The sequence below is a fragment of the Mesorhizobium sp. M0751 genome, from assembly GCF_040320265.1.
Lineage (GTDB): Bacteria > Pseudomonadota > Alphaproteobacteria > Rhizobiales > Rhizobiaceae > Mesorhizobium.
On record NZ_JAMYPH010000003.1, the window covers coordinates 216,165 to 442,457 of the forward strand.

The following is a 226,293-nucleotide window of genomic DNA, read 5'->3' on the forward strand; positions in this document are numbered from 1 at the left end:
AGGCGGCGATAACCTTGGATGGCACGCGTCCGGTCGCCGACACCGTCGCGACCGCCTTGAGCCTGCTCGCGCGCTAGATTTGCGACGTCAGTTCGACTGGGAAATCGTCATTGTCGGCGTCGCGCATGGCCGCGAGGCTGCGGTTGTCGAGCACCTCGGCGATTGCCTGACGGACCTCCAGCATCATATGCCGGACTTGGCAGGTCGCCTCGTCGCAATCCTCGCAGCGCTGGTATTGCGTGCGGCTGGCGCAGGGGATCGGCGCCAGCGGCCCGTCGAGGACGCGCACGACATGGCCGATCTTGATCTCGGAAGCCGGCCGGGCGAGACGATAGCCGCCTTCCTTACCCTTGCGGCTCTGGACGAATCCTGCGTTGCGCAACTCGCCCAGGATGGCATCCAGAAATTTCTTGGGGATGTTGTTGGCGACCGCAATGTCGTTGACGAATGCAAGCTGGCCGACCGGCAGGCCCGACAGATGCACGAGGGCCTTGAGGCCGTATTTGCCTTTTTTGGTAAGCATGCCCGAACCAACCCATAAAGCCCCAACCACCCGCATCTGGCGGCTGTTTGTGTGCAAATAATGACGGTTTGGCCGTGCGATGCCGTTCGCGCAGACAGGCCCGTCCGACGACATATTGCGCGCAAACGCGTTGATTCTTCGTAACGTTTTGGCGGGCGGGCGGTCCGGAATGTGCGGAAGCTGCAATTTCGGCGGGCAAAAAATGGAGAGAAAGCCGGCAAGCGCCGGCTTTCAATCAGTTCGCGAGGTTGGCGACGTCAGCGGCTGCCGTAAGTCTGGTCGAGCAGGCCGCCCGCTGCAAAATGCTCGGCCTGGACCTTGGCCCAGCCGCCGAAGACGTCATCCACCGTCAGCAGGCGGACATCGGGAAACTCAGCCTTGTATCTGGCGGCGACGGCCGGGTCGCGGGCCCGCAGGCCGTTGCGGGCTGCGATGTCCTGGCCCTCCGGCGCATAGAGGAAGTCGAGATAGGTCTTGGCGAGATCGCGTGTGCCGTGCTCGTCGGCGACCGTGTCGACGATCGCCACCGGAAATTCCGCCAACAGGCTGACCGAAGGCGTCACCTGCTCGAATTTGTCCTCGCCATACTCCTTGCGGACGCCGCGCGTTTCCGACTCGAAGGTGATGAGCACGTCGCCGATCTCGCGCTGCACGAAAGTGGTGGTCGCGGCGCGCCCGCCGCTGTCGAACACCGGCACGTTGTTAAACAGCTTTGTCACGAACTCCTTCACCTTGGCATCGTCGCCCTTGAAGGCTTCCTTGGCGTAGGCGGTGGCCGCGAGATAGGTGTAGCGCGCATTGCCCGATGTTTTCGGATTGGGGAAGATCACCTGGACGTCGTCGCGCACGAGATCGTTCCAATCCTTGATGTGCTTCGGATTACCGGCGCGCACCAGGAAGGAGGGCAGCGAATAGAAAGGCGAGGCGTTGTCCGGAAAGTCCTTCTGCCAGTCGGCGGAGATAAGGCCTTTCTTGACCAGGAAGTCGATGTCGATGACCTGGTTGAAGGTGACCACGTCGGCGCCGAGGCCTTCGGCAATGGCGCGTGCCTGCGCCGACGTCCCGGCATGCGACTGATCGATGGCGACGCCTGGGTGCGCGGCGACGAATGCCTTGTTGATCTGCGCAAACAGTTCGCGGCCGACATCGTAAGAGGCGTTCAGCAGTTTGTCGGCCGACCAGGCTTGGGAGGATGCGAGGAACAGGCCGGCCAACGTGGCGACGCCAAGCAAAAATCGCTTCATAAAACAGGGCTCCAATGCCGTGCGCTTAATGCCGGACCATAGCGGCAAGACATTGTGCGCGACGAGGGACGCGGAGCGGCCGCTCCACGTTGTCGATAGAAGAAATATTCCCGCTGTGGGCGATTTCTAGTTTTTTCTTTCAAGCAGAGTCTCAGGACAGCTTGGCGGCGGTGCCGATGCCGTCGGCCTGCACGATGGTTCCCGGCCGGCCAACGCGGTGCAAGGCAATTGCATCGCCGTGCTGTCTGGCATATACAAATGGTATATACAAGGAGCTGTCGTCATGCCTCAACGCCGCCATTCAACAACCCCGCCAAAGGAGGCGAAGCTGTTTCGTAATAATCGCAGCCAGGCGGTGCGCATTCCTGTCGAGTTCGAACTTCCCGGCGAAAAGGTCTTGATCAGCCGTGAAGGCGACCGCCTCATCATCGAGCCGGTCCGCAAACCTGGCCTCACCGCACTGCTCGCGCAATGGGCGAAAGAGCCGCCGCCGGGTGCCGAGGAAGACTTTCCCGAAGTCGAGGATATGCCTGTCAAATCCGAGGAATTTTTTTGATGAGGTTCATGCTGGACACGAACATTGTCAGCGACATGATCCGAAATCCGGCCGGGAAAGCCGCAAGCGCTGTCTTGCGCGTGGGAGACGCCGCCGTGTGTACCAGCATCGTGGTCGCGTCGGAACTGCGATATGGCTGTGTCAAGAAAAGATCAGCCAAGTTGCACAAGAAGGTTGAGGAATTGCTGGCTGAGATTCCCGTCTTGCCGCTCGATGCGCCGGTGGATGCCGAGTACGGCGCGATTCGCGCAGAACTGGAAGGCAGGGGCCAGACCATCGGCCAAAACGACCTTTTTATTGCTGCCCACGCCCGTGCGCTGGGAACTACCCTGGTGACGGCCAACACCGGGGAGTTCAACCGGATCAAAGGCCTGAAGGTCGAGAACTGGCTGGTTAGCGCCTGATAGAGGATCAAGCAGCCGGAAAAAGCTTCCAGCGCCGCGGCCTAAAAGCCACTCGACTTTTCTGCGCTGCCGGATGATCGACGGGCAATTCGATCTCGACCCGCTGGCGTTCGCCGCCGATTTCGAGCTCGACCCGCCTGGTGCCGGCGACGCGGCGGCTGGCGGCGACCGTGCCGGCGATGCAGCCGTTGCATTCTTCCACCAGATCGACGTCGTGCGGGCGGAAGAACAGCGTCGCTTCGCCTTGCGGTGCGTGCGGTGCGGAAAGCCCGATCGGCCGGTCGGCGATCCAGACCTGGCCGTCCTCGACCTTGACTGGAAGCGAGCTCGATTCGCCGATGAAACCGTAGACGAAGGGCGAGTTCGGCGTGTCGTAGATCTCGTCGGCGGTGCCGACCTGCTCGATGCGGCCCTGGCTCATCACCACGACGCGGTCGGCAAGCTCCAGCGCCTCTTCCTGGTCATGGGTGACGAAGACGGTGGTATGACCCGTGGTGTCGTGGATGTCGCGCAGCCAGCGGCGCAACTCGCGGCGCACCTGCGCGTCGAGCGCGCCGAACGGCTCGTCGAGCAAAAGCACGGCTGGTTCGATCGCCATGGCGCGGGCCAGCGCCACCCGCTGGCGCTGGCCGCCCGAAAGTTGCGCCGGATAGCGTTTTTCTAGGCCGGAAAGCTGAACGAGGTTGAGGAGTTCCGAGGCGCGGCGGCGGATTTCCTTCGCCGACGGGCGTGACGGCCCGTGCCGGACTTTGAGTCCGAAGCCGATATTGTCGGCGACCGTCATATGGCGAAACAGCGCGTAGTGCTGGAAGACGAAGCCGACATTGCGCTCCTGGATCGACTTTTGCGAGGCATCCTCTTCGCCGAAGAAGATCTTTCCGCGGGTCGGCCGCTCCAACCCGGCAATCAGCCTGAGCAGCGTCGTCTTGCCGGAACCGGAAGGTCCCAGCAGAGCGATCAGTTCTCCCGACTTGATGTCGAGCGAAACGTCGTGGAGGGCCGGAAACCGCTCAAACTCCTTGCGCACGTTGGCAACGCGAACTTCCATGCAAATCCCTTTTGTAGTTGATGCATGTCGTTATCCCAAAACCGGTTCCCAGTTTTGGGCGACATGCATTTTGTCAGTGTCCGCGCGTCGCGGCGATCTCGGCGCCGTAGCGCATCTCGAGAAGTGTTTTCAAGACCAGCGTGACGAGCGCCAGGCCGGCAAGCAGCGAAGCGACGGCAAAGGCGGCGGCGGCATTGTACTCGTTATAAAGGATTTCGACATGCAGTGGCATGGTGTTGGTCAGCCCGCGTATGTGGCCCGACACAACCGAGACCGCGCCGAACTCGCCCATGGCACGGGCATTGCACAACAGCACGCCGTAGAGCAATCCCCATTTGACGTTGGGCAACGTCACGTACCAGAACGCCTGCCAGCCATTGGCCCCGAGCGACAGGGCTGCCTCCTCGTCGCCGTTGCCTTGTTCCTGCATCAGCGGAATCAATTCGCGGGCGACGAAGGGGAACGTGACGAAGATCGTGGCAAGCACGATGCCTGGCACGGCAAACAGGATGACGATGCCATGCGCCTTGAGCCAGGCGCCGAGCAGGCCTTGCGCCCCGAACAGAAGTACATAGACCAGGCCGGAAATGACCGGGGAGACCGAAAACGGCAGGTCGATCAGCGTGGTCAGGAACGCCTTGCCCTTGAACTCGAACTTGGCGATCGCCCAGGCGGCGGAAATACCGAAGACGACGTTGAGCGGCACCGAGATCGCCGCGACCAGAAGCGTCAGGCGAATCGCCGAGCGCGTGTCCGGTTCGCCCAGCGCCTGTGTGTAGGCCTCGATGCCTTTGGCGAAAGCTTCCTTGAAGACGATGATCAGCGGCAGGAGCAGGAAAATGCCGAGAAAGGCAAAGGTCACGATCATCAGCACGGTTCTCGCCGTACGGCTTTCGGTCACTGCCGGCGACTGGCTCTCGTGGTGCGGCGCGTAGGATTTGATCTCCGGGTCAGCCATAGCGCTTGCGGCTCCAGGTCTGCACCAGGTTGATGACCAGCAGCATGACGAAGGACAGCGCCAGCATGATCGCCGCAATCGCGGTCGCCGCGGCGTAATTATATTCCTCCAGCCGGATGACGATCAGAAGCGGCGCGATCTCGGATTTGAAGGGCAGGTTGCCGGCGATGAAGATAACGGAGCCGTATTCGCCGACGCCGCGCGCGAAGGCCAGCGCGAAACCGGTGACGATGGCCGGCGCCAGTCCGGGAAGCAGAACGCGGCTGATGATCTGGAAGCGATTGGCGCCGAGCGTGGCGGCCACTTCCTCCACCTCCTTGTCGATCTCCTCCATGATCGGCTGCACGGTGCGCACGACGAAAGGCAGGCCGATGAAGACCAGCGCGATGACGATGCCGAGCGGCGTATAGGCGACCTTGATGCCGAGCGGCGTCAGCAGGCTTCCGATCCAGCCGTTCGGTGCGTAAAGCGTGGTCAGCGCGATGCCGGCCACCGCCGTCGGCAGCGCGAAGGGCAGGTCGACCATGGCATCGACGATGCGGCGGCCCGGAAAGCTGTAGCGCACCAGCACCCAGGCGACGATCGTGCCGAAGACGACGTTGACGGCGGCGGCAATGAAAGCGGTGCCGAAGCTGATTTCAAGCGCGTTGATGGTGCGGCGGTCGGTGACGATCGCCCAGAAGTCGGTCCAGCCGAGCGCCGCCGAGCGCCAGATCAGCCCGGACAGGGGAATGAGGATGATGATGGTGAGGTAGGCAAGCGAGAAGCCGAGCGTCAATCCGAAACCCGGAATGACGCTCGGCTGTCTGAACCGCCACCCCGCCTTGGCGGGTGCTGTGGTCATGTCGTCCTGATCTAAATGCTACTGGGCCGGCTTATAGATCTGGTCGAATATACCACCATCGCCGAAATGATAAGGCTGTGCCTTCTTCCAGCCGCCAAAAAGCGGGTCGTCGATGGTGATCAGCTTGATCTCAGGCAGCTTGGCCAGGTCCTCCGCCGGTACCAGGTCCGGCTTCGAAGGGCGATAATGGTTCTTGGCGATGATCGTCTGGCCTTCCTTGGAATAGAGATAGCTCAGATAGGCTTCGGCAACTTTGCGCGTGCCTTTGGCGTCGACATTGGCGTCGACCACGGCGACCGGCGGCTCGGCCAGGATCGAGGTCGGCGGGTAGACGATATCGAAATTGTCGGCGCCGAACTCGTCGAGCGCCAGATAGGCCTCGTTTTCCCAGGCGAGCAGCACGTCGCCCAGCCCTTTTTGCGCGAAGGTCACGGTTGCGCCGCGCGCACCGGTGTCGAGAACCGGGACATGCGCATAGAGATTGCCGACGAATTCCTTGGTCTTGGCCTCGTCGCCGCCATCCTTGGCGCTGGCGTAGGCCCAGGCGGCGAGATAGTTCCAGCGCGCGCCACCGGAGGTCTTCGGATTGGGTGTGATCACCTGGACATCGTCCTTGACCAGATCGCTCCAGTCATGGATGCCTTTGGGGTTTCCCTTGCGGACCAGAAAGATGATGGTCGAGGTGTAGGGCGCGGAATTGTTTTCGAATTTCGTCCGCCAGTCGGGATTGATCCTCTTCGATTTCGAGACAATCGCGTTGATGTCGCCTTCGAGCGCCAGCGTCACCACGTCGGCGTCGAGCCCGTCGATCACGGCGCGGGCCTGGGCACCCGACCCGCCATGCGACTGCTGGACGGTGACCGTCTCGCCTGTCTCGGCCTTCCAGTGGGCAATGAAGGCCTCGTCGAATTGCTTGTAGAGCTCACGCGTCGGATCATAGGACACGTTGAGAATGGTGGTGTCGGCAAACGCGAAACCGAGCGTGCCGAACTGGACAGATGTGGCGACCAGTGCGCCGAGCAGTTTCCTGAAATGAGGTTTGGTCATTTCCGCCTCCGTTGAACTCGCGCCAAATCTACCGAATTGATAGAATTTAGATGCATTCAATGTTGCCTTTTTTGGCTCATTGAAGCAATTTTTCGCCTAGTTTCGGCGATGCGAGGAACTATTTTCCCCGCATGGACCGACCGCGCTCCCGACGCGATTAACTAGAGACGGCCAGCTCTTCGGCAATGGCTGCGTCGCGTCCGAAGGTTCGGCTGGCTATTCGGCGGTAACGGGAAAGTTGAAGCGCTCCCTTGGAAACGGCTCGTTCTCCAGCGTGAAGTGCCACCATTCGCGCGCGTAATTCTTGAAGCCGCCGGCGCGCATCGCCTCGACAAGTTTTTTGCGGTTTGCCGCCGCTCCACTGGCTATCGGTCGGTGAGCCGTTTCGCTCGCCGGATCGAAACAGTCGAAACCCGTGCCGAAATCGAGCGTGTCGGCATCGGTCGCGCCGCAGGCCGGTTTCGGAGCGCTCTTGCGATCGGCTGGCGCGATCGCGACATCGACCGTCGATCCGCGCGAATGGGTGGACAGTTCGCCGATATAGCCCTTGGCGATGAGATCCTTGCGCTTGATCTTCGGGTACCATTGCGGGTCCGGTGGCCCGCCCGTTTTTGTCCATTCACCCATGTCGGTGACAGCCCGTGCAGGGCGGTAGCAGTCGAACACGACCAGCGTCAGCCTTTCGGCAGCAATCACTTTCTGCACTCCCGAAAGCGCTTGCGCCGCTTGCCTAGTGAGGACGCATACCGGCGCATCGTAACCGCTTACCTTGCGATGCAGGAAATTTTCGAGGCCGGCATAGCGGATATCCTGCCGGATCGTCGGGTCGATGTCCGCAAGGCGGACGAAACCGGCCGGGAGGTCAGCGGCGGAGGCGGAGAGGATGATTGCGAACAACGTGGCAAGGACCGCGGCAATCTTTTGCAGGGCGCGCTTCGGCACACCCCCCTCTGGCCTGCCGGCCATCTCCCCCGCAAGGGGAGAGATTGGCAGCTCCGCCACCTCGCTTGCTCTCCAACCTTGGTGATTGGCGAAAACGATGGAGACATCCGATCTCCCCCCTTGCGGGGGAGATGGCCGGCAGGCCAGAGGGGGGTGCCTCGGAACAGGCATGGGTGAATATCCTGCTATCCGCCGACCTATGGAAAACCAATTCAGTTAATCGCTTGGCGCCGTCTATTCAACAAAAACCTTCACGCTGGCCGCGCGTCCCGCCGCGTCGATCACGGTCAGGGTCGAATAGCCGGCGCCGTCCGGCTGCCAGGTCGCGGTGCGCCGCCGGTCGATGCCGACCAGCGGCTTGCCGTTGGCCAACCAGCGGAATGGTGCGCGGCCGCCTTGCAGCTTGAGAACCAGCGGCGAGGCGTCGGCCGAGGAAGTGTCGAGATCGACGCGGGCACCGTCGGGCGGAAAGATGATGGTTGGCGCAGGTTCGGTCGGCGTCGCCTGCACCAGCCCATCGGTGCCGACGCCGAAGCGCGTCAGCGTCACCGGCAGCTCCTCGCGCTTCGGACGCCGGACGCCGGACGGCTGGCTTGGCAGCGGCACGGCGGCCAGGCCGGAACGGACAAAGCCTTCGAACAGGATGGGCGCTGCCGAGATGTAGCCGGACAGGCCGGGCACCGCGCCGGCGTCGGGGCGGCCGACCCACACGCCGAGCACATAGCGGCCGTCGAAGCCGACCGACCAGGCGTCGCGATAGCCGTAGGAGGTGCCGGTCTTGTAAGCGATGCCGCGTTGGGCGGCACCCTGGGGCGGCTTGACGCCCGACAGGATGTCGGTGATCTGCCAGGTCGCCTGATCATCGAGGATGGTGGTGGTTGAGCGTTCGGCATTCGCCGGCTCGGTGCCGTCATGCAGCGTGTGTGCCTTGCCGCCATTGGCAAGCCCGGTATAGAGCTGAACCAGGTCGCGCAGCGTCACCCCGACGCCGCCGAGGCCGATCGCCAGGCCGGGCGCTTCGTTGACGGGTAGGATAGGGGTCACATCGGCCTGGCGAAAGCGCGCCATCAGCCGAGCCGGGCCGACCGCGTCGAGCACGCGGATCGCCGGCACGTTGAGCGACAATTGCAGCGCCTGCCTGATGCTGACATCGCCCTGATAGCCCATGTCGAAGTTCTTCGGCCGGTAACCGGAGAAATCGGCTGGGCTGTCCTCGATCAGCGTCTCCTGCGCCACCAGGCCTTGTTCGAAGGCGAGGCCGTAGATGAACGGCTTCAGCGTCGAGCCAGGCGAGCGAACGACTTTGGTCATGTCGATCCAGCCCGAACGGCTGGCATCGAAGAAATCGGCGGAGCCGACCTCGCCAAGGATATCGCCGGTGCGGGAATCGGCCAGCACCATGGCCACCGAGAGGCGAGGGCCGAGCCTGGCGGCGGCATCCTTGGCCACCTGCTCCAGCCCTTCCTGGACACTCTTGCGGATCGTCAGTTGCAGCTTCTGGCCGGGGATTGCCTTGGGCAGCATCGCATAGGCCGCATGGGCAGCGAGTGCCGGCAAGGTGCGCCGCAGCCCCGACACATCGTCGAGCGCGGCTCGCGCGGCCTCGCGTTCGCCGAGCAGGCCCGCCGAGACCATGCGGGTCAGCACGCGGTCGCGGGCCGCATGGGCGACGTCGAGGTTGCGGTCGGGGCGCCGCTTTTCCGGCAATTGCGGCAACGCGACGAGCAGGGCCGCCTCCGAGACCGTCAGCCGCTTCGGCTCCTTGCCGAAATAGGCGAGCGAAGCGGCGCGCACACCTTCGAGATTGCCGCCATAGGGCGCCAGCGTCAGATAGCGTTCCAGGATCTCGCGCTTGGAAAGCCGCCGTTCGATCTGGACGGCGCGCAGCATCTGCTTGATCTTCGAGCCGAGGCTGCGGCTGTCGCGCGGTTCGATCAGCCGCGCGAGCTGCATCGACAGCGTCGAACCACCGGAGACGATATGGCCGCTGGTCGCGAACTGGCCGGCGGCACGCGCCAGTGCCAGCACGTCGACGCCTTGATGATCCCAGAAGCGCTTGTCCTCATAGGTGACCAGCATGTCTACGAACTGCTTGTCGACCTGGTCCAGGCTGGTAGCGAGCCGCCAGTAGCCGTCCGGCGTGGCGAAGGCGCGCAACAGCTGGCCGTCACGGTCCTGCACTTCGGTCGAGACCGTCAGCGCAATCGGCAGCGGCGGCGGAAAAGCGCGGTCGAGCTGCCAGAGGGCGGCGGCGGTGATTGCAGCGAGACCGGCGAAGGAGATGCTTGCGATGGCGGTGCGGTGAAGGAGCTTTCTTGAGAACATGGCGCTGCCCCTCATTGCCCTGCCGGGCATTTCTCCCCGTATAGTGACGGGGAGAAAGGAGCCTGCATCGAGGCTTTCGCCAGTTTCCAACGTTGAAAAACAGGTGCCGACGATCGCGACAGTCCCCTTCTCCCCGTCACTGTACGGGGAGAAGGTGCCGGCAGGCGGATGAGGGGCAGCACCAGCGTTCTGTTCATGATCGTCACCAACGGTGCCTTTACGGCGCCTTGACCTCCATCATGCCGGTGGCGGTGCGGGCCGAATATTGCGGCCGGTACATGTCCTCGATCGTTGCTGCCGGGTGGGCGTAGGTGCCCGGCGTCACCGCGCGCACGACGTAGGCGAGCGTGATATTGCGGTCGCCGTCGCCGTCGTTCGGATTGAATGCCGCAACGAAACGGTCGTCGCGGAATTCGAGATGGGCGGCATCGGTCTGCGCCAGCCAGGAGAAGTTCGTCAATTGGGCGCTGGAAACCAGGCCCGGATTGTCGATCTCGAAGCCGGCCGGCAACAGGTCGGTGATCAGCAGGCGCGAAGGCCAGGTGTTCTGCTCGTAAACCTTGAGCACGACGACATAGCGTTCGTTCTGCTTGACCTCCGTCACGTTGGCCTCTGTGCCGTCGAGCCTGTAGTAGGTACGGCTGATGGTAAAGCCATTGCCGCCGGCCGGCAGAGGCTGGATCGGCGAGGCCACGGTGGTGACGACCGCCTGCAGCGGATTTCTGCCGGTATTAACGATGGTCAGCGGACTGTCGGCCAGGTCGCTGCCGGCGATCTGGTCCGAATAACCGCCGGCGTGCGGTGCGCCGTTGACGGTCAGCGCGATCGAATCATTGCCGGCCTTCAGCGCGCGGGCCGCCAGCAGCATCCAGGACTCGTCCTGCGTGCTGGTCCACCTGGCGTCGGCGCGTTCCCTGGTCACCAGTTGGATCAGCGCCGGCACGATGGTCGGCACCGGCTTGCTTTCCGCGGCAAGCGCCAGGATCGCCGCGCCGTCACGCAGTGGCGAGCCATAGTCGGACCGGTAATAGTCATACTCGGGCGTCGACTTGGCCAGCTGCAGCGCGGCCTGGAAGGTTGCCTCCGAGCGCTGGGTGTCATCGTAGAGCGCGAGAGACGCCGCCAATTGGGCAACGGCCATCGGGCTGGTAAAGGCTTCGAGCTGGGTGTCGGCATAATAACGCAGATCGCCGACCGAGGCCTTCTTGTTGCGGGCAAGCACATAAAGCGCATAGGCGATCTCGCTGCCGCGATCCTGGACGTCCTGATCGTAGCCGATCGCGTTCTGCAGATTGCTCAGCGCCTGGTTCATCGCCAGAGCCGGCACGTCGTATTTCTGCTCGCGTGCTCGGGTCAGGAAATCGGTGACATAGGCGTCGAGCCACAGATCGCCGGAACCCGGACCCCACAGGCCGAAGCTGCCGGCCGAGGCCTGGTAGCTCAGCACCTTGTAGATGGCGTCCTGGACGCGGCCATGCAGATCGGGGTCGCTGGCCATGCCGATGCCGGAAGCCATCTCGTTGACGTAGAGAAGCGGCATGGCGCGGCTGGTGGTCTGTTCGGCGCAACCATAGGGATAGCGGTCGAGCGTCATCAGCAGCGACGGCACATCGAAGGCAGCCGCCTGCGAAACCCCGACGCTGACCGAAGCGCCATCGAGCAGGCTTGCCGCCAGCAGTTCCTTGTCGACGCGCAGCGCGCCGCCATTGCCCTTGAGGTCGACGACCATGCGGGTGGTCACCGGCAGTTGCGCCGGGCGCACCGGCACATAGAGCGTCTGCTCGACGGCGGTGCCGTCGGCATGCGCAAGCTTGATGGTGATCGAGGCGTTGCCCGCAGTCTGCGCAATCAATGGTACGGTCAGTGTCTGCCGCTTGCCTTTGGCCAGCGTCAGCTTTTCAGGCAAGGCGGCACTGCCGGTAGACAGGTCGCCCGTCGTGTCGATGGTCAGCTTGTAGTCGCCAGCGGGGCCGTCGGTGTCGGAGACGTCGAGCCGCATGACGGCGGAATCGCCGGGCGCCAGGAAGCGCGGCAGGCCGGCGGTGATCACCACCGGATCGCGCACGATGACGTCGGACTGGGCATGGCCGACGGCCTCCTTGGTCCAGGCGACGGCCATGACGCGCACGGTGCCGTTGAACTGCGGAATGTCGAAGTCGATCCGCGCCTTGCCGTCGGCATCGAGCTGGACCGGGCCGGAGAAGAAGGCGACCAGCTTTTCGGTCGGCGGACTGCCTTGCGATTGCATGTTGGCGCCATCGCCGCCGGTGCGCAGCTTACCGGTTGTGCCCAGCGAGCCGTCGATCAGCCGGCCATAGATGTCGCGAACCTCGAGACCGAGCATGCGCTGGCCGAAGAACCAGTTCTCCGGATCCGGCACCTTGTAGTTGGTCAGGTTGAGGATGCCGACGTCGACGGCCGCGATCATGACATAGGCATTGGTGCCGGGCTGCACGCCGGCAACGGCGACCGGGATCGACAGCTGCTGGCGCGGCATGGTCTTGTCCGGCGGCGCCAGGCTGACGGCAAGCTTGCGCGAGCCGGGATCGAGCTTCAGCCATTTGACGCCGATGGCGCGCGCCGGCATGCGTGTCTCTTGCGCATCGCCCGGCCTGAACAGCGTTGCCGTGACGTAGGCGCCGGCACCCCAGTCGTCGCCGACCGGGATATCGACGGTGCTGCCGCCGGCCGGCACGCTGGCGGTGACGGTCTTCAGGAGCTTGTCGGCGCCGATGGTGACGAGCAGCTCGCCGGCAAAGTGCGGCGACACTTTGAGCTTGGCCACTTCACCCGCCGCATAGGTATCCTTGTCGAGGGCGATCTCGAGGCCGTCGGGCGTTTCGGTGGTGGTGGAACTGACATACCAGCCGGCGTCGAACTCGTAACTGGTGGCCGGGCCTTCCGGATCCGCTGTCTCGATCTCGAGCCGGTAGCGGCCCCAGTCGACCGGCAGCGACACCGTCGCCTCGCCATCGGTGCTCAGGTCGACCTGGCCGTTGGCCACCGCCTTGGTGAAGGTGACCGGCTCATAGTTCCAGGAGTTGCTCGAGCGGTACCACTGGTAGCTACGCTCCACCTTGACCAGCGACCACTGCGCGCCCTTCAGCGCCTCACGCTTGCCGTCTGGGTCGACAGCGATCAGGCTGAACTTGGCCGTGCCGCCTTGCGGCACCTCGTCGTCGTCGAAATCCGGGCGGATGCCGATCATGTGGCCCTGCGGGCGTATGCCGATGTTCAGCGAGCGCTCGATCGCACGGCCGCCGGTTTCACGCATCCTGACCGTGACCTTTGCATCGACCAGCTTGGTGGTGGATGGCAATTGATCGACGGAAACCGGGAAGGTCGCCTTGCCGTCCTCGCCGACCACCGGCAGGCCGGTGAAGGGCGTCACCGTCGGTTCGGCCGACTGTTCGTCGGCCAGACCGAAGGAATAGCCCTTGAAGCGGTCCCAGTCGCGGCCGGTCGACAGCGTCAATTCGCCTTCGAGCGCGAGGCCCGCCGCCGGCGCGCCGTAGAGAAAGCGGCCGTCGACGGTGATGTTGGCGGTCTCGCCCTGGGCGATCTCCTGCTTGTCGGAGGACAGGTCGAACTCGATGCGATCCGGTACGAAGTCCTCGACCAGGAACATCTGGCTGGCGACTGCCGCCTGCTTGGGATCGGTATGGATCGCCACCGTCCAGGTGCCGCGCATGGCGTTGGGTTCCAGCGGCAGGTCGACCGCGTGACCGCCGGCCGATGCGCCATCGCTGACGATGCGGCGGTCCTCGACGCCGTCGGGCCGCGAGAAGATGAAGGTCAGCGGCAGATTCTCGACCGCCTTGGCGGCACTGTCGCGGGCAAGAGCCGCGACATGGACATCTTCGCCGGCGCGGTAGATGCCGCGCTCGGTCCAGGCATAGACGTCGAGCGCGCCAGGTGCCGGCCGTCCGGCGACGCCACGGTCGGACAGGTCGAAGCCGGCCCGGCCCATATCGAGGAAGACGAAATCGTCGTCGCCCTGTTTGGCCATCAGCACGGCCGGGGCCATGCCGCTGTCGCCGCGCGTCAGGCCGGGATTGAACACCGCCCGCCCTTCCGCGTCGGTGGTCGCGGTGCCGAGGATTTCATTGTTTCTGGCCAGCAGCGTCAGCTCGGCGCCGGCGATCGGTCTGGCGGTTGCGAGCGAACGGGCAAAGACATTCAGCCCATCCTGTCCGGTATAGGTCGACAGGCCGATATCGGAGACGACGAACCATTGCGTGGCGTGCGAATCATAGTCGTCGCTGCGATCGTCGACGGCTTGTGCGGTCAGCACATAGACGCCGGGCTTGCGCTTCGGCAACGCCTCGTCGATGGGGAAGGAGGTGGTGACTTCCTTGTTGAGGTCGTTGGCGATGTCGAGCTGGCCTTGCCAGACCGGCTCGCCCATCTGTTCGGAGATGTTCGAAATATCGTAGCCGTCGAGTTGGCGCAGGAACTGATATCCCGACAGAAGCTGGGCCAGCGAGCGGTCGCCGATGCGGAAGAGCTTCATTTCGGCGGCATTCATGTTGACGGTGACGACCGGTATGCCGCGGCGTGCGCCGGCGGGCAGCACGAAGCTGTCGCCGGTGAAGCGGGCCGAAGGCGCGCGGTCCTGCACGTAGATCGACAGAACCACCGGTGCCGCGGTGACCTCGCCAATGGCGGCCGGCAGACCGGCGCGGAAGGTCACGTCATAATGTTGGCCGTGCTCGAGCCCTTCGACGCAGATCTGCTTGTCCTTGGCGTCGACGCCCTTGGGAGCGGCGTTGTCGACGGTAACGAACTGCGAGTAATCGACGCCGGTCTTGACCAGTTCCTCGGAGAACTGCGCGCAGATGCGTGGCGCGCTGGTGTCGGCATCGACGGTATGATCGATGACGCGGAAGCCCTTGCGGGCCTTGAGATCCTGGTAGGCGGCCCTGACTCCCGGCGAATTGACGAGAGCGAGACTCGCCTCGTAGGCCTGCAGGGCCGGCCTGTAGAGATCGCGGCGATCAAGGCCGTCCCCGAGCAGGGCCAGCACGTCGGCGCGCGTCTTTGTGGTGCGCAGCAATTTGTAGGCGTTGAAGGCGGCGGAAGTGGCGTTCGCCGGCAGCGTCGACGGCTCCGAACTGTTGGCGGTCGGATGGACGGCAAGCGTTTCGCGCGCCAGCTCGAGCCAGAGCTGGCCATCATCAGGCAACACCGAAACCGCCGCCTCGTATTTGTTCATGGCCGAGCGATGATCGCCCGTCAGCGCCGACTGTTCGGCGGCGGCCCTCAGCGCCGTCAGCCCCTCGGTCGGCTTGACGTAGGTCGGGCTAGTGAGCTTGTTGCGGTACTGCTGGGCCTGGTCGGCCATCCAGTTGGGGAAGAAGGCGAGTTCGGGTGGCGCGCCGATGTCGGGATCGCCATCGATGTTGACGACCTTGCCGGCGACGGCGCCGCCGAAGGGTTTCAACGAATTGTAATCGGATTTAAGGAAGCACCATTTGGCCTTGAGGTTGTAGGTGAAGGCGCGGCAGGCCGGGTCGCCGAGGCAGGTGGTCTTGCACTGGTCGAGGCTGACATTCTGGTCGGATCTGAGATCGAAACCGAAATAATCGGAATTGTCCGATGTCACCACCCGCCGGGCTTCGGCCGCTTGCGCGACACCGCTCCAGGCAAAAAAGAGAAGGAAAAGAATCGATAGACCACGAGCCGCGCGCATTGCCATAAACCCCTCCAGACAAGTGCTTACGTCCAGAAATGTTCAAGCTTCAGTCGCGCTTGTCAACATCAGGACGCGGCAGGATCCGCCTGCCAACGGTTTGCTTTCCGGCCGATGACCGGTAGTAGCTCCATAGGACAGGGGATCACGCTTTCTTGCGGCGACGCAGAAGGTGTGAGTTCCAAGCCCTGTCTATTTCAGCAATTGGATTGTGGCCCCTTTACGAGTGCTTCAGAACTTCATTCCAATTTTAGGTTTGCGGGTTAGGCTAGGAGCGTAATGCCGGCGTATGAAAGGCAGATGTCGGGAGGAACCGCGCCACGGCGCGCGCTTTCGCGCGCCCTGCTTTTCGCATTGTTGTGCTCGACGGCACTTGTTGCCGAAACCGGAAGTGCGGCAGCCTTCGAGATTTTCGGCATCAAGCTGTGGGGATCCAAAGACGAAGATGCCGATATCGTCGACCCGCTGCGCTATGCGGTGACGATCGAGGCGCCGGACGCCGACAAGGATCTCGTCGAGAAGCTCGAAAACGCCTCGGCGCTGAAGGCCGACGAGGAACACCCGGTATCCGGTTCTCTCGGCCTGCTGGCCAAGGCGCGCAGCGACCGTGAGCAACTTGTCGCCGCGCTCTACGCGGACGCCCGCTACGAGGGTGTCGTCACCATCACTATTCAGGGCAAGCCGCTCGACGATCTGCCGCCCGATGCCGAGTTTTCGGGTCCGCAGCCGATACCGGTGGTGATCAGCATAGCGGCCGGGCCGAAATTCACGCTTGGCAACATCAGGCTGAAAGGCGATGCGGCGGGGCTGGCAAGTGCCGATTTCGGCCTGATCGCCGGGGGTGACGCCAGTTCGGGCGCCGTGCTCAAGGCCGAGGCGGCGATCGTGCGGGCACTCAAGCAAGAAGGCAGGCCGCTGGCCAAGGTGACGGGCCGCGAGATCGTCGCCGAGCACGCCGGTTCGACGCTCGACGTGACGCTCACCGTCGCGGCCGGGCCGGTCGCCGGCTATGGCGACACCACTGTCGAGGGCACCGAAAAGGTCGACCGCGACTTCACCGAATATATGACCGGCCTGAAGCGCGGCCGCCAGTATTCGCCCGATGAGATCGACGATGCGCGCGACCGGCTGCTCGGGCTCGAGGTCTTCAACAGCGTGACGGTGAAGGAAGCCGACGCGCTCGACGCCGAGGGCAATATCCCGATCGGTGTCGAGGTCAGCGAACGCAAGCCACGCTATTTCGGCATTGGCGGCAGCTTCTCAAATACCGAAGGGCTGGGCCTCGAAGGCTATTGGGGGCACCGCAATCTGTTTGGCCGCGCCGAAAAGCTGCGCATCGACGGCAAGATCAGCGGCATCGGCAGCAACGACTTGACCCAGCTCAATTACAATGCCGGCGTCATGTTCGAAAAGCCGGGCGTCGTCGGGCCGGCGTCGAAATTCATTGCCAGCGTCAATACCGTTTTGGAGCACCCCGACGCCTACGACCATTTCTCGGTCAAGGGCAGCACCGGCCTATCCTACGAACTCGACAAGAAGCAGACGGTTTCCGCGCAAGTCGCGCTGGACTATTCGAGGATCCACGACGCTTTCGGCAAGCACACCTATCTGATCGCCAGCATTCCACTGCAATATGTCTACGATAATCGCGACAGCAAGCTCAATCCGACCCGCGGCTTCAGGGTGCTGGCCTATGGCGAGCCGAGCTACGACATTTTGAGCGGGGCTGCGTTCGTCAAGCTGAAGGGCGAGGGGTCGGCCTACCAGTCGCTCGATTCGGCCTCGAAATTCGTTTTCGCCGAACGTGTCGCCATCGGCTCGATCATCGGCGCCGGTCTTCAAGATGTTCCGGCAGATCGACGCTTCTACTCAGGCGGCGGCGGTTCGGTGCGCGGCTATGCTTATCAAGGCATAGGCCCGAAGGACAGCAACGGAGAGCCGATCGGCGGGCTTTCCTTCTTCGAGACCTCGGTCGAAATGCGCATCGCCGTCACCGACAAGATCGGCGTCGTGCCGTTCGTCGATGCCGGCACGGTGTCGACCAGGCAGGTCCCCGATTTTTCAGACATGAAGGTCGGCGCGGGTGTAGGCTTGCGCTATCTGACGGCGTTCGGGCCGCTGCGCATCGACGCGGCAGTGCCGCTCAACCGCGGCCCCGACGATCCTCATTTCGGCATTTATGCCGGCATCGGCCAGGCATTCTGATGGCAATATTCAAGCGCATCCTCCGTATCCTTTTCTACACGCTGCTCATCGTCGCGGCAGCGGCGGTGGGGGCGCTCGTCGTGTTGACCAAAACCGAGGGCGGCCGCGAAAACCTTGCCGGCATCATCTCGACCATGGCCTCGACCGGTGATCGCAAGGTCACTGTCGTCGGCATCGACGGCATCTGGTCGGGCGCGCTGAGGGTCGATCATGTCGTTCTGGAGGATCGCGAAGGCGCCTGGATGGTGGCACGCAAGGTGGCCGTCGACTGGTCGCCGCTGGCACTCCTGTCGAAGAGCTTCAGCGCCGATCGCATCGGGGCAGAGCGTATCGAGTTGGCAAGGCTGCCGGTGGCCAGTACACAGCCGAGCCAAGGCGGAGCGACGACGCTGCCGGTTTCCATCGACGTCAGGCAACTCGACCTTCCCGAAATCGCGCTCGGGCAGGCTCTGGCCGGCAGCGGTGTCGCCGAACTTGCAGCCAAGGGGGCACTCAAGGCGGACGCCTCACCGTTGGCGATCGAGACCAACCTCAAGATCGTTCGCCATGACGGCAAGCAAGGCATGGTCGACGCCAAAGCCCATTTCGCGCCGGCCGACAACAAACTCGATCTCGACCTTAAGGCATCCGAGCCGGCCGGCGGCATCATCGCCAACCTGCTCAACCTGCCGGGCGCGCCGCCGGTCAGCATTGTCGTTTCCGGCACCGGACCGCTCGCCAACTGGAATGGCATCGGGACCTTCGTTGTCGACGGCCGGATCGTCACCCAGCTTACCGGTCGCCATCAACTCACCGACAAGGGTCATTATGTCGAGGCCAATGGCGATGGCGAATTCGAGCGCTTCCTGCCCGAAACCCTGAAACCGCTGTTTGCCGGCAAGACCAGCTTCGACCTCGCCGGCACAGCGACCGCGGCCGGCGGCGTCGATGTCGAGCGCGCCAATATCGACAGCGGCGCCATCCACGCTACCGCCGCTGGCATTGTCGATCCGAACGGCACCAGCGACCTTTCGGTGAAGCTCGCCGCAAAGGGGCCGCCGATCGTGCTCAGCCTCGGCAGCGAGGCGCAGCCGATAACCGTGGCGATCAAGGATGCCACGGCCCGCGCTTTCGGCGATGGCAAGGCGCCGATGGTGGATATCGGCGCGTCGCTGGTCTCGGTGGTGGCGGGCGGCACGCGGGTGGACGACCTGATCGGGCAAGTGCATTCCGACGGCTTCGACATCCAGAACCGTAGCGGGCCCGTCACCATCAAGCTGACGGCGGCCGGCCTGAACACCGACGTCGCGACCTTGGCGCCGCTGGTAACGGGCAGGGTCAGCGCCGGTCTCGCCGGCTCGGTCAGCAAGGAACAGGTCGTCGTCGACGAAGGCACGCTGCGCAGCGACGCCCTCAATGCGTCCGTGACGGCCACAGTAGCGCTTGCCGATCTGTCGATGACGCTCAAAATGAATGCCGACGCGGCCTCGACGGCGCTGCCGCCCCAGATCAGCTCGGTTCTCGGCCAGCGCGTGCAGTTTTCCGCAACCGCGACACGCGACCCGGATGGTGCGTTCGCCGCCAACGCATTGCAACTCACCTCAGGCACGCTTAGCGCCAGCGGCACCGCCAGTGCGCAGGGCACCGATATCCGGGCCGATATCAAAGGCACGCTGGGCGACGTGTCGGTGCTGTCGCCGCTGGTCGGCGCCAAGGTCGGCGGCGCGGTCGGTTTCGCGCTGACCGCAAGCGGCGCGCGCAGCGCACCGAATTTCTCGGTTTCGGCCAACAGCGACAGCCTGACGGCGTCCGGTCATGCTGTGAAGCAGATCAAGCTGAGTGCGAGCGGCAAGGCCGATATCGCCAGTCCCGCCGCCGATGTCTCGCTGACCGGCTCGGTCGACGACCAGCCGCTCGACCTCAAGGCATCGCTGGTAACAACCGACGGCAAGCGCTCCATCAATGGACTTGCCGTCTCGTTGGCCGACAACAGGGTCTCCGGCGACCTCGGGCTCGACGACAACCTGCTGCCGCTCGGCACGTTGACCCTCGATGCCGCCGATATTGCTCCGCTGGCCAGACTTGCCGGCCAAACGGTAGCCGGCGACGTGCGCGGCACCATCCGCTTTGCGAACGACGACGGAGCGCCGACGGTCGCGATCGATGCGACGAGCACCGCGGTCTCGCGCGGCGAACTGGCGGCAAAGACAATCGCTGTCAACGCGCTGGTCGCCAATTATCTCAGTGCACCGGCAATCTCCGGCAAGATCAAGGCCGACTCGATCACCTCCGGAATCACGGTGATCAGCGGCATCGATGTCGACCTGAAGCGCAATGGCGACTGGACCGGCTTTACCGGCGGCGCCACGGTCGCCAGCATTCCGGCCAGCGCGTCCGGGCGGGTCAGGGTGGCGAACGGCACCACCAGCATCGAGCTTGCCTCGGGCGAGGCGACCATCCGCGGCATCAAGACAGCTATCGCGCAGCCATCGGCGCTAACAATCGCCAATGGCATGGTGAGCATAGAGAAACTGGCGCTCGGTGTCGGCGGCGGTTCGGTTGCTGTGTCGGGTACGGCTGGCCAGACGCTCGATCTCGCTGCCACCTTGTCGGCGCTGCCGGCAGCACTTGCCAATGATTTTTCACCAGGCCTCGATGCCGTGGGCGCGCTCAGCGGCACCGCGCAGGTCACGGGATCGTCGGCTGCCCCAGATATTCGCTTCAACGCCCGGCTCAGCGGCGCCGAAACCAGCCAGACCCGGCAGGCTGGGCTCGGGCCGCTCAATCTCGATGCGGCAGGCCATTTCTCGTCGGCCAGCGGCCTCGCCATCGAGCAGGCGACGCTTGCCGGCGAGAAAATCTCCGGCAAGGCAGCCGGCACCATCAATCCGAATGGCGCCAGCGATTTCTCGCTCGACCTCGCATCCACCGGCCCGAGTCTGCCGCTGTCGCTCGGCAGCAAGGCGAGCCCGATCAAGCTCGAGCTGCAGGCACTGTCGTTGAAGGCGGCCGGGCAGGGCACCCAGCCGAAGCTCGACATCTCCGCGACGCTGCCATCGGCCGCCACCAATCTAGCTAAGATCGAGGGCATCACGCTTGCGCTGCACTCCGACCGCTTCGACGTGAAAGCCCGGAGCGGGCCGATCTCCGGCTCGGTGATCGCTGAAAAAATCGGCCTCGACAATCCGACCATCGCGCCGCTGATCGCCGGCAAGGTCACCGCCAAACTCGCCGGCAGCCTTGCCGCCGATGCCATCGTCGTCGATAGCGGCACGGTGACCAGCGACGCGTTGAACAGCGGCTTCAACGGGCGGGTCTCGCTGGCCGACGGCGCCATCGACCTCAATGTCAAGGCGGACGCCGCCTCGGCGGCACTGCCGGGGGCGGTGCGTGGCGTGCTCGCCGAGCGAACGCAATTCAGTGCCGCGCTGAAGCGTGACGCCAACGGCAATGTCATCGCCAACACAGTCAGGCTGTCGTCTGGTTCGCTGACGGCAGGCGGGCAGGCGAGCCTTGCCGACAACAAGCTCAGCGCCGACGTCAAAGGCGCGCTGGGCGACGTCTCGCTGCTATCCAAGGACGCTCAAGGCGCCATTTCTTTCGCGCTGAATGCGCAAGGCGCCAGCACCGCGCCGGATCTGTCGCTGACTGTCAACAGCGACAAGCTTTCGGTGGCCGCACGCGAGATCACCGGGCTGAAGCTCACCGCCACCGGCAAGGCTGATGCCGCCAACCCGGCTGCGAATGTGCAACTCACCGGAAATGTCGGCGGCCAACCGCTGCAGGGCAGCGCTGTGCTGGCGACATCGGACGGCAAACGCGCCATCAACGGGCTTTTGCTGTCGCTCGGCAAGAACCGTGTCTCCGGCGACCTGGCGCTCGACGATGCCTTTGTGCCAGCCGGCACCGTGGCACTCGACCTGCCCGATATCGGTCCGCTTGCGGCCCTGGCACTGGAAAAGGCCGATGGCGATGTACGCGGCACGATCGCCTTCTCCAAGGCGGGCACCGTGCCACAGGTCGCCGTCAAGGCGACAACGGCCTCGATCTCGCGCGGCGATGTCTCGGCCAAGGCCGTGAGCATCGATGCGCTGATCGCCAACTATCTGGCGGCACCGGTGATCTCGGGCAAAATCCGTGCCGAGAGCGTAACTTCCGGCGGCACGGCTATTCGGGGCGTCAACGTCGATCTCAAGCGCGACGGCGAATGGACCGGCTTTTCCGGTGGCGCCTCCGTCAAGGATATTCCGCTGAAGGCCGCCGGCCGGGTCAAGGCAGTCAAGGGTACGACGACGGTCGAACTTGCCTCCGGCGAGGCGACCATCCGCGGCATCAAGGCGGCCATCGCCCAGGCCTCGACCATCAACATCGCTAATGGAGTGACCAGCCTCGACAGGCTGGTGCTCAACCTCGGCGGCGGCACGGCGACGGTCACGGGCAAGGCTGGGCAAGCGCTCGACCTCAACGCGACGCTGGCGCGCGTACCGATCTCGATAGCCAACAGTTTTTCGCCGGGCCTCGATGCCGCCGGTTCCATCTCGGGCACTGTGAAGGTGACGGGCGTGCCGGCCAATCCGGCCGTTGCCTTCAAGATTGACGCCGCAGGCGTTCAGACGTCGCAGACCCGTGGTGCAGGTTTCGGCGGCATGGGCGTTTCATCCTCAGGTACGTATTCGGGCAACAGACTGACGTTCGACGCCAACATGAGCGATGCCGCTGGCCTCGGCCTCAAGGGCGGCGGCACGATGACGACATCAGGCGCGCCCACCCTTGATCTCAATTTTTCCGGCAAGGTGCCGTTCGCCTTTCTCACCAGGACACTCGCCGCACAAGGCCTGTCCTTGAGCGGCACGGCCGACGTCGATCTGCAGGTGCGCGGCCCGGCGACGTCGCCGGTGATCTCAGGCACAGTCCGCACGTCAGGCGCCCGCCTGCTCGACGCGCGCTCGGGGCTTGCGATCAACGACATCACTGCCGACGTCGCCATCGGTGGCGGCGTGGCAAGGATCAATCGCCTGACCGGCACGCCGTCGACGCGCGGCAGCCTTTCGGCCAGCGGCACCGTCGGCATCGATCCGGCTAAGGGCTTTCCGGCCGATCTGTCGATCAAGCTCGTCGACGGCCGCTATACCGACGGCAAGGTGGTCACCGCCAATCTTGGCGGCGACCTGACCGTCAAGGGACCGCTCACCTCCGCGCCGGTGATTTCCGGTACCGTCAATCTGGCCAAGACCGTCATCACCGTACCCGAAAAGCTGCCCGGTTCGCTGGCCGAGCTCAACGTCAAGCACAAGAATGCGCCGGCCGCCGTGCGTGCGCAGGACAAGGCGTTGCGCCCGGCCGCAGCAAGCAACGGCAGTGGAGGCAGCGGCCTCAACCTCGACGTCACGGTCAATGCGCCGAGCCAGATCTTCATCCAGGGCAGGGGTGTCGACGCCGAGCTCGGCGGTTCGCTGCGGCTGACCGGTCCGGCATCGTCACCCCAGGCGATCGGCACCTTCACCTTGCGGCGCGGGCGGCTGACGATCCTTGCCAAGCGGCTGACCTTCACCGAAGGCACAGTCGGCTTCTCCGGCTCTCTGGTGCCCTACCTCAACCTTACGGCGCAATCGAAGACGACCAGCGCCACCGTGACCATCGTGGTGTCGGGCGAGGCGAACAACCCGAAATTCAGCTTCTCCTCGGTACCTGCGCTGCCGGAGGACGAGGTGCTGGCGCAGCTGATCTTCGGCCGTTCGATGTCGAACCTGTCGCCGCTGCAGATCGCGCAGCTTGCCGAGGCTGCCGGACAACTGGCCGGCGTCGGCGGCTCGACCTCCCTGCTGCAGAACCTGCGCAGCGCGATCGGCGTCGACGATCTCGACGTAATCACCGACGAACAGGGCGGCACCGCCGTCTCGGCGGGCAAGTATCTCAACGACCGCACCTACGTGACGATCCAGAAGGGCGATAGGCCGGGTTCGGGCAAGGCAACCGTCGATCTCGACGTTGGGCGCGGCGTCAAGCTGCGTGGTGAGGCAACCGACGCCGGCGAAGCCAAAGGCGGTGTTTTCTACGAACGAGAATATTGAAACAGGCCGTTCGCGCAGGACAGTTGGTCTCCGAAGAACGAGCGGCGCAGCGGCGAATGTCCCAGTTTAATCGCCCGTTGAGATTTCGGACGAAATCCCTGGCGCAGTAGCAAATTTGCGCCAAGACTGTCGTTATCGCGCGAACCGCCCTGCTTTCAAAGTTGCACATTCCTTAGCATGTTCCCAATCCGCGCCGTCTTTGACATCATGGCGCGAATGCGGAATGTTAAAAGGCAGAAAGCCAACAATGGGAGTTAGTCATGACGATCTACAAGAGTAACGGCGACCGCGTTCCCGATCACATCCTAGCCATGGCCGAAGACGCCAAGGCAGGCAAGATGGATCGTCGCGAATTTCTGGCTCTCGCCAGCGTCTTCGGCGCGTCGACGGCGATGGCCTATGGCATGCTTGGCCTTGCAGACCCGACGCCGGCCAGGGCGGAAGAGGTCCAGGGCAAGAAAGGCGGCGTATTGAAGGTCGCGCAATGGATCAAGGATCCGAAGGATCCGCGCAAGTCCGACTGGTCGGAAATCGCCAATGCCGAGCGTCAGGCGCTCGAGCCGCTGGTCAAATATACAACCGAATATACATTCCGCCCCTATCTGCTGGAGAGCTGGGACGTGAATGACGACGCTACCGAATACACGCTGCATGTGCGCAAGGGCGTCACCTGGAACAACGGCGATCCGTTCACCGCAGACGACGTCATCTTCAACCTCAAGCGTTGGGCCGACAAGAAGGCCGAAGGCAATTCCATGCCCGGTCGCCTCGGTTCTCTGGTCAAGGACGACAAGCTGGATGAGAGCGCGGTGACCAAGGTCGATGACCACACGATCAAGCTGACGCTCAGCAAGCCGGATATCGCCCTCATTCCCAACGTGTGCGACTATCCCGGCCTCATTGTCCACAAGACGTTCGACGAAAAAGGCGGCGACTTCAAGTCCTGCCCGATCGGCACCGGGCCGTTCGAGCTCGTCTCCTACGATGTCGGCCAGAAAGTGGTCTACAAGCGCCGCGAAGACAACAAATGGTGGGATGGTGACGTCTTCCTCGACGGCATCGAGTTCATCGACTACGGCACCGATCCGGCGGCGATGGTCAGCGCTTTCGAAGCTGGCGAAGTCCATACCAATTTCGAAACGTCAGCCGACTATGTGTCGATCCTCGACGGCATGGACCTGGTGAAGTCGGAGATCGTCACCGCGTCGACGATCGTCTGTCGCACCAATGTGACCAACAAGCCTTACGGCGACCAGAAGGTTCGCAACGCCCTGCAGCTCGCAGTCGACAACAATGTCGTCCTCCAGCTCGGCTACGGCAATGCCGGCACGGTTGCCGAAAACCACCATGTCGCCCCGATCCATCCGGAATACTACGAATTGCCGAAGGTTGCTCGCGACCCGGCCAAGGCAAAGGCGCTGATGGCGGAAGCCGGCCAGGCCGATTTCGAGCACGAGCTGATCACGGTCGACGAGGATTGGCACAAGAACACAGGCGATGCGATCGCCGCGCAGATGCGCGACGCCGGCATCAAGGTGAAGCGTACGGTGCTGCCGGGTTCGACGTTCTGGAACGACTGGACGAAGTATCCGCTGTCGATGACCAACTGGAACATGCGGCCGCTCGGCGTCCAGGTTCTGGCGATCGGCTATCGCACAGGTGAAGCCTGGAACGAGACGGCCTGGTCGAATCCGGAGTGGGACGCCAAGCTCAACGCTGCGCTGGCAGTTGCCGACGCCGCCAAGCGCAAGGAAATGATGAAGGATATCGAGCAGATCCTGCAGGATTCCGGCATTATCATCCAGCCTTATTGGCGCAAGCTCTACAGCCATTCGGTCAAGGCGGTGCAGAACTACAAGATGCACCCGACCTTCGAGCGTGACTACGGCAAGGTCTGGCTCGAACAGGCCTGACCGGACGATCCGGAAAGGGGCGTCTCGCCCCTTTCCCTCGCTCTTTGCATGGTCCTTGGACCGGAAGTCGGCGCAGCAAAAAGTTGCGGACTCTTCGGCCTGGGTCTGCAATAAAAAGGGTATTGCATCTGGGACTGGTCTGAAGGCTTGTTCTGCCGCTGACGGCAGGGCACGGCTTGCAAACCGGTTCGAACCCCCAACCCGACCGGCAGGGGACCGCCATGCTTTCTTTCGTAATCAGGCGTCTCGGCACCATGGCATTGACGATGCTGTGTCTGACGATGATCGTCTTTTTCCTGGTCAATCTCGGGCCCAATCTGAAAAAGCTGGCGATCAGCCAGACCGAAATGCACACCTCGGCCGAGCAGCTTGAAGCTTGGCTGGTCAACCATGGCTATCGGCAGAATTTCTTTGTCCGCTATGGCCAATGGCTGGGTGTGGTGCCCAAGCAGCCGGTTACCGACCCGGCGACCGGCAAGCCGGCGCAGCGTTTCTCCTTCTGCAACGATCCGGTCGTGCCGACATTCTCCGGCATCCTGCAAGGCGATTTCGGTTGCTCGACCAAGTTCAAGACGACGGTCGCTTCGAAACTCTTTCCGGCGCTCAGTGCCACCGGCATCCTGATGCTCTGCGTGCTGGCCGTAATGGTGCCGATCTCGCTTTTGATTGGCATCCTCGCCGGCATGCGCGAGGGCTCACGCACCGACCGTACATTGTCGGTGGCTTCGATCGCCTCGACGGCGACGCCCGAATATGTTTCGGGCGTCATCTTCACCGTCATCTTCGCCTCCTGGCTCGGCGTACTGAACGGTTCGGCGGCCTCGGCCAGCCAGGGCATCACCTTCTACAATTTCACCTTGCCGGTGATGACGCTGGCGATCTACGGCATCGGCTACATCGCCCGCATGACCCGAGCCTCGATGGTCGAGGTGATGACGCAACAGTATATCCGCACCGCCCGGCTCAAGGGCCTCTCCTTCGGCAGCGTGGTGATAAAGCACGCTCTGCGCAACGCGCTGATCGCACCGTTCACGGTCATCATGCTACAGTTTCCCTGGCTGCTCACCGGCGTCGTCATCGTCGAGGTGATGTTCCGCTACCAGGGGTTCGGCTACACGCTGGTCGAGGCCGCCGGCAACAACGACATCGATCTTCTGCTCGGCTGCTCGCTGGTCTCGGTGTTTATCGTCCTGATCACACAGCTCATCTCCGATGTCGGCTACGCGTTCCTCAATCCGCGCATCAGAGTTCAATAGGAGACCGGCGGATGCAGGTCGAATATCTCAGCGCCTTCAACGTCGTACTCGGCGTGCTTACCCGCTTCTGGCCGGTCTGGATCGCTCTCGCCCTGGTGATGGGGACGAGCTTCGGCTACAAGAAGAAGCTAGGCCTTTACGGCCAGCTTTTCGACAGCGGCGTCGGCATCGTTGGCGTCGGCATCTGCCTGTTCTGGCTGTTTACGGCGATCTTCGCGTCGACCATCTCGCCCTTCGATCCGCTCGCCCAAGTGCCGATCATGAAGGACGCGCTGCCGGGCGCGATCGAGCCGGCGTCGAAACTTGTATATTATTTCGGCGGCGACAAGCTCGCCCGCGACGTGTTCTCCCGCATGGTCTATGGCAGCCAGATCGTGCTGATCATCGCGCCGGCGGCGACCGGTTTTGCACTGATGGTCGGCATAACGCTCGGCCTGCCGGCCGGCTATTATGGCGGCAAGATCGATACGGTGCTGTCCTTCCTCGCCAACCTTGTGCTGGCCTTCCCGGTGATCCTGCTGTTCTACCTGCTGGTGACGCCGGGCATCATGGACACGCCGATCCCCTACGCGATGGCCGGGCTGTTCTTCCTATTTCCGATCATCTTCTTCAGCGTGCTGTTCTGGACGCGCTACAAGAACCGACCCGACCGCCTCTATATCCTGCTTGGCCTGACGTTGGTGGTTGGCGGCTGGATCTATGCCGGCCTTGTCTTCGATGCCGATCCGTTCAAGATCATCCATATCGATCCCAACCAGCTCAACATCTTCGTGGCGGTGGTGTTCGCCTCCAGCCCGGGCGTGTTCCGCATCGTGCGCGGCCTGGTCATGGACATCAAAACGCGCGACTATGTTGCGGCGGCGCAGACGCGGGGTGAATCGCCCTGGTACATCATGCTGTGGGAGATATTGCCCAATGCGCGCGGGCCGCTGATCGTCGACGCCTGCCTGCGCATCGGCTACACTACGATCCTGCTCGGCACACTCGGCTATTTCGGGCTGGGACTGGCGCCGGAAAGTCCGGACTGGGGCACGGCGATCAAGGATGCCAGCCGGCTGCTGCGCTCCTTCATCCACCCGGCGCTGCCGCCGACGATCGCATTGATGTCGTTCGTGCTCGGCCTCAACCTCCTGGCGGATTCGCTGCGCGAACAGTCGATGAAAGATTGATACCGGGAAAGATCGATGCCGGGTTCGGCCCGACATGCCTGAAGAACAAGGATTGGAGCGACCCATGAATGAGGCAGTTCGAAATCCCGCCAAGCCGACCAATGGGCCGACCAATGGGCCGATCATCGAGATCGAGAACCTGTCGATCTCCTTCTTCACCCGCAAGGGCGAGATCCCGGCCGTCATGGATTTTTCCTGCACGGTCATGCCTGGCGAGGCGATGGGTATTGTCGGCGAATCCGGCTGCGGCAAGTCGACCGTGTCGCTCGGTATCATGCGTGACCTCTCCAACATCGGAAAGATCGTCGGCGGAAAGATCAAGTTCCAGGGCAAGGACATGGGAGAACTGTCCGACGAGGAACTGCGCGCTATCCGCGGCAACAAGATCGCCATGATCTACCAGGAGCCAATGGCCAGCCTCAACCCCGCGATGAAGGTCGGCCAGCAGCTGATGGAAGTGCCGCTGATCCACGACAAGGTGTCGAAGGACGAAGCTTACAAACGCGCTTTGGAAATGGTGCGCGCGGTGAAGCTGCCGGATCCCGAGCGCATGATGCGTTCCTACCCGCACCAGCTTTCCGGCGGCCAGCAGCAGCGCATCGTCATTGCCATGGCGCTGCTGTCGAAGCCGGCGCTGCTTCTGCTCGACGAGCCGACGACAGCGCTCGACGTGACGGTTGAGGCCGGTATCGTCGACCTGGTCAAGGGGCTGGGCGAGAAGTTCGGCACCTCGATGATCTTCGTGTCGCACAATCTGGGCCTGATCCTGGAGACCTGCGACCGCATCACGGTGATGTATTCGGGCGAAGCGGTGGAGACGGGCAAGATCAAGGACGTCTTCGACCGGATGCGCCATCCCTACACGCAAGGCCTGTTCCGCTCGATCCCATTGCCGGGCGCCGACAAGAATTCGCGGCCGCTAATATCCATCCCGGGTCAGTTGCCGCTACCGCACGAGCGGCCGAAGGGCTGCAATTTCGGCCCGCGCTGCCACCATTTCGTCGAGGGCGTCTGCAACGCCGCCGAAATTCCGATGATCGCGGTCGAAGGCCATGACGGGCATTTCTCGCGCTGTGTGCGCTTCAACGAGATCGACTGGGAGGCGCTGCCACCCGGCGCCAAGAAGGTGAACGAGCGGGTGGTGCCCGGTGCGCCGGTGCTCCAAATCGAAGACCTCAGGAAGTACTACAAGGTCGGCGGCAGCGAAGTGTTCGGCTCGAGCGAGGGCCGTGTCGTCAAGGCCAATGAGACGATCTCGTTCATGGCGCGCGAATCCGAGACCGTCGCTATCGTTGGCGAATCCGGCTGCGGAAAATCGACCCTGGCCAAGGTGCTGCTCGGCCTCGAAACGGCAAGTTCCGGCCGCGTCAAGCTCGGCAACAAGGAGATCCAGTCGACCGGGATCGAGAAGCGCAGCGTCGACACGGTATCGTCGATCCAGATGGTGTTTCAAAATCCGTTCGACACACTCAATCCCAGCCATTCGGTCGGTTCGCAGATCATTCGCACGCTGGAAAAGTTCAATGTCGGCAACACGGTGGCCGACCGGCGCAAGCGGATGCTGGAATTGCTAGACCTGGTGAAGCTGCCCAGAGCATTCGAGACACGCAAGCCGCGCCAGCTTTCAGGTGGCCAGAAACAGCGCATCGGCGTGGCGCGCGCCTTTGCCGGCGACGCCAAGGTGGTGGTGGCCGACGAGCCGGTCTCGGCATTGGATGTGTCGGTCCAGGCGGCGGTGACCGAGCTTTTGATGGACATCCAGCGCAAGAACAAGACGACGATGCTGTTCATCAGCCACGATCTGTCGGTGGTGCGCTACATCGCCGACCGCGTCGTCGTCATGTATCTCGGCTATATCGTCGAGCAAGGCACGACCGACCAGATATTTTCGCCGCCCTATCACCCCTACACCGAGGCGCTGCTGTCGGCGATCCCGATTGCCGATACCAGCGTGGTGAAAAGGCACATCGTGCTGGAAGGCGACATTCCGTCAGCGATGAACCCGCCCTCGGGATGTCCGTTCCAGACGCGCTGCGGCTACAAGAAACTGGTGCCGGACAATCTTTGCGAAACTACGGTGCCGCCAGTCAAAAATCTCGGCGACGGCCATATGAGCCTGTGCTGGCTGTCCGACGACGTGCTGGCGAAAATGGAGCCGGTGATCAAATTCGACAAGGAGCACGCCGCGAATGAGGGCGTGCCCGAGGATGCAAACCACGGTGTTGGCCCGGGCTTTGCCGGAGATCCGCCCAAGCGCCCGCATGGGAAGACTGGCAGCGTTGAAGCCGATGCCGAGGGCCAGGCAGTGGAGAATGCCGAAGCGGTCGCCAAAGCCCGAAGTCACGAGATTCGCGACGAGGTTTCAGAGACCGGCGGGACCTCAAGCCCTGCCGATAGCGCGGTGGCACCAATCACGCCGCCGACGGTCGGTGATGGACGGCAGGCAGAGGACGCTCCGCGCAGGCCGCGCAAACCCAAGGGCGGCTGAAATGCCGCTAGTACGCTAGGGCGCGCATTGCCGTAGCTGCGCGGCGTAGTCCTGGGCCATCTGCTCGGTGGCGTGCGCATAGCGCTGCACGTCAGCGTCGCCGCGATTACCGCGCTTATAGGCGTTCCAGCCGAGATAGTAGGCGAGATACAGATTGTAAGTGTCGTTGCGGGCGACGCCGAGTGTGTCGGCGGTCTTGGAATGATACCAGCCGACAAAATCGACGGCATCGGCAAACCTGGTGCGGCGCGCCGCCCAGCTGCCGGTCTCGTTCTGGTATTGCGCCCAGGTCCCGTCGAGCGCCTGCGAGAAGCCGGTTGCACTGGAGATATGTTTCCAGGGAATGAAGCCCAGCAGCTTGGTGCGCGGCGGCCTGGCGTTGCTCTTGAAGCCGGATTCCTTGCGCACCGTCGCCATCAGCACGGGAACCGGCACACCGTATTTCTGCTCGGCGCGTTGTGCCGCCGCCTGCCAATTGTCGAACCAGCCGTCATTCTGGTCGAAAACGGCACAGACATCGTTGATGTGGTTCGGCGGCGTCGCGCAGGCCGAAAGCGTCAGCGGCACGGCAATCGCTACAATTTTACTAAAACTCGACCTACGCATCGGAAGAGCATTAGGCTGAAAACATAAAAGGAATCTTGCGGCGTTTCTTAACGGCTCGTCGGCCGTTTTGGCTGGCGCTGAGGAAGTATGAACATTCCGACGTTTGTTGTCGCTTTTACCGATATGAAATTCCCGGAATGGCGCCTTGGCTAAAATCACGCCCGCAGGTGGCGGATTCTTGACAGCTCGATCTTCGCGCCAGCGCTTTGATGCGCCGCATGAGCGAACCAAGACGCAAGCGCGGCGCCGAGCGAACCAGCAACAGGGGACCGACCGCCATCCCGCAACTGCCGCTCAGGCGGGTGACAAACCCTTATCCGCCGATGGCGATGCTCTCGGCCGACCAGATCGAGGCGATCCACCAGGCGTCGACGCACATTCTTGAGAATTTCGGCATCGAGGTGATGAGCCCGCGGGCGCTGTCGCTGTTCGAGAAGGCCGGGGCCAAGGTCGATCATGCCACGATGAACGTCCGCATCGATCGCGCCATGATTGAGGAAGCGCTGAAGACGACGCAGTCCAGCTATACGCTGACGCCGCGCAATCCCGCCCATGCCGTCCACCTCGGCGGCAATACCATCAACTTCACGCTCGTCGCCGGGCCGCCGAATGTGCACGACATGGAGCGCGGCCGCCGTGCCGGCAATTTGCGCGATTATTCCGATCTCGTCCGGCTGGCGCAGCATTTCAACTGCATCCACATGCTAGGCAACCAGGTCTGCGCGCCGATGGAACTGCCGGCGAATTCCCGCCACCTCGACACCTATTTCGCCAATCTGACGCTGACCGACAAAAGCTTTCACGTCTCGGCTATCGGCCGCGGCAGGGCGCTCGACGGCATCGAAATGATGGCAATCGCGCGCGGACTGACGCTTGACGAGATGCGCGACGATCCCGGCGTCACCACGATCATTTCGGTCAACTCGCCGCGCCGCTTCGATGAGATGATGGCCGAGGGGCTGATGACGATGGCCGAGTTCGGCCAGTCGGTGGCGGTAACGCCGTTCACGCTGATGGGGGCGATGAGCCCGGTGACGCTTGCCGGCGCGCTCGCCCAGCAGAATGCCGAGGCGCTGTTCGGCGTGGTGCTGACGCAGCTCGTCCGCCCCGGCGCGCCGGTGATGTATGGCGCCTTCACCTCCAATGTCGATATGAAATCGGGAGCGCCCGCGTTCGGCACGCCTGAAAACACCAAGGCGAATATCGCGTCCGGACAGTTGGCGCGGCGTTACAGGCTGCCTTACCGGACGACGCCGGGCTCGGCTTCCAACGCCGCCGACGCGCAAGGCGCCTATGAGACGCTGATGGCGCTGTGGGGCGCGGTGCTCGGCCATGGCAACCTCGTCTACCATGCCGCCGGCTGGCAGGAGGGCGGACTGACAGCGTCGTTCGAAAAGTTCATCATCGACGTCGAGATGATCCAGCACATGATGGAGTTTTTGCGCCCGATCGAAGTCAACGAGGCCGAGCTTGCCGTCGAGGCTCTGGGTGCGGTTCCGACCGGCGGCCACTTTTTCGGCGAGCCACACACGCTGGAGCGCTACGCCACGGCCTTCTACCAGCCGATTCTGTCCAACTGGCAGAACTACGAGGCCTGGGAGGAGGCCGGTGGGCTCGACGCCACGGCGCGTGCGACGAGGCTGTGGAAGAAGGCGCTAGAGGACTATGTCGAGCCGGTGATGGAAATCTCCAGGCGCGAGGCGCTGGAGGCGTATGTGGCCAAGCGCAAGGAAGCGATCGGGCAAAGCGAGCCTTAAGCGCCGCTCTTCTTGTTTGGATTCATTCTCTTCTCCTACAGAATCATGAAACCCAACCAACTCTTTGAAATGACGAGAATCCCATGAAATCGCATGCAAAGGTCGTGGTTATCGGCGGTGGCGTTGTCGGGTGCTCCGTGCTGTTCCATCTGGCCCGTCACGGCTGGACCGACATAGTGCTTCTGGAGCGCGATGAATTGACCTCCGGCTCGACCTGGCACGCGGCCGGCGGCATGCACACGATCAATGGCGACCCCAACGTCGCCAAGCTGCAGAAATACACGATCTCGCTCTACAAGGAGATCGAGGAGCTGTCCGGCCAGGCGACTGGCGTGCATCTGACCGGCGGCGTCTTGCTGGCGGCGACCGAGGCGCGGCTCGACTGGCTGCGCGGCGTCGTCGCCAAGGGTCGCTATCTCGGCATCGACCTCGAGGAGATATCGCCTGATGAGGCGGCCGAGCTGATGCCGCTGCTCGATCCCAAGCAGTTCGTTGGTGCTGTGCGCAACAAGGAGGACGGTCATCTCGACCCGTCCGGCGTTACCCACGCCTACGCCAAGGCGGCGAGGAAGCTTGGTGCCGAGGTCGAGCGCTTCACCAAGGTCGAGGACATCGTGCGACGCGCCGACGGACTGTGGCGCGTCATTACCAACAAGGGCGAGGTGGTGGCCGAGCATGTCGTCAACGCCGGCGGCCTGTGGGCGCGCGAGGTCGGCCGCATGGTCGGGCTGGAGCTGCCGGTGCTGGCGATGGAGCACATGTACCTGATCACCGAAGACATGCCGGAAGTCGCCGCCTGGAACCAGAAGACCGGCACGGAGATCATCCACGCGGTCGATTTCGACGGCGAGCTCTATCTGCGCCAGGAGCGCGGCGGCATGCTGATGGGCACTTACGAAAAGGCCAACAAGCCATGGTCCGAGTTCCAGACGCCGTGGAATTTCGGCCACGAGCTGCTCGAACCCGACATCGACCGGATCGCGCCGTCGCTGGAGGTCGGGTTCCGGCATTTCCCGGCCTTCCAGAACACCGGCATCAAGCAGATCATCAACGGTCCCTTCACCTTCGCGCCGGACGGCAATCCGCTGGTCGGGCCGGTGCGCGGCCTGCCGGGATTCTGGGTGGCCTGTGGTGTCATGGCGGGGTTCTCGCAGGGAGGCGGCGTCGGCCTGGCGTTGTCGAACTGGATGATTGAGGGCGATCCCGGCGCCGATATCTGGGCGATGGATGTGTCGCGTTACGGTGACTGGGCGACGATGGCCTACACCAACGCCAAGGTGCGCGAAAACTATTCGCGGCGGTTTTCGATCCGCTTCCCGAACGAGGAACTACCGGCCGGACGGCCACTCAGGACGACACCGGTCTACGACCTGTTGTCGGTCAAGGGCGCGCAATGGGGGGTCGCCTATGGGCTGGAAGTGCCGCTGTGGTACGCGCCCGAAGGCGTCAAGGACGAATTCTCCTGGCGCCGCTCGAACGATTTCGAGCATGTGGCGAGAGAAGTGGAGACGGTTCGGCAGGGCGTTGGTCTCTCGGAAATCTCGTCATTCGCCAAATACAGGGTAACCGGCGAGGGCGCTGCAGCCTGGCTCGACCGCCTGCTTGCCTGCAAGTTGCCAAGCCCCGGCCGCATGACGCTGGCGCCGATGCTGAAGGAAGACGGCAGGCTGATCGGCGATTTCACGCTGGCCAATCTCAGCAGCCTAAATTCTGAAAATGGCGATTGGTTCCTGGCCGGCTCCGGCGTCGCCGAGCAGTACCATATGCGCTGGTTCGAAGCGCATCTGCCGAAGGACGGCTCTGTCAGCATCGAGGCGCTCGGCGCAAAACTCACCGGCTCGTCGATCGCCGGGCCGAGCGCGCGGAAGCTTCTTGAAAAGGTCACACGATCTGACGTGTCGAACGCGGCTTTTCCGTTCATGGCCATCAGCAGGATGGACATCGGCATGGCGCCGTGCCTGGTCGGGCGCGTCAGCTACACCGGCGATCTCGGCTACGAAATCTGGGTGGCGCCGGAATATCAGCGCACCGCCTATCAGGCGCTGATGGCGGCGGGCGAGGAATTCGGCATCGGCCTGTTCGGCTCGCGCGCCCTCAATGCGCTGCGGCTGGAGAAGAATTACGGCTCATGGGCGCGCGAATACCGGCCGATCTACGGGCCGCTGGAGGCTGGGCTCGACCGCTTCGTTGCCTATGGCAAGCAGGCCGATTTTATTGGCAAGCAGGCCGCATTGGCGGAGCGCAAGCACGGCGGCAGACTGCGGCTGCGGGCCTTTGTCGTCGATACTGTCGATGCCGACGTCATCGGCGACGAGCCAATCTGGTTTGGCGGTGCCGTGCGCGGCTGGGTCACGTCGGGCGGCTACGCACATCATTCGAAAAAATCCGTCGCCATCGGCTATGTGCCGAAAGAGATTGCCGACGAAGTTGAAGGCTTCGAGATCGAGATTCTGGGCAAACGCCACGCTGCGCGCATGCAGCCGATCCCGCTGTTCGACGCGAATTTCGAGCGGATACGTGGGTGAAGACGCGCCGACGCCTCAGCTGTTGCGCCGGTTGTCGAGGGCCAGGGCACCCGGACCGGCAAACACCAGATAGAGGAAAATGAAGCAGAACGAGATCGCCGAATCGCCGCCATTGTTGATGGGGAAGAAGTCGCGCGGCATGTGCGCCATGAAATAGGCGATCGCCATCTCGCCAGCCAGGAGGAAGGCGACCGGCCGGGCGAAGCGCCCAGGCGCCAAGAGAATGCCGCCCACGAATTCGAGGAGGCCAGCGGTCAGCGTCAGCCCGGTCAATGTACCGGCATGGTCGCCGGCGGGAAAATTGAACAGCTTTTGCGTACCATGTTCGATGAATTGCAGTGCCGTCATGATGCGCAATGCGGCCAGAGCCTGCGGCTGATATCTGGCAAGGCCGTCGAAAAGCTTCATCTAAGACTCCATTTCACCCCCGAACCGGCCATAGATTATCGCCCGGCAGGGGACCATTCACTTCGCATGGCCCGCCATCAACAATCAGTGATGGAAATGTTCCTCGTCCTTTCAATATTTTTCTCTCCAGGGTTGTATTTAAACCGCTATAGTTGTACTGAGATCCAGACACTCCAAACCATGTGGGTTCCGTTTGCCATGAGAAAAGTCGTCGTCAGCCTATTCGCCATCCTTGCAGGCACCAGCGTCGCCATGGCCGACGACGCCGGCTGTGCTGCTTTCAAATGGCCAGTGACGCGCGAGGAGGCCCTGTTTGCGGCGGCGCCCGCCGCGCAGTCCGGCGCTGACCTTTCGGTCGGCGAGGCTGCAGATGTGGCGTTGGCGCCGGTCGGCACGATCAGCTTCACCGTTCCGCCGGAACGCGCGCCGGCAGCCGGTACATTCGGCGCGACGGCGAGCGTGGCCGTGCCCCCGGAGGGAAAACTCCAGATCAGCCTGTCTGATGAGGCCTGGATCGATGTCGTTCAGGACGGTAAAGCCGTGAAGTCGGCGGCTTCCAGTGGTATAAAAACCTGTCCGGGGATCCGCAAGAGCGTGCGCTTCAAGCTAGCCGCCGGCCGGGCGACCATCCAGCTCAGCGGCGCCAAGAAGCCCGATCTCAAAGTTTCCGTGCTGACGCCGGAATAGTTCTCAAAGAGCGTTAGATTGGAGGGACAGCGCCCCTCTCTGTCCTGCCGGACATCTCCCCCACGAGGGGGGAGATCGGTTTTTGCTGCCGGTTTCGCCAATCGCGACGCGACGTTGCTACCGCACCGGTGCCATTAGCGCGAAATGGGCGCCTTGTGGGTCTGTGCACTGCACGATCCAGCTGCCGCCGGGGACCTCCATCGGACCCATCAGGATCTTGCCGCCATTGTCGGTGACGCGCTTGGCTGCCGCGTCGATGCCGGGCACGTTGAAATAGAACTGCCAGACCGGCACCGGGATCTGCTCGGGCTTGTTCATCATGCCGCCAACAGGCTCGGCGCCGAAGGCGAAAAGCTGGTAGACGCCCATCGGACCCATGTCCATGGCGTCGCCCTTCTCCCAGCCGAACTGGCTGGAATAGAAATCGAACGCCGCCTTCCAGTCTGACGTGTAGAGCTCATGCCAGCCGACGTTGCCGGGTGTCGTCAACGGCAGCGGCGGCTGGTCGGGGCCGCTGGGCTGCAGGAAGTTGAACATCGCGCCTTGCGGGTCGGCAACGACGGCGAAGCGGCCGACGCCAGGAATGTCGTCGGGCTCGCGGTGAACCGCGCCACCAGCCTTCTTGAGGGACGCCGTTGCGGCATCGACGTCCCTGGTGAGGATATAACCGATCCAAGCCGGCGGCATGCCCATCTTGCGCGCGTCCTCGGGCAGCGTCATCAGCCCGCCGACGCCGCGCTCGCCGACATTCATGACGATATAGCGCGGCATGCCCTGGGCCCCTTCGAAAGGCTGCCCCCTCCAGCCCACCACGGAGGTGTAAAACGCCTCGGCGGCGTCGAGATCGGTGGTCATCAGCTCGTACCAGAAGAAAGGCATGGGGGACTGTGGCATTGTCGTGCTCCTTGCGGTTTGTACATCGATCATGCGCGATCCATTCTAGGACGATCTTCACGACGAAAATCCGACAGCCAACCAAAAAAGATGGCGGCGAATTGGAAATGTTACCGGGTTGTGCGCCCTGCGGTTTTCGATCTTGCTTGCAGTCAACGAGGGGTTGTTGATCCATGCGCCGGGATCTCGCTCACTTCCGAACTTGTCGCGCTGTGCCATCGAGAGAGCCAATCCGTACCTGCTTCGTGACGCATGGCCGTTTGGAAAACATGACTATTATAATCATGTTTTTTGAAGGTTTTCAGCGGGTTGCGGCGAAAATTGACCAATTGATAAAAAAATAAAACGTGCTAGCCTTCCCCAAAACAAGAACATGGGGAACTGACGATGCCAGAAGGCCAGTTCAAGCAAGGCATTGCCGGCGGGCGGCTCTCGCCGGAGCAATATGCCGATAATTTTGCCGACCTGCATCCACCGCTCGATCATCACGAGGCGCTGGTCGAGTCCGACCGCTGCTATTTCTGCTATGACGCGCCGTGCATGAATGCATGCCCGACTTCGATCGACATCCCGCTGTTCATTCGCCAGATTTCGACGGGCAATCCGATCGGCTCAGCCAAGACTATTTTCGATCAGAACATTTTGGGCGGCATGTGCGCCCGCGTCTGCCCGACCGAGACGCTGTGCGAAGAGGTCTGCGTGCGCGAGGTGGCAGAAGGCAAGCCGGTGCAGATTGGTCGCCTTCAGCGCTACGCCACCGATGTCGCGATGGCCGAAAACAAGCAGTTCTACAAGCGCTCCGAACCGACCGGCAAGACGGTCGCCGTGGTCGGCGCCGGACCGGCCGGGCTTGCGGCCGCGCATCGGCTTGCCCGCCACGGTCACGACGTGACCATCCTGGAAGCCCGCCCGAAGCCCGGCGGCCTCAATGAGTACGGTATCGCGGCCTATAAGAGCGTCGACAATTTCGCCCAGGCCGAAGTCGACTATGTCACCTCCATCGGCGGCATCGACATCCAGAACGGCAAGGCGCTCGGCCGTGACTACCAGCTGTCGGACCTGACCAGGAACTACGATGCGGTGTTCCTCGGCATGGGGCTTGCCGGCGTCAATGCCTTGCGAGCGGATGGCGAGGAGGCGCAAGGCGTCACCAATGCCGTCGAGTTCATTGCCGAGCTTCGTCAGGCCAGTGATCTGGCCAGCCTGCCGGTCGGCCGGCGTGTTGTCGTCATCGGCGGCGGCATGACGGCGATCGACGCGGCGGTGCAATCGAAGCTGCTCGGAGCCGAAGAGGTGACGATCTGCTATCGGCGCGGCCCTGAGCACATGAATGCTTCCGAATTCGAGCAGGATCTGGCTGCCGCCAACGGCGTCATCATCCGGCACTGGTTGCAGCCGAAGCGGGTCATTGCCGACGCTGGCAAGGTGTCGGCGATCGAGCTCGAATACACCGCGATGGACGGCGACAGGCTCGTCGGCACCGGCGAGCGGCTGACGCTGACTGCCGACCAAGTGTTCAAGGCGATCGGCCAGAGCTTTGTCCCAGCTGCGCTCAACGGCAGCGGTGCGGAGATCGCGCTGGAAGCCGGCCGCATCAAGGTCGACGCCGAAGGCCGCACCTCGCTGCCAAACGTCTGGGCCGGCGGCGACTGCATCTTTGGCGGCGACGACCTGACAGTCTCGGCCGTCGCGCAAGGCCGCGATGCTGCGGAAGGCATTCATCGGGCATTGACCTCGAACGGGAGGGCATGAGCATGGCAGACATCCGCAATAATTTCGTCGGCATCAAATCGCCGAACCCGTTCTGGCTGGCGTCGGCGCCGCCGACCGACAAGGCCTACAACGTCATCCGCGCCTTCAAGGCCGGCTGGGGCGGTGTCGTCTGGAAGACGCTGGGCGAAGAGGGCCCACCGGTGGTCAACGTCAACGGGCCACGCTATGGCGCCATCTGGGGCGCAGATCGTCGCCTGCTTGGCCTGAACAACATCGAGTTGATTACCGACCGCGACCTGCAGGTCAATCTGCGCGAGATCAAGCAGGTCAAGATGGACTGGCCCGACCGGGCGATCGTCGTCTCGCTGATGGTGCCGTGCGAGGAGCATGCCTGGAAGGCGATCCTGCCGGTGGTCGAGGAGACCGGCGCCGACGGCATAGAGCTCAATTTCGGCTGCCCGCACGGCATGTCGGAACGCGGCATGGGTGCCGCCGTCGGCCAGGTGCCGGAATACATCGAAATGGTGGTGCGCTGGTGCAAGGCCAACACCCGTATGCCGGTGATCACCAAGCTGACGCCGAACATCACCGACATACGCAAGCCGGCACGCGCTGCCCTTGCCGGCGGCACCGATGCGGTGTCGCTGATCAACACCATCAATTCGATCACCGGCGTCAATCTCGATAGTTTCGCACCGGAGCCGACGATCGACGGCAAGGGTTCGCATGGCGGCTATTGCGGTCCGGCGGTGAAGCCGATCGCCATGAACATGGTGGCCGAGATCGCGCGCGACCCTGAAACGCATGGCCTGCCGATCTCCGGCATCGGCGGCATCACCACCTGGCGTGACGCCGCCGAGTTCATGGCGCTCGGCGCCGGCAATGTGCAGGTGTGCACTGCGGCGATGACCTATGGCTTCAAGATCGTGCAGGAGATGATCGCCGGCCTGGAAAACTGGATGGACGAGAAGGGCCATGCCTCGCTCGACGACATCATCGGCCGCGCAACGCCCAACGTCACCGACTGGCAGTACCTCAACCTCAATTACATCGCCAAGGCGCGCATCGACCAGGACGCCTGCATAAAATGCGGCCGCTGCCACATCGCCTGCGAGGACACCTCGCACCAGGCGATCACCAGCATGGTCGACGGCGTCAGGCATTTCGAAGTGATCGAGGCCGAATGCGTCGGCTGCAATCTCTGCGTCAATGTCTGTCCGGTCGAGAACTGCATCACCATGGAGCCTTTGGCGGCCGGCGTGATGGACCAGCGCACCGGCAAGCCGGTATCGCCGATCTATGCCAACTGGACGACGCATCCGAACAATCCGATGGCCAAGGTGGCGGCGGAGTAGCATTGCGAAAAAAAGCGGCGTTCACGGGCGCCGCTTTTTAATTTTCCTATTGCGGATAAAAACTATCCACGATAATCTATATCCATGAATGGGAGAGCGAAATGAAGCTGGGCGAAGGCGTCGAAGCGGCCATCCACTGCGCCGCGATGCTTGCCGGCGTTGATGGCGCCGCGACCTTGCCGGGTGCTGCCATGGCCGAAGCGTTCGGGCTGTCGCCGAGCTATCTGCTAAAGCATCTCAACGCGCTGACAGCGTCGGGCATTCTGGAATCGGTGCCGGGGCCGTCCGGCGGCTACCGGCTGGCACGGCCGGCGGAACGCATAACGCTGCTCGATATCGTACTGGCCGTCGAGGGGCGCGAACCGGCCTTCCGCTGCGCCGAAATCCGCCAGCGCGGCCCGGCGAAGCTCGATGCCTCGGTCTATGTCAAACCCTGCGGCATCAACGTGGCAATGCTGAAGGCCGAACGTGCCTATCGCGCCGCGCTCGCCGACGCCCGGCTGTCCGACATCGTTGCGGAATACACGGCCGATGCCGATCCCCGTTCGGTCGCGGCCAACTGCGCCTTCGTCGGGCGCCACCAGCGGCCGCAGAAATCAAGTTCAACCAAGCAAGCATGAAAGGCTACAGACGATGAAACAGAGGCTGCAATTTTTCGGCGCGGCGCCGGAGATCATGAAGGCGGTGTCGGCGCTCAACAAGGCAGTCGACGAATGCGGGCTCGAAAAAAGCCTGTTGCATCTGATCAAGCTCAGGGCGTCGCAGATCAACGGCTGCTCGTATTGCGTCGAGATGCACAGCCGCGAAGCGCGCCGCGACGGCGAAAGCGAGCAGCGGCTCTATCTGGTCTCCGCCTGGAAGGAATCGCCGCTGTTTTCGGAGCGCGAACGCGCAGCCTTCGCCTGGACCGACGCGCTGACCAGGATCGCCGACAACGGTGTGTCGGACGAACTCTATGCAAGGACGCTTGAGCATTTCTCGGAAGAGGAACTGGTCAAGCTCTCGGTTGCGCTCGGCATGATCAACACCTGGAACCGGCTTTGCGTTCCGTTCCATGCAATCCATCCGATGCCAGCGGTCTTGGCCGCTTGAGCATGGACCAGGCGCGCAGCCTTGCGCCGCGCGCCTCTTTTCTGCCCAAGGACCTGACAGCATGTTTTCAAACTTTGATAGTGAGATACTATTCGCCGCCCGCTTGCTGCTTGGCGGCGCCTTTGTCTTTGCCGGCCTGCGCAACGTTCAGAACGCGGCATTGGTGAGCCAATTGATGACGACGCGCGGCGTGCCGCAGGCACGGCTGGTGCTGTGGCTGGGGATAGTCCTGCAGATGGTCGCCGGAGCACTGGTGATTGTGGGCATCTGGACCGCTGCCGCCGCTCTGTGCCTGATCCTGTTCCTGATCGTTGCCACGCCGATGTTTCATAACTTCTGGAATCATCAGGGCCCGGAGCGCGCGTCCCGCATCAACGGTTTTGTCGGCAACGTCGCGCTGACCGGAGGATTTCTGGCGCTGATCGCGCAATCGCTTTGACAGCGATCATCGCGTCGAGGTAGCCGCGTTACGCCGCATACCGCAAGCCGCCATCACAGGTCAGGACCTGGCCGGTAACGAAACTGTTCGAAACCAGGAACGCAATCGCCTCGGCGACGTCCTCGGCGCGACCGATACGGCCGACCGGCGTCTTGCCGGCATACTCGGCAAACACCGCCTGCCGCTGCCCATCGGGCAGAAAATCCCACCATGGCGTGTCGATGACACCCGGTGCCACGACATTGACGCGTAACGGCTTCAGCTCCATTGCCAGGATCGGCACCACGGTCAGCAGCATGCCGTTGACGGCGGCGATGCCGGCGACACCCGGCGCCGACAATTGCGCCGACACCGCCGAGATGAAAGTCACCGAGCCACTCTTGTTCAGTGTCGGCAAGGCCGCCTGCAGGCAGGAGAGCTGTGGCCGGACCTTCTCGTCGACGCCACCGCCGATGTCGGTCAGGTCAAGCGTTTCGAACGGGCCGAGCCCCTTGCCGCCGCTGGCGGCCAGCACCAGGTGATCGAAAGGGCCGAGGTCGCTGAAGAACCGGCGAACCTCGTCCGGTTTCGCGGCATCGAAGGCAGCTTTTTCGACCGCACCGCCAAGGCTTTGCCATGCGTTGTCGAGCCTTTCCTGGTTGCGCCCGGTCATCGTCACCTTCATCCCCAGGCCGAGCAGCTCTTTCGCGGTGGCGAGGCCGATGCCGGAGGAGCCGCCGACGACGACGGTGTGATAGGTTTTCTCGGTCATGAATTTTCCTTCTTCGATGTTGCGGAAGCGGGTGCGAGCCCGACAAGGCCGAGGCTCAATTCGCGCAACTGCTGCCTTGCCTTTGCGTCATAGGCTTGCGCATCGGCGCGGGATTCTCTTTGGCCGTCGAAATAGAGGCCGCTTCGCCCTTCGAGTGCCGGCGATGTGGCGAGGTTGGTGATGGCTTCGGCGCCGGTTTCGACCGAGCTCCACGGCGTGATGCCCGCCTGCCGCACCATCGTGGTGTTCATGTAGCTTGCGGGATGCAAGCTGTTGACGGTCACATTGGTGCCGTTCAGCTGCTCCGCCAGATCGATGGTGAACATGATCTGCGCCAGCTTGCTCTGGCAGTAGGCACGGACGCCGTCATAGGAGCGGGTCAGCATGACGTCGTCGAAATCGATCGCCTGCTGGCCGGCCGAGGCGACGTTGACAATGCGCGCCGGCGCGCTGGCCTTGAGCAGCGGCAGCAGCTCCATGGTGAGCAGGAAGCCGGCGAGATAATTGACAGCAAAGCGCAGTTCGTAGCCGTCGGCACTGACTTGTCGTTTGGAGTTGGGACCGGCGGTGCCGACGCCAGCATTGTTGATGAGGATTTCGAGCCGCTTGGTCCTTGCGCTCACGGCCTCCGCGAGGCGGCGGACTTCCGCCAGGGAGGAGAGATCGGCGACGAGCAGCTCGGCCTTGCCGCCGGCGGCTTCGATTTCGGCCACGATCGCCTTGCCCCTTGTCGCGTCGCGGCCATGCACCAGGATGCGGGCGCCGCCAGCGCCGAGCCTTTGCGCGACGACGCGGCCGACGCCGTCGGTCGACCCGGTGATGAGGATTGTCTTGTCTGTCAGTTCCATGTTCAGAGCCTCCATCTCATCGCTCTGAGCGGAAAGATGGGGCACCAGCCACTTGCCAAACAGTTCAAACTTTATCCTGGTATCGATACTGCTATAATAGCGCCGATGGATTCCACCACGCACTCCGCCGAAGACAGCCGCCGCCGCGAGCTTGGCGCCTTCCTGCGCTCGCGGCGCGAAAGGCTGACGCCTTCGGCCACCGGCATCTCGACGGGGTTGCGCCGGCGCACGCCCGGGCTGCGGCGCGAGGAGGTGGCGATGATCGCCGGCGTCGGTACGACCTGGTACACCTGGCTGGAGCAAGGTCGTGACGTTCGGCCGTCGGTGGAAGTGCTGACCGCACTCAACCGGGCGCTGCGCCTGGACGCGGCCGAGCAGCGGCATCTGTTCATCCTTGCCGGCCGACCGCAGCCGGAGCGTCGCGTCGACGCGCCGGAAAAGGTCGATAGTCCGTTGCTGCACATGCTGCAGTGCCTGGTCCTGCAGCCGGCCTATGTCCTTGGGCGGCGCTGGGATGTGCTGGCCTGGAACTCTGCCGCGGCAGCCGTGTTCGGCGACTATGGTTTGCTGGAGGGCGATTCCCGTAACATCGTCCACATGGTTTTCACCAGCCCGCAGCATCGGCGCCTGCTCGTCGACTGGGAGGAACTGGCGCGTGCCGTGCTGGCGTCATTCCGGGCAGAAAGCGCCAGATATGTCGGCGATCCGGATTTCGAGCGGCTGATCGCGCTGATGACGCGCTCGAGCCCGGAGTTTCGCGCCTGGTGGCCGTTGCGCGACGTGGCCCGCAACCTATCGGGAGTGAAGCATGTCCGGCACCCGATAGCGGGCGCCATGGCTTTCGAGCATATGAGCCTGTCGATCGACGACGGCTCGGATATGAAGCTGATCGTCTACACGCCGCTCGCCGAGCAGAACTCGATCGCCAAGCTCGAACAGCTGCTGGAGACGCTTCCGGCCGAGCGGCGCAGCGCGTGAACCCTATCTTTGTTTGACCATGATCTTGTCCGAAAACCGGCTTCCACTTTTCGGGATCATGGTCGTCAGCCTTTCGGCTTCAGCCCGTCGATGAACAGTTGCTCGAGAAACCTTGCGGCATCCTCGAAGCGGCCGTCGCCACCGCGGTCGGGGCCGAGCACGGCGCGGACCTGGACGTCGAAATCGGCATAATGCTGCGTCGTCGCCCAGATCGAGAAGATCAGGTGCCAGGGGTCGGTGCGGGCAATCTTACCGGCGCGCATCCAGCCCTTGATGACATTGGCTTTCTCGTCGACCAGCGTCTTCAACTCGCCTTCCAGCATCGGCATGATGCGCGGCGCGCCCTGCAGGATCTCGTTGGCGAACAGCCGGCTCTCGCGCGGGAAATCGCGCGCCATTTCGAGCTTGCGCCGGATGTAGCTGCGCAGTTCGGTCAAGGGGTCGCCGATATCGTCGAGTTCGCGCAGCGGCGCCAGCCAGGTGTCGAGAAGCCGCTGCATCAGCGTCTTGTGGATGTCCTCCTTGCGGCGGAAATAATAGAGCAGGTTCGGCTTCGACATGCCGGCGGCTTCGGCGATCTGGTCGATGGTCGAGCCGCGAAAACCATTGGTCGAAAAGACTTCGAGCGCCGCTTCGAGGATGAGCTCGCGCTTTTCCAGCTGGATGCGGGTGCGGCGAGGAGTGGAGCTTTCGACCGCTCCCGTCACCTCGAAAAACCTTCGCTGCGAGGAGCGTCTGGACCAATTCTCTGGACCAGTTTTTCTCCGCCCTGTGGAGCGCACTTCGAAAGCCGCATTTCCGCTAGTAATCCCTTGACCGCTGATAGAGCGGTGCTAACGTTTGTCCAACCGGTCAAAAATTTGCGTAGCACGAAAACACAGCAAAGACCAAGTGTTGGAAAGACCAGGCGTTAGCCGCACCGAAACAGGTTACAAGGGGAAGTCTTGGTCATGTCCAACCGGCTGAAAGTCACGCCGAACGATCTCAGTGCATTCTGGATGCCGTTCACGGCAAACCGGCAGTTCAAGCAGGCGCCGCGCATGATGGTGTCGGCCAAGGACATGCATTACACGACCAGCGACGGGCGCAAGGTTCTCGACGGCACCGCCGGCCTGTGGTGTGTCAATGCCGGCCACTGCCGCCCAAAGATCACCGAGGCGATCCAGAGCCAGGCGGCCGAGCTCGACTATGCGCCGGCGTTCCAGATGGGCCACCCGATCGTGTTCGAGCTGGCGAACCGGCTGGTCGATATCGCGCCGAAGGGCATGGACCATGTGTTCTTCACCAATTCCGGATCGGAATCGGTCGAGACCGCGCTGAAGATGGCGATCGCCTATCACCGCGTAAAAGGCGAGGGTTCGCGCACCCGTCTGATCGGCCGCGAACGCGGCTATCACGGCGTCAATTTCGGCGGCATCTCGGTCGGCGGCATCGTCACCAACCGCAAGTTGTTCGGCACACTGCTCGGCGGCGTCGATCACATGCCACACACGCATCTGCCGGAAAAGAACTCCTTCACCAAGGGCGTGCCCGAGCATGGCGCGGAACTGGCGAACGAGCTGGAGCGCATCGTCGCACTGCACGACGCCTCGACCATCGCCGCCGTCATCGTCGAGCCGGTTGCCGGTTCCACCGGCGTCATCCTGCCGCCGAAGGGCTATCTGCAGAAGCTGCGCGAGATCTGCACCAAGCACGGCATTCTTCTGATTTTCGATGAGGTCATCACCGGTTTCGGCCGTCTCGGTACGCCGTTTGCCGCCGACTATTTCGGCGTCACGCCGGATATCATGACCACGGCGAAGGGCGTCTCCAACGGCGTCATCCCGATGGGCGCGGTGTTCGTGAAGAAGGAAATCCACGACGCCTTCATGACCGGGCCCGAGCACATGATCGAGTTCTTCCACGGCTACACCTATTCAGGCAATCCGATCGCCTGCGCGGCGGCGCTGGGCACGCTCGACACCTACAAGGAAGAGGGGCTGCTGACGCGCGGCGAGGAAGTGGCGCCGTACTGGGAGGACGCGCTGCACTCGCTGAAGGGCGAGCCGAACGTCATCGACATCCGCAACATCGGCCTGATCGGTGCAATCGAGCTGGCGCCGATCGCCGGCCAGCCGACGAAGCGGGCTTTCTCGGCCTTTGTCAAGGCGTTCGAGCGCGGTGCATTGATCCGCACCACCGGCGACATCATCGCGCTGTCGCCGCCGCTGATCATCACCAAAGGCCAGATCAACGAATTGATCGACCATGTGCGCGAAGTGCTGAGGGCGGTGGATTGAACCAGGCGCAGCTTTCCCTCGCCCTCGAGGGGAGGGTGGCCGCGAAGCGGCCGGGTGGGGTCGGTGCGGCAGCGCGCCAACCTGACCTTCGGCCGCGTAGGTGCCTGTGATGCCGCGGACCCGCGTGAGCTTCGAAATGCGCCAAAAGGCGCGCGCGCTTCGGGTTCATGCGACCAAAGGCGAATCGCTGCTTTGGTATGAACTGCGCGAATTGAAATCGGCCGGGATGAAATTCCGCCGCCAGTGTCCGATCGGGCCTTACATCGTCGACTTTACCTGCCTCGCGGTAAAGCTGGTCGTTGAAGTCGATGGTGATCTGCACGAACAGGAGAAGGGCAAACGGCACGACGCCGTCCGTGATGCCTATCTGCGATCGCTTGGGTTCGATATCTTTCGCGTCGATGAGCCCGATGTCATAAACAGCGCTTGGCATGTCGCACAGGTGGTCAAGGAGAAGGTCGCGCGCATGTCAGCCGACCCCACCCGACCGCTTCGCGGCCACCCTCCCCTCGAGGGGGAGGGGGACGCTGGCGTGCCGCAACCGATGAGGTTTTAGAATATGGCCGCCCCCGGCGAGAATCTGCGAATCAATTCAGACCGTTTGTGGGATTCGATAATGGAGATGGCGAAGATCGGCCCTGGCATTGCCGGCGGCAACAATCGCCAGACCGTTACCGACGAGGACGGCGAAGGGCGGCACCTGTTCAAGCGCTGGTGCGATGAGGCGGGGCTCGAAATGGGCGTCGACGAGATGGGCACGATGTTTGCCCGTCGCGAAGGCACCGATCCCAGCCTGCCGCCGGTCTATGTCGGCAGCCATCTCGACACCCAGCCGACCGGCGGCAAGTATGACGGCGTGCTCGGCGTGCTCGGCGGGCTGGAGGTCGTGCGCTCGCTAAACGATCTCGGCATCAAGACAAAGCACCCGATCGTCGTCACCAACTGGACCAACGAGGAAGGCGCGCGCTTTGCGCCGGCCATGATGGCGTCCGGCGTTTTCGCCGGCGTGCTCGATCAGGCCGACGTTTATTCGCATGTCGACAAGGACGGCAAGAAATTCGGCGAGGAGCTCGAACGGATCGGCTGGAAGGGGACCGAGAAAGTCGGCGAGCGCAAGATCCACGCCTTCTTCGAATTGCATATCGAGCAGGGCCCGATCCTCGAGGACGAGGGTATCGACATTGGTGTCGTCACCCATGGGCAAGGGTTGAAATGGCTGCAGGTGACGCTGACCGGCAAGGAGGCGCATACCGGTTCGACGCCGATGCCGAAGCGGCGCAATGCCGGGCTCGGCATGGCGCGGGTGATCGAATTGGTGCACGAGATCGCCATGGACTACCAACCCGACGCCGTCGGCGCGGTCGGCCATATGGAGGTCTATCCGAACTCGCGCAACATCATCGCCGGCCGCACCGTCTTCACCATCGACATCCGCTCGCCGGAAAAGAAGGTGCTGGACGCTATGGACGGCCGCATCCGCGAAGGCATCGACACGATCTGTGACGCGCTCGACATCAAATATCAAATCGATCAGGTCGGCCATTTCGACCCGGTCACCTTCGACGCGGGCTGCGTCAAGGCTGTGCGGGATGCGGCGGAGCGCCTGGGCTATACGCATCGCAATATCGTCTCCGGCGCCGGCCATGACGCCTGCTGGATCAACCGCGTCGCACCCACCGCAATGGTGATGTGCCCCTGCGTCGACGGTCTCAGCCACAACGAGGCCGAGGAAATCACCAAGGAATGGGCAGCGGCCGGCGCCGACGTGCTGTTCCACGCGGTGGTCGACACGGCGGTGATTGTCGAATGATGGGGTAGCTGCCGCCTCGCAACGCCGCTCGCAAGAAGCGCGAAGAGAATAAGGGAACAAGAAAATGTCCAAAGTCATCAAGAATGGCACGATCGTCACCGCCGACCGCACATGGAAGGCCGATGTGCTGATGCAGCACGGCAAGATCGTTGCCATCGGTTCGAACCTGCATGGCGACCATGAGTTCGACGCCAGCGGCTGCTATGTGATGCCGGGCGGCATCGACCCGCATACCCATCTCGAAATGCCGTTCATGGGCACCTATTCGGCCGACGATTTCGAGAGCGGTACACGCGCCGCCCTTGCCGGCGGCACGACGATGGTCGTCGATTTCTGTCTGCCGGCGCCGCAGCAGTCTCTGCTCGAGGCCCTGCAGATGTGGGACAACAAGACCTCGAAGGCGTCCTGCGACTATTCCTTCCACATGGCAATCACCTGGTGGGGCAAGCAGGTGTTCGACGAGATGGCCACCGTCGTCGACAGGGGCATTACCTCGTTCAAGCATTTCATGGCCTACAAGGGCGCGTTGATGGTCGACGACGACGAGCTTTATTCGTCGTTCCAGCGCTGCGCCGATCTTGGCGCGCTGCCGCTGGTCCATGCCGAGAATGGCGACGTGGTGGCGGCGCTGTCGCAAAAGCTGCTGGCGGCGGGCAACAGCGGCCCGGAGGGACACGCCTATTCGCGGCCGCCGGAAGTCGAAGGCGAGGCGACCAACCGCGCCATCATGATCGCCGACATGGCCGGCGTGCCGCTCTATGTCGTGCATGTCTCCTGCGAGCAGGCGCACGAAGCCATCCGCCGGGCGCGCCAGAAGGGCATGCGGGTATTCGGCGAGCCGCTGATCCAGCACCTGACGCTGGACGAGAGCGAATATTTCAACAAGGACTGGGACCATGCGGCGCGCCGCGTCATGAGCCCGCCCTTCCGCAACAAATTGCACCAGGATTCGCTGTGGGCCGGCCTGCAGGCCGGCTCGCTGCAAGTGGTGGCGACCGACCATTGTGCCTTCACCACCAAACAGAAGCGCAACGGCGTCGGCGACTTCACCAAGATTCCGAACGGCACGGGCGGGCTCGAAGATCGTTTGCCGGTGCTGTGGACGACCGGCGTCAAAACCGGCCGGCTGACGATGAACGAGTTCGTCGCGGTGACCTCGACCAACATCGCCAAGATCCTCAACATGTATCCGAAGAAGGGCGCCATCGTCGAAGGCGCGGACGCCGACATCCTCGTCTGGGACCCCAGCGCCAAGAAGAAGATTACGGCCAAGAAGCAGCAGTCGGTGATCGACTACAACGTCTTCGAAGGTTTTGAGGTAACCGGCCTGCCGCGCTTCGTCTTCTCGCGCGGCGAACTGTCGATCGAGGAAAACGAAGTGAAGGCAAAGCCCGGCCATGGCGAGTTCGTTGCTCGCGAGCCGAACGCGGCTGTTAACCGGGCACTGTCGACCTGGAAGGAGATTTCCGCGCCGCGCAAGGTGGAACGGACGGGCATCCCGGCGACGGGCGTTTGAGCTTGGTGAGCCAGACAGCGATTATCTCGATGGCCGCGGTGATCCTTGCCGCCGGGCCGGCGGCTGACGTCCTTGCCGGTTCCTTTGGCAATGAGGTCGGTTGCGCTGGTGTACGGCTCGGTTATCAGGACAGCGACGATTATGTTGTGCTGACCGCCGACGGCATCGAAACCTATGGCAGCGGCTGCCAGTTCGCACAGCGATTGACGACGGCGCCTGGCACCCTGTTGTTGAGCTCCACCTGTTTCGCCGAGGGCGAGGAGGGCACCACCACGGATGTCGTCAAGGTCATCAACAGAGGAGGGGACGGTTTCTTCGTGACCATTCCCGGCCTTGAGGAGATAGGGCCGCTGAAATCATGTTCGTGACGGTGCCGATGACGGCCGCTGCCTCGATGCCGGCCTCAGGCGACCAACCCGTCCAGTTCCGGCAGCAGGACGACGCTTTCCTGTTCGTTGGGGTCAGTGCGGGCAATGACCGCCGAGGCGGGGCTGTCGCTGAGATTGGCCGGCAGATGCGGGACGCCGGGGGGAATATAGAAAAGATCGCCGGCCTTGACCACGATATGCTGTTCGAGCCGGTCACCATACCAGGTATGGACCTCGCCGGAGAGCACATAGATCGCGGTTTCATGGTTTTCGTGCATATGCGCCTTGGCGCGGGCGCCCGGCGGCATGGTCAGCAGATGCATGCAGATGCCGGACGACCCGACTGTTTCGGCGGCGATACCGGCGAAATAGCTCAGGCCCTGCTTGCCTTCATAAGAGCTTTCAGGGCGGATAAGATGGCAAGTCGGTTTGGGCGACATCGGGGCAACTCCGGGCGTCTATCTGATGGGGTAAGGGCGAGTAGGACCGGGGCGAATAGAACCGGGGCAAGTAGGACTGGTCGAGTGGAAAACAACATCGGGGTAAAATCAATGGGCTTCCGGCCGCGGCAGTGGCCGGAAGCGACAGGCTTCGGCCGATGACGGGAGCATCGCCAGCCGTTGTTTCGGCAAGCAAGCTTGGCCTGACCTTCCAGACCAATGATGGTCCGGTGCAGGCGCTGTCGAATGTCGACCTGACCATCGGCAAGGGCGAATTCGTGTCCTTCATCGGGCCGTCCGGCTGCGGCAAGACGACGTTGCTGCGCGTCATCGCCGATCTGGAGAAGCCGACATCGGGAGCCATCTCCGTCAACGGCATGACGCCCGAGCAGGCGCGCCAGAGCCGCGCCTATGGCTATGTCTTCCAGGCGGCCGCACTTTATCCATGGCGCACGATCGAGCGCAATGTGGCCCTGCCGCTGGAGATCATGGGCCTGTCCAGGGCGGAGCAGGCGGCGCGCATCAAGCGAACCCTCGACCTCGTCAACCTCAGCGGCTTCGAGAAGAAATACCCCTGGCAGCTTTCGGGCGGCATGCAGCAGCGCGCCTCGATCGCGCGGGCGCTCGCCTTCGACGCCGACCTTTTGTTGATGGACGAACCTTTTGGCGCGCTCGACGAGATCGTGCGCGACCACCTCAACGAACAGCTGCTGGAGCTTTGGGAGCGGACCAACAAGACTATCTGCTTCGTCACCCATTCGATCCCCGAGGCGGTCTATCTGTCGACGCGCATTGTCGTCATGTCGCCTCGCCCGGGGCGTGTCAGCGATGTCATAGAATCGACGCTGCCGAAAAAGCGGCCGCTCGATATCCGCGAGACGCCGGAGTTCCTGGCCATCGCGGCACGCGTGCGCGACGGGCTGAGGGCGGGACACAGCTATGATGATTGAGGCGCAGGACAGGATTCCGGCTTCGCCTAACGACGAAGCGGCCATCCGCGCCTTCGTCATCCTAGGGCGGAGCCGCCGCGAAGCGGCGTGCGCAGACCCTAGGATCCATGCCGCGACGTCGGCCGAAGGGCGCAAACAGTCGAGAATAAGCGCCGGGCAAGCCACGGGCGCTGTTCCCTCCAGAGAGGGAGCAATGTTCCGCATCCTTGCGGAGCGGGAAGGTAACGGCATGGATCCTAGGGTCTGCGCCGCGTCGCTTCGCTCCTTGCTCCGCCCTAGGATGACGAAAGCGTGGTTGGCCGCGCTCTCGATATGCGCCGCTTCGCGGCTGCTCCGCCTTTGGAGGACGAAAGAAACGATTGCCGGGGCGAAAGTACGCGGCCTCCGCTTCGCTCCGGCCACCCTCTCCCCGCTGGGGAGAGGAGGGCGCGTATCCGGCGAGGCCTTCTAGATGGATTCCTTCCGTGACAAGCTCGTTCCGGTGACCTCGATCCTCCTGGGCGTGGTCGTCGTCTGGTACGTCATGGCGGTCATCCTCAACGCGCCGTTCCAGCGCGATCTCGACCGCCGCGCCAATCAGACGCCGGGCGTTGTGGAATTCATCGGCAAGACGCTGGCGCAGCCGAAGCCGACGCTGCCGGCGCCGCATCAGGTGGCGGTGAATTTCTTCGAAAACACCTTTTTGCGCAGTATCACCTCAAGCCGGAGCCTGGTCTACAATGCCTGGGTAACGCTGTCGTCGACGCTGCTCGGCTTTGCCTTCGGCACAGCGCTCGGCATCGTCATCGCCGTCGGCATCGTGCATGTGGCGACGCTCGACCGCAGCCTGATGCCGTGGATCATCGCCTCGCAGACCATTCCGATCCTGGCGGTGGCGCCGATGATCATTGTCGTGCTGGCGGCGGTCGACATCACCGGGCTTATCCCGAAGGCGCTGATCTCGACCTATCTGTCGTTCTTCCCTGTGGCGGTTGGCATGGTGAAGGGGCTTCGCTCGCCCGAGCTCACCCATCTCGACCTGATGCACACCTATAATGCCAGCCCCTCGCAGACCTTCTGGAAATTGCGGGTGCCGGCTTCGGTGCCGTTCCTGTTCACCTCGATGAAGGTGGCTGTGGCCGCCAGCCTGGTTGGCGCCATCGTCGGCGAGCTGCCGACCGGTGCCGTCGCCGGCATCGGCGCCAAACTGCTCGCCGGCGCCTATTACAGCCAGACCATCGACATCTGGTCGGCTCTGGTTGCCGGCTCCGTGGTGGCGGCGCTGCTGGTTATGCTGGTCGGCATTGCCGGGCGCCTAGTCGACCGCGCCATGGGCGGGAGGCCGGCATGAGCTCGCTCCTGAGCCTTTCCTCAATCACCCCCCGATCCTGGCAAGGTTATGCCGCGCTTGTCCTGCTTGTCGGCGCGCTGCTTCTTTGGCCGCTCGTCAGTGCTACGCCCGGTTACGGCATGGCGACTACGGTTTTGATTTTCATTTTGCTGCTCGTGGCAATCGAGGCCGACAACTTTCCACCGATGATAGGGGTGGTGTTGCTGTTCCTTGGCGCGCATGGCGCAGCGTGGATGCTGCTCGCCGGCATAACCGGCAATGAGGGCAGCGCTCGCGCATCCTTCTATCTGCTGCTCGTCGCGGCGTGGTTTTTGGCCTGGCGCTGCGTAACGGTCTTGTCGTCGTTTCGCCCGATTTCGCGCTGGGCGTCAACCGCCCTGCGCCTGATCATACCGGCCATCTTCGGCGCCTGGATCCTGATCATCTGGGAAGCGGTGACGCGTGGTGCCGGCATTCCCTTCATCCTGTTGCCGCCGCCAAGCGCCATCGGTGCACGCATCGTCGGCTCGCTGCCGGTGCTGGGGGCCGATGTCAGGCAGACCATCTTCAAGGCGGTCATCTTCGGCTATGTGGTGGGCAGCGGCGCCGGCTTCCTCGTTGCCATCGCCGCCGACCGCGTGCCGTTCCTGCGGCGCGGGCTTCTGCCGATCGGCAATATGGTGTCGGCGCTGCCGATCATCGGTGTCGCGCCGATCATGGTCATGTGGTTCGGCTTCGACTGGCAGTCGAAGGCAGCGGTGGTCATCATCATGACCTTCTTCCCGATGCTGGTGAACACCGTCGCCGGGCTTGCCGCCTCCGGCCATATGGAGCGCGACCTGATGCGCACCTATGCCTCGAGCTACTGGCAGACGCTGTTCAAGCTGCGGCTGCCGGCGGCGGCACCCTTCATCTTCAATGCGTTGAAGATCAATTCGACGCTGGCGCTGATCGGCGCCATCGTCGCCGAGTTCTTCGGCACGCCGGTGGTCGGCATGGGATTCCGCATTTCGACGGAAGTCGGGCGGATGAACATCGACATGGTGTGGGCGGAAATCGCAGTTGCAGCACTTGCGGGTTCGGTCTTTTATGGCGTGGTCGCTCTTTTCGAGAGAGCAATCACGTTTTGGCATCCCTCTGTCCGTGGTGGATAGGGGCGGTGGGTTTAGGGCGCTAACTTCAGAGGGTAAAAACATGAAAAGACTTGTTGTTTCGATGCTGGCCGGCGCGATGTCGCTTGCCGCGTTCCAGGCGATGGCCGCAGACAAGGTGACGCTGCAGCTGAAATGGGTCACCCAGGCACAGTTCGCCGGCTATTATGTCGCCAAGGCCAAGGGTTTCTATGAAGCCGAGGGCCTCGACGTCGACATCAAGCCCGGCGGCCCGGACATTGCACCGGAGCAGGTTATTGCCGGCGGCGGCGCCGACGTCATCGTCGACTGGATGGGCGGTGCGCTGGCTGCGCGCGAGAAGGGCGTGCCGCTGGTCAACATCGCCCAGCCGTTCAAGAAGGCCGGCATGGAGCTGGTCTGCCCGAAGGACGGCCCGATCAAGACCGAAGCCGACTTCAAGGGCCACACTCTCGGCGTCTGGTTCTTCGGCAACGAGTATCCGTTCTATGCCTGGATGAACAAGCTTGGCCTCAAGACCGATGGCGGGCCGGACGGCGTCACCGTGCTCAAGCAGAGCTTTGACGTGCAGCCGCTGATCCAGAAGCAGGCGGATTGCATTTCGGTCATGACCTACAACGAATACTGGCAGCTCATCGACGCCGGCTACAAGCCGGAAGAGCTGACCGTCTTCAACTATTCCGCCATGGGCAATGATCTGCTCGAAGACGGGCTCTATGCATTGGAGGACAAGCTCAAGGATACGGCCTTCGAGGACAAGATGGTGCGTTTTGTGCGCGCTTCGATGAAGGGTTGGAAATACGCCGTCGACAATTCCGACGAGGCGGCCGGCATCGTCATGGACAATGGCGGCCAGGACGAGAACCACCAGAAGCGGATGATGGGCGAAGTCGCCAAGCTGATCGACAATGCCGATGGCAAGCTCGATCCGGCGACCTACGAGCGCACCGCCAAGGCGCTGCTTGACCAGAAGATCATCAGCAAGGAGCCTACCGGCGCCTACACGACGGCGATCACCGACAAGGCCATCAAATAGAGCTATCAAGCAGGCTCTGTTGGAAGACGAAAAGGGGCGGGCGACCGCCCCTTTTAGTGGGATGTAAAATGAACGTTACCGGCGGAAACATCCGCTCGCAAAATCGTTGTGCCAGTGCATCCGCCTCAAGGGTGTCACAACGGAGGTTTTCCATGCGCATCCAGTCCTTCACGCCGATGCTTTCGGCGCTGGCCATTTCTGCAGCCATCTTCTCTGCTTCACCGGCCTTGGCCGAAACTATAAAGATGACGGCGACGCTCGATGGTGCTCAACAGAACCCGCCCGTCACCACGAAGGGCAAGGGCACCGCCACGCTCAGGTTCAACACCGCCACCAAGAAACTTAGCTGGACCGTGAGATATTCCGGTCTCAGCGGACCGGCGAAGGCCGCACACATTCACGGCCCGGCGGCAAAGGGTGAAAACGCCGACCCGGTGGTGCCGTTCGAAGGCAAGCTGAAGAGCCCGATCAAGGGTTCGGCGACATTGACCGATGCCCAGGCCACCGACCTGGAGGCTGGCAAATATTACGTCAATATCCACACCGCGGCCCACGCCGACGGTGAGATCCGGGGTCAAATCGAGAAGGCGATGTAGCGCCGGTCATTCTGCCGATAGAGGGGCGGGCGACCGCCCCTCTACCGGATCATGACTTTTCCCGTATCTGGGTCATTGTCCGCATCGGCGTAATCGCCTCGGGGTCGAGCCTGATCTCGATGATCGACGGCTTGCCGCTGGCCCGCGCTCGCTCGAAGGCCGCGGCGAAGTCGGCGGTCTTTTCCACCGTCTCGCCATGGCCGCCGTAAGCGCGGGCAAGAGCGGCGAAATCCGGATTCGTCAAATCCGTGGCGACGACACGGCCGGGATATTCGCGCTCCTGATGCATGCGGATGGTGCCGTAGATGCCATTGTTGACGACGATGACGATGATCGGCAGCCCGTATTGCACGGCGGTGGCGAATTCCTGGCCGTTCATCAGGAAACAGCCGTCGCCGGCGAAGGCAATCACGTCGCGGTCGGGGAAAAGCTGCTTGGCGGCGACCGCCGCCGGCGTGCCGTAACCCATCGAGCCGGATGTGGGTGCTGCCTGCGTGCCGAAATGCCGGAAGCGATGGTAACGATGTACCCAGGTGGCGTAGTTGCCGGCACCGTTGGTGAGGATGGCGTCGTCCGGCAGCATCGTTTCGAGATAATTCATGATCGGCCCCATCTGCACGGCGCCGGGGCCGCTCTCCGGAGGCGTCGACCAGTCGAGATAGGCGGCGTGCAGCTTCGCTGCCTCCGCCGCCCACACCGGCGTTGCGGCCGGCTTGCGTTTGGCAAAGGCTTCGACGAAAGCGGCAGGCGAGGCATTGATCGCCAGCGCCGGCCGGTAGACGCGGCCGAGCTCGCCGGCGTCGGCATGGATATGGACCAGCGTCTGGTCGGGGTAGGGGCTCTTCAACAGCGTGTAGTCGGATGACGGCATCTCGCCCATGCGGCCGCCGATGAGCAGTACAAGGTCGGCCTGCTTGATGGCGGTTGCTACTTTGGGATTGATGCCGATGCCGACATCGCCGGCATAGTTCGGGTGGAGATGGTCGAACAGCATCTGGCGGCGGAAGGAACAGCCGACCGGCAGCGACCAGGCTTCGGCTATCGTCCGCATCTGTGCAACGGCCTGCGCGTCCCAGCGCGTGCCGCCAAGGATGACGAAGGGCCGCTTTGCCTTGTTGAGCAACACGTCCAGCGCGTCGAGGTCGGCTTCGCCAGGCCGCGTCTCGACAGGGGTGTAATGCTGGGCTTCCGGTGCCTCGGCGAGGCTGGTCAGTATGTCCTCGGGCAGCGAGATGACGACCGGGCCCGGGCGGCCGGAGGTCGCCACCGAAAAAGCGCGTGTGACGAATTCGGGGATGCGTGCGGCGTCGTCGATCTCGACCACCCATTTGGCGATATCGCCGAAGAACCTGACGTAGTCGACCTCCTGGAAGGCCTCGCGCCCCTTGGCGTGGCTGGCGACCTGGCCGATGAACAGGATGAGGGGGACCGAATCCTGCATGGCGATGTGGATGCCGGCCGAGGCATTGGTGGCGCCGGGGCCGCGGGTGACGAAGCAGATGCCGGGCCTGCCGGTCAGGCGGCCATGGCAGTCGGCCATCATTGCGGCGCCGCCCTCCTGGCGGCAGACGATAGTGCGGATCGGCGAATCATGCAGCGCGTCGAGCACCGCCAGATAGGATTCGCCAGGTACGCAATAGATATGGTCCGTTCCGTTGGCTTCGAGCGCATCGACGATGAGTTGTCCGCCGGTCTTCATTTTCCTGACCTCTCCAGTTCGGCAAGGATTTCTTCGGTGTGTTCGCCGAGACGCGGCGACGGGCGCTCATAGACCAGTGGCGTGCCGGACATGACCATCGGCGCCCGGACCGAGGGCAAGAGATTGCCATGGCCGTCATCGAGGTCGAGCCGCATGCCTCGCGCGATGGTCTGGGGGTCGGCAAACATCTGGCCGATGTTGTTGATCGGGCTGGCCGGCACTCCGGCGGCTTCGAGCCTGGCCAGCAGCGGGTCGCGATCGAAGGCTTTCAGCGCCTCGATCATGTGCTCGCGCAACTTTGCCCGGTTGGCGACGCGGGCGGGATTGGTGGCGAAGTCAGGGTTCGACGCCAGCTCGTCGAGGCCGACGGCAGCGCAGAACTTTGCGAACTGGCCGTCATTGCCGACCGCCAGGATGATGTGGCCATTCTTCACCGGCACCACTTCGTAGGGCGCGATGTTCATATGCGCATTGCCCATCTGCACCGGCGACTGTCCGGAGACGAGATAGTTGAGGTTCTGGTTGCCGAGCGTCGAGATCTGGGTGTCGTAGAGCGCCATGTCGATATGCTGGCCTTCGCCGGTCTTCTCGGCATGGCGAAGCGCCGCCTGGATGGCGATGACCGAATAAAGCCCGGTGAAAACATCTGAAATAGCGACGCCGGCCTTCTGCGGTTCGCGGCCGGCTTCGCCGGTGATCGACATCATGCCGGCCATGCCCTGGATGATGAAATCATAGCCGGCACGCGGCGCATACGGTCCCGACTGGCCAAAACCGGTGATCGAGCAATAGATCAGCCGTGGGTTGATTTTCCTCAGGCTGTCATAGTCGAGGCCGTATTTCTTAAGCCCGCCGACCTTGAAGTTTTCGATCAGCACGTCCGATGTCGCGACCAGCCGGCGCACCGTCTCGGCGCCCTCGGGCGTCGAGAAGTCGATGGCGATGGAGCGCTTGCCGCGGTTGCAGGAATGGTAATAAGCGGCCGAAAGGTTCTCGCCGTCATGGCCGATGACAAAGGGCGGTCCCCATTTGCGGGTGTCGTCGCCGCCGTCCGGGCTTTCGACCTTGATCACGTCGGCGCCGAGGTCGGCAAGCAGCTGCCCGGCCCATGGCCCGGCGAGGATACGTGCGAGTTCGATGACGCGGATGCCTTTGAGCGGAGGCTCAGTCATGGATCACCGTGGTTGATCGAAAGCGCAGCCTCTATCAATCCCGCGCGCCGCTGTCACGGCCCTTGCAATGGGCCAGTATCACTGTGCCCTCAGCACGCGGTCGGCCCAGGCGGCAAAATCCTCCATGATGATGTCTCGGTTGATCTCGTTCAGGCTTTCGTGGCGGGTTTTGGCGTAAACCTTTGACACGAGATTCGAAAAGCCCATCATGTGCATTCGGCCGGCAAGATGGCTGACCGCCTTGCCGCCGTCCGAGGCCGGATCGTGCTCGCCTCCGACCAGGTTGACGGACAGGTCGCGCCGCACGCCGGAAAAATTGCTGTCGCTGCCGCAATGCAGCGTCATCTTGACGATGTCCTGCCACATCGACACCGACGCATCCCAGCCGCAAAGCGGGTCGGCGATGTATTTCTCGACTTCTATGGCATCGCGCGACAGCCAGTCGAACGGCGTCCGGTGATTGGGCACGGCCTTGCCCCAGGCCCGGAACGTCAGCCGGGGCAGCAGGCGCGACGGCACGTCTGAGCCAAGCCGGAACTTTTCCCAACCAAGCATGCCCAGCGCGATTTGGCCGAGCAGTCCGGCCGAGAAATTGCCGTTCCAGATCGCGGCGGCGTGGATGCGCGCCGAGTGGCGGAGAACAAAGTTCAGTGCGACCGACGCGCCCAAGGAATGGCCGAAGACGATGACCGGCAGGCCGGGCCGTTCCGTGGCGATCAGATCGTGGACGGCGGCGACATCGGCGATGACCTTGGCGCCGCCATCCGCATCGGCGAACCTGCCGGGTGGCGCGTCCGGCGCCTTGGTGGCGCCATGGCCACGGTGGTCGTGCGCGTAGACCTGGTAGCCGCGCTCGCCGAGGAAAGCGGCGAAGCGGGCATAGCGCGCGGCGTGCTCGGCCAGTCCGTGATTGATCTGGATGACTGCGCGCGGTTGGCCGATGGCGTGTTTCACATAAAGGTTGAGCTCGGCGCCGGTCGGCGATGCCAGCATCCTCTGCTCGTCAAATGGCATGTCTCGCTCCCGTCGGCGACTGTTGGGCGACGCAGCGATCGACGTCAAGGGACGGTGCCCATTCGGCCGCAGTTGACAGCATGCTGTCAATGTGATTGCATGACAGCATGCTGTCAAATGGTCAGCAGCAGATTGGGGATATGACTATGAAAACCACCGGGGCCATTTCGCGGCGTGCAATCTTGCTGGCGGCCTTCGCCTTTACGACGGCCACCCTGCTGCCAGGGATTGCTGCGTTCAGTCAGGAAACCAGGGAGATCACCATGATGACGTCCACCGTTCCGGGCCCGCAAGGCCAGCTTGCCACTTATAGGATCAACGCCGGCAATGGCCTGCCGATCATGTTCCTGCATGGAGATTGCAGCCGCGCTTCCCACTGGGACCGGGTGATGCAGCTCTCCGTCGAAGGCCGCGAGGCGGTAGCCTTCGATTTTCGCGGCCATGGCGCCTCCGCGCCGGCGCAGGACGGTGACTATGGCTATGACGGCCGTGCAATGGATGTCGGCGCCGTGGCCGACGCGTTTGGCCTGAAGCGGTTTCTCATTGTCGCGCACAGCGGCGGTGGTGGCGTGGCGCTCGCTTATGCCGCCAGCCATGCCGACCGGGTCGCCGGTGTCTTGCTCGTCGACCCGGCGACCGATCCTCGTGCGCTGCCGCAGGCGATTCGTGACGGCTTTGTCCGCGATCTGGCCGGTCCGCAAGGCCGCGATGTCCTGAACGCCTACTACACGTCGATTGCCGGCCCTAACGCGGCTGTTCGCCAGCGTGTTCTGGCCGATGCGGCAGTGGTCGATCCGGCGGCGAGGGCAGGTGTCGGCAAGGCACTGGCCGAATGGAACTCGGAGCCGGCACTCAATGCGTATCGCGGGCCGATGTTCGTATTGGCTACCGAGGCTAGTGACACTCCAGTCGCGCTCTACCGGCTGCGCACGGACATTCCGCGCCAGATCGTGGCGGGCAGCGGCCATTGGGTGATGCTCGACAAGCCCGAGGTCGTAGCCGAAGCCGTCAACAATTTCGTCGCGACCATCGAGGCCGGCCAGAAATGACGACCAGGACCGAAGCCGCAAATGTGCTCACCGATCTGGTGCTTGCCGTGTTCAGGCTGAACGGCAGTTTTCTGGATGCGGCCGACCGGCTGGCCGCTCCAACCGGGCTGACGGCAGCGCGCTGGCAGGTTTTGGGTGCGGTTTTGAAGGAGCCGAAATCCGTGGCCGCCATCGCCCGCGACATGGGCCTCGCCCGTCAGAGCGTACAGCGGCTGGCCGACATACTGGCTGCGGAGGGGCTTGCTGCCTATGCCGACAACCCGGCGCATCGCCGCGCCAAGCTGTTGTCGATAACCGATACCGGCTGGGCAGCGGTCAAGAATATCGGCACACGCCAGCATGTTTGGGCGAACCGCGTTTCGGAGGGTATGGACGCCGACGCGCTGAAAGCCTCGCTTGATCTGCTGCGCACCCTGACAGAACGGGTGGAGGCGGGCGGATCCTGATCGACTACGCGAGAGCCGTCTCAATGCGCTGGCGATTGTTTTTACGGCCGGCGAAAGAAATCGTAATTCTGACATGTCGCAAGTTTCTAGCTTGCCGCGTGAATCACGAGGAGTGCCGGAATGCGGATTTGGGCGATATGGGGGGCGGTGTTTCTTGCGTTTGCTGGCGCAAGCGCGGCGCGGGCCGATGTGAAGATGACCGGCTCTTTCGTCGCCGATTCCGCCTGTCCGGCAACGCAGGCGATCAAGAGCGGCAAGAACCCCGGCAACATATCGACTGCGGCTGGCCAGAGCTACGATCTGCTGGCCGGCAACAAGGACGCGCCCACGCACTATCTCATTCGGGTGCCGGGCGCCGATCCGGAGCGCCGCTGGGTCAAGATCAGTTGCGGCCATGTTTCGGGTGGCAATGCGTCGGCGATGCCGGCTGCACCGGCACCTGCCGAGCCGAACAAGCCATCGGCGTCCGGAAAGCCGGAATATGTCTTCGCGCTGAGCTGGCAGCCGGCTTTCTGCGAGACCAAATCCAGCAAGACCGAATGCCGGGCGCAGACCGCCGCCGGTTTCGATGCGACCCACTTCACCTTGCATGGGTTGTGGCCGCAGCCGAACGGAAATTTCTATTGCCAGGTCGCGGCAAGCGACAAGGCGAACGACGATCCAGCGCACTGGCGGGATTTGCCGCCGGTCACGCTGGACCCGAATACGCGAGCGGAACTCGACCAGGTGATGCCGGGCACCGCATCCGCCCTCGAAAGGCATGAATGGATCAAGCACGGCACCTGCTACGGCAAGAGCCAGCAGGAGTATTTCGCCGACGCCTTGAACCTGATGCGCGCGGTGAATGCTTCGCCGGTGCGCGATCTCTTCACCAGAAGCATCGGCAAGCAGCTTACGTCCGATCAGATCCGCAGCACCTTCGACAGCGCGTTCGGCAAAGGCGCGGGCGACCGGGTCCGCGTGTCCTGCGTGATCGATCCTTCGAACGGCAGGCGGCTGATCGGCGAGCTGACGCTCGGCCTGACCGGCCCGATCGCCTCGAACGCTTCGCTCGGTACCCTGCTGCTTGCCTCGGCGCCGACAACCAAGGCCGGCTGCCCGAAGGGCACGGTCGATGCCGTCGGGTTCCAGTAAACAGGCCGAACGCGACTGTCGCTTTGCGCCGGGGATGGTATGATCCCGCGGGTATCATTCGCAGGGGGTGGCGATGAGTGGCATGACGAGCGGCGCGCTGGCGCGGCTGGCGTTCTGGGCCAAGGGCATGACGGCGATCCGCGACGGCCATATGGAATGGCCGGGCTTTTCCTACTCCGAAGTCGAGTGGGTGCGCATGACCACGCTCGCCAAACCCGTCGGCGGCGGCACGTACCAATTGTTCACGCTGGTCAACGCGGCGATCTTCATCGCCATTGCCGCGCTCGGGATCTTCTGTGTCTTCCTGCCGCTGGCGGCGCTGCTGTTCCCGGTACCGGCCGAAACCAGTGCGCTCAAGTTTTCGCTGCTCCTGGCGGCATGCGCCTTCCTGATCATCGGCATCGGCCTGCCGATTTCGCTGCGTCTTTCGGCCGCGCTGGTCGCGCCGAAGGCAATGCGGGCCGCGCTTGTCGCCGTGCCCGGCGACCAGGCGCTTGCGGCAAAAGTGTCATGGCAGATCAACCGGATCACGCTCGTGCTCTGCGGCCTGTTGGTGCCGGGCATCCTTCTGTTCATCGCCTACGATATCGAAGCCGGCCCGATTATTACCGCGTTGAAATGGCTGGCGATCGCGCTGGTGGCGGTTTCGGTTGCGATCGGCGGATGGCAGCGGCGCAAACAATCCTGATTGCCCCAAGCAAAGGCCAGAGTAGCGTTACGCGCCGGCGCTGCGCTCCGGCCTAGTCCATGTGTTGCGGCCGTCTGCTTCGCTGCCGCCCGGTTCGCCGACAACGCGATCGCGCCCCGTCGATTTGGCCTTGTAGAGACGCTGGTCGGCGAGCGCGAAGAGATCGGCAAGGCAACGGGTGGTCTCGCTGACCGTCGAGATGCCGGCGCTGACGGTGATGTCGAACCGGCTGGTGCTTGCGGACGTCTTGACCGCTTGCCTGACGGTTTCGCCCAGCAGCCTGGCGAGCGGCTGCGGACGCCAGCCGAGGATGGCGAATTCCTCGCCGCCGATCCTGAACAGTTGATCTTCGGTCCCGACAAGTTCGCCAAGCAAAATCGCCAGGGCTTTCAGCACCTTGTCGCCCTCGGCATGGCCGAAGCGGTCATTGATCGATTTGAAGTGGTCGACATCGATGATCAGCAGGCTGAGCGGCCTGGCGGTCCGCAGGCTGGTTGCCACGGAGGCCTCGCCTTCGCTGTCGAAGCGACCCCTGTGCAGCAGGCCGGTGAGGCCGTCGCGACCGACGTGCTCGACCAGCGCTTCATAGCGCTCGCGATAGGTCAGCGTGTCGAAAATGTCGGAAAGCCCACGCGGCGCCGGCACCTGCCGTGCCTCGAACCACCTGATATAGGCGACCAGCATGGTGCTGTAGATCAGGGCCGCTGCCATCTTGGCGAACCAGCCGCCGAAGAACACCGCCACCGGCGCACCGGTGACGAAATGCAGCGCCGTGAAAAAACCTGCCTGATCGAAGGTGAGCACGCAGGCGACGGAGACTAGGATTCGGGTGAAAAGCGCCTTGCGCAGATATTTGCCGAGCTTTTCATAGAGCAGGATAATCAGGATGGCGTCGACGAACAGCAGCGTCGTGCCCCACACCATCAGCCAGCCCATCTCGTCGATAAAGCCGATGTCGGGAAGCTTGCCGTCGGGCAGCGGTGCGATGTCGTGCAGGCGCAGGATCAGCACGAGCCCGATCATCAGGGTATTGCCGAGCAGCAGGCCGTAGATCGGCTGGCGGACGGTTGCCGCGTCCTCCTTGATGTAGAGCAGGAGAAGCATGACCAGCTTGCCGGAAAACAGCACGGCCGAACCCGGCGATACCATGCCGAACGGTAGCGCGACGTAGAAGACGCTGGCGAGATAGGTTTCCAGGAAATGCATGACGCCAAGGGCGCAAACAAAGACGCCGAGGCCGATGCGGCCCCTGAACCGAAAAAGCGTGACCATGATGCCGAAATAGAGAACCGCTTCGGCAAAAAGCAGGAAACTGTTCAGCACGGCCCGATCTCTCTCCCCGAAATCGCGGCTGCCAGCGATTTCCCATCCAACACTGTTTTGACGCGGAATGGTTAACCGGAGCTTTCGCCCGGGCGCCGGCACGAAATGAAGCGGCTAAGCGTTTGCGGGTGCGACCAAATCCGCCTGGGGGCGGTTCATCGTTTCACTGAAACGCTGAACCGCCCCATCTTTTTGTTTTTGACGCAATTCCGGACGGAAAACCGTTTCACACTTTTCCTGGAATTGCTCTAGGGCCAAAACTGTTTGCCGTTCGGGGCCGCATCGCTTACATAGCGCCCAACTTCCATTCAAATCCGACATCAGTCGACTTTTCAGGGAAAGCGCGCGTGGCACGCCAGTTCATCTATCACATGGCCGGCCTCAACAAGGCCTACGGCACCAAGAAGGTGCTCGAGAACATTCATCTGTCCTTCTACCCGGACGCCAAGATCGGCATCCTCGGCCCCAACGGCGCCGGCAAGTCGACGATCCTCAAGATCATGGCCGGCATCGACAAGGAGTGGAGCGGCGAGGCCTGGCTGGCCGAGGGTGCTACCGTCGGTTACCTGGCGCAGGAGCCGGCGCTCGATCCGAACAAGAACGTGTTCGAGAACGTCATGGAAGGCGTCGCCGCCAAGACCGCCATCATCGAGCGCTACAACGAATTGATGATGAACTATTCCGACGAGACGGCGGACGAGTCGGCCAAGCTGCAGGACGAGATGGACCGGCTCAACCTCTGGGATCTCGAACAGCAGGTCGAGATGGCGATGGAGGCACTCGGCTGCCCGCCCAAGGAGGCCGACGTCACCAAGCTGTCGGGCGGCGAGCGCCGTCGCGTCGCGCTGTGCCAGCTGCTGCTGCGCCAGCCTGACCTTCTGCTGCTCGACGAGCCGACCAACCATCTCGACGCCGAGACGACGGCGTGGCTGGAAAAGCATCTGCGCGCCTATCCGGGCGCGGTGATGATCATCACCCACGATCGCTACTTCCTCGACAACGTCACCGGCTGGATCCTCGAGCTCGATCGTGGCCGCGGAATCCCGTACGAAGGCAACTACACCAAATATCTCGAAGCCAAGGCCAAGCGGCTCAAGCAGGAGGGCCGCGAGGACGATGCACGCCAGCGGGCGATCGGCCGCGAGCGCGAGTGGATCCAGTCGAGCCCTAAGGCTAGGCAGACCAAGTCGAAAGCCCGTATCCAGGCGTTCCAGGATCTGCTGGATGCAGCCGACAAGCGGCGTCCGAGCGACACGCAGATCGTCATTCCGCACGGCGAGCGGCTCGGCAATGTGGTGATCGAGGTCGAGGGCCTGTCGAAGGGCTTTGGCGACACGCTTTTGATCGACGATCTCGAATTCAAGCTGCCGCCCGGCGGCATCGTCGGCGTCATCGGCCCGAACGGCGCCGGCAAGACGACGCTGTTCCGCATGATCACCGGCCAGGAAAAGCCCGATGCCGGCACCATCCGCGTCGGCGAGACGGTCAAGCTTGGTTATGTCGACCAGAGCCGCGACGCACTCGACCCGACCAAGACCGTCTGGGAAGAGATCTCGGGCGGCGCCGAAGTGGTCAAGCTCGGCAAGTTCGAAGCCAACACCCGCGCCTATTGCGCGTCGTTCAATTTCCGCGGCGGCGACCAGCAGCAAAAGGTCGGCAATCTCTCCGGCGGTCAGCGCAACCGCGTGCATCTGGCCAAGATGCTGAAGACCGGCGGCAACGTGCTGCTGCTCGACGAACCGACCAACGATCTCGATACCGAAACGCTGGCCGCACTTGAAGACGCGCTCGAGAGTTTCGCCGGCTGCGCCGTCATCATCTCGCACGATCGCATGTTCCTCGATCGTCTGGCGACGCACATCCTCGCCTTCGAGGGCGACAGCCATGTCGAATGGTTCGAAGGCAATTTCGAGGATTACGAGCAGGACAAGATCCGCCGTCTCGGCCCGGAAGCGGTCAACCCGCACCGCATGACGTATAAGCGGCTGACGCGGTAAGACATTTACAGGGCGGCGAATTCTCAAATGATCTGAGGAACCAAGATGGCCGACTGGTCCGCCGCCCTCTACCTGAAATTCGAGGATGAGCGCACCCGCCCGGCGCGCGATCTCGTTGCGCAGGTGCAGGTGCCGGCACCGCGCAGGGTCGTGGACATTGGCTGCGGGCCGGGCAATTCGACCGAATTGCTGGTCGAGCGCTGGCCGCAGGCGCAGATCAGCGGCTTCGATACCTCGCCCGACATGATCGAGAAGGCCAAGGCGCGCCTGCCCGGCGTCAGCTTTGCGCTGGCGGATGCGGCGGCGTGGCAGCCGGCCGAACCAGTCGACGTGATCTTTGCCAATGCGGTGTTTCAGTGGCTGCCGGAGCATCCGGCGGTCTTCCAGCGGCTGATGGGATTTTTGGCGCCTGGCGGCGCGCTTGCCGTGCAGATGCCGGACAACATGGCCGAGCCTTCGCACCGGCTGATGCGGGAGACCGCGGCCGAGATGCCGTTTGTCGAAAAGCTCGAGCGCGCGGCCCGCGCGCCGCTGCCGCCGGTCGCGTTCTACTACGACCTTTTGTCGCCATTCTCGGATCGGCTCGATATCTGGCACACGATCTACAATCATCCGCTGGCCGATGCCGAGGCGATCGTCGAGTGGGTGAAGTCGACGGGGCTGAAGCCGTTCCTCGATCCGCTCGACGAAAACGAGCGGCTCCTTTTCCTGACGCGCTACACGGCCAGGATCAGCGAAGCCTATCCGAAAACGGCAAGCGGCAAGGTATTGCTGCGCTTTCCCCGTCTCTTCATCGTGGCGCGGCGTTCTGCTTAGAAGCTCTTAGCTACACCCAAAAACAGCCAGCAGCGGGTGCTTGACCGGCTTTCGCCGTCATGCGCATCTCACTGGGGCACGGCCCTTCATGGGCCATGGGGGGTGGATGATGACACTGAAAAAGATGGTTTTCGGCGGCAGTATTTGTGCGGCCGCTATGCTTGCCTTTTCGATATCGGCGCAGGCCAAGCGAGCGCGCTGCTTCACCAGCGATGACGGCTATTTCTCCTGCAGCTACCGGGCGCTGGACGATGCCGGCAGCTTTCGCATCTCGGCGCCGGGCTATCCGACTTACGTCCTGGAGATCGACGGGCCGGGTTTTGCCTATGGCTATGTCAATCTCGGCCGCCGCAACGTGCCGCTGCCCGGGCAATTCGTGCGGAGCCGCGATGACGGTGCCTGCTGGAACAACCCGCAGACCAATACCAAGCTCTGCGCCTGGTAAAGACTGTTTCCAGGGACTTGATTTAAGCCGGCATAAACTGGCTAGGTGCAAAAGAGGTTGCGCCGAGCTTTTTGCGGCGTCGACATGAAGCCGCAACGCCTGCGCACGGGACGAACTGGAAATGCATCGCGTCATCATCAGCGGCATCGGCGTTGAGATCCCCGAAGCTTCGATCACCAATGAGGAACTCGTCGCCAGCTTCAACAGCTGGGTGGACATGGAGAACGTCCGCCGCGAGGTATCGGGCGAGCCGCTGCTGCAGAAATCGGACAGTGCCTTCATCGTCCATGCCTCGGGCGTCCAGACCCGCCATGTCATCGAACGGGAGGGCATCCTCGACCCGAACCGCATGGCGCCGCGCTTCCCGGCGCGGCCCGACGATGCGCTGTCGCTGGAGGCCGAGTTCGGCATCGCCTCGGCCAGCAAGGCGCTCGATCATGCCGGGCTGAAGCCCGGGGATATAGACCTGGTGATCTGCTCCGCCTCGCACCATCAGCGGCCCTATCCGGCGATCGCCATCGAAATGCAGCAGGCGATGGGGACGAAAGGCGCCGGCTTCGATATGGGGCTTGGCTGCTCGTCGGCGGCGGCGGCATTGCACATCGCCGTCAACCTGGTGCGGGCAGGGGCGCATAAACGCGTGCTGGTGACGACGCCGGAGATCATCACCGGCCATCTCAATTTTCGCGACCGGCAGACGCATTTCATCTTCGGCGACGCTTCCGTGTCGATGATCGTCGAGGGGCTCGCGCAAGGCGAGAAGCGGCCGGGGCGCTTCGAGGTGCTCGACACGCGCGCCTGGACGCAGATGTCGAACAGCATCCGCACCAATCTCGGTTATTACACCCGCGCCACCCAGGACGATCCGTACATGATCGATCTGGAAGGCAATCTGATCAAGCAGATCGGCAACAAGGTGTTCAAGGAAGTCACGGTCGCCGGCCACAAGTTCATCGTCGAATTCCTGGCCGAGCACGGGCTGACGCCGCAAGCGATCCGGCGCTTCTGGCTGCATCAGGCCAATGCGCGGATGAACGCCATGATCCTGAAACTGTCGTTCGGCCATGACGTCGATCATGACCGCGCGCCGATGGTGCTGGAGCGCCTCGGCAACACCGCCGCCGCCGGCGCAATCGTCGCCCTGTCGGAGAACCATGCCGATATGAAGGCCGGCGACTATGGCCTGCTCTGCGCCTTCGGCGCCGGCTACTCGATCGGGGGCGCGCTGTTGCGCATGCTTTAGACTCGTTGTCCCAAAACCGCTGTGCGCCCTCGGTTCAAGCCCGAGGGCATGCTTTTGGGCGACATGCATTAGCTCGGCGCGAACGGAACCAGCATCGGAACGCGCCTGGCATAGTCGTCGTAAGCGCTACCCAGTTCGCTGCGCAGAAAACGCTCCTCCAGCCTTGCCTTCATGATGATGCCGGCGGTGAGAAGGGCGGCGCCAGCGATGCCCCAGAGGGTGCCTTTCGCCGCCATGGTGGCGAGGATTGCCAGAAGCAGCCCGGTGTAGATCGGGTGGCGGACCAGCCGGTAGGGGCCGCTGTCGATGACGCGGTGCTCTGCCTTGGCGGTGACCGTGCCCGACCACAGGCGGCCGAGATGCAGCCGCGCCCACCAGGCAAATGCCAGGCCGGCGGCAATCAGCGCGACGCAGATCCACGCTTCGGCAAGGTTCGGCGTCCAAAGCCTCAGCGGGCCGGCGTAACCGTGCGCCGGGATGAAGAGCAGGATCGTGCCGACCACCAGCACGGCCCGGTAGGGCAGTTCGGCCTCGAAGCCGGCGCGTTTTTCTGCCCGGTCGGCCCAGAAGGCGGCCGCGGCCCATGAGACGACCCAGAGCAGCCAGAGCTGCGCGATTGCCGATGCGGGATGCACGATAAACCTCCGCAGGCTTAACCTGACCGATATTATCAACCGATGCAGCGCGGCAGCAATGCGGCACGCTTGTGCAAGGGCTCGATTCAACCAGGACGCTGGTGGTGCCGACCCGTATCAGCCGTCTTGATTGGAGCATCAACGCTTTCGACTGGACCCTATAAATCGACTTCGGCTAATTGCATCCCGTCGCTAGGAATGAGACCAATGCCGGATCTGTTTCCCGCAACCGAAAATCCAGTCGAGATCGTGCCGGCGCGAAAACTCGCCGCCAGGGTGGCGGCGCTCTATCTCGCATCATTCGATCGTTTTGAGACACGAGCGGTGGATACGCTGCAGCTCGGCTTCGACGGTATCGAAGGCGATTTCCACGCCGGCACGACGCGGCGCTCCGGCGGGCGGGAACCCTGGTATCCGCGCGGCACCGAGATGCGCAACGAACGGCAATTGTCGATCGTCGCGGCGGACGAACTGGCAATCGTTGCCGAACGGATGGGCATTACCGAGATCAAGCCTGAATGGATCGGCGCCAATCTCCTGATCGAAGGCCTGCCGCACCTCTCGATGCTGCCATCCGGCTCGCTGCTGTTCTTCAAAGGCGGCGCGACCGTCAAGATCGACGCGCAGAACGGGCCTTGCCGGATCGCCGGCCGATCAGTCGCCGAAAAGGCCGGGATGGCCGACCACGAGGCCGGCGCGCTGCTGTTCCCGAAGGCGGCAAAGCGCTTGCGCGGGCTCGTCGCCTGGGTCGAGAAGCCCGGCACGATCACGGCCGGCGAGGAGATATCGGTGCGCGTGCCCGAGCAGTGGATTTACCGGGCCTGAAGGTGAGTCCAGGCAAGGCGGTGTTGCCAGTCGAAGCCGCGTTCCTTCGTACCCCTATATCCTGCAGGGCAGAGGGGCACTGTCCCTGGACCTCTCAAAACCCATGCTGAAACGAAGTCGCGATTCAATGCTGAAGGCGAGCAACTTTGTTCTTGCTTTGTGCCGGCAGCTATGCTACTAATTTGGGTATGGTGCTAATTGGCTCCAACGACCCGCCTCCCGAGGCGGGTTTTTTGTTGCCGACCTGACGTCGGCGGGACAGAGGGGGCGCCGCAGAACTCGACGCGTCTGCTTGCCGTCCTCTACGCCTCATCCTCATCGTCGAGCAGACGGGTGGCACGCCAGCGGGTCAGCGCGATGTTGGTTTGTTCGATGACGAAGAAGCGCGCGGAATCGCGGTCATAGCCGTCGGCGAGCAGCTTTTCGTAGTCGGTGTGGGCGTGACGAATATGCGCAATCGTCGCCAGCCACACGGCAATGCTCGGCGGCAAGCTCTTCATGTGCACGGCGCCGGCATCGGCACGGATCTTTTCCATGTCGGCATAGGGCGCCAGCGGCAGAAGCGCTGTCAGCGCCTTGGCGATGGCGCGGCGGCGGCCGGTCGGGGCGCTCACCGCTCGTCCGATCTGGACGTCTCGTTCCGCCCAGCCATGGTCGCCTCGGCGAAGGCATCGGTCGAGGCGAAATAGGGCTTGATGTCGATGACCGGCGTGCCGTCGAGCACGTCGATGGCGTCAAGCTCGACGCGGCCGATGTCGATGTCGAGTGTAACGAGCTTGGCGACATGCAGCCCAATTGGGTTCGGCCGGGCAGGGGAGCGCAGCGAAAAGACGCCTTTCGGCTCCGTGGCATGGCGGGGTTTCTGGACAATCAGTTGCCGCGGCGCATGGTGCAGCCAGGACAGGATGATGACGTGGCTGGCGCGTTCCAGCCCAAGCAGGCCGTCCCGATAGAGCGGATCGATCGTGAGAGCCGCCGGCTGTCCCGTCTCCCGCGCGGCCTTCATGTTTTTGGGGCAGGTCTCCCGCGTAATCCAAGGCGAAGCGATGCGGCCGATGAAGACGATGTGGCCATCCGGCGGCATCGTTGCCGGGTCGGTTTCCAGAAGCTTTTCGCCGCTGCGCGTTTCGAACATGGGTCTCGCCTCGATCATGCTTGCGGGCTTGCGCGGTCCGCGACGCATGCGTCATTTTCTTGTCCGGAAGCGACATAGCGCTTGCAAGCCTATCAAAACCGACATAAACATATGTTTATATCTTTTCAAAGAGAATGCTCGCATGCATGTCGCTCTCGACACGATGGTAGATACATTGAAGGCGGCTGCCGAATCCAGCCGGCTGCGCATATTGGCGCTGCTGTCGCGCGGCGATCTGACGGTGTCCGATCTCACCGAAATCCTCGGCCAATCGCAGCCGCGCGTCTCGCGCCATTTGAAATTGCTGCTGGAGGCAGGGCTGATCGGCCGCTACCAGGAGGGCTCGTGGGCGTTCTTCCGGCTATCGGATTCCGACTCCTCGCGCGATTTCGTGCTGAGGCTGGTTTCCGGCATCCGCGGCGCCGATCCGCAGGTCGAGCGTGATCTCGAACGGCTGGCCGCGGTCAAGCGCAAGCGGCAGGACCGGGCTGCCGAATATTTCTCGGTAAACGCCGCAAGCTGGGACCATATCCGCTCGCTGCATGTGCCGGACCGCGCGGTCGAGGCAGCCCTCATCAAAGTCGTCGGCAAGCGGCCGTTCCAGTCGATGCTCGATCTCGGCACCGGCACCGGACGGCTGCTCGAGATCTTTTCGCCGCTCTATCGGCGCGGCGTCGGCATCGACATGTCGCGCGAGATGCTGACTGTGGCGCGCGCCAATCTCGACAAGGCGGGCGTTTCGAATGCGCAGGTGCGCCAGGGCGACATTTTTGCGCCGCCGGTCGAGCGCGACGCCTTCGACCTCGTTACCATCCATCAGGTGCTGCACTATCTCGACGATCCCGCCCGCGCCATCCGCGAGGCGGCGCGGCTGTTGCGCCCGGCCGGCCGGCTGGTGATCGTCGATTTCGCGCCGCACACGCTGGAGTTCTTGCGCGAGGAGCACGCGCATATGCGCCTCGGCTTTTCCGACCGGCAAATTGGCGACTGGTTTTCCGAGGCCGGCCTCGACCTCGAGGACAGCCAGGAATTCGAGCCGCGCGGCGGCAACGAGGCCAAGCTCACCGTCAAACTCTGGCTCGGCCGCGATCGGCGCATGCTGATTGCCGAGCCTTCCAACGACAGACAACCGGCCAATGCGTATCCGATAGGGGAAACCGCCTGATGAACCAGTTCCGCTTCTCCCGCCGCCCCGACATCGGCGACAAGGTCAGGGTTTCGTTCGAGTTCTTTCCGCCGAAAAACGACGACATGGAAGCAAGGCTGTGGGACACGGTCACCCGGCTGGAGCCGCTCAGGCCGAAATTCGTCTCGGTCACCTATGGCGCCGGTGGTTCGACCCGCGAGCGCACGGCCCGTACCGTCAAGCGCATCCTCAATGAAACGACGCTGACGCCGGCGGCGCACATGACCTGCGTCGATGCGGCGCGCCACGAGGTCGATGCGGTGATCCGGGAGTTCGCCGACATGGGCGTCAAGCGTTTCGTCGCCCTGCGCGGCGATCCGGCCGAGGGCGTCGGCGCGGCCTACCGGCCGCATCCGGAAGGCTATGCCAATGGCGCCGAACTGGTCGATGCGCTGAAGGGCGCCGGCGATTTCGACATATCAGTCTCGGCCTATCCGGAAAAACATCCGGAAAGCCCGGATTTCGCCACCGACTTCGACATGCTGAAGCGCAAGGCCGACAACGGAGCGACGCGGGCGATCACCCAGTTCTTCTTCGACAACGATCTCTATGAACGCTATGTCGAGCGGGCACGGCGGGCCGGCATCTACATACCGATCGTGCCGGGCATATTGCCGGTGCACAATTTCACCCAGGTCGCCAACTTCTCGGCACGGTGCGGAGCCTTGGTGCCGGCATGGCTGGCCGAGCGCTTCGATGGGCTGCAAAACGACCCGCAAACGCATGCGCTGGTGGCGTCTGCCGTGGCGGCCGAGCAGGTGCTGGACCTTGTCGAGCGCGGCGTCGGCGATTTCCACTTCTACACGATGAACCGGGCCGATCTGGTCTTTGCCATCTGCCACATGATCGGCATCAGGTCGCACGAAGTCGAGGCGGCGGGATCCGCCGCGGCGTAAAGCGGCAAGCTCCTTTTTGAAATGCCAAAGATCGGGGAATGCAAAAGGCCGGGCAAAATGCCCGGCCTTTTCAATGATTTGGAGTATTCGGTGCTGGTCTTCCCCCGCTCAGCGGCCTTATGGAAGGACGCCCATAATGAGGGCGCCGATGAATGCAAACGCAGCACAAATCATCAATGCGTTGATCGGCCTCGTCAGTCCCATGTCATAGCCTCCTCTTAAAGAGCTATGGCGAGAGTCTAGGGTCATTTGTGCCACAGGCAAGCAGAAACTTTGCTGCAATGCGACGAGATTGTGGAATTTGCGACCTGCCGTTTGCCGTTAGGCATTGAAACTCTTTGTCAAAAGCCGGCTCGGGACCTGTGAATAATTTGTGGCAAAGCCGAGGCAGCAACGAGAATGGCAGCGCTACCGCGCCAGAAATCGGAATCGATTTCGGAACGAACGAAGATTCGAAACGTCCTTTGCACGTCCAGCCGGATGCTGGACGCTACATGACGCGAAGGGCAACCAGCAGCGCGGTGTGAGGATAGCCCGGACTTGAATATGCTGCCAATTGGCACTATATTGCCTGCCAAGTGTTGGAGGTCGGAATGAGTGTCGCTTATGCTGTTCGCGATCCTGCAAATCAGGCTTTGCCGGCAAATCTGGCGGATGCCTCGGCACGGGCGCGGATCACGCCAGCTGCTGTTGCCGGCATCGTCAGGCTCGCAGACATCTGGCATCTGACCAGCACCGAGATCTGTGCCTTGATCGGCGACGTGTCGGAGAGAACCTGGTTCCGCATGAAGAAGGGCGAATGGGAGGGCGTTCTCTCCCAGGATTCGCTGACACGCATCAGCGCCCTGATCGGCATCTTCAAAGGACTGCGGCTTCTGTTTTCCGAAGCGCTTGCCGATGAATGGGTGCGGTTACCGAACAAAGGGCCTCTTTATGGTGGCCGGCGCCCCCTGGACGTGATGATCGAGGGCGGCATTCCGAAACTGCTGCAGGTTCGCCAACACATCGACGCCTTGCGCGGTGGACTTTGAATGCAGATCCCGCCGCGCGCTGACATTTCCCAGCGCGACACGATCCGGCTGATTTCGACAGGCAGGCTCAAGGAACCGGTCCTGATGCCGTTGGCCAGGAATCATGGAGATTTGGAAGACCTTGCGGAGCTCGAAGGAGCCACCAGCGGCCGCCTTCAGGCGCAGCAAGGGGGATTGCCCGACCTCGATCCGCGCGAACTGGTGTTCGGGAGGCCAGGCTACACCTTCATCAATGCGGCGTTCGCTTACACCCGTCCGGGCGGCAATCGTTTCAACGATGATGCCAGGGGGCGCTTGGTACTGTGCGTTCGATGCGGAAACTGCGCTCGGCGAGGTCTCGTTTCATCTGACGCGAGAGCTTGCCGCGATCGAACGGTTCGAAAACGTCACCGACTACGCGGAGCTCGTTGCCGACTTCATAGGCTCGTTTCACGATCTGCGCGGTGCTGAGTTCAGCAAGGACCCGGTGCTCGATCCGGATACCGCCTTAGCCTATCCGGCCGGTCAGGCGCTGGCGAAACAACTCCGCAAGCAAGACGCCGCGACCGGTCTTGTGTATCCTTCCGTGAGACATGTTGGCGGGACCTGCCTTGCCGCCTTCCTTCCCGATCTCGTTCAGAATCTCCGGCAAGGCGGTATCTGGCGTCTGGAATGGCAGGGTTCATCTGTTCCCGCGATCACGCCCATATAGCGCACGATCGGAAGCGACAACTTCGCTGTGCCATCTCTAACGCCGCCCGAACAGGCGACCGTCGATGGTGACGAGGCCGAGCGCGATCAGCGCCATGCCGCCGAGTTCGAACAGTTCGAGCCGCTCGCCGAGGAACAGGAAGCCGAGCAGGATGGCACTGGCCGGCACGATCAGCGTGACCAGCGAGGCGTTGGTGGCGCCGGCCGAGGCGACAAGGTTGAAATAGAGGATATAGGCGAAAGCCGTCGACAGCAGCGCCAGCGCCAGCACCGCCGCCCAGACCGGCGGCGAGGCCGAAAACAGATTGGCGGCATCATAGGTGAACAAAACGACCGGGATCATGATGATGGTCGAGCAAGTCAATTGGCCGGTGGCAATGACCGGTGACGGGACACCCTTGAAGCGGCGGGCAATCATCAGCGCAACCGCATAGGAGACCGAGGCACCGATGAGCGCGAATTTCGCCCAGACCGGGCCGCCGAGCCCGGCGACAAGGCCGGGACCGATCATCACCGCCGTTCCCGCGATACCGAGGGCGATGCCGGCGAGCTTGTTCCACGACAGCTTTTCATCACTGGTCAGGGCGTTGGCGAGGATCAGCGTCCAGAACGGCGTCGTCGAATTGAGCACCGAGGCGACACCGGCGCCAAGCTCGGTCTGGCCGGCAAAGATCAGCGAGAAAGGGATGACGTTGTTGGCGAACGCCAGCAGGAAGAACAGGCCGGCATGCGGCAAGGCGAGGCGAAACGACGGGCCGCGGACCGCAAGATAGAGCTGCAGTGCCGCGGCCGCGATGGTGACGCGGAACAGCACCAGCACCAGCGGCGGAAGTTCCGCCACCGCAATGCGGGCAAAGAAGAACGAACCGCCCCAGATGGCGCCGAGCAGCAGAAGCTGCGCCCAGTCTTTGAGCACCATCGGACCGCGCACAGTGTTGGTGGCAGCTATCGCCATTGGTCGTCCTCCCAGACGAGATGCCTTGCTCGTCAGGCATCTGTTCACGCCATATCCGATCCGGCCGCAAGGGCCACCCAAAACCTGAGCGATGGCCTGGCTCGCCCATAACCGGCGGTACAGAACGGCGTAGCGCCGCGAAGCCGGGGCGGCGAGACATAGAATTGTTTTCATTAGCCGCTAGCTTCGATTAATTGTGCGCAGCCTCAGTCAAGGGATTCGTCCATGCAGCGATTCGAAAATGCCCGCGAGGCAGCGCTGGCGCTTCGCCCGGACGATCCGATCTATTGCTTCCGCCCGCAGGTGCTGAAGGCGGACGCCAAACAGTTCATGGGCATGTTTCCCGGCAAGACCGCCTATGCGGTCAAGACCAATGGCGAACAGATCGTGCTCAACGCCCTGGTCGAGGCCGGCGTCAGCGCCTTCGATGTGGCCTCGCCCGGCGAATTCGCCGCCGTGCGCGCCGTCTCGCCCGACGCCGAGATGCTCTACATGCACCCGGTCAAGGCGCAGTCGGACATCAGGCTGGCGCTGGAAAAATACGCCATCCGCGTCATTTCGCTCGACCATGAAGACGAGATCACCAAGCTGACCAGGGTGGTGCGGGCGCTCGACATCGATCCGGGCGCGATCACCGTGTTCGTGCGCATCCAGACGAAAGGCTCGGCGGCCTACGAGCTGTCGAAGAAGTTCGGCGCCGGACCGGCCAATGCGGTCGAACTCGCCGAACGGCTGAACCGGACGGGCTACAAGGTCGGCCTATGCTTTCACGTCGGCAGCCAGATCGAGGATCCCGACACCTATGAGCGGGCGCTGGCCTCCGCCGACTGGGTGCGCAACCGCGTCGGCTTCGACATTGCCGGGCTCGATGTCGGCGGCGGCTTTCCGGCCGAATACGGTCATGATCCGAACAGCCGCAAGCCGGAGATGCCGTCGCTCGGCCAGATCATGTCGCGGCTGTCGGGCGACCTCCAGGAGTACCAGTTCGACCAGATGCCGCTGGTGGCCGAGCCCGGCCGGGTGATCGTGGCGCGCTGCCTGTCGCTGATTGTGCGTGTGCTGCTGCGCAAGGGCAAAAGGCTCTACATCAATGACGGCATCTGGGCGTCGCTGTCGGATTCATGGACCGGCAAGATCACGCTGCCGGCTCGCTTCATCCCCGATCCGGCGATCCGCTCGCGCAATGGCGAGGACAAGACCATCGTGCCGTTCAAGGTCTGCGGCGCGACCTGCGATTCCGTCGATATATTGTCGCGGCCGTTCTGGTTGCCCGAAACCGTCGATACCGGCGATTGGATCGAGATCGGCCATATCGGCGCCTATTCGCTGTCGCTCCGAACACGGTTCAACGGCTTCTATCCCGATACTTTCGTCGAGGTGGCGACGCCATTCGACGAAGGCGATGCGCCGCAGGGGTTTGCCAGCCTGGAGACGATGGCGGATTAGTTGATGGTGAATGGTGAATAGTGAATAGTGAATAGTGATTGGAAGTAGTTCTTGCGTTCCGTCCGCTTCGGTGAATTGTCACCATTCACCATTCACCATTCACCATTCACCATTCACCATTCACCCCCCGTAGTCAGGCCACGCCGCCGCCGGCCTGGATGTTCTCGCCGGTAAGCCAGCGAGCTTCGTCGGAAGCCAGGAAAACCGCGACATCGGCGACGTCGCGTGGTGCTCCGATCCGGCCGAAGGGCGACATGCCGGCGGCCACGGCGCGGTCCCGTTCGGGGAGCAGGTCAGTGTCGGTGAAGCCTGGTGAAAGCGCATTCACGGTAACGGCGCGCGGACCGAGTTCGCGCGAGAGGACGCGGACGAACTGCTCGACGGCTCCCTTGCTGCCGAGATAAAGCGCCGTCTGCGTGAAGAACATCCTGGTTCCACCGGTGGAGACGGCAATGATACGGCCACCGTCGCGAACGCGGCGCGCCGCCTCCTGAAGCGTGAAGAAGGTGCCCTTGGCATTGGCGCCGAAGACGTGATCGAAGTCCGCTTCGGTGGCATCGACGAGCGGCTTTATGACGGCGACGCCGACATTGGCGACGACGATGTCAATCGGCCCCATCTGCCTTTCGGTCTCCTCGAACAGCCTGCGAATGTCGGGGAGACTGGAGACGTCCGCCTGGATGGCGACGGCTTTTCCGCCATTCCCTTCAATGGCGGCAACGACCTCCCTGGCTGCCTTCTCGTTGCCGACATAGTTGACGACCACGGCAGCACCCTTGGCCGCGAGCCCCTCCGCGATGGCGCGTCCGATGCCGCGTGAACTGCCGGTCACAAGTGCGGTTTTGCCTTCGAGTGGACGATGCATGGCTTCTCCTTCCGTCTGATGACGGCCGCCTCGATCGAGCGGCGTTCCAGGGAAAGCTAGAGGCATGCTATTGCTAAGAGAATAGCCTATTATCAAACTGACTTGTTAAGCCTGAGGTACATAATGCGAGGAAGCGAGTTTTCCGAACTCACGGCATTTGCAGCAATCATCGAAGAGGGAACCTTCGTCCGTGCCGCGGCCAAGCTCAGGATTTCGCCTCCAGCGCTCAGCCAGACGATACGCGGGCTGGAAGAGCGTCTCGGTGTCCGCCTGCTGAACCGCACCACGCGCAGCATGTCGCCGACCGCTGAGGGCGAGAAGCTGTTTGCCCGCATCGCACCGGCGTTCGGCGAACTGGAAGGGGCCGTAGCCGACGCTCATGCATCACGCGGCCGGCCGGCAGGCTCGCTGCGCATCAATGTTCCGCGCATCGCCGCCATGCGTTTCATCGCGCCCATCCTCGGCGATTTCCGCCGCGCCTATCCCGATATCACCCTCACAATCATTGTCGACGACATGCTCACCGACATCGTCGAGGGCCGCTTCGATGCCGGGATCAGACTGGGTGAGCGGCTGCACAAGGACATGGTGGCGGTGAAGCTCAGCGAGGAACTCGAGATGGCCGCAGTGGCGGCGCCGAGCTATCTGGAGCATCACCCGATGCCGCGTCACCCCGCGGACCTGCATCAGCACCAGTGCATCAATTTCCAGTGGCCGAGCGGCGGCAATCTTTATCGATGGGAGTTCGCCCGGGGCCAACGTGCCTTGGAAGTGGCCGTCAGCGGCGGCCTGACGATCAACGATACGGAACTGATGATCGGGGCGGTTCTGGATGGGGTCGGCGTGGCGTACATGCTGGAATATCAGGTCCGGCCGTGGATCGAAGCGGGAAAGCTCATCCGTTTTCTCGAAGCCTGGTCGCCGAGATTTCCGGGTTTTTATCTCTATCACGCGAGTTCCCGCCAGGTTCCGGCGCCGCTGCGAGCGTTCATCGATTTCCTGCTGGCGAGGCGGTGAATAGTGAATAGTGAATAGTAGTAGCTCTGGTGCCCAGTGCGGCTCCGGTGCTATTCCTTTTCACCATTCACCACCCTCACAGTCTGGCCAGCAGCTCCGGCGTCGGCCAGCCGTCGACCGGCAGGCCCAGCCGCATCTGCTCCTTGCGGATAGCTTCGCGGGTGTTGGTGCCCAGTATGCCGTCGACGGTACCGACATCATAGCCTTTCGCCTCGAGCTTGGTCTGCAGCGCCTTCATCTGGTCGCCGTTGAGGCCGGGTTCGGGGTTGCGCGGATCGAAGCGCGGCGCGCCCCCCAGCCGGGCGGCAAGATTTGCCGCGGTCAGGGCATAGGTGAAGGACTGGTTCCACTCGAGATAGACGTCGAAATTGTCGTAGGTCAGGAAGGCTGGCCCCTTGCGACCCATAGGCAATGCCAGGCCGGCCTTCATGCGGTTGTCGAGAAGCGGCGTACCGTCGGGCCTGGTAACGCCCCACTGCGCCCACTGCGTCAACGGCAGCTTGTTGGTGCGTCCCGTCTGCTCCCACGGCAAATCGTCGGGCACGCGGACTTCCTCGATCCAGGGCTGATCGCGCTTCCAGCCGCGCGACTGGATCTTGCTGGCCGTGCTCATGATCACATCCGGCGCGCTGCCGCGCAGGTCGACCAGGCCATCGCCGTCGCCGTCGACGCCGTGGCCGAGATAGTCGGAAGGCAGCATCTGCGTCTGGCCGATCTCGCCGGCCCAGGCACCGGTCACGTCGGCCGGCACCACGCCGCGATCGATCAACATCAGCAGCGGCACGATCTGCGGCCGGAACAGCTGCGGGCGGCGGCAGTCATGCGAGAGGCTCACCAGCGCGTTCAGCGTATGAAAATCGCCTTGCACGGCGCCAAAATCGGTTTCCAGGGCCCAGAAAGCGGCGATGACCGGCGCCTGCACGCCGAATTGGCGATCGGCGCGGGCAAAGACCTCGGCATATTTTTGCAGGTTGGCCGCACCTTGCTTCAGCCGATGCGACGAGATCATGCGGTTCGAGAATTCGATGAAGGTCTGGGTGAAGACGCCTTGGGCGCGGTCGCGTGCCAATGCCTTCTCATCGAGGGTGGCGTTTTCCAGCGCATCAAGGCCGGCAGCGCCGACGCCAGCCGCCCTGGCCTCCGCCGCCACACCCTGCTTCCATGCCTCGAAATCGCCGCCGCATTGCTCTGCCGCGGCCGGCACGGCGCTCAGGAGCAGCGCCGCGAGAAGTCCAAAGCGCAATCGCATCGCTATCCTTCCAAGAAGATTACCGGCGGTTGCAGGCATTCGTCATTGGCTGTGTCGAAAAGCAGGCGACAGGCCCGGTGTCAACGGGTGTTCTGCCGCAACCACTTCTTCCAGGCGGCTTCGGAGCCGTTGAAGACGCTGATGTCGGCGTTTCCGGCCATGCCCGGCACGACACCCGTTCCGGTATACTGCCAGAAGGTGAAGGGATGACTGCCGTATTTCTGGCGCGGGTGCCCGGCCACGGAGCGCAGCCAGTAGGGGTAATTGCGGAAGCCCGATAAACCATTATCTTCGAAGAAGTCCACCGACGTGTAGATGATCGGCTTCTTGCCGTAGTGTTTTTCGACGATTTCGAGGAATGTGCTCATCTCGCTGCGTACCGTGGCGGCATCGGGCCGCAGCTTGCAGGTCGGCGATTTCGGGTTCCATTCCATGTCGAGAACCGGCGGCATGGCCGAGCTGTCTTTGGGCACGTTCTGGATGAACCAGCGCGCCTGGGTAGCGGCCGGCGTGCAAAAGTAGAAGAAATGATAGGCGGCGCGGGGAATGCCCGACGCCTTGGTGCGGCTCCAATGCTCGTTGAAAGCTTCATCGAACCGGTCTCCGCCTTCGGTTGCCTTGATGAAAGCGAAGGAGATGCCGCTGGCCCTGGCCGCCGGCCAGTCGATCGAGGTCTGGTATTTGGAGACGTCGGTGCCGTGGACGGCATAGCTCCACGGTGCGCCGCTGTCCCATTCATGCGGGTCGGAATCGGCAAAACGCGGCGCGCGTACCGCAACCATCGCGGCGCTGGACGACGACAGCGATGGCGTCAGATCCTCGACCGTCGAGCAGGCACCAAGCAACATCAGCGTGATGAGGACCGCGAAACGGCGCATCGCTACTTCCTGAGCCGGTTTCAGCCGGCCGCTGATGGGTCTTTCCGCGGGTGGCCCCTCGACCGGGCGCGGCGTGTCTGAAACCGACTTACGCGATGCGCCTTGATCTTCGTTTCATGCATTCCCAAACCGTTGCGCAGTTTTGGGACGCATGCATTCAAGCCCCGCCGGACGGTCACCCCACAGGATCGCCCGGTCTGTCCTAAGCGCATCGTTTCGACGCGCTTAGTTCTTTTGTCTGTGCATGTCGTTGTCCCAGAACCGCTGCGCACCCTCGGGTCAGGCCCAAGGGCATGCTTTTGGGTGACATACACCTGTGATCGCCGATCATGGTTGATATTCGGTTGACGGCGCTCGACAAGAGCCGCGATTTTGCCGAAACAATGGCGGCAAATCGATGACATAGATCGAGCGCGCCGAGGGAACTCAAAATGCAGATCCTTTTGAAGTTCGTCAAATGGCTGCTCGGCCTGGCTGTGCTGGCCGCCGCGATACTCGCCGCCTGGCTGTATTTCGCCCCGCCGGAACTGATCCGCGTCGGTTCCGGTTACGCGGCCAAGATCGTCTGCTCGAACGTCTTCATCGCCGGGCGGGACGCCGACGATGTGCTTGCCGTCGATGTGCAGGCGCCGGGTCATCCGCTGCTGAAGCTGATGAGGGTGTCGGTCGACAAGGAGAAGGGAACGGTTTCGGCGGGCCTGTTCGGTGTGCTCGGCAAGAGTGTCGCGGTTGCGCGCGACGGGCTCGGCTGCGCCTCGGTTCCCGACGGCGGTATTGCCGCCGCCGAGGCTGTCGCCGGAGCTGCACCGACGCCGGCGCCGCTGCCCGATGCGATCTGGCCGGAAGGCGACGATGTCGGTGCCTCGCAGGATCCAGAGGTCGCGAAGATCCTCGACGATCCAGCAATGACCGGTGCCGGCATGCGGGCGGTGGTGGTGGTCAAGAACGGCCGCATCGTTGCAGAGCGCTATGGCGAAGGCTTTTCCGAAAAGACGCCGCTATTGGGCTGGTCGATGACCAAGACGGTGAATGCGGCGATCGTCGGCACGCTGGTGAAGGAGGGCAAGCTGGCGATGACCAACCAGGGCCTGTTCGGTCCCTGGAAGGGAGATGGCCGCGCCGTGATCAGCCTCGCCGACATGATGGCGATGTCGAGCGGGCTGGAATTCAACGAGGATTATGGCGACGTCGCCGACGTAACGCGCATGCTCTATCTCGAACCGGACATGGCGGGCTTTGCCGGGTCCAAGCCGCTGACCGGCGAGGTTGGCAAGGTGTTTTCCTATTCGAGTGGCACGGCGGTGATGCTGTCCCGATTGTGGCAGGACGCCATCGGCGACAAGGACAAGGCGCTGGCCTGGCCGAGGACCGCGCTGTTCGATCCGCTCGGCATGCACAGTGCAGTGCTTGAGGCCGACGAGCACGGCACCTTCGTCGGCTCGTCCTACCTCTATGCCACGGCACGCGACTGGGCGCGCTTCGGCCAGTTCCTGCTGCAGGGCGGCGTCTGGAACGGCAAGGAGATCCTGCCCGCCGGCTTCGTCGACTGGATGCGGGAACCGGCAACTGCCTCGAAGGTCTATGGCAAGGGGCAATTATGGATCGAAGGGCCGGGCGACGAGGAAAACCCCGGCGCCGGCATTGCCGCCGGCCTGCCCAAGGACGCCTACTGGATGGAGGGGCATGACGGACAAACGGCCGCGATCGTCCCCTCGGAGCAGCTGGTTGTGGTGCGGCTCGGCCTGACGCCGGCCAGGCTCGGCTACCGGCCGCAGGCGATGGTAGCGGCGCTGGTCAAGGCGCTGCACTAGGCTGTAGCGATATTCAGGTGATGCCGGCCTGCAAACGGCGGTTTCCTGCGCTTCCGGCCTTCGCCGGCCAAAGCACTCATGAGCGGTCGTGGCAGTTAAGGCTACGGCCGGCGTAGGCCGGTGCTCGCGTACCCAAAAGTACGCTCCGCTCCGGTTCTCGGACCCCACCGTTTTCGACTCGGCCTGACCTGAATCTCAACACATCCTGGCTATCGACCTGGGCCGATCACGGCGAGCCAGGCATAGCCGCGATAGAGCGTTTGGAAACGGAAGCTTGCGTCGGTTCTTGCAGATTCCGAATCCAGAACCGCGCGCAGCGATTGACGCGGCTCGACGTGGAATTTTTTCAGCCAGCCGCGCAACAGCGTGCGGAACCAGCCGGGCAGGGCTTCCTGCTGGCCAAAATCGACGACATGCAGCGAGCCGCCCGGTGACAGGGCAGCAAGAGCCGCGGATATCGTCTTTTCCCAGCCAGGGATCATCGACAGCGAATAAGAGACAAAGACGCGGTCGAAACTTTCGACGCCGAACAGCGCCTTTGCGTCGAAATCCGTGGCATCGCCGCGCGCCAGCGTGACGCGGCCGGAGAGGCCTTCGCGGGCAAGGGCGGCGGTGGCCGTCTCCAGCATCTCGGCCGAAATATCGAGGCCGAAGAAGCGCGCGCCGAGATAGCGGCGGGCGGCGAGGATGATGTTGCGGCCGGTGCCGCAGCCGAGCTCGAGCACGGTCCCGCCGGCCGGCACATCCAGTCCGTCGATAAGCCGGTCGCGGCCGAGCAGATAGTATTTGCGGGTCAGGTCGTAGACATGACGCTGCCAGCGATAGACGCCGTCCATCAGCTCGGCATGGCTGGCCGGCAAGTCGGTCGTGCTCATGCGGCCCGCTTCACATAGAGGTGGAAGCCGCCATAGATGGCCGAGCGGTCGCGCGCCGAAAACTCGCGCGAGGCGTCGTTCTCGTAGCGCCATTGGTCAAGCAGCGAATTCGAGACGCGGCCGGGCAGCAGGCTGGGTTCCGCTGCGGTGCGGAAGATGACGCGGGCGCCGGTGGAGGCGGTTCGGGTGATCTCGGCCCACAACCCGTTGAGCTGGTCGTCGGTCATCCAGTCCTGTGCATCGAGCAGGACGAAGCGGTCGACCGAACCGGCATCCTTGCCGGCAAGGAACTCGATCAGATTGGCGTGATGGATGGCGACGCGATCGACATTGTCGCGGATGGTCTTGTAGTTGCGTTTTTCGAGATAGGCGGGCAGGGCGGCCTCGCCCGGGTTGGGATAGCGGCGGGCAAAGGCCTGCCAGGCAAAATAATTGATCTTCAGGGGGAAATCGCAGGCGAGTTTTTCCAACCGGGCCTTCAGCACGCTGGCCATGGTGCCGTCGCCCGAGGTGATCAGCGAATCGTACTGGGCCGGCGGAATTCCGAGGCCGAACAGCGAAGCCTTTCGCGATGTCGCCCATTTCAGCAGCCGCTTTTCGAAGACCGGCGCCAGCTCCTCGTCGAAGAAACGGCGTTGATCGGCGATGCTCTTGGCGTCCATGATGCCGGCCGGGTCGACGCCGAAGAACTTTGCGGTGCGGTGGCCCATGGCGATGAACAGGCCAAGCAGGCCGGTCTGGTAGAAATTGCGGTCGAAGACAGCGATGCGGCGACAGCCGCGCCAGTTGCGCCGCTCCCAATAATGGCGGCTGACCGGATCGAGATGCGGCGCGATGAAGCGGTCGTAGGCCTGCGAATTGTGCCCGGTCTCAGCCGCGCCGAAGAAACGGAAAAGGTCGCCCTGCGACGGCAGGTGACGCACGGCTTCGAGCTTCATCCGGTTCAGCGCGATGTGGGCAGCGTTGAGGTCGACGGCATCGATCCTTTCCGGCGACCGGGTGAGATAGGCGAGGATGTTGCAGCCGCCGGAGGCAATGGTGACGATGCGGTGGCCCTCGCCGAGCTGCATCGCGTCCATGTCGATTTCGGGGTCTTCCCAGATCTGCGGATAGACGAGGCCGGAGAACAGGAAGGCGAACAAGCGTTCGGAGATACCAGCCTTCGACAACGGGCGGTTCTGGTAGACGGCCTTGCCGACCTCCTTGCCGCGGCGAAAAACCAGTTCTCCAGAAATGTCCGTCATGGCAAGGCGATTCCCCGTTTGCTTTGCCGCAAGCGGGTAGCGCAGGGTCATGACAGGCCGGTGACAGCCGGAGGCATCGAGAATTCTACTCCGGCGGTCATCTGATGCGGTTTTCTGCGCTTCCGATGCTCACGGACCCAAATGTCCGCTCCGCTTCGGTTCTCGAGAACCACACCACCTGACTCGCCGGAGCGAATTCTGGATGCCTCCGCTAAGGGCGGCCAAATCCACCTGGGGTCGGCGTTGTCACGATGACCGCCTCGCCGGCGTCGAGTACCGTCTGGTCGCAGGCCTTCAGGATTTCGACGCGGCCATCCTTGCGGCGGACCTTGGTCGAACCGGCCTCGCCGTGGCCGCCGCCGTCGAGGCCTTGCGGCGGGCGGTTGCGATGCGAGGACAGGATCGCGCATTCCATCTTTTCGAGGAAGCGGACGGTGCGCTTGGTGCCGTCGCCGGCATTCCATTTGCCTTTGCCGCCGGAGCCCTCGCGGATATGGAAATCCTCGAGCAGTACCGGGAAACGCAGTTCCAGCACTTCGGGATCTGTCAGGCGCGAATTGGTCATATGGGTGTGGACGCCGGAGGTGCCGGCAAAACCGCGGCCGTCATTCATCCGGCCGGCCGGCGAGCCGGAGCAGATCGTCTCGTAATACTGGTACTGCTTGTTGCCGAAGGTGAGATTGTTCATCGTGCCTTGCGCATTGGCCATCGCCCTCATGGCGCCGAATAGCGCGTTGGTGACGTGCTGCGAGGTCTCGACATTGCCGGCGACGACTGCCGCGGGATAGGCGGGCTTCAGCATCGAGCCGTCGGGAATGATGATGTTGATCGGCCGCAGGCAGCCGGCATTCATCGGGATGTTGTCTTCGACCATGACGCGGAAGGCATAGAGCACCGCGGCACGGGCGACCGGCTCGGGTGCGTTGAAATTGTTCTTCATTACCGGCGACGTGCCGGTGAAGTCGACGGTCGCTTGGCGCTTCCGCCGGTCGACCGATATCTTCACCTTGATCATTTGGCCGGTGTCGGTCGGATATTCGTATTCGGAACTGTCGGGCAGCCGCTCTAGCACACGGCGCACACTTTCGGCGGCATTGTCCTGGACATGGCCCATATAGGCTTCGACGACGCCAAGGCCGAAATGCGCGACCATCTTGCGCAGCTCGGCGACACCCTTTTCGTTCGCGGCGATCTGCGCCTTGAGGTCGGCGATGTTCTGGTGCGGATTGCGCGCCGGATAGGGATGGTCGGTGAGCAGCGTCGCGAGGTCCTTCTCGCGGAACCGGCCGCGATCGACGATGCGGAAATTATCGAACAGCACGCCTTCTTCGTCGACGGTGGTGGCAAGCGGCGTCATCGAGCCGGGCGCGGTGCCGCCGATGTCGGCATGGTGGCCACGCGAGGCTACGTAGAAGAGGATCTTCGGTGATAGGCCGATCTCCCCCCTTGTGGGGGAGATGCCCGGCAGGGCAGAGGGGGGCGCGACAGAATGAGAGGTCGGCGGGACAGCGCCCCCCTCTGTCGGCTTCGCCGACATCTCCCCCACAAGGGGGGAGATTGGGCGCTCTTCCTCAAACACCGGCGTCACTACCGTAATATCAGGCAGATGCGTGCCGCCATTGTAAGGGGCGTTGAGGGCAAAGACGTCTCCGGGGTGAATGTCGCCGGAATTGAGCCGGATGATGGTCTCCACCGAGCGGTCCATGGAGCCGAGATGCACCGGCATATGCGGCGCGTTGGCGACCAGCGCGCCATTCCGGTCGAAAACGGCGCAGGAGAAATCGAGCCGCTCCTTGATGTTGACGGAATAGGCGGTGTTTTGCAGCGTTACGCCCATCTGTTCGGCGATCGACATGAACAGGTTATTGAAGACCTCCAGCATCACCGGATCGGCTTCGGTGCCGAGTGCGGCGTGCCGGCGCTTCTTCTCGACGCGCCGCATCAATACGTGGTCCTTGGCGGTGATCTCGGCCTGCCAGCCCGGCTCGACGACAATGGTCTGGTTCGGCTCGATGATCAAAGCGGGGCCGGCGATTTTGTTACCGGGCTTCAGTGTTTCGCGAGGGAAGATGCCGGCGTCGCGCCAGACGCCGTCGACGAAGATTTTCCGGGTCCCGGAAGAACTTGCGGCCACGTCTTCAACAACTGAATCGCTTTCGTCGCGGCCGGTGCCGCCGGTATCGGTACCTTCGACGCCGACCGATTCGACGATCATCGGCTTGTCGTCGTAGACGAAGCCGAACTGCGCCTTGTGCGCCAGTTCGAAGTCCGCCTTGGCCTGCGCGATCGAGCCGTGCCCGAAGTTCACGGGCAGCGCGGTATCGGTGCCGTCGTAGCGGATCTGCAGCACCGGTTTCGAGGCGACCGCGTCTTCGCTGATGCCTTGCGCGGCGAGTTCGTCGATGACGGCTTTGCGCAGCGTTGCGATGAGTTCATCGATCGCCGCCCCGGAGTCCTCCACCAGCGGCTTCAGCAGCGCCTGCTGGCGTGACGCAAACACCGAGGACAGGCCGATGCCGTATGCCGACAGCAGGCCGGAGAACGGATGGATCAGCACCGCCTCCATGCCGAGCGCATCGGCGACCAGGCAAGCGTGCTGGCCGCCGGCGCCGCCGAAACAGTTCAGGAGGTATTCGGTGACATCGTAGCCGCGCTGCACCGAAATCTTCTTGATGGCGTTGGCCATGTTTTCGACCGCGATGGTGACGAACCCTTCGGCGACGGTTTCCGGCGAGCGGCCGTCGCCGATCTCGGCGGCAAGCGCGGTGAATTTTTCGCGAACCGTCTGCACGTCGAGCGGTTCGTCCTGGCCCGGTCCAAAAATGGCCGGGAAGAACTCGGGCTGCAGTTTGCCCAGCATGACATTGGCGTCGGTGACGGCCAGTGGACCGCCGCGCCGGTAGGCGGCCGGGCCGGGGTTGGCGCCGGCCGAATCCGGCCCGGCGCGGAAGCGGCCGGCTTCATAATGCAGGATCGAGCCGCCGCCAGCGGCGACGGTGTGGATGCGCATCATCGGCGCGCGGATGCGCACGCCGGCGACCTCGGTGTCGAAGGCGCGCTCGTATTCGCCATCGTAATGGGCGACATCGGTGGAGGTGCCGCCCATGTCGAAGCCGATGACCTTGCCGAAACCGGCGAGTTTTGCCGTCTCGACCATGCCGACGACTCCGCCAGCGGGGCCGGACAACAGCGCATCCTTCCCCTGGAACATGTCGGCGGCGGTGAGGCCGCCCGACGACATCATGAACATGAGGCGAGGGGATTGGCCAATCTCCCCCCTTGTGGGGGAGATGCCCGGCAGGGCAGAGGGGGGCGTGACAGACTGAGATGTTGGCGGGACAGTGCCCCCCTCTGTTGGCTTCGCCGACATCTCCCCTACAAGGGGGGAGATTGGCGCGGCACCCAGTTCGTCCGCCACCTTCTGCACATACCTTGCCAGGATCGGCGACAGATAGGCGTCGACCACCGTGGTGTCGCCGCGGCCGACCAGCTTGATCAGCGGCGAGACCTCGTGACTGACCGAGACCTGCGAGAATCCGAGCTTTCGACAGACTTTGGCGACCGCCTTTTCGTGCTCGGGATGTTTCCAGGCATGCATGAAGACGATCGCGACCGCATCGATGCCGTCCGCCTTGGCCTGCTCAATAGCCGGGCGTACCGAAGCAATGTCGAGCAGGCGCTCGACACTGCCGTCGGCGCGAACCCTTTCGTCGATTTCGACGACACGCTCATAGAGCTGTTCGGGAAGGATGATCTGCTTGGCAAAGATATCGGGCCTGGCCTGATAGGCAATCCTCAGCGCATCGCGGAACCCTTTGGTGATGAGCAGCAGCACACGGTCGCCCTTGCGCTCGAGAAGCGCATTGGTGGCAACCGTGGTGCCCATTTTTACATCGCCGATCAGAGCGGAGGGGATTGGAGCGCCGGGTTGGACACCGAGCAGTTCGCGAATGCCCTGGATGGCAGCATCGGCATAGGCTCCGGGATTTTCCGAAAGGAGTTTCCTGGGATGCAGCCCGCCTTCCGGGTCACGGCCGATGACGTCGGTGAAGGTACCGCCGCGGTCGATCCAGAAATCCCATTTTGCGGTCATGGCAGCGGCTCCCGGGATTTTCCCTGTTCGATCTGTTAGCCCGCGAGGCCCTGACCGGCAATCGTCAAGTGATTGGAATATGTTACAGGCAGAAATGCAACGTTACGAAACTCATGCGCAGCTTACGCATTGTGTTCTCGACCGCCGCCGGTAACGGAGGCGTGATTAGAGGAGAGATGTCATGAAGAAACTCATTCTTGCGTCGGTGTCGGCGCTTGCGCTGCTTGGCCTTGCCGCCTGCAGCAACAGCGGCACCGACAACACCACGACGCAGAGCACCAATCCGCCGGCATCCGACCAGACGATGAAGCCGGCTGCCCCTGACGCAAACAAGCCTGCCGAGCCGGCTCCGGCTCCGGCTCCGGCGCCTGCGCCGGCTGCCCCGGCGCAGTAGTCGCAGTAGTCGCAGTAGTCAATGTGACAGCCAAGGAAGGCCGGCCTCATACGCCGGCCTTTCTGCTGCTTGCGATACCCGCGCATTGTGACCGCGTGCGACGACGCGGGTTTGCGCGCAGCGGCTTCCATCTGCCGATTTCCATGGGTAAGCACTGACGGCAGTCGCCTCAGGCATTCCGCCAAATCGATTGGGCCAGCCCCTGCGGCACTGTCTTGGCTTGATAGCGATGGGTGGTTGGCCCTATGAAGCCCCCATGTCGATTTGGGACCGCCTCGGCGACTTCGTCACACGCGTTTCATCTTCAGCGTCGTCAGGCGTCGCCGAAGTGGTCGAGGCCGTGCGCACGGTTTTCTCCGGCGATGCCGATCTGCGCCGGCGCGTCGCCTTCTCGGTGGCGATGATCGCCCTGTCGGCCAAGATGGCCAAGGCAGACGGCATCGTCACGCAAGACGAGGTGCGCGCCTTCCAGGAAATATTCGAGGTGCCGAAGGAACAGAGGCGCAATGTGGCGCGGCTCTACGATTTGGCCAAACGCGACATTGCAGGTTTCGAGACCTATGCCGAGCGGATGGCGCAGCTTTGCGGTTCGGGCCATTCGAACTGCCTGATGCTCGAGGACATACTCGACGGGCTGTTCCACATCGCCAAGGCCGACGGGCTGGTGCATGAGCGCGAGGGCCAATTCCTGCATCGCATCGCCGAGATCTTCCGCATCGATGAGGCGCATTACCAGAGCATCCTGGCCCGGCATGTCGATCTGGGTGCCGCCGATCCTTATGTTGTGCTCGGCATCGAGCGTGGGAAACCGTTCGAGGAGGTCCGCAGGCGCTACCGCAAGCTGGTCTCCGACAATCATCCTGACCGGCTGATCGCACGCGGCCTGCCGCAGGAATTCATCAAGATTGCGACGACCAGGCTGGCGGCGATCAACGCGGCCTATGAAATGATCGAGCGAGGCCTGCGGCACGCATGAGCGGCTTTCCGCCCGACGAGCCGAGCGCCGAGGTCAGGGTATCGCCGAATTTCGGGCCACGACGCGGAACGCTCGGACCAGATATGATCGTGCTGCACTACACCGGCATGGCGACCGGCGCCGGTGCCGAGGCGTGGTTGTGCGATCCGGCAAGCGAGGTCTCGTCGCACTACATGGTCCATGAGGACGGCCGCATTGTTCAGATGGTAAGGGAAAGCGACCGCGCCTGGCATGCCGGTAAGAGTTCGTGGTTCGGACAGAGCGACATCAACTCCTGTTCGATCGGCATCGAGATCGTCAATCCGGGGCATACGCTCGGCTATCGCAACTTTCCAAAACCGCAGATCGACGCGGTGATCGGCCTGTGCGCCGGCATCGTCGAGCGCCATTCCATTCCGGCGCAGCGGGTGCTCGCGCATTCCGACGTGGCACCGGGGCGCAAGGTCGATCCGGGCGAGAAATTTCCATGGAAGGCCTTGTCTGCCGCCGGTGTCGGCCATGTTGTGCCGGCAGCGCCGATCCGGCGTGGCGCCGTGCTGAAGCCAGGCGATACCGGAGCCGAGGTCGAGGCGCTGCAGTCGATGCTGGCGCTCTATGGTTATGGCGTCGAGATCACCGGCGCTTTCGACCGGCAGACCGAAATCGTCGTCGAGGCATTTCAGCGGCATTTCCGGCAGCGCCTGGTCGATGGCATGGCTGACGGATCGACGATCCGCACGCTGGAAAGGCTGCTCGATTCCGCAAGGATAGCCTCTCTCAAATAGTCTTTCCCAAGCTTCAAAGTTACAATCTGTTACCCAAAGTGACTTGCCTCGCCTTCTTTGGCGCCAATTCCGTCGTCAAAGGCGATCCGTACAGATTGTCGGACCTCTATCCCCCAGATGTTCCGATGTTGATTGAGGGTATCTGCGCGAAGTTCTTTGTGCAGATCAAACAGAACAGGATCACATGCAGAAATTGACCGTTTTAACGGCAGCCATTGCTGCCGGCGTAATGACTTTTGCCTTCAGTGCGGCGAACAGCGCACCGCTGAGCCAGCGGGCCGATCAAGGCTTCAGTGCTGCAGCCGGCAAAACCGCCGTGCCGAAAGGTGGTGCAAAAGTAGAGAAGACCGCCACCGCAAAAGTGGAAAAAGCGGCCGTGGTAAAGTCGAAAAAGCCAGCCTCCGCCAGAAAGCCAACCGCTGCCAGAAAGACAATCGCCAAACAGCATGTGAAGCGTAACCGCAAACGCATCGACCACATGGTAACGGCGTCAGTCGCTCCGAAGAGCAGGCCAGTGCCCCAGGCGGCGGTTGTCGGCGGCAACGGACAGTACTCGGCGATCATTGCGCGTTACGCCGCCAGCTATGGCGTGCCGATATCGCTCGCCAACGCCGTCATCAAGATCGAGAGCAACTACCAGCCGAACCAGGTCGGCAGCGCCGGCGAGATCGGCCTGATGCAGATCAAGCCTGCGACGGCAAGAATGATGGGCTATAGCGGTTCGGTTCAGGGTCTCTACGATCCCGATACCAACATCAAATACGGCATGAAGTACCTTGCCATGGCGCAGGATCTCGGCGGCGGCACGACCTGTGGCACGATCCTGAAATACAATGCCGGCCACGGCGCCACACGGATGAACCCGGTGTCCGCAGCCTATTGCGGCAAGGTCAAGGTGCAGCTGGCAGCACTTGGAGCGCCCGCCTGACAAGGGATAACTTGCTTTTTCGGGCCTGAACCCCTTTATACGCCTTGCCAGCTGGCCGGGCGGCCGCACCCGCGAAGCCGAAAGGCTGCGGGTGAGGAAAGTCCGGGCTCCATGGAGACACGGTGCCGGTTAATGGCCGGCGGGGGCGACCCCAGGGAAAGTGCCACAGAAAGCAAACCGCCACGATCCAATCGTGGCAAGGGTGAAAGGGTGGGGTAAGAGCCCACCGCGCGACTGGCAACAGGAGCGGCACGGTAAACCCCACCGGGAGCAAGACCGAATAGGGGCGGTGCGAGGGGAAACCCTCGAGGGCTGTTTCCGGCTCACCGTCCGGGTAGGTTGCGTGAGGCGCATGGCAACATGCGCCCAAGATGAATGGCCGCCACGTTCTCGCCCCGCAAGGGGCGAGGGCCATACAGAACCCGGCTTACAGGCCAGCTGGCAGTTTCCCATATCGAAGAAAAATCTTTGAAATCAGTAGGCTGCGCCTTCGGGCGCAGCCGTTGATTCACTTTTCGACCCGCAATCGAGCGCGGCATTTCCTTGAAAATGGTGCGATTAAATCGTACCATTTGGACAAGACTATCAGGAGAGCCTCATGGGACAGGTCGATAAACGCAGCATCACGCTGTCGCCGGAACTGGCCGCGGCGGTCGACGACGTGGTGGCCGCCGGCGAATATGCCTCGGCGAGCGAAGTGATCCGCGACGCGCTGCGGCAATGGAAGGATCGGCGCGACCTGCTCGGCTACACCGTCGAGGAATTGCGCAGACTGGTGCAGGAGGGGATCGACAGCGGGCCGGGGCGGTTTGCGTCGATCGACGAAATAAAGGCCGAAGCGCGGAGACGATTGAAACCCGACAGCGCGGCATGAATTTGCTGCCCATCATCCGAACTGCACATGCAGAAGAGGATTTGATCGCGATCTGGCTTTACGTTGCGCAAGACAGCGAGGCTGCAGCGGATCGGTTGCTCGATCGGATCGAAGCCCGCTGGCAGCAAGTGGCCACTTATCCCTTCTCAGGTGCACCGCGCGAAGACATCGCGCCGGGCATCCGTCACCTGATCGTCGGCGAATACCTCACTTTGTACCATGTCAGGGAAGAGGCGATCGAAATCGTTCGCGTGCTGCACGGCCGGCGCAAGATCGACGCCGGCGATCTGAATTCGTGATTGCCGATTCAGCCACCGATTGCGTCTAGCGACGCCTCGATCGCCTGCCAAAGCTCTTCCACCGGCTCGCAGCCGACCGACAGGCGAACGAAGCCGGGCGGAACGGCGTCTCCCCTTTTTGATCGCCGTTCGGCCGAGGTGTGTACGCCGCCGAACGATGTCGCTGCCTGCATCAAGTCGCAGTTGTTGATGAAATCCTCGGCCTTGTCCTCCGAGGCGAGCACGAACGAGATGAGAAATCCGAAGCGCTCCATCTGGGCGCAGGCAAGATTGTGCGATGGATCGCTCTCCAGTCCCGGAAAGCGCAAGCCGCTGATCGCGCGATGGTTTTTCAGCCGTCGCGCTATCATTTCGGCGGAGGTGCACATGCGGTCGAAGCGCACGTCCAGCGTTTCGAGGCCGCGATGCACCAGCCATGCCTCGAACGGCCCGGGGATGGCGCCTGACGTCTCGCGCCAGTCGGTCACCCTCGAGATGATGTCCGCGTCGCGGCTGGCGACATGGCCGAACAGCACATCGGAATGGCCATTTGGCGCCTTGGTGTCGGCAGCAATGACGATATCGGCGCCGAGATCGAGCGGGCGCTGGCCGAAAGGTGTCATCGTCGTGTTGTCGACCACAAGCACCGCACCTGCTCTATGCACGGCCTCGGCGACGGCTGCGATGTCGCATATATCCAGTCCCGGGTTGGCGGGCGTTTCGACGAAGGCAAGCCGATATCCGTCGAAGCCGCCGTCGAGGAAGCTCGATGTCGGCCGGACATCATAAGCGACGCCGAAGGATTTCAGGAAACGGTCTGCCAGCGCTCTCGTGGTGTGATAGCCGTCGGACGGCAGCAGGATACGGTCGCCGGCTTTGAGCAGGCCGAAAAACACCGCCGAGATGGCAGCCATCCCCGAGGGAAAGGCGACGCATGGGGCGTCTTCCAAATGCGCCAGCATGTGCTCGACCGCATCCCAGGTCGGATTGCTGAAGCGGCCATATTGATCGAAGCCGGTGGCGTCGCCGGGCGCATGAAAGATGGCGGCCATCGTCAGGGGCAAGGGGATCGGCTCGCCCTTGGCAAGCCTGCCGCGACGCAGATGGGGAAGTGCCGCGGCGCGCGACTTGGCTGTTTCGGACATGGTTTCAAACCTCGTTACTGACCGGAAAAGAAGATGCCCGAGGCTATGCGCGGCAGCGATCCGCAGCAAGCCGCCTCCGGTTGGACCACACGGCCCTAAACGCTTCGTTAGGCTTAATGGAGGATAAAGACCGGAGTGCCGTCAAAGCTGCTCTCCCCAGTCGTGGCAGGCGCGTTTTGAAGACTGTTCCCGTTGACGCCCATAACACCCCATGATATCCCATTCCGATACTCAAGCCTTCGTTCCGTGTCAGGGTGAAGCGTACGCCAATCGGGCAGCCGCGGCGGCTGCGCGTTTGCCTGCGTTCGCCCGTCATGATGAAGCGGGTTTTGGACGTCGACCGGGCCGGGGCGGCGCGGACAGGAAGATGCAGAGGGGTGCGGCGGCGCAAGCGGCCGTAACGCGTAATGGACCGGTTTCTGTCGAACGCGGTGAACAGGATCGATGCGAAGGGACGGGTGTCCGTGCCGGCGCATTTCCGTGCCGTTGTGCAGAAACGCGGCTATTCGGAACTTTATGCGCTACGCTGCCTGGATCGCCCGGCGATGGATGTCGGTGGGCTCGACCTGCTCGATCGGTACGAGCAGCGTATCGCCCAGGAAGACCCGTTCCTGCAGACGGCGGACGACATGTCGTTCTTCTGCCATGGCGATGGAACGTTTCTGAAGCTCGACCAGGACGGCCGTATCACGATGAGCGATTTCATTCGCGAGCATACCGGCATTTCAGCGGAAGTGGCCTTCGTTGGCCGCGGCAATTTCTTTCAGATCTGGGAGCCGGGACGGCTCAGCGCCTATGGGACGGAAGCACGTGCCCGGCTTTTGCAGCTCCGGCAGGGGACGAAGCCCGGGGAGCGGCCAGAATGATGGCGGGCGACGGCGATGAAGTTCATGCCGTTGGCGGACCAGCCCGTCACATTCCGGTCCTCCTTGCCGAAGTTCTGGAGGCGCTGGCGCCGACAAAAGGCGAGGTGATCGTCGACGGCACGTTCGGTGCCGGCGGCTACACCAAGGCCATTCTGGCAAGCGGAGCCTCGGTCGTCGCCATCGACCGCGATCCGGATGCGATCGCGGCGGGGCGGGCCCTTGAACAGCAGTCCGGCGGCAAGCTCAGGCTTGTCCAGGCACCGTTCTCGACGCTCGACGAGCAGGTTGAAAGTGCCGATGGCGTCGTGCTCGACATCGGCATCTCCTCCATGCAGATCGACCAGCCGGAGCGCGGCTTTTCGTTCCGGGCCGATGGACCGCTCGACATGCGCATGGCGCAGGCGGGCCTGAGCGCCGCCGACGTCGTCAACACCTTCAAGGTGGGCGATCTTGCCCGCATCTTCGGTTTTCTCGGCGAGGAACGCCATGCCGGGCGCATCGCGCGCATGATCGAGAGCCGTCGCGAAAAACGCCCCTTCGAGCGCACGCTCGACCTTGCCGATGCCATCGAGACGCATATCGGTCGCGCGCCGAAAGACAAAATCCATCCGGCTACCCGCGTTTTCCAGGCGCTGCGCATCTTCGTCAATGACGAGCTCGGCGAACTGGCCAAGGCACTGTTTGCCGCCGAGCGCGTGCTGAAACCGGGCGGCCGGCTTGCCGTGGTGACCTTCCATTCCCTCGAGGACCGCATCGTCAAGCGCTTCATCGCCGACCGAGCCGATTCAGCCACCGGATCGCGGCATCTGCCCGAGGCGCAGGTGCGCACCGCCACCTTCACCAAGAAGGGCGGCGGCGTGACGCCTAGCGATGCCGAGATATCGGCAAATCCGCGGGCGCGCTCGGCAAGGCTGCGCGCTGCGATCCGTACAGAGGCGCCGGCGCGTGCCGGCGATTTTTCGATTTTCGGCCTGCCAAAACTGCCTGGCCCAAAGCTTCCCGGCGCCGATCGACCGGGAGAGAGGTGAGCACGTGTTTCGTACCAGCGACATAGTCCTGATCGCCGTCATGGTTTCGGCGGCTGCCCTGACCTACAAGACCAAGCGCGAGGCCGAGGAGCAACTGGCGGCAGTGCACAAGATCCAGGCGCAGATCCGTTATGAAGAGGACACGATCGACCTGCTCAAGGCGGACTGGAGCCTGCTTACCCAGCCGTCGCGCCTGCAGAAGCTCACCGAAATCTACAAATCGCAACTCGGACTGGAGCCGGTCAATGCGCGCCAGATCGTCGGGCTGGACGATTTGCCGGCGAAACCCGTCAACATCGAGGACCTTTCATCGCAGCGGCTGGGCGGCATGGCCGATGTGGGCGGCAAGGATCCCGTGGTGACCGGAGGTATCGTCCAATGATCACCGGATTTCCAATCGCCGCCAGACTTCCAAAGATTGTCAGGCTGCTGAAGCGCGGTTCGAAGCCGAATGCAGGCGGATCGATCGTGGTCGAAGGCGCCCGCAAGGCGACGGGTGGCAAGGGCAGGACCCGCATCGTCATGACGATGGCGGTGTTCTTCGGCATTTATTCGACCATTGCCGGGCGGCTGGTCTATCTGGGTTTCCAGAATCCCGACCTGTCGGGCGGGCCACAGAGCCGGGTGACCGCATCGCGACCAGACATCGTCGACCGTAACGGCGAAGTGCTGGCGACCGACATCAAGACGGCGTCGCTGTTTGCTGAGCCGCGCCGCATCGTCGATGCCGACGAGGCGATCGAAAAGCTGTCGACGGTGCTTCCCGAGATCGACTACGAGCAGACATATAACAAGCTGAAGAGCGGCGCCGGCTTCGTCTGGCTGCAGCGGCAACTGACGCCGAAGCAGCAGGCCGACATCATGCAACTCGGCATCCCCGGATTCGGCTTTCGCACCGAGAAGCGCCGGTTCTATCCGGCCGGCGAAACCTCGTCCTACATTGTCGGCCTCACCAACATCGACAATCAGGGCATCTCCGGCATGGAGAAATACATCGACGAACAGGGTTTGAGCGACCTTCAGGCGTCGGGCCTGGCGGTGGCCAAGGATTTGAAGCCGGTGCAGCTCTCGATCGACCTGCGCGTCCAGCATATCGTGCGCGACGAGGTCGCCACCGGCATGGAAAAGTACCACGCCATCGCCGCGGGCGCCGTCGTGCTCAACGTCAAGACCGGTGAGGTGCTGGCGATGGCCTCGGTTCCGGATTTCGATCCGAACAACCCCTATAACGCGCAGGACAAGGACCGGCTCAACCGTATGTCCGCTGGCCTCTACGAAATGGGGTCGACCTTCAAGAGCTTCACCACCGCCATGGCGCTCGATTCCGGCAAGATAACGCTGCAAAGCCGTTTCGACGCGTCGCGCCCGATCAGGATCGGCCATCAGACCATCCATGATTTCCATGGCAAGGGCCGGGTGCTGTCGGTGCCGGAAGTGTTCATCTACTCGTCCAACATCGGCTCGGCTAAGGAAGCCGAAGCGGTTGGCATCGACGGACACCGCGAATTCCTGCATCGCCTGGGAATCCTCGAGAAGATGCAGACCGAACTGCCGGAAGTCGCCCGGCCGACCGAGCCCAAGGTCTGGAAGCAGGTCAATTCGATCACCATCGCCTTCGGCCACGGCGTGTCGACGACGCCGCTGCAGACAGCGGTCGGCTGCGCCGCGCTGATGAATGGCGGCTATCTGATGGACCCGACCTTCCTGCCGCGCACGCAGGAGCAGGCGATGGCGGTGGCCAAGAAAGTGGTCAGCGACAAGACGGTCGAGGGCATGCGCTATCTCTATGCGCTCAATGCCGAAAAGGGATCCGGCCGCAATGCACGGGTGCCAGGATACCGGGTGGGCGGCAAGACGGGAACGGCGGAGAAGGTCGTCAACGGCCGCTACTCGAAGGAAAAGAATTTCAACGCCTTCGTTGCGGCTTTCCCGATGGACGATCCGCAATACATAGTGCTGACGATCGCCGACGAACCGAAGCCGGAAAAGCCCGGCATGGGTGCTACGGCCGCCTCGAACGCGGGCATCATGGCTGCAAACATCATCCGACGTGCGGCTTCCATGCTTGGCGTGAAGCCAGATTTCAGCCATGAAAATGGTGCAACGCTGGTTTCCTATCAGTGATTCTTGGGGCGCGCCGGCAACTGCGCGCTATTTTGTTGCAATGAACGGGGTTCGATGAAGCTGAAAAATCTAGCCGGTATCCTGCCTGTCGAGGGGACAGCTTCCTTCGACATGGAGGTTACAGGGATTTCGTCGGATTCCCGCCAGGTAACACGGGGCGTCGTCTTTTTCGCGCTCACCGGCTCCAAGGCGGATGGCGCAGCCTACGCAGCCGAGGCCGCGAGCCGCGGCGCTGCAGCGATCGTGGTCGGCAAGGGCAGTGCGGTCGCCGGGCTGCCAGTTCCGGTTCTTGTCGTAGACGATCCGCGCCTTGCGCTTGCGCTGAGTGCGGCCCGTTATTTCGGCAAGCAACCGCAAACCATGGTCGCGGTGACCGGAACCAGCGGCAAGACCTCCGTCGCCGCATTCACCCGACAGATATGGGAGCAGGCGGGTTTGGTCGCCGCTTCGATCGGCACGACCGGTGTGGTGGCGCCGGGCCGCAATGAATATGGCTCGCTGACCACGCCGGATCCGGTGGCACTGCACAGGCTGCTCAAGGAGTTGGCGGAGGCCGGCGTCACCCACGCCTCGATGGAAGCGTCTAGCCATGGCCTCGACCAGCGCCGGCTCGACGGCGTCAAGCTTGCGGCCGGCGGCTTCACCAATCTCGGCCGCGACCATATGGACTATCATCCGACGGTCGAGGACTATCATCGCGCCAAATTGCGTCTGTTCGACGCGCTGCTGCCGAAGGGCGCGCCGGCCATCATCTTTGCCGACGACCCGTGGTCGGAGCCGACGATCAAGGCGGCGCATGCAGCGGGACTGAACGTGCTGACGGTCGGACGCCATGGCGATTTCCTGCGGCTGAAGCGGGTCGAGCACGAGCGCCACCGCCAGCGCGCCGAGGTCGAAGCGGACGGCGTTCTCCATGAAGTCGACTTGCCGCTGGCCGGCGACTTCCAGATTGCCAACGCGCTGGTGTCGGCCGGCCTCGCCATTTCGACTGGAACATTTGTTGCCAAAGCGTTGATGGCGCTGGAGAAATTGAAGGGCGCGCCGGGACGGCTCGACCTGGTTGGGACGGCCGCCAACGGCGCCCCCGTCTATGTCGACTACGCGCACAAGCCGGATGCGCTGGAAAACGTGCTGGCTTCGGTTCGCCCCTTTACCACCGGCCGCGTCATCGTCGTATTCGGTTGCGGCGGCGACCGGGACCGGGGCAAGCGGCCGATCATGGGCGAGATCGCCACAAGGCTGGCCAACGTCGTCATCGTCACCGACGACAATCCCCGCTCGGAAGTACCCGAGACGATCCGCGCCGCGATTCTCGCGGCCGCACCGGGTGCGATCGAGATCGGCGACCGGCGCAAGGCCATCCACGAGGCGGTCGGGATGCTTCACGCTGGCGACACGCTGATCGTGGCCGGCAAGGGCCATGAGGAAGGCCAGACCATCGGCACCGAGACGCTGCATTTTTCCGATCATGAGGAAGTTCGCTCGGCGCTCAGGGAGCAAGCAGCGTGAGCTATCTGTGGACCTCCGAGGCGCTGGTTGCCGCCATGGATGGCCGGCCGCTCGGTCCGATGCCTGAAGGCATCGCCGGCATTTCCATCGACAGCCGCAGCCTGCAGCCGGGAGATGCTTTCTTCGCCATCAAGGGCGAGGCCATGGACGGCCATGATTTCGTCACCGCCGCCATCAAGGCGGGCGCCGGCGTGCTGGTCGTCGCCGAGGGCAAGCTGCCGTCGCTGGGGCGGCTGACAGCACCGATGATCGTCGTGGAGGACGTGCTTGTCGCTCTGGAAAAGCTCGGCGTTGCCGCGCGCGCACGCTCAAAGGCGAGGGTGATTGCCGTGACCGGGTCGGCGGGCAAGACCACCACCAAGGAAGCGCTACGCCATGCTCTGTCCGCAGTCGGTACGGTGCATGCATCGGCGCAGTCGTTCAACAATCACTGGGGTGTGCCGCTGACGCTGGCGCGCATGCCGCAGGATTGCGACTATGCCGTCTTCGAGATCGGCATGAACCATCCGGACGAGATCCGGCCTTTGGTCAAGATGGTCCGGCCGCATGTCGCCATCGTTACACTGATCGCAGCCGCTCACCTTGGCTTCTTCCGCAACCTGGACGAGATCGCCAAGGCCAAGGCAGAGGTTTTCGAAGGGCTGGAGCCCGGTGGCGCCGCCCTTCTCAACCGCGACGATGCGCGCTGGAAGCTGCTGGAGAAGATGGCGAAAGAGGCCGGTGTCGAGCATGTCTACGGGTTCGGCGAGAATGCCCGGGCGACCTTCAAACTGATCAAATGCGAGCTCAATGCCGATCACTCGGTTATCACTGCCAAGATCGGCGGGCATGAGATTGTCGCCAGGATCGGCGCGCCGGGCCGCCATATGGTGCAGAATGTGCTGGCCGTACTGGGCGCCGCGCATCTGGTCGGCGCCGACGTCACCAGGGTTGCGCAGGCGCTGGCCGATCTTTCGCCCGAACGCGGACGCGGCAAGCGCTATGTGTTGCGTCATCCCAGGGGGCCGATCACGCTGATCGACGAGAGCTACAACGCCAATCCGGCGTCGATGAGCGCTGCAATGGCACTGCTCAACACGACGCCGGTGTCGGGCGAAGGCAGGCGCATTGCCGTGCTCGGCGATATGCTCGAGCTCGGCAGCCATTCGGCGAAATTGCATGCCGCGCTTGCCGGTCTGATCGTCGGCACCGACACGCGCACGGTTTTTCTCGGCGGCCCGGAAATGCGGGCGCTGGCCGACGTTTTGCCCGACGAGATCAGGACGGAGTACCGCGCCGGCGCGGAAGATCTGAAACCGGTTCTTCTATCGGAATTGAAGCCCGGCGACGTGGTCATGATCAAATCGTCGAAGGGCATAGGCTTTTCAAAGCTGGTCGAGGCGTTGCTCGGCAAGTTTCCGGCGGAAGCCACAAACAGCAGACAGACCTAGGATCGGTCCGGGGGACGCAAGCGCATGCTAACACTGCTCGTCGAATTTGCGGACAAGATCTCGGTCTTCAACGTCTTCCGCTACATAACTTTCCGCACCGGCGGAGCGCTGATCACAGCGGCGCTGATCGTGTTCATCTTCGGACCGACCATCATCAATTCGCTGAGGCTGCGGCAAGGCAAGGGCCAGCCGATCCGCGCCGACGGGCCGCAGACGCATTTCAAGAAGGCGGGAACGCCGACAATGGGCGGATTGATGATCCTGTCCGGCATCGTCGGTTCGTCGCTGCTGTGGGCGAACCTGTCGAGCATCTACGTCTGGGTGGTGCTGCTGGTGACGCTGGGATTCGGCTCGATCGGCTTCTACGACGATTATCTCAAAGTGACCAAGCAGTCGCATCTCGGCTTTTCCGGCAAGGCGCGGCTGGGGCTCGAATTCGTCATCGCCGGCATCGCCGCCTGGGTGATCATGCACAACGGCCAGGCGCCGTTCTCGTCATCGTTGACATTCCCTTTCGCCAAGGAGTTTCTCGTCAATCTCGGCTGGTTCTTCATCCCGTTCTCGTGCTTCGTCATCGTCGGCGCCGGCAATGCGGTGAACCTGACCGACGGCCTCGACGGACTGGCGATCGTGCCGATCATGATCGCGGCGGCGTCCTTCGGCGTCATCGCCTATCTCTCCGGCAATGCGGTGTTCGCCGAATATCTGCAGATCCATTTCGTGCCCGGCACCGGTGAACTTGCAGTGGTCCTTGGAGCGGTGATCGGCGCCGGGCTTGGCTTCCTCTGGTTCAATGCGCCGCCGGCGGCCATCTTCATGGGCGATACCGGCTCGTTGGCGCTGGGCGGGCTGATCGGCACGGTCGCGGTGGCGACCAAGCACGAGATCGTGCTGGTCATCGTCGGCGGCCTGTTCGTCGTCGAGATATTCTCGGTCATCATCCAGGTCGGCTACTTCAAGATGACCGGCAAGCGCGTCTTCCTGATGGCGCCGATCCACCATCATTTCGAAAAGCTCGGCTGGACCGAAAGCCAGGTGGTGATCCGCTTCTGGATCATCGCCGTCATCCTGGCGCTGGTCGGCCTGTCGACCCTGAAGCTCAGATAGGAGGCCGCTTGATCCCCGCCGCATCCTTTTCAGGCAAGCGCGTTTCGCTCTTCGGGCTCGGTGGCTCGGGGATCGCCACGGCGCGCGCACTGATCGAGGGCGGCGCGGATGTGCTGGCCTGGGACGACAATCCCGACAGCGTCGCCAAGGCCGGTGCGGTCGGCATCATGACAGCGGACCTGCGCGGCGCGGACTGGGCAAGGTTTTCCGCCTTCGTGCTGTCGCCCGGCGTGCCGCTGACGCATCCCAAGCCGCACTGGACCGTCGAGCTCGCGCGGGGCTCGGGCGTCGAGATCATCGGCGACATCGAGCTTTTCTGCCGCGAGCGGACGGCGCGGGCGCCGGCAGCACCCTTCATTGCCATCACCGGCACCAACGGCAAGTCGACGACCACGGCACTGACGGCGCACATCCTCAAATCGGCTGGGCGCGACACGCAGATGGGCGGCAATATCGGCCGCGCAGTGATGACGCTGGATCCGCCGCAGCCCGAGCGGCACTATGTGGTTGAGTGCTCGTCCTACCAGATCGATCTTGCCCCTTCGATCAATCCGACGGCCGGCGTCCTGCTCAATCTGACGCCGGACCATCTCGACCGCCACGGCACGATGCAGCACTACGCCTCGATCAAGGAGCGGCTGGTGGCCGGCAGCGAGACGGCAATCATCGGTGTCGACGATTCCTGGTGCGCCCAGATCGCCGACCGGCTGGAGCGTGCGGGCCGGCAGGTCATTCGGATTTCCAAGCGCCTGCCGCTGACCGACGGTTATTTCGCCGACGGCACGAATTTAATGGAAGCCGTGCACGGCCGCTACAGCAGGGTCGCCTTCCTCGAAGGCATCGGCTCGTTGCGCGGCCAGCACAATGCGCAGAATGCACTGGCTGCCGCCGCCGCCTGTCTCAAGGTCGGGCTCGAACTCGGCGAGATCCAATCCGGACTGGAGAGTTTCCCGGGGCTGGCGCACCGCATGGAGCAGGTCGGCCGCAAAGGGCATGTGCTGTTCGTCAACGATTCCAAGGCGACCAATGCCGATGCCGCTGCACCGGCGCTGTCGAGCTTTGCGCGTATCTACTGGATTGCCGGCGGCCTGCCGAAAGAGGGCGGCATCGAGCCGTTACGCGGCTTCTTCCCGCGCATCGCCAAGGCCTATCTGATCGGCGAAGCCGCACCGGCCTTTTCGGCGACGCTGGGCGAAGCGGTGCCCTACGAGATATCAGGCACGTTGGCGGCGGCAGTCGAACACGCCGCCCTCGATGCGGCCAGGGATAATAGCGGCGAGGCAGTGGTGCTGCTGTCGCCGGCCTGCGCCAGTTTCGACCAGTTCAAGAATTTCGAAGTCCGCGGCGAGGCGTTCAGGCAAGCCGCAACCGCCATTGATGGCATGAAGCCCATCGGAGGGACACGATAATGCAAAGCCGTCTCGACAAAAGCCCTGTGGCGACCTGGTGGTGGACGATCGATCGCTGGTTCCTGGCGGCGTTCCTGTCGCTGATGGGGCTCGGCATCGTTTTGTCTTTCGCCGCAAGCCCGGCGGTGGCCGAGCGCATCGGGCTAGACAGTTTCCACTTCGCGACACGCCAGATCATCTTCACCATTCCGGCGCTTGGGGTAATGCTGGCCGTCTCGTTCCTTGAATCCAGGCAGATCCGGCGCATGGCGCTGGTCATGTTGTGCATCATGCTGTTTCTGATGGTGGCGGTGCTCTATATCGGCGTCGAGGTGAAGGGCGCGCGGCGCTGGGTGTCGCTTGCCGGCCTGTCGATCCAGCCGTCCGAGTTCCTGAAACCGGCCTTCGTCATCATCTGCGCCTGGCTGTTCGCCGAGCACAAGCGCCAGCCCGACATTCCGGGCAATCTGTTCGCCATGTTGCTGCTTGCGCTGGTCATCTCGCTGCTGGTGGCGCAGCCTGACCTTGGGCAGACCATGCTGGTGCTCGGCACCTGGGGGGTGATGTTCTTCATGGCCGGGTTGCCGTGGCTGTGGATCGTCGCGCTGGGTGCTGCAGGGGTCGGCGGCGTGTTCGCCGCCTATGCGGTGTTCCCGCACGTTGCCGGCCGCATCGACCGCTTCATGACCGGCGAGGGCGACACGTTCCAGGTCGACATGGGCCGCGAGGCGCTGATCAATGGCGGCTGGTTCGGCGTCGGGCCGGGCGAGGGTACCGTCAAGCGGGTCATCCCCGACAGCCACGCCGATTTTGTCTTCTCCGTCGCCGGCGAGGAATTCGGGCTGATCATGTGTTTCTTCATCATGTCCATCTTCGGCTTCATCGTGCTGCGCGGTCTCAACACGGCACTCAGGGAGCAGGACGATTTCACCCGCTACGCGGTGGGCGGCCTGGTTACGGTCTTCGGCCTGCAGTCGGTCATCAACATGGCCGTCAATCTGCAGCTGATGCCGGCCAAGGGCATGACGCTGCCGTTCATCTCCTACGGCGGCTCTTCGCAGATCGCGATCGCCATCTCGATGGGCATGGTGCTGGCGCTGACGCGCAAGCGCCCGGAAAAGCGCAAGCAGCTGGGCTTCATGCCGTCGCCGCGTGCGATGCCGGCGGAGTGAGATGGCGAAGGGGGTTATCCTTCTGGCGGCAGGCGGAACGGGCGGACATCTGTTCCCGGCCGAGGCGCTGGCACATGAACTGACCAGTCGCGGCTGGACGGTGCATCTGGCGACGGACGACCGCGCCGAGCGCTTTGCCGGGCAGTTCCCGGCGGCCGCCATCCATCCGATCCAGTCGGCGACGATGGGCTCGAAGAATCCCTTTGCTATGCTCGCCGCGTTTTGGAAAATCTGGCGTGGGGTTAGGCAGGCATCCGCCGTCATCGCCAGCATCAAGCCCGCCATCGTGGTCGGCTTCGGCGGCTATCCGACACTGCCGCCGCTTTACGCGGCGACCCGGCGCAAGGTACCGACGCTGATCCACGAGCAGAATGCGGTCATGGGCCGCGCCAACCGGGCGCTCGCCGGCCGCGTCGACGCCGTTGCCGGCGGATTCCTGCCGGAAGACATCAGTGCCACTGGCGCAAAGACGGTGATCACCGGCAATCCGGTCAGGCCGCAAGTATTGGAGGCCGCGAATACACCCTATGCTGCTTCGGCCGGCGAAGAGCCGTTCCGGTTTCTGGTATTTGGAGGCAGCCAGGGCGCGCAGTTCTTTTCCGACGCGGTGCCGGCGGCGATCGCCCGGTTTTCCGATGCACAGCGTAGGCGACTGGCGATCACGCAGCAGGCCCGCGCCGACGATGTGGGGCGGGTGAGAGCCGCCTATGCCGCGCTTGGCATCGAGGCCGAGGTGTCGCCCTTCTTCACCGACATGGCGGCGCGGCTCGCGGCGGCGCATCTGGTGATGTCGCGCTCCGGCGCGTCGACCGTATCGGAAATCGCGGTGATCGGCAGGCCGGCGCTGCTGGTGCCTTATCCCCACGCGCTCGACCACGACCAGGCGGCGAATGCGGCGGCCCTTGCCGCAGCGGGTGGCGCCGAGGTGCATCCGCAATCCACGCTTTCGGTGGAGCGGATCGCTGCGCTTGTCGGCGGGCTGATGGATGATCCAGGCAGGGCGGCGACAATGGCTGCGGCGGCGAAATCGTCCGGTAAACCGGATGCCGCGCGGTTGCTCGCCGATCTGACAGAGGCTATTGCGTCCAGGAAATCCGTTTCGGAATTCAGGAAGGAGACGCACGCATGAAGATGCCACAGACGATCGGCCTCGTGCATTTCATCGGCATTGGCGGCATCGGCATGAGCGGCATCGCCGAGGTGCTGCACAATCTCGGCTACAAGGTGCAGGGATCCGATCAGGCCGACAGCGCCAATGTGCAGCGGCTGCGCGACAAGGGCATCGAATGCTTCGTCGGCCACCAGGCCGAGAACCTCGGCGAGGCCGAAGTGGTCGTCGTCTCCACCGCAATCAAGAAATCAAACCCGGAGCTGAAGGCGGCGAGAGAGAAGTTGCTGCCGATCGTGCGGCGCGCCGAAATGCTGGCCGAGCTGATGCGCTTCCGGCAGGCGGTCGCGATCGGCGGCACGCATGGCAAGACGACGACGACTTCGATGGTGGCGACGCTACTCGATGCCGGCGGGCTCGACCCGACGGTGATCAATGGCGGCATCATCAATGCCTATGGCACCAATGCCCGCATGGGCGACGGCGAATGGATGGTGGTCGAGGCCGACGAGAGCGACGGCACCTTCCTCAAGCTGCCGGCCGAGATTGCCGTCGTCACCAATATCGACCCCGAGCATCTCGACCATTACGGCTCCTTCGACAAAGTGCGCGAGGCGTTTCGCCAGTTCGTCGAGAATGTGCCGTTCTACGGCTTTGGCGTGATGTGCACCGACCATCCTGAGGTGCAGGCGCTGGTCGGCCGCATCGAGGACCGGCGCGTCATCACCTATGGCGAAAATGCGCAGGCCGACGTGCGCTTCACCAATCATCGCATGGATGGCCCGACTTCGGAATTCGACGTGGTGATCCGCGACCGCAAGACGCACGGCCAGATAACGATATCAGGTCTGCGGCTACCGATGCCCGGGCGCCACAATGTCTCCAATGCGACGGCGGCGATTGCCGTCGCGCACGAGCTCGGCCTTTCGGCTGAGGCAATCAAGAAGGGTCTGTCGTCCTTCGCCGGCGTCAAGCGGCGCTTCACCCATACCGGTTCGTGGAACGGTGTCGATGTGTTCGATGATTACGGTCATCATCCGGTCGAGATCACGGCAGTACTGAAGGCTGCGCGCAGCGCTACCAAGGGCCGCATCATCGCCGTTACCCAACCGCATCGCTTCACCCGGCTGCGCGATCTGTTCGACGAGTTTTCCGTCTGCTTCAACGACGCCGATACGGTAATGGTGGCACCTGTCTATGCGGCCGGCGAGGAACCGATCGACGGCGTTACGTCCGACGCACTGGTGTCGCGCATCCGCTCCGGCGGCCATCGCGACGCACGCTACATCGAAGGTCCGGCGGCGATTGCGCCGATCGTGCGCGAGGTGGCGAAGCCGGGCGATTTTGTGGTCTTCCTCGGCGCCGGCAACATCACCCAATGGGCCTATGCGCTGCCCAAGGAACTCGGCGGGACCATCACATGACGCGCGGCCAGGCGTTGATCGAGAAGCTTGGCGACCGGCTTGCCGGACTGCGCGGCCGCATCACGCCCAATGCCGAGATGGACAAGATCACCTGGTTTCGAGCCGGCGGGCTCGCGGACGCATTGTTCCAGCCGGCCGACGAGGACGATCTTGCCACGTTCCTGAAGGCGGTGCCGGAGGAAATTCCGCTGACCGTCGTCGGCGTCGGCTCGAACCTGCTTGTCCGTGACGGCGGCATTGCGGGCTTTGTCATCCGGCTTTCGGCCAAAGGCTTTGGTGAGACCGAAGTTATTGCGCCGACCACGATCAAGGCGGGCGCTGCGACACCCGACAAGCGCCTTGCGGCCGTCGCCTATGAGGCCGGCATCGGTGGCTTTCATTTCTACCACGGCATTCCCGGCGCCGTTGGCGGAGCGCTGAGGATGAACGCCGGCGCCAATGGCGTCGAGACGCGCGAGCGTGTAGTCGAGGTGCGGGCACTCGACCGCAAGGGCAATGTTCATACGCTGAGCAATGCCGATATGGGCTATGCCTATCGCCATTCATCGGCGCCGTCCGGGCTGATCTTCACGTCGGCGCTGCTCGAAGGCGTTCCCGAGGACAAGGCGGCGATCAAGGCCGCGATGGATGCTGTCCAGAACCATCGCGAGACGGTGCAGCCGATCCGCGAAAAGACCGGTGGCTCGACCTTCAAGAATCCCGAGGGCACCTCGGCCTGGAAGGAAATCGACAAGGCCGGCTGCCGCGGCCTGATGGTCGGTGGGGCGCAGATGTCGCCGATGCATTGCAACTTCATGATCAACACCGGAACGGCCACAGGCTACGAGCTTGAATATCTCGGTGAGACGGTGCGCGCGCGTGTGCTCGAAAAATCGGGCATCCGGCTGCAGTGGGAGATCAAGCGCATCGGCAATTTTCGGCCGGGCCATGCTGTCCAGGAATTTCTCGGGCAGTTGCTTTAGGCAAGCCGACCGCCGTTGCCTTTCGGGCTCATGAATTCACATTTTGCTGCCGTTTTTGCGGAAAGTGAATCCATCGGAATCGTAAGCACTTGCCAGCGAATCAACTCTCTGATTCTCTGCCCTGAAGCGTTTCCTGATTTGAGTCGTTTCGACGCGTTACTTGCGTTTCCGTCTGGGGGGCAACCTGCCGGGAGACTCGGACTCAATGTTGCGGAAACAAGGGAGCGAAGTTGCTCGGGCGCATTTGAGTGCGCGCGATGCTTTTCGGGGCATGCACGATGGTGCAGGCCTGCTGTGAGAGGAAATGACGGGGAATGACAAGCAAGCATGTGGCCGTCCTTCTGGGGGGATTCTCGTCCGAGCGGCCCGTGTCCCTGTCGTCGGGTAAAGCCTGCGCCGATGCGCTCGAGGGAGAGGGCTACCAGGTCACCCGCGTCGACGTCTCGCGCGACATCGGCTCGGTGCTGGGCGCGCTCAAGCCTGACGTCGTCTTCAATGCGCTGCACGGCCCCTTCGGCGAGGACGGCACCATCCAGGGCATCCTTGAGTACCTCGCCATTCCGTACACCCATTCCGGCGTGCTTGCCTCGGCGCTCGCGATGAACAAGGAGCAGGCCAAGAAGGTCGCCAAGGCGGCCGGCATTCCGGTGGCCGAATCGAAGGTGGCCAATCGCTTCGCCATCCAGAACAAGCACCCGATGAAGCCGCCCTATGTCGTCAAGCCGGTCAACGAAGGGTCGAGCTTCGGTGTCGTCATCGTCCATGAAGGCCAGTCGCATCCACCGCAGATCATCGGCTCGTCCGAGTGGAGATATGGCGATACGGTGATGGTCGAGCGTTATGTGCACGGACGGGAATTGACCTGCGCGGTGATGGGCGATGTGGCGCTCGGTGTCTGCGAGATCATCCCGACCGGCCATTCCTTCTACGACTACGATTCAAAATACGTCGCGGGAGGATCAAAACACGAATGCCCGGCAAAACTTTCACCGAATATTTACCAAAAAATACAGACACTGACGCTCAAGGCTCACCAAGCTATCGGCTGTCGGGGCGTTTCCCGGTCGGACTTCCGTTATGACGATCGTCACTCCGAAAACGGCGAAATTGTCTGGCTCGAGGTCAACACCCAGCCGGGCATGACGCCGACGTCTTTGGTGCCGGAAATCGCCGCGCAAGCGGGACACTCGTTCGGCGATTTGTTGAGTTGGATGGTGGAGGACGCTTCGTGTCTGCGTTGAAGTGGGGACAGGGCAAGGGGAAGGGCGCGGCCGGGCCGGCGCTGTTCGGCATGCCGTTGTCGTTCGACCATTTCGTGCTGCCGCGCCTGCTCCGCCGGCCGGTGCGCGTGCTGGCGCGCCTCGGCGAAGGCGACTTCGAAGCGCCGCCCTATTGCGCTGCCATGCTGTCGGCGGCACTGCTTGTTTCGAGCAGTGCCTATGGCGCCTATCTCGGCGGATATTCCGACGCCATCGTCCAGAGTGTCACCGCCCGCACCGGCTTTGCCGTCGACCAGGTCAAGGTCGTCGGCAACCGCGAAACGTCCGAGATCGATATTCTCGACAGGCTGGAACTCGACGGCTGGACCTCGCTGATCGGCTTCGATGCCGAAGCCGCGCGCGAACGCATCACCACGCTGCCCTGGGTCGAAGCCGCGGCGGTGCGCAAGGTCTACCCGCATACGCTGGAAGTGCGCGTCGAGGAGCGCGAGCCGTTCGCGCTGTGGCAGCAAGGCAGCGCGCTTTCGGTCATCGAGAAATCCGGCACCGTCATTGCGCCGTTCTCCGGCGGCAAGCAGATGTTGCTGCCGCTGATCATCGGCACCGGCGCACCTGCCAAAGCGCCGGATTTCCTGGCCAAGATCAAGAATTATCCGGAGCTCGCCGCGCGGATCAAGGGCTATATCCGCATCGGCGAACGGCGCTGGGATCTCAAGCTTGAAAACGGCATCACGATCAAGCTTCCCGAAGACGGTGAGGATCAGGCGATTGCCGACCTGGTCAGGATGGACCACGAGAACGGGCTTTTGACGCGCGACATCGCCGCCGTCGACATGCGCCTGTCCGATCGTCTGGTCGTCCAGTTGACGCCGGAAGCGGCGACGCAGCGCCAAGCCGCGCTCGACGAAAAGCCCAAGATGCTGAAGCGCAAGCCGGAGACGAAGATATGAGCTGGCTTGGCGGCAATAGCGATACCTCGTCGCGCCGGTCCGGCATCCTGACGGTGCTGGATGTCGGCTCCAGCAAGGTCTGCTGCGTGGTGGCCAAACTCAAGCCGCGCGACGATGGCAAGCTGCTGCGCGGACGCTCGCATCGCGTCCAGGTGATCGGCATCGGCCACCAGAAATCGCAAGGCGTGAAATCGGGCGTCGTCATCGATCTCGACCGCGCCGAGCACGCCATCCGTCTGGCCGTCGACGCCGCCGAACGCATGGCGGGACTGACGGTCGATTCGCTGATCGTCAACATGACTGCCGGTCGGCTGAAGAGCGAGGCTTTTTCGGCCACCATCAATCTCGGCGGCCATGAGGCCGACGAGGCCGACATCAAGCGCGTGCTTGCCGCCGGTGCCAAGCAGGCGCTGCGGGCCGAGCGCGAGGTGATCCATTCGCTTCCCGTTGCCTTTTCGCTGGATGCTGAGCGCGGTGTGCGGGATCCGCGTGGCATGGTTGGCGACCAGCTTGGCGTCGACATGCACGTGCTGACAGGCGACGCAGCGCCCTTGCGCAATCTGGAGCTCTGCATCAACCGCTCGCACCTGTCGGTCGAGCGCATGGTGGCGACGCCCTATGCCAGCGGGCTAGCCGCGCTGGTCGATGACGAGCTCGAAATGGGTGCGGCCTGCATCGACATGGGCGGCGGCACGACGACGATCTCGGTGTTTTCGGAAGGCAAGTTCGTCCATGGCGACGCCATCGCGATCGGCGGCAACCACGTCACGCTGGACATGGCCAAGGGCCTGTCGACCTCGCTCGATGCCGCCGAAAGGCTGAAGGTGATGCATGGCTCGGCGCTGCCTGGCAGTGCCGACGACCGCGACCTGGTTTCCATCCATCCGATCGGCGAGGACGGCGAGGTGCCGTTGCAGATCCCGCGCTCGGTGATGACGCGCATCATCCGCGCCCGCATCGACGAGACGCTGGAATTGCTGCGCGACCGGCTGAACAAATCCGGCTACGGCAACGCGGTTGGCAAGCGTGTGGTGCTGACCGGCGGCGCCAGCCAGCTTGCCGGCCTGCCCGAAGCAGCACGCCGCATCCTCGGCCGCAATGTGCGCATCGGACGCCCGCTTGGCGTGGCAGGCCTGCCCGAGGCGGCCAAGGGGCCGGCTTTTTCGACGCCCGTAGGGCTTCTGATCTACCCGCAGATGGCGAGCTTCGAGAGCCGCCCGGCGAAGGGAATTTCCGGTCTTCGGATGACCGGAACGGGCGGAAAACTGCATCGAATGAGTCAGTGGTTGAGAGACAGTTTTTAATTTGACGGGGACAGCCCCATAGGCGGCCGCGGCGGCGAAGCGGCGGGAAAGGCAAAGGACCAAGACAATGACCATCAATCTGCAGAAGCCGGACATTACCGAGCTCAAGCCGCGCATCACCGTGTTCGGTGTCGGCGGCGGCGGCGGCAATGCCGTCAACAACATGATCACCGCCGGCTTGCGCGGCGTCGAGTTCGTGGTGGCCAACACCGACGCGCAGGCATTGACGATGTCGAAGGCCGAGCGGCTGATCCAGCTCGGCGCGCATGTCACCGAGGGTCTCGGCGCCGGATCGCAGCCTGAAGTCGGGCGCGCGGCGGCGGAAGAGTGCATCGACGAGATCATCGATCATCTCTCCAACACGCATATGTGCTTCGTCACTGCCGGCATGGGCGGCGGCACCGGTACCGGGGCGGCCCCCGTCGTTGCCCGCGCTGCCCGCGAAAAGGGCATCCTCACCGTCGGCGTCGTCACCAAGCCGTTCCACTTCGAAGGCCAGCGCCGCATGAAGACGGCCGACATGGGTATCGAGGAACTGCAGAAATGCGTCGATACCCTGATCGTCATTCCCAACCAGAACCTGTTCCGGCTGGCCAATGACAAGACCACCTTCGCCGATGCCTTCGCTATGGCCGACCAGGTGCTCTATTCGGGCGTTGCCTGCATCACCGACCTGATGGTCAAGGAAGGCCTGATCAATCTCGACTTCGCCGACGTCCGCTCGGTCATGCGCGAAATGGGCAAGGCGATGATGGGAACCGGCGAGGCTTCGGGCGAGGGCCGCGCAATGGCCGCGGCTGAAGCCGCCATCGCCAACCCGCTGCTCGACGAGACCTCGATGAAGGGCGCCAAGGGCCTGCTGATCTCGATCACCGGCGGCCGCGACCTGACCCTGTTCGAAGTCGATGAGGCCGCAACCCGCATTCGCGAAGAGGTCGACCAGGACGCCAACATCATTCTGGGCGCCACCTTCGACGAGGAACTCGAAGGCGTTATCCGCGTATCGGTGGTCGCCACCGGCATCGACAAATCGGCGGCCGAAATCGCTGCCGCGCCGATCGCCATCCGCGCGGCTCCGCCGAAGCCGGTCAGCCGCCCGGCGGCCCAGGTCACGGAAATGCGCCCGGCGCCTGTCCAGCAACCGATCTATGAACCACGTGCTGCCGATCCGGTCGCCGAGGCCATTCAACTCGCCGAGGCGAATGCGGCAGCGATGGCACAGGCCCGCCCGGCACCGGTCGCGCATGCGGAAGACTTCCGTCCGCAGAGCAAGATCTTCCAGGCGCCTCCCGCTCAGCCGCAGCCGATGATGCAGCCGGTGGCTCAGCAAGCGATGCAGCCCGCTCCGCATCGTGAAATGCCGCAGCCGGTTGCCGCGGCACCCCAGCGCATGCCGCGGGTCGAGGATTTCCCACCGCAGGTGAAGGCTGAGGTGGAAGCCAAGGCCCGGCCGGCTGACCACGAGAACAGCGGCCCGATGGGCTTGCTCAAGCGCCTGACCAACGGGTTGACCCGCCGCGAAGAGGAGCCTGCACGGTTGCAGCCGGCGCAGCCGCGCGAACCGAAACTGCGCCAGGCGCCGGCGGAGGTGCGCCGCCTTGCCAGCCAGGATCCGCAGCTTTACGCGCCGCGCCGCGGCCAGCTGGACGAGCAGGGCCGCCTGACGCCGCAGAGCCGGGCTGTCCAGGAAGACGATCAGTTGGAGATTCCCGCCTTCCTGCGCCGACAGGCCAATTGATCTGTTAACGGTTCGTAACAGTTGTTAACAGGCGAGCAGGAAACTGTTCGCCTGTTAATATTAAAAGCACTTTTAAAACAAGGACTTATGGGGCAATCCTCCGCTGGGCCGCGGTTACAACGAGTAAGAAACCGTGATTTGGAGTCTCCCTGCGGGACCATTATCTTCGCCACCGGCCAAAGTCGGTTTGCTGGGAGTCTCGGGGAAGTGGCCCTGCCTGCCGATCAATCAAGAGCCGCGCCCTCAGGGCAGATGAAGCGGACCTAGGCAGTACGGGCTATGGGGATTGTTTTGCACGACTATCAGACGACACTTAAATCGCGTGCGACGCTGACCGGCATCGGCGTCCACAGTGGCAATCCGGTCACCGTCCATTTCCTGCCGGCAGATGCCGATACGGGTGTTGTCTTCCAGCTTTCGAATGCGAGCGGAAGCCACGAATTTCGCGCGCTCGTTTCCGAGGTCGGCGCCACCGATCTCTCCACCATGCTCGGCGATCCGCAAGGTGAGCACATTGCTACGGTGGAGCATCTGATGGCGACGCTTTTCGGGCTTGGGATCGACAATCTCGTCATCGAAATCGACGGCCATGAGGTGCCTATTCTCGACGGCAGCGCGGTGATGTTCGTCGAGGCCATTGACCAGGCAGGCATCGAAACGCTGCCGGTCAAGCGTCGCTACATCAGGGTGGTAAAGCCGGTTCGCATCGAGAACGGCGCTTGCTGGGCGGAGTTCAGGCCCTATGACGGCACGCGCTTCGAGATCGAGATCGATTTCGAAAGCCCAGCGATCGGGCGCCAGCTTTTTGCATCCGACATGAATGCCGACATTTTCCGCCGCGACGTCGCGCGTGCCCGCACTTTCGGTTTCATGAAGGACGTCGAGCGGCTGTGGGCGGCCGGCTATGCGCTCGGCTCGTCGTTGGAAAACTCCCTGGTGATCGGCGACGACAACCGCGTGATCAACATGGGAGGCGTGCGCTATCCCAACGAGTTCGCGCGCCACAAGACGATGGACGCGATGGGCGACCTGGCGCTCGCCGGTGCCCGGTTCATCGGCTGCTTCCGCTCCTATCGTGGTGGCCACAGGCTGAACGCCGCTGCGCTGCGCCGTCTCTTGTCGGACCGTTCGGCTTTCGAAATCGTCGAGACGACGCGCCGCGAGCGCGGCCGGACCGCCGAGATGAGCGCCGTCAACGCACCCCTCTATGCGCCCTGGATGATCTGATTCTTAAGGTCTTACGGCTCCCGTTGCGGTCAAGCTGTGTTGCATGGATGCATCACCGGCCGGCCAAATTACATAGCTTTCCAGGTAGCGCCAAACCGCCACAAAAATGTGCGATTGGCCGGGGATAGCGTTGCCGGGCAAGGCAATTATGGTTTATGGCTGCTGCCGTCGACTGAAATGACGCCGAAAGGGCGGAATCCAAACATGTTTTTCAAGCGAGTTGGTCAATCGAAGGCGCTGCGGCGGGCTGTTTTCCTGGCGCTTTCGGTGGTCGTTCCATCGCTGTTTCTGTCGGCCTGCATGTCGTCCGAGAAGGACGTCGATCTGTCGACCTATGTCGATCAGACCGAGCCGGCCGACGTGCTCTACAATCAGGGTCTCGCCAATCTGAATGCCGGGCGCCTGCAGGAGGCAAGCCGCAAGTTCGATGCCGTCGACCGCCAGCATCCATATTCCGAATTCGCCCGCAAATCGATGGTGATGGGTGCCTTTGCCGACTACCGTCAGGGCAATTACGACGAGGCGATCGGTTCGGCCAAGCGCTACCTGACCCTCTACCCGTCGACCGACGATGCAGCCTATGCCCAGTATATTATCGGGCTGAGCTACTACCGTCAGATCAAGGACGTCACCCAGGACCAGAAGGAAGCGCGTCTTACCGCGCAGACGATGCAGGATCTGGTGACGCGCTGGCCGACTTCCGAATATGTCGACGATGCCAAGGAGAAGATCCGCTTCGCCAACGATCAGCTCGCCGGCAAGGAGATGCAGATCGGCCGCTACTATCTCGAGCGCCGCGAATACATCGCGGCCGTCAAACGGTTCCGCAACGTCGTGGAGAACTATTCCAACACACGCCATGTCGAGGAGGCGCTGGCGCGTCTTACCGAGAGCTACTATGCGATGGGGCTGACGTCGGAAGCGCAGACCGCTGCGGCCGTGCTCGGCACCAACTATCCCGACAGCCAGTGGTACAAGGACTCCTACAAGCTCCTGCAGAGTGGTGGGCTCGAGCCGCGCGAGAATGCCGGATCGTGGATCTCCAAGGCCGGGAAGCTGATCACCGGCGCCTGAGCGGCGCGTCACCATGCTCTCCAGGCTGTCGATCCGCGATATCGTTCTGATCGAGAAGCTGGACATCGACTTCTCGTCCGGCCTTTCGGTCCTTACCGGCGAAACCGGCGCCGGAAAATCCATCCTGCTCGACGCTTTGTCGCTGGCGCTTGGCGCCCGCGGCGACGCGTCGCTGGTGCGGCATGGCGCGGCACAGGGCCAGATCATCGCCGTGTTCGACGTGCCGCGCAACCACGTGGCTCGCATGCTGCTTGCCGAGAATGCCATCGAGGACGACGGCGACATCATCCTGCGCCGCGTCCAGACGGCGGACGGCCGTACGCGTGTGTTCGTCAACGACCAGCCGTCCAGCGTGACGCTGATGCGCGACATCGGCCGTGCGCTGGTCGAGATCCACGGCCAGCATGACGAGCGCGCTTTGGTCGATCCCGGCGCCCATCGCGAGTTGCTCGACAGTTTCGGCGGCCATCTCGGCGCTGCTCGGGCAACCGGCGAGGCGTGGCGGCATTGGCGTACCTGCGAGCAGGAATTTTCACGACACCGGGCCAAAGTCGAGGCAGCTGCCCGCGAGGCCGATTATCTGCGTGCAGCGGTCGCCGAATTGACCAGGCTCGATCCGCAGCCGGGCGAAGAGACGGAGCTGGCCGAACTGCGCGCCGCGATGATGCGAGCCGAAAAGATCGCCTCGGAAATCCACGATGCGCAGGATGTGCTCTCGGGTCCGTCCTCGCCCTTGCCGCAACTGGCCAGCCTGCTCAGGCGGCTGCAGCGCAAGGTGACCGAAGCGCCTGGCCTGCTCGAGGATGTCGTCAAATCGCTCGACGAGGCGATGCTGTCGCTCGACGCGGCGCAGTCGGGCGTCGAAGCAGCACTGCGCGCCACCGAATATGATCCGCAGCGTCTGGAGAAGGCTGAGGAGCGGCTGTTTTCGCTGCGTGCCGCCTCGCGCAAGCACAGCGTCGCCGTCGATGACCTGGCGCAATTGCGTGACACCATGGCTGCCGACCTTGCCGATCTCGATGCCGGCGAGGAGCGCCTGCATGCGCTGGAGAAACAAGCTGCGGCGGCGCGCCAGGCCTATGACGTTACGGCGGCCCAGCTGTCGTCGCTTCGCCATGCGGCGGCCGTGGGGCTGACCAAGGCGGTAATGGCCGAACTGCCGGCGCTGAAGCTCGAACGGGCCGAGTTCATCGTCGAGATCGCAAGCGATGCCGAAAGCCGCACGGAAGAAGGCATCGACCAGGTCGAGTTCTGGGTGCGCACCAATCCCGGCACCAGGCCCGGCCCAATGATGAAGGTCGCTTCCGGCGGCGAGCTTTCGCGCTTCCTGCTGGCGTTGAAGGTAGCACTCGCTGACCGGGGCTCGGCGCCGACCTTGGTCTTTGATGAGATTGACACCGGCGTCGGCGGCGCCGTTGCCGATGCCATCGGCCAGCGGCTGGCGCGGCTGGCAAAACGCGTGCAGGTGCTTTCGGTCACGCATGCGCCGCAAGTGGCGGCGCGCGCGGCGACGCATTTCCTGATCTCCAAGTCGGGCGGGGCCGACCGGGTCTCGACCGGCATCGCCGAGATGGACCGGGCGGCGCGGCAGGAAGAGATCGCACGCATGCTCGCCGGCGCCACCATTACCGACGAGGCGCGCGCGGCGGCCGAGCGACTGCTGCGGGAGAACACCGCGGCAGCCTAGAGTGGTTTACCGTTTCACGGAAACGCCGAACCGCTCTATTTCTTCGTTCTGCGCAATTCCGGACGGAAAACCGTTTCACACTTTTCCTGGAATTGCTCTAGACGAGTTCGTTTCCGGCGCTCGCGACCAGAGTCAGGGTCTGGCGCCATCCTGCTGTTCAGGAATGATTTTCCGTGTTTGGTCTCTCCCTCATGAAAGAATCCTGTTCTATTGTGTCGCGCCACCGTGGAGGGAGCAGTGCATGGACGAAAAACCAGTCGATTCGCTCAGCGAAAGCGAGGCGGCAAGCGAGTTGAAACGGTTGGCGCAGGAGATCGCCGAGCACGACCGGCGCTACCATGGCGAGGACGCGCCGATAATCACGGATGCGGAATATGACGCGCTGACCCGGCGCAATCTCGCCATCGAGCAGCGGTTTCCGCATCTTGTGCGCGAGGATTCGCCCTCACGCAGGGTCGGCGCGCCGCCGGCGGAAGGTTTTGCCAAGGTGCGCCACGCGGTGCCGATGCTCAGCCTCGCCAAGGCCTATACCGACCAGGACGTGGCGGACTTCATAGAACGGGGCCGGCGGTTCTTTGACCGCGACAAGGATCTGAACATCGCCTTCACGGCGGAGCCGAAGATCGACGGGCTATCGGCTTCCCTGCGGTATGAAGGCGGTGTGTTCGTGCAGGGGGCGACGCGCGGCGACGGCGTCGTCGGCGAGGACATCACCGCCAATCTCAAGACCATCGCCGATATTCCCAAGACCTTGAAGGGATCGGACTGGCCCGAAGTCATCGAAATACGCGGTGAGGTCTATATGACCTACGCGGAATTCGAGGCGCTGAAGCAACGTTCGGCTGCGATAGGCGGCCAGGATTATGTCAATCCGCGTAACACGGCAGCCGGATCGCTCCGCCAGAAGGACCCGTCCGTTACCGCCAGCCGCAACCTCAAGTTCTTTGCCTACGCCTGGGGCTATACCACAAAGGATCCGGCTCCTACCCAATACGATTCCGTGCAGAAATTCGCGGAGTGGGGATTCAAGGTCAGTCCGCTGATGGTCCGGGCAAAGTCGGTCGAGGAACTGGTCGCGCATTATCACCTAATCGAGACCCAGCGCTCATCGCTGGGCTACGACATCGACGGCGTCGTCTACAAGGTGGACCAGTTGGAATTGCAGCGCAGATGGGGCTTCGTCACCGGCGAACCACGTTGGGCCATCGCCCACAAATTTCCGGCCGAACAGGCGATGACGACCGTGCTGAGGATCGACATTCAGGTCGGCCGTACCGGTACGCTGGCGCCCGTTGCCCGGCTTGCGCCCGTCACGGTCGGCGGCGTCGTGGTCGAAAATGTCACGCTTCATAACGAAGATTACATCAAGGGTCTGGACAGCAACGGCCAGCCGATCCGCGACGGCAACGACATACGTATCGGCGACACAGTGGTCATCCAGCGGGCAGGGGACGTCATTCCGCAGATCGTGAGCGTCGTAGCCGACAAGCGTCCGCCAGATGCCATGCCCTACGAATTCCCGCACAAATGTCCGATCTGCGGCTCACCCGCGACGCGCGAGATCAACGAGAAGACCGGCAAGGAAGATTCCCGCCGACGTTGCACCGGCGAACTGATCTGCCCTGCGCAGGCCGTGGAAGGATTGCGCCACTTTGTGTCGCGCGGCGCCATGGATATCGAAGGCCTGGGCGCCGAAAACATAGACCTGTTCTTCAATGCCGGGTTGGTCAAGACAGCCGCCGATATCTTCACTCTCCGGGACCGCCGTCCCGCCGTCACCAAGGCGCTGGCGGAACGGCGGGAGGAGCAGGCCAGGCAGCGTGAGGCCGCATCGGGCAAGACGCGCAAGAATGTACGCAGTGTCGAGGAACGCAACTACGACGGCCTCGACAAGCTCTTCGCTGCCATCGACGCTCGTCGCGAACCGGAACTCGATCGCTTCATCTTTGCACTGGGCATCCGCCATATCGGCGAAACGACGGCCGCTGTGCTGGCCCGAACCTTCTCGACGATCGAGGAGTTGATCCGCATTGGCAAGGAGACAGCAGCGGCAGCCGATCCACACACCGTTTTTCCTTCGATCAACGGCATCGGCGATACGGTGATAGGCGCGCTTCGCGATTTCTTCGGCAATGAACGCAACGACGCCGTGCTTGAAGCGCTGCTCACACAGGTCCACCCGAAGCCGTACATTGTGAACGTCTCAGCCGATAGTGCGGTCGCCGGCAAGACAATCGTGTTTACAGGCACGCTGGAAAAGATGACGCGCCCGGAGGCCAAGGCGATGGCCGAACGTCTAGGCGCGAAGGTCGCCGGCTCGGTTTCCGCGAAGACCGATCTCCTCGTGGCAGGGCCAGGCGCCGGTTCCAAGCTGAAAGATGCGACCAAATTCGGCATCGAGGTGATCGACGAGGACACCTGGCTGCAGCGGATCGGCAAGGGCGGGTGATGGCGGCTGCGTTCAACGGTTTTGGGCAAAAGGCCATTCCCTTCCTCAAGGCGCTCGATTTTCATCAGAGCCGAGAGTGGTTTTTGGAAAACCGCGACCTTTTCGAACGCGACCTGCGCGACCCCTTCGGCGATCTGGTGGAAACGCTCTCCGAGCGCTTCACGGCCGCGGGGCTCGGCCTGCGCGGCGACCGCAAGAAGTCGCTGTTCCGGATTAACCGCGATGTGCGTTTCGCCAAGGACAAACGGCCTTATAACCGGCATTTGTCGGCGATCCTTTCGCCTGACGGCACCAAGATGGAACAGGGCGTGTTTTACGTCCATATCGGGCTCGAGCGCTGCTTTGCCGCCGTTGCCTGGTGGCAGCCCGGACCGGAGCTATTGCTGGCGCTGCGCAACGCGATCGCGAAGCGGCCCGCTGAATTCCGCAGCCTCGTCGCGGCGCTGAAGAAGAACGGCCTCGAGCTCGACCCGGACGGCTGCATGAAGCGCACGCCGCGTGGCTTCGAGCATATCGCCGAGCCCGATCTGGCTGCCGCGATCCGCAACCGCAATTTTGCCGTCCGGCACGCAATCGAGCCCGCGGATATCTACGGAGCTGGATTGGTCGACGAACTCATCGACTTCGTCATGCGGGCAAAACCGCTGCTCGACTGGGGCAGGGCGATCGAAGGCAAGGCTTCGCCGCGCTAGGCACTGGAGCGCACTTGCCCGCGCGCCTCAGCCATCATTTCCGCTGATCGTTTGCCTCAAGCGAATTGGTGTGACAAGCCGGACCGCCCTCCCTACATAGGCCCTTCCCGAGGAGCGGTCGATGTCGGCGGAAGCAATCTCCGAAAACAGTGCGAAAAGCGATTTCTGGGACGGCGTGCGGCTCAGCATGCCCGTCGTGGTCGCGTCGGCACCGTTTGCGTTGCTGTTCGGGGCGCTCGCAGTCGATAACGGGTTTTCCGTGCTCGAAGCGTTCCTGATGAGCGCAACGGTGTTCGGCGGCGCCAGCCAGATGGTCGGCATCGAGCTGTTCGGCCAGCATGTCGCGCCGTGGCTGATCGTGCTGTCGATCTTCGCCGTGAATTTTCGCCACGTGCTCTATTCGGCTGGCATCGGCCGGCGCATTGCGCATTGGCCGCTGGTGCAGCAGGCGATAGGCTATTTTGTGCTTACCGATCCGCAGTTTGCGGTGGCCGAGCGCAAGGCGGAGGCCGGCGAGACCATCGGCTTTACCTGGTATATGGGTCTTGGGCTGCCGGTCTATGTGTTCTGGGTCGTCGAAAGCGCGCTCGGCGCGATGTTCGGCAAGCTTATTCCCGACACCCATGCGCTGGGCATAGACTTCCTGCTGCCGATCTATTTTCTCGGCCTGGTCATGAGCTTCCGCAAGCGGCCGCTGTGGCTACCGGTGGTCATCGCAAGCGCTGCCGCCTCCATGATTGCCTACAAAACGGTCGGCTCGCCCTGGCATGTCTCCATCGGTGCGCTGGCCGGCGTGCTGCTGGCCGTCATCCTGCCGCCCCGCCACAGCGGCGTGGAGGCACGGCCATGAGCACGACCTTGTGGATCATCATCGCCGCTTCGATCGCGACCTATCTGACCCGCATCGGCGGTCATCTGGTGATCTCGCGCTTCGATCATATCCATCCGCGCGTCGAGGCCGGGCTCAACGCCGTGCCGGCGGCGGTGCTGACCACGCTGGTGGCGCCGGCGGCGCTCAGCGCCGGACCGGCGGAATGGGCAGCCTTGATCGTTGCCGGCCTGGTCTCGCTGCGCGGCGGCCTGATGGCGATGTTCCTGGCGGGTGCTGCCGTGCTGATCCTCGCGCGGCAGCTCGTCGGGTAGTGGGCTATGCGACTAGAGACGCCGCGCTTCGGCCTTTGAAATCAGGCAATTCATGACATGCGGTGCGTAGTCTATTGGATGAAAGGTGGATCTCGATCGATCGATGTCCAAGGAAACTCCGCACTGCCAAGAAGACTGCTGGTGGTATGAGCGCTGGAATGCGACGTAGTTGACTGAGGTGCACCGAACCACATTACAGGAGTAGGCTGAGCAACTAGGCATTGTCTCCGCCACGGACGGGAGGAAACGATGATAACAACGAACCTAATCTTCGCGTGTGATGAGTCAGGCGCTAAAGGCTATGCAGACCAGACAGAATCTTATCCCGGCGAAGTGGGTGTGTTCGCTGGTATCTTGGTGCCGCCGGAAGTTGAGTCAAGGACGTCTCTTGAATTCCAAGCAGTCGTCGATAAGCACAGACCGTCAACTGGAAAGCTGCACATAGCTGATCTACCTCCAGCCCAGCAGGAGGCACTCAGACAGGATGTGTACACGGCTATTCGATCGGCCAACTTGCCCTGTTTCTGGTACGCGATTCATGTGAATGGACTGAACGACTGGTATCTCACCCAAAAGAAGTTGGCGGAGAACAACAGGCAGGCAGTATTGGCGGCCCAGCAGCAGCCTCCGCGAATAAAACGAAACAGCCCTCGTGATAACCCAGCCTCGATGCATGAAGTATTGTTTGAAGGCCTTTATGCGCACCTTGTAGCCTTTCTGGAGGAACGAAATCAGAAGGAGGTCTCCATCGAGGTGCGGACAGATCAGATCGACAGCCCAATTGTGAAAAACTTCGAGGTCGCCGCCAAGCGGCTACTAAGCGATGACCCGCTGCTGAAAGTAGTTAAAGGATTTGACACAGTCACCAAGCAGGTCGTTGAGGGCGCTATTGAGATTGGCATCACCCTTCCGCCCAGCATGCAGATCGAAGCCGTGGTGAGGAAGCTTACGATCAATGCGGTGACCGACGGTGACGGCTACGTCCTCGCTGCTGATGTCCTTGCGAACAGCCTCAACCATCTGTTTAAGCAACGGGACAAGGGCGAGCTCTACGAACCTTTGAACCAACCGTCAGCCATCATGAAGCATCCGCTCGCGTATCACCTCGCAGCATTCTACGATTGGGGCATTGGTGACCTCGTCGGAGACCGGCTGTTCAGTCACCCCAAAGGTCGAGGTCCGCGGTAGCTCGAGGCCCGTAATGGGTAGCGTCGTGCGGCAGCAGGCGGTGGCCTTTTCCAGCCAGGCCAGCGTCTCGCCATCGAGCATCGGTCCGATCTCGGCAAGCGCCCGCGCGTGGTATTCGTCGAGCCAATGCAACTCATCACGGGTCAATAGGACCGACCGGACCAGCCGCTTGTCGATCGGGGCGTGCGGCGGCGGTGCTGACCGCGCTGGCCGGCAGCCCTGAGCACCGGACCGGCGGAATGAGCAGTCTTGATCGCTGCCGGCCTAGTCTCGCCACACGCGGCGGACTGACCACGATCTTTTAGGCGGCTGCCGCCGTGCTGATGTCGCGAGGCAGTTCGTCGGATAATGGACCGACTAAGTACGTTGCGCTCGAAGACTGCAAAACGGGTCGTCCTGGTCAGAAGCTTGTCTGCCTTCAAACACACCGCTGCCATGCATCGACAACGCGGGTCTGCCGCTGATAGCCACTACGCAACGAGACGGCGTCTTATTTCTGATTCAATTTGGAGGATTGCTGTCGACCTCAGCGCATTACCAAGGTGCATCATCGAGTTCACCGCCACGCGCGGAATCTGTGCCAGTACCAAGCGTCCATCATTTGTTACAAGCGGTCCCGAATAGAGAATCCCCACAAGTTTCAATCTGGAGGCGCCAAGCATATAACTGTTCTGCTTGCGATCAAAATATCCGTTGCGATCATACAAGAAGATAGGGGAGCCAGAAGAGCCCGGAAAGCAGGCCATATCTACCATGAACTCCTCCTTCCCATTGTATTTCTTGGAGAGCGCTGAAGCTGTAATCCCTCTACGAACGATAGGAAGATTGTTCACTTCGTCAGAGATTCCTCTTGGGCATCCAATCATTGTTACGTCTTCGATCGCATCGAAAAACTCCCAATCCTGAGGCTCTGGGATGAGACTCGGATCAATTGAACGAAAGAACAGCGACGTGCCGGCCTCATATGCCTGATTCAGAATAGGACCAAATATGAGTGCACAGAGGTCAACGTCAGCGGCTGGATGATGAACTACGAACTCCGGCCGGTTGGCGATGGTGCAGGGGAGGAAACGTCCTGACGGAGTGTCTCCCTCTGCGACGTGACAAACCGCAGTGACCGCGGTTGCCCCGTTGAGGACGTGCTTGTTGGTTATCAGGACTATAACATTGCGGCCCCCGTCGAACGGGAAGCTCATAAAGAATCCTGTGCCTGTTGAGCTGGGGACGCCATTGCTAGAGCTGGTCAGCTTTACCGTGGAATAGAGAAGTTGTTCGGCCATTGTGAGTGTCATTTGAATGAACTAGCCTTTCGAAAGTATGATTTGCGGGCACCGGATGAATATGACCCATATCGACATGTGGTGTCGCCATCCCGAGCGGTGTTAATTAACTGGGACGCCGATTGACTAGCCCCACCAATAATCGACGAAACGGAATGGGCGAGGCACTCGGCATGAAGGGCGTTCGCTCATCATTGAATGCACCACCCACGCCATTGAATGCACCCACGCCGCCCGAACCCACAATCCTGTATTTGCCCATCCTGATCGCCCCCGCGCTCCGCCTGTCCACAGGTCGACGCGCCCCATCATCCTTCCACAATCAGATTTTTGCGTCGTGCGGCAGCGGGGCGGTTGCTTTTTCCAGCCAGGCCAGCGTCTCGCCGTCGAGCATCGGTCCGATCTCGGCCAGCACCCGCGCATGGTATTCATCGAGCCAATGGAGCTCGTCACGGGTTAAGAGGTCCGACCGGACCAGCCGCTTGTCGATCGGCGCCAGCGTCAGTGTCTCGAAGCCATGCAGGGCGATGTCGCCGCCCTCGATCGCTTCAGCCGGCGTCACCAGGACGAGGTTTTCGATACGGATGCCGTAAGAACCCCCCTTGTAATAGCCGGGCTCGTTGGAGACGATCATGCCGGCCAGCAGCTTTTCGGTGCCGGTTTTGGCGATACGCTGCGGTCCCTCATGCACGGCAAGATAAGAGCCGACACCGTGTCCGGTGCCATGGGCGAAGTCGCATCCGCGTCTCCATAGCGCCAGGCGGGCTACGGCATCGATTTCGGAGCCGCGCGTGCCTTGCGGGAAGCGCAGCATGGAGATGCCGATCATGCCTTTCAGCACCAGCGTGAAGCGTTCGCGCATCTCCTCGGTTGGCGTGCCGATCGGCACGGTGCGGGTGATGTCGGTGGTGCCGTCCTGGTACTGCCCGCCGGAGTCGAGCAGGAACAGCTCGCCATCCCCCAGCTTGCGATTGGTGGCGCGGGAGACGCGGTAGTGCATGATGGCGCCGTTAGGACCAGCGCCGGAGATGGTGTCGAACGATACGTCGCGCAGCGGCATCTGTGTTTCTTCGCCGGTCTGACGGCGCGTCTCCTCAAGCCTGGTGACAACGGCGATTTCGTCGAGCGTGCCGGGCTTCTGGCGGTCGAGCCAGCACAGCAGCTTGGCGACCGCGGCGCCGTCGCGGCGATGCGCGGCGCGTGCGCCGGCGATCTCGGCTTTGTTCTTTGTTGCGCGTGGAATGCGGGCCGGATCGGGCACGGCAATGACGGTGCCGCCATTATCCTCGACCAGCATCCTGAGCTTGTCCGCCGCTAGAACCGGGTCCAGCGCGATTTTTGCGCCGCCCTTGGCCAGGGTGACGATTGCCGTTTCGAATTCACCGGGTTCATGCAATTCGGCGAGCTGCGTCAGATAGGCCGCGACGGTGCGCGAAAACTTGCGCTGGTCCATGAAAAGCAGATTCGACCCGTCAGCGGCAAGCACGGCAAAGCCGAGCGCCAGCGGTGTGTGCGGTACGTCGCCGCCACGAATGTCGAAGGCCCAGGCGATGGAAGAGGGGTCGGTCAGCACGGCATGGGTGGCGCCGTCCTTCTCGATGGCCGCCGCCAGCCGCACCAGCTTGTCCTTGGCCAGTTCGCCGGCAAAGCCGATCGGGTGGATCTCGACCGGCGCCAGTGGCGGCCCGGGCTGGTCCTGCCAGATCGCGTCGATCGGATTCTCTTCGAGCGGCACCAGTATCGCGCCGGACTTCTCGGCCGAGGCCTTCAGGGCCTTGACGTCACTGATCGTATGCAGCCACGGATCGAAGCCCAACCGCACGCCCTTGCCGAGATTGTCCTTGATCCAGTTGGCCGGCGGGTTGTCGACAAGGCTCTCGATCGAAAAGATGTCGAGATCGACCTCCTGGCGCACCTGCAGCGTGTAGCGCCCGTCGACAAACATGACGGCGCGCTCGCCAAGCACAATGGCGACGCCGGCCGAGCCGCTGAAGCCGGTCAGCCATTTCAGCCGTGCCGAGCAGTCGGCGACATATTCGCCCTGGTGCTCGTCGGCACGGGGCACGATGAAGCCATCCAGCCCGTTCGCCGCCAACCATTGGCGCAGCATTGCCACGCGCGGCTTGCCAACGGCCGGATCGCCGGCGGAATCGAAGGTCTGGAACATGTCGGCTCTCCTCGAGTGCTGGCGCGACCGTAGCGCATGACTTCGAAAATCGGAATCGATTTCGGACCGATCATGGCTGGCCGCTAGAGTGTCTTTTTGCGCATGGAGGCCATGCAGAATCGGCGATTTCAAAAAGCGTCAGCAGAGCTTACCTTCTTAACGTGGAGGAAAAGTCCTGTTGCCCTGCAAAGGAGACCGTCATGTCCACGATTTCACCTAGACGCGGATTTTTCAGAAACGCTGTGAACGCGCTGATCGAAGCTCGCCAGCGCGAGGCGAGCCGGTATGTGAGCGGCGTTCTGCTTGGCTTTGATGACGAAACGCTGAAAGCTCACGGCTACGATCGCGAACAGCTGAAGAAAGCGGCGAACTCGCGCTAAATCTGGGCGAATTCCGGCTTCGCTTGAAAGCGTCGCGCTTCAGCGCTTGAGGTGAATCGTCACCCAGCCCTCGCGGTGCAAGGTGCGGACGTGCCGGAATTTCTGGCCGACATAGGCCGCGATTACCGCGTCGCGCTGGCGCTCGAGAATGCCCGACAACACGATCGAGCCACCAAGCGCGATATTCCCGGCCATTTGCGGCGCCAGACGCATCAGCGGCCGGGCCAATATGTTGGCGACGATCAGGTCGAAGGGCGCACGCGCGGCAAAGATCGGATGATGAAAACCGGGCGCCGCTACCGTTTCAATAAACCCCTTGACCTGGTTCAGCCGCGCATTGGCGGCGGCCACCTTGACGGCGACCGGGTCGATGTCGGTCGCCAGCACCGGAATATGCGCGAGCTTGGCCACCGCGATGGCGAGCACCGCGCTGCCGGTGCCAAGGTCGAGCGCGTTGCGCGGATGCTCGCGCCGTATGACCTGCTCCAACATTTCGAGGCAGCCGGCGGTGGTGCCGTGATGGCCGGTGCCGAAGGCAAGGCCGGCCTCGATCTCGATGGCGAGCTCGCCGCTGTGGCGCTTCCTGCGGTCATGCGCGCCATGGACGAAGAAGCGCCCGGCCCGCACCGGCTTCAATCCCTCTAGCGAGCGCGCCACCCAATCGATGTCGGGCAGCGCTTCGCGCGCTATCGATTTCGACAGCGACAGTCCGGCAAGGATGTCCCTAAGCCGCGCCTCGACCGCATCGACGTCGTCGTCGGCATAGAGCGATACTTCGTGGATGTCCCGGTCCTCGTCGACCTCGAGCACCGCAACCGGCAGGCCCTCATCGTCGAATGCCGCACCGAGCGCCGCGAAGATGCGATCGGCCTCGATCTTGCCCGCGGTGAAATACAAACGCGTCTGCGTCATTACCGGATGTGTCAACCTTCCGCCGCCAGCCGCTTGAGCTTGGCGATGGCGGCGTCCGGGCTTTCGCCATAGGCAATGGTGCCGGCGAAATCGCCCTTGGCATTGAGCAGCAGCACCGAAGCGGTGTGGTCCATCGTGTAGTCGCCATCGTTCGTGTCGACTTTCTTCCAATAGATGCCGAACGACTTGGCCATGGCGTGGACCTTATCCGGATCGCCGGTGATGCCGAGGATGCGATCGGAGAAATTGCTGACATAGGTGTTCATGGTTTCGGGCGTATCGCGCTCCGGGTCGACCGTAACGAAATAGGCGCGCAGGTTCTTGCCGTCGTCGCCCATCGTCTTCAGCCAGCCGGCCAACTCGAAAAGCGTGGTCGGGCAGACTTCCGGACAGTGCGTGAAGCCGAAGAAGACGACGCTGGGGTGGCCGCGAAAGGCGGCTTCGGTGACCGGCGTGCCCTTCTGGTCGACCAGCGTGAAAGGTGCTCCGAACGGCTCGCCGCCATAATGTCCGCGGTACCAGTCGAAGGTGAGCCAACCGATTCCTGCGGCCATCAGGACGAGAATACCGACCAGAATTGAACGCATCATCAGTGAAGTCCGTCGTTATTTCCATCGGGCGCCGGGTTGGCGCCGTGAAGCCCTGGCTTGGCGAACACTCTTAGCGGTTCGGTCGCGCCGACGCAAAGATGTCGCGTTGCCGCAACCGGCAATGCTGTGGGAGGCGATCTGCTTGCAAAGCGCTGCCGTTCGTCCCACCTGAGGTCGGCAAAATTCGAACCGCAGGAGGCCTCTTTGCGAAAACTGATTGGCGGCGCGTTGGCCGCATGCCTGGTCATTGGTGCCGGCTCGGCCGTCGCCGAGGAAGTCGGCAACGTCGGCGTCGATTGACTCGGCAACGACATCATCGTCGAGGCGATCAAGGATCCGAAGGTCGAGGGCGTGACCTGCCACGTCTCCTATTTCGACCGTGGGGTGATCGACCGCCTGCAGAAAGGCAACTGGTTCGAGGACCCGTCCGATTCCTCGATCTCCTGCCGCCAGACCGGGCCGATCACCATTGGCGACATCGACATGAGCGAGGCCGGCGAGGAGGTGTTCAAGCAAGGCATCAGCCTGATCTGGAAAAAGCAGGTGGTGAACCGCATCTACGACAAGGCCAACGAAACGCTGATCTACCTGTCGCATTCGCGCCAGGTGCAGGATGGCTCGGCAAAAATGTCGGTCACCACCGTGCCGCTCTACGGCCAGAACGTGGTGTGGACCAGCGGCAAGCCGAAATAGAGACTGAAGGTGCTATAGGGTCCTTGGCGCGTCCAGACGGATGCGCGGCGCTTCACTCGGCTTGCGAGACTATGCGCGCCGGCGTAAAGCGCCCGCATGGACCGTCCCGAACACCTTGTCCTGAAAGATCCCGAGCCGCGCATCCATCCGACGGCGGAGTTGAAGGCGTGCAAGCTTGGACGCTATGCGTCGATCGGCGAGCGGGTCATCCTGCGCGAGGTGACGGTCGGCGACTTCTCCTACTTCGAGCGCCAGGCCGAGGCGATCTATACGACGATCGGCAAATTCTGCTCGATCGCCGCCAACAGCCGCATCAATGCGCTGGAGCATCCGGTCGAGCGGCTGACGCAGCACAAGATCAGCTATCGGCCCAACGAATATATCCGCTGGCTGGGTGTCGATCAGGCGTTCCGCGACCGGCGGCGGGCGAAAGCCGTCAGCATCGGCCATGATGTCTGGATCGGCCATGGCGCCGTGATCATGCCTGGCGTAGTGATCGGCAATGGCGCGATCGTCGGTGCCAATGCGGTGGTGACGCGAGACGTGCCGGCCTATGCAATCGTCGCCGGCGTTCCGGCCCGGCCATTGCGGCAGCGCTTCAGCGCGGAAACTGCGGCCCGGATCGAACGTCTTGCCTGGTGGGACTGGCCGGTCGAGAAACTGGCCAGGGCAGTCCCCGACATGCAGGCCTTGCCCATCGAGGCTTTCCTCGACCGCTGGGAAAACGACGCCACCTGACCGTTACGAGCCCGGCGCGCGCGCGGTTTGACCGTGAATTCCACCCCGCAGGGAACTCCAAGCAGCTGCCGATTGTTTCTCCCTGCCATGATCGAGAAGCTGTTCACCAGGATCGCCAACTATGTCGCCCATCTTGCCGGTCTGCCACCGACGTTTGCCGTCTGTTTCCTGATCATTGTGGTCTGGGCGGTAAGCGGTCCGGTCTTCGGCTTTTCCGACACGTGGCAGCTCGTCATCAATACCGGCACCACGATCGTCACCTTCCTGATGGTGTTTCTCATCCAGAACACCCAGAACCGCGACAGTGCGGCGATCCAGGCCAAGCTCGACGAGTTGATCCGCGTCAGCAAAGCCAAGAATACCTTTATCGGCATCGAACACCTGACCGAATCCGAAGTCGAGGAAATCCGCGCCAAATGTGAACGAGCGGCGAAGCGGCACGACGAACAGATCGCCGACATGGCCGCAGCAAAAGCCGTGGCTAAGAAGCGCAACACTAAGAAGCATACGGCGGCGTGAGCGAGCTTGTTGTTCGGCTTCCCAACAGAGCTTACGCGAACGATCGCGGGATCATTTCATGAATGCCGCAAAGGCTTCCTTGTAGTCCGGGTGCCAGCGCGACAGGGCAGGGCGGTTCTCGATGATGTCGCCAATCGCCCAGGCCATGCGCTTTTCGTCCATGGACCGGGTCGCCTCGTTATCGGGACACAGGATGTAGAAATCGCCGCGCCGTAGCGAGGCCAGCATGAAGTCGATGACTTGCTCGCCCGTCCAGGCGCCGGCCGGCTTTTCGGTCGCACCTTCGGTCAGGCCGGTAAAGGTAAACCCGGGGATGAGCAAATGCGCCGCGACACTGGCGCCGGGCTCGTTGCGCAGCGCGTGTGCAAGGCCCTCGGTATAGGTCTTCACGCCAGCCTTGGAGACGTTGTAGGCGAGGTTGCCGGGCGGCGTGGTAATGCCTTGCTTGGAGCCGGTGTTGACAATCAGGCCGGGCTTTCCTGCCGCCAGCATGCGTGGCGCGAACGCCTCTACGCCATGCACGACACCCCAGAAATTGATGTCCAGCAATTGCTTCCAGGCGTCAAGGTTTTCCCACGGCTTGCCGGGGTTGTTGCCGACGCCGGCATTGTTCATCAGCAGCGACACGTCGCCGAAAGTGCCGGATGTCCTTTCGGCCAGTCGGTCGAGGTCGTCGGCTTCCGAGACGTCAGTGGCGACGGCAAGCACGGCACTGTCGCCGGCGATGGCGACGATGGCGCGTCGGGCCTCATCGAGGCGTGCGCCGCCGATATCGGCCAGCACGATCTTCATGCCCATCGTAGCCAGCCGTTTGGCCGCGGCAAGGCCGATGCCGCTGGCCGCACCGGTGATGACGGCGACATTGCCGGAGGCAAGTGCAGGCAGAGCGGTCTGGATCTCGGCGTCGGTGGTCATGATTTTCTCCTGTTCTGGCCGCGGCGAACTTAGCGCGGAACGAGGCTCGCGCAAGCCGATACAGGCATCTTCGGGTTGACCGCGTCGGCGGGCGCTGCGCATGCTGATATCGAAAAGGAGACTGACGATTGACCGACTGGATCGAGATCCTGAAAGAGCAGACCGCAACCGGCGACCAGATGAGCCGCGAAGTGCCGCAAATGCTTGCCAATCCCGACATCAGCGAAGCGCAAGTGAAAACGCTGTTTTCGGCGCTCGAAAAACAGGCGGAGTTCGTCGAAAAGCTGCGCATGGCGCTGGAAAAATTCGGCCATGATTTTTCAGTGATCAAGGCGGCCGAGCGGCTGGAGGAGCGCTACGCCGACCTTGCCGCCTCGGTAGCGGAAAAGCTGAAAGAGATGCGGGGCTAGAGCCTGTTCCATCCCGATAAAATTCGGGATGGGGCTCTGTCTGATCATGATCTTTTTCGAAAACTGGCATCCACTTTTCGCTGACGCGGTCCTTCGGTTCGGGATCATGGTCTGTCTATTTCTCGATTAGCCGCTCGAAGCGCCTGTCCGGCACGAACCAGACCATCGCCACCAGGACATAGATCGCGACACCGATCCAGTGATTGACGAAGGTCAGCGCGATGGCGGAAAGATAGAGCACCAGCGAGATTTTTCCCTTGAGGTCATTGCCCAACGCCCGGGCGAAAAGGGTTTCGCTGCCGTGCAGCCGATGCAGGGCCATGGTGAGGATGTTGAAGCCGATGGCGCAGAGCGCCAGGTCGACACCGTAGACGGCGACCGGCACCGGCGCGAAATGGTTCTCACCCATGAAGGCTGTCGTCGCCGGTATCAGCGATAGCCAGAACAGCAGGTTGAGGTTCGCCCACAGCACGCGGCCGTCGACCCGCTGCACGGTATGGAACATGTTGTGCAAATTGTTCCAGTAGATGCCGACATTGATGAAGGACAGCACATAGCTGAGGAATATCGGCCAGAGTGGTGCCAGCGCGGAAAAATCCTCGCCATGCGGCACCTTCAATTCCAGCACCATGATGGTGATGATGATGGCGACCACGCCATCGGTAAATGCCTCGACTCGTCCCTTGCCCATGAATCTCCCCTGACAATCCGATGAAGTTAAAAGAGGATCTCGCTTAGCGCCATCGGCAAAGCTGCCAAACTTGTCAGGAGCAAGCCAGGGAGGGGGAACGGCTGGCGCGAAAACGGCGTTAGGGTGTCAGATCCCGAACAGCAAAAGGTCGAAAAAATGACGGCTCACGCTCAAGTCATGACGCGCGATCACGAACTCGGCGGCCGCGCTGCAGCGGCCGCCGTGGCCGCCATGATCGCGGCTCTTTTCGCCGGCAGCACGGCGCTGACGCCGCTTTACATCATCTACAAGCAGATCTTCGGCTTCTCGCAGATCACTTTGGCGCTGGTCTACGCCGTCTATGTCATCGGCAATCTGGCGGCGCTGCTGATGTTGGGGCGTGTGTCCGATGTCATCGGGCGCCGTCCAATGGCATTGGCCGGGATGGCGGTGGCCGTTGTCAGCGCGGTGGTTTTCCTGTTCGCCGAAAATGTCGCCTGGCTCGACATCGCCCGAATTCTGAGCGGACTGGGAATCGGGGTCGGCGCGGGTACCGGCACCGCCTGGCTCGCCGAATTGCTCCCGACCGACGACAAGTCACAGGCGGCGACGATTGCCACCAGCACCAATTTTCTCGGCCTCGGCCTCGGTGCGCTGGGGGCCGGGTTGCTCGCCGAATACGCGCCTTGGCCGCTCAGGCTGACATTCGTCGTCTACCTGGCGATGCTCGCGACTGTAACCCTGCTGGTCTGGCGCACGCGGGAAACCGTTTCGCGGCCGGGGAAACTGGCTGACGTTTCGATGCGGCCGCGGCTTTCCGTGCCCGATGACATTCGCGCAAGTTTTGTTGCGCCGGCGGTGACCGGCTTTGGCGCAATGGCGCTGGTCGGCTTTTATGCAGCACTCGCACCCAGCATTTTGGCGCAGCAGCTGCAAGTGACCAACCATGCCGAAGCCGGCGCTCTGTTCTTTGAATTGGCGATCGTGACGGCCGCCACCATCGTAGCGACGGCACGACTTTCGAGCCGAGCCGCAATGTTCGCAGCGCTTGCGCTGATGATCCCAACCGTCGCGCTGATTGTTGCGGCGCAGGTCTTCGCATCGATGGCCATAATGATTGCCGGGACCGCCTTGTGCGGCGTGGCCGCAGCGCTCGGCTATCGCGGCGGCTTGCAAGTGGTGAACGAGATCGCGCCGGCGGACCGGCGCGCGGAAGTCGTCTCGGCCTTCTTCATCTGCTGTTTTTGCGGCAACGCGCTGCCGGTGATCGGCATCGGCGTCCTGTCGACCATGACAAGCGCGACCGCGGCAAGCCTGGCCTTTGCCGGCATGATTGTCGTCTTTTCCCTGGTGGCGCTCGGGTTTGGCGCGAAATACGCGCGCTGAGCCGACCTTTCAGCCGTTCGGTGCCTCGGGCGAAAGATGGGCGCGCTGGCGCGGTACGCCGAGGCCGGTATCCGGTGGTTCGCCGGCAGCCGGCCGGCTCTCGATCATGTGCAGGCTGCGCCAACGGCCGAAGCGATAATAGGCCGCGGCCAGCACGAGCGAGGTTATCGAGCCGGCCGGAAAGCTCCACCACAGAGCTTCCTCGCCGATCACGCTTCGGAAGAAATAGGCGAAGCTGGTGCGCACCAGCAGCACCGAGATCACCAGGATGATCAGCGGCGGCATCACCGCGCCGGTGGCACGCACGGTGGCGAAGAGCACGATGGTGATGCCGAACAGGATGAAGGACCACGACGCGATATTGTTGATGTGAGTGGCGATGTCGATTGCTGCACTGTCGCTGCCGAGGAAGAGGCTGAGCACCGCGCGATCGAATACGAACAGCAGCGCGACAAGCACGCCGGTGAGCACAAGGTTGAAGCCGACGCCGGAGGCGGCGATGTGTCCAATCCGGTCCCAGCGCCTGGCGCCGACATTTTGCGCCGCCATGGACGACACCGCGGCGCCGATGGCGAGCGCCGGCATCTGGATATATGTCCAGAGCTGTGCGGCTATGCCGTAGGCAGCTGCAACCTGTGAGCCGTACGAATTGACCATGCCCATCACGGTCAGCGCCGCTGCCGAGACGACGATCATCTGCAGGCCCATCGGCACGCCCTTGAAGACGACGATGCGCAGCAGCGCCGGATCCGGCCGCAGCAGAGCAAGATTGGCGCCGGCCAGCCGTAGCGGGTGCTTGCGCGCATAAAGCACGACCAGGATGGCAACCACGCTTACCGTCTGGCCGATCAGCGTCGAGGCGGCCGAGCCGGCGATGCCAAGTTCGGGAAACGGCCCGATGCCGAGAATGAGCAACGGGTTCAAAACGATGTCGAGCACGACGGCCAGCGCCATGAAAAGGAAAGGCGTGCGCGAATCGCCGGCGCCGCGCAGCACCGTCATGACGAAGGACAGCAGGTTCATCATCGGCACGGCCAGGAAGATGATGCGCAGATAGGAGCGCGCCAGCGGCAAAGCATCGGCCGGCGTGCCGAGCGTATCGAGGATCGCATCGACCCAGATCCAGCCGCAGACCGCGAACACCACCGAGACGAGGAAGAAGAAGGTGGCGCTGGTTCCGACGATGCGCCGGGCTTCGGGCAGATCGCGGGCGCCGACGGATTGCGCGACCAGGATGGTCGCCGCCATGCCGATGCCGAACACCGTGCCGAGGATGAGAAACAGCACGAGGTTTGCATTGGACGTGGCGGTCAGCGCCGCTTCACCGAGGAAACGGCCGACCCACACGGCATTGATCGAGCCGTTGAGCGACTGCAGCACATTGGAGCCGAGCACCGGCAGGGCAAACAGCAAAAGGGTGCGCGGGATAGGCCCACTGGTCAGGTCGCCGGTCCGCCGGCGCGCGGGCATGTTGTCGTCCATGGCAGGCAACTCGGCGAAGGCTTGTCTTGAGTCCGCAATGATTGCCGATTTAACGGAACAGGTCGATGCGGTGCTGCAAATTCCGCCTGGTGTGCCTTGATCAATCATGTTCTCAAAGCTTCCGGAATCGTATATTGATCCTGCACGCGTGGGGCCGCATTTCCTGGATCTCATGGGCAAGCCGGGGGGCTCATGTCCGATATTCCGTTGTTTTTTGAGCGCCCGAACCGGCGCGCCTTTCTCGGTGCATCGGCTCTGGGCGCGGCCTCCGTGGCTCTTTCGGCGTGCACCACGACCGACGTGGCGGCGCCGCCGGTGACAGCGGCGCCAAGCGAGCCGGCTTTCGGCGATGCCGCAAGCATGTATGCGGCGCGCGTCGACGAGGGCTATCAACTGCCGGCAATACCGGTAGCCAAGATCGATCCGAAATTCGTCCGCCAAGTCGTGTCCGATCCGACCGGAGAGAAACCCGGCACGATCGTCGTCGATACCTCCGAGCACTTTCTCTACCTGGTGCGCGACGGCGGCAAGGCAATTCGCTACGGCGTCAGCCTCGGCAAGGCCGGTTTCGGATGGACCGGCAGTGCCGTGGTTCAGGCGAGAAAGAAGTGGCCGGTGTGGACGCCGCCGCCGGAAATGATCCAACGCCGGCCGGAACTGGCGAAATACAAGGACGGCATGCCGCCCGGCCCGCAGAGCCCGCTTGGCGCCCGCGCGCTGTATCTCTTCCGCGACGGCAAGGACACGATGTACCGGCTGCACGGCACACCGGAGTGGGATTCCATTGGGAAGAACGCTTCATCCGGCTGTGTGCGCTTCATGAATCAGGACATTATCGACCTCTACAGCCGCGTCGACGGCGTCGCGCCGGTCTTCGTGCGCCCGAACTTGTCGGCCGCCGGGAAGATCGCCGCCGTTTCGAACAGGACAGCCGAGCCGATCGATGCCGGTGTGCCAAAGGACGCGGAGATGTTGAGGTAAGTGCCTTCGACGGGATCGTCAGTCGCAGGTCTTGCAACACACTTGTCCTAGAACACCATCCTTGCGCGAGCGAGCCGCAACTGAAGGGCACTACCGTTCAATCGCGCCAGCTCAGGCGGACGCGTTCGGCGCGTCCGCCTGTATGGGTGCCACTACTTCTTGGCGAGACCTGGAAGCGTGACCTGATAGACCAGGAACATAGTATCGACATCGGCGCCATCCTCGGCCTTGTAGGCCGCGCCGACCTGGAAGCCGTCCTGGGTGAGGAAGTCATTGTCATTGGCGACGAACAGGAAATAGTCGTTGGGCAGTTTTGGATCGAGGACGCTCACCACCGACATCGCCTCCCACTTCTCTGAGAGGTTGTTGCGGTCGTTTGGCGCGCCATTGTGCAGCCCGAAGCGGCCGAGCTCATTCTTGTCGTTGATGTCGATGAACGGCGTCAGCTTGGCCGGCGTCACCGATGCATCGAGCTCACCCTTGGGCGCAACCGGCTTGTCCTTGTCGAACTCTGTGCCGGCGATATCGGTTGCCGCCGACACATCGACGACGCTGATCTCGCGACGGAGCGAAGTGTCGCCCTTCAGCCCCTGGCCGTTGCCGCTGTCGCGCGCCAGCATCAGGAAGGTCTTGTCCGACAGCGCCACGATTTCGCTCTGCGCGGCGATCCTGGTTTTGCCCTTGGCATCGGTGAACACCGGCAGGGGCACGACATATTCATGCGCGAGCTTGAGCTGGCCAGGATCCGATGCGTCATAGACCAGCGCGCGCGTGTTCTGGCGTGTCGAGGCGGAATCGCCGCCATCTTGTCTGGGTGCCGACTGCAGCACGGCGATCAGGAACTTGCCGTCGGGCGTCAAAGCCATGCCTTCGAGGCCCTGGTTGTTCTGGCGGCCGGTTTCGGGATCCTTCGGATCTGGGTCTGCCGCGCCAGGTCCCGGATTGTTGGAAGCAAAGTTTGGCGACCCGTGACGCGTCGGGACAAGCGCTGCCGGCGGCTGCGTTGCCGACATCAGACGCCCATCGGCGGAGAAGCGGTAGATGTTCGGACCGTATTCGTCCGAGATGAGCATCGTGCCGTCGGGCAGCCGCGCGATCGCTTCGTTATCGAGCGCGAGCTTGCCGTTGGCTTCGGGCAGGATCGGCATGTCGTCGGTCGCGGCACGCACGCCGCTGAGCGGATCGAGGCCGGTTGCATCGGCGCCTTTGTCGTCGGTCAAAAGCATGGTGTCGCCTAAGGTTGCCTTGAGGCCCGACTGTTCCTGGCCGGTGGCCGGTGCCGCACCCGGCGCGATCGGGGCGAACTCGAGGACGATCGTGTTGAGGCGCGGACGGTAATCGGTGGTGCCGACGACATTGTAGCCGCGATCCGGCAGCAGCCACAGCGAGCCCTTGTAGCCATTGGCGCCATGCATCCAGCCGGCAGCGTCGATCGCCATGCCCGAGCCGGAGCCAAACGTCTCGCCGAACTTGTCCTTCTGGCTGGCCGGGATGCGGCCGACACCGACAAGGCCCTTGTTGACGAAGCTGACGCCGCCGACGATCGCGGCGTTTTCAGCCAGGGCCGGGCTCATGGCCGTGAACATCGCCAGCGCGACGGCGAGGGACGCGGTTCGGTGCAGGTTTTTCATGGATATCCTCTTTGGGACAAAGCTGCCGGGATCTGAAAAGGCGCCGCGTCGCATCAAGGATGCCGCGAAAGCCTTCGGAGAAGCGATCTAGGACGCGAACATGATACTTGCGTGACAGCGCCGCGCTTGCTTGTCCCCCGTGGTCGCAACTGGCCTGGGTATGGCGAATTCGTCGTCGCCGAGTGAGCAATTAACAACTTTACAAATAATCATTCTTATGTAAAGTTATGACAATGAAAGGTCCCCGATGACTGCCTATCGTTTCGCCACCCGCCTCAATTCCTTTGCCTCGCGGCCACAGTCCGAGTGGCCCGATCTTGTCGGCAAGCCGTCTATGCTGCAAATGGCGGCACGTGCGGCAAAGGTTGCGGAGTTGACCGATCTCGACCTCAACTTCCCCGACCATGTCGATGAAGAGCCTGCGGAAATGGCGCGCAAACTCGGCGATTTCGGGCTTTCGATCAATGGCTTCGCCATGCGCTACTACTCTAACCCGGCTTTCAAGCTCGGCGCCTTCACCAATCCGGATCCTTCCGTTCGCCGCGAGGCCATCGACCTGACCAAGGCCGGCATCGACGCCGCGCGCGAGGCCGGCGCCAGCCTGATGACATTGTGGTTGGGGCAGGATGGCTTCGACTACGCCTTCCAGGCTGACTACACAACGCTCTGGCAACACGAAATCGATGGCATTCGTGAAGTAGCGGCGTATGATCCGGATTGCCAGATCAGCCTGGAGTACAAGCCCAACGAACCGCGCTCCTACAGCCTGATGCCCGACGCGGCGACGACTTTGCTGGCGATCCGCGAGATCGGCCTGCCCAATCTCGGCGTGACGCTCGATTTCGCTCATGTGCTCTATGCCGACGAGCAGCCGGCCTTTGCCGCAGCACTCGTGGCGCGCCATAGCAAGCTGCTCGGCGTGCATCTCAACGACGGCTACGCCAAGCGCGACGACGGCCTGATGGTCGGCGCGGTGCACACGCTGCAGACGATCGAGCTACTCAGGCAGATCCGCCGCGACGGCTACTCCGGCGCCATCTACTTCGACACGTTCCCCGACATGACCTGGCTCGATCCGGTCCACGAATGCGAAGTCAACATCGCGACCGTCAAGCGCATGCTGCGCGTCGTCGATCGGCTGGAAAAGGACAACCGCCTGTCCACCGCCATCGACTGTCAGGACGCGGTCGCGTCGCAAGCCATCATCCAGGAAGCCATGCTCGGGCCGGACAGCTGACGCAGCGGCCATCACCGTTTTCAACAAGGGAGGAAAGACCATGAAATTTCTGCTTGCCACCGCTACCGCTGCCGTGATGGCGCTATCTATAGGCTCGTCGTTTTCCGCGGACCTCGCGCCGCTCAATTCCGACACCGAGAAGGATCGCATCGACTGGTCGCAGCTCGAGGCCAAGTTCGGGGCTTTCCCCAAGCTGCCCGAGGGCACCAAGGCGGGTGCGGTCTCCAAGACGCTGACCAACGAATACTGGCGCTCGCTGGGTGAGGGCTACAAGTCGTTCGGCGACCGCACCGGCGTGCCCGTCGTCTACCAGGCGGCGCAAAGCGAGGGCGACCAGCTCGGCCAGCTCACCATCGCCGAAGGTCTGGTCACGCAAGGCTACAACGTGCTTCTCGTCTCGCCGCAGACCGACTCCAACCTGCAGCCGATCATGGAACAGGCCAAGGCAGCCAATGTGCCGGTGGTCAACGTCAATGACGCGGTCATCCCGCAGGCCGAGCACTATGTCGGTAATGTCCAGCGCGACAATGGCGTGCGTGTCGCCAAATGGTTCATCAAGAACCGGCCGGATGGCGGCAAGGTCGCCATCGTCGAAGGCCAGGCCGGCGTCTACGCCGCCGTCCAGCGCACCGACGGCTTCAAGACCACCATCACCGAAGCCGGCAAGTTCGAGGTCGTCGCCAGCGTCCCCGGCAACTGGGATCGTCAGACCTCCTACGACGCGGCCACTAACATCCTGCAGCAGCACCCAGACCTGATCGGCTTCTATGCCAACAATGACGGCATGGCGCTGGGCATCGTCGAAGCGGTCAAGGCCGCCGGCCTGCAGGACAAGGTCGCCGTCTTCGGCACTGACGGGATTTCCGACGCTTATGCCTCGATCCGCGCCGGCGAGCTGACCGGTACCGTCGATTCGTTCCCGGTGCTGACCGGCGAGGTGGCGCTGGAATCGGCGCTGCGGCTGGTGGCCGGGCAGAAGCTGCCGCGCGTCGTCGCCACGCCGCAGGCGCTGATCACCAAGGACAATGCCGACCGTTACTCCGGCGGCGGCGATGCCGCGCGCAAGGCGCTGCTCGAGGACGCGGCAGCGGGCCAATAGAGCAGGGGCGGCGGGTGCCGGCCTTGGGTCGGCACCCTGCCTGGAGAACTGAAGCAATGTCAGCGCGGCTGCAATTCGAGGGCATTTCCAAAGTGTTTCCGGCCGTGCGGGCGCTGAGCGATGTGTCCTTTTCGGTCGGCGCCGGCGAAATCCATGGCCTGCTTGGCGAAAACGGTGCTGGCAAGTCGACGCTGCTGCGCATTCTGTCAGGCGTCTACCGGCCGACAGCGGGACGCGTGCTCATCGACGGAAAGCCGGCCATGCTGAACACCCCGGTCGCGGCGCGCGCCGCCGGCGTGGCCATGATCCATCAGGAATTGCAGCAGGTGCCGCGTCTCAGCGTCGCCCAGAACATGTTTCTCGGCCATCCGCTGACGCGCGGCGGCATTTTCGTCGCGCGGCGCGAGCAGGAGCGTCGCGCTGCGGAAGCCCTTGCGGCCATCGACCCGACCATCGATCCGGCAGCGCCGCTCGGCAGCCTGAAAGTCGCGCAGCGGCAGATCGTCGAGATAGCCCGGGCGCTGCTCGATCGCGCCAGGATCGTTGCGATGGACGAGCCGACATCGAGCCTGACGCCGAAAGAATTCGAGCGCCTGGCCGAAGTCATTGCCGGCCTGGCCCGCGACGGTGTCGCGGTCGTCTATGTCTCGCACAAATTGGACGAGGTGTTCGGCATCTGCCAGCGCGCCACCATCATGCGCGACGGCGCCGTGGTCGGGTCCGTCGATATCGCACAGGTCTCGGAAAAGGCCGTCGTTTCGATGATGGTCGGCCGCGAGCTTGCCCAGGAACAGCACCGCTCGCATGCTTCCGCCGAGATCAGGCTGAGTGTGCGTGGCCTTGCCTCGGCGACCAAGGTCCATGACGTTTCGTTCGAGCTGCATCGCGGCGAGGTGTTGGGCATTGCCGGCCTGGTCGGGTCGGGTCGCACCGAACTGCTGCGGCTGCTCGCCGGTGCCGACCGGGCCTCATCAGGCGCAATAGAGATCGACGGCAAGGCGGTAAAGCTTTCCAGTCCGCGCGACGCGATTGCGGCCGGCATCGGCCTGGTGCCGGAGGAGCGCAAGCGCGAAGGCATCGTGCCGTTGCGGTCGATCTCCAGCAACATGGCGCTGGCCTCGATGGGCGTGTTCGCGCCGCGCGGCGTCATCGATCATCGCCGGCTGAAGCGCGTGGCTGCCGAGAAAATGAAACGCGTCAATCTCAGGCCGTTCCTGCTCGATCGGCCAATTCGGCTGTTCAGCGGCGGCAACCAGCAGAAAGCGATCATCGGCCGCTGGCTGGCGGCGGGAACGCGGATCCTTCTGTTCGACGAGCCGACGCGCGGCATCGATGTCGGCGCCAAGGCGGAGATCTACCACCTGATCGAGGAACTCGCCGCCGAAGGCCATTCGGTAATCGTCGTGTCGTCCGAACTCCCCGAGGTGATCCGGCTCGCCGACCGCGTGCTGGTCATGCGCGACGGCACGGTCGCCGCCGAACTGGGCCGCACAAGTCTCAGCGAACACGCGATCGCCGCGCACGCCATACCCCAAACGGAGATTGAGGCCGGCAAGGCGCAAGGCCATCGGGCCGGTGCGTAACGGACAGGACCAGCGGATGACCGATATAACCCAACACACAGCAGCGCGCCCAAGGGCAGATTTCCTGCACCGGTTTTCCGTGCGCGACGCCGGCACGCTGATCGGCCTGGTGGTGATCCTTGCCGTCTTCGGGGCGCTGGTCCCCGGCTTTTTTGCCGAGCGTAACCTGATCAACATCCTGCAGCAGTCGAGCATCAATGCCTGCCTGGCGTTGGGCATGACGCTGGTCATCATCTCGGGCGGCATCGACCTGTCCGTCGGGCCGACGGCAGCCCTTTCGGCCGTCATCTCGGCCTCGATGCTGGTTGCCGGCGTGCCGTTTCCGCTGGCCATCGCCGCTGGCTTTGCCATCGGCCTTGCCTGCGGACTGCTCAACGGCGTGCTGGTCGCCTATGTCGGGCTGCAGCCTTTCATCGTCACGCTCGGCACGCTGAGCACCTACCGGGCGCTGGCGCTGATCTATACCGGCGGCAATCCGGTGCTTGGCCTGCCTGCCGGCTTTCGCGCCATCTTCAACGGCTCGCTGTTCGGATTGCCGTTGGCGGTCATCATCGTGGCCGTGGTCGCGCTGATTGCGTGGATCATCCTCAAGAAGACGCCGTTCGGCGAATATCTGCTCGCCGTCGGCGGCAATGAGGAGGCAGCCTACATAGCCGGCGTGCCGATCGCCCGCACCAAGATCGCCGCCTATATGATCTCGGGCCTGCTGGCGGCACTTGCCGCACAGATCCTGATCGGCCGGTTGGGTGCGGCCGAACCCATTCTCGGCAATCTCTGGGAGCTCGACGCCATAGCAGCGGCGGCGATCGGCGGTGCTTCGCTGATGGGCGGCAAGGGCAGCGTCGTCGGCACGATCCTGGGTGCCGTCATCCTCGGCAGCATGCGCAACGGCCTGACGCTGATGAACGTGCAGTCCTTCTATCAGCTCTTGGCAACTGGCCTTATAATCCTCGCCGCGATGCTTATCGATCGCGTGACGAGGGGACGTGGATGACCTTGACCGGCCTGGACCTGAAAGCAGTAGGACCGCGCATCCGCATGATGATGCCGCATCTGACGCCGCTCGAGGCGAAGGTGGTTGAAACCGTCTTCGGACGGCGCGGCTTCGACGAGACCATCCCGCTCAAGCAGATCGCAGAGGAGGCCGGTGTGTCGGAGGCGATGGTGGTCAAGATCGCCAAGAAGCTGGGTTTTTCCGGCTATCGCGATTTCCGCACCGCCGTCTATGAGTACAGCCGCCTGCCGACCGCCGAGATGCATCAGGAGCTGTCGGTGGACGACAGCTCGGCCGAAATCGTGCAGAAGGTGTTCCGCACCTCCATCCAGGCGCTGGAGGAGACGCTCGCCATCCTCGACATGGACGATTTCGACCGTGCCGCCGATCTGCTTTACCGCGCCAGGAATCGCGATTTCTACGGCGTCGGCGGCTCGGCGCAGATCGCTCGCGACGTCTCGCACAAATTCCTGCGCATCGGCATCCGCACCTCTGTCTACGACGATTCGCATATGATGCTGATGTCGGCCTCGCTGCTCGGCGCCGACGACATTGCTGTCGGCTTCTCGCATTCCGGCAACACGAGCGCCGTCATCGACGCCATCCAACTTGCGCGCAAAAGCGGCGCGCGCACGCTGGCCATCACCAACTATGACAACTCGCCATTGGCAGCCGTAGCCGACATCGTGCTCTGCTCGACGGCGCAAGGCTCGCCGTTGATGGGTGAGAACGCAGCGGCGCGCATTGCCCAGCTCAATATTCTCGACGCGCTGTTCGTCGCGGTCGCGCAACGCGACTACCAGGCGGCGGAGCGCAATCTCGGCCGCACCATGTCTGCGGTGACGTCGAAACGGAAAGACAGGGGCACATGACGGCTTCCCCGCCGCTGGTGACCGTATTCGGCAGCCTGCATTACGATATCATGGTCGAAGCCCCCGATCGCCCACGCAAGGGCGAAACGGTCACCGGCCATGCCTGGCATCCAAAATGCGGCGGCAAGGGCGGCAACCAGGCGGTGTCGGCAGCGCGGGCCGGTGTGCGTGCGGCAATGATCGGTGCTGTCGGCGACGACGATTTCGGCCGGGCACTTCTCGACAATCTCAACCGCAACGGCGTCGACCAGCGCTTCGTGGGACTGGCTTCCGGCGCCGGCTCGGGCATGAGCGTCGCGATTTTCGACGCCAGCGGCGACTATGGCGCGGTGATCGTCTCGGGCAGCAATCTCACTCTCGGCGAAAAGGACATTGCCGAGGCGGGTGAGCTGATCGCGCAAACGACGGTGCTGCTGCTGCAGAACGAGGTGCCGGACGCCGCCAACATTGCCGCGGCGCGGGCGGTGAAGGCGCATGGCAGCCGCGTCGTCCTCAACGCGGCGCCGGCGCGAAAGCTGTCAGCCGAACTGATCGCGTTGACCGACATCGTCATCGTCAACGCCATCGAGGCGGAGTTCCTGGCCGGCGTTCCTGTCGTCGACACGCTCGAGGGTGCGGCGAAGGCGGCCGGTATGCTCGTCGGTTCCTATCCGGCTGCGATTGTCACGGCCGGCGGCGAGGGCGTTGCCTATTGCGACCGCGACGGCCAGGCATTCGCCTTGCCGGCGATGCCGGTGAAGGTGGTCAGCACCCACGGTGCCGGTGATGAATTCGTCGGCGCCTTTGCGGCGGGGCTTGCGCGTGGAGAGCCTGTCGAGGCGGCACTTGCCGCCGCCAATGCCGCCGCTGCCTCGCTGGTCGCAACGCCGGAGCGCGAGCGCGGCCGGCTTGATCGACCTCAGCCTGCTCAGTGACCGCCGCGATTCAATCGCTGTCGCGCGCGATAAGCTCCAGCGGCCAGACTTCGCGGATGATGCGGGGGCCTTCGGCGCCGGCGAAGGACGGGATCGATGCCAGCAGCATTTCGGCCAGCCGCTCGCCCATCGGCTCAAGCGCCGGGCGGAAGCCGGTCAGAGCCGGCGAAAAATAGCGGCAGAGCGGCGTGTCGACGATGACGATCACCGCGATGTCGTGGCCGGGCCTGATGCCCGCCTCGGCCAGAGCCTTGCAGCCGCCAAGCGCCATCGCGTCGTTGTTGAAGATGATGGCGGTCGGCGGGTCCTTGGAGCGCATGACCTTCGGCGTCACCGCGTAGCCGCCGGCCTCGTTGATGAAGCCGTCAGCGATCAGTTCGGGGTCGAATTCGATGCCATGCCGCCGCAGCGCCTTGCGATAGCCGGCGAGGAACAGATAGCCGAAATTGAGGTCGAGCGACGGGCGGATGGCGGCGATGCGGCGGTGGCCGCGTGCGACGAGGCGATCGACCGCGTCAGCCCCGGCTTTTTCGAAATCGAGGTCGAGCGAGGGGTAGGAATCGCCGCCGGAGCGGCTGCGGCCGAGCGTCGCGAACGGGAAACCGGCCTGGGTCAAATAGTCGATACGCTCGTCCTCGCGCCGCGTCCAGGCCAGCACCACGGCATCGGCCCGGCGTGTCTCGACGACACGGCGCAGGCGCTCCTGCTGATAGTCGCCCGGCGCACCCATCACGACGATCAGGTCGAGGCCGCTTTCGGCGAGCTTGGCCTGCAGTCCGGTCAGGAACGGAATGAAGAACGGCTCGCCATATTCCTGGTCGCCCGGATGCGGCTGCAGCATGAAGGCGATTGAATGGGTGGCGCCGCGCCGCAGGCTGCGGCCGGACTGGTTCGGCGAATAATTCAGCTTCTTGGCCGCATCGAGCACGCGCTGGCGCGTGTCGGCATTGACATCGGCGCGGCCGTTGAGCGCGCGCGACACTGTGCCGATCGAAATGTTCAGGTGACGCGCAAGGTCGTGAATACTGGACGCCAAAGGACAGTTCTCCCCCTTGCTTGGCTAGCACCGGCGGCTCTTCGGGCCAAGGCGGCAGGACGATTTTTCGCACCGGCTAATTGACATTGTACGTCATCGGGTGTGTTCTCGTAAACGTTTACGGAAAAAGGTTTACGGCCCTGCCGTGAATGCCGTGATGATCGGTCTGGAGGGGCCGAGGGAGGAGTGCTGGATGATCAATGTCGTCCTGGTCGGCTGCGGAGCGATGAGCAAGGCCTGGCTCGATGCGGCCAGGCAGATCGACGGGCTCGCCATTGTCGGCCTGGTCGATCTCGATGCCGAAAGGGCGCGAGCGAGGGCGCGCGAATACGAGCTTTCCGGCGCCGTCATCGGAACAGATCTCGACGCCATGCTCGACCAGACCAGGCCCGACGCGGTATTCGACGTGGTGGTTCCCGCCGCCCGCCGCGAGGTCGCGCTTTCCGCCTTTGCCCACCATTGCCATCTCTTGACCGAAAAGCCGCTGGCCGACAGCCCGGATAATGCGCGTGCCATTGTCGAGGCCGCCCGCAGCGCCGGGCGTATCCATGCCGTCGTGCAGAACCGCCGCTATGTCGCCAACGTCAGGCGCATCCGGCGCTTTCTCGATTCCGGCGTCATTGGTGCTGCGACCAGCATCCACGCCGAGTTTTTCGTAGCGCCGCATTTCGGCGGTTTTCGCGAAGAGATGCGCCATGTGCTGCTGCTCGATATGGCGATCCACACATTCGATGCCGCCCGCTACATGGTGGCCGGCGAACCGGCCGGCGTCTATTGCCAGGAGTGGGAGCCGGCCAATTCCTGGTATCGGCAAGGGTCGTCGGCAGCCGCAAGCTTCGACCTCGGCGGCGGCAAGCTGTTCACCTATGCCGGCAGCTGGTGCGCGGCCGGCTTCCGTACCAACTGGGACAGTACATGGCGCATCGTCGCCGAGCGCGGCAGCATTGTCTGGGACGGCGAGGACGGGCTGAAGGCGGAAGTCGTGCGGCCGGTCCGTGAAGGCCTGTTCGACCGCACCGAACCGATAGCCGTGCCGCCGCTCGACCCGGCCGATCGCGTCGGCGGCCATCTCGGCATCATCCAGGATTTCGTCCGCGCCGTCGAAACTGGCACCGAGCCGGAGACGCGCGGCGCCGACAACATCAAGAGCCTGGCCATGGTTTTCGCTGCGATCGAGAGCGCCGAAACCGGGCGCCGGGTCGCCATCGCTGCACAGGAAGGATCATGATGCCAAACCCGCTGCTCGACATCAGGATCGGCACAATGGTGAAGGCCAATCTCGATGACCCGGCCGCCTATGTCAGGCAGATACTGCCGCTCGGCTTCGAGAGCATCCAGCCGTTTTTCTGGCAGACGCTGGGCGGCAAGGATATTCCGCGACTGGCGGGCGAGATCCGCGAGGCGATCGGCGATGCCGATGTTGTCATCTCGTCGATCGGCGTGTTCGGCAACCCGCTGGAGAGCGGTGAAGTCGATCGCGGCGTGCTCCAGGCGTGGGAAACGATCATCGACAACGCGCATCTGTTCGGCACCAACATGGTCAGCGGCTTTACCGGCCGCATTCGCGGCAAACCGCTGCCTGACAGCCTGCCGCGCTTCCGCGAGGTCTGGGGGAAGCTGGCAAAGCGTGCCGCAGACAAGGGCGTGCGCATAGCCTTCGAGAACTGCGCGATGGACGGCAACTGGGCCAGCGGCGACTGGAACATCGCGCATAATCCAGACGCCTGGGAGCTGATGTTCAACGAAGTGCCGGACGACAATCTCGGCCTGGAATGGGAGCCCTGCCACCAGCTGGTCTACCTGATCGACCCGATCCCGCAGATCCGCAAATGGGCGCCGCGCATCTTCCACGTCCATGGCAAGGACGCGACGGTGCGCTGGGACGTGATCCGCGAACATGGCGTGTTCGGCCGCCTGCCGTTCGTTCAGATGCGCACGCCTGGCTTCGGCGACAGCGACTGGACGCGGGTGATCAGCGAGCTGCGGCTGGTCGGCTACAAAGGTGCCATCGACATCGAGGGCTGGCACGACCCGGTCTACCGCGGCGATCTCGAGATCACCGGCCAGGCGCGGGCACTGGATTATCTCCAGCAATGCCGGGGAGGCGCGAGCTATCTGCCGAACCCGGCGTGAGAAGTCGGCCAGCGGGAGGTGCCGGCCAGCGAAAGATTACGGCGCAATGCCGAAGCGATCGTCGAAACCCCTCGGCTAGCGAGGGAATAAAGGGAGGATAAGTGCATGAGCATTACGATGAGAAGGACAGTTCTGCGCTCGACCGTCGCGGCGGCCGCGATGGCGCTCGCCGCCGCACTCTCGACCTTGCCAGCGCAGGCGCTCGATGCGCAATGGTGTAAGGATGTCCATATCCGTTTCTTCGCCGGCGGGGCGGAGGGCGATGCGTTCGGCACCATCGTCTATAATGGTGCCAAGCAGGCGGCCGCCGATCTCGGGCCCAAGGTCGACTATATCTTCTCTGGGTGGGACGTGGAGAAGATGGTCCAGCAGTTGCGCGAGGCTGTTGCGGTCAAGCCCCAAGGCATCGCAATGATGGGCCACCCAGGCGACGCCGCGATCATGCCGCTGGCCGAACAGGCGCACAAGGACGGCATCAAGATGATGTACCAGAACGTGCCGGTGCCGACGGTCACGGCGGCGTTCGGCGGCGGCTATGTCGGCGCCCAGCAGGAGCAGCAGGGCCGCGCGCTCGGCGCCGAGGCGTTCAAGCTGGCCGGGCTCAAGGCCGGCGACAAGGCGATCATGATCGGCCCGTTCGAGAACGAGAGCCGCGGCGCGCGCGAACGCGGCACGGTCGCCGCACTGAAAGAGGCCGGCATCGACGTCGTTCAAATCAATTCTCAAACCGAGTGGGCAGCCGACCCCAATCTGGCCATTCCGGTGATCACGGCAGCACTGCTCAACAATCCCGACGTCAAGGCGGTCGGCTATCCCGGCGGGCAGCTGCTGGGCAATGTGCCAACCTACATGCAGGCGGCCGGCAGGAAGCCGGGCGACATCTTCAACTTTGGTTTCGACACCAGCCCGCAGATCGTCGAGGGCTTCAAGGGCGGCTGGGTGCAGCTGACGGCCGACCAGCAGCCGTTCCTGCAGGGCTATCTGCCGATCCTCAGCCTCTGCCAGCAAGTGGTGCTGGGTTTGGCGCCAATGAATGTCGACACCGGCGCCGGCTTCGTCACGCCGCAGAATTACGAGATTGTTGCCGAGCTGGCCAAGCAGGCGCTGCGCTGACCTCCCAAGCCGTCGGCCGGGATTTAGCCCGGCCGGCGGGGCCGCTGGCGAAGACGCCGGCACGAAATCAAGCGAGGACCGCCATGGCCGAACGCCTCATCGAACTGCGTGACATCAGCAAGTCCTACGGCCAGGTCTATGCACTTGGCGGCGTCAATCTCAGCGTCGACCGCGGCGAGGTGGTCGGCCTGATCGGCGACAATGGCGCCGGCAAGTCGACGCTGATCAAGATCCTTTCCGGCGTGGTCAAGCCGACCAGCGGCGAAATCCTCATTCGCGGCAAACCGGTGACCGGGTGGAGCGCCGCGCGCTCGCGCGGCGCCGGCATCGAAACGGTGTTCCAGGACCGGGCGCTCGCCGTGCAGCAGACGATCGTGCGCAACATCTTCATGGGCCGCGAGCTCACGGGCTGGCTTGGCTTCCTGAAGGTCAACAAGGAGATCGCGGAGGCGAGCCGGCTGATGCGCGAAATCGGCTTCACCTCGAAAGTGTTTACGCCGCAGTCGATCGTCGGCCAGCTGTCGGGCGGCGAACGCCAGGGCGTGGCAATCGCCCGCGCCATCTACAAGCAAGCCGACCTGATCATTCTCGACGAGCCGACGACGGCGCTGTCACTGACCGAAACGGCGAAGGTTTTTCATTTCGTGCGCCAGGTGCGGGCGAGCGGCCGGTCGATCCTGTTCATTGGCCACAACATCCACCACGTCTTCGATATCGCCGACCGCTTCGTCGTGCTGGACCGCGGCAAGGTCGCACTCAGCGCCGACCGGAGCGAGGTCAAGTCGGCCGAAGACCTCATCAATTTCATGGAAGACGTGGCACATCCCGGCGGACTGGCGGGATTGCACGACTCCGGGGAGCAGGCAGCGCGATGAGCAAGACAATGGAGCCCGATCTGCAGACCCCTCTCGGGAGCGGCGAAGCCGCCCGGAAGGCATGGAAGCACCCGTCCGATTACTGGATGCGCGGTTTTGTCCTCGACAACCGCGCCGCTCTCGGCACGCTTGCGGTGTTCATCGTCATGATGGCCGTGTTCATGATCGCCAATCCGACGGTCTTCACCAGCTGGTATCTCTATAGTTCCGTGCTGACCACGCTGCCCGTGGCGCTGTTCGTGGTGGTGCCGCTGGTCTTCGTCGTCACCTGCGGCGAGATCGACCTGTCGTTTCCAGCGACGATGGGCTTCGCCTCATGGGTGTTCGCGCTGGTCGTGCAGGCGGGCTACGACCCGTTCGTCGGCATCGCCGCCGCAATGGTCACCGGCATGCTTCTCGGCTTCCTGGTCGGCTCGCTGGTCGTCTATGGCGGGCTGTCGTCGCTGATCGCCACGCTCGGCATGAATTTCCTGCTGCGCGGCCTGATCCAGATCATCAACGAGGGCAGGTCGACGGCGCTGACCGGCCTTGCCGACAGCTGGGCCTACAAGATCTTCTCCAGCCAGCTTTACGGCATTCCGGTGCAGATCTTCTGGGCCATCGGCTTCGTCGTGCTGTCGGCGCTGCTTTACAACCGCCATCGCTTCGGCGCGCAGGTCAAGGTGGTCGGCGACAATCCCGACAGCGCCCAGCAGATGGGCATCGACGTCAAGCGCGTCAGGGTGAAGGTGTTCGTCTTCGTCGGCATCGGCGCGGCAATCGCCGGCACGTTTTCGGTGATGATCAACTTCACCTGGTGGCCGACGGCCGGCGACGGCTATCTCTTACCGGTGCTGGCATCGGTGTTCGTCGGCGGCACCCCGACCTGGGGCGGCATCGGCACCGTCGTCGGCGGCGCGATCGGCGCGGTCACCGTCTCCTTCATCCAGACCGGCGTGGTGGCGGCGGGACTGAGCGGCTTCTACGTCCAGTTCTTCAACGGCCTGATCATCATCCTGTCGCTGCTCGGCCATAAGTGGAACCAGGCGCGGTATCGCTAGCGATAGGCGACCTCACACTCCCGTGACAAACCCGTCCAGCACGCGTTTCTGGCCGGCTTTGTCGAAGTCGATGGTCAGCTTGTTGCCTTCGATGGCGGAGATGTTGCCGTTGCCGAATTTCTGGTGGAAGACGCGGTCGCCGACATTGAAGGGGGACGGCGTGTCGGCGACGGATTTGGCGACCAGCTCGCCGTCGATGGTGCGGCCCTTGACGCTGGTGCGGCCGGCGCCGTAGCCGGAGTCGGTTTCGCCATAGCCGATGCGCTCGACCTGGTGGCCGGAGCGGGTGCCCCAATTGCGGTCGGTCGCCTCGGTGCGGTTGGCCTGAGCGCGCTGCCAGCCCGGTGTCGCATAGGTGCTGGAGAAAGCGCCGGATTTTTCAGCACCGTTGTTGCCGCCAAGGTTGTCGAAGCGCGACGCCCCATAAGGGTTCTGCCTGCCTGCCCCTTGGCCGCCACGACCGGAGGCGAACGAGCCGCCTCCATAGGCATTGCCATAGCCGCCATAGGAGTTGCCGCTCTCGGCGACCTCGACATGGGTTTCGGGCAGTTCGTCGAGAAAGCGCGACGGGATGGTCGACTGCCAGAGGCCGTGGATGCGGCGGTTGGAGACGAACCAGATGTGCAGGTTCTTCTTGGCCCGCGTCAGGCCGACATAGGCGAGGCGGCGTTCCTCCTCCAGCCCGGAGCGGCCGCCCTCGTCCAGGGAACGCTGGTGCGGGAACAGGCCTTCTTCCCAGCCGGGCAGGAACACGGTTTCGAATTCGAGGCCCTTGGCCGAATGCAGCGTCATGATGTTGACGGCGTCGAGCTCGGCGTTCTGCTCGGCGTCCATTACCAGGGCGACATGTTCGAGGAAGGAGCGCAGCGATTCGTACTCCTCCATGGAGCGGATCAGTTCTTTTAAGTTCTCGAGGCGGCCGGGCGCTTCGACCGAACGGTCGTTCTTCCACATGTCGGTGTAGCCGCTCTCCTCGAGAATGGTCTCGGCGAGTTCGGTGTGCGGCGTGGTTTCCAGCGCCTTCTGCCAGCGCTCGAAATTGGCCGCGACTTCGCGCAGCGCTGCACGCGGCTTGGGCTTCAGTTCGTCGCTCTCGGCGAGCTTGGCGGCGGCCTCCAACATCGGGATGCGGAGCGCCCTGGCGGTGTCGTGGATCTGGCGGATGGTGGCCTCGCCCAAGCCGCGCTTCGGCACGTTGACGATGCGCTCGAAGGCGAGGTCGTCGGCGCCTTGCGCGACGACGCGGAAGAAGGCCAGTGCGTCGCGGATCTCGAGCCGCTCGTAGAAGCGCGGGCCGCCGATGACGCGATAGTTGAGGCCGAGCGTGACGAAGCGGTCCTCGAATTCGCGCATCTGGAAGGAGGCGCGCACGAGGATCGCCATGTCGTTGAGATTGTGCTTCTGGCGCTGGTAGGACTCGATGGTCTCGCCGACGGCGCGGGCCTCCTCTTCGGAATCCCAGGCGGCGTGGACATGCACCTTCTCGTCCTCCTCGGCGATCTTTTCGGTGAACAGCGTCTTGCCGAACCGGCCCTCATTGTGGGCGATGAGATGCGAGGCGGTGCCGAGGATGTGCGCGGTCGAGCGGTAGTTGCGCTCCAGCCGGATGATGGTGGCGCCGGGAAAATCCTTGTCGAAGCGCAGGATGTTGTCGACCTCGGCGCCGCGCCAGCCATAGATCGATTGATCGTCGTCGCCGACGCAGCAGATATTTACGGTGGCTGGGCGCGGATTTCCCTCCCCCTTGAGGGGAGGGTGGCCGGGCAAAGCCCGGCCGGGTGGGGTCCGTGCGGCAGTGCTCGACGCATCGGCGGTGCCTTCTGCGGCAATCCCCTCGGCCCGCTTCGCGGGCACCTCCCCCTCAAGGGGGGAGGATTGAGGCCGCTGTGCCAGCAGGCGCAGCCACATGTACTGGGCGGTGTTGGTGTCCTGATACTCGTCGACCAGGATGTAGCGGAAGCGCCTGTGGTATTCCTTCAGCACGTCCGGATTGGCGCGGAAGATGCGGATCGGGTGGCAGAGCAGATCGCCGAAGTCGCAAGCGTTCAGCGTTTTCAGCCGCTCCTGATAGGCCTTGTAGAGCTCGCGGCCCTTGCCGTTGGCGAAGGCACGGGCATCGCCCTCGGGGATGTCGGCGGGACCGAGGCCCTTGTTCTTCCAGCCGTCGATCATCTGGGCGAACTGCTTGGCCGGCCAGCGCTTGTCGTCCAGCCCTTCGGCCTGGATGAGCTGCTTGATCAGCCGTACGACATCATCGGTGTCGAGAATGGTGAAGTCGGATTTGAGCCCGGCCAGCTCGGCATGTCGGCGCAGCAGCTTCACTCCAATCGAGTGGAAGGTGCCGAGCCACGGCATGCCCTCGACATTGCCGTCACCGATCAACAGGCCAATACGCTGCTTCATCTCGCGCGCCGCCTTGTTGGTGAAGGTCACTGCAAGGATCTGCGAGGGAAAGGCCTTGCCGGTGGCAAGGATGTGGGCGATGCGGGTGGTGAGCACCCGCGTCTTGCCGGTGCCGGCGCCGGCCAGCACCAGCACCGGGCCTTCGGTGGTTTCTACTGCCAGCCGCTGCTCGGGGTTGAGGCCGTTGAGATAATCGGGCGCGTTGTTCTGGTTGCTGCGGGCAGCCATGGCGCGCGCGGCAATGCCCGACGGGGCCACGGGCCGCGCGTTCGGTTCGTCAAAAAAGGGCATGTCTTCCGAAAACCCGGACATCTCCCCCCGAATGTAGTGATTCGGCAGCGAAAGGCCAGAAGTGTCTCCGTTTTGTTCTGGTAAAGCACCCGAGCGGTGCGATACCCGCCTGCTCAGGCCTTGCCGTAACCCAGCGCTACGAACAACCGGTGTCCGAACGAGCGCGCTTCCCCTGCTATCACCGCGCTCAGAGCGGCCAGCATTTGATCGTAGTAGCGGCTGCCGGCGGGCGACGCCAGGAATGTCGAATAGAGCTTGAGATCTTCAAGCGGCAGATCTCTGTACGTGTAGGCGGCACCTTCCATGACGTTTTGTTCGATTTTCTGGCGAATGCTTGCGTATTGCCGGTGCACCAGAGCCATGATCTGGTCGTCCGGGAGGGGTTTTCCTGCCGCTCCCACCACGCCCGAAAACATCGCGTAGCCTATATTCAGCGCCATTGCTTCGCCCGTGTCGACGGCGCTGATGTCATCCATGATCTTCCTGTACAACTCGAGACGGACCGGATCCTTGGATGGCAGCTCGGCGAGGATGCGGTGGCCATCTGTCCTCTTTCTTTCCTTACCCTCAGAACCAGACGATTGAATTTCCAGAGCGGTAACGCGTTTGCCCAAAGCCGAAGCGTAGAACGCGGCAAGATCGGATAGATCGGCAGCGGTCAGCTTGTCCGCCATGTGCGATTCGACGGCCGTCTCCATTTTGGCCGCGTCGAAGGAGCCTTCCATCGCCTCCGACCAGGCCTCCTGAAAATTTTTCGACAGAGGTCCCGGTATGGAGTTTATGCCATTGGCGATACTGGGGCCGATGCCCATCAGCATCTCGTGAAGGCCGTTTGCCCTGTTGATCTCGCCGATCGTCTGTGCTGGTGCGGCCACTGTCCCGGCGACCAGCCCGAGAAGGAGAGCGTATACGATAAGCACTGCTCGCGTCGTAGGCACAAGGAATGACGTCACTCTGGTTGCTCCAAGGCTTTGGTGGCTCAAGCCAGATTGGTGGAAAACCTGGTTACCGGCAAGGTGAGATCGCTACTTTAGCGTGTGGCCTCGAGTTTGCCCGCAGCGCCAAAATCAGCAGCGTCGTTGTTGGTCCGATCATGGATTGCTTCGAGCTCGCTTGACACACAAGGCGGGCCGGAGAAAGTTGCGTGGGGGCAGGAACGCAATGCGGGGTTGCCCATGGACGCGTCGCGAAGCGCACCAGTCGAAGGAGCACCGTCTTGGCTGTGGTCATCACCTCCCTGATCCTTTTTCTCATCGGCCTGGCGCTTGGCGGCGGCGGCATCTGGCTCGTGACGCTGGGCGGCAGCTGGTATTACGTCATCGCCGGTCTAGCTTTCCTTGTCGCCGCCTGGCTGCTCTACAGGCGCAGATCCACGGCGCTGTGGCTGTATGCGGCGATCGTGCTCGGCACGCTCGCCTGGGCGGTCTGGGAGATCGGCTTCGACTGGTGGGAGCTCGGCCCGCGCGGCGGCATCATCGTGCTTATAGCGCTGTGGCTATTGACGCCATGGGCGCGGCGCGGGCTTACCGGTCCCGACGGACGCGCGCCGCTGATCCTCGCCGTGCTGGCCTCGCTTGCCGTCGCCGGCTATTCGATGACGGTCGATCCAAAGGATATTGCGGGTGAACTCAACACCGACAAGGTGACGCCGACGGCCGACCTCGGCGGCAACGTGCCGGCTGGCGAATGGCACTATTACGGTCGCACGCAATATGGCCAGCGCTATTCGCCGCTCGACCAGATCACCGCCGAAAACGTTGCCAATCTGCAGCCGGCCTGGACCTATCGCACCGGCGACGTGAAAGGGCCCGACGACATCGGCGAGACGACCTATCAGGTGACGCCGCTGAAGATTGCCGACACGCTCTATATTTGCACGCCGCATAATTTCGCCATCGCCATCGATGCCGCGAGCGGTAAGGAGAAATGGCGCTTCGATCCGCAGGTCAAGCTCAACAAGGACCGCCAGCACCAGACCTGCCGCGGCGTGTCGTATTATTCCGACGCCAAGATCGCCGCCGGCCAGCCCTGCGCCACACGCATCTACCTGCCGACATCCGACGCCCGGCTGATCGCGCTCGATGCCGCGAATGGCCAGGTCTGCCCGACTTTCGCCGAAGGTGGCACGCTGAACCTGCTCGCCAACATGCCATATCCGAAGCCGGGCTATTATTATTCGACCTCGGCCCCGCTGATCGTCGCCAACAAGATCATCGTCGGCGGCGCGGTCAACGACAATTATTCGACGCAGGAGCCGTCCGGCGTTATCCGTGCCTACGATGCCGACACCGGCGCGCTGTTGTGGAACTGGGATTCCGGCAATCCGGACCAGACGACGCCGCTGCCGCCGGGCCAGACCTACACCAACAACTCACCCAACATGTGGTCGACGGCGAGCGCCGACGAAAAGCTCGGCCTGCTCTATGTGCCGCTCGGCAACAAGACGCCGGACCAGCTCGGCGCCGGGCGCAGCGCCAATGACGAGAAATTCTCCTCTTCGATCACCGCGCTCGATCTCAACAGCGGACAATTGCGCTGGGTGCGGCAGACCGTGCACCACGATCTCTGGGACATGGACGTGCCGGCGCAGCCGACGCTGGTCGACATCACCACGGAAAGTGGCGTGGTGCCGGCGCTGGTCGGGCCGACCAAGCAGGGCGACCTTTATGTGCTCGACCGGCGCAGCGGCGAGCCGATCGTTCCGGTCAAGGAACTACCGGCGCCGGGCGGCGCGATCGAAGGCGACCATACCTCGCCGACGCAGCCGCTCTCGGACCTGAGCTTCAGTCCGAAACCGCTGACTGGCGCCGACATGTGGGGCATCACCATGTTCGACCAGCTGGCCTGCCGGATCGAGCTTCGGAAGCTGCGCTATGAGGGCCGCTATACGCCGCCGTCACTGCAGGGCTCGCTGATCTACCCCGGCAATTTCGGCACCTTCAACTGGGGCGGCGTGGCAGTCGATCCGGTCCGGCAAGTGATGTTCGGCATGCCGACATACCTGGCGTTCATCTCCAAGCTGGTGCCGCGCGCCGACGTGCCGCCGCCCGGCGACACCAAGGGCAGCGAACAGGGCCTGAACCGCAATGAAGGTGCGCCTTACGCAGTCATATTGAAGCCGTTCCTGTCGCCGCTCGGCATTCCCTGCCAGGCGCCGCCCTGGGGCTATGTGGCGGGCGCCGACCTTCGGACCGGCAAGATCGTCTACAAGCATCGCAACGGCACCGTCTACGACATGACGCCGCTGCCGCTGCCGTTCAAGGTCGGCGTGCCCGGCATTGGCGGGCCGATGATCACAGCCGGTGGCGTCGCCTTTCTCGGTGCGGCGGTCGATGACTATGTGCGCGCTTATGACCTGACGACCGGCAAGCAGCTGTGGCAGGCGCGGCTGCCTGCCGGCGGGCAGTCGACACCGATGACCTACACGGTAGCCGATGGACGCCAGTTCGTCGTCATCGTTGCCGGCGGCCACGGCTCGGTCGGCACCAAGCCGGGCGATTATGTGATGGCCTATACGCTGCCGAAATAGAGAAGTTCCTTCAGAGCCCGAGATGCCCTTTCAGGTCGGGTACCGATGCAAGTACCTCACTGGTCAGCTGAGGCCCGGCGGTTGACTCGGCCTGCTGGACCAGCATCGTGCCGGCCTGGCTGATCTGTGCCAGCGTGAGGCCCGATGCCTTGAGTATGGCGACGCCGTTGATCAGCGCGCCGGTCTTTTCGCCGAGAGCGCCACCGAGCGCGCCCTCCAGCGAGGACAGGAGGCCACCACCGGAAGCTGCGCCAGGAGCCATGACATCATATTGCTTGGCCAGGGTGTCGGCTCCCGGGATCTTGGCGAAGAAGCTGGACAGGGTCGTGCCTTCCGCCTCGTGTTCGAGCACCGAGAAAATCGTGCCGGCGATCTTTTCCGTCAAAGCATGGTTGAGACCGGACTTCTGGGAGACGGTGTTGATGATGTCCTGAACGTCCATGATCTTTCCTCAGGCTTTGGTGTTTGCGGGCGGGTGCCGATTGGCGCGGACCTTGACCAACGATCGTTTGAAGGCGGTGAACCGCAGCGCCAGCAAAGTCATAGCGGCGAGTGCGAACCCACTTGCCAGAAGCGCGGAGGGAAAGGTCATTGGCGTATTCCTTCGTAGTCAATCAGGCATTCTTTTCCCGCCAAATGGCCATTCAAATGGCCCGAGTAACGCATAGCCCTTCTTTTACATCGTGGTGCGTGCATTTAGCATTGCCACAAAGGACCAAAATTTAACGACAGTGCGGCGCACGGCATCACGGCCTCCGTGCAGGGACTTATGGCAGCCTCACTTAGCCGTGACTGGACCAGGCAAGCTTCGGCTCTATGTTGCCGCGGGGGGCCGAGGAGGAGCGCGCCATGACAACATCTGCCGGACCCACTTCCACCGAGCCTGTGATTACTCAGGCGATGATCGATGCCTATGATGAATACACGCATCTGACGCTCGACCGCCGCCGCTTCATGGAGCAATTGACTAGGCTTGCCGGATCGGGTGCGGCAGCGGCCGCGATCGCGCCGCTACTGGCGGCGAACTCGGCCCAGGCGGCTATTGTTGCGGAAGACGATCCGCGTGTGAAAGGCGAGGACATCAGCTATCCCGGCAGCGGCGGCCAGATGAAGGGCTATCTGGTCAAGCCGGCGGACCAGACCGGCAAACTCGGCACCGTCATCGTGGTGCATGAGAACAGGGGCCTCAACCCGCATATTCGCGATGTGGCGCGGCGCGTGGCGCTGGAAGGGTTCGTAGCCCTCGCACCGGACTTCATGACACCCCTCGGCGGCACGCCGGACGATGAAAACAGGGCACGTGACCTGTTTTCCCAGCTCGATCCAGCACAGGTCGCCGCCAATGCCGTCGCAACGGTCGCCTACCTCAAGGGCTACAAGGACGGCAACGGCAAGGTCGGCGCCGTCGGCTTCTGCTGGGGCGGCGGCACGGTGAACATGCTGGCCGTCAACGCGCCGGACCTCGCCGCCGCCGTCGCCTATTACGGCATGCAGCCGAAGGCCCAGGACGTGCCGAAGATCAAGGCTGCGCTCATGCTGCATTATGCGGGCCTCGACACCCGCACCAATGCCGGCATCGACGCCTTCAAGAAGGAACTCGACGCGGCCCATGTCGAATACTCGGTCTTTGTCTATGAAGGCGCCAACCATGCCTTCAACAACGACACGTCGGCGGCCCGCTACGACAAGAAGGCGGCCGATCTCGCCTGGGGCCGGACGATCGCCTTCCTCAAGGAGAAGCTGGCCTGATCAGGCGGGCGCCGGTTTGTGAAATGCAACGCCGGCCACCACCAGCGCGATGCCGATGCAGTCGGTGAGGCTCGGCACCTGCCGCAGCACAATGACGCCGATCAACGTCGCGGTGACCGGCAGCAAAGACAGCATCAGCGCGAAGCTGGAGCGCGGCAGCCGCGACATGGCAAGCTGGTCGCAAACATAGGGAATGACCGACGAGCAGATGCCGACGCCGACCGCTGCAAGCAGCAGCGGCGGCGCCGAAAAAGCCGGCAGTGCATCGGCAAAACCGATCGGCAGTACGACGAGAAGGGCGACCGCCATGGCGGCACCCAGCCCGGCGATGCCGGCGCCGGCGCCGGCGCGCGCGACGCGGTGGCCGAGCACGATATAGCCAACGAACAGCGCGCCATTGAGGAAAGCCCAGAACAGGCCGACGGGATCGCTCGACCATTTGACGTCGATCAGCAGCAAGGTGCCGGCGACGGCGACAGCAAGGGCGACGAGATTGCGCGGGCTTCTGAGGCCGACAAGCGCGACGCCGATGGTGCCGACGAATTCGATCGCCGCCACCAGCGAGATCGGCAGCCGGTCGAGCGCCAGGTAAAACGAGCAATTCATCACCCCAAGGCAGACGCCGAAAGCCACAAGCAACAATCGCGTCGAGCGATCGGCGCGGGCGAAGACCGCCCATGGACGGGTCAATGGGGCAAAGACGAGTGCAGCGGTGGCGATGCGCAGCCAAGCCATGCCGAGCACGCCGACATGCGGGAACAGCAGCACCGCGAAGGCCGGTCCGAGATAGTGGAACACGGCGCTGACGCCGAACCAGAGATGCGGCGGGACCGCGTTTGCCAAGGTAAAGGCGGGGCCGGCCAGTGCCGGACTTGCTGCCGGGGCTTGCGTCCGATCTTCCATGGGATCAGTATCACAGGCGATTTTTGCCATTGATATGGATGATGGCCGGTCATTGCGGCCATTTCCTTTCCGAAAGCAAGGAGCATTCCGCTGAAACGCCTTCGAAATGAAAATAGCGATCTGGACCCGGCAGACCTGAAAATCCTGCGCCTGCTGGAGAAGGATGCGCGCACCAGCACCGCCGAACTGGCGCGCTCGGTCGGCCTGTCGGCGCCGAGCGTTGCCGAGCGCATCAAGCGGCTGCAGGAAAGCGGCGTGATCGAGGCCTATACGGTGCGCATCAATCCGGCCGCGCTCGGCATGAAGCTGTCGGCGTGGCTGCGCATCAGGCCGGTGCCGGGACAGCTCGCCGTGGTGGCCGACATCATCCGCGACCTGCCGGAAATCGCCCAATGCGACCGGGTGACCGGCGAGGACTGCTTCATCGCGCTGGCGCATGTCGGCTCGGTTGCCGAGCTCGAACGGGTGATCGACCGCATCATTCCCTATGCGATGACCAACACGGCGATCATCCAGTCGTCACCGGTGGTGCCGCGATCGCCGCTGGGTGCAGTGAAGCGGCTGCCTTGAGGGTTGGGGTCGTTCGTCGGCCAGCACATCATCAGAAATGCAAACCGGACGGCCGGTCTGTTTCTTCCCGCACCGTTCAGGCGTGGCCGCGTTTCATCCGCGCCTGCTTCAGGATGGCGCGCCAGCGGATCATGGCGAAAGGGATCGGCTCGTTGTTGTTGGCGATGTGGAAGATCTCGTTATTGAGGTTCTTCAGCGAGCGCCAGAAATCATAGTCGGTGATGCGTGGATCAGCCGCCAGCCTGTCCGCCTCGACCTTGATGTCGGTTTTCATGCACGTTCCCCGAACCGCTGCTGCTCCGCCGCCCGTATCGCAATTCGATGCGGATGGTTTTCCAACGCCGCGCTGAGTCGTTCAACGTCTCAATTCGGCTTGTTCACGTTAAAACCTCGGTAAGGTTAACGGCGGTTGGCCCGTGGTTCAAGCGCTCTCTTGGTTCAAGCCGGCTTACGACGAATACCGATCGAGCGGCCGGCGCGCTCCGGCATCGGCAGCGCGGCGTGGGCGGCGCGCATCGCTTCCACCCTGGCCAGGACGTCGGCGGGGAAGGGCGCGACCTTCGGGCCAGCCATGTCGACATGCAGCGACAGCGTTTCGGAGGTGGCGGCGAGCCAGCCATCCAGATGGCGGATTTCCTGATAGGCCCTCAGCCGCTTCTCGTCATGGTCGAGGAGTTGGAACGAGACCGTGACCTTGTGGTCGAGATGCAGTTCCTGGACGTAGCAGACATGGACCTCCGCGGTGTAGATGGTGAGCCGTCGTTCTTTCACATAATCCGGCCCCATCCCCATCATCTCGAAGGCTTCGTCGGAACAACGGTCGAAAAGCACGTTGTAGTAGGCCATGTTGAGATGGCCGTTGTAGTCGATCCAGGCCTCCTCGATGTCCATGGCGCGAGAGACGAAAGGGGCGGGAATGGGCATTGGAAACTTCCTTCTCGTCATGCCGGGATGAGCGTGGACTGGACAGAGCGTGGTTGGTGAGACTACGCATCCCTAGATGCAGAACAAGGGTGGACGCTGGTCCATTCGCGGAGGAATCGATGGCTCTAAGCGACCTCAATCCGGTCGAGCGCAATGAAGAAGGGATCGCCGCCGTACTCGGCATCCTCAAGCAGCGGCTCGGCGAGCGATTCCAGACCGGCCAGGCGATCCGCGCCCAGCACGCGCACACCACGACCTATATCCCGACGCAGGCGCCGGACGGTGTCGCCTTTGCCGAGACGACGGAGGAGGTGCAGGAAATCGTGCGCGCATGCGCGGCACATCGCGTGCCGGTGATTGCCTTCGGCGTCGGCTCTTCGCTGGAGGGCCACACCAATGCGCCGGGCGGCGGCATCTCACTCGATACGTCACGCATGAACCGCATCATTGCGGTCAATCCGCAGGATCTCGATTGCACCATCGAGCCCGGTGTGACGCGCGAGGATCTGAACCGGCACCTGCGCGACACCGGCCTGTTCTTTCCGATCGATCCGGGCGCCAACGCCTCGCTCGGCGGCATGGCTGCGACGCGTGCGTCGGGCACCAACGCGGTGCGCTACGGCACGATGCGCGAGAACGTCCTGTCGCTGACGGCGGTGATGGCCGACGGCGAAGCAGTGACGACCGGCAAGCGCGCCAAGAAAAGCTCGGCCGGCTATGATCTGACGCGGCTGCTGATCGGTTCGGAGGGCACGCTTGGCATCATCACCCAGTTGACCTTGAAGCTGCAGGGCATTCCGCAGGCGATTTCGGGCGGCGTCTGCCCGTTTCCCAGCGTCGAGGCGGCTTGCAACGCGGTGATCGCGACCATCCAGATGGGCATTCCGGTGGCGCGCATCGAACTGGTCAACGCGCTGCAGATGCGGGCGATGAAGACCTATTCGAAGCTCGACTATCCGGAGAGCCCGTGCCTGTTCGTCGAGTTCCACGGCAGCGATGCCAGCGTTGCCGAACAGGCCGAGACGTTCGGCATGATCGCCGAGGAAAATGGCGGCGGCCCGTTCCTGTGGACGAGCGTCGCCGAAGAGCGGACGAAATTGTGGAAGGCCAGGCACGATGCCTACTGGTCGTCGCTGACGCTGCGGCCGGGCGCCAAGGGCCTGTCGACCGATGTCTGCGTGCCGATCTCGCGCTTTGCCGAATGTGTCACCGAGACCGAGGCGGATATCGCCGAGATGGGCCTGATCGCACCGATCGTCGGCCATGCCGGCGACGGCAATTTCCATGTGCTGGTGCTGATGGACGTGGACGACCCGAAGGAGATCGCGCTGGCGGAAAAATTCGTGGCGCGGCTCAATATGCGCGCCATCGCCATGGACGGCACCTGCACTGGTGAGCACGGCATAGGGCAGGGCAAGATCGGCTTCCTGCGGCATGAGCTTGGTCATGGCGTCGACATCATGCGCACGATCAAGCAGGCGCTCGATCCGCTGAACATAATGAACCCGGGCAAGATATTGCCGGGAAAGGACTGACATCGGGCCGCCGGCGCGCCCCTATTTGCCTCTTTATCGACACGCTGATGCGGGTAGAGTGCCACTGACTTTCAATCAACTATCCAGGAGTTCATGCTCGCACGCCTGTTCGTGATCTTCGGTGGCCTTCTTGTGCTGGTGCTGTGTGCGGCGCTGGTGGTGCCGTACTTTGTCGACTGGACGGGTTACCGTGCCGATTTCGAGCGCGAGGCCAGTGCCGTTCTGGGCCGCAAGGTGACCGTGCGAGGCGATGCAACGGCAAGGCTGTTGCCGTTCCCCTCGGTGACCTTTTCCAACGTCGCCGTTGCGGGCGGCCCTAACGGCCAGCCGGCGATGACCGTCGAAACCTTTTCGATGGATGCAGAACTCGCGCCATTCCTGCGTGGCGAAGTGCTGATCTTCGACATGCGCCTGGTGCGGCCGAAGGCGATCATCGACATCGCCGCCGACGGCACGGTCGACTGGACGATACGGCCGTCCTCGCCATTCGATCCCGGCCAGATCTCCATCGAGAAGCTGACGGTGACGGAAGGACAGATCGCGCTCAGCCGCGCCGCCGGCGGCCGCAGCCATCTTATTTCCGGGATCAACTCGACGATCTCGGCCAAGTCGCTAGCCGGCCCCTGGCGACTGGACGGTTCGCTGTTGCTGGACGGGTTGCGGACCACGATCGCCGTTTCCACCGGCAAGGCCGAACCGGACGGGCAAATGCGGCTCAGGCTCAAGGCCGATCCGGACGCCTATCCGCTGGTCATCGAGACCGACGGCAATGTTGGCCTCGTCGAGGGCGCCGCCGTCTATTCGGGCCAGTTCAGAATATCGGGCGCAGACCGGGCTGCGGCGCAGCTGCGCGGTACCGGCGGCGAGGCGCAGAAAGTCAGCGCCGGCAAACCGGATCCGGGCTTCAGGCTGAACGGCAAGTTTTCGCTCGACCACCAGAAGCTCGGCGTCGACGAATTCCGCTTCGAGACCGGGCCGCTCGACAATCCCTACACCGCCGACGGCAAGGCTGCGGTCGACCTTGGGCTGAAGCCGCATTTCTCGATCGAGGCCAATGGCGCCCAGGTGCAGTTCGATGAGGCCGTGGGGGCGGCGGCCGGTGCCGGATTGACGCTGTCCGAGCGGGTGGCGGCGCTGGAGCAGGCGCTGCTCGATCTGCCGAAGCCGACCATACCGGGCACGGTCGAGGTGAAACTCCCGGCGGTGGTGGCAGGCGATACCACCGTTCGTGACGTGCACCTGTCCGCCGAGCCGGCCGAGGGTGGCTGGGCGGTAAAATCGCTGGCCGCGACACTGCCCGGCCGCGCCAAGCTGGAAGCCAATGGCATGGTCAGCGTCGAAGATCATTTCGGTTTCACCGGATCGCTGCTTCTGGCGGTGGCGCAGCCCTCCGGCTTTGCCGCATGGCTGTCGAAGGACGTCGACGAGGCGATCCGCCGCTTGCCGGCCGCCGGCTTCAAGGCCAAGGTGGATGTGAGCGAGAAGCACCAGGCCTTCAGCGATCTCGAACTCATCCTCGGCAAGGCGAAGTTCTCCGGCCGCATCGATTCCAGCCAGCCCGACGACACCCGTCCATCGGTGCTGATGCAACTGGAAGGCGGCGAACTCGATGTCGATGGGCTCGCCGCCTTCGCCTCGATCTTCGTCAGCGACAAGGGCGCCAACCGCTTTTCCGATCGCGACCTCGATTTCCAGATCAAGGCCGGGCCGGTCAGCGCCGGCGGGTTGACGGCCGACAGCGTCGACACCGCACTTAGATTGCGCGATGGGCTGCTTGAGATCGACCGGCTGTCGGTCGGCGGACTTGCCGGCGCCTCGATCAGCGCCACCGGCCGGATCAAGGATTTCCCGGCGAGCCCGACCGGCAAGCTCGACGCCTCGGTGGTCGCCGTCGACCTCAAGCCGCTGATCGACGTCGCCGTCCGGCATTATCCGGACAATGCGGTGGTGAAGGGGTTGGCGGAGCGTGCTGCTGCCTATCCCGAGCTGTTCCAGGACGCGCGTATCGACGCGGTGACGAGTGCGGCAGACAATGGCGATGGTACGACCGGACTGGCAATGAGCGCACAGGGCAAGGCCGGTGGCTCGGCCTTTTCCGCATCGTTGTCCGGCAAAGGGGCGCTCGACCGGCCTCTCGAAGCGCCGGTGACGCTGACCTTCAACGCAAGGAACGCCGACGCCACCGCACTTCTGGCGCTTTACGGTCTGCCGGCACTGCCACTCGGCATGCTCGGCGAGGCGACCACCGACGTCTCGGCCAAAGGCACGCTTGGCGGCGGCCTGGCGACACGCTTCAGCCTCGCCGGCAATGACTTCAAAGCTGGTTTCGACGGGACAATTGCCGACACGCCTCAGGGCGCGGCCGCCAAGGGCAAGGTCAGCCTTGAAACGGCCGACATCGAGCCATGGCTGATGACGACCGGCGTCGGCCTGCCCGGCATGGGGACCGGTATGTCGACGTCGCTTGCTGCCGATGCCGACTACGGCAACGGTCTCCTTGTGTTGAGCGGCCTCAGCGGCGCCGTCAATGAAGCGGCGGTTTCCGGTGACGTAAATATCGACGTGAAAGAGGGGCTGCCGCATCTTGCCGGCGCGCTGTCGCTGGACGAGCTGGACCTCGATCCGATGGCGGTGATGCTGTTCGGCGACCAGGCCTTCCTTGTCAATGACGGGGCCTGGCCGACAGCACCGTTCAGCCAGAAATCCAGTCTGCCATTTACCGCCGATCTCGATCTGACGGCGGCGTCGCTTTCCGCCGGCCCGCTAGCCACCGCCTATGACGCTGCGCTGTCGCTGCAGCTCGACCAGGAGGGCATCCGCGTTTCCGACCTCAAAGCAAAGTTCCTCGGCGGCGCGTTGAGTGGCCTGTTCGAGCTCAAGAACAATGACGGCACCGGGCTCTTCTCCGGTCAGATGAAACTCGCCGGCGCCGATTTGATAGCCGTGCTGCCGGACGCCGGCATCAGCGGAAGCGGCGAGTTCTCGACGGCGCTTTCGACCAGCGGCAAATCGGTCGACGCGATGGTTGCGGCGCTGTCCGGTTCCGGCACGGCAACGCTCAAGGGCATGACTATTGCCGGCTTCAATCCGGATGCCTTTGGCGCTTTCATCGCCAAGGCCGACGCGATAGGGCGCAATATCGACGCGTCGAAGACTGCCGACTTTGTGCCGCAGATCGCCGCGGCCGGCAGTTTTCCGGCGCAGGACACCGATATTGCTTTCACCATCGCCGGCGGCACGCTGAGGGCGCCGCCGGTCAAATTCGAAAGCCCGGGCGCGACGCTGTCCGCCGACATCACCGCCGATCTGAACACCAGCACCGTCAATGCCAAGGGCGAGATCGCCTACCGGCCCGGCGACGAGGCGCTGGTCGGCTCCGAACCGGTTTTGAATTTCAGTGTCGACGGGCCGTTCGGCGCCACCAAACGGCAGTTCGACAGCGAGCCGCTGGCACAGTTCCTGACCCAGCGTGCGCTGGAAAAGGAGCAGCAGCGGGTCGAAGCCATGCAGGCCGCACTGCTCGAGAAACAAAGGCTGCGGCGGGAGGTGCGCTACTACGCTGCCCTGCAAACCGAGCGTGAAAGAGCGGCGGAGGAACGGCGCAAGCAGGAAGAAGCTGCGCGGCTGAAGGCTGAGGCCGACGCCAGGGCAAAGGCTGAAGCCGAGGCTCAGGCCCAAGCCGAAGCGGAGGCCGAAGCGGAGGCGAGGGCGCAAGCTGAGGCCAAGGCGAAAGCTGAAGCTGAGGCGAAGGCTGAAGCGGACGCCAAAGCAAAGGCCGAAGCTGAGGCGCAGGCCCAAGCCGAAGCGGAGGCCAGGGCGCAGGCTGAAGCCAAGGCGAAGGCGGATGCAGCGGCGAAGGCCGAAGCGGAGGCCAGGGCGAAAGCCGAGGCGGCTGCAAAGGCCGAAGCGGATGCCGAAGCCAAAGCCAAGGCGGCGCAACAGGCTGCCGAGGAAGCAGCGCAGGCCGAAGAACAGCAACGCCAGAGGGCGGAAGAGGCGTTGCGGATCGCCTCGCAAGAGAAGGCAAGGCTCGACGCCGAACGCAAGGCCGCGGCGGAGCGAGCGGAACGGGCGCCACCGGCCGCAAATAACGTGCCACCGCCAGTGCCGACGCCGCCAAAGCTCAAGTTCGATCCCTCGTCGATCGACGATCTGCTAAAATCGCTGAATGGCGGGTGACGGCTCTTCCCTTATGTGTCGCGTCCAGCAAGCAAGCGCTTGAGCATCGGCTCGATCCGCCCGAGTTCGTCGAGATGAGCGGCTGACAGATCGGCGAGACTGTGGTCGGCGCGCTCGGTCAGCCGCAGCAGCACGCGGCGGTGGTCCTCCTCGTCGTTATCTCTCGCGACGAGCCCGGCTTCGCAAAGACGGTTGACCAATTCCACGGCGCTGTGATGGCGGATGCGCAGGCGCTCCGCGAGGTCACCAATGGTCACCGGCCCTCCTCCGGGAAATCCCTTGATCGCAAGCAGGGCCTGGTGCTGGCGTGGCGTCAGGCCGGCTTCCTGCGCCTGGATCTGGCTGAATTCGAGAAAGCAGCGGATCAGGTAGCGAAATTCGGACAGCCTCTGGTAGTCGGCCGGCCCGATCGTGGCGCCGCGCTTTTGTGGCTTCGAAGTGTCTGCCATCGATTCCTTTCCGACAAAGCCGCAAACGGGCCTTGAATATTTATATCGTGTTACGATACAGAGCGAACCAACATGGCTGGTGCCCGCCATCTTCGGTGGCACGGCCAGCGACCGATCCGCAAGTCGGCACGCCGCCAGAAAGCAAGGTTTGCAAATGAAATCCGATCATTCCAACCCCGGCCATCTGCGCGATTTTACCACCGATGCCAGGGTGCTGCTCATTGCCGGCATCGCGGTGGTGGTGGCAACGGCGGGGTTGTTTGCCGGCATTGCCCTTTTGAAGCTGATCCGGCTTGCCACGAACATCGCCTATTTTGGCCAGTTCACGCTCGCCGACCTGAAACTGCAGGATACGCCGCTTGGCTATGCCTCGGTATTTGTTCCGGTGATCGGGGCACTGATCATCGGTGTGATGGCTCGCTTCGGAAGCGAAAAGATCCGCGGCCACGGCATTCCCGAAGCCATCGAGGCGATCCTGCTCGGACGCTCGCGGCTCGACGCCAAGGTGGCAATCCTGAAGCCGTTGTCGTCGGCAGTCTCGATCGGTACCGGCGGGCCATTCGGCGCGGAAGGGCCGATCATCATGACCGGCGGCGCCATCGGTTCGCTGATCGCGCAGATGCTGCCGGTCAGCGACAATGAACGCAAGACACTGCTGGTGGCGGGTGCGGCGGCCGGCATGACCACCGTGTTTGGAACGCCGATCGCCGCCATCATGCTTGCAGTGGAATTGCTGCTCTTCGAGTGGACGCCGCGCAGCTTCATTCCCGTGGCGGTCGCTGCCATCATTGCCGAGGTCGAGCGCACCATGCTGCATCTGCCTGGGCCGATCTTCCCGTTTCAGGGCGGCATGGAGGTTTCATTTCCCGGCCTTGCCGGCTGGCTGCTGGTCGGCTTGGCAGCCGGGCTGCTATCGGGGTTGCTGACCCAGATGGTCTACGCCTGCGAGGACGGTTTCCAGAAGCTGCCCATCCACTGGATGTGGTGGCCGATGCTCGGCGGCCTGGTGGTCGGCATTGGCGGGCTGATCGAGCCGCAGGCGCTCGGCGTCGGCTATGACAATATCGCCGACATGCTGGATGGCCGCACGATAGCGACCGCTGCGCTCACCCTGTTGGTGGTGAAGGCGATCATCTGGTCGGTCGCACTCGGCTCGGGGACGTCGGGAGGTGTGCTGGCGCCGCTGCTGATCATGGGCGGGGCGATGGGCGCGGTCCTCGCTGGCTTCCTGCCGGCCGCGGATCCGGGCTTCTGGGCGCTGCTGGCGATGGCGGCGACGATGGGCGGCACCATGCGTGCGCCGCTGACCGCCACCTTCTTTGCGGTCGAACTGACCGGCAACACCCATGTCTTGGTGCCGCTGATCGCGGCGACCGCCACCGCGCATGCGGTGACTGTGCTGTTGATGAAGCGTTCGATCCTCACCGAAAAAATCGCGAGGCGAGGGCATCACATGGTTCGCGAATACCGTGTCGATCCGTTCGCCCTGACAAGGGTGCGCGAGGTGATGACCAGCGAGGTCGAAAGCGTGCCGGCGACGATGACGCTGCACGGCGCGGCAGCGTTCCTGACGGCGCCCGAGACGCGGCATCCGAGCTTTCCGGTCGTCGATGAAGAGGGCCACGTGCTCGGCGTTATCGACCCGCCGGCGATCCTGCGCTGGAGACGCGCCGGTAAACACCGCACGACGATGCTTGGCGAACTGCTGGCCGGCAGCAAGGTCACGCTGGCCTATCCGGATGAGTATCTCGAGGGCCTCTCCGACAAGCTGCTGATGGCGAACGTGTCCCATCTGCCGGTCGTCACGCGAGAAAATGCCCGGCTGGTGGGCTATGTCGGCTGGAAGGACCTGATGCGCGTCAGATCGAAGAAACAGGCCGAAGAACGCGACCGCTCGGCTTTGCTGGGCTTTGGCACGCGGCGCAGGAAACAGGATAGCGTTGCCTGAAGGCTACAACCTGCCGCGCTTGGCCCAATCCAGCACATAGAGCCGGAGTGCCGAGGAGAGGTTGGCATCACGCGGGCGGCTCTCGTCGATTTCGGCGACAAGGGCGGCGAGCGTCAATTTTCGCACATCCGCAATAGCGACCAGGTCGTCGTAAAAAGGCTTTTCAAGCGAATAGCTGGTGCGGTGACCGCGAATGGTGACCGAGCGCTTTTCGACCGGGCTCACGCGACGATCCTATTCACATTCAAGCATCGGATTTGTCCGAATCGCCCGATTTTTCGCGGCGATGGCCAGCGACGAATTTGTCGGCCTTGTCGGCGATCAGGCGGTCGCGATCCCGGCTGGGTTTGGAACGGCCATGCAGCGCCCGGTTCTGTTCGGCCAGGCGCTCCCTTTCGGCTCGCGCCTTCTGCTTGCGTGCCTGACGGAGATTGACGATCTCGGCCATGTCACACCGCCTGTCGGGTCACTTCTTGCGGAAGGCGTCGAGCGACACCACGTCGGCGCCCTTGGCGCCGGCGTCGGCCGCGGCAGGCTTCTTTTCCGCCTCGGCGGCTTTCTTCTTCGTCTCGGGCTTTTTCTCGGCGACGATAGCCAGCGGCTCGGGAGCAGGCTTGGCCTTTGTCTCGTGTTCAACCGGGGTATCGGTCTTGACGTCGAATTCGAGCTCGAAGTTGACGGACGGGTCGTAAAAGCCGCGCACGGCCGAGAACGGGATTTCCAGTTTCTCCGGCACGTCGGAAAACGACAGCCCGACTTCGAAACCGGTGTCGCTCACCTTCAGGTCCCAATACTGGAACTGGATGACGATGGTCATCTGTTCGGGATAGCGCTCGCGCAGCCGCGACGACACGCGCACACCCGGCGCGCCGGTGAGAAAGGTGATGAAGAAATGATGGTTGCCCGGGAGACCGGTGCGCGCGACCTCGGCCAGGACCTTGCGCATGACGCCGCGCAACGCCTCCTGGGCCAGAATGTCGTAGCGGATGTGGTCGTCGGCCATGTGGCTGTCGGGTTCCGTTGAATCGTCCTGATAGCTGTAATCAAGCTTGAGCGCGGCGTAAACCGGATATAGATCGCCGGCGTGCGGAAGCGAAGCCCATTGGCGACGATTTGATCGTCAAACGGCTTTGATCGTCAAGCGTTGGCGAGCGCGCCCTGTTTGCTTGCCCGGAACACCGGCTGCCGCTTGCCGAAGGCGCGCAGGAACGTGCGCACGCCATTTGTCGCCGATTGCACCACCTTGTCCTCGGTTGGTGTACCGCCGAGCATGAAGGTCGTCTGCAACTCGGCATTGGCAAGCGCCATGAACTGGCGCGCTGCGACATCGGGATCGTCGATATCAAGGAAGCCGGCATGAGCGAGGCGGGCGAAGCGGGCGGCGATCGCCGGCCATGTCCTGCCCGGTCCTTCTTCGCGCCATTTGGCGAACAACTCGGGATAGCGCCCGCCTTCGGTCTGGATCAGCTTGCGCAGGAATTTGCCGTCGCGGTTGCAGATGCAGTTGTGATTCATCCGCACAGCAAAGGCGATGAGGTCGGCCTCGAGATCCTTCGGCTGATCGGGAAAAGTGGAAATCGTGGCAAAGATGCCGGCATTGCAACGTTCGGTGAGGTCACGGACGATGGCAACGAAGAGTTTTTCCTTGTCGCCGTGATGATTGTAGATGGTCTGGCGGGAGACGCCGGCCTCGGCGGCAATCATGTCGATATTGGCACCGGCGAAGCTTTCGCGGCAGAAGACCGAGGCGGCGGCATCGACAATCGACATGCGCTTGGCCTCGTGGCCTCGCGGCGGGAAAATGTCAGGAGAGACGTTGGCCTTCATGCAAAACTATATAGAGGTGGTTGACGAATTAGACAAGCCTGTCTAAATTTGTGGACTTGCACGAAGGGGGTTTCGGTCCGCAGAAGAGTCGGAACTCCACGGGATGGAACGTCCTAGGGTTACACGTCGGTCCTCGGCGGCAACCAGAATTCGAAAGAGCCTGCTATCATGAACGCCAAATTCCTCCGCATTGCGGTCGTGCTCGGCCTATTGTCCGCGATCGGCCCGTTTGCCATCGACATGTATCTTCCGGCCCTGCCGTCGATCGGCGAGGATCTGCATGCCGGCACTGCCGCGGTGCAGATGAGCCTGCTGATCTTCTTTCTTTCCATGGGCTTCGGCCAGATCGTCGTCGGACCGATCTCCGACATGGTCGGCCGCAAGCTGCCGCTCTACGGCGGCCTGGCGCTGTTCATGGTCGGCGGCGTCGGCTCGGCGCTGGCTCCCTCGATCGAATGGCTGATCGCCTTCCGCTTCCTGCAAGGGCTCGGCGCCAGCGCCGGCATGGCCGTGCCGCGCGCCATCGTGCGCGATCTGCATACCGGCACCGAGGCCGCCAAGCTGATGTCGCTACTGATGCTGGTGTTTTCGGTGTCGCCGATCCTGGCACCGCTGACCGGTAGCCAGATCATCGAGAACTTCGGCTGGCGCGCCGTGTTCTGGACGGTGACGGGCGCGGCCGTGCTCGCCACCATCCTGCTGGCGACCTCGCTCAAGGAGACGCGGCCGGTCGAGGAGCGCGCCGGGTCGTCTTTCGGGACGGCGCTTTCAGGCTACCGCTTCCTGATGGGCGACCGCAACTTCCTTGGCCTGACGGCCATCGCCGGCTTCGGCATTGCGAGCTTCTTCGTCTATCTGTCGAGCTCGTCCTTCATCCTGATCGACCATTATGGCCTGTCGCCTTCGGTTTACAGCGTGTTCTTCTCGATCAATGCGGTTGCCTTTATCGGCATGTCGCAGCTGACCGGGTTGCTATCCGAGCGGTTCGGGCTGCAGCGCGTGGTGCGCGTCGCGGTGACCGGCTATGCGACGACGATGGTGGTTCTGTTCGCGGTGATGGCATCGGGTGTCGACCGGCTCGACGTGATGGCGGCGCTGCTGTTCATCGGCTACGGCTTTCTCGGCCTGGTCATCCCGACCACGTCGGTGCTGGCCATGGAAGAGCATGGCGAGATCGCCGGCACGGCGTCGGCGCTGATGGGTACGCTACATTTCGCCATCGGCGCGGTCGCCATGGGCGTCGCCGGCGTGTTTTTCGACGGCACGCCGCTGCCGATGGTGGCGGGCATCACGCTCTGCGCGGCGATCTCCTTCACGCTGGCCAAGATAACGCTCGGCCGCAGCCGGGACGTTGCGGAAGCGCCGGCGGAGTAAGCTTCACCTATCGACACAAAAAGGCCGGGCGATGTTCCCGGCCTTTTCACGTTTGCGGTCCCGGTTCAAAGCAGCCTATGCCTATATGACGGGTTCAGGACATGCAGCTTCGACATCTCAAGACCTTCGTGGCGGTCGCCACCACCTTGAACATCACGCGCGCCTCCGAGCGGGTTCATCTTGCCCAATCGAGCGTGACCGAACAGATCCAGGCGCTGGAAGCCGATCTGGGCACGTCGCTGTTCGACAGGTCACGGCGTGGCTTGAAGCTGACGGCGGCGGGACAGCGCCTGCTGGACTACGCAAACGATCTCCTCGACCTCGCGGACGAAGCCCGTTCCGCTGTCGCCGACGCGAGCGGCACGCTTGCCGGCCGCCTGACGGTCGGCGGCCTGGAGACGCTTTGCTCGACACGCTTGCCAGCTTTGCTGGGGGAATTCCATCGGCGTCATCCCGATGTGGAACTGAACCTCAGGGTGGACGATAGCAGTGGGTTGCGTGCCGGCGTGACAAGCGGGGCGCTGGACGTATCTTTCCATTTCGGGGCCGTCCCGGCGGCGGCGCCGGAGCTGCGAAGCGAGCAAGTGGCAGTAGAAGAGCTCGTCACCATAATGCCGGCAAATCACCGGTTGGCCGGACATTCTGCCATGACGCCCGACGATCTGGCTGACGAGGCTTTCCTCGTCACCCAGCGCGGTTGCGTCTATAGGCGGATGTTCGACGAAGCGTTTGCCGCAACGTTGCCTGACCGTCCAAAACTCGTCGGCGAGTTCGCCAGCATGGGCGCGATACGGAGTCTTGTTGAAGGCGGTCTTGGATGCGCGCTGGTCCCGCGTCTCGTGGCTCCCGCGGCTGATGCCAATATCGTCGTGCTGCCCTGGGTTGGAAGCAGCCCGGTGACGGCGGTCACCATGGTATGGCGCCACCGGCGCATTCAAGCGCCGGTCTTGCGGCTGTTCCTCGCAATGGTTCGCGAGGTCTGGCCGTCACTAGACCAGCCGCTGGCCGCCATCGACATGAAGCACGGTTCCGGTGATGAAGCCGTTGTGCATCAGGGACGTAATGGCTTGGGCAACGTCGGCTGCCTGGCCGATCCGGCCGACGAGCAGGCGCTTTGCCATGGCGTCCAGCGCAGCCGTCTTTCCGCTGCCGACGACGGCATCCCAAATCGGCGTGTCGACCCAGCCTGGCGAGACAACGTTGACGCGGATCGGCGCCAGTTCGACGGCAAGCGCGTAGGCGAGTGAGCCAAGGGCCCCATTAACGGCCGCCACCACCGAGCCTTTCGCCGCCGGACGATAGGCGGCGATGCCCGAGGTCAGCGTGATCGATCCCCCGGGCGTCAGACGAGGCGCGCCATGTTTGGCAAGAAGCAGCGGCCCGACGATTTTGGAATCCATCACTTTCCGCGCCACCGAGATGTCCATCTCGGGAAGCAACACATAGACGCCGGTGACGTCGGCGGCGGTCGAGACGATGTGGTCGAGCGTGCCGACATCCTGGAACAGGCGCTGGACCTCGTCCTCGTTTGTGATGTCGGCTGCGATCGTCCTCAGCCTTTCCGGATGAGGCAAGCGCTGCCGTGCGGCCGACAACCGGTCCTCGGAGCGGCCGACGATCGTAACCTCGGCGCCGGCGGCAAGCTGCTGTTCGGCAAGCGACAGCCCCATGCCGGAACTGCCGCCAACGATCAGGATGCGTTCGTGTTTTGGTGTGGTTTGCTGGTTCATCTTATCTCTCCATGAGGCAGCTCGCCGGGCATGACCACACGCGGCGAGAAACTGAGGCCTTGTCCCGCAAAGGCGTGGAAGAAGGGAAACGGGAAGAAACGAATGCTGCCATCGGAGGTTCCGATGATGGGAGGCTGTTAGGCTTTCGCCCCAGCCTGAGACGCCTCAGCCTCAAACGTTGACGATCCGCGATTTTCTGTGTAGCAGCGATCATCATGACGATCGCTATGGTTCTTGCAGTGGTAGGAAAGCGCACGGGCAGGATGGTGTAACCATCCGGCGACAGCCACCCGTGCGCGACAAACAGGCTCCCGACGGGGCCTTTTTTTATGCCCGAAATTCCCTCTTACGCCCGATTTCGGCGATGCCCCGTCAACCCATCCTCATCACGCTACGGGACAGAACCATGACAAGCGATAATTCCATTCGGGATACGAGCAACCGCATGACAGGAGCGGAGATCGTTCTCCGCGCACTCAAAGACAATGGTGTGGAGCATATTTTCGGCTATCCCGGCGCGGCCATATTGCCGATCTATGACGAGATATTCCAGCAGGACGACATCAAGCATATCCTCGTGCGCCACGAACAGGGCGCCGGCCATGCCGCCGAGGGTTATGCCCGGTCCACGGGCAAGGTCGGCGTGATGCTGGTCACATCAGGCCCAGGCACGACAAATGTCGTGACGCCCCTGCAGGACGCGCTGATGGATTCGGTGCCGATTGTCTGTCTGTCCGGGCAGGTGCCGACAACATTGATCGGCTCCGATGCCTTTCAGGAATGTGACACGATTGGCATCACGCGATCCTGCACCAAGCACAACTCTTTGGTCAAAGACGTCAATGACCTGGCGTCAGCGATCCATAGGGCATTCCACATCGCCAGGTCGGGGCGACCGGGGCCGGTTCTCGTCGACATGCCAAAGGACGTTCTGTTTGCGTCCGGCGTGTACACGCCGCCTTCGGACGTTGTCGCACTGAAGAGCTATCAACCGAAGCTGCAGGGCGATATCGGCAAGATCGGCCAGGCGCTAGAATTGATGGCCAATGCCAGCCGTCCCGTTATTTATGCCGGCGGCGGCATCGTCAATTCCGGCCCGGAAGCATCGAGATTGCTTCGGGAGCTGGTTCAACTGACCGACTTTCCGGTCACCTCGACGCTTATGGGCCTTGGGGCTTACCCCGCCTCCGGCAAGAACTGGCTCAAGATGGTCGGTCTGCACGGTTCCTATGAGGCGAACATGGCGATGCACGATTGCGACGTCATGATCTGTATCGGCGCGCGCTTCGACGACCGCGTGACCTCGCGTGTGGATGCTTTTTCGCCCAACTCCAGCAAGATCCATATCGATATAGATCCGTCCTCGATCAACAAGAATGTCCACGTCGATATCGGCATACAAGGCGATGTCGGCAATGTTCTGGATGACATGGTTCGTCTATGGCGCGCATTGCCTCAGAAACCGGATGGAGGCCGCCTCCAGGACTGGTGGAGAAAGATCGCCGGCTGGCGCGCACGCAATTCGTTCTCCCATGAGATGAACAAGGATGTGATCATGCCGCAATATGCGGTGCAGCGCCTCTATGAGTTGACGAAGGATCGCGACACATACATCACCACTGAAGTCGGCCAGCATCAGATGTGGGCGGCCCAATTCTACGGCTTCGAAAAGCCGAACCGCTGGATGAGTTCGGGCGGCCTCGGGACGATGGGCTACGGCCTGCCGGCGGCGCTCGGCGTGCAGATCGCGCATCCGGACAGCCTCGTCATCGATATCGCCGGCGACGCGTCGGTTCAGATGACCATGAAGGAGATGTCGACGGCAGTCCAGTACGACGCGCCGATCAAGATATTCATCCTGAACAACGGATATATGGGCATGGTTCGCCAGTGGCAGCAAATTCTTCACGGCAACCGCCTCGCCCATTCCTATTCCGAGGCCTTGCCCGATTTTGTCAAATTGGCCGAGGCGTTCGGAGCGGTCGGCCTGCGCTGCGACAAACCAGCCGACCTTGACGATGCGATACAGGAAATGATCGATGTGGACCGGCCGGTGCTCTTCGACTGTCGTGTTGCCAGGCTCGCCAATTGTTTTCCGATGATCCAGACGGGCAGGGGGCACAACGAGATGCTGTTGCCCGACGACGCGGCCACAGGTGAAACATTCGCCGGTGCGATCGATACGGTCAGCCAGGGACTGGTATAAACGCCCGCGGCGCCTTCGGCGTATCAGGGCGCATAAAAAGCCCAGGCCTATAGCCGCACATGTCAAAAAAGGGAGAAATGGAGGTTTCTGTTGCCAGGTACCTCCGAACCCCGCCTAGAAGTGCGAACCACTAGGGCTTGAATTGAAGCTATCGCACCGCTTACGCGGCGAGACGTGCTTCCGCATAGTTGTCGTTGGCAACTATAAGTTTAGCCCGATAACGGTGGTACAATGCCGGGCAAAAGTACGATCTTTACACCTTCGTCGATCCTATTTCGCCCCCAGCAAAAGCCGCTCCTGAACAGCGGTTTTTGGTGGAGGCGCCGGGTACCGCCCCCGGGTCCGAACGGCTTATTTCATCGCCTGTTTATCGCCATAGTCGGTCGAGCCGACGACGCGAATATAGGGACTGGCGGTGGAAAATGAAAGGCCGGAATGCCACTTTCGTCCGTGTCAAAGTGGATCATCAAGGGGTTGACTTGCCGCCGGTCTCAACCGAAGCTTTGTGGCGGTGAGGAGACCTAGCGCATAATTTGCGGCAGCGCGCCACAATCCTCATCGACCGGATCCCGTGGCGCCGACGAGGGGAAATTCGATGGCCGACTATCTCGCAGACGTAAAGAAATATGATGCGGCGGCGGATGCCGACGCGGTCGCCAAGATCGTCAAGCATCTGGGTATCGCGCTCAGGAACCGCGATTCCTCGCTGGTGTCCTGCACCGACCCGGAGGAACTGAAGCGCGTCAGGAACAGCTGGGTCGCCGGCAAGCTCGGCGTCACCGACGGCGCCAAGGCAGATGCGGCTATCGAAAAGACCTGCAAGGCGATGGCGGCCGACAACAGCAAGAGCCGGGTGACCTTCTATTATCTCGTCGCCAAGGATCTGGGCATGCTCGGCTCGCTCTGAGCAACCTCGCCGCCGGTGCCGGTGCGGCTTCTGCTGGAATTGTCTCGCTTTGCTGTGTTCGGCCGACGGTCATTCGGCTATGATGGCTGACAACCCGAATCGGACCGGAGTCGATGCGCCAGTATCTCGACCTTCTGAAGCATGTGCTGGAAAACGGCGCCGATCGCGGCGACCGCACCGGCACCGGAACGCGCTCGGTATTCGGCTACCAGATGCGCTTTGACCTGGCCCGCGGCTTTCCGGTCACCACCACCAAGAAGCTGCACCTGAAGTCGATCATCCACGAGCTTTTGTGGTTCCTGGCCGGCGACACCAACATCAAATATCTCAACGATCACGGCGTCTCGATCTGGGATGAATGGGCCGACGAGAACGGCGATCTCGGCCCGGTCTATGGCAAACAGTGGCGGTCGTGGCCGGACGGCCACGGTGGTGCCATCGACCAGATTGCGAATCTTCTGAAGGAGATACGCAAAAATCCTAATTCGCGGCGGCTGATTGTTTCGGCGTGGAACCCGGCCGAGGTGGAGGCCATGGCGTTGCCGCCCTGCCATTGCCTGTTCCAGTTTTATGTTTCTGAAGGCAAGCTTTCCTGCCAGCTCTATCAGCGGTCGGGCGATATCTTTCTCGGTGTGCCGTTCAACATCGCTTCCTATGCGTTGCTGACGCTGATGGTGGCGCAGGTGACAGGATTGAAACCCGGCGATTTCATCCACACGCTCGGCGACGCACATCTTTACTCGAACCATTTCGAGCAGGCGCGCGAACAATTGCGGCGCACGCCCAAGGCGTTGCCGACGCTCTGGATAAATCCCGAGGTGAAGGATCTCTTTGCCTTCCGCTTCGAGGATTTCCGGCTCGAGAACTATTTCGCCGACGCGACGATCAAGGCGCCGATCGCGGTCTAGGACCTACCTGACTGTCCATATCGAAATTGCCTACTGCGGCTGCGCCCTCGTTTGCCCGTGCCGCGGGTAGTGATTTCATGTGATATTTCCTTTGGCCTCGATACCGCTGTATCCAACGGAGGTTATCGCACGCCGAGAAACCTGAGCTCAGAATGCCGTCGCCGGTAAAGAGCCTTCCCTTGTTATGTTCACATGGATATATCGATGGACGGCTGCGGGCGATCCGAGACGAGGAGAATTTCATGCTGGCGCGCAAAGGTTCGAAGACGATTGCCATCGCGGGTCTTGCCGCCATCCTGATGGCCGCGGTGCCGGCGGCACATGCCGATGACAAGGTGGTCGTGTTTGCCGCGGCGAGCCTGAAGGACGGGCTCGATGCCGTCAACAAGGCCTGCGAGGCCGATGTCGGCGAGGCGGCAACCATTTCCTATGCGGCGAGCTCGGCGCTGGCCAGGCAGATCGAAAGCGGCGCCCCGGCAGACGTGTTCATCTCGGCCGATCTCGACTGGATGAAATATCTTTCCGACAAGACGCTGACCAAGCCCGAAACCGAGGTGAAACTGCTCGGTAACCAGATCGTGTTGGTTGCGCCGCGGGATTCCAAGGTCGAGACCAGGATTGAAAAGGGGTTCGATCTTGCCGGGCTCGTGGGTGACGGCAAACTTGCCATGGGCGATGTCAAGGCGGTGCCGGCAGGCAAATACGGCAAGGCAGCCCTCGAATCGCTCGGTGTCTGGTCTTCCGTCGAAGGCAAGGTGGCGCAGGCCGAGAATGTGCGCGCCGCCCTAAAACTGGTGTCGACCGGCGAGGCAGCACTCGGCATCGTCTATGCCACGGATGCGCATGCGGAGCCCGGCGTGAAGGTGATCGGCGCTTTCCCCGACAATACACATCCGCCGATCATCTATCCGGTTGCCCAGCTTGCGGATTCGAAGGGCAAGCATACCCCGGCGTTCCTGAAATGCCTGCAATCCGCAAAGGCTGGCGAACTCTTCAAGGCGCAAGGTTTTACAATCCTCGCGCCGAGCCACTGACGAACGGCCCTGAGCATGAACTGGCTGCTGGATCTCGCTCCCAACGAATGGAATGCCGTCCGGCTATCCATCAAAGTGGCGACCGTGGCGATGATTGCCAGCCTGCCGCCGGGCGTAGCAATCGCCCTTGTGCTCGCCCGCGGCCAGTTCTGGGGCAAGACACTGCTCAACGGCCTGGTGCATCTGCCGCTGATCCTGCCGCCGGTGGTGACCGGCTATTTGCTGCTTTTGACTTTCGGCAAGCGTGGTCCGGCCGGCGCCTTCCTGGCCGAGCATTTCGGCATCGTTTTTTCCTTTCGCTGGACGGGCGCCGCGCTCGCCTGCGGTGTGATGGGCTTTCCGCTGATGGTGCGGGCGATCCGGCTGTCGATCGAAGCGGTCGACCGCAAAATCGAGGCGGCCGCCGGCACGCTCGGCGCCAATCCGCTATGGGTATTCGGCACGATCACGCTGCCGTTGATACTGCCCGGGCTGATCGCCGGTGCGATCCTCTCCTTCGCCAAGGCGATGGGCGAATTCGGCGCGACGATCACCTTCGTCTCCAACATCCCGAACGAGACGCAGACGCTGCCGTCGGCGATCTACACGTTCACGCAGGTTCCCGGCGGCGACGCCGGCGCGCTCAGGCTGACGCTGATCTCGATCGTCATCTCGATGGCTGCACTCGTGGCCTCGGAAGTGCTGGCGCGGCGCGTCGGCCGGCGGATGGACATCGAATGACGGTTCAGGTCGACATCAGCCACCGGCTTGGCGATTTCGCCGTCAATGCCCGCTTTGAGAGCGCCGGGCGGCTGACTGCGCTGTTCGGGCCTTCCGGCTCCGGAAAAACGACGCTGATCAATTTGATTGCCGGGTTGATCCGCCCCGACAAAGGCCGTATCGCGGCCGAGGGCCGCGTTCTGGTCGATAGCGATGCAGGCCTGTTCGTGCCGAAGCACAAGCGGCGGATCGGCATGGTGTTCCAGGATGCGCGGCTGTTTCCGCATATGAGCGTGGCGAGCAATCTGCGCTATGGCCGCTGGTTCACGCCGGCTGCCGAGCGCTATGCGGATATCAATAGCGTGGTCGAACTGCTCGGCATCGGTCATTTGCTCGACCGGCGGCCGGCAAAACTCTCCGGTGGCGAGAAGCAGCGCGTGGCAATCGGCCGGGCGCTGCTTGCCAGTCCGAAATTGCTGCTGATGGACGAGCCGCTGGCTTCGCTCGACGAGGCGCGCAAGGCCGAGATCTTGCCTTATATCGAGCGGCTGCGCGACGAGACGAAAATCCCGATCGTCTATGTCAGCCACTCGATCGCCGAAGTGGCGCGGCTGGCGAGCGACGTCGTGGTGCTGATGCAAGGCAAGGTCACCGCTTCCGGTCCGACCGGAGCGATCATGCAGCGTCTGGATCTGTTGCCGGCCGAAGAGCGCAGCGAGGGCGGTGCCGTGCTGGATGCCGCTGTTCTGCGCCACGACGAGGCGTTTGGCATGACGGTGCTGGGCTCATTGGCGGGCGAGATCCGGGTGCCGCTTCTGGCAACGCCGGTCGGTGCGCCGGTGCGCGTCCGCATCCGTGCCCGCGACGTGATGATCGCCACCGAGCAGCCGGCTGGCCTCAGCGCGCTCAACATACTACCGGGCACGATTGTGGCGATAGAGCCGGGCGAAGGGCCTACGGTCGAGATCGGCCTCGACTGCAATGGCGCAACCGTGCTTGCCCGCATCACCGAACAGTCGCGGCAGACGCTGGGGCTTCGGCCTGGTCGAAAAGTCTTCGCGGTGGTCAAGACGGTGAGCTTCGACCGGGCGAATACCGGCGCCGGCTTGCCGGCCGAGGCGGATGGGTGAACGGCGGATATTGTCGCTATATCGTTTTGGAATAGCGTATCGCTGGAGAACTTGTAGAATGGCGTGACTGCGGAGGAGCAAATGCCGTCGCTGAGTTTGCGGATAAATCTCGATCCAGATGGCCGCATCGGGCCGGGCAAGATCGAGCTTCTAGAACAGATCGCCGCCTTCGGCTCGATTTCGGCCGCGGCGCGCGGCATGGAGATGTCTTATAAGCACGCTTGGGATCTGGTCGAAGACATGAACCGCGTGTTCGGTAAACCGCTGGTTGCGGCACAGACGGGCGGCAAGAAAGGCGGTGGCGCCCAGTTGACGTCGGTCGGCCTTGCTGTGGTCAGCCGCTTCCGCGCGATCGAGCGGGCTGCGTCTTCAGCAGCGGCGGCGCATATGGAGGCGCTGCAGGCCGAGATCGACGCTGCGTGAATTCGGCGGAATTCATGCCGCGCTCGATCTCTGCTACTCCTCAGGCTCGCCGGGCTTGCGCAGCAGATAGGTGTCCATGATCCAGCCTTTTTTCCGGCGGGCCTCCTCACGGGTGCTCACGATCTCGTCGCCGACGTCGCCAATCCGGCCCGAGATCACGATCTCGTCGGGCGTTCCGAGATAGGCGCCCCAGTGGACGGTAACGTCCTTGTCGTCCAGCGTATTGAAGGCGCATTTGCCGTCCAGCATGACGATGGTGCTGCCGGCGTTTTCGGGCAGACCTTCCTCGGCGAGCCGGCGGCCGGTGGTGATCAAAATAGCGTCGCCGATGCGGTTCAATGCCATTTTGTGGCTGGCTGCGAGTGCCTGGATGGCGGTGATGCCAGGGATGACCTCCAGCTCGAACGCGACATTGCCTCTGAGGCGCACGCGCTCGAGGATGCGCAGCGCGCTGTCGTAGAGCGACGGATCGCCCCAGATCAGGAAGGCGCCGCAGCCATCTTCGGGGAGTTCGTCGCGGATCAGGCCTTCGTAGATCGCGGCGATCGCCTCGTGCCAGTCGTCGACAGTCGAGCGGTAGGAAGGCGCCGGCTCGGCGCGCACCGGCACATCGAATTCAACGCGGCGCGAGTTTGGGTTAGTGACGAAGCGGTCGCAGATCTGGCGGCGCAATTCGGCGAGATCGTTCTTCTTGGCGCCCTTGTCGGGAATGAACAGCACGTCGGCCCGATTGAGGCCGTTAATGGCCTGGACCGTCATGTGCTCCGGATTGCCGGCGCCGATGCCAATGACAAGAAGCTTGCGCATGGGCGAACTCCTGCCCGATCGGGACCGGCGTGTCTAGACCGACATGACATGCCGGCAGGCGCTGGCGCGTTTGCCGAAAGGCTTTGAAAGGCCACATTGAACGGCTAGAGTCATGTTGGCATTTTCGCCGGGGGAGTTTCCATGTTCCGTTACGTCCTGACCGCAGCGTTGGCGCTCTCGGCTACGCCTGCGCTCGCCAATGATTCGGTTGCCGAACTCGGCACCGGTGGGCTGATCCTTTCGCGCAGCGATGCGGTGGCGATGGAAAGCGAGGATCTCTACATCTCGCCGGAAAAGGTGACGGTCGATTATGTCTTCCGCAACAACACCGACAAGGATGTCGATGCGATCGTCGCCTTTCCGATGCCCGACATCGAAGGCGACCCCGAAGAAATCCCGGCGATTCCGGAGGCACAGAGCGACAATTTCCTCGGCTTCGAAGTGACGATCGACGGGGTGCCGGCAAAGCCGCAGCTCGAGCAGAAAGTGTTCGCGCTCGGCATCGATATCGGCGCCGACCTGAAGGCGCAGGGCGTGCCGTTCTATCCGTTCGGCGACGCGGCCAAGGCAGCGCTGGCAAAGCTGCCGCAAGCGGTCACCGACGACTGGGTCAACCGCGGCATCATCATCCAGGACACTGCCGACGACGGTTCGGGCATGAAGACCGTCTACACGCCGTTCTGGCAATTGCGATCGACCTATTGGTGGCGCTCGACTTTTCCAGCCAACAAGGCGGTCCATGTCTCGCATCGCTACAAGCCGAGCGTCGGCGGCACCTCCTCGGTCAGCTTCTTCTATGATGGCCAGTTCCAGGGCCAGTATGCCGCCTACAAGACACGCTACTGCATGGACGATGCCTTCGAAAACGCCGTGCGCAAGGCAGCCAAGGACGATCCCGACGGCTACCCCAAATATTTCGAGAACCGCATCGCCTATATCCTGACCACGGGCGGCAACTGGGCGTCGGGAAACATCGGTACGTTCAAGCTGACCGTCGACAAGGGCGATCCGAAGAACCTGGTCTCGTTTTGCGGCGAAAACGTCAGGAAGGTCGGACCGACGACGTTCGAAATGAAGGCGCAGAACTTCTACCCCGAGCACGACATAGACATATTGCTGCTGGAGCCATCCGATGGCGGAAACGGCGGCTGATGGACCTCGCGATTTATGTCGCCATCGCCGAGAACGGCGTGATCGGGCGCGAGGGTGGGTTGCCGTGGCGGCTGTCCACCGATCTCAAGCGGTTCAAAGCCGATACGATGGGCAAGCCCATCATCATGGGCCGCAAGACCTATGAAGGCATCGGCCGCCCATTGCCGGGCAGGCTCAACATCGTGGTGACGCGGGACAGGGCATGGCGCGCCGAGGGCGTCGAAGTCGCGCACTCGATCGAGGACGCAATCGCGCTGGCGACGGTGCGCGGGCGCTGCATGGCCGGCGCCGACGAGATCTGCGTCATCGGCGGCGGCGAGATCTATGCTCAGGCGCTGCCGCTGGCCGATCGGCTGCACGTGACCCATGTTCTGGCCGCGGTCGACGGCGACGCCCATTTCCCGCCGATCGACCCGGCGCTATGGCGGATCGTCCGCTCACAGGAGGTTGAGGCCGGTGAGAAGGACAGCCATGCGACACGCTATTCGGTTTACGAGCGTCGCCGCGACGTGAATTGAAGACGACAAAGCGTCGCGACAGGTCTAAATGGACCCAAAGGCGGACTGTGACGGCAGCCGATCGCGTTGAAAGCGTGCCGTTGCATCCCTATAGAAGAATAATATTGGATTTTGCGCTGGCGAGCCGGCGCTTGAGGGAATTCCAAGCGAAAGGACATTCATGCCCTGGAACGACAAGAGCGGCGGCGGCGGCCCATGGGGCGGCGGCAACAATCAGGGACCTTGGGGACAGGGACCCAAGGGACCCAGCGGCCCGCAGGGCTCGCCTCCCGATCTCGAGGATATCATCCGGCGTGGGCAGGACAGGTTGCGGCGCGCACTGCCGGGCGGCGGTGGCGCGAGCCCGGCCGTGTTCGGACTGATAGCTGCGGCGCTGGTGGTGCTATGGGCGTTCAAGGCGGTCTACACAGTGCAGCCCGACGAAGTTGCGGTGGAACTCAGGTTCGGCCAGCCGAAGGCGGAGCTCTCGCAGCCTGGCCTGCATTTCCATTGGTGGCCCATCGAAACGGTCGAGACCGCCAACATCGCCGAGCAGCTTGTCAGTATCGGCGGCGGCAGTTCCAGCGGCAACGGCCTGATGCTTTCCGGCGACCAGAACATCGTCAATGTGCAGTTCTCTGTGGCCTATCAGGTCTCCGACCCTAAGGCCTATCTGTTCGACGTGTCCGACCCGGACGGCATGCTGCAGCAGGTCGCCGAAAGCGCGATGCGCGAAGCAGTCGGCCGGCGCCCGGCGCAGGACATTTTCCGCGACGACCGGCAAGGCATTGCGGCGTCGGTGCGTGAGATCATCCAGACGACGCTGGACGGCTACAAGGCCGGCCTCAACGTCAACGCCATTTCGATCGAGGACGCCGCGCCGCCGCGCGAGGTGGCAGACGCGTTCGACGAGGTGCAGCGCGCCGAGCAGGATGAGGACAAGTTCGTCGAGCAGGCCAATCAGTATTCCAATCAGAAGCTCGGCCAGGCGCGCGGTGCGGCCGCACAGATCCGCGAAGACGCGGCCGCCTACAAGAACCGGGTCGTGCAGGAGGCCGAAGGCGAGGCGCAGCGCTTCATCTCGGTTTATGACGAATATGCCAAGGCGCCGGAGGTGACGCGCAAGCGGCTCTACCTGGAAACGATGGAGAGGGTGCTGAAGGATTCGAGCAAGGTCATCGTCGAGCAAGGCAACGGGCAAGGGGTCGTTCCCTACCTGCCGCTGCCGGCATTGCAGCAGAAGGCGCCGGCACCGGCCACCGGAGGAAACCAGTGATGGCCAACCGTCTTCCCGTCATTGCGGTCATCGCCGCGGTCATCCTGTTCCTGCTCTATTCGTCGGTCTTCGTCGTCAATGCGCGCCAGCAGGCGCTGGTGCTCAGGTTCGGCGAAATCGTCGACGTCAAGAACCAGCCGGGCATCTATTTCAAGGCGCCATTCTCCTTCTTCGATGCCGACACCGTGCAGCTGATCGAAAACAGGGTCCTGCGCTTCGACCTCGACAACATCCGCGTCCAGGTTTCGGGCGGCAAGTTCTATGAGGTCGATGCCTTCATCGCCTATCGCATCTCGGATCCGCGTGTGTTCCGCGCCGCGGTCTCCGGCCAGATCGAACTGGCCGAGGCCCGGCTGAGGACGCGTCTCGACGCCGCCTTGCGCCGCGTCTACGGCCTGCGCGACTTCGAGGCGGCACTCTCGGAAGAGCGTGCCGTAATGATGCGCGAGGTGCGCGATCAGCTGAGGCCCGATGCCACCTCGCTTGGCCTGCAGATCGAGGATGTCCGCATCCGCCGCACCGATCTCACGGCCGAAGTCTCGCAGCAGACCTTCGACCGCATGAAGGCCGAACGTCTCGCCGAAGCCGAGCGGCTGAGGGCGCGAGGCAATGAGGCAGCGCAGCGGATCAGGGCTCGCGCCGACCGCGAAGTGGTCGAAATCGTCGCGGAAGCCCAGAAAGAGTCTGAAATCCTGCGCGGTGAAGGTGAAGCCCAGCGCAGCGCGACGTTTGCCGGGGCCTATCAGCGCGATCCGGCCTTCTTCGATTTCTATCGGTCGATGAATGCCTATGGCACGGCGCTGAACAGCACCGGAACGACGATGGTGCTGTCGCCGAATTCCGAGTTCTTCCGCTTCTTTCGCGACCCGGACAGCAAGGAAACGCCTGCAGCCCCGGCAGCACCACCTGCCGCTCCCGCCGCACCGGCGGCGCAGCCAGGCACCGGCCAGTAGGGCCGGTGCAGGGATAGCCGGCGTAACGGAGGATTTACCCTCTGGCGGTAGCCGTAGCCGCAAACGTGCCTTATTTCTTGCCAACATGACGCGACGCGGCGTTTTTGCCGAAGCGCGTTTTTAGAACACCCGGAGGCCTTTCGATGACATCCACCACCCTTCTGCGTTCAGCGAGGCGGACGTTCATCGCCGGGGCCGCTGCGCTTCTGGTCGGCGCCGTTGCCGTTCCGTCGTTCGTGACGCCGACAGTGGCAGCCGACGGGCCGCCCTCGGTTGCCGATCTCGCCGCCGGCCTGCTCGGCGCGGTGGTCAATATCTCGACGTCGCAGACGGTGAAGGGCACTGAGGGGCCGGGCGCGGTGCCGATGCCGCAACTCCCGGAAGGCTCACCCTTCCAGGACTTCTTCGACGATTTCTTCAAGAACCGTGGCGGCGACAAGGGCGGCGGCGGTCAAAAGGTGCAGTCGCTAGGCTCCGGCTTTGTGGTCGACGCCGAGCAGGGCATCGTGGTGACTAACAACCACGTCATTGCCGATGCCGACGACATCGAGGTGAATTTCTCCGACGGGGTGACGCTCAAGGCGACGCTGGTCGGCACCGACACCAAGACCGACGTCGCGGTGCTGAAGGTCGATCCGAAAGGGCACAAGCTGACAGCGGTGAAGTTCGGCGATTCCAACACGATGCGTGTCGGCGACTGGGTGATGGCGATCGGCAATCCGTTCGGTCTCGGCGGCACGGTGACGGTCGGCATCGTCTCCGCGCGCAATCGCGACATCAATTCCGGCCCGTATGACGACTTCATCCAGACCGATGCCGCGATCAACCGCGGCAATTCCGGTGGACCGCTGTTCAACAGCAGCGGCGAGGTCATCGGCATCAACACGGCAATCATCTCGCCGTCAGGCGGCTCGATCGGCATCGGCTTCTCGATCCCATCGCAGCTTGCATCGGGCGTCGTCGACCAGCTTCGCCAGTTCGGCGAGACGCGGCGCGGCTGGCTCGGCGTGCGCATCCAGCCGGTGACCGACGACATTGCCGAGAGCCTGGGCATGGCGACCGCCAAGGGCGCGCTGGTTGCCGGCGTCATCAAGGGCGGGCCGGTCGACAACGGCACAATCCAGGCCGGCGACGTGATCATCAAGTTCGACGGCAAGGACATCCATGAGATGCGCGACCTGCCACGCGTCGTGGCGGAGAGCCCGGTCGGCAAGGCGGTCGACGTGATCATCGTACGCAAAGGGGTCGAGCAGACGGTCAAGGTGACGCTCGGCCGGCTCGAGGATGGCGAAAAGCTTGCCAGCGGCGGTGAAAATGGCAATACCGACCAGGACGATGCCGACAAGGCACCTGCCGTTTCGACGGCTGCCGTGCTTGGCATGACGATCGGCGAGCTCAACGACGAAACGCGCACGAAATTCGGCATCGCCGCCGACGTCTCCGGCGTCGTCGTGACCGACGTCTCAAAGGATTCGGCGGCGGCCGAACGCGGCATCCAGCCGGGCGAGGTGATCACCGAGATCGCGCAGGAATCGGTCGCGACGCCCAAGGACGTCATGGACCGGATCGGCGCGCTGAAGGAGCAGGGGCGCAAGAACGCGCTTTTGATGCTGGCGTCGAAGACCGGCGAGCTGAGGTTTGTGACAATCCGGATGGATTGAGTCCGGAAGAGCCTGCAACACTCTGATGTTGAAAGGAAAAAGGGCGGCTAGCGGGCCGCCCTTTTTCTTGCCTGCCAGTCTGTGCGTGGCAGCCTGTAAAAGACATGTCGCCTGAGTGCGGTGTGGCTGTCCGGAACACCGGGATGGTCGAAGTCGGAGGCCGGGTCGGCGATCATGCCCAGGCGCTCCATGACGGCAGTGGACCGGCTGTTATCCTTGACTGCGAAGGACACGATTTCGTCGAGGCCAAGTCTTTCAAAGCCATAGGTGAGCCAGGCTTCGGCTGCTTCGGTGACATAGAAGCGGCCCCAGAATTCGGGTGCCAGCCGCCAGCCGATCTCGATTGTGCAGGGCGGCAGGAATGGCAAATGATCGGTGCGGGTTATGCCGACGAAGCCGATGCATTCACCTGTGGCTGCGATCTCAGCGGCCGCGAAGCCGAAGCCGTCGCGATCGATAGCCGCGCGCAACTCCTCCATCTTGGCGTCCGACTGGGCACGATCGCGCCGAAACGGAAAGAATTCCATGACGCGCTCGTCGGAATTGATGCGATGGAAGAGCTCGCGGTCACGATCTTCCCAGTTGCGCAGGATCAGGCGCTCGGTGCGGATCGGCGTCATTCGACAAATTCCTCCCGGCGATAACCCTGCAGATAAAGCAAGGCGGTGAGGTCGCCGTGGTCGATGCGGATCTTTGCCTCGGCTGCCACGGCCGGCTTGGCGTGCAAGGCGACGCCGATGCCGGCAAGACGGATCATGTCGAGATCGTTGGCGCCGTCACCCACGGCAATGGCATCGGCAGGCGTCAGGCCGAGGCGGGCGGAAATCTCGATAAGGGCTTCGGCCTTGGCGGCGCGGCCGAGGATCGGTTCGGCGACCAAGCCGGTGAAGCGGCGATCCTGCTCGATCAGGCGGTTGGCGCGATTTTCGTGGAAGCCGAGCAATGCTGCGATGCGGGTGGTGAAGATGTCGAAACCACCGGAGATCAGCGCCGTCCAGGCACCGTTGGCCGCCATTGTCTGGACGAGCGTGCGGCCGCCGGAGGCCAGCGTTAGGCGACTGTCGATGATGCGGTCGATGATTGCGGCATCGAGACCTTTGAGCAGCGCCACGCGCTCGCGCAAGGCCGGCTCGAACGCGATCTCGCCGTTCATCGATCGCGCGGTGATGGCGGCGACGCGATCCTTGACGCCGATCTCGTCGGCAAGCTCGTCGATGCATTCCTGGTCGATCATCGTCGAATCCATGTCGGCGATCAGGATCTTCTTGCGCCTGTTCTCAGCCGGCTGGACGGCCACGTCGATCGGTTCGGAAGCAAGCGCGGCATGCAGGCGCGCCGTTATTTCGGAAGCGTGGACGGTCCCCGACAAGTCGAGCTCGCAGGCGATGTTTTCGGCCAGCCAGCGAACAGCGCTTGCGCCGACCGACCGTGAGGCCATATTCGCAAGCGTCGGCGTCAATGCGCGGCTGGCGGGATGGGATAGAAGCGTGGCGATCAGCGGCATCGAAAATTCCAGCGGACAGGCGGGCGAAGGCCGCGTGAAGAACGCGATCCTGATAGCCGGGCCGACCGCCAGCGGCAAGTCGGCGCTCGCACTCGACCTCGCCGAGCGCAATGGCGGCGTCATCGTCAACACTGATTCCATGCAAGGCTATTCGGTGCTCGACGTGCTGACGGCGCGGCCTGGTCCTGCCGAACTCGCCCGCGTCCCCCACTTTCTTTATGGACACGTCGATCCGTCCACCGCCTATTCCACCGGCGCCTGGTTGCGTGATGTCACGAAACTGATCGACGACGGCAGGCTCTCGGAGCGGCCAGTGATTTTCGTCGGCGGTACCGGGCTTTATTTCCGGGCGCTCACGGAAGGTATCTCGGAGATGCCCGACATTCCGAAATCGATCCGCGATCGCTGGCGCTACGAGCTCCAGGAACAGGGTGCAGTGAGATTGCACCGCATCCTGTTGCGCGAGGATTCTGCGGCCGGCATGATGCTGAAGCCGACGGATGGCCAGCGCATCGTGCGGGCGCTGGAGGTGCTCGACGCGTCGGGCCGTTCCATCCTGGACTGGCAGGCCGCGCGTGGCCGGCCGTTGATCGACAGGAGCAGCGCGCGCCTTTTCGTCATCGAGCCGGAGCGAGCGGCGCTGGTAGAGCGGATCGATGCCCGCTTCGACCGCATGCTGGACAAGGGAGCACTCGACGAGGTGAAACAGCTTTCAGCGCTCGGCCTCGATCCCGATCTGCCGGCGATGAAAGCAATCGGTGTTCGCGAGCTTCAGGCCGCGCTGGCCGGCGCCATCAGTTTTCCCGAGGCCATCGAGCGCGCGAAAATCGCGACGCGGCAATATGCCAAACGGCAGGCGACCTGGTTCAGGCACCAATTGGGCCCGGAATGGCAGAGATTGCGCCCTGGTGAGGGGATCGACTCGATGCTCTCACCCCCTCCTTCGAGCGCAACCTGAAAAGTCGACACCGAGGGGACATTTCGCGTTGAAGTTGTCCAGGTTAACTGTCCGTAAGTTCCCGCATGACATAAGATCGATAGGAACTTTCCAACGGGGAGCAGATGCGTTTCCACAAGGCGGAATCAGCCTTTTTCGTCTTTATTTTTGTGATCCTGGCCGCCGGCCTGGTGACGCTTTACGCCTATGGGCTCCTGCAAACCCTGGCCGCCGACATTAGCAATACGCCTTCGGAACTCGATGAAATCATCTATCTCAACAAGCTGCTGTTTGCGACCGGCGTGCTGCTGGCGACTGCGCTGTTCTTCGGCATTTTCTTCATCTACCCGCTGATCCGAAAGCAGGCGACGGAAGAAGGCAAGCTGCGCGCCATGACCGTTTCGCTCAGCGCGCGCTCGGAGACGCTGGAGCATGCGGCGCTCACCGACAGCCTCACCGGCATGCAGAACCGGCGCTACTTCGACGATGCGCTGAAGGAATATCTCGAAGAGTTCCGTCGCATCGAAAAACCAGTAGGGCTGATGATCCTCGACCTCGACCATTTCAAGCAGGTGAACGACAGCCACGGCCACGATGTCGGCGACGAGGTGTTGCGGGCCGTCGCCAACTGTCTCAAGGACATGACACGTTATCACGACGTGGTGGCGCGCCTGGGCGGCGAGGAGTTCGCGGTGGTCACGCCCAATATGGACGCCGAGCTGCTATCCAAATTCGCCGAGCGCATCCGCAAGGCGATCGCCAACATGTCGGTGCTGACAGGCAATGTCCGACTGAAAATCACCACTAGCGTCGGGCTTGCCGTCTGGGATCGCAAGGAGACCGCCGAGGAGTTCTATCGCCGCGCCGACCGCCAGCTCTATGAGGCGAAGAGGCAAGGTCGCAACCGCGTCTGCGCCTGAAATTCCGTCATTGAATTCGTGATGCTGGCCGTCTGGTATCGTTTTCTGCGTCTCCGATGCACGCAGACCGACGTCACCCAGTCAAGCTGAGATGCTGCCTTTGCGGGGCTTGCCGGAAATAGAGGTGTTGCCGTGACTAAATCCGACCTCTCCGATCTTTACAGGGACTACATTGCATGCCTGAACAAGCAGGATTGGCCAAATCTGGGGCGCTTTGTTCATGATGAAGTGACCCACAACGGTCGCAAGCTCGGATTGTCCGGCTATCTCGAAATGTTGGTGAGAGACTTCGACGAAATTCCGGACCTTTACTTCGAAATTCAGCTATTGGTTGCCGATCCGCCTTATATAGCGAGCCGCCTAAGCTTCGACTGCGCGCCAAGGGGAACGTTCGTTGGGCTCGATGTAAGCGGGAAGAGAATTTCGTTTGCTGAGAACGTATTCTATGAGTTTCAGAGAGGGAAAATTCGCCGGGTGTGGTCAGTTATAGACAAGACAGCCATCGAAGCTCAGCTGTGATATCTGCGGGCGCTGCCTAAAAGTTGCTCGGCTCAATCATTCTGGGGGACGCAGCCCGAAGGTCGCCGGCTTGAGGCCATAGCGCAAGTCGAAATCGTCGTTCCGCTGGGTGCGCGCGGCCGACGGTTTGCGATAGTCCGAATCGCCGGCCTGTCGGCCCGGATCGACGACTTCCGCGAAAGGCATTGCCTGCTGTGATTTCGGCACGTTGCGCAGCCGTTCGACGATCGCCACGAGGTCGACCTCGTCGCCGGTTTCGGACGGCAAGGCATTCTCGCGTTTGGCGGTGCCGGGGATCAAATCCTCGGAGAGTTTTTCGAACTTCATCCGCATCGTCGTCGCCACGCCTTCCCCGAAGGCGATGGCCTCGCGCTGGCCCATGGAAGACAGGAACGCCAGCGTCGAAGCCGAGGAATCGGCGATCGCCGAGCGGATGATCGCCTGGTCCTGCTCGTTGGCGAGCCGCATGGCAAAGAACGTCGAGCACTGCGACAGGATGGTCGGGTCGAGTTCGCCCGGGCGCTGGGTGACGACGCCGAGATAGCAGCCATATTTGCGGCCTTCCTTGGCGATGCGCGACAGCGCGTGCCGCGTCGGTGCGAAACCGAGGCGCGGATCGGCCGGCATGTAGCGATGCGCTTCCTCGCACAGGAGGAGCAGCCGCAAGCGGCCTTCGCTCCACAATGCCAGGTCGAAGGCCAGCCGCGCCAGCACCGAGCAAACCGAATTGACCACCTCGGACGGCATGCCGGCCATTTCGAAGCAGGTCACAGGGCGGCCGTGATGCGGCACGCGGAAAATGTTGCCGATCGTCTCGTGGATGGTGTCTTCGATCAGGCGCGAGTTGAACATGAAACGGTAGCGCGGATCGGATGCCGCCAATTCGATGCGTGTCTTCAGTGACCTGAAGGTCGGGCGATCGTTCTTGCTTTCCAGCAATCCCATGCGCTCATCGACCAGCTTGATGAGGTCGGCAATGCGATAGGGCACCGGCGCGTCGGCGGTCAGCGCATCGGTGCTGCGCCGTAGAAAGTTGCCGGAGTTAGGATTGCGGTAGAGGTTCTTGGCCGCGGGAATAAGATCGCGCAAGGCGTCGACCTCTTCCGGGACCGTCTCGCGGCCGCGAAACAGCACTTCGGCAAATTCTTCGAGCTTGAACATCCAGAAGGGCAGGTCGAGCGTCGTCGAATCGACCCTGACGCAATATTCGGGCAACGACGCGGCGAACTCGTTGTGTGGATCGAGGATGAGCACGCGCAGGTCGGGCCGGGCGGCGATCGACTTGCGCAAGAGCAGCGAGACGGCGGTCGATTTGCCGACCCCAGTGGTGCCGACAATGGCGAAATGCCGCGCCAGCGTATCGTCGATAGCGATATTGGCGTCGATGGCCTCGTCCTGCGACAGCGTGCCGATGGTGATCGAATGACGACCGGCGAGATCGTAGACGGCCTGCAGGTCGCGGCTGCGGATGCGATGGGCAATGGCGCCGATATGCGGATAGGTCGTGATGCCACGGTCGAAGACCGGCTTCGCGCCGGGTTCGGCACCGTCGCGCACCTCGCCGATCAATTCGATGCTTACCTCGATCGGATTCTGGCCCTCGCTGCTCCAGGCACGATCCGACTTGCCGATTTCGTAGACCAGGCCGACGGTTCGTGATGTGCCGAGATTGATCGAGATCATCTTGCCGACGCTCCACAGGCCGGTGACCGTACCTTCGATATCGTCGGCATAGGCGCTGATGGTGGCGCGCGCGCCATCGCATTGCACGACATTGCCCAGAATCCGCTTGTCGTTCTGCTCCGCCCTGCGGCGCTCCAGCAACGTCGGTTCTCCAATGGAGGCTTCGCGTTCAACGAGCATGGACAGGCCGGTCCCCTTTTCCCGAGTGATGAGCCTAGGCGAACGGGGTTAAGGTGGGATGAGGCCGGATGGTTTAGCGGACATTAAGGAGTTTGCGAAAACTGGACGAAACGGTCGTTGCTTCGTAGAAAAATTTTCGATATATCGGATTAATGGATGATATAGCGAACGATATATCCTCGACCATCGGCAGAAGAATACATGCCGAAAGGGTGGTTCGCAGCTGGTCCCTGGCTGAATTGGCGGAGCGGTCCGATGTCTCGAAAGCCATGCTGAGCACGATAGAGCGCGGCATGACGAGCCCGACGGCGGCACTCCTCGTGCGCATTGCGGCCGCCTTCGGCATGACGCTCTCCACTTTGATAGCAAGGGCGGAATTGCAGGGCGGTGGCCTGCTTCGCGAACGTGACCAGCCGGTCTGGAGCGATCCGGCTACGGGCTATGTGCGGCGGCACCTTTCGCCGGTTTCGGACATGCCGCTCGAACTGATCCGCGTCCAACTGCCGGCGGGCGCCAAGGTCAGTTTCCCGGCGGCGTCCTATGCCTTCATCAAGCAACAGATCTGGCTGATCTCCGGGCGGCTGGAATTCACCGAGGGCGACATCGTTCACAGGCTCGAACCCGGCGACTGCCTGGCGCTCGGCGCTCCATCCGATTGCGTCTTTCACGCTCCGGGCCCGGGCGCCGCCGACTATCTGGTTGCGTTGGCCAGGAGCTGAGGTGAAGGCGCGCCGTCCGAAACGCTCCGACAATGGCGGTCCGCCGCTCGACGACTATAACGGTCCGCCCTGGGGCAAGGGCGATCCCTATGTCTTTCTTGCCTGGCGGACCGCCCATGCCCAGGCATGGAAAGTGCCGAGCCGCGAGATCATGCTGATGCGGCTGGACAAGGCCGAGCGGCTGGGCCTGACCTATGAGGAATACACGCTCGAACTGCTGGAACGAGGGCGACATCTGCAAGAGGAAGACGCCGATCGCATCGCGGAAATCCGCCGGGCCAGGAAGCGGAAGCGGACCAGTCATTTCGACTGACGGACGGCGCAGGGGAACCACATGAGTTCGATCGAAATCAGGCCACTCACCGGTACTGACGGAACGCAAAAAATGCTGGCGGATCTGCTGATCGGTACAGTCGCTGCCGGCGGCTCGGTCAGCTTCATGCATCCGCTGGCGCCAGAGATGGCCGCGGCCTTCTGGAACAAGTCGCTTCAAGCGGCCGCCAGAGGCGAAAGGGCGGTGCTTGGAGCCTGGAACGGCGAGGCGCTGGTCGGCACAGTCACCTTGCTGCTCGACTGCCCTCCCAACCAGCCGCACCGGGCCGAGATCGCCAAGCTGATGACCCGCCTCGATTACCGCGGCAAGGGCATAGCAACCCGCCTGATGGAGGCGGCGGAAGTCGTTGCCATGGAGAAAGGCCGTACCCTGTTGGTCCTCGACACGGCAAAAGAAGAGGGGGCTTCCGGCCTCTATGAAAAGCTCGGCTTCACGCTGGCCGGCGAAATACCGGATTATGCGCTGAAGCCGCATGGCGGGCTCACAGCTACCCTCATCTATTGGAAACGCATCGGCCGGACACGGTGATGGCGACGACGATGCACCTTTGCAACACCCGTCAGACTATGGAGGGCGTGGAAAGAATAGCTCTTGCGTCAAATTGGCGGCGAGCTTAGAGAAGCCGCCCATTCTGATCCGTCGTCCTGAAAGGAGACCTGTCAATGACCCGGCGATCCAGATCGACACATTCCGTGCCGACGCTGGAATTGCGTGCGGCTGACAGAGTTCCAATCGGGAAGAACGGCCATGGCAAAGTCCATGATCCAGCGCAGGCAGGATGCCGAGCGCGAACGCATTGAAGCATATGCCGTGACGCTGCGGCGGGTTTTTCCCGTCCCGCGTCCCGCTCCGGATTTCGAGCGGGCGCTCGACGAGGCACGTCGCCGGTTTGCCGGCATGGCGATCCGCGACGGCGCGCTGTGGCGTCCAAAGCTGAAGACGCGCGACCCCGCGCGGCTGCGGCTGGCCGCGGCGCGTCATCTCTATGCGCGCTACCCGGTTACAGCCGCGCTCGAGGGTATCTGGCTGGACAGCTCGGGGTTGAATGCCGAAGAGATTGCGCTTCGCAAGGCTTGGTATATCGCAGTGGCGCGTGGTGACTCTCTCTACAAGGCGGGCGCCTGTGCGTGGCTGTCTCGCAAGGAGGTGCATTGCTTCTTGAACTTGCCCGGCGATTTCACGTTGGACGAGGCGTTTTGGGTGGCGATCGCCCGGTCCTACACGGATGATTCCGGGTTGGCGGCCCGACTTGCCAAGTCGAAAATCGCGCGCACGCCACGTAACGATCTGGCCTTCTGGCGCGAGGTGACACGGTTCTTCTGCGGACAGCCCGCGTCGAAGGAGGAGATCGACGATCTATGCGACTATATCGGCGCCGTGCACCAGCGCGATGCGGCGTACAGCCTGAAGGGTCGCACGCTCGCCTCGCTGCGTCGGCAGATGCTGGAATGGTATCGAGACATTGCCGCGATCGAACGCATCGAGGCAATGCGCCGCCGCGCTGCCGGGCGGGCCACGCGTACTGCCGGGACGCAGTCGCAGGGCCGCGCCTGGGACGGCTCGCGCCTCGACGACTGGGACTGGCAGCCGTCGACCAAGGAGGCAAAGGCGCATGGCGAGCGTTTCTTCGTCCGTCAGTTGAAGACAGCCGAGGATCTGGTCGCCGAGAGCCGGGCGATGCATCATTGCGTCTCGATATACGCGGCCAAATGCATCGCCGGCAATGCCTCGATCTGGGTGCTGCGGCGCTCGGCGCTCGGCAAGATCGAGCGGTTGCTGACGATCGAACTCGACCCGCAAAACCGTGCGGTGCAGGTGCGCGGTTTCGGCAATCGTCTCGCCTCGCTCGAGGAACGCAAGATCATCGAGCGCTGGGCCAAGGCGAGGGGGGTGGTGCTCTGCGCCTGAAACGGAAAACCCGCGCGGCGGAAAGGCCGCGCGGTTGCACAATGGGCGGATGTCCCGAGTCAGGCCAAGTGCACATTCGCCGTTGACAGCGGCGTCAAACCAATTCTATTGTCCGCCACCATGAAAAAGGCACTCATTCTCGTAGGAAAGCGCGTGGGCAAGGCGGTGTAACCGCCGGGCGATGACCTCCCATGCGCAAGACACAGGCTCCCTCGGGGGCCTTTTTTATTGCCCGAAATACGACTAAACGACCAGCAATCGCCCGACGGCGAACAGTATGGGACCAGACCGATGAGCAGTGGACAGAATGAGCGGCGCGAAATGCCAAGAACCGAAATGCCAAGAGCCGAAATGACTGGCGCCGAAATGGTGGTGCAGGCGCTGAAGGACAATGGCGTCAAGCATGTTTTCGGCTATCCGGGCGGCGCGGTTCTGCCAATCTACGATGAGATCTTCCAGCAGGACGAGGTCGAGCACATCCTCGTCCGTCACGAGCAGGGCGCGGGCCACGCGGCGGAAGGCTACGCGCGCTCGACCGGCAAGGCCGGCGTCATGCTGGTGACCTCCGGGCCGGGTGCGACAAATGCGGTGACGCCATTGCAGGACGCGCTGATGGACTCGATCCCGCTGGTCTGCCTGACCGGCCAGGTGCCGACTTCGCTGATCGGCTCGGACGCGTTCCAGGAGTGCGACACGGTCGGCATCACGCGGCCCTGCACCAAGCACAACTGGCTGGTGAAAGACGTCAACGAGCTCGCGGCAACGATCCACGAGGCCTTCCATGTGGCAACCACAGGGCGTCCCGGTCCGGTTGTCGTTGACATCCCGAAGGACGTTCAGTTCGCCAGGGGTATCTATGTCCCGCCGCAGACGGCGCCGCGCACCAGCTACCAGCCGAAGGTCCAGGGCGACCTGGAAAAGATCAAGGCGGCGGTCGAGCTGATGGCCGGCGCCAGGAAGCCGATCATCTATTCGGGCGGCGGCGTCATCAATTCCGGCCCGGAGGCGAGCCATCTGCTGCGCGAGCTGGTCGACCTCACCGGCTTTCCCATCACCTCGACGCTGATGGGCCTTGGCGCCTATCCGGCGTCAGGCAAGAACTGGATGGGCATGCTCGGCATGCACGGCACGTATGAAGCGAACATGGCGATGCACGATTGCGACGTCATGCTCTGCATCGGCGCGCGCTTCGACGATCGCATCACCGGGCGGCTGACGGCGTTTTCGCCGAACTCGAAGAAGATCCACATCGACATCGACCCGTCGTCGATCAACAAGAACGTCCACACCGACGTGCCGATCATCGGCGATGTCGGGCGTGTGCTGGAGGATCTGGTGCGGCTGTGGCGGGCAACCGCCAAGGCCGACAAGAAAGCGCTTCACCCGTGGTGGGAGCAGATTGCCAAATGGCGCGCCCGCGATTCGCTCGCCTACAAGATGAACCACGAGGTGATCATGCCGCAATACGCCGTCCAGCGGCTCTATGCGCTGACCAAGGACCTCGACACCTACATCACCACCGAGGTCGGCCAGCATCAGATGTGGGCGGCGCAGCACTATCATTTCGAGAAGCCGAACCGCTGGATGACCTCCGGTGGGCTGGGCACGATGGGCTACGGCCTGCCGGCGGCACTCGGCGTGCAGATCGCGCACCCGGATGCGCTGGTCATCGATATCGCCGGCGACGCTTCGGTGCAGATGACGATGCAGGAGATGAGCGCGGCGGTGCAGCACGAGGCGCCAATCAAGATCTTCATCCTCAACAACCAATATATGGGCATGGTGCGGCAATGGCAGCAGCTGCTGCACGGCAACCGGCTGTCGCACTCCTACACCGAGGCGATGCCAGATTTCGTCAAGCTCGCCGAAGCCTATGGCGGCCACGGCATTCGCTGCGACAAGCCGGACGAGCTCGATGACGCCATCAAGGAGATGATCGCGGTCAAGAAGCCCGTCCTGTTCGACTGCCGCGTGGCGACGCTCGCCAACTGCTTCCCGATGATCCCGTCGGGCAAGGCGCACAACGAGATGCTGTTGCCTGACGAGGCGACCGACGAGGCTGTGGCCAACGCGATCGACGCCAAGGGCAGGGAACTGGTGTAGCCTGGTTCAAGGAAGCTGTGCGAAAACAGCGGATTAGCGCAAAAGTTTGAAACCGAGATTCATGTCATGAACGCACAGTTGCAACCGACCGGCTCCGCCTATTTCATCGCCAAGGAGACGGAAAAACCAGAGAACCACACGCTTTCGGTCCTCGTCGACAACGAGCCGGGCGTGCTTGCCCGGGTCATCGGCCTGTTTTCCGGACGTGGCTACAACATCGAGAGCCTGACGGTCTCGGAAACCGAGCACGAAAAGCACCTGTCGCGCATCACCATCGTGACGCGCGGCACCCCGCATGTGCTGGAGCAGATCAAGCACCAGCTCGAGCGTATCGTGCCGGTGCACCGCGTCGTCGATCTCACCGTGCGGTCGCAGGAATTCGGACAGGAGCGGCCACTGGAGCGGGAACTCGCGCTGGTCAAGGTCGCCGGCACCGGTGAAGCCCGCGTCGAGGCGCTCCGGCTCGCCGATGCATTCCGCGCCAGCGTCATCGATGCCAACACCGAACATTTCATCTTCGAGATCACCGGCAAGGGCTCCAAGCTCGATCAGTTCATCGCCATCATGAAACCGCTCGGGCTCGTCGAAATCTGCCGTACCGGCGTGGCGGCGATGAACCGCGGCCCGCAAGGGATGTGATCGTCCGACGCTTTGCTCTATCTCGTCGCATGCCACCGATCGCATTGCCGGCCGCGCCCGGGACAGCGTTTGTGGATCCGCCGTAAGGGGCAATGGTGGTGGCTTGATTGGGGGAACACCATGACCTTTGACGCATTCTTCGCCCTGCTGGTCTATGCCTTCGTGACCTCGATCACACCGGGCCCGAACAACTTCATGCTTCTGGCATCGGGCCTGAATTTCGGCTTGGTCAAGACCGTGCCACACATGCTCGGCATCGGCTTCGGCTTCCTTGTGCTGTTGCTTGCCGTAGGCTTCGGGCTTGGCGCCGTGTTGACGGCCTTTCCGGTGCTGCACACCGGGTTGAAGATCGCCGGCGGCCTCTACCTGCTTTATCTCGCCTGGAAGATCGCCGTGTCGCGCTCGCTCGGCGGCGAAGGCGAGGCGAAGGGCCAGCCGATGCGCTTCATCGAGGCGGCGGCTTTCCAGTGGGTCAATCCCAAGGCTTGGGTGATGGCGATTACAGCCATGGCCGTCTATACCAATCCGGAACGCCCGTTTGTGTCCGTGGTGCTGATCGCGGCCGCGTTCGCCGTCGTCATGCTGCCGAGCATTTCGACCTGGGCCGGTTTCGGCATGGCGCTGCGCGGTTTTCTGGCGGATGCGGCGCGGCTCAAATGGTTCAACATCGCCATGGGCGTGATGCTTGCGGCGACGCTGTGGCCGATGCTGCGTTAGCTGCGTTCTATTGTGCACTGCACATTAAATCTTCGTAATGACGGGTTTTGGCCCTTTTTCGCCTTCGGCATCCTCTATTATCTGGCAAAAGCGCGGCAAGAGGCTGCGAGTTGAGCTAGACTGCGGCAACCGGATAACGGCGTGTCGGATTGAGAGGCCTTTTGTCGATGCGCGGAAAGATCGTGTTTGCGGTGATCGCTGCAGCCTGCGTTGCCGCGGCGTGGCTCTATCTTTCGCCCAGCGCAATGAGCGGTCTTCAGCAGATTCTGTCGGCGAAGCAGACGACGGCGGCCGCGGACAAACCCGCTGCAGCGGCAAATGCCGCGCGTTCGACTTCGGTGGTTGCCGCCACCGCTTCGACGGCCGATTTCCCGGTCCGGCGCTATGCCATCGGCTTCGTGTCCTCTCCTGCCGTGGTCAGCATCAACGCACGGGTCTCGAGCCAGATCGTTGCAATCGCGGTCAAGGACGGACAGATGGTGAAGGCCGGAGACCTTCTGTTCTCGCTGGACGATCGCTCGTTGAAGGCGCAACAGGCACGCGATCAGGCAACGCTCGCGAAAGACCAGGCACTGCTTGCCAGTGCGACGGCCGATCTTCAGCGCGCCAAAAATCTCGTCGCCAGGCAGGCCGGGACACAGCAGACCTACGATCAGGCCGTCGCGGCGCAGAAATCCGCCGCGGCCACCGTCGACGCCGACAAGGCAACGATCGATGCTGACCAAATCCAGCTTGGCTTCGCTACGATCAAAGCGCCGATCTCCGGCAGGCTTGGGGCCGTCAGCGTCGCGGTGGGCGACCTCGTCACCACCAGCAACGGCAGCAGCACGTCGACCCCGCTGGTGACAATCACGCAGATCGACCCGCTGCAGGTGAACTTCAATCTTCCGGAAAGCGATCTTGCCTTGCTGCACAAGGCGCTGGCGGCGCCGCAGCAAGGTGCGGTAACGCTGACCAAGGACGGTGACCCGAAGCCGATCGGCAAGGGAACGCTGGATTTCGTCGATTCCAGCGTGGACACGGCGTCCGGCACGATCGCAACGCGGGCCAGCGTGCCCAACGCCGATCTTTCGCTGTGGCCGGGCCAATATGTCAACGTCGTGCTCGAGGCCGGCATCATGCCGCAAATGACGTCGGTTCCGACGGTTGCCGTCCAGCCCAGCCAGAAGGGCCCGTTCGTCTATGTGATCAAGCCGGACAACACCGTTGAAATGCGGCCGGTGCAGGTCGCGCTGACAGAAGGTGCCAACACCGCGATTAGTCAGGGTTTGAAAAGCGGCGAGCGTGTCGTCGTCGAGGGCCAGACCAAGCTGAAAAACGGCGCGGCGGTGCGCGAAGGCAAGGCTTCCACCGGCACCGGCGATCAGGCGGCTCCGAAGGTCGCCGAGGCTGACCGGACGGGCGGAACAAGGCCATGATTTCCGAATTCTGCATCCGCAGGCCCGTCGCCACGCTGCTCATGTCGTTCGCCCTGGTTCTGGGCGGGCTATTTGCTTACAAATTCCTGCCGGTCGCCGCGCTGCCAAGCGCGGAATTCCCGGTTGTCAACGTCTCGGCCTCGCTGCCCGGAGCCTCGCCGGAAACCATGGCGACCTCGGTGGCAACGCCGCTGATCAAACAGTTTGCCACTATCGCAGGCATCGATTCGATCTCGACGACCAACTCGCTCGGCTCGACCTCGATCGCCATTCAGTTCGTGCTTAACCGCGACATCGACGCCGCCGCCGCCGATGTGCAGGCGGCGATCGCACGCACGCAACGACAATTGCCGCCGGAGATGACCAGCCCGCCGAGCTATCGCAAGGTCAATCCAGCCGACGCGCCGATCCTGCTGATGTCGCTGGTCAGCGACACCATCCCGCTGACCGATCTCGACGCCTTTGCCGAGAATGTGATTTCGCCGTCGCTGTCGACGATCGACGGCGTTGCGCAGGTTTCGATCTACGGCCAGCAGAAATACGCCGTGCGCGTCCAGATCGATCCGACGGCGCTCGCCGCTCGCGGCATCTCGATCGACCAACTGCAGACGGCCATTGCCTCGGCCAACAGCAACACCCCCCTCGGCGTGCTCAAGAACAACAAACAGCAGCTGACAATCACCGCGAACACGCAGCTCACCAATGCGGCGGGGTTCTCCAACATCATCGTCGCCACAAAGAACGGCCATCCGGTGCGGCTCGGCGAGGTGACCCGCGTTATCGATTCGGTCGAGACCACGACGACGGCAAGCTGGTATGACGGCACCCGCGCCATCATCATGGCCGTGCAGCGCCAGCCGGATGCCAACACCGTCGATGTCGTCGACCGTGTCAAGGCGATGCTGCCTTCCTTCGAGGGTCAGATGCCTGCGGCGGCGAGCATCCAGTTGCTCAATGACCGTTCGACGTCGATCCGCGAGGCGGTCGACGACGTGCAGTTCACCCTGCTGCTTACCATCGCGCTGGTGGTGATGGTGATCTTCCTGTTCCTGCGCCGGGTAACGGCGACGGTCATCCCGGCCGTGGCGGTGCCGATTTCGCTCATCGCAACGCTAGGCGTGATGTACCTGTTCGGCTTTTCCATCGACAACGTCTCATTGATGGGGCTGACACTGGCGGTCGGCCTTGTCGTCGACGATGCCATCGTCATGCTGGAAAATATTTTCCGCCATATGGAGGAGGACGGGCTCTCGGCCCTCGAGGCGTCGCTCAAGGGCGCCCGCGAAATCGGCTTCACCATCATCTCGATCTCGATCTCGCTGGTCGCCGTGTTCATTCCGGTGCTTTTGATGGGCGGCGTGATCGGACGCATCTTCAACGAATTCGCAGTGGTGGTGACGGTCGCCATCCTGGCGTCGATGTTCGTCTCGCTGACACTGACGCCGATGCTGTGCTCGCGGCTGTTGTCGTTATCGAAGGGCGAGCAGAAGGCGGCGCATGGCGAGGACCATAGGCAAAACGCCTTCATGCGGGGCTACGACAGGCTGCTGACATTCTGCCTGCGCCACAATTTCCTGGTCTTCCTTGTCTTCCTGGTAACCGCCGGGCTGTCGGTGTGGCTGATCCAGATCTCGCCGAAGGGCTTCTTCCCGCAGGAGGATATCGGCCAGGTCTCGGTGACGACCATTGCGCGCCAGGATATTTCGTTTGACGCCATGGTGAAGCTTCAGGGCCAAGTGGCGGATGTCTTCACCCATTCGCCCTACGTCGCCCATGTCGGCTGGTCGGCGGGCAGTGGAAACAATGCGCTCAACCAGGGCCAGCTGTTTGTGCAGCTGAAAGACAAGGACCAGCGACCGAACATCGACAAGGTGCTTTCGGACCTGCGGCGCCAGCTTGCCAATGTGCCGGGCATCGAAACCTATATGCAGCCGGTGCAGAACCTGCGGCTCGGCGCGCGTTCTTCCGCGAGTGCCTACCAGCTTGCCGTACAGGGCCTCGATACCGGCCTGACGAACGTCTGGGCGCAAAGGCTTACGGACGCAATGGCTACCGATCATGCTGCCTTCACCGACGTCACCAATGACCTGCAGAACAACGCGCTACAGGCGACGCTGGTGATCGACCGCGACAAGGCATCGACGCTTGGCGTCGATACCGACACGTTGCGTTCCAGCCTCTATGGCGGTTTCGGCACCCAGCAGGTTTCGACCATCTTCGGTTCGGCCGACAGCTATAAAGTAGTCATGGAGCTCGACCCGAAGATCGAGTGGTCGCCCGAACGGATGCTGGCGATCAAGGTGAGAACGGCGAGCGGCAGCCTGGTGCCGCTCGGCGCGTTCGCGCGTGTCGATCGGACCGCCGGTACCCTGACCGTTAATCAGCTTGGCCAGCTTCCGGCAGTGACCATCTCCTACAATCTGCCGCAAGGCGTGGCCCTCGGCGACAGCGTGAGCCATATCAATGCGCTGAAGGAAAAGATCGGCATGCCGCCGACGATCTCGACCACTTTCTCGGGCACGGCGAAGACCTTCCAGGATTCGCTTTCCAACCAGGGACTGCTGATCGGCGGCGCGATCCTGACCATCTATATCGTGCTCGGCATGCTCTATGAGAGCTTCATCCACCCGCTCACCATCCTGACCGGGCTTCCGTCGGCGGTGCTTGGCGCGCTGGTGGCACTGCGGTTGGCGGGGATGGATTTGTCGGTGATCGCTGTGATCGGCATCCTGATGCTGATCGGCATCGTCAAGAAGAACGGCATTATGATGATCGACGTGGCGCTAGAGCTCAGGCGCGAGGGGATGTCGCCCGTCGAATCCATCCACAAGGCCTGCCTGATGCGCTTCCGACCGATCATGATGACCACGCTTGCCGCGCTGATGGGCACCATCCCGATCGCGCTCGGCACCGGTGCCAGTGCGGAACTGCGCCAGCCTCTTGGCGTGGCGGTGGTCGGCGGTCTCGTCGCTTCGCAGGCACTGACGCTGTTCGTCACGCCCGTCATTTACGTCTACATGGAGCATTTTTCCGGCTGGCTCGTCAGGTTGTGGGCGCGGCGCCGGGGCGAGCCGAGCCCGGTCGAAGTGGTCGACCAGCCGTCACTGTTCGACGAGGAGGAAGAACCGGTGCCGCAGAAGGCGGCAGCCGAATAGCGCTGGCCCAAGCCGTGGTGCTTGCGGCCGGGGGCCCGCGATCGTAATTTGACGTCATGCCGCATGACCATGACCACGACAACGAGCTTGATGCTTTTGCGGCGCGTGTGCGCGCACTGGAGACGATTCTAACCCGCAAAGGCCTGATCGATCCGGCGGCGATCGATGTCATCGTCGACACCTACGAGACCAAGATCGGGCCGCGCAACGGCGCAAAGGTGGTGGCGAAGGCTTGGGTTGATCCCGGGTTTGCCGCATGGCTGAAGCGTGATGCGACGGCGGCCATCGAATCGCTCGGCTACACCGGCCGGCAAGGCGAGCACATGCAGGCGGTGTTCAATACGGCCGACACGCACAACCTCGTCGTCTGCACGCTATGCTCCTGCTATCCGTGGTCGGTGCTTGGCCTGCCGCCAGTCTGGTACAAGGCGCCGCCCTACCGTTCGCGCGCAGTGATCGATCCGCGCGGCGTGCTCGAGGAATTCGGCCTGACCTTGCCGGCGACGACGACAATCCGGGTGTGGGATTCGACCGCCGAGCTGCGCTATCTGGTGGTGCCTATGCGCCCCCGGGGTACGGAGGGCTGGGATGAGGCACGGCTCGCCGATCTGGTGACGCGCGATGCCATGATCGGCACGGCGTTGGCGCGGGAGCCGGCATGAACGGGCCGCAGGATCTCGGCGGCCAGATGGGTTTCGGGCCGGTCGCGCCCGAACCGGACGAACCCTATTTCCATGCCGACTGGGAAAGGCGGGCGCTGGGCGTAACGTTGTGCGCCGGCGCCATGGGCGCCTGGACCATCGACGAGAGTCGGCACGCGCGGGAATCGCTGCATCCAGCGGACTATTATGCCTCCAGCTACTACCAGATATGGATCAAGGCGCTGGAGGTGCTGCTCAAACGCCACGGTTTCGTCAGCGACCGCGACCTGGCTACGGGCGACGCAGTCGACCCGGCAGCGACACCCAAACGGGTGCTGAAGGCTAAGGACGTTCCGGCGGTGTTGGCCAAGGGCGGGCGTTGCGACCGGCCTGTCGCCACCCCACCGCAATTCAAGGCAGGCGACCTCGTGCGAACCAGGAATTTTCATCCGACCGGCCATACCAGGCTGCCACGCTATGCTCGCGGCAAACAAGGCGTCGTCGAGGCTGTGCGCGACGGCTTTGTCTTTCCCGACACCAATGCGCACGGCCAGGGCGAAAACCCGCAATGGGTCTATACCGTGGCCTTCACCGGCGGCGAAATCTGGGGCGAGGGCGCCGACCCGACACTTGTTGTGTCGATCGATGCCTGGCAGAGCTACCTTGAGCCGGCGTGAGACGGGCTCAGTCGCCGCCATGCTGCCCGCCGGTTTCGAGGCGCCGGTTTTCGCCGAGCCGTGGCAAGCAGAGGCCTTTGCCATGACGGTGGCACTGCACGATAACGGGCTGTTTTCGTGGAGTGAATGGGCGGATGCTTTGTCGGCAGAGGTGAAGCGGCCGGGCGCCGCGCGCGACGGTCACGATTACTACGAGCACTGGCTGGTGGCGCTGGAAAAGCTGCTTGCTTCGAAAGGTCTGGCCGCGAAGACCGATGTGGACGCGATCGCCGCTGCCTGGGAGCGCGCCGCGCACGCAACGCCGCATGGCAAGCCGATCCTTCTGGAGAACGATCCACAGCAGGCTGTGTAAGCTGCGGTCGCGTGGTCTTGTTCTCTTTACGTTCCTGTTCGTCACTGATAGCCTGACCCTGTCGCAGCGGCGTAATTGCCGGCGATGAAAATTGATGGTGACGGCAGTCACCTTGTCTTTCCCTCGCGAATCCGGTCTGTCGCGCTGATGGAATTCTCTCCTCAACAGGACGAGGCGCTGAAGGCGGTGGCCGGCTGGCTGAAAGCCGGCAAGCCGCAGCTGTTCAGGCTGTTCGGCTATGCCGGCACCGGCAAGACGACGCTGGCGCGCTATTTCGCCGAGCATGTCGACGGCCAGGTGCAGTTCGCCGCGTTTACAGGCAAGGCGGCGCAGGTGCTGCGTTCCAAAGGCGCGGTCAATGCCCGTACCATCCATTCGCTGATCTACCGGCCGAAGGGCGAAGAATCGGTAGCGGACGAGGTGACCGGCAAGACATCGATGTCGCCGACATTTTCGCTTAACCGGCAAAGCCCGATCTCGCGGGCCAAGCTCGTCGTCATCGACGAATGCTCAATGGTCGACGAGCAACTCGGCCGTGACCTGATGAGCTTCGGCACGCCGATCCTGGTGCTCGGCGATCCCGGCCAGTTGCCGCCAATCTCCGGCGGCGGCTTCTTCACCGACCATGAGCCGGATATTCTGCTCACCGAAATCCATCGCCAGGCGCGAGACAACCCGATCATCCGGCTTGCGCTTGACGTGCGCGAGGGCCGCGAGTTCATGCGCGGCGACTATGGCGCGGCGCAAGTGATCGGCAAGGAAGACGTCACCCAGGAACTGGTGCTGAAGGCGGACCAGGTGCTGGTCGGCACCAATCGTACGCGCCGCCGTTATAACCAGCGGCTGCGCGAGCTGAAGGGGTTCAACGCCGATTATCCGCAAGCCGGCGACAAGCTGGTCTGCCTGCGCAACGATCCGGCCAAGGGACTGCTCAACGGCTCGCTGTGGAAGGTGATGACCTCGTCGCGCGAGACGGTCAAGCCCGGTATCAATCTGCTGGTTTCGCCGGAGGAAGACGACCCGGATCGCGGCGTCGCCAAGATCAAGCTGCTCAAGGCGGCGTTCGAAGATCCGGACGCCGACATTCCCTGGCAGCAGAAGAAGCGTTTCGACGATTTCGACTACGGCTACGCGCTGACCGTGCACAAGGCGCAGGGCTCGCAGTGGAACGAGATCGTGCTTTTCGACGAAAGCTGGGCGTTCAAGGAAACGCGGCAGCGTTGGCTCTACACTGCCATCACGCGCGCGGCCGAACGGCTGACGATCGTCCGATAGGTGGCGGTATCAGCGCTGGGCGATCGGTCTGGCGCCAAGCCATTCCCAGGCGGCGGCTTCGTCCTCGGCCTCGAAATGCCGGAGTTCGATAGGTAAAGAGGCGGGCAAAAAGGCTCTTGCCTCCACTATCCAGTTCGGCTCACCGACCGCCGCGCAGCGGCTGATATGCTCCACCGCATGAGCTATGCCCTGTTCGATCGTCTCGTCCGATACGTCGGTCCAGTCGACACCCTCATGATCGATCAGGCGCACCAGCACATCGATTTTCGGGTGCAGCGCGTAGGCCGCCTCCAGCAATCCGAACAGATTTTCGGCGTCAGCCGCGGTGACATGGCCGACGACATCGATGGCGAAGAGATCTTCGCGATCGGTGTCGATGCGGCGCACCGCCGGCACGTCTTCGAGAAAATTCAACAGGGAACTCCTTGCGCTCGATTTCTCGTTCCCCCTTGGAACACCTGAAACCCTCTGTCTGTTCCCCCTAAAGACGGTATAGATGCGCGCCGAGATCAGCCTGGAACCGTGCAAATGCCTGCAAAGCTTTCCGTCAACCTCAACGCCATCGCCATGCTGCGCAACCGGCGGGACCTGCCGTGGCCAAGCGTGACGGGGCTCGGACGCATCGCCCTTGCCGCCGGAGCGCACGGGCTGACGGTGCACCCGCGACCCGACGAGCGGCACACCAGGCATTCCGATCTGCCTGAGACCAGGGCGCTGATCGACGACGAGTTCCCGAATGCGGAATTCAACATCGAGGGCTATCCGACCGAGGAGTTCCTGGCACTTGTGGAAAAGCATCAGCCCGAGCAGGTGACGCTGGTGCCCGACGACCCGGCGCAGGCGACTTCCGACCATGGCTGGAACTTCGCCGCCGAGGCTGCGTTCCTGACACCGGTCGTCAAGCGCCTGAAGAAGGGAGGCTTTCGCGTGTCACTGTTTTCGGATCCGGATCCCGCTGGCGTGAAAGCCGCTCGCGACACCGGCGCCGACCGGATCGAACTCTATACGGGTCCATATGGCAGCTATCATTCCGATTCGGCAAAAGCGGCGAAGGAATTGGAGAAATTGGGAAAGACGGCGGATGCCGCACTTGCTGCAGGGCTCCAGGTCAATGCCGGGCACGACCTTGTGGTGAGCAATTTGCCGGCACTGGCAAGGCGCATCCCGGCATTGGCCGAAGTGTCGATCGGACATGGGTTGACAGCCGATGCGTTGGAGTATGGCATGGCCGCAACGGTCAGGCGGTTTCTGAAGGCTTGTGGCTGGTAGAGGAGAGAGGCGAGCCGATGGGCCGTGCGTTCCCGGCATGGCAGCGCGTTCTTTCCATCCCCGCAGCATAGCACCGCACGTCTATGGGAGTGTCGTCCATGGCCCTTGCCAACGCTGGTAGCGAGGCAGAATCCATCGAGCAATCCAGCCACTCCAAGGCCGAGCAGCACAGCACCAGAGTTTTGATGCTGGGCGCGTTGGGCGTGGTTTACGGCGATATCGGCACGAGCCCAATCTACGCGTTTCGGGAAGCGCTGCACGCATCGTCGGGACCGGTAGCGCGCAACGATGTCCTCGGCGTGCTGTCGCTTATCGTTTGGGCGCTAACGATCATCGTCACGATAAAATACGTCGCTTTCGTGCTCAGAGCAGACAACAAGGGTGAGGGCGGCACGCTGTCGCTGATGGCGCTTGCACGCAACGCTTATCCAAAGGGAGCCCGGTTCATTCTGGGGATCGGACTTTGCGGCGCGGCGCTTTTTTTCGGCGACGCCATCATAACGCCGGCCATCTCCGTGCTTTCGGCAGTCGAAGGGCTGGAAGTGGTGACCCCGACGCTCGAAACCTTTGTCGTTCCGATCACCTTGCTCATCCTGGCAATGCTGTTTGCCGTGCAACGCTTCGGCACCAGCAGGGTGGCGGCCGTGTTCGGGCCGGTGACGGCAACGTGGTTCCTGGCCATCGGCGCCGCCGGAGTCTATCATCTGCTGGACGACCCGTCGGTCCTGCTGGCGATCAATCCCTATTACGCAGTCGCTTATCTGGCCAATACGCCCACCGGCGCCTTCGTCACGGTCGGGGCGGTGTTCCTGGCGGTCACCGGGGCCGAGGCGCTTTATGTCGATCTCGGCCATTTCGGGCGCAAGCCGATCGTGCTGGCGTGGTTCTCCGTGGTGTTCCCTTGTTTGCTCCTCAATTATTTCGGACAAGGCGCGTTCGTTCTGGCCAACGGCGGCAAACCCACCAATCCATTCTTCCAGATGCTGCCCGATTGGGCCCTGATGCCTATGGTTGGCCTTGCGACGGCAGCGACGGTGATTGCCAGTCAGGCAGTGATCTCCGGCGCTTTCTCGCTGACCCGCCAGGCGGTGCAGCTCAATCTGCTGCCGCGCATCGAGGTGCAGCATACGTCCGAGATGCAATCCGGCCAGATCTACATGCCGCGGGTCAATCTGGTGGTCGCGCTGGGTGTGATGTTGCTGGTGGTCGGCTTTGGCAGTTCGAGTTCGCTGGCTTCCGCCTATGGCATTTCGGTGACTGGCGAAATGCTTATGACAACCATCCTGCTGTTCGTGGTGATGCGGTTCCGGTGGAAATGGCAGCTTGCGCTGGCGGCGGCGCTCACACTGCTGTTCGGCACGATCGACACCGGATTTTTCCTCGCAAACGTCGTGAAGGTCCTCGAAGGCGGGTGGGTGTCGATCACGGTCGCTTGCGGCATGGGGCTGATCATGTCGACATGGATCCGCGGCAGCCGCTATTTGTTCGACAAGACGCGCCGGAACGAGATCCCGCTCGATTTCCTTGCCGGCAATCTGCTGAAGAAGAAGCCGCATCTGGTGTCGGGCACCGCGGTGTTCCTGACCAGCGATCCGCTGAGCGCGCCGACCGCCCTGATGCACAGCCTGAAGCATTACAAGGTGCTGCACGAGCAGAACGTCATCCTTTCGGTGGTGACGGCACCGCAGCCTGTCGTGCCCGACAGCGAGCGCGTCAAGATGGAGACGGTCAACGAACTGTTCATGCGGGTGACGCTGACCTTCGGCTATATGGAGCAGCCCAACATTCCACGTGCGCTGGCGATCTGTCGCAAGCAGGGTTGGAAGTTCGACATCATGACGACATCCTTCTTCCTGTCGCGCCGTTCGCTCAAGGCCTCGCCCAATTCCGGCATGCCGGTCTGGCAGGACAAGCTGTTCATCGGGTTGGCGCGCTCGGCGGCCGACGCAACGGAATATTTCCAGATCCCGACCGGACGTGTGGTTGAGATCGGGACGCAGGTGGCTATTTAAAAACGTGTCCGTTGCGACATTCCAGGTGGTCTGCCGATGGGACTGAGTCTGCCAAGTCTGGAGGACTCGCAATATCGGGACGGAGCCATTACGTGACGGCACTTGATATTGCAGTGCAGCAAGCGTAGAGCACCGCCCGCTTACCGGAGTGTCGTCCATGGCCCTTACCAATGCTGGTAACGAGGCAGAACCTATCGAACAATCGAGCCATTCTGAGGTCGAGCAGCACAGCACCAAGGTGCTGATGCTGGGCGCGCTCGGCGTGGTTTACGGCGATATCGGCACCAGCCCGATCTATGCATTTCGCGAGGCGTTGCATGCATCGGCCGGTGGTAACGTCGCCAACCGTGGCGACATCCTCGGCGTGTTGTCGCTGATCATCTGGTCGCTGACGGTCACCGTCACCATCAAATACATCATGTTCGTGCTCCGCGCCGACAATCGCGGCGAGGGCGGGGTGCTGTCGCTGATGGCGCTGGCGCGCAACAGTTTCCCGACGCGCTCGGCGGTGATCCTCGGCATCGGCATCGTCGGCGCGGCGCTTTTTTTCGGCGACGCAGTCATTACGCCGGCGATCTCGGTGCTATCGGCGGTCGAAGGTATGAATGTCGTCACGCCGACCTTCCAGCCCTATGTGGTGCCGCTGACACTGGCCATCTTGGCGATCCTGTTTGCGGTACAGCGATTCGGCACCGGCGGCGTAGGTTTGGTGTTCGGGCCAGTCACGGCGCTGTGGTTCCTGGCCATCGGCCTTTCCGGCATTAACCACATCATCGCCGATCCGGAAATCCTGCTGGCGATCAGCCCGCATTACATCGTGTCGTTCCTGGTCAACTCGCCCGACGTCGCCTTCGTCACGGTTGGTGCGGTCTTCCTCGCCGTCACCGGCGCCGAGGCGCTCTATGCCGACCTCGGCCATTTCGGCCGCAAGCCGATCGTGCTCGCCTGGCTGGCAATCGTGTTCCCATGTCTGTTGCTCAACTATGTCGGGCAAGGCGCCTTCGTGCTGGCAAATGGCGGCGTTGTCGGTCATCCATTCTTCGAGATGAACCAGGGCTGGACGCTTATTCCGATGGTCGTGCTGGCGACGGCGGCGACCGTGATCGCCAGCCAGGCGGTGATCTCCGGCGCTTTTTCGCTGACCAGGCAGGCGGTGCAGCTCAACATGCTGCCGCGTTTCGTCATCCAGCACACGTCGGAAAAACAGTCGGGCCAGATCTATCTGCCGCGCATCAACCTGATGCTGGCGCTGGTCGTGATGTTGCTGGTGGTCGGCTTCGGCGAATCCAGCCGCCTGGCCTCGGCCTACGGTATTTCGGTGACCGGCAACATGCTGGTGACGAATATACTGCTTTTTGTTGTGATGACGCGCATCTGGAAGTGGCCGCTCGGCGTCGCGGTCGCCTTGATGGCGGTGTTCGCCTTCGTCGATACCGGCTTCTTTGCCGCCAACATAGTCAAAGTGTTTGAAGGGGGCTGGTCCTCGCTGGCCATCGCCGCAGTTATCGTGATGACCATGTGGACCTGGATCCGCGGCAGCCGCTATTTGTTCGACAAGACGCGCCGGAACGAGATTCCGCTCGATTTCCTCGCCGGCAATCTGCTGAAGAAGAAGCCGCATCTGGTGTCGGGCACCGCGGTGTTCCTGACCAGCGATCCGCTGAGCGCGCCGACCGCCCTGATGCACAGCCTGAAGCATTACAAGGTGCTGCACGAGCAGAACGTCATCCTTTCGGTGGTGACGGCACCGCAGCCTGTCGTGCCCGACAGCGAGCGCGTCAAGATGGAGACGGTCAACGAACTGTTCATGCGGGTGACGCTGACCTTCGGCTATATGGAGCAGCCCAACATTCCACGTGCGCTGGCGATCTGTCGCAAGCAGGGCTGGAAGTTCGACATCATGACGACATCCTTCTTCCTGTCGCGGCGCTCGCTCAAGGCCTCGCCCAATTCCGGCATGCCGGTCTGGCAGGATAAGCTGTTCATCGGGCTGGCACGCACGGCGGCCGATGCGACGGAATATTTCCAGATCCCGACTGGACGTGTCGTCGAGATCGGGACGCAGGTGGCTATCTAAACAAATGGCCGTGCCTCTGAAGGGCACGGCCATTGTGAGGCTCAGCTCACCAGAGCCGCCTTGTTTGCTTCAAGAAATTGCTTTAGCGGCTGCGGCTTCCTGCCGGACAGCGTCTCGACCGCGTCGGTCACCATGCTGATGCGGCCGGAGCGCGTATTGGTGTCGAAGGAAACGATGACGGGAGCGAAAGCCTCGGGAACGCCGGCTGCCTTCAATCCCTCGGTCAGCGCTTCATCCGAAAGCTGGACAACTTCGATGGGCTTGCCGGTGACCTCGGTGACGAGGGCTGCAATCTCGGCCATCGTGTGGGCCTTGGGGCCGGTCAGCGTGTATGTCGTGCTTTCGGTTGCGCTCGAAGCGAGGCCGGCGGCGATCGCGGCAGCCATATCGTCGCGCGCGCCATGGGCAATGCGGCCGTCTCCAGCGGACGTGTACCACTGCCCCGAGGCGATGGCGTGCGGCAGCGCCATAAACAGGTTCTCCTGATACCAGCCGTTGCGGAAGATGGTGTAGGGGATACCGCTCGCTTTGATCGCCTGCTCGGTGCCGTGGTGATCGGGCGCAAACAGCACCGGCGATCCTGGCTCTGGATTGGGCATCGACGTGTAGAGCAGATGCGAAGCGCCGGCGCTTTTTGCGGCGGCGACCGCAGTCTCATGTTGCTTCAGGCGCTTGCCCGGAAGGGCGAGCTCGTTTGTCGAAATGATCAGAACCCTGTCGGCGCCAGTAAACGCACTGGCCAGCGATGCGGTGTCGTCGAAATCGACCGCCCGGATGGTGACACCTCGGGCCGCCAGATCGGCCAGATTTTCCGGATTGCGGGTGGCGGCGATGATGCGCTGAGGCGCGACCTTGAGCGTATCAAGCAGATGATTGATGACGCCGCGGCCAAGCTGGCCGGAGGCGCCGGTGACGAGAAGGGTGTCGGTCATGAAAGGTCCTGACGTTGCGCCGGAGCGGCGGGTTCATATGCTAGTCTCAAAAAGAGACCAGCACTAAAATAGGAATTGACCCATCCCCGTAAAGAAGGCAGTTTTGCGGGAGGTAGGCACACCCAGGGAACCAGCCATGGACGGCAAGATCGTCAATCTGAGATCGAAGCTCGAGATATATAAAGCAGGCAGCGGTGGCGGAAACCTTGCGGATTGCCCGGTTCGCGACGTGATCCAGGGCATAAGCAATAAATGGAGTTCGCTGCTGATGGAGGCCTTGGCCGAGAAGCCGTACCGCTTTGGCGAGTTGCGGCGCCTCGTGCCCGATATTTCACAGCGCATGCTCACCCAGACGCTGCACGATCTGCAGCGCGACGGCTATGTGCATCGCCAGGTGTTTCCGACCAAACCGCCGAGCGTCGAATACAGCCTCACCGATCTCGGGCGCTCGATGTTTGGACCCTTGCATCAGCTGATCCAATGGGCCGAGCTCAATCACGGCGCTGTACGCGAGGCGCGTGCTTTCTTCGACGCTGCCGAAGACTGAAGCCGAAAAGCCGAAGACAACGACCTGACCAGAAACAGTGCCGGGTGGCGAGGCTGACACAGATTCCCCCGCAGCTTGTTGCCGCGACGGTGATCGCGTGGCCGATCCGTTCAAGCCGATCGGGCTTGCGGAAGCGCTATGGTCGAATCGCCTTGGCGGATGATTTCCGAAAGGTGCGAATCCTTAGCCTGCAAGAATGCATGGAGGCGTTGCGGATAGTCGGGAGCGACCGCGTCCTTCACCGATTGGCGTTTGCGCAACGCCTTGCGCCAAGCCGCGACAAACGGCTTTCCGTTCAGGATGCCGAAATCGCCGATCCGGTCGAAGACGTCGAAATAGCGGAAAATCGGCCCGTAGACCGCATCGACCAGCGAAAAGCGCTCGCCGGCGAACCATGGCCCGGCCGCGCCGTTCGCCAGTTCCACTTCCAGGCGATCGAACATTGCCGACAGAGTCCCGCTTTCGGCGAGGAAGGCGCTTTCGGTCGGCGCTGAATAGAAGCGGCCGATGGCGCTGAGGATTGCCGAGCCGAACTCGATCCAGGCGCGATGCCGGGCACGGGCATAGGGGTCGGTGGGATGCAGCGGATTGGGCTGGGTTTCCTCGAGGAATTCGAGGATGACCGCCGATTCGAAGATCACCGTTTCCTGACCGTCATGCTCAACGCGAAGCAGCGGCACCTTGCCGAGCGGTGATATCGCCTTGAACCAGGCAGGCTTGTTGGCGAGATCGACGGTGATGCGTTCGAACGGCACGCCCTTTTCGCGAAGTGAAATCGCCGCGCGCTGCACATAGGGACAAAGATGATGGCTGACGAGGACGAGCTTGTCGGTCATCTCACTCTCCCCAGACATAGTTCAAGACGCCGTCCTCGACGCGGGTGGAGAGGAACATCAGGCGGGAGCCCTTCGGCGCCGGGCCTTCGAGGCGATCACCGTTCGCCATGTCGAACGAGGCGCCGTGCCACTGGCAGACGAGCTTGCCGTCCTTGCAGTCGAGCGGGCCACCGAAATGCAGGCAGACGTTGGCGGCGGCGCGGATACGTTCGCCGTTGCGGTAGACATGGACCTCGCGGCCGAAAAACGGAGCGATGAGGCTGCCTGTTTCCGGAATGTCGGCGATCCTGCAGATTTCATGCTTCATCGGAATTGCCTCTCGTGATTGATGCGATTGCATCTATATAGATGCATTTGCATCGATCGTCAAGCTTGATGCAATTGCATCTATCACTTACGATGCAATCATGACTGGGATTCCTTCACCTCCAACCATCAAGGCCTGGGCCCGCCTGATGCGGGTTTCGCGCCAGTTGTTGGAACGAGCCGAGGACGCGCTGAAGGACAGTGGCCTGCCGCCGCTTGCCTGGTATGACGTCCTGCATGAGCTTGCCGAGGCGGGCGAGGGCGGATTGCGGCCGTTCCAACTCACCGAGCGTACCTTGTTTGCGCAATACAACATCTCCCGGCTGCTGGCGCGGCTCGAAGCCGACGGGCAGGTCGAGAAGCTTCCAGTTGCCGATGACGGCCGCGGGCAAACAGTCCGCATCACAGACAAGGGACGCGAGACGCGCCGCCGCATGTGGGCCGTCTACGGCCGGTCGATCGCGGAGTTGGTCGGTTCCCGGCTTTCCAATGATGAGCTCGATGCGCTGTCAGCTCTGCTTGGGCGCCTGCGAGATCCGCCCGCCCCGGAGTGACATGCCGAAGATGGCGTGGACCTGCGAGGTCAGGCACTGGCCCAGAGGAATGCCAGCGTCGCCAGAACGCCAAGCCCGACGCGGACCAGATGCAGATGGCCCCATTTGACGAGCAATGTCCGAGCTTCAGGATTGACGGTGTTCGCGTCCATCGCCTCCAGCAACCTATTTGCCGGCATCATCACCAGCAGCGTCCATGGCCAAGGGAGGATGATCAGCACGGCGCCGACCAGATAAGCGAGACTGCCGGTCAGCCACCACGCGACCAGGCCCAGAATACAGGCGATGACGGCGATCGAGGCCTGCATGGCGGCGCCGCGCTTGTAGGAAGGCTGCCATTCCTGCAGCAATGCCTTGTCATCGAGGCGAAGCCGCGCCGGCTGCTCGGCGACGCTGACGTAGATAGCCGCGCCCGCGAACACTGCGGCAACGGTTAGGGCAAGCAATCCGGCGAGCATGATCCGTGTCTCCCGTGATGCCCCGCATGGAGCGCGCCACAGAAATAAGGGCTTGCGTCGGGTCGGGCAATACGCCATAAGCCGAACCGTAACGTACGGTACGCCGTCGAGCTGGTATCTGAACTGCGGGTGAGTTTGCCTCCTGAGGAAAAGACTGTGTTGCACGCTGTGACCGACATCGACGCCAGCGAGGCGCTGACGGAGCGGCAGAAGGACGTGCTCGACGCCGCCCTTCGCCTGCTGGTCGAAGAGGGCGATCAGTTGACCATGACCGCCGTGGCGCGGCGGGCGAGCTGCTCGAAGGAGACGCTCTACAAATGGTTCGGCGATCGCGACGGGCTGTTGACGGCAACGGTACAATGGCAGGCGTCCAAGGTGCGGGTAGTGCCGGTCGACCGCAAAGGGCTCGACCTCGCTTCGCTGACGGCGAGCCTCGAACGCTTCGCTTCGGACTGGCTCAAGGTGATTTCCAGCGATACGTCGATTGCGCTGAACCGGGTGGCGGTCGGCCATGCTAGTTCGGGGAAGGACGATCTTGGCGCCATCGTGCTGGAGAATGGCCGCTTCGCGCTGGCCAGGCGCCTTAAGCCGGTGCTGGAGGCAGGCAAGGAAGCTGGTTTCCTCGAGTTTTCCGACGCTGAGACGGCGTTCCGCACCTTTTTCGGGCTGGTCGCCCGTGACGTGCAGATCCGCCTGCTGCTTGGCGACCGGCTGGAATTGACTGATGCGGCGATCGGCGGCGATGCCGTCCGGGCGACGCAGCAGTTTCTCGCTCTTTACGGGGCAAAAACCGGGCCGCAAGGCCCATAGAGCCGGATGATTTCAGGTCGAATCGACCTGAAATCTGAATCCGGCTCTACACCTAGAGATGGAGCATGATGTCGTCCGAAAACCGCTTCACACCTTTCGGCATCATGCTCTGGTTCAAAACGGGAAGGAAGAAAAATGCGTGTCTATTACGATCGCGATGCCGATCTCAACCTGATCAAGGGCAAGAAGGTCGCCATCATCGGCTATGGCAGCCAGGGCAGGGCGCATGCCCTTAACCTCAAGGATTCCGGCGTCAAGGACATCGCCATCGGCCTCAAGGCCGGCTCGGCGACCGCCAAGAAGGTCGAGGCCGACGGGCTCAAGGTGATGAGCGTAGCCGATGCCGCCAAGTGGGCCGACCTGATGATGATGGCCACGCCCGACGAGCTGCAGGCCGACATCTACAAATCCGAGATCGCGCCAAACATCCGCGATGGCGCGGCAATCGCCTTCGCCCACGGCCTCAACGTGCATTTTGGCCTGATTGAGCCTAAAGCTTCGGTCGACGTCGTGATGATCGCGCCGAAGGGTCCCGGCCATACGGTGCGCGGCGAATACCAGAAGGGCGGCGGCGTGCCGTGCTTGGTCGCGGTCAACCAGGACGCTTCGGGCAATGCGCTCGACCTGGCGCTCTCCTACGCCTGCGGCGTCGGCGGCGGCCGCTCGGGCATTATCGAGACCAATTTCCGCGAGGAGTGCGAGACCGACCTGTTCGGCGAGCAGGTTGTGCTGTGCGGCGGTCTGGTCGAATTGATCCGCGCCGGCTTCGAGACGCTGGTGGAAGCCGGCTACGCGCCGGAAATGGCCTATTTCGAGTGCCTGCACGAGGTCAAGCTGATCGTTGACCTGATCTACGAAGGCGGCATCGCCAACATGAACTATTCGATCTCGAACACCGCTGAATGGGGCGAATACGTCTCGGGCCCGCGCATCATCACCGCCGAGACCAAGGCAGAGATGAAGCGCGTGCTGAAGGATATCCAGACCGGCAAGTTCACCTCGGAATGGATGCAGGAATACCGCGCTGGCATGTCGCGCTTCAAGGGCATCCGCCGCAACAACGACAGCCACCAGATCGAGGAAGTCGGCGCCAAGCTGCGCGCGATGATGCCGTGGATCTCGAAGAACAAGCTGGTTGATAAGGCCAAGAACTGATCGCAATTTCACTGCCGATCAAGAAAGGCCGGCGGAGCGATCCGTCGGCCTTTTCGCATCAAGATTGTGTGGTTTCCAGGCTTCTGGACAGGCGCACTATCCTCATCACCGTGATATGCCTGTGCGGGGCATGGCACAAAAGTGCCAAGGGGGTGAGCGTTGGAACTCAAATTTCTGTTGGTCGGGTTTGCCTGCGCGGTTGCCGGCATGCTCTCCCTCGTCACCTTGCTGAAGTGGTGGGAGGTGAGGGCGGCCAGCCGCTGGTCTCCGACGCCGGGAAAGATCATCTCGTCGCGGGTCGAGGCTCGCGAGGTGACCAGTTCGGGATCCGGTTCGGACAGCAGAGGGTCGACCGAGATGCGCAACTTCCCGGCAATCACCTTCGAATACAAGGTGAACGGCAAGACATTTCGCAGTTCGCACTACAGCGTGCAGGAGAACCTTGGAAACTTTGCGGTGGCGGAAACCCTTGCGAAATTTCCAAACGGGGCCGGCGTAACCGTCTTCTACAATCCAGCCGATCCAGCCAAGGCCGTGATCGAACGCACCATGCCCGACGGCTCCTTCAAGTTCATGGTCCAGCTTTCGGCCGGGCTGGTGGTCGGCGCGCTTGTATTGGTCTTCTCCGTCGGCGGCATCCTCGAAGCGATCCGGCCGTTTTTGCCCAAGCCGCAGAACCTCGGCGCCGCTGCCCTTCTGCTTTTCATGGGATTGTTTGTCCTGCGCATGGGCTTTGCCCAGAAGTCACTTGCGGAACAGGCGGCCAAATGGCCCATCACGGCAGGACGCATCGACGCCTCGGGCCTGCAGAAATTCGAGACCCGCGACAGGTCCGGAGGCGGCTATCGGCCCTGGCGAACAGTCTTCAAATCCCGCATCGTCTACAGCTATAGCGTCGCCGGCCAGCGCTACGCCGCCGATCGCATCGCTTTCGGCGCAAACGTGACGGCTTCGCTGCCGAGCCTCGTCAGCGGTCAATCACAGCGCTACCTCGAGGGCGACAAGGTCGAGGTCCACTACGATCCCGCCAATTCGGCTGCAGCGGTTCTCGAATGCAGGGTGAGCGGGCTTTGGCTCCTGTGGGTCTGCGCCGCTGGCTTCCTCGGTGGAGCCGCGCTGCTGGTAGGCGTCATCTGAAACTGCTGTCCTATGCTGCATATCCAGCGGAAGAAGGCACCTGTCGTCAGCATCTGACAAGAATTCCGCTGTCGAAGCCAGGCCAGGTCAATCTTACCGTCGCCCCATTGCCAACGATATGGACGATACGGGAGAACGGCTCTTCGGCCGACGGGTCGGATCCGTAGCATTGGCTGGCCCGCGCCACCCAGCCCGTAGGCGTCTTGAGAAAGGTTGCGTGTTCGCAGCCGAAAGCAGGAACCGACAGTGCCTTGGGGTACAATGCGTAGACAGTCTGGCGTTGAACATCCGCAACGGCGGTACAGTTCGATCTGTCCCCAGACCATGTTCCCACATAGGGCTCCGTGGCAAAGGCGTGGCCGCACGAAAATGTTAAGATCGAAATGAGCATCAAGAGATTTCGCATCATCGATTCTTTCTTTTCGGCGTGGCCTTGGGCCATGCTAAAGCATCGATGCTCAAACTTCACAATGATGCTGCTCCAAGGGACTTAAATGATCATCCGCAAAGCAGCAGCTATTTTTCTGAGCATGCTGAGCCTGTTGCAAGCAGCGAACGCAACAGAATGTTCGCTCAGCCATGCGACCTATCGAGAGCCGCGTTCGGGAGCGACGATACAGTTCCGGCCAACCAACGACGAGCCGGCTGCGCTGACGACAGAGGTCTTTTCGCTGATCGTGCCCAACACCGACCTTCATCTGCCGTCGGACATCACCTGGACCAATGGCAAGTACTCGTTTCCTGTGGGCACGATCCGGCACACCTGCACCGACGACGATCGCGAGGCGGGTCTCGAGGACGGCACCGGGCTGTGCAGAGTGTGGGACGGGCAGGTCTATGCGTTCAATGCGGGCGGTGCCGAGCAGTTGAGCTCTCGCGAAGTCTCGCCGGCACCGGCAGGGTTGCTGTTGCCTGACTTCGGCGCGATTTTTACCGAATTTCCCGATTTCACCAAAGCCAATCCCGATGGTTCAGCCTGGGACGCCTTTAGCTTGACCGGTTGCAGCGATGAATAGCAAGAGACTGCCGGCCTGCATCTTCGCCCTGCCGGTCCTTATGGCCATGGCCACCGGGGTTCGTGCCGACCAAGGCAAGCCGTCGCGTCCGCCTGTCGACAAATGCAGCTGGGAACGGCTGGCGGACAAGGATGTCGGGCTGGCTGCTTGGGTGCAGCGCTGCGATTTCGGTTTTCGCCGGATTCATTTCGAGCTTCGCGGTAATGCTCTTGCCATCAAATACAGCGATGGCGGGCCGGCTGATCCCGTCGTCGAAGTCTTCGATATGCTGCCGGGCGAGGTCGCCGACGCAGCGTTGCAGCGCATTTTCACGCAGAAGACCGAGAAAGCCATCAGCACACGTTGCGTGCTCATGCCTTACACCGAAGGGGCGACGCCCGCGCGCATCCTCCGGTATGTTTTCAGTCCCGATGCCGCCTATCGTGAGGAATTGAAGACCGTCGCCAACCCTGACGAGGTCGGCGAACCGCCTTGCGGCGAATGGGGCGAAGCCCCGGACGGCATTCAGTATTTCGAGGTGCAATCACCCGAACTGCGAAAGCTTCTATTCGTTCGCGTCGGCCAGGATGAGCCGCTGTTTGACGAGCAGACACTGCAAGTCCTGCCACCCGGATAGCGCCGGGAGATATCAGCCGTAGTGCCAACTGGGCTTTGGCTGGGTGCCGGTGAACATCACGCCGATGCGGTCCTCGCGGCGCCAGCGGACCACCGCCTTGTAGGCAATACCGTCGGTCGGGACATAGAGCAGGAACTCATCGGGCACGCGCGCGTCGATCGAGACCTTCAATTCGGCGCCGCCAGCATGCATGTTGCGCAGCGTGCATGTGACCTCGGAATTGCTCATGCCGGTCAGGATCGTCGCGCCCTTCAAGACGCGCTGCCGGCGTTTGTCCCTCTGTTCGTCCTCGGCCATTGCACGCAATCCAGCCATCTTCGCGTCTCGGGCGTTCTGATCGGGAGGATTATTAGACCTGCCTGATAAAAATAGCGTTATCACCAGTGAGACTGGGCGATTTTCGCGATTCCTGGCTGGAAGAAAAAGGCGCCGCGAAGCACGGCGCCGAATGATGCTTGTTGTCGGCCTGCTTACCTATAGGGCGAGTAGCATTGCTGGCGCGGCCCGTAATAGGGCTGGAAGGTATTGTCCCAGGCGCGGTACGACCGGTAGCGATTGTAACACCATTGCACATGTGCACTGGACAGCCGCCCTGCGCGATAATAGCGGCGCGGTGGCGGCGCGTCGTAGTAGTTGTAGCTGTTGTACAGGCTGCCAAGGCCGAGCCCCAGGCCCAAGCCAAGAATCGCGGCGCCCGCACCATCATCATAGTAGCCGCCGCGGTAATGGCGGTAATGGCGGCGATGGTGGCGCCAGCGCCAGCTGTCGTCCCAGCCGCCATTGTCCCAGTGTCTCGAAAAATGACGGCCGCGGAAATTGTTGGACCGCCATCTCCAATCATTGTCGCCGTGCCATTGCCGAAAGCCGCGATTGCGCCAACGCCAGATCTGCCTGTCATTGCCGCCTGCCCAATCTTCACGAATTTGCACGATGTCGGCGGCATTGCCCGCCACCGGCAGCAGGAGTTTGGGCATCGGCCCTGCAAGCGAGGGGGCCGAGAGGCCGGCTATCAGACCGAGGGCCATCAGCCCGGATCCGACGGAAGATAAAAAGAGCGGTTTCATCGCACTCTCCGAAGGTTCAGGCCCCACGCCCAAAATACCCCGGGGGAAGGGCCTATTGATGGAACTTTCCATCTGAACGGAAGATGAACAAAAAGGTTCCGTCAACCATGGCGAGCGCGCGATCAATCAGAGCCGCTTGGTTTCTGCGCACTTGTTTTCGGGCGCGCTTGCGGGCAAAGGTCAAAGCCATGTCGCTGCGCCTTGCCACCTTTAACGTCGAAAACCTGATGAACAGGTTTGATTATTCCGGATACCGCAATCAGCTCAACGAGGACCGCACGCTGGCGCTTTTCGACATCCAGAGCGAGGCCGAATACAAGATGCTCGAGCAGGCGCGGGCGATCGCGCAGTCCGACGACACGCGCCAGTTGACGGCGCTGGCGATCGCGGCCACCCGCGCCGACATTATCTGCATGCAGGAGGTCGACAATATCGAGGCGCTGAGGGCCTTCGAATATGGCTATCTGTTCAAGATGGTGGGGCAAGGCTACCGGCAGAAATACACCACCGCCGGCAATGATTCGCGCGGCATCGACGTCGCCGTGATGATGCGCAACGAGACCGCCCAGGGCCAGCCGATCGAATTCGTGCGCATGACCAGCTACGCCTATGTCACGTTCGAGCAATTCGGGCTGCACACGGCGGAATTGGCAGCGCTTGGTCACCAGGCCAATGAGCGCATCTTCCGGCGCGACTGCCTGGAAATCGATCTGACGGTGGCCGGCGCGCCGTTGACGCTCTATCTCGTGCATTTCAAGTCGATGGGCTCTCCCCGTAACGGCCTCGACGGCCGCGAGGCGACAATGCCGCTGCGCATCGCCGAGGCGCAAACGGTGCGCCGGATCATCGAGGAGCGCTTCGGCAAGGATCATGCCGCCGACAAGCGCTGGGCAATCTGCGGCGACATGAACGACTACCGGCAGCGCGTGAAGATTACGGGCGATGTCGTCGACGGCTATCGCTTCGAAGTGATCGACGAGACCCGGTCCTGCATCGACGTGCTCACTGCCGGCGGTTTTTGCGAAAATGCGATCGAGCGGCGACCGGAAATGGACCGCTGGACTTTCTATCACACGCGCGGACCGGAAGAGCGGCATCTCTGCCAGCTCGACTACATCCTTCTGTCGAGGGCGCTAGCCAGGCAGAACGCCACCGCCGTTCCCGATATCATCCGCAACGGCCAGCCTTGGCGCACCATATTTCCGGCAGGCCAGGAGGTCGAGCGGTTCCCACGCGCCGGGTGGGACCGGCCGAAGGCATCCGACCATTGCCCGGTAGCAATTGCCCTCGACATGGCGTGAGATAGGCGTGAGTTTCGATCTGCCGCGCAACGTCATCCTGCCCGTCGATGCCATCGACGTCAGGCTCGATCCCGGGCCGCATCCGTTCGAACGCGATAATGCCGAGGCGATCGCCACGAACTGGCGGCGCGAGACCGCAGCCAGGCCGGCGCTTTTCGACGGCACCGTGGTGCTGCTTTCCGCACTCAGCTATCGCGACAATCGCCTCGTCGGCCGCTGCCATGCGGTGCGTTATTCGACCTTCATGCTTTGGCGCGGCAATCGACAGGTGGCCGGGGCCGAGCATGCCTATGCCCATGCCATGCTGGTCGCCGGCGACAATGCGCTGGTGGCAATCCGCATGGCGCCGCATACGGTCAATGCCGGGCGCGTCTACTTCGCCGCCGGTTCGTTCGAGCCAACCGATTTCCGCGACGGCCTTGTCGATGTCGACTTCAACATGATCCGCGAGGTGCGCGAAGAGACCGGCCTCGACCTGTCAGGCGCGACACGCGGCAGGCGCCATTACGCCCTGTCGACGACAAGCGGCACTGTGATCTTTCGCCGCTACCGCGAGAGGGTCTCCGCCGACGACCTGGCACAGCGGATCAGCGCTTTCGTCGCGGCCGAGGCAGAGCCTGAAATCGAAGGCCCCGTCATCATCCGCAATGCAGCCGACCTGCCGGACGGCTTGATGCCGCATATGAGACCGCTGATCGAATGGCACTTTGCGGGCAAGGATTCCGACTCTAACGTCGCCACCTGCCTTCAATAGCCTTGCGGTCGCTACGGCCAGCGACAAAATACAACAGCACGCCGAGACCCAGGAGCGCCCCCATCGCCGTTCCCATCGTCTGCCCAATTACCTGCTGGAAGTCAGCGGTGACGCGATCGGGATTGTCCATTCCATAACGGATCAAATTCCACCAAAGCCCTGCCAAGGCGGATTCGACGATCACAATCGCCAGAGCCAGTCGCCCTTTCTTGCTCATCCATTGTTCCCCCTTAGTCCCCCAACAGCATTGTTATCATTGCAGATTATGCTGCGACAAGGGCAGGTTGCATATAAAATTGGCAGCGTCGCGAGGCGACATTTGCTGCAACGCTCTACTCGTGCCTCAGCGCGTCGATCGGGTTAAGCCGCGCGCCGCGCAGCGCCGGGAAGAAGCCGAACACCATGCCGGTCAGCGCGGAGAAGCCGACCGCAAGCAGGATGACCGCCGGGCTTGGCGCAAACGGGATCGTCAGCGTTACCGAGGCGAGGCCGGCCAGCGCCAGGCCGATCAGGATGCCGATGATACCGCCAAGCAGCGACAGTACCGTCGCCTCGACCAGGAACTGGACGAGGATGTGCTTTTCATGGGCGCCGATGGCGAGCCTGATGCCGATCTCGCGCGTGCGTTCGGTTACCGACACCAGCATGATGTTCATAATGCCGATGCCGCCGACGAGCAGGCTGACGCCGGCGACGGCGCCGAGCATGCCAGTCATGGTGGTGGTGGCGCTGGCCATGGCGTCGGCGATCTGGGTCATGTCGCGGATCGAGAAATCATCGTCACGGTCGGGCGTGATGCGGCGCGTGTCGCGCAGGATGTCCTCGACGCGCTGCTGCAGCACCGTGGTTGGCGTATGGTCGTCGGCGGCGACATAGATCGATTCGATGTCGCGATTG

Annotated in this window: 205 protein-coding genes, 2 other RNA genes and 3 pseudogenes (2 of these 210 running past the window's edge); 141 read left to right on the forward strand and 69 right to left on the reverse strand. The window is 62.9% G+C overall.

The features are described 5' to 3' along the window. Positions 1-77: the final stretch of a gluconokinase gene (locus NKI19_RS06400; RefSeq protein ID WP_352564362.1), read on the forward strand. It extends 469 nt beyond the left edge of the window; 77 of the gene's 546 nt are visible here — the last part of the coding sequence; the start codon falls outside the window, past its left edge; its stop codon occupies positions 75-77. Here NKI19_RS06400 and NKI19_RS06405 read toward each other — a convergent pair. After that, on the reverse strand, positions 74-523 hold the full coding sequence (locus NKI19_RS06405) for an RrF2 family transcriptional regulator (RefSeq protein ID WP_006202816.1): 450 nt from the start codon (positions 521-523) through the stop codon (positions 74-76). The two genes, NKI19_RS06400 and NKI19_RS06405, sit on opposite strands and share 4 nt — an antisense overlap. A 257-nt stretch (positions 524-780) precedes the next feature. Beyond that, a complete protein-coding gene (locus NKI19_RS06410) occupies positions 781-1,767 on the reverse strand; it encodes a sulfate ABC transporter substrate-binding protein (protein WP_352564363.1) in 987 nt (328 codons plus the stop codon). Between the two features lie 283 nt (positions 1,768-2,050). On the opposite strand from NKI19_RS06410, the gene NKI19_RS06415 reads away from it, so the two are divergent. Then, positions 2,051-2,323: an antitoxin gene (locus tag NKI19_RS06415; RefSeq protein WP_352564364.1), complete on the forward strand. Its 273-nt coding sequence runs from the start codon at positions 2,051-2,053 to the stop codon at positions 2,321-2,323. Then, positions 2,323-2,727, forward strand: coding sequence for a type II toxin-antitoxin system VapC family toxin (locus NKI19_RS06420; RefSeq protein ID WP_502899242.1), 405 nt, complete (start codon positions 2,323-2,325; stop codon positions 2,725-2,727). The genes NKI19_RS06415 and NKI19_RS06420 overlap by 1 nt, the downstream gene beginning before the upstream one ends. A 7-nt stretch (positions 2,728-2,734) precedes the next feature. Here the strand turns inward: NKI19_RS06420 and NKI19_RS06425 are convergent, their stop codons facing one another. The 7 genes from NKI19_RS06425 to NKI19_RS06455 form a co-directional block, all read right to left on the reverse strand. Then, positions 2,735-3,775 (reverse strand): sulfate/molybdate ABC transporter ATP-binding protein, encoded by a 1,041-nt coding sequence (locus NKI19_RS06425; RefSeq protein WP_352564367.1) that lies wholly within the window; start codon positions 3,773-3,775, stop codon positions 2,735-2,737. A 73-nt stretch (positions 3,776-3,848) separates the two neighbouring features. Continuing rightward, positions 3,849-4,733 (reverse strand): sulfate ABC transporter permease subunit CysW, encoded by an 885-nt coding sequence (gene cysW / locus NKI19_RS06430; RefSeq protein WP_292658912.1) that lies wholly within the window; start codon positions 4,731-4,733, stop codon positions 3,849-3,851. Further along, positions 4,726-5,577, reverse strand: coding sequence for a sulfate ABC transporter permease subunit CysT (cysT, locus tag NKI19_RS06435; RefSeq protein ID WP_352465239.1), 852 nt, complete (start codon positions 5,575-5,577; stop codon positions 4,726-4,728). Before cysT ends, cysW begins: the two co-directional genes overlap by 8 nt. Before the next feature lie 18 nt (positions 5,578-5,595). After that, positions 5,596-6,624 carry a sulfate ABC transporter substrate-binding protein gene (locus tag NKI19_RS06440; protein WP_352491075.1) on the reverse strand — a complete coding sequence of 343 codons (1,029 nt, stop codon included), beginning with the start codon at positions 6,622-6,624 and terminating at the stop codon, positions 5,596-5,598. Between the two features lie 216 nt (positions 6,625-6,840). Beyond that, on the reverse strand, positions 6,841-7,626 hold the full coding sequence (locus NKI19_RS06445; protein WP_352564369.1) for a M15 family metallopeptidase: 786 nt from the start codon (positions 7,624-7,626) through the stop codon (positions 6,841-6,843). A 174-nt stretch (positions 7,627-7,800) separates the two neighbouring features. After that, on the reverse strand, positions 7,801-9,891 hold the full coding sequence (gene pbpC / locus NKI19_RS06450) for a penicillin-binding protein 1C (protein WP_352564371.1): 2,091 nt from the start codon (positions 9,889-9,891) through the stop codon (positions 7,801-7,803). A 217-nt stretch (positions 9,892-10,108) separates the two neighbouring features. After that, positions 10,109-15,589, reverse strand: coding sequence for an alpha-2-macroglobulin family protein (locus NKI19_RS06455; protein ID WP_352564373.1), 5,481 nt, complete (start codon positions 15,587-15,589; stop codon positions 10,109-10,111). Between the two features lie 273 nt (positions 15,590-15,862). Here NKI19_RS06455 and NKI19_RS06460 point away from each other — a divergent pair, with 273 nt between their 5' ends. The 6 genes from NKI19_RS06460 to NKI19_RS06485 all read left to right on the forward strand — a co-directional run bounded on the left by NKI19_RS06460 (position 15,863) and on the right by NKI19_RS06485 (position 30,664). Beyond that, complete coding sequence (locus tag NKI19_RS06460) at positions 15,863-17,788, forward strand: autotransporter assembly complex protein TamA (RefSeq protein WP_352564374.1); 1,926 nt, start codon at positions 15,863-15,865, stop codon at positions 17,786-17,788. After that, the gene (locus NKI19_RS06465; protein WP_352564376.1) at positions 17,788-23,838 is read left to right on the forward strand and encodes a translocation/assembly module TamB domain-containing protein; all 6,051 of its coding nucleotides are present in this window, start codon (positions 17,788-17,790) and stop codon (positions 23,836-23,838) included. Before NKI19_RS06460 ends, NKI19_RS06465 begins: the two co-directional genes overlap by 1 nt. A gap of 260 nt (positions 23,839-24,098) precedes the next feature. Then, positions 24,099-25,751, forward strand: a complete 1,653-nt coding sequence (locus NKI19_RS06470; protein ID WP_352491081.1) for an ABC transporter substrate-binding protein — start codon at positions 24,099-24,101, stop codon at positions 25,749-25,751. Positions 25,752-25,972: 221 nt separating this feature from the next. Next, positions 25,973-27,007 (forward strand): ABC transporter permease, encoded by a 1,035-nt coding sequence (locus NKI19_RS06475; RefSeq protein ID WP_352564378.1) that lies wholly within the window; start codon positions 25,973-25,975, stop codon positions 27,005-27,007. An 11-nt stretch (positions 27,008-27,018) separates the two neighbouring features. Beyond that, positions 27,019-28,176, forward strand: coding sequence for an ABC transporter permease (locus NKI19_RS06480; protein WP_352564380.1), 1,158 nt, complete (start codon positions 27,019-27,021; stop codon positions 28,174-28,176). A 64-nt stretch (positions 28,177-28,240) separates the two neighbouring features. Further along, the gene (locus tag NKI19_RS06485; protein ID WP_352564382.1) at positions 28,241-30,664 is read left to right on the forward strand and encodes a dipeptide ABC transporter ATP-binding protein; all 2,424 of its coding nucleotides are present in this window, start codon (positions 28,241-28,243) and stop codon (positions 30,662-30,664) included. A 15-nt stretch (positions 30,665-30,679) separates the two neighbouring features. Here the strand turns inward: NKI19_RS06485 and NKI19_RS06490 are convergent, their stop codons facing one another. Next, positions 30,680-31,270, reverse strand: coding sequence for a transglycosylase SLT domain-containing protein (locus NKI19_RS06490; protein ID WP_352564384.1), 591 nt, complete (start codon positions 31,268-31,270; stop codon positions 30,680-30,682). A 218-nt stretch (positions 31,271-31,488) separates the two neighbouring features. Here NKI19_RS06490 and NKI19_RS06495 point away from each other — a divergent pair, with 218 nt between their 5' ends. Then, complete coding sequence (locus tag NKI19_RS06495) at positions 31,489-33,027, forward strand: trimethylamine methyltransferase family protein (RefSeq protein ID WP_352564385.1); 1,539 nt, start codon at positions 31,489-31,491, stop codon at positions 33,025-33,027. Positions 33,028-33,110: 83 nt separating this feature from the next. Then, the gene (locus tag NKI19_RS06500; RefSeq protein WP_352564387.1) at positions 33,111-35,552 is read left to right on the forward strand and encodes a GcvT family protein; all 2,442 of its coding nucleotides are present in this window, start codon (positions 33,111-33,113) and stop codon (positions 35,550-35,552) included. Positions 35,553-35,567: 15 nt separating this feature from the next. Here NKI19_RS06500 and NKI19_RS06505 read toward each other — a convergent pair whose 3' ends face one another. Further along, positions 35,568-35,960, reverse strand: coding sequence for a DoxX family protein (locus tag NKI19_RS06505; protein ID WP_352564389.1), 393 nt, complete (start codon positions 35,958-35,960; stop codon positions 35,568-35,570). 180 nt (positions 35,961-36,140) lie between these two features. Here NKI19_RS06505 and NKI19_RS06510 point away from each other — a divergent pair, with 180 nt between their 5' ends. Beyond that, positions 36,141-36,647 carry a hypothetical protein gene (locus NKI19_RS06510; protein WP_352564538.1) on the forward strand — a complete coding sequence of 169 codons (507 nt, stop codon included), beginning with the start codon at positions 36,141-36,143 and terminating at the stop codon, positions 36,645-36,647. A 117-nt stretch (positions 36,648-36,764) separates the two neighbouring features. Here the strand turns inward: NKI19_RS06510 and NKI19_RS06515 are convergent, their stop codons facing one another. Next, entirely contained in the window at positions 36,765-37,541 is a 777-nt protein-coding gene (locus NKI19_RS06515) for a VOC family protein (protein ID WP_352564391.1), read from the reverse strand. A gap of 387 nt (positions 37,542-37,928) precedes the next feature. Between NKI19_RS06515 and NKI19_RS06520 the strand changes: the two genes are divergently transcribed. From NKI19_RS06520 to NKI19_RS06540, 5 genes are all read left to right on the forward strand, one after another. Then, entirely contained in the window at positions 37,929-39,293 is a 1,365-nt protein-coding gene (locus NKI19_RS06520) for an NAD(P)-dependent oxidoreductase (RefSeq protein WP_352564393.1), read from the forward strand. A 2-nt stretch (positions 39,294-39,295) separates the two neighbouring features. After that, positions 39,296-40,609 carry an NAD-dependent dihydropyrimidine dehydrogenase subunit PreA gene (gene preA / locus NKI19_RS06525; protein ID WP_352564395.1) on the forward strand — a complete coding sequence of 438 codons (1,314 nt, stop codon included), beginning with the start codon at positions 39,296-39,298 and terminating at the stop codon, positions 40,607-40,609. Between the two features lie 101 nt (positions 40,610-40,710). After that, positions 40,711-41,229 (forward strand): RrF2 family transcriptional regulator, encoded by a 519-nt coding sequence (locus NKI19_RS06530; RefSeq protein ID WP_352564397.1) that lies wholly within the window; start codon positions 40,711-40,713, stop codon positions 41,227-41,229. A gap of 13 nt (positions 41,230-41,242) precedes the next feature. Further along, positions 41,243-41,701, forward strand: coding sequence for a carboxymuconolactone decarboxylase family protein (locus tag NKI19_RS06535; RefSeq protein ID WP_352564399.1), 459 nt, complete (start codon positions 41,243-41,245; stop codon positions 41,699-41,701). 61 nt (positions 41,702-41,762) lie between these two features. After that, positions 41,763-42,140 carry a DoxX family protein gene (locus NKI19_RS06540; RefSeq protein WP_352564400.1) on the forward strand — a complete coding sequence of 126 codons (378 nt, stop codon included), beginning with the start codon at positions 41,763-41,765 and terminating at the stop codon, positions 42,138-42,140. Positions 42,141-42,168: 28 nt separating this feature from the next. On the opposite strand, the gene NKI19_RS06545 is transcribed toward NKI19_RS06540, so the two are convergent. Both NKI19_RS06545 and NKI19_RS06550 read right to left on the reverse strand, forming a co-directional pair. Next, positions 42,169-42,891 carry an SDR family oxidoreductase gene (locus NKI19_RS06545; RefSeq protein WP_352564402.1) on the reverse strand — a complete coding sequence of 241 codons (723 nt, stop codon included), beginning with the start codon at positions 42,889-42,891 and terminating at the stop codon, positions 42,169-42,171. Continuing rightward, positions 42,888-43,739, reverse strand: coding sequence for an SDR family NAD(P)-dependent oxidoreductase (locus NKI19_RS06550; RefSeq protein WP_352564403.1), 852 nt, complete (start codon positions 43,737-43,739; stop codon positions 42,888-42,890). Before NKI19_RS06550 ends, NKI19_RS06545 begins: the two co-directional genes overlap by 4 nt. Positions 43,740-43,844: 105 nt before the next feature. Between NKI19_RS06550 and NKI19_RS06555 the strand changes: the two genes are divergently transcribed. Further along, entirely contained in the window at positions 43,845-44,717 is an 873-nt protein-coding gene (locus tag NKI19_RS06555; protein ID WP_352564404.1) for a helix-turn-helix transcriptional regulator, read from the forward strand. A 65-nt stretch (positions 44,718-44,782) separates the two neighbouring features. Here the strand turns inward: NKI19_RS06555 and NKI19_RS06560 are convergent, their stop codons facing one another. After that, on the reverse strand, positions 44,783-45,424 hold the full coding sequence (locus NKI19_RS06560; protein WP_352564406.1) for a TetR family transcriptional regulator C-terminal domain-containing protein: 642 nt from the start codon (positions 45,422-45,424) through the stop codon (positions 44,783-44,785). 243 nt (positions 45,425-45,667) lie between these two features. Between NKI19_RS06560 and aptA the strand changes: the two genes are divergently transcribed. The 5 genes from aptA (at position 45,668) to NKI19_RS06585 (ending at position 50,690) form a co-directional block, all read left to right on the forward strand. Then, positions 45,668-46,996, forward strand: a complete 1,329-nt coding sequence (gene aptA / locus NKI19_RS06565) for an omega-aminotransferase AptA (RefSeq protein ID WP_352564408.1) — start codon at positions 45,668-45,670, stop codon at positions 46,994-46,996. A 109-nt stretch (positions 46,997-47,105) separates the two neighbouring features. After that, positions 47,106-47,552: an endonuclease domain-containing protein gene (locus NKI19_RS06570; protein WP_352564410.1), complete on the forward strand. Its 447-nt coding sequence runs from the start codon at positions 47,106-47,108 to the stop codon at positions 47,550-47,552. Positions 47,553-47,555: 3 nt separating this feature from the next. After that, the gene (locus NKI19_RS06575; protein ID WP_352564411.1) at positions 47,556-48,806 is read left to right on the forward strand and encodes a Zn-dependent hydrolase; all 1,251 of its coding nucleotides are present in this window, start codon (positions 47,556-47,558) and stop codon (positions 48,804-48,806) included. A gap of 64 nt (positions 48,807-48,870) precedes the next feature. Next, positions 48,871-50,322: a dihydropyrimidinase gene (hydA, locus tag NKI19_RS06580; RefSeq protein WP_352564413.1), complete on the forward strand. Its 1,452-nt coding sequence runs from the start codon at positions 48,871-48,873 to the stop codon at positions 50,320-50,322. A gap of 5 nt (positions 50,323-50,327) precedes the next feature. After that, complete coding sequence (locus NKI19_RS06585; RefSeq protein WP_352564415.1) at positions 50,328-50,690, forward strand: hypothetical protein; 363 nt, start codon at positions 50,328-50,330, stop codon at positions 50,688-50,690. Positions 50,691-50,725: 35 nt separating this feature from the next. Here NKI19_RS06585 and NKI19_RS06590 read toward each other — a convergent pair whose 3' ends face one another. Continuing rightward, positions 50,726-51,130 carry a cupin domain-containing protein gene (locus NKI19_RS06590; RefSeq protein ID WP_023720850.1) on the reverse strand — a complete coding sequence of 135 codons (405 nt, stop codon included), beginning with the start codon at positions 51,128-51,130 and terminating at the stop codon, positions 50,726-50,728. Positions 51,131-51,288: 158 nt separating this feature from the next. Here NKI19_RS06590 and NKI19_RS06595 point away from each other — a divergent pair, with 158 nt between their 5' ends. The 5 genes from NKI19_RS06595 to NKI19_RS06615 all read left to right on the forward strand — a co-directional run bounded on the left by NKI19_RS06595 (position 51,289) and on the right by NKI19_RS06615 (position 56,151). Further along, positions 51,289-52,080: an ABC transporter ATP-binding protein gene (locus NKI19_RS06595; protein WP_352564417.1), complete on the forward strand. Its 792-nt coding sequence runs from the start codon at positions 51,289-51,291 to the stop codon at positions 52,078-52,080. Between the two features lie 451 nt (positions 52,081-52,531). Further along, positions 52,532-53,410 (forward strand): ABC transporter permease, encoded by an 879-nt coding sequence (locus NKI19_RS06600; protein WP_352564419.1) that lies wholly within the window; start codon positions 52,532-52,534, stop codon positions 53,408-53,410. Further along, a complete protein-coding gene (locus tag NKI19_RS06605) occupies positions 53,407-54,543 on the forward strand; it encodes an ABC transporter permease (protein WP_352564421.1) in 1,137 nt (378 codons plus the stop codon). The genes NKI19_RS06600 and NKI19_RS06605 overlap by 4 nt, the downstream gene beginning before the upstream one ends. A 40-nt stretch (positions 54,544-54,583) precedes the next feature. Then, positions 54,584-55,555 carry an ABC transporter substrate-binding protein gene (locus NKI19_RS06610; RefSeq protein WP_352564423.1) on the forward strand — a complete coding sequence of 324 codons (972 nt, stop codon included), beginning with the start codon at positions 54,584-54,586 and terminating at the stop codon, positions 55,553-55,555. A 152-nt stretch (positions 55,556-55,707) separates the two neighbouring features. Then, positions 55,708-56,151: a CHRD domain-containing protein gene (locus NKI19_RS06615; protein ID WP_352564540.1), complete on the forward strand. Its 444-nt coding sequence runs from the start codon at positions 55,708-55,710 to the stop codon at positions 56,149-56,151. Positions 56,152-56,200: 49 nt separating this feature from the next. Here NKI19_RS06615 and NKI19_RS06620 read toward each other — a convergent pair whose 3' ends face one another. The 3 genes from NKI19_RS06620 to NKI19_RS06630 all read right to left on the reverse strand — a co-directional run bounded on the left by NKI19_RS06620 (position 56,201) and on the right by NKI19_RS06630 (position 60,036). After that, entirely contained in the window at positions 56,201-57,850 is a 1,650-nt protein-coding gene (locus NKI19_RS06620; protein ID WP_352564425.1) for a thiamine pyrophosphate-binding protein, read from the reverse strand. Continuing rightward, positions 57,847-59,022: a CaiB/BaiF CoA transferase family protein gene (locus NKI19_RS06625; protein WP_352505567.1), complete on the reverse strand. Its 1,176-nt coding sequence runs from the start codon at positions 59,020-59,022 to the stop codon at positions 57,847-57,849. Before NKI19_RS06625 ends, NKI19_RS06620 begins: the two co-directional genes overlap by 4 nt. A 78-nt stretch (positions 59,023-59,100) precedes the next feature. Continuing rightward, the gene (locus NKI19_RS06630; RefSeq protein WP_352564426.1) at positions 59,101-60,036 is read right to left on the reverse strand and encodes an alpha/beta fold hydrolase; all 936 of its coding nucleotides are present in this window, start codon (positions 60,034-60,036) and stop codon (positions 59,101-59,103) included. A gap of 146 nt (positions 60,037-60,182) precedes the next feature. Between NKI19_RS06630 and NKI19_RS06635 the strand changes: the two genes are divergently transcribed. The 4 genes from NKI19_RS06635 to NKI19_RS06650 all read left to right on the forward strand — a co-directional run bounded on the left by NKI19_RS06635 (position 60,183) and on the right by NKI19_RS06650 (position 63,353). Then, on the forward strand, positions 60,183-61,085 hold the full coding sequence (locus NKI19_RS06635; protein WP_352564428.1) for an alpha/beta fold hydrolase: 903 nt from the start codon (positions 60,183-60,185) through the stop codon (positions 61,083-61,085). Further along, on the forward strand, positions 61,082-61,531 hold the full coding sequence (locus NKI19_RS06640) for a MarR family winged helix-turn-helix transcriptional regulator (protein WP_352564430.1): 450 nt from the start codon (positions 61,082-61,084) through the stop codon (positions 61,529-61,531). The genes NKI19_RS06635 and NKI19_RS06640 overlap by 4 nt, the downstream gene beginning before the upstream one ends. Before the next feature lie 120 nt (positions 61,532-61,651). Further along, positions 61,652-62,665, forward strand: a complete 1,014-nt coding sequence (locus NKI19_RS06645) for a ribonuclease T2 family protein (RefSeq protein ID WP_352564431.1) — start codon at positions 61,652-61,654, stop codon at positions 62,663-62,665. 73 nt (positions 62,666-62,738) lie between these two features. Beyond that, positions 62,739-63,353 (forward strand): hypothetical protein, encoded by a 615-nt coding sequence (locus NKI19_RS06650; protein ID WP_352564433.1) that lies wholly within the window; start codon positions 62,739-62,741, stop codon positions 63,351-63,353. 27 nt (positions 63,354-63,380) lie between these two features. Here NKI19_RS06650 and NKI19_RS06655 read toward each other — a convergent pair whose 3' ends face one another. Continuing rightward, positions 63,381-64,676 (reverse strand): GGDEF domain-containing protein, encoded by a 1,296-nt coding sequence (locus NKI19_RS06655; protein ID WP_352564435.1) that lies wholly within the window; start codon positions 64,674-64,676, stop codon positions 63,381-63,383. Positions 64,677-65,023: 347 nt separating this feature from the next. On the opposite strand from NKI19_RS06655, the gene ettA reads away from it, so the two are divergent. The 4 genes from ettA (at position 65,024) to NKI19_RS06675 (ending at position 69,177) form a co-directional block, all read left to right on the forward strand. Further along, the gene (gene ettA / locus NKI19_RS06660) at positions 65,024-66,673 is read left to right on the forward strand and encodes an energy-dependent translational throttle protein EttA (RefSeq protein ID WP_352453385.1); all 1,650 of its coding nucleotides are present in this window, start codon (positions 65,024-65,026) and stop codon (positions 66,671-66,673) included. Between the two features lie 45 nt (positions 66,674-66,718). Then, entirely contained in the window at positions 66,719-67,489 is a 771-nt protein-coding gene (gene tam, locus NKI19_RS06665) for a trans-aconitate 2-methyltransferase (RefSeq protein WP_352564437.1), read from the forward strand. 106 nt (positions 67,490-67,595) lie between these two features. Next, entirely contained in the window at positions 67,596-67,934 is a 339-nt protein-coding gene (locus NKI19_RS06670) for a hypothetical protein (protein WP_352951102.1), read from the forward strand. A gap of 121 nt (positions 67,935-68,055) precedes the next feature. Beyond that, positions 68,056-69,177, forward strand: a complete 1,122-nt coding sequence (locus NKI19_RS06675) for a beta-ketoacyl-ACP synthase III (RefSeq protein WP_352564441.1) — start codon at positions 68,056-68,058, stop codon at positions 69,175-69,177. 68 nt (positions 69,178-69,245) lie between these two features. Here NKI19_RS06675 and NKI19_RS06680 read toward each other — a convergent pair whose 3' ends face one another. Continuing rightward, complete coding sequence (locus tag NKI19_RS06680) at positions 69,246-69,812, reverse strand: methyltransferase family protein (protein ID WP_352564443.1); 567 nt, start codon at positions 69,810-69,812, stop codon at positions 69,246-69,248. Between the two features lie 207 nt (positions 69,813-70,019). On the opposite strand from NKI19_RS06680, the gene NKI19_RS06685 reads away from it, so the two are divergent. Next, positions 70,020-70,637, forward strand: coding sequence for an MOSC domain-containing protein (locus NKI19_RS06685; protein ID WP_352564444.1), 618 nt, complete (start codon positions 70,020-70,022; stop codon positions 70,635-70,637). Between the two features lie 302 nt (positions 70,638-70,939). On the opposite strand, the gene NKI19_RS06690 is transcribed toward NKI19_RS06685, so the two are convergent. Together NKI19_RS06690 and tsaA are read right to left on the reverse strand one after the other, a co-directional pair. Next, positions 70,940-71,251, reverse strand: coding sequence for a DUF2293 domain-containing protein (locus tag NKI19_RS06690; RefSeq protein ID WP_352564446.1), 312 nt, complete (start codon positions 71,249-71,251; stop codon positions 70,940-70,942). Next, the gene (gene tsaA, locus NKI19_RS06695) at positions 71,248-71,772 is read right to left on the reverse strand and encodes a tRNA (N6-threonylcarbamoyladenosine(37)-N6)-methyltransferase TrmO (RefSeq protein WP_352564447.1); all 525 of its coding nucleotides are present in this window, start codon (positions 71,770-71,772) and stop codon (positions 71,248-71,250) included. The genes NKI19_RS06690 and tsaA overlap by 4 nt, the downstream gene beginning before the upstream one ends. Before the next feature lie 142 nt (positions 71,773-71,914). Between tsaA and NKI19_RS06700 the strand changes: the two genes are divergently transcribed. From NKI19_RS06700 to NKI19_RS06715, 4 genes are all read left to right on the forward strand, one after another. After that, on the forward strand, positions 71,915-72,937 hold the full coding sequence (locus NKI19_RS06700; protein ID WP_352564449.1) for an ArsR/SmtB family transcription factor: 1,023 nt from the start codon (positions 71,915-71,917) through the stop codon (positions 72,935-72,937). Beyond that, the gene (gene metF / locus NKI19_RS06705) at positions 72,937-73,854 is read left to right on the forward strand and encodes a methylenetetrahydrofolate reductase [NAD(P)H] (RefSeq protein WP_352564450.1); all 918 of its coding nucleotides are present in this window, start codon (positions 72,937-72,939) and stop codon (positions 73,852-73,854) included. The genes NKI19_RS06700 and metF overlap by 1 nt, the downstream gene beginning before the upstream one ends. A gap of 593 nt (positions 73,855-74,447) precedes the next feature. After that, a complete protein-coding gene (locus tag NKI19_RS06710; RefSeq protein ID WP_352564452.1) occupies positions 74,448-74,885 on the forward strand; it encodes an antitoxin Xre/MbcA/ParS toxin-binding domain-containing protein in 438 nt (145 codons plus the stop codon). 232 nt (positions 74,886-75,117) lie between these two features. Further along, complete coding sequence (locus NKI19_RS06715; protein ID WP_352564453.1) at positions 75,118-75,576, forward strand: RES family NAD+ phosphorylase; 459 nt, start codon at positions 75,118-75,120, stop codon at positions 75,574-75,576. Between the two features lie 36 nt (positions 75,577-75,612). On the opposite strand, the gene NKI19_RS06720 is transcribed toward NKI19_RS06715, so the two are convergent. Then, positions 75,613-76,530 (reverse strand): DMT family transporter, encoded by a 918-nt coding sequence (locus NKI19_RS06720; protein WP_352564454.1) that lies wholly within the window; start codon positions 76,528-76,530, stop codon positions 75,613-75,615. A gap of 225 nt (positions 76,531-76,755) precedes the next feature. Here NKI19_RS06720 and NKI19_RS06725 point away from each other — a divergent pair, with 225 nt between their 5' ends. Next, positions 76,756-77,976, forward strand: a complete 1,221-nt coding sequence (locus NKI19_RS06725) for an alanine racemase (RefSeq protein ID WP_023721223.1) — start codon at positions 76,756-76,758, stop codon at positions 77,974-77,976. A 133-nt stretch (positions 77,977-78,109) separates the two neighbouring features. On the opposite strand, the gene NKI19_RS06730 is transcribed toward NKI19_RS06725, so the two are convergent. Then, positions 78,110-78,841 carry an SDR family oxidoreductase gene (locus tag NKI19_RS06730; protein ID WP_352564456.1) on the reverse strand — a complete coding sequence of 244 codons (732 nt, stop codon included), beginning with the start codon at positions 78,839-78,841 and terminating at the stop codon, positions 78,110-78,112. A gap of 123 nt (positions 78,842-78,964) precedes the next feature. On the opposite strand from NKI19_RS06730, the gene NKI19_RS06735 reads away from it, so the two are divergent. Then, complete coding sequence (locus NKI19_RS06735; protein WP_352564460.1) at positions 78,965-79,858, forward strand: LysR family transcriptional regulator; 894 nt, start codon at positions 78,965-78,967, stop codon at positions 79,856-79,858. 76 nt (positions 79,859-79,934) lie between these two features. Here the strand turns inward: NKI19_RS06735 and NKI19_RS06740 are convergent, their stop codons facing one another. Together NKI19_RS06740 and NKI19_RS06745 are read right to left on the reverse strand one after the other, a co-directional pair. After that, the gene (locus NKI19_RS06740) at positions 79,935-81,107 is read right to left on the reverse strand and encodes a lytic murein transglycosylase (RefSeq protein ID WP_352564461.1); all 1,173 of its coding nucleotides are present in this window, start codon (positions 81,105-81,107) and stop codon (positions 79,935-79,937) included. Positions 81,108-81,187: 80 nt separating this feature from the next. Further along, positions 81,188-81,985 (reverse strand): glycoside hydrolase family 25 protein, encoded by a 798-nt coding sequence (locus tag NKI19_RS06745; RefSeq protein ID WP_352564463.1) that lies wholly within the window; start codon positions 81,983-81,985, stop codon positions 81,188-81,190. Between the two features lie 431 nt (positions 81,986-82,416). Between NKI19_RS06745 and NKI19_RS06750 the strand changes: the two genes are divergently transcribed. Continuing rightward, positions 82,417-83,796 carry a serine hydrolase domain-containing protein gene (locus NKI19_RS06750; RefSeq protein WP_352564465.1) on the forward strand — a complete coding sequence of 460 codons (1,380 nt, stop codon included), beginning with the start codon at positions 82,417-82,419 and terminating at the stop codon, positions 83,794-83,796. Between the two features lie 209 nt (positions 83,797-84,005). Here NKI19_RS06750 and NKI19_RS06755 read toward each other — a convergent pair whose 3' ends face one another. The 3 genes from NKI19_RS06755 to NKI19_RS06765 all read right to left on the reverse strand — a co-directional run bounded on the left by NKI19_RS06755 (position 84,006) and on the right by NKI19_RS06765 (position 90,008). Next, a complete protein-coding gene (locus NKI19_RS06755) occupies positions 84,006-84,671 on the reverse strand; it encodes a class I SAM-dependent methyltransferase (protein WP_352564467.1) in 666 nt (221 codons plus the stop codon). After that, complete coding sequence (locus NKI19_RS06760) at positions 84,668-85,966, reverse strand: BtaA family protein (RefSeq protein ID WP_352564469.1); 1,299 nt, start codon at positions 85,964-85,966, stop codon at positions 84,668-84,670. The genes NKI19_RS06755 and NKI19_RS06760 overlap by 4 nt, the downstream gene beginning before the upstream one ends. A gap of 160 nt (positions 85,967-86,126) precedes the next feature. Next, complete coding sequence (locus NKI19_RS06765; protein ID WP_352564470.1) at positions 86,127-90,008, reverse strand: hydantoinase B/oxoprolinase family protein; 3,882 nt, start codon at positions 90,006-90,008, stop codon at positions 86,127-86,129. 181 nt (positions 90,009-90,189) lie between these two features. On the opposite strand from NKI19_RS06765, the gene NKI19_RS06770 reads away from it, so the two are divergent. From NKI19_RS06770 to NKI19_RS06800, 7 genes are all read left to right on the forward strand, one after another. Continuing rightward, a complete protein-coding gene (locus NKI19_RS06770; protein ID WP_352453143.1) occupies positions 90,190-90,402 on the forward strand; it encodes a hypothetical protein in 213 nt (70 codons plus the stop codon). A gap of 256 nt (positions 90,403-90,658) precedes the next feature. Beyond that, positions 90,659-91,378: a TerB family tellurite resistance protein gene (locus NKI19_RS06775; RefSeq protein ID WP_352453144.1), complete on the forward strand. Its 720-nt coding sequence runs from the start codon at positions 90,659-90,661 to the stop codon at positions 91,376-91,378. After that, positions 91,375-92,142, forward strand: a complete 768-nt coding sequence (locus NKI19_RS06780; protein WP_352492711.1) for an N-acetylmuramoyl-L-alanine amidase — start codon at positions 91,375-91,377, stop codon at positions 92,140-92,142. Before NKI19_RS06775 ends, NKI19_RS06780 begins: the two co-directional genes overlap by 4 nt. Before the next feature lie 184 nt (positions 92,143-92,326). Continuing rightward, entirely contained in the window at positions 92,327-93,070 is a 744-nt protein-coding gene (locus NKI19_RS06785) for a lytic transglycosylase domain-containing protein (protein WP_352492710.1), read from the forward strand. Between the two features lie 47 nt (positions 93,071-93,117). Continuing rightward, an RNA gene (rnpB, locus tag NKI19_RS06790) (RNase P RNA component class A) lies at positions 93,118-93,516 on the forward strand. A gap of 152 nt (positions 93,517-93,668) precedes the next feature. After that, a complete protein-coding gene (locus NKI19_RS06795; RefSeq protein WP_352492709.1) occupies positions 93,669-93,944 on the forward strand; it encodes a type II toxin-antitoxin system ParD family antitoxin in 276 nt (91 codons plus the stop codon). Next, positions 93,941-94,243, forward strand: coding sequence for a type II toxin-antitoxin system RelE/ParE family toxin (locus NKI19_RS06800; protein WP_352492708.1), 303 nt, complete (start codon positions 93,941-93,943; stop codon positions 94,241-94,243). Before NKI19_RS06795 ends, NKI19_RS06800 begins: the two co-directional genes overlap by 4 nt. Before the next feature lie 8 nt (positions 94,244-94,251). Here the strand turns inward: NKI19_RS06800 and NKI19_RS06805 are convergent, their stop codons facing one another. After that, a complete protein-coding gene (locus NKI19_RS06805) occupies positions 94,252-95,367 on the reverse strand; it encodes a cystathionine gamma-lyase (RefSeq protein WP_352564472.1) in 1,116 nt (371 codons plus the stop codon). A 407-nt stretch (positions 95,368-95,774) separates the two neighbouring features. Between NKI19_RS06805 and mraZ the strand changes: the two genes are divergently transcribed. The 24 genes from mraZ (at position 95,775) to NKI19_RS06925 (ending at position 124,157) form a co-directional block, all read left to right on the forward strand. Then, complete coding sequence (gene mraZ, locus NKI19_RS06810) at positions 95,775-96,233, forward strand: division/cell wall cluster transcriptional repressor MraZ (protein ID WP_254818997.1); 459 nt, start codon at positions 95,775-95,777, stop codon at positions 96,231-96,233. Next, positions 96,230-97,261 (forward strand): 16S rRNA (cytosine(1402)-N(4))-methyltransferase RsmH, encoded by a 1,032-nt coding sequence (gene rsmH, locus NKI19_RS06815; RefSeq protein WP_352564474.1) that lies wholly within the window; start codon positions 96,230-96,232, stop codon positions 97,259-97,261. Before mraZ ends, rsmH begins: the two co-directional genes overlap by 4 nt. A 4-nt stretch (positions 97,262-97,265) precedes the next feature. Continuing rightward, the gene (ftsL, locus tag NKI19_RS06820) at positions 97,266-97,643 is read left to right on the forward strand and encodes a cell division protein FtsL (RefSeq protein ID WP_292662860.1); all 378 of its coding nucleotides are present in this window, start codon (positions 97,266-97,268) and stop codon (positions 97,641-97,643) included. Then, the gene (locus tag NKI19_RS06825) at positions 97,640-99,385 is read left to right on the forward strand and encodes a peptidoglycan D,D-transpeptidase FtsI family protein (protein WP_352564476.1); all 1,746 of its coding nucleotides are present in this window, start codon (positions 97,640-97,642) and stop codon (positions 99,383-99,385) included. Before ftsL ends, NKI19_RS06825 begins: the two co-directional genes overlap by 4 nt. A gap of 54 nt (positions 99,386-99,439) precedes the next feature. Continuing rightward, positions 99,440-100,894 (forward strand): UDP-N-acetylmuramoyl-L-alanyl-D-glutamate--2,6-diaminopimelate ligase, encoded by a 1,455-nt coding sequence (locus NKI19_RS06830; protein WP_352564478.1) that lies wholly within the window; start codon positions 99,440-99,442, stop codon positions 100,892-100,894. Then, positions 100,891-102,324: a UDP-N-acetylmuramoylalanyl-D-glutamyl-2,6-diaminopimelate--D-alanyl-D-alanine ligase gene (locus NKI19_RS06835; RefSeq protein ID WP_352564480.1), complete on the forward strand. Its 1,434-nt coding sequence runs from the start codon at positions 100,891-100,893 to the stop codon at positions 102,322-102,324. Before NKI19_RS06830 ends, NKI19_RS06835 begins: the two co-directional genes overlap by 4 nt. A 24-nt stretch (positions 102,325-102,348) precedes the next feature. Further along, positions 102,349-103,431, forward strand: a complete 1,083-nt coding sequence (mraY, locus tag NKI19_RS06840) for a phospho-N-acetylmuramoyl-pentapeptide-transferase (protein WP_023676767.1) — start codon at positions 102,349-102,351, stop codon at positions 103,429-103,431. Between the two features lie 8 nt (positions 103,432-103,439). Continuing rightward, positions 103,440-104,840 carry a UDP-N-acetylmuramoyl-L-alanine--D-glutamate ligase gene (gene murD, locus NKI19_RS06845; RefSeq protein WP_352564481.1) on the forward strand — a complete coding sequence of 467 codons (1,401 nt, stop codon included), beginning with the start codon at positions 103,440-103,442 and terminating at the stop codon, positions 104,838-104,840. Continuing rightward, entirely contained in the window at positions 104,840-105,991 is a 1,152-nt protein-coding gene (ftsW, locus tag NKI19_RS06850; RefSeq protein ID WP_352456168.1) for a putative lipid II flippase FtsW, read from the forward strand. The genes murD and ftsW overlap by 1 nt, the downstream gene beginning before the upstream one ends. Before the next feature lies 1 nt (position 105,992). Further along, positions 105,993-107,120 (forward strand): undecaprenyldiphospho-muramoylpentapeptide beta-N-acetylglucosaminyltransferase, encoded by a 1,128-nt coding sequence (gene murG / locus NKI19_RS06855; protein WP_352564483.1) that lies wholly within the window; start codon positions 105,993-105,995, stop codon positions 107,118-107,120. Then, on the forward strand, positions 107,117-108,523 hold the full coding sequence (gene murC, locus NKI19_RS06860) for a UDP-N-acetylmuramate--L-alanine ligase (RefSeq protein ID WP_352564485.1): 1,407 nt from the start codon (positions 107,117-107,119) through the stop codon (positions 108,521-108,523). Before murG ends, murC begins: the two co-directional genes overlap by 4 nt. After that, a complete protein-coding gene (gene murB / locus NKI19_RS06865; protein ID WP_352564486.1) occupies positions 108,520-109,485 on the forward strand; it encodes a UDP-N-acetylmuramate dehydrogenase in 966 nt (321 codons plus the stop codon). The genes murC and murB overlap by 4 nt, the downstream gene beginning before the upstream one ends. Before the next feature lie 314 nt (positions 109,486-109,799). Further along, a complete protein-coding gene (locus NKI19_RS06870) occupies positions 109,800-110,726 on the forward strand; it encodes a D-alanine--D-alanine ligase (protein WP_352564487.1) in 927 nt (308 codons plus the stop codon). Next, positions 110,714-111,655, forward strand: a complete 942-nt coding sequence (locus tag NKI19_RS06875) for a cell division protein FtsQ/DivIB (RefSeq protein WP_352564488.1) — start codon at positions 110,714-110,716, stop codon at positions 111,653-111,655. Before NKI19_RS06870 ends, NKI19_RS06875 begins: the two co-directional genes overlap by 13 nt. Next, positions 111,652-112,959 (forward strand): cell division protein FtsA, encoded by a 1,308-nt coding sequence (ftsA, locus tag NKI19_RS06880; protein ID WP_352564489.1) that lies wholly within the window; start codon positions 111,652-111,654, stop codon positions 112,957-112,959. Before NKI19_RS06875 ends, ftsA begins: the two co-directional genes overlap by 4 nt. 67 nt (positions 112,960-113,026) lie before the next feature. Then, positions 113,027-114,697, forward strand: a complete 1,671-nt coding sequence (gene ftsZ, locus NKI19_RS06885; protein WP_352564490.1) for a cell division protein FtsZ — start codon at positions 113,027-113,029, stop codon at positions 114,695-114,697. Between the two features lie 279 nt (positions 114,698-114,976). Next, positions 114,977-115,924 carry a UDP-3-O-acyl-N-acetylglucosamine deacetylase gene (gene lpxC / locus NKI19_RS06890; protein WP_352492693.1) on the forward strand — a complete coding sequence of 316 codons (948 nt, stop codon included), beginning with the start codon at positions 114,977-114,979 and terminating at the stop codon, positions 115,922-115,924. Between the two features lie 204 nt (positions 115,925-116,128). After that, on the forward strand, positions 116,129-116,998 hold the full coding sequence (locus tag NKI19_RS06895) for an outer membrane protein assembly factor BamD (RefSeq protein ID WP_254818981.1): 870 nt from the start codon (positions 116,129-116,131) through the stop codon (positions 116,996-116,998). A 13-nt stretch (positions 116,999-117,011) separates the two neighbouring features. Beyond that, complete coding sequence (recN, locus tag NKI19_RS06900) at positions 117,012-118,685, forward strand: DNA repair protein RecN (RefSeq protein ID WP_352564492.1); 1,674 nt, start codon at positions 117,012-117,014, stop codon at positions 118,683-118,685. Positions 118,686-118,926: 241 nt separating this feature from the next. Then, positions 118,927-121,134: an NAD-dependent DNA ligase LigA gene (gene ligA / locus NKI19_RS06905; protein ID WP_352492691.1), complete on the forward strand. Its 2,208-nt coding sequence runs from the start codon at positions 118,927-118,929 to the stop codon at positions 121,132-121,134. Continuing rightward, on the forward strand, positions 121,134-121,826 hold the full coding sequence (locus NKI19_RS06910) for a DUF2461 domain-containing protein (protein ID WP_352492690.1): 693 nt from the start codon (positions 121,134-121,136) through the stop codon (positions 121,824-121,826). Before ligA ends, NKI19_RS06910 begins: the two co-directional genes overlap by 1 nt. Positions 121,827-121,947: 121 nt before the next feature. Next, positions 121,948-122,676, forward strand: coding sequence for an AzlC family ABC transporter permease (locus NKI19_RS06915; RefSeq protein WP_352492689.1), 729 nt, complete (start codon positions 121,948-121,950; stop codon positions 122,674-122,676). Then, the gene (locus tag NKI19_RS06920; RefSeq protein ID WP_352465131.1) at positions 122,673-122,969 is read left to right on the forward strand and encodes an AzlD family protein; all 297 of its coding nucleotides are present in this window, start codon (positions 122,673-122,675) and stop codon (positions 122,967-122,969) included. The genes NKI19_RS06915 and NKI19_RS06920 overlap by 4 nt, the downstream gene beginning before the upstream one ends. Positions 122,970-123,218: 249 nt before the next feature. Beyond that, positions 123,219-124,157, forward strand: coding sequence for a hypothetical protein (locus NKI19_RS06925; protein ID WP_352492688.1), 939 nt, complete (start codon positions 123,219-123,221; stop codon positions 124,155-124,157). Here NKI19_RS06925 and NKI19_RS06930 read toward each other — a convergent pair. The 3 genes and pseudogenes from NKI19_RS06930 to NKI19_RS06940 form a co-directional block, all read right to left on the reverse strand. After that, positions 124,126-124,340: pseudogene (locus tag NKI19_RS06930) on the reverse strand (M24 family metallopeptidase C-terminal domain-containing protein); the annotation flags it as partial. The gene NKI19_RS06925 and the pseudogene NKI19_RS06930 overlap by 32 nt on opposite strands. A gap of 287 nt (positions 124,341-124,627) precedes the next feature. Beyond that, positions 124,628-125,437 (reverse strand): S1 family peptidase, encoded by an 810-nt coding sequence (locus NKI19_RS06935; protein WP_352564494.1) that lies wholly within the window; start codon positions 125,435-125,437, stop codon positions 124,628-124,630. A 322-nt stretch (positions 125,438-125,759) separates the two neighbouring features. After that, positions 125,760-127,604 carry an aminopeptidase P family protein gene (locus NKI19_RS06940; protein WP_352490349.1) on the reverse strand — a complete coding sequence of 615 codons (1,845 nt, stop codon included), beginning with the start codon at positions 127,602-127,604 and terminating at the stop codon, positions 125,760-125,762. A gap of 200 nt (positions 127,605-127,804) precedes the next feature. Between NKI19_RS06940 and NKI19_RS06945 the strand changes: the two genes are divergently transcribed. Continuing rightward, positions 127,805-127,984, forward strand: a complete 180-nt coding sequence (locus tag NKI19_RS06945) for a hypothetical protein (RefSeq protein WP_352490348.1) — start codon at positions 127,805-127,807, stop codon at positions 127,982-127,984. A 39-nt stretch (positions 127,985-128,023) separates the two neighbouring features. Here the strand turns inward: NKI19_RS06945 and NKI19_RS06950 are convergent, their stop codons facing one another. Then, positions 128,024-128,896 (reverse strand): 50S ribosomal protein L11 methyltransferase, encoded by an 873-nt coding sequence (locus NKI19_RS06950; protein WP_352490347.1) that lies wholly within the window; start codon positions 128,894-128,896, stop codon positions 128,024-128,026. An 11-nt stretch (positions 128,897-128,907) separates the two neighbouring features. Continuing rightward, the gene (locus NKI19_RS06955; RefSeq protein ID WP_352490346.1) at positions 128,908-129,486 is read right to left on the reverse strand and encodes an SCO family protein; all 579 of its coding nucleotides are present in this window, start codon (positions 129,484-129,486) and stop codon (positions 128,908-128,910) included. 204 nt (positions 129,487-129,690) lie between these two features. Between NKI19_RS06955 and NKI19_RS06960 the strand changes: the two are divergent. The 3 genes and pseudogenes from NKI19_RS06960 to NKI19_RS06970 all read left to right on the forward strand — a co-directional run bounded on the left by NKI19_RS06960 (position 129,691) and on the right by NKI19_RS06970 (position 131,436). Next, a pseudogene (locus NKI19_RS06960) lies at positions 129,691-130,179 on the forward strand (CreA family protein). Positions 130,180-130,275: 96 nt separating this feature from the next. Next, positions 130,276-130,917: a DapH/DapD/GlmU-related protein gene (locus NKI19_RS06965; protein WP_352490345.1), complete on the forward strand. Its 642-nt coding sequence runs from the start codon at positions 130,276-130,278 to the stop codon at positions 130,915-130,917. An 87-nt stretch (positions 130,918-131,004) separates the two neighbouring features. Then, positions 131,005-131,436 carry a low affinity iron permease family protein gene (locus NKI19_RS06970; RefSeq protein ID WP_352490368.1) on the forward strand — a complete coding sequence of 144 codons (432 nt, stop codon included), beginning with the start codon at positions 131,005-131,007 and terminating at the stop codon, positions 131,434-131,436. A 51-nt stretch (positions 131,437-131,487) separates the two neighbouring features. Here NKI19_RS06970 and NKI19_RS06975 read toward each other — a convergent pair whose 3' ends face one another. Beyond that, the gene (locus NKI19_RS06975; protein WP_352490344.1) at positions 131,488-132,351 is read right to left on the reverse strand and encodes an SDR family NAD(P)-dependent oxidoreductase; all 864 of its coding nucleotides are present in this window, start codon (positions 132,349-132,351) and stop codon (positions 131,488-131,490) included. Between the two features lie 128 nt (positions 132,352-132,479). Here NKI19_RS06975 and NKI19_RS06980 point away from each other — a divergent pair, with 128 nt between their 5' ends. After that, positions 132,480-132,761, forward strand: coding sequence for a hypothetical protein (locus NKI19_RS06980; RefSeq protein WP_023721174.1), 282 nt, complete (start codon positions 132,480-132,482; stop codon positions 132,759-132,761). Between the two features lie 115 nt (positions 132,762-132,876). On the opposite strand, the gene NKI19_RS06985 is transcribed toward NKI19_RS06980, so the two are convergent. Beyond that, the gene (locus tag NKI19_RS06985; RefSeq protein WP_352564496.1) at positions 132,877-133,452 is read right to left on the reverse strand and encodes a TMEM175 family protein; all 576 of its coding nucleotides are present in this window, start codon (positions 133,450-133,452) and stop codon (positions 132,877-132,879) included. A gap of 156 nt (positions 133,453-133,608) precedes the next feature. Here NKI19_RS06985 and NKI19_RS06990 point away from each other — a divergent pair, with 156 nt between their 5' ends. Further along, complete coding sequence (locus NKI19_RS06990) at positions 133,609-134,817, forward strand: MFS transporter (protein ID WP_352490342.1); 1,209 nt, start codon at positions 133,609-133,611, stop codon at positions 134,815-134,817. Positions 134,818-134,826: 9 nt separating this feature from the next. On the opposite strand, the gene NKI19_RS06995 is transcribed toward NKI19_RS06990, so the two are convergent. Then, on the reverse strand, positions 134,827-136,299 hold the full coding sequence (locus NKI19_RS06995; protein WP_352490341.1) for an MATE family efflux transporter: 1,473 nt from the start codon (positions 136,297-136,299) through the stop codon (positions 134,827-134,829). Between the two features lie 192 nt (positions 136,300-136,491). Here NKI19_RS06995 and NKI19_RS07000 point away from each other — a divergent pair, with 192 nt between their 5' ends. Further along, a complete protein-coding gene (locus NKI19_RS07000; protein ID WP_352490340.1) occupies positions 136,492-137,280 on the forward strand; it encodes a L,D-transpeptidase in 789 nt (262 codons plus the stop codon). A 152-nt stretch (positions 137,281-137,432) separates the two neighbouring features. On the opposite strand, the gene NKI19_RS07005 is transcribed toward NKI19_RS07000, so the two are convergent. Next, positions 137,433-138,911 (reverse strand): esterase-like activity of phytase family protein, encoded by a 1,479-nt coding sequence (locus tag NKI19_RS07005; RefSeq protein WP_352490339.1) that lies wholly within the window; start codon positions 138,909-138,911, stop codon positions 137,433-137,435. 247 nt (positions 138,912-139,158) lie between these two features. Here NKI19_RS07005 and NKI19_RS07010 point away from each other — a divergent pair, with 247 nt between their 5' ends. From NKI19_RS07010 to NKI19_RS07035, 6 genes are read left to right on the forward strand one after another with little or no spacing between them, the layout of a single operon-like run. Continuing rightward, positions 139,159-140,148, forward strand: coding sequence for a TIM barrel protein (locus NKI19_RS07010; RefSeq protein WP_352490338.1), 990 nt, complete (start codon positions 139,159-139,161; stop codon positions 140,146-140,148). Between the two features lie 40 nt (positions 140,149-140,188). Next, positions 140,189-141,247, forward strand: coding sequence for a sugar ABC transporter substrate-binding protein (locus NKI19_RS07015; protein ID WP_352490337.1), 1,059 nt, complete (start codon positions 140,189-140,191; stop codon positions 141,245-141,247). 56 nt (positions 141,248-141,303) lie between these two features. After that, complete coding sequence (locus NKI19_RS07020) at positions 141,304-142,830, forward strand: sugar ABC transporter ATP-binding protein (RefSeq protein WP_352490336.1); 1,527 nt, start codon at positions 141,304-141,306, stop codon at positions 142,828-142,830. Positions 142,831-142,846: 16 nt separating this feature from the next. Next, positions 142,847-143,824 carry an ABC transporter permease gene (locus NKI19_RS07025; protein ID WP_352456543.1) on the forward strand — a complete coding sequence of 326 codons (978 nt, stop codon included), beginning with the start codon at positions 142,847-142,849 and terminating at the stop codon, positions 143,822-143,824. After that, on the forward strand, positions 143,821-144,696 hold the full coding sequence (locus NKI19_RS07030) for a MurR/RpiR family transcriptional regulator (protein WP_352490334.1): 876 nt from the start codon (positions 143,821-143,823) through the stop codon (positions 144,694-144,696). Before NKI19_RS07025 ends, NKI19_RS07030 begins: the two co-directional genes overlap by 4 nt. Further along, positions 144,693-145,610 (forward strand): ribokinase, encoded by a 918-nt coding sequence (locus NKI19_RS07035; protein WP_352490333.1) that lies wholly within the window; start codon positions 144,693-144,695, stop codon positions 145,608-145,610. Before NKI19_RS07030 ends, NKI19_RS07035 begins: the two co-directional genes overlap by 4 nt. 10 nt (positions 145,611-145,620) lie before the next feature. Here the strand turns inward: NKI19_RS07035 and NKI19_RS07040 are convergent, their stop codons facing one another. Beyond that, positions 145,621-146,646: a LacI family DNA-binding transcriptional regulator gene (locus tag NKI19_RS07040; protein WP_352490332.1), complete on the reverse strand. Its 1,026-nt coding sequence runs from the start codon at positions 146,644-146,646 to the stop codon at positions 145,621-145,623. 193 nt (positions 146,647-146,839) lie between these two features. Between NKI19_RS07040 and NKI19_RS07045 the strand changes: the two genes are divergently transcribed. The 5 genes from NKI19_RS07045 to NKI19_RS07065 all read left to right on the forward strand — a co-directional run bounded on the left by NKI19_RS07045 (position 146,840) and on the right by NKI19_RS07065 (position 151,807). Continuing rightward, positions 146,840-147,874: a Gfo/Idh/MocA family protein gene (locus NKI19_RS07045; protein ID WP_352490331.1), complete on the forward strand. Its 1,035-nt coding sequence runs from the start codon at positions 146,840-146,842 to the stop codon at positions 147,872-147,874. After that, complete coding sequence (locus tag NKI19_RS07050) at positions 147,874-148,779, forward strand: sugar phosphate isomerase/epimerase family protein (protein WP_352490367.1); 906 nt, start codon at positions 147,874-147,876, stop codon at positions 148,777-148,779. The genes NKI19_RS07045 and NKI19_RS07050 overlap by 1 nt, the downstream gene beginning before the upstream one ends. Before the next feature lie 105 nt (positions 148,780-148,884). After that, complete coding sequence (locus NKI19_RS07055; protein WP_352490330.1) at positions 148,885-149,892, forward strand: substrate-binding domain-containing protein; 1,008 nt, start codon at positions 148,885-148,887, stop codon at positions 149,890-149,892. An 83-nt stretch (positions 149,893-149,975) separates the two neighbouring features. Further along, positions 149,976-150,767, forward strand: coding sequence for an ATP-binding cassette domain-containing protein (locus NKI19_RS07060; protein WP_352709666.1), 792 nt, complete (start codon positions 149,976-149,978; stop codon positions 150,765-150,767). Next, positions 150,764-151,807 (forward strand): ABC transporter permease, encoded by a 1,044-nt coding sequence (locus NKI19_RS07065; protein ID WP_352490328.1) that lies wholly within the window; start codon positions 150,764-150,766, stop codon positions 151,805-151,807. The genes NKI19_RS07060 and NKI19_RS07065 overlap by 4 nt, the downstream gene beginning before the upstream one ends. Before the next feature lie 12 nt (positions 151,808-151,819). Here the strand turns inward: NKI19_RS07065 and NKI19_RS07070 are convergent, their stop codons facing one another. Both NKI19_RS07070 and NKI19_RS07075 read right to left on the reverse strand, forming a co-directional pair. Then, positions 151,820-154,522 carry an ATP-dependent helicase gene (locus tag NKI19_RS07070; protein WP_352490327.1) on the reverse strand — a complete coding sequence of 901 codons (2,703 nt, stop codon included), beginning with the start codon at positions 154,520-154,522 and terminating at the stop codon, positions 151,820-151,822. Positions 154,523-154,614: 92 nt separating this feature from the next. After that, on the reverse strand, positions 154,615-155,421 hold the full coding sequence (locus NKI19_RS07075) for a DUF2059 domain-containing protein (RefSeq protein ID WP_352564500.1): 807 nt from the start codon (positions 155,419-155,421) through the stop codon (positions 154,615-154,617). Positions 155,422-155,717: 296 nt separating this feature from the next. On the opposite strand from NKI19_RS07075, the gene NKI19_RS07080 reads away from it, so the two are divergent. Next, complete coding sequence (locus NKI19_RS07080) at positions 155,718-158,030, forward strand: glucose/quinate/shikimate family membrane-bound PQQ-dependent dehydrogenase (protein ID WP_352490325.1); 2,313 nt, start codon at positions 155,718-155,720, stop codon at positions 158,028-158,030. 10 nt (positions 158,031-158,040) lie between these two features. On the opposite strand, the gene NKI19_RS07085 is transcribed toward NKI19_RS07080, so the two are convergent. Beyond that, positions 158,041-158,472 carry a hypothetical protein gene (locus NKI19_RS07085; RefSeq protein WP_352490324.1) on the reverse strand — a complete coding sequence of 144 codons (432 nt, stop codon included), beginning with the start codon at positions 158,470-158,472 and terminating at the stop codon, positions 158,041-158,043. 9 nt (positions 158,473-158,481) lie between these two features. Beyond that, complete coding sequence (locus tag NKI19_RS07090) at positions 158,482-158,622, reverse strand: hypothetical protein (RefSeq protein ID WP_352490323.1); 141 nt, start codon at positions 158,620-158,622, stop codon at positions 158,482-158,484. 257 nt (positions 158,623-158,879) lie between these two features. Here NKI19_RS07090 and NKI19_RS07095 point away from each other — a divergent pair, with 257 nt between their 5' ends. After that, entirely contained in the window at positions 158,880-159,779 is a 900-nt protein-coding gene (locus NKI19_RS07095) for a dienelactone hydrolase family protein (RefSeq protein ID WP_352490322.1), read from the forward strand. Here NKI19_RS07095 and NKI19_RS07100 read toward each other — a convergent pair whose 3' ends face one another. Then, a complete protein-coding gene (locus NKI19_RS07100; protein WP_352564501.1) occupies positions 159,780-160,682 on the reverse strand; it encodes an EamA family transporter in 903 nt (300 codons plus the stop codon). A gap of 90 nt (positions 160,683-160,772) precedes the next feature. On the opposite strand from NKI19_RS07100, the gene NKI19_RS07105 reads away from it, so the two are divergent. Further along, positions 160,773-161,252, forward strand: a complete 480-nt coding sequence (locus tag NKI19_RS07105; RefSeq protein WP_352490366.1) for an Lrp/AsnC family transcriptional regulator — start codon at positions 160,773-160,775, stop codon at positions 161,250-161,252. A gap of 76 nt (positions 161,253-161,328) precedes the next feature. Here NKI19_RS07105 and NKI19_RS07110 read toward each other — a convergent pair whose 3' ends face one another. After that, positions 161,329-161,526 (reverse strand): hypothetical protein, encoded by a 198-nt coding sequence (locus NKI19_RS07110; protein ID WP_023676715.1) that lies wholly within the window; start codon positions 161,524-161,526, stop codon positions 161,329-161,331. Positions 161,527-161,690: 164 nt separating this feature from the next. Beyond that, positions 161,691-162,176 (reverse strand): thioesterase family protein, encoded by a 486-nt coding sequence (locus NKI19_RS07115; protein WP_352450083.1) that lies wholly within the window; start codon positions 162,174-162,176, stop codon positions 161,691-161,693. Between the two features lie 119 nt (positions 162,177-162,295). Between NKI19_RS07115 and NKI19_RS07120 the strand changes: the two genes are divergently transcribed. Next, positions 162,296-163,711: an FAD-binding oxidoreductase gene (locus NKI19_RS07120; RefSeq protein WP_352490320.1), complete on the forward strand. Its 1,416-nt coding sequence runs from the start codon at positions 162,296-162,298 to the stop codon at positions 163,709-163,711. 93 nt (positions 163,712-163,804) lie between these two features. Continuing rightward, positions 163,805-167,890, forward strand: coding sequence for an AsmA family protein (locus tag NKI19_RS07125; protein WP_352564503.1), 4,086 nt, complete (start codon positions 163,805-163,807; stop codon positions 167,888-167,890). Between the two features lie 11 nt (positions 167,891-167,901). Here the strand turns inward: NKI19_RS07125 and NKI19_RS07130 are convergent, their stop codons facing one another. Continuing rightward, positions 167,902-168,339: a MarR family winged helix-turn-helix transcriptional regulator gene (locus NKI19_RS07130; RefSeq protein WP_352490318.1), complete on the reverse strand. Its 438-nt coding sequence runs from the start codon at positions 168,337-168,339 to the stop codon at positions 167,902-167,904. Positions 168,340-168,493: 154 nt separating this feature from the next. On the opposite strand from NKI19_RS07130, the gene NKI19_RS07135 reads away from it, so the two are divergent. Next, on the forward strand, positions 168,494-170,287 hold the full coding sequence (locus NKI19_RS07135; protein WP_352564505.1) for a chloride channel protein: 1,794 nt from the start codon (positions 168,494-168,496) through the stop codon (positions 170,285-170,287). Between the two features lie 3 nt (positions 170,288-170,290). On the opposite strand, the gene NKI19_RS07140 is transcribed toward NKI19_RS07135, so the two are convergent. The 4 genes from NKI19_RS07140 to NKI19_RS07155 form a co-directional block, all read right to left on the reverse strand. After that, positions 170,291-170,512 (reverse strand): ribbon-helix-helix domain-containing protein, encoded by a 222-nt coding sequence (locus NKI19_RS07140; RefSeq protein WP_352490316.1) that lies wholly within the window; start codon positions 170,510-170,512, stop codon positions 170,291-170,293. 19 nt (positions 170,513-170,531) lie between these two features. After that, positions 170,532-170,735: a DUF4169 family protein gene (locus NKI19_RS07145; RefSeq protein ID WP_352490315.1), complete on the reverse strand. Its 204-nt coding sequence runs from the start codon at positions 170,733-170,735 to the stop codon at positions 170,532-170,534. Positions 170,736-170,753: 18 nt separating this feature from the next. After that, positions 170,754-171,290: an SspB family protein gene (locus tag NKI19_RS07150; protein ID WP_352490314.1), complete on the reverse strand. Its 537-nt coding sequence runs from the start codon at positions 171,288-171,290 to the stop codon at positions 170,754-170,756. Between the two features lie 134 nt (positions 171,291-171,424). Then, positions 171,425-172,114 (reverse strand): TetR/AcrR family transcriptional regulator, encoded by a 690-nt coding sequence (locus NKI19_RS07155; protein ID WP_352564507.1) that lies wholly within the window; start codon positions 172,112-172,114, stop codon positions 171,425-171,427. Positions 172,115-172,282: 168 nt separating this feature from the next. On the opposite strand from NKI19_RS07155, the gene NKI19_RS07160 reads away from it, so the two are divergent. Both NKI19_RS07160 and NKI19_RS07165 read left to right on the forward strand, forming a co-directional pair. Then, the gene (locus NKI19_RS07160) at positions 172,283-173,488 is read left to right on the forward strand and encodes a multidrug effflux MFS transporter (protein WP_023676705.1); all 1,206 of its coding nucleotides are present in this window, start codon (positions 172,283-172,285) and stop codon (positions 173,486-173,488) included. A gap of 101 nt (positions 173,489-173,589) precedes the next feature. Then, positions 173,590-174,411, forward strand: a pseudogene (locus NKI19_RS07165) (LysR family transcriptional regulator); the annotation flags it as partial. A 66-nt stretch (positions 174,412-174,477) separates the two neighbouring features. Here the strand turns inward: NKI19_RS07165 and NKI19_RS07170 are convergent. Further along, positions 174,478-175,218 carry an SDR family oxidoreductase gene (locus NKI19_RS07170; protein WP_352490312.1) on the reverse strand — a complete coding sequence of 247 codons (741 nt, stop codon included), beginning with the start codon at positions 175,216-175,218 and terminating at the stop codon, positions 174,478-174,480. 406 nt (positions 175,219-175,624) lie between these two features. On the opposite strand from NKI19_RS07170, the gene NKI19_RS07175 reads away from it, so the two are divergent. Continuing rightward, positions 175,625-177,424: an acetolactate synthase 3 large subunit gene (locus NKI19_RS07175; RefSeq protein WP_352490365.1), complete on the forward strand. Its 1,800-nt coding sequence runs from the start codon at positions 175,625-175,627 to the stop codon at positions 177,422-177,424. A gap of 76 nt (positions 177,425-177,500) precedes the next feature. Here the strand turns inward: NKI19_RS07175 and ssrA are convergent. Beyond that, positions 177,501-177,856, reverse strand: a transfer-messenger RNA (tmRNA) gene (gene ssrA / locus NKI19_RS07180). 163 nt (positions 177,857-178,019) lie between these two features. Here ssrA and NKI19_RS07185 point away from each other — a divergent pair. From NKI19_RS07185 to NKI19_RS07210, 6 genes are all read left to right on the forward strand, one after another. After that, the gene (locus tag NKI19_RS07185; protein ID WP_023676702.1) at positions 178,020-178,331 is read left to right on the forward strand and encodes a DUF2853 family protein; all 312 of its coding nucleotides are present in this window, start codon (positions 178,020-178,022) and stop codon (positions 178,329-178,331) included. Between the two features lie 113 nt (positions 178,332-178,444). After that, complete coding sequence (locus tag NKI19_RS07190) at positions 178,445-179,239, forward strand: thymidylate synthase (protein WP_023676701.1); 795 nt, start codon at positions 178,445-178,447, stop codon at positions 179,237-179,239. A 242-nt stretch (positions 179,240-179,481) separates the two neighbouring features. Then, positions 179,482-180,273, forward strand: a complete 792-nt coding sequence (gene modA, locus NKI19_RS07195; protein WP_502899246.1) for a molybdate ABC transporter substrate-binding protein — start codon at positions 179,482-179,484, stop codon at positions 180,271-180,273. Between the two features lie 15 nt (positions 180,274-180,288). After that, entirely contained in the window at positions 180,289-180,993 is a 705-nt protein-coding gene (gene modB, locus NKI19_RS07200; RefSeq protein WP_352490311.1) for a molybdate ABC transporter permease subunit, read from the forward strand. Beyond that, complete coding sequence (gene modC / locus NKI19_RS07205) at positions 180,990-182,102, forward strand: molybdenum ABC transporter ATP-binding protein (RefSeq protein ID WP_352490310.1); 1,113 nt, start codon at positions 180,990-180,992, stop codon at positions 182,100-182,102. Before modB ends, modC begins: the two co-directional genes overlap by 4 nt. 81 nt (positions 182,103-182,183) lie before the next feature. Then, the gene (locus NKI19_RS07210; RefSeq protein ID WP_023676697.1) at positions 182,184-182,525 is read left to right on the forward strand and encodes a winged helix-turn-helix domain-containing protein; all 342 of its coding nucleotides are present in this window, start codon (positions 182,184-182,186) and stop codon (positions 182,523-182,525) included. A 33-nt stretch (positions 182,526-182,558) separates the two neighbouring features. Here NKI19_RS07210 and cobF read toward each other — a convergent pair whose 3' ends face one another. After that, positions 182,559-183,332, reverse strand: coding sequence for a precorrin-6A synthase (deacetylating) (cobF, locus tag NKI19_RS07215; RefSeq protein WP_352490309.1), 774 nt, complete (start codon positions 183,330-183,332; stop codon positions 182,559-182,561). A gap of 141 nt (positions 183,333-183,473) precedes the next feature. Here cobF and NKI19_RS07220 point away from each other — a divergent pair, with 141 nt between their 5' ends. The 5 genes from NKI19_RS07220 to NKI19_RS07240 all read left to right on the forward strand — a co-directional run bounded on the left by NKI19_RS07220 (position 183,474) and on the right by NKI19_RS07240 (position 188,871). After that, entirely contained in the window at positions 183,474-184,484 is a 1,011-nt protein-coding gene (locus NKI19_RS07220; RefSeq protein ID WP_352490308.1) for a DUF4424 domain-containing protein, read from the forward strand. Continuing rightward, positions 184,484-185,002 carry a dihydrofolate reductase gene (locus tag NKI19_RS07225; RefSeq protein WP_352490307.1) on the forward strand — a complete coding sequence of 173 codons (519 nt, stop codon included), beginning with the start codon at positions 184,484-184,486 and terminating at the stop codon, positions 185,000-185,002. Before NKI19_RS07220 ends, NKI19_RS07225 begins: the two co-directional genes overlap by 1 nt. A gap of 160 nt (positions 185,003-185,162) precedes the next feature. Beyond that, entirely contained in the window at positions 185,163-186,257 is a 1,095-nt protein-coding gene (gene hflK / locus NKI19_RS07230; protein WP_352490306.1) for an FtsH protease activity modulator HflK, read from the forward strand. Then, positions 186,257-187,210, forward strand: coding sequence for a protease modulator HflC (gene hflC / locus NKI19_RS07235; RefSeq protein WP_352490305.1), 954 nt, complete (start codon positions 186,257-186,259; stop codon positions 187,208-187,210). Before hflK ends, hflC begins: the two co-directional genes overlap by 1 nt. A gap of 143 nt (positions 187,211-187,353) precedes the next feature. Then, positions 187,354-188,871 carry a DegQ family serine endoprotease gene (locus NKI19_RS07240; RefSeq protein WP_352490304.1) on the forward strand — a complete coding sequence of 506 codons (1,518 nt, stop codon included), beginning with the start codon at positions 187,354-187,356 and terminating at the stop codon, positions 188,869-188,871. Positions 188,872-188,918: 47 nt separating this feature from the next. Here NKI19_RS07240 and NKI19_RS07245 read toward each other — a convergent pair whose 3' ends face one another. Further along, positions 188,919-189,491: a GNAT family N-acetyltransferase gene (locus NKI19_RS07245; RefSeq protein WP_352490303.1), complete on the reverse strand. Its 573-nt coding sequence runs from the start codon at positions 189,489-189,491 to the stop codon at positions 188,919-188,921. Then, positions 189,488-190,375, reverse strand: coding sequence for a phosphoserine phosphatase SerB (gene serB / locus NKI19_RS07250; RefSeq protein ID WP_352564508.1), 888 nt, complete (start codon positions 190,373-190,375; stop codon positions 189,488-189,490). The genes NKI19_RS07245 and serB overlap by 4 nt, the downstream gene beginning before the upstream one ends. Here serB and miaA point away from each other — a divergent pair. The 3 genes from miaA to NKI19_RS07265 all read left to right on the forward strand — a co-directional run bounded on the left by miaA (position 190,365) and on the right by NKI19_RS07265 (position 192,751). Next, complete coding sequence (gene miaA / locus NKI19_RS07255) at positions 190,365-191,333, forward strand: tRNA (adenosine(37)-N6)-dimethylallyltransferase MiaA (RefSeq protein ID WP_352490363.1); 969 nt, start codon at positions 190,365-190,367, stop codon at positions 191,331-191,333. The genes serB and miaA overlap by 11 nt on opposite strands. Before the next feature lie 104 nt (positions 191,334-191,437). After that, on the forward strand, positions 191,438-192,232 hold the full coding sequence (locus NKI19_RS07260; RefSeq protein WP_254818928.1) for a GGDEF domain-containing protein: 795 nt from the start codon (positions 191,438-191,440) through the stop codon (positions 192,230-192,232). Between the two features lie 132 nt (positions 192,233-192,364). Next, complete coding sequence (locus NKI19_RS07265) at positions 192,365-192,751, forward strand: ester cyclase (protein WP_352490301.1); 387 nt, start codon at positions 192,365-192,367, stop codon at positions 192,749-192,751. A gap of 36 nt (positions 192,752-192,787) precedes the next feature. On the opposite strand, the gene NKI19_RS07270 is transcribed toward NKI19_RS07265, so the two are convergent. Further along, the gene (locus tag NKI19_RS07270; protein ID WP_352564510.1) at positions 192,788-194,614 is read right to left on the reverse strand and encodes an ATP-binding protein; all 1,827 of its coding nucleotides are present in this window, start codon (positions 194,612-194,614) and stop codon (positions 192,788-192,790) included. A 152-nt stretch (positions 194,615-194,766) separates the two neighbouring features. Here NKI19_RS07270 and NKI19_RS07275 point away from each other — a divergent pair, with 152 nt between their 5' ends. The 13 genes from NKI19_RS07275 (at position 194,767) to NKI19_RS07335 (ending at position 208,552) form a co-directional block, all read left to right on the forward strand. Continuing rightward, positions 194,767-195,333 (forward strand): helix-turn-helix domain-containing protein, encoded by a 567-nt coding sequence (locus NKI19_RS07275; protein ID WP_352490299.1) that lies wholly within the window; start codon positions 194,767-194,769, stop codon positions 195,331-195,333. A 1-nt stretch (position 195,334) separates the two neighbouring features. After that, a complete protein-coding gene (locus NKI19_RS07280; RefSeq protein WP_352490298.1) occupies positions 195,335-195,646 on the forward strand; it encodes a hypothetical protein in 312 nt (103 codons plus the stop codon). A 21-nt stretch (positions 195,647-195,667) separates the two neighbouring features. Then, positions 195,668-196,195, forward strand: coding sequence for a GNAT family N-acetyltransferase (locus NKI19_RS07285; RefSeq protein ID WP_352490297.1), 528 nt, complete (start codon positions 195,668-195,670; stop codon positions 196,193-196,195). A gap of 219 nt (positions 196,196-196,414) precedes the next feature. After that, positions 196,415-197,575, forward strand: coding sequence for a PcfJ domain-containing protein (locus NKI19_RS07290; RefSeq protein ID WP_352490296.1), 1,161 nt, complete (start codon positions 196,415-196,417; stop codon positions 197,573-197,575). 351 nt (positions 197,576-197,926) lie between these two features. Next, a complete protein-coding gene (locus tag NKI19_RS07295) occupies positions 197,927-199,678 on the forward strand; it encodes an acetolactate synthase 3 large subunit (protein ID WP_352564512.1) in 1,752 nt (583 codons plus the stop codon). Between the two features lie 66 nt (positions 199,679-199,744). Next, positions 199,745-200,317 carry an acetolactate synthase small subunit gene (ilvN, locus tag NKI19_RS07300; protein WP_023676680.1) on the forward strand — a complete coding sequence of 191 codons (573 nt, stop codon included), beginning with the start codon at positions 199,745-199,747 and terminating at the stop codon, positions 200,315-200,317. Between the two features lie 120 nt (positions 200,318-200,437). Beyond that, positions 200,438-201,034: a LysE family translocator gene (locus NKI19_RS07305; protein ID WP_352490294.1), complete on the forward strand. Its 597-nt coding sequence runs from the start codon at positions 200,438-200,440 to the stop codon at positions 201,032-201,034. Between the two features lie 167 nt (positions 201,035-201,201). Further along, positions 201,202-202,452 carry an efflux RND transporter periplasmic adaptor subunit gene (locus NKI19_RS07310; protein ID WP_352490293.1) on the forward strand — a complete coding sequence of 417 codons (1,251 nt, stop codon included), beginning with the start codon at positions 201,202-201,204 and terminating at the stop codon, positions 202,450-202,452. Next, a complete protein-coding gene (locus tag NKI19_RS07315; protein WP_352490292.1) occupies positions 202,449-205,607 on the forward strand; it encodes an efflux RND transporter permease subunit in 3,159 nt (1,052 codons plus the stop codon). The genes NKI19_RS07310 and NKI19_RS07315 overlap by 4 nt, the downstream gene beginning before the upstream one ends. 56 nt (positions 205,608-205,663) lie before the next feature. After that, positions 205,664-206,269 (forward strand): nitrile hydratase subunit alpha, encoded by a 606-nt coding sequence (gene nthA / locus NKI19_RS07320; protein WP_352490291.1) that lies wholly within the window; start codon positions 205,664-205,666, stop codon positions 206,267-206,269. Then, complete coding sequence (nthB, locus tag NKI19_RS07325; protein ID WP_352490290.1) at positions 206,266-206,925, forward strand: nitrile hydratase subunit beta; 660 nt, start codon at positions 206,266-206,268, stop codon at positions 206,923-206,925. Before nthA ends, nthB begins: the two co-directional genes overlap by 4 nt. 19 nt (positions 206,926-206,944) lie before the next feature. Next, positions 206,945-207,277, forward strand: coding sequence for a nitrile hydratase accessory protein (locus NKI19_RS07330; RefSeq protein ID WP_352490362.1), 333 nt, complete (start codon positions 206,945-206,947; stop codon positions 207,275-207,277). 147 nt (positions 207,278-207,424) lie between these two features. Further along, on the forward strand, positions 207,425-208,552 hold the full coding sequence (locus tag NKI19_RS07335; protein ID WP_023720791.1) for an ATP-dependent DNA helicase: 1,128 nt from the start codon (positions 207,425-207,427) through the stop codon (positions 208,550-208,552). 9 nt (positions 208,553-208,561) lie between these two features. Here NKI19_RS07335 and NKI19_RS07340 read toward each other — a convergent pair whose 3' ends face one another. Next, positions 208,562-208,966, reverse strand: a complete 405-nt coding sequence (locus NKI19_RS07340) for a SpoIIAA family protein (RefSeq protein ID WP_352490289.1) — start codon at positions 208,964-208,966, stop codon at positions 208,562-208,564. Between the two features lie 114 nt (positions 208,967-209,080). Between NKI19_RS07340 and NKI19_RS07345 the strand changes: the two genes are divergently transcribed. The 3 genes from NKI19_RS07345 to NKI19_RS07355 all read left to right on the forward strand — a co-directional run bounded on the left by NKI19_RS07345 (position 209,081) and on the right by NKI19_RS07355 (position 213,910). Continuing rightward, positions 209,081-209,821, forward strand: coding sequence for a pyridoxine 5'-phosphate synthase (locus NKI19_RS07345; RefSeq protein WP_352490288.1), 741 nt, complete (start codon positions 209,081-209,083; stop codon positions 209,819-209,821). 98 nt (positions 209,822-209,919) lie between these two features. Next, positions 209,920-211,833, forward strand: coding sequence for a potassium transporter Kup (locus NKI19_RS07350; RefSeq protein ID WP_352490287.1), 1,914 nt, complete (start codon positions 209,920-209,922; stop codon positions 211,831-211,833). A 157-nt stretch (positions 211,834-211,990) separates the two neighbouring features. Then, on the forward strand, positions 211,991-213,910 hold the full coding sequence (locus NKI19_RS07355; RefSeq protein WP_352490286.1) for a potassium transporter Kup: 1,920 nt from the start codon (positions 211,991-211,993) through the stop codon (positions 213,908-213,910). Between the two features lie 41 nt (positions 213,911-213,951). Here the strand turns inward: NKI19_RS07355 and NKI19_RS07360 are convergent, their stop codons facing one another. Then, entirely contained in the window at positions 213,952-214,842 is an 891-nt protein-coding gene (locus tag NKI19_RS07360; protein WP_352490285.1) for an SDR family oxidoreductase, read from the reverse strand. A 136-nt stretch (positions 214,843-214,978) separates the two neighbouring features. On the opposite strand from NKI19_RS07360, the gene NKI19_RS07365 reads away from it, so the two are divergent. Beyond that, a complete protein-coding gene (locus tag NKI19_RS07365) occupies positions 214,979-215,389 on the forward strand; it encodes a winged helix-turn-helix transcriptional regulator (protein WP_352490284.1) in 411 nt (136 codons plus the stop codon). A gap of 110 nt (positions 215,390-215,499) precedes the next feature. On the opposite strand, the gene NKI19_RS07370 is transcribed toward NKI19_RS07365, so the two are convergent. Then, on the reverse strand, positions 215,500-216,225 hold the full coding sequence (locus NKI19_RS07370) for a glutathione S-transferase family protein (protein ID WP_352490283.1): 726 nt from the start codon (positions 216,223-216,225) through the stop codon (positions 215,500-215,502). Position 216,226: 1 nt separating this feature from the next. Beyond that, positions 216,227-216,532, reverse strand: a complete 306-nt coding sequence (locus NKI19_RS07375; RefSeq protein WP_352490282.1) for a Rieske (2Fe-2S) protein — start codon at positions 216,530-216,532, stop codon at positions 216,227-216,229. Positions 216,533-216,632: 100 nt separating this feature from the next. Here NKI19_RS07375 and NKI19_RS07380 point away from each other — a divergent pair, with 100 nt between their 5' ends. Next, positions 216,633-217,085, forward strand: a complete 453-nt coding sequence (locus NKI19_RS07380) for a MarR family winged helix-turn-helix transcriptional regulator (protein WP_352490281.1) — start codon at positions 216,633-216,635, stop codon at positions 217,083-217,085. A 29-nt stretch (positions 217,086-217,114) separates the two neighbouring features. Here the strand turns inward: NKI19_RS07380 and NKI19_RS07385 are convergent, their stop codons facing one another. Beyond that, on the reverse strand, positions 217,115-217,543 hold the full coding sequence (locus NKI19_RS07385; RefSeq protein ID WP_352490280.1) for an anthrone oxygenase family protein: 429 nt from the start codon (positions 217,541-217,543) through the stop codon (positions 217,115-217,117). Between the two features lie 156 nt (positions 217,544-217,699). On the opposite strand from NKI19_RS07385, the gene NKI19_RS07390 reads away from it, so the two are divergent. The 5 genes from NKI19_RS07390 (at position 217,700) to NKI19_RS07410 (ending at position 222,277) form a co-directional block, all read left to right on the forward strand. Then, positions 217,700-218,353, forward strand: coding sequence for a TetR/AcrR family transcriptional regulator (locus NKI19_RS07390; protein ID WP_352490279.1), 654 nt, complete (start codon positions 217,700-217,702; stop codon positions 218,351-218,353). Positions 218,354-218,488: 135 nt separating this feature from the next. Beyond that, on the forward strand, positions 218,489-219,508 hold the full coding sequence (gene ilvC, locus NKI19_RS07395) for a ketol-acid reductoisomerase (RefSeq protein ID WP_023676662.1): 1,020 nt from the start codon (positions 218,489-218,491) through the stop codon (positions 219,506-219,508). A 159-nt stretch (positions 219,509-219,667) separates the two neighbouring features. Further along, positions 219,668-220,645 (forward strand): DUF3592 domain-containing protein, encoded by a 978-nt coding sequence (locus tag NKI19_RS07400; RefSeq protein WP_352490277.1) that lies wholly within the window; start codon positions 219,668-219,670, stop codon positions 220,643-220,645. Positions 220,646-221,139: 494 nt separating this feature from the next. Continuing rightward, complete coding sequence (locus tag NKI19_RS07405) at positions 221,140-221,661, forward strand: hypothetical protein (protein ID WP_352490276.1); 522 nt, start codon at positions 221,140-221,142, stop codon at positions 221,659-221,661. Beyond that, positions 221,654-222,277, forward strand: a complete 624-nt coding sequence (locus NKI19_RS07410; RefSeq protein WP_352490275.1) for a hypothetical protein — start codon at positions 221,654-221,656, stop codon at positions 222,275-222,277. The genes NKI19_RS07405 and NKI19_RS07410 overlap by 8 nt, the downstream gene beginning before the upstream one ends. A gap of 12 nt (positions 222,278-222,289) precedes the next feature. On the opposite strand, the gene NKI19_RS07415 is transcribed toward NKI19_RS07410, so the two are convergent. From NKI19_RS07415 to NKI19_RS07425, 3 genes are all read right to left on the reverse strand, one after another. Then, positions 222,290-222,574, reverse strand: coding sequence for a PilZ domain-containing protein (locus NKI19_RS07415; protein ID WP_352490361.1), 285 nt, complete (start codon positions 222,572-222,574; stop codon positions 222,290-222,292). Positions 222,575-222,747: 173 nt separating this feature from the next. Next, the gene (locus tag NKI19_RS07420) at positions 222,748-223,341 is read right to left on the reverse strand and encodes a BA14K family protein (RefSeq protein ID WP_352490274.1); all 594 of its coding nucleotides are present in this window, start codon (positions 223,339-223,341) and stop codon (positions 222,748-222,750) included. A 52-nt stretch (positions 223,342-223,393) separates the two neighbouring features. After that, positions 223,394-223,531 carry a hypothetical protein gene (locus NKI19_RS07425; RefSeq protein WP_352490273.1) on the reverse strand — a complete coding sequence of 46 codons (138 nt, stop codon included), beginning with the start codon at positions 223,529-223,531 and terminating at the stop codon, positions 223,394-223,396. Between NKI19_RS07425 and NKI19_RS07430 the strand changes: the two genes are divergently transcribed. Then, on the forward strand, positions 223,530-224,642 hold the full coding sequence (locus tag NKI19_RS07430) for an endonuclease/exonuclease/phosphatase family protein (RefSeq protein WP_352490272.1): 1,113 nt from the start codon (positions 223,530-223,532) through the stop codon (positions 224,640-224,642). The two genes, NKI19_RS07425 and NKI19_RS07430, sit on opposite strands and share 2 nt — an antisense overlap. A gap of 7 nt (positions 224,643-224,649) precedes the next feature. Next, a complete protein-coding gene (locus NKI19_RS07435) occupies positions 224,650-225,396 on the forward strand; it encodes a hypothetical protein (RefSeq protein WP_352490271.1) in 747 nt (248 codons plus the stop codon). On the opposite strand, the gene NKI19_RS07440 is transcribed toward NKI19_RS07435, so the two are convergent. Continuing rightward, the gene (locus NKI19_RS07440; RefSeq protein WP_352490270.1) at positions 225,371-225,613 is read right to left on the reverse strand and encodes a hypothetical protein; all 243 of its coding nucleotides are present in this window, start codon (positions 225,611-225,613) and stop codon (positions 225,371-225,373) included. The two genes, NKI19_RS07435 and NKI19_RS07440, sit on opposite strands and share 26 nt — an antisense overlap. A gap of 115 nt (positions 225,614-225,728) precedes the next feature. Next, positions 225,729-226,293 carry the final stretch of an ABC transporter permease gene (locus tag NKI19_RS07445; RefSeq protein WP_352490269.1) on the reverse strand. Its footprint extends 653 nt past the window's final position, so 565 of the gene's 1,218 nt are visible here — the last part of the coding sequence; its start codon lies beyond the right edge, outside the window; the stop codon is at positions 225,729-225,731.

What these genes read in the sequence shown, in the direction of transcription:
- NKI19_RS06405 (WP_006202816.1), bottom strand. Translation starts at nt 523, where the DNA reads ATGCTTACCAAAAAAGGCAAATACGGCCTCAAGGCCCTCGTGCATCTG.
- NKI19_RS06410 (WP_352564363.1), bottom strand. Translation starts at nt 1,767, where the DNA reads ATGAAGCGATTTTTGCTTGGCGTCGCCACGTTGGCCGGCCTGTTCCTC.
- NKI19_RS06415 (WP_352564364.1), top strand. Translation starts at nt 2,051, where the DNA reads ATGCCTCAACGCCGCCATTCAACAACCCCGCCAAAGGAGGCGAAGCTG.
- NKI19_RS06420 (WP_502899242.1), top strand. Translation starts at nt 2,323, where the DNA reads ATGAGGTTCATGCTGGACACGAACATTGTCAGCGACATGATCCGAAAT.
- NKI19_RS06425 (WP_352564367.1), bottom strand. Translation starts at nt 3,775, where the DNA reads ATGGAAGTTCGCGTTGCCAACGTGCGCAAGGAGTTTGAGCGGTTTCCG.
- cysW (WP_292658912.1), bottom strand. Translation starts at nt 4,733, where the DNA reads ATGGCTGACCCGGAGATCAAATCCTACGCGCCGCACCACGAGAGCCAG.
- cysT (WP_352465239.1), bottom strand. Translation starts at nt 5,577, where the DNA reads ATGACCACAGCACCCGCCAAGGCGGGGTGGCGGTTCAGACAGCCGAGC.
- NKI19_RS06440 (WP_352491075.1), bottom strand. Translation starts at nt 6,624, where the DNA reads ATGACCAAACCTCATTTCAGGAAACTGCTCGGCGCACTGGTCGCCACA.
- pbpC (WP_352564371.1), bottom strand. Translation starts at nt 9,891, where the DNA reads ATGTTCTCAAGAAAGCTCCTTCACCGCACCGCCATCGCAAGCATCTCC.
- NKI19_RS06455 (WP_352564373.1), bottom strand. Translation starts at nt 15,589, where the DNA reads ATGGCAATGCGCGCGGCTCGTGGTCTATCGATTCTTTTCCTTCTCTTT.
- NKI19_RS06460 (WP_352564374.1), top strand. Translation starts at nt 15,863, where the DNA reads ATGCCGGCGTATGAAAGGCAGATGTCGGGAGGAACCGCGCCACGGCGC.
- NKI19_RS06465 (WP_352564376.1), top strand. Translation starts at nt 17,788, where the DNA reads ATGGCAATATTCAAGCGCATCCTCCGTATCCTTTTCTACACGCTGCTC.
- NKI19_RS06470 (WP_352491081.1), top strand. Translation starts at nt 24,099, where the DNA reads ATGACGATCTACAAGAGTAACGGCGACCGCGTTCCCGATCACATCCTA.
- NKI19_RS06475 (WP_352564378.1), top strand. Translation starts at nt 25,973, where the DNA reads ATGCTTTCTTTCGTAATCAGGCGTCTCGGCACCATGGCATTGACGATG.
- NKI19_RS06480 (WP_352564380.1), top strand. Translation starts at nt 27,019, where the DNA reads ATGCAGGTCGAATATCTCAGCGCCTTCAACGTCGTACTCGGCGTGCTT.
- NKI19_RS06485 (WP_352564382.1), top strand. Translation starts at nt 28,241, where the DNA reads ATGAATGAGGCAGTTCGAAATCCCGCCAAGCCGACCAATGGGCCGACC.
- NKI19_RS06490 (WP_352564384.1), bottom strand. Translation starts at nt 31,270, where the DNA reads ATGCGTAGGTCGAGTTTTAGTAAAATTGTAGCGATTGCCGTGCCGCTG.
- NKI19_RS06495 (WP_352564385.1), top strand. Translation starts at nt 31,489, where the DNA reads ATGAGCGAACCAAGACGCAAGCGCGGCGCCGAGCGAACCAGCAACAGG.
- NKI19_RS06500 (WP_352564387.1), top strand. Translation starts at nt 33,111, where the DNA reads ATGAAATCGCATGCAAAGGTCGTGGTTATCGGCGGTGGCGTTGTCGGG.
- NKI19_RS06505 (WP_352564389.1), bottom strand. Translation starts at nt 35,960, where the DNA reads ATGAAGCTTTTCGACGGCCTTGCCAGATATCAGCCGCAGGCTCTGGCC.
- NKI19_RS06510 (WP_352564538.1), top strand. Translation starts at nt 36,141, where the DNA reads ATGTGGGTTCCGTTTGCCATGAGAAAAGTCGTCGTCAGCCTATTCGCC.
- NKI19_RS06515 (WP_352564391.1), bottom strand. Translation starts at nt 37,541, where the DNA reads ATGCCACAGTCCCCCATGCCTTTCTTCTGGTACGAGCTGATGACCACC.
- NKI19_RS06520 (WP_352564393.1), top strand. Translation starts at nt 37,929, where the DNA reads ATGCCAGAAGGCCAGTTCAAGCAAGGCATTGCCGGCGGGCGGCTCTCG.
- preA (WP_352564395.1), top strand. Translation starts at nt 39,296, where the DNA reads ATGGCAGACATCCGCAATAATTTCGTCGGCATCAAATCGCCGAACCCG.
- NKI19_RS06530 (WP_352564397.1), top strand. Translation starts at nt 40,711, where the DNA reads ATGAAGCTGGGCGAAGGCGTCGAAGCGGCCATCCACTGCGCCGCGATG.
- NKI19_RS06535 (WP_352564399.1), top strand. Translation starts at nt 41,243, where the DNA reads ATGAAACAGAGGCTGCAATTTTTCGGCGCGGCGCCGGAGATCATGAAG.
- NKI19_RS06540 (WP_352564400.1), top strand. Translation starts at nt 41,763, where the DNA reads ATGTTTTCAAACTTTGATAGTGAGATACTATTCGCCGCCCGCTTGCTG.
- NKI19_RS06545 (WP_352564402.1), bottom strand. Translation starts at nt 42,891, where the DNA reads ATGACCGAGAAAACCTATCACACCGTCGTCGTCGGCGGCTCCTCCGGC.
- NKI19_RS06550 (WP_352564403.1), bottom strand. Translation starts at nt 43,739, where the DNA reads ATGGAACTGACAGACAAGACAATCCTCATCACCGGGTCGACCGACGGC.
- NKI19_RS06555 (WP_352564404.1), top strand. Translation starts at nt 43,845, where the DNA reads ATGGATTCCACCACGCACTCCGCCGAAGACAGCCGCCGCCGCGAGCTT.
- aptA (WP_352564408.1), top strand. Translation starts at nt 45,668, where the DNA reads ATGTCCAACCGGCTGAAAGTCACGCCGAACGATCTCAGTGCATTCTGG.
- NKI19_RS06570 (WP_352564410.1), top strand. Translation starts at nt 47,106, where the DNA reads ATGCCGCGGACCCGCGTGAGCTTCGAAATGCGCCAAAAGGCGCGCGCG.
- NKI19_RS06575 (WP_352564411.1), top strand. Translation starts at nt 47,556, where the DNA reads ATGGCCGCCCCCGGCGAGAATCTGCGAATCAATTCAGACCGTTTGTGG.
- hydA (WP_352564413.1), top strand. Translation starts at nt 48,871, where the DNA reads ATGTCCAAAGTCATCAAGAATGGCACGATCGTCACCGCCGACCGCACA.
- NKI19_RS06590 (WP_023720850.1), bottom strand. Translation starts at nt 51,130, where the DNA reads ATGTCGCCCAAACCGACTTGCCATCTTATCCGCCCTGAAAGCTCTTAT.
- NKI19_RS06595 (WP_352564417.1), top strand. Translation starts at nt 51,289, where the DNA reads ATGACGGGAGCATCGCCAGCCGTTGTTTCGGCAAGCAAGCTTGGCCTG.
- NKI19_RS06600 (WP_352564419.1), top strand. Translation starts at nt 52,532, where the DNA reads ATGGATTCCTTCCGTGACAAGCTCGTTCCGGTGACCTCGATCCTCCTG.
- NKI19_RS06605 (WP_352564421.1), top strand. Translation starts at nt 53,407, where the DNA reads ATGAGCTCGCTCCTGAGCCTTTCCTCAATCACCCCCCGATCCTGGCAA.
- NKI19_RS06610 (WP_352564423.1), top strand. Translation starts at nt 54,584, where the DNA reads ATGAAAAGACTTGTTGTTTCGATGCTGGCCGGCGCGATGTCGCTTGCC.
- NKI19_RS06615 (WP_352564540.1), top strand. Translation starts at nt 55,708, where the DNA reads ATGCGCATCCAGTCCTTCACGCCGATGCTTTCGGCGCTGGCCATTTCT.
- NKI19_RS06620 (WP_352564425.1), bottom strand. Translation starts at nt 57,850, where the DNA reads ATGAAGACCGGCGGACAACTCATCGTCGATGCGCTCGAAGCCAACGGA.
- NKI19_RS06625 (WP_352505567.1), bottom strand. Translation starts at nt 59,022, where the DNA reads ATGACTGAGCCTCCGCTCAAAGGCATCCGCGTCATCGAACTCGCACGT.
- NKI19_RS06630 (WP_352564426.1), bottom strand. Translation starts at nt 60,036, where the DNA reads ATGCCATTTGACGAGCAGAGGATGCTGGCATCGCCGACCGGCGCCGAG.
- NKI19_RS06635 (WP_352564428.1), top strand. Translation starts at nt 60,183, where the DNA reads ATGAAAACCACCGGGGCCATTTCGCGGCGTGCAATCTTGCTGGCGGCC.
- NKI19_RS06640 (WP_352564430.1), top strand. Translation starts at nt 61,082, where the DNA reads ATGACGACCAGGACCGAAGCCGCAAATGTGCTCACCGATCTGGTGCTT.
- NKI19_RS06645 (WP_352564431.1), top strand. Translation starts at nt 61,652, where the DNA reads ATGCGGATTTGGGCGATATGGGGGGCGGTGTTTCTTGCGTTTGCTGGC.
- NKI19_RS06650 (WP_352564433.1), top strand. Translation starts at nt 62,739, where the DNA reads ATGAGTGGCATGACGAGCGGCGCGCTGGCGCGGCTGGCGTTCTGGGCC.
- tam (WP_352564437.1), top strand. Translation starts at nt 66,719, where the DNA reads ATGGCCGACTGGTCCGCCGCCCTCTACCTGAAATTCGAGGATGAGCGC.
- NKI19_RS06670 (WP_352951102.1), top strand. Translation starts at nt 67,596, where the DNA reads ATGATGACACTGAAAAAGATGGTTTTCGGCGGCAGTATTTGTGCGGCC.
- NKI19_RS06675 (WP_352564441.1), top strand. Translation starts at nt 68,056, where the DNA reads ATGCATCGCGTCATCATCAGCGGCATCGGCGTTGAGATCCCCGAAGCT.
- NKI19_RS06685 (WP_352564444.1), top strand. Translation starts at nt 70,020, where the DNA reads ATGCCGGATCTGTTTCCCGCAACCGAAAATCCAGTCGAGATCGTGCCG.
- tsaA (WP_352564447.1), bottom strand. Translation starts at nt 71,772, where the DNA reads ATGTTCGAAACGCGCAGCGGCGAAAAGCTTCTGGAAACCGACCCGGCA.
- NKI19_RS06700 (WP_352564449.1), top strand. Translation starts at nt 71,915, where the DNA reads ATGCATGTCGCTCTCGACACGATGGTAGATACATTGAAGGCGGCTGCC.
- metF (WP_352564450.1), top strand. Translation starts at nt 72,937, where the DNA reads ATGAACCAGTTCCGCTTCTCCCGCCGCCCCGACATCGGCGACAAGGTC.
- NKI19_RS06710 (WP_352564452.1), top strand. Translation starts at nt 74,448, where the DNA reads ATGAGTGTCGCTTATGCTGTTCGCGATCCTGCAAATCAGGCTTTGCCG.
- NKI19_RS06715 (WP_352564453.1), top strand. Translation starts at nt 75,118, where the DNA reads ATGCGGCGTTCGCTTACACCCGTCCGGGCGGCAATCGTTTCAACGATG.
- NKI19_RS06720 (WP_352564454.1), bottom strand. Translation starts at nt 76,530, where the DNA reads ATGGCGATAGCTGCCACCAACACTGTGCGCGGTCCGATGGTGCTCAAA.
- NKI19_RS06725 (WP_023721223.1), top strand. Translation starts at nt 76,756, where the DNA reads ATGCAGCGATTCGAAAATGCCCGCGAGGCAGCGCTGGCGCTTCGCCCG.
- NKI19_RS06730 (WP_352564456.1), bottom strand. Translation starts at nt 78,841, where the DNA reads ATGCATCGTCCACTCGAAGGCAAAACCGCACTTGTGACCGGCAGTTCA.
- NKI19_RS06735 (WP_352564460.1), top strand. Translation starts at nt 78,965, where the DNA reads ATGCGAGGAAGCGAGTTTTCCGAACTCACGGCATTTGCAGCAATCATC.
- NKI19_RS06740 (WP_352564461.1), bottom strand. Translation starts at nt 81,107, where the DNA reads ATGCGATTGCGCTTTGGACTTCTCGCGGCGCTGCTCCTGAGCGCCGTG.
- NKI19_RS06745 (WP_352564463.1), bottom strand. Translation starts at nt 81,985, where the DNA reads ATGCGCCGTTTCGCGGTCCTCATCACGCTGATGTTGCTTGGTGCCTGC.
- NKI19_RS06750 (WP_352564465.1), top strand. Translation starts at nt 82,417, where the DNA reads ATGCAGATCCTTTTGAAGTTCGTCAAATGGCTGCTCGGCCTGGCTGTG.
- NKI19_RS06755 (WP_352564467.1), bottom strand. Translation starts at nt 84,671, where the DNA reads ATGAGCACGACCGACTTGCCGGCCAGCCATGCCGAGCTGATGGACGGC.
- NKI19_RS06760 (WP_352564469.1), bottom strand. Translation starts at nt 85,966, where the DNA reads ATGACCCTGCGCTACCCGCTTGCGGCAAAGCAAACGGGGAATCGCCTT.
- NKI19_RS06765 (WP_352564470.1), bottom strand. Translation starts at nt 90,008, where the DNA reads ATGACCGCAAAATGGGATTTCTGGATCGACCGCGGCGGTACCTTCACC.
- NKI19_RS06770 (WP_352453143.1), top strand. Translation starts at nt 90,190, where the DNA reads ATGAAGAAACTCATTCTTGCGTCGGTGTCGGCGCTTGCGCTGCTTGGC.
- NKI19_RS06775 (WP_352453144.1), top strand. Translation starts at nt 90,659, where the DNA reads ATGTCGATTTGGGACCGCCTCGGCGACTTCGTCACACGCGTTTCATCT.
- NKI19_RS06780 (WP_352492711.1), top strand. Translation starts at nt 91,375, where the DNA reads ATGAGCGGCTTTCCGCCCGACGAGCCGAGCGCCGAGGTCAGGGTATCG.
- NKI19_RS06785 (WP_352492710.1), top strand. Translation starts at nt 92,327, where the DNA reads ATGCAGAAATTGACCGTTTTAACGGCAGCCATTGCTGCCGGCGTAATG.
- NKI19_RS06795 (WP_352492709.1), top strand. Translation starts at nt 93,669, where the DNA reads ATGGGACAGGTCGATAAACGCAGCATCACGCTGTCGCCGGAACTGGCC.
- NKI19_RS06800 (WP_352492708.1), top strand. Translation starts at nt 93,941, where the DNA reads ATGAATTTGCTGCCCATCATCCGAACTGCACATGCAGAAGAGGATTTG.
- NKI19_RS06805 (WP_352564472.1), bottom strand. Translation starts at nt 95,367, where the DNA reads ATGTCCGAAACAGCCAAGTCGCGCGCCGCGGCACTTCCCCATCTGCGT.
- mraZ (WP_254818997.1), top strand. Translation starts at nt 95,775, where the DNA reads ATGGACCGGTTTCTGTCGAACGCGGTGAACAGGATCGATGCGAAGGGA.
- rsmH (WP_352564474.1), top strand. Translation starts at nt 96,230, where the DNA reads ATGATGGCGGGCGACGGCGATGAAGTTCATGCCGTTGGCGGACCAGCC.
- NKI19_RS06825 (WP_352564476.1), top strand. Translation starts at nt 97,640, where the DNA reads ATGATCACCGGATTTCCAATCGCCGCCAGACTTCCAAAGATTGTCAGG.
- NKI19_RS06830 (WP_352564478.1), top strand. Translation starts at nt 99,440, where the DNA reads ATGAAGCTGAAAAATCTAGCCGGTATCCTGCCTGTCGAGGGGACAGCT.
- mraY (WP_023676767.1), top strand. Translation starts at nt 102,349, where the DNA reads ATGCTAACACTGCTCGTCGAATTTGCGGACAAGATCTCGGTCTTCAAC.
- ftsW (WP_352456168.1), top strand. Translation starts at nt 104,840, where the DNA reads ATGCAAAGCCGTCTCGACAAAAGCCCTGTGGCGACCTGGTGGTGGACG.
- murG (WP_352564483.1), top strand. Translation starts at nt 105,993, where the DNA reads ATGGCGAAGGGGGTTATCCTTCTGGCGGCAGGCGGAACGGGCGGACAT.
- murC (WP_352564485.1), top strand. Translation starts at nt 107,117, where the DNA reads ATGAAGATGCCACAGACGATCGGCCTCGTGCATTTCATCGGCATTGGC.
- murB (WP_352564486.1), top strand. Translation starts at nt 108,520, where the DNA reads ATGACGCGCGGCCAGGCGTTGATCGAGAAGCTTGGCGACCGGCTTGCC.
- NKI19_RS06870 (WP_352564487.1), top strand. Translation starts at nt 109,800, where the DNA reads ATGACAAGCAAGCATGTGGCCGTCCTTCTGGGGGGATTCTCGTCCGAG.
- ftsA (WP_352564489.1), top strand. Translation starts at nt 111,652, where the DNA reads ATGAGCTGGCTTGGCGGCAATAGCGATACCTCGTCGCGCCGGTCCGGC.
- ftsZ (WP_352564490.1), top strand. Translation starts at nt 113,027, where the DNA reads ATGACCATCAATCTGCAGAAGCCGGACATTACCGAGCTCAAGCCGCGC.
- lpxC (WP_352492693.1), top strand. Translation starts at nt 114,977, where the DNA reads ATGGGGATTGTTTTGCACGACTATCAGACGACACTTAAATCGCGTGCG.
- NKI19_RS06895 (WP_254818981.1), top strand. Translation starts at nt 116,129, where the DNA reads ATGTTTTTCAAGCGAGTTGGTCAATCGAAGGCGCTGCGGCGGGCTGTT.
- recN (WP_352564492.1), top strand. Translation starts at nt 117,012, where the DNA reads ATGCTCTCCAGGCTGTCGATCCGCGATATCGTTCTGATCGAGAAGCTG.
- ligA (WP_352492691.1), top strand. Translation starts at nt 118,927, where the DNA reads ATGGACGAAAAACCAGTCGATTCGCTCAGCGAAAGCGAGGCGGCAAGC.
- NKI19_RS06910 (WP_352492690.1), top strand. Translation starts at nt 121,134, where the DNA reads ATGGCGGCTGCGTTCAACGGTTTTGGGCAAAAGGCCATTCCCTTCCTC.
- NKI19_RS06915 (WP_352492689.1), top strand. Translation starts at nt 121,948, where the DNA reads ATGTCGGCGGAAGCAATCTCCGAAAACAGTGCGAAAAGCGATTTCTGG.
- NKI19_RS06920 (WP_352465131.1), top strand. Translation starts at nt 122,673, where the DNA reads ATGAGCACGACCTTGTGGATCATCATCGCCGCTTCGATCGCGACCTAT.
- NKI19_RS06925 (WP_352492688.1), top strand. Translation starts at nt 123,219, where the DNA reads ATGATAACAACGAACCTAATCTTCGCGTGTGATGAGTCAGGCGCTAAA.
- NKI19_RS06935 (WP_352564494.1), bottom strand. Translation starts at nt 125,437, where the DNA reads ATGGCCGAACAACTTCTCTATTCCACGGTAAAGCTGACCAGCTCTAGC.
- NKI19_RS06940 (WP_352490349.1), bottom strand. Translation starts at nt 127,604, where the DNA reads ATGTTCCAGACCTTCGATTCCGCCGGCGATCCGGCCGTTGGCAAGCCG.
- NKI19_RS06945 (WP_352490348.1), top strand. Translation starts at nt 127,805, where the DNA reads ATGTCCACGATTTCACCTAGACGCGGATTTTTCAGAAACGCTGTGAAC.
- NKI19_RS06950 (WP_352490347.1), bottom strand. Translation starts at nt 128,896, where the DNA reads ATGACGCAGACGCGTTTGTATTTCACCGCGGGCAAGATCGAGGCCGAT.
- NKI19_RS06955 (WP_352490346.1), bottom strand. Translation starts at nt 129,486, where the DNA reads ATGATGCGTTCAATTCTGGTCGGTATTCTCGTCCTGATGGCCGCAGGA.
- NKI19_RS06965 (WP_352490345.1), top strand. Translation starts at nt 130,276, where the DNA reads ATGGACCGTCCCGAACACCTTGTCCTGAAAGATCCCGAGCCGCGCATC.
- NKI19_RS06970 (WP_352490368.1), top strand. Translation starts at nt 131,005, where the DNA reads ATGATCGAGAAGCTGTTCACCAGGATCGCCAACTATGTCGCCCATCTT.
- NKI19_RS06975 (WP_352490344.1), bottom strand. Translation starts at nt 132,351, where the DNA reads ATGACCACCGACGCCGAGATCCAGACCGCTCTGCCTGCACTTGCCTCC.
- NKI19_RS06985 (WP_352564496.1), bottom strand. Translation starts at nt 133,452, where the DNA reads ATGGGCAAGGGACGAGTCGAGGCATTTACCGATGGCGTGGTCGCCATC.
- NKI19_RS06990 (WP_352490342.1), top strand. Translation starts at nt 133,609, where the DNA reads ATGACGGCTCACGCTCAAGTCATGACGCGCGATCACGAACTCGGCGGC.
- NKI19_RS06995 (WP_352490341.1), bottom strand. Translation starts at nt 136,299, where the DNA reads ATGGACGACAACATGCCCGCGCGCCGGCGGACCGGCGACCTGACCAGT.
- NKI19_RS07000 (WP_352490340.1), top strand. Translation starts at nt 136,492, where the DNA reads ATGTCCGATATTCCGTTGTTTTTTGAGCGCCCGAACCGGCGCGCCTTT.
- NKI19_RS07005 (WP_352490339.1), bottom strand. Translation starts at nt 138,911, where the DNA reads ATGAAAAACCTGCACCGAACCGCGTCCCTCGCCGTCGCGCTGGCGATG.
- NKI19_RS07010 (WP_352490338.1), top strand. Translation starts at nt 139,159, where the DNA reads ATGACTGCCTATCGTTTCGCCACCCGCCTCAATTCCTTTGCCTCGCGG.
- NKI19_RS07015 (WP_352490337.1), top strand. Translation starts at nt 140,189, where the DNA reads ATGAAATTTCTGCTTGCCACCGCTACCGCTGCCGTGATGGCGCTATCT.
- NKI19_RS07020 (WP_352490336.1), top strand. Translation starts at nt 141,304, where the DNA reads ATGTCAGCGCGGCTGCAATTCGAGGGCATTTCCAAAGTGTTTCCGGCC.
- NKI19_RS07025 (WP_352456543.1), top strand. Translation starts at nt 142,847, where the DNA reads ATGACCGATATAACCCAACACACAGCAGCGCGCCCAAGGGCAGATTTC.
- NKI19_RS07030 (WP_352490334.1), top strand. Translation starts at nt 143,821, where the DNA reads ATGACCTTGACCGGCCTGGACCTGAAAGCAGTAGGACCGCGCATCCGC.
- NKI19_RS07035 (WP_352490333.1), top strand. Translation starts at nt 144,693, where the DNA reads ATGACGGCTTCCCCGCCGCTGGTGACCGTATTCGGCAGCCTGCATTAC.
- NKI19_RS07045 (WP_352490331.1), top strand. Translation starts at nt 146,840, where the DNA reads ATGATCAATGTCGTCCTGGTCGGCTGCGGAGCGATGAGCAAGGCCTGG.
- NKI19_RS07050 (WP_352490367.1), top strand. Translation starts at nt 147,874, where the DNA reads ATGCCAAACCCGCTGCTCGACATCAGGATCGGCACAATGGTGAAGGCC.
- NKI19_RS07055 (WP_352490330.1), top strand. Translation starts at nt 148,885, where the DNA reads ATGAGCATTACGATGAGAAGGACAGTTCTGCGCTCGACCGTCGCGGCG.
- NKI19_RS07060 (WP_352709666.1), top strand. Translation starts at nt 149,976, where the DNA reads ATGGCCGAACGCCTCATCGAACTGCGTGACATCAGCAAGTCCTACGGC.
- NKI19_RS07065 (WP_352490328.1), top strand. Translation starts at nt 150,764, where the DNA reads ATGAGCAAGACAATGGAGCCCGATCTGCAGACCCCTCTCGGGAGCGGC.
- NKI19_RS07070 (WP_352490327.1), bottom strand. Translation starts at nt 154,522, where the DNA reads ATGTCCGGGTTTTCGGAAGACATGCCCTTTTTTGACGAACCGAACGCG.
- NKI19_RS07085 (WP_352490324.1), bottom strand. Translation starts at nt 158,472, where the DNA reads ATGGACGTTCAGGACATCATCAACACCGTCTCCCAGAAGTCCGGTCTC.
- NKI19_RS07090 (WP_352490323.1), bottom strand. Translation starts at nt 158,622, where the DNA reads ATGACCTTTCCCTCCGCGCTTCTGGCAAGTGGGTTCGCACTCGCCGCT.
- NKI19_RS07095 (WP_352490322.1), top strand. Translation starts at nt 158,880, where the DNA reads ATGACAACATCTGCCGGACCCACTTCCACCGAGCCTGTGATTACTCAG.
- NKI19_RS07100 (WP_352564501.1), bottom strand. Translation starts at nt 160,682, where the DNA reads ATGGAAGATCGGACGCAAGCCCCGGCAGCAAGTCCGGCACTGGCCGGC.
- NKI19_RS07110 (WP_023676715.1), bottom strand. Translation starts at nt 161,526, where the DNA reads ATGAAAACCGACATCAAGGTCGAGGCGGACAGGCTGGCGGCTGATCCA.
- NKI19_RS07115 (WP_352450083.1), bottom strand. Translation starts at nt 162,176, where the DNA reads ATGCCCATTCCCGCCCCTTTCGTCTCTCGCGCCATGGACATCGAGGAG.
- NKI19_RS07120 (WP_352490320.1), top strand. Translation starts at nt 162,296, where the DNA reads ATGGCTCTAAGCGACCTCAATCCGGTCGAGCGCAATGAAGAAGGGATC.
- NKI19_RS07125 (WP_352564503.1), top strand. Translation starts at nt 163,805, where the DNA reads ATGCTCGCACGCCTGTTCGTGATCTTCGGTGGCCTTCTTGTGCTGGTG.
- NKI19_RS07130 (WP_352490318.1), bottom strand. Translation starts at nt 168,339, where the DNA reads ATGGCAGACACTTCGAAGCCACAAAAGCGCGGCGCCACGATCGGGCCG.
- NKI19_RS07135 (WP_352564505.1), top strand. Translation starts at nt 168,494, where the DNA reads ATGAAATCCGATCATTCCAACCCCGGCCATCTGCGCGATTTTACCACC.
- NKI19_RS07145 (WP_352490315.1), bottom strand. Translation starts at nt 170,735, where the DNA reads ATGGCCGAGATCGTCAATCTCCGTCAGGCACGCAAGCAGAAGGCGCGA.
- NKI19_RS07150 (WP_352490314.1), bottom strand. Translation starts at nt 171,290, where the DNA reads ATGGCCGACGACCACATCCGCTACGACATTCTGGCCCAGGAGGCGTTG.
- NKI19_RS07155 (WP_352564507.1), bottom strand. Translation starts at nt 172,114, where the DNA reads ATGAAGGCCAACGTCTCTCCTGACATTTTCCCGCCGCGAGGCCACGAG.
- NKI19_RS07160 (WP_023676705.1), top strand. Translation starts at nt 172,283, where the DNA reads ATGAACGCCAAATTCCTCCGCATTGCGGTCGTGCTCGGCCTATTGTCC.
- NKI19_RS07170 (WP_352490312.1), bottom strand. Translation starts at nt 175,218, where the DNA reads ATGAACCAGCAAACCACACCAAAACACGAACGCATCCTGATCGTTGGC.
- NKI19_RS07175 (WP_352490365.1), top strand. Translation starts at nt 175,625, where the DNA reads ATGACAAGCGATAATTCCATTCGGGATACGAGCAACCGCATGACAGGA.
- NKI19_RS07185 (WP_023676702.1), top strand. Translation starts at nt 178,020, where the DNA reads ATGGCCGACTATCTCGCAGACGTAAAGAAATATGATGCGGCGGCGGAT.
- NKI19_RS07190 (WP_023676701.1), top strand. Translation starts at nt 178,445, where the DNA reads ATGCGCCAGTATCTCGACCTTCTGAAGCATGTGCTGGAAAACGGCGCC.
- modA (WP_502899246.1), top strand. Translation starts at nt 179,482, where the DNA reads ATGCTGGCGCGCAAAGGTTCGAAGACGATTGCCATCGCGGGTCTTGCC.
- modB (WP_352490311.1), top strand. Translation starts at nt 180,289, where the DNA reads ATGAACTGGCTGCTGGATCTCGCTCCCAACGAATGGAATGCCGTCCGG.
- modC (WP_352490310.1), top strand. Translation starts at nt 180,990, where the DNA reads ATGACGGTTCAGGTCGACATCAGCCACCGGCTTGGCGATTTCGCCGTC.
- NKI19_RS07210 (WP_023676697.1), top strand. Translation starts at nt 182,184, where the DNA reads ATGCCGTCGCTGAGTTTGCGGATAAATCTCGATCCAGATGGCCGCATC.
- cobF (WP_352490309.1), bottom strand. Translation starts at nt 183,332, where the DNA reads ATGCGCAAGCTTCTTGTCATTGGCATCGGCGCCGGCAATCCGGAGCAC.
- NKI19_RS07220 (WP_352490308.1), top strand. Translation starts at nt 183,474, where the DNA reads ATGTTCCGTTACGTCCTGACCGCAGCGTTGGCGCTCTCGGCTACGCCT.
- NKI19_RS07225 (WP_352490307.1), top strand. Translation starts at nt 184,484, where the DNA reads ATGGACCTCGCGATTTATGTCGCCATCGCCGAGAACGGCGTGATCGGG.
- hflK (WP_352490306.1), top strand. Translation starts at nt 185,163, where the DNA reads ATGCCCTGGAACGACAAGAGCGGCGGCGGCGGCCCATGGGGCGGCGGC.
- hflC (WP_352490305.1), top strand. Translation starts at nt 186,257, where the DNA reads ATGGCCAACCGTCTTCCCGTCATTGCGGTCATCGCCGCGGTCATCCTG.
- NKI19_RS07240 (WP_352490304.1), top strand. Translation starts at nt 187,354, where the DNA reads ATGACATCCACCACCCTTCTGCGTTCAGCGAGGCGGACGTTCATCGCC.
- NKI19_RS07245 (WP_352490303.1), bottom strand. Translation starts at nt 189,491, where the DNA reads ATGACGCCGATCCGCACCGAGCGCCTGATCCTGCGCAACTGGGAAGAT.
- serB (WP_352564508.1), bottom strand. Translation starts at nt 190,375, where the DNA reads ATGCCGCTGATCGCCACGCTTCTATCCCATCCCGCCAGCCGCGCATTG.
- NKI19_RS07260 (WP_254818928.1), top strand. Translation starts at nt 191,438, where the DNA reads ATGCGTTTCCACAAGGCGGAATCAGCCTTTTTCGTCTTTATTTTTGTG.
- NKI19_RS07270 (WP_352564510.1), bottom strand. Translation starts at nt 194,614, where the DNA reads ATGCTCGTTGAACGCGAAGCCTCCATTGGAGAACCGACGTTGCTGGAG.
- NKI19_RS07275 (WP_352490299.1), top strand. Translation starts at nt 194,767, where the DNA reads ATGGATGATATAGCGAACGATATATCCTCGACCATCGGCAGAAGAATA.
- NKI19_RS07285 (WP_352490297.1), top strand. Translation starts at nt 195,668, where the DNA reads ATGAGTTCGATCGAAATCAGGCCACTCACCGGTACTGACGGAACGCAA.
- NKI19_RS07290 (WP_352490296.1), top strand. Translation starts at nt 196,415, where the DNA reads ATGGCAAAGTCCATGATCCAGCGCAGGCAGGATGCCGAGCGCGAACGC.
- NKI19_RS07295 (WP_352564512.1), top strand. Translation starts at nt 197,927, where the DNA reads ATGACTGGCGCCGAAATGGTGGTGCAGGCGCTGAAGGACAATGGCGTC.
- ilvN (WP_023676680.1), top strand. Translation starts at nt 199,745, where the DNA reads ATGAACGCACAGTTGCAACCGACCGGCTCCGCCTATTTCATCGCCAAG.
- NKI19_RS07305 (WP_352490294.1), top strand. Translation starts at nt 200,438, where the DNA reads ATGACCTTTGACGCATTCTTCGCCCTGCTGGTCTATGCCTTCGTGACC.
- NKI19_RS07310 (WP_352490293.1), top strand. Translation starts at nt 201,202, where the DNA reads ATGCGCGGAAAGATCGTGTTTGCGGTGATCGCTGCAGCCTGCGTTGCC.
- NKI19_RS07315 (WP_352490292.1), top strand. Translation starts at nt 202,449, where the DNA reads ATGATTTCCGAATTCTGCATCCGCAGGCCCGTCGCCACGCTGCTCATG.
- nthA (WP_352490291.1), top strand. Translation starts at nt 205,664, where the DNA reads ATGCCGCATGACCATGACCACGACAACGAGCTTGATGCTTTTGCGGCG.
- nthB (WP_352490290.1), top strand. Translation starts at nt 206,266, where the DNA reads ATGAACGGGCCGCAGGATCTCGGCGGCCAGATGGGTTTCGGGCCGGTC.
- NKI19_RS07330 (WP_352490362.1), top strand. Translation starts at nt 206,945, where the DNA reads ATGCTGCCCGCCGGTTTCGAGGCGCCGGTTTTCGCCGAGCCGTGGCAA.
- NKI19_RS07335 (WP_023720791.1), top strand. Translation starts at nt 207,425, where the DNA reads ATGGAATTCTCTCCTCAACAGGACGAGGCGCTGAAGGCGGTGGCCGGC.
- NKI19_RS07345 (WP_352490288.1), top strand. Translation starts at nt 209,081, where the DNA reads ATGCCTGCAAAGCTTTCCGTCAACCTCAACGCCATCGCCATGCTGCGC.
- NKI19_RS07350 (WP_352490287.1), top strand. Translation starts at nt 209,920, where the DNA reads ATGGCCCTTGCCAACGCTGGTAGCGAGGCAGAATCCATCGAGCAATCC.
- NKI19_RS07355 (WP_352490286.1), top strand. Translation starts at nt 211,991, where the DNA reads ATGGCCCTTACCAATGCTGGTAACGAGGCAGAACCTATCGAACAATCG.
- NKI19_RS07360 (WP_352490285.1), bottom strand. Translation starts at nt 214,842, where the DNA reads ATGACCGACACCCTTCTCGTCACCGGCGCCTCCGGCCAGCTTGGCCGC.
- NKI19_RS07365 (WP_352490284.1), top strand. Translation starts at nt 214,979, where the DNA reads ATGGACGGCAAGATCGTCAATCTGAGATCGAAGCTCGAGATATATAAA.
- NKI19_RS07370 (WP_352490283.1), bottom strand. Translation starts at nt 216,225, where the DNA reads ATGACCGACAAGCTCGTCCTCGTCAGCCATCATCTTTGTCCCTATGTG.
- NKI19_RS07375 (WP_352490282.1), bottom strand. Translation starts at nt 216,532, where the DNA reads ATGAAGCATGAAATCTGCAGGATCGCCGACATTCCGGAAACAGGCAGC.
- NKI19_RS07380 (WP_352490281.1), top strand. Translation starts at nt 216,633, where the DNA reads ATGACTGGGATTCCTTCACCTCCAACCATCAAGGCCTGGGCCCGCCTG.
- NKI19_RS07385 (WP_352490280.1), bottom strand. Translation starts at nt 217,543, where the DNA reads ATGCTCGCCGGATTGCTTGCCCTAACCGTTGCCGCAGTGTTCGCGGGC.
- ilvC (WP_023676662.1), top strand. Translation starts at nt 218,489, where the DNA reads ATGCGTGTCTATTACGATCGCGATGCCGATCTCAACCTGATCAAGGGC.
- NKI19_RS07405 (WP_352490276.1), top strand. Translation starts at nt 221,140, where the DNA reads ATGATCATCCGCAAAGCAGCAGCTATTTTTCTGAGCATGCTGAGCCTG.
- NKI19_RS07410 (WP_352490275.1), top strand. Translation starts at nt 221,654, where the DNA reads ATGAATAGCAAGAGACTGCCGGCCTGCATCTTCGCCCTGCCGGTCCTT.
- NKI19_RS07415 (WP_352490361.1), bottom strand. Translation starts at nt 222,574, where the DNA reads ATGGCCGAGGACGAACAGAGGGACAAACGCCGGCAGCGCGTCTTGAAG.
- NKI19_RS07420 (WP_352490274.1), bottom strand. Translation starts at nt 223,341, where the DNA reads ATGAAACCGCTCTTTTTATCTTCCGTCGGATCCGGGCTGATGGCCCTC.
- NKI19_RS07430 (WP_352490272.1), top strand. Translation starts at nt 223,530, where the DNA reads ATGTCGCTGCGCCTTGCCACCTTTAACGTCGAAAACCTGATGAACAGG.
- NKI19_RS07425 (WP_352490273.1), bottom strand. Translation starts at nt 223,531, where the DNA reads ATGGCTTTGACCTTTGCCCGCAAGCGCGCCCGAAAACAAGTGCGCAGA.
- NKI19_RS07440 (WP_352490270.1), bottom strand. Translation starts at nt 225,613, where the DNA reads ATGAGCAAGAAAGGGCGACTGGCTCTGGCGATTGTGATCGTCGAATCC.